The organism is Pseudomonas sp. 14A, assembly GCF_018132745.1.
Lineage (GTDB): Bacteria > Pseudomonadota > Gammaproteobacteria > Pseudomonadales > Pseudomonadaceae > Aquipseudomonas > Aquipseudomonas mercuritolerans.
Map to the genome: position 1 here is coordinate 288358 of NZ_JAGRQJ010000001.1, position 230686 is coordinate 519043.

Genomic DNA, 230686 nt, shown 5'->3' on the forward strand with positions numbered 1-230686 from the left:
GGCAGTTGGGTGAATCCCACTACTGGGGTCACAACGCGATCATTCGCATGAAGCCGTTCATCGACCACTGCGCCCTCGCGCCGTTGCCGGGCAAGGGCGCGTTTTCCGGTGCGATCCTTTCCCACGACTTCGTCGAAGCTGCGCTGATGCGCCGTGCCGGTTGGGGCGTGTGGATTGCCTACGATTTGCCGGGCAGTTACGAAGAGCTGCCGCCGAACCTGCTCGACGAACTCAAGCGTGACCGGCGCTGGTGCCATGGCAATCTGATGAACTTCCGCCTGTTCCTGGTCAAGGGCATGCACCCGGTGCACCGCGCGGTGTTCCTCACTGGCGTGATGTCCTACCTATCGGCGCCGTTGTGGTTCTTCTTCCTGGTGTTGTCGACCGCGCTGCTGGCGGTGAACACGCTGATGGAGCCGCAGTACTTCCTCGAACCGCGCCAGCTCTATCCGCTGTGGCCACAATGGCACCCGGACAAGGCCATCGCGCTGTTCTCGACGACCATCGTGCTGCTGTTCCTGCCGAAGCTGTTGAGCATCATCCTGATCTGGGCCAAGGGCGCGAAAGAGTTCGGCGGCAAGTTCAAGGTGACCCTGTCGATGCTGCTGGAGATGCTGTTCTCCATGCTGCTGGCGCCGGTGCGGATGATTTTCCACACCCGCTTCGTCCTCGCCGCGTTCCTCGGCTGGGCCGCGACCTGGAACTCGCCGCAGCGTGACGACGACTCGACGCCGTGGAGCGAAGCGGTCAAGCGCCACGGTCCGCAGACGTTGCTGGGCTTCTTGTGGGCGCTGCTGGTGATCTGGCTGAACCCGAGCTTCCTCTGGTGGCTGGTGCCGATCGTCGGTTCGCTGATGCTGTCGATCCCGGTATCGGTGATCTCCAGCCGTGTCGGCCTGGGCCTGAAGACCCGTGACGAGAGCCTGTTCCTCATCCCCGAGGAATACAATCCGCCACAGGCCTTGCTGGCAACCGATCAGTACACCCACGAGAACCGTTATCACGCCCTCAACGACGGCTTCGTCCGCGCCGTGGTCGATCCACAGCAGAACGCCCTGGCGTGCTCGCTGGCGACCTCGCGTCACGGCCAGGCCGAGCCGATCGAGTGGCTGCGCCAGGAACGTGTGCGTCACGCGATCAAGGTCGGCCCGGCGGGGCTGAACAACCATGATCGTCTGCAACTGCTCAGCGACCCTGTAGCACTGGCACGTCTGCATGAGCAGGTCTGGGCCGAAGGTCACGCCGAGTGGCTGGACGCCTGGCGCGCCTCGGTGAAAGCCGATCCGCATGCGCCGTTGCTGCCGCTGCGACCGGTGAGCTTGCAGGCTCAGCCGGCCTGATGAGAAAACCCCGCTGATTCAGCGGGGTTTTTTTATGTCCGCTGATTTGCGAACAAATCCGGAAAAAGCCTAAAACCAGTGCATAGCATCCGTCGCCAAATTGGCGCGCCCGTTACCTACGACGCGCAAACCGCGCCGCTGCCTTCGCGAGCAGGCTCGCTCCCACCTTGGAATGCGTTTCCCTGTGGGAGCGAGCCTGCTCGCGAATGGCATCACCTCGGTTACAGGCGAACCGAGGTTGTGCATCAACTCAGACTTTGAAACGGCCTACCAGCATCTGCAGATGCGTGCCCAGTCGCGCCAGTTCAACGCTGGATGCGGCAGTCTCCTCACTCGCCGCCGAGGTCTGATCGGACACGTCGCGAACGTTCAGCACGCTGCGATTGATCTCTTCGGCCACGGCGCTCTGCTGCTCGGCGGCTGCGGCGATCTGCTGGTTCATCGCCTGGATCGCCGACACGGTGCGGGTGATGCTTTCCAGCGAACCACCCGCACGCCGAGTCAGTTCGACGCTGCTGTCGGTAAGGCTGCGGCTGTTGTCCATGATCGTCGCCACTTGCTGGGTGCCGTTTTGCAGGCCGACGATCAGCTCTTCGATCTCTTCGGTGGACTTCTGCGTGCGCTGGGCGAGGCTGCGCACTTCATCGGCAACCACGGCGAAACCACGTCCGGCTTCCCCGGCACGCGCGGCTTCGATGGCCGCGTTGAGGGCCAGCAGGTTGGTTTGCTGGGCGACCGACTTGATGACGTCGAGGACGCTGCCGATCTTGTCGCTTTCGCGCTTGAGCTCGCCCATGGCTTCTGTGGAATGGCCGACCTCAAGCGCCAGACGCTCGATCTGCGCGATCGCTTCGCCGACGACCTTGTCGCCTTCACGGGCCTGTTGATCAGCGGCGACAGCGGCCTCGGAAGCTTCTTCAGCGTTGCGTGCGACTTCCTGCACGGTAGCGGCCATTTCGTTCATGGCGGTGGCGACCTGATCGGTCTCGACCTTCTGATTGTTGACCCCGGCGCTGGTCTGCTCAGTCACCGCCGAAAGCTCTTCAGCGGCGCTGGCGATCTGCGTGACGCCGTCGCTGATACCGCCGATCAACTCGCGAAGGCCCTGGGTCATGCTTTGCATCGAGCGCTGCAATTGACCGAGTTCATCGCGACGCAGGGAAACCAGGTTGTGGGTCAGGTCGCCGGCGGCCACGCGCTCGGCGACTTTCAGGGTCTGGGTCAGCGGAATGATGATTTGCCGAGTGATCGCCCAAGCCGCAATCAGACCGAAGGCCAGTGCCAGCGCAGTGGCGACCAGCAGCATGTTCTTGGCATGGGCAGCATCGGTGTCGCGCACCACGGTTTGCGATTCAGTGAGCTTCTTGCTGGCCGCGATCAGGATGTCGCCCTGAGCCGACATGTTGGCCAGTGCGGCGGTGTTCTTGACCTGTGAATCGCGGAACTGAGCGACGGCGGCGCGATAGGCCTTGAGCGAGTCGGTGGCCTGCTGCAGGTTGGCGATGTGCTGCTCTGGCACTCGGGTCGGCAGGCTTTCGAGGTTTTTCAGGGCGTTGTCGATGGCGGTCAGCGCCGGTTGCTCGGCATCGGCCTTGCCGCTGTAGGTGTAGCCGCGCACTTGATAGCGCGCTTGCTGGAGCAATTTGCTCATTTCGATCACTGCGTTGTATTGCGCGACGCTGTCGCCTTGCAGCAGCGCACTTTCAACTTCGCCGACCTTGGCTACCGCGTTGTCAGCGTTGGCGCCAAGCTTGCTGCGCGCGTCTTCACGCTGCACCGTGGCCTGGGTCATTTCGCCAAAGGCGCGTTTGTATTCGGCAACCGCAGCAAGTTGTTGATCGACCATCGCCACATCTGACGGCTGCTCGATCATGCCGCGTGCCGATTGCAGACCGCTTTCGAGTTTGCTGAGCAATTCATTGACCGCGCCCGGACCCTGTTCGCCACGACGCATGTCGTAGTCCATGCGCGCCAGGCGCAGGTCTTTGGTCAGCTCGTTGAGGCTGGAAATGAAGCCAAGCTTGTCGCCACGGCTGATGATGCCGCTCATGCCGGTCCAGCCAGTGAAAGTGATCAACAGCGTGAGCAACAGCACCAGGCCGAAACCGATGCCCAGCTTGCGTTTGACGCTGACGTTTCCAAGACTCTCGGCTAACCAACGGTACATGCGACCACTCCCTTCGGACCACTAAATTGGACTTATAGGGGTTGTATCGGCTGGGTGATGGCAATCTGTAACGCCACTTGTCTGCGCCCCATAGGAGCTTGTAGGAGCCTGTAGGAGCTGACGAGTGCAACGAGGCTGCGATCTTTTGATTTTGCTTCTAAAAAAACAAGGTCAAAGGATCGCAGCCTCGTTGCACTCGACAGCTCCTACAAGGACCGCTGTCGCGCTAGAACAGGCGTGCAAGCAGGGCGGTGACGGCGGTTTCGACGCGCAGGATGCGCTCGCCCAGTTGCACCGGTTGCAGGCCGGATTTGGCCAGCAGATCGATTTCGTAGGGAATCCAGCCACCCTCGGGGCCGATGGCCAGGGTCACCGGTTCGCTCAGGGCGCGCGGGCAGGGCGGGAAGTTGCCGGGGTGGCCGACCAGGCCTAGTGTGCCCTCGGCGATCGCCGGCAAGCGATCTTCAACAAAAGGCTTGAAGCGCTTTTCGATGACGATCTCTGGCAGCACCGTATCGCGAGCCTGTTCGAGGCCAAGAATCAACTGCTCACGAATCGCTTCCGGCTCCAGAAACGGCGTCTGCCAGAAGCTTTTTTCGACGCGATAGCTGTTGACCAGAATCACCTTGGCCACACCCATGGTCGCGACGGTCTGGAACACGCGGCGGAGCATTTTCGGCCGGGGCAGGGCCAGCACCAGGGTCAGCGGCAGTTTGGCCGGCGGCGGCTGATCGAGGTTGACGCGCAGCTCCGCTTCGCCGGCTTCCAGACGCAGCAACTCGGCCGAACCCATCAACTCGTTGATGCGCCCCACACGCAGGCTGTCGCCGACTTCCGAACGATGCACTTCCTGCATGTGCGTAAGGCGCCGGTCGCGCAGGATCACGCGGTCGGCCGCAATGAAGTCGGCCTCTTCGAGCAGCAGCAGGTTCATGCCTGGGTCGCTGGCGGCTGGTCGTTGTGGTCGTCGGCCGGCGTTTCGTCCGGGCGTTCGCGCTTGCTGACCAGCGCGCCGAAGAGAATGCCGATCTCGAACAGCATCCACATCGGCACAGCCAGCAGGGTCTGCGAGAAGATGTCCGGCGGGGTGAGGATCATGCCGACCACGAAGCAGCCGATGATCACGTACGGGCGAATCTTCTTCAGGTATTTGACGTCGACCACGCCGATCCACACCAGCAACACCACCGCCACCGGAATCTCGAACGCCACGCCGAAGGCGAAGAACAGCGTCATGACGAAATCGAGGTAGCTGGCGATGTCGGTCATCATTTCCACGCCCGCCGGGGTGGCAGCGGCGAAGAACTTGAAGATCAGCGGAAAAACGAAGTAATAGGCGAACGCCATGCCGATGTAGAACAGCAGAATGCTGGAGATCAGCAGCGGCACCGCGACGCGTTTTTCATGCTTGTACAGGCCTGGCGCGATAAAGCCCCAGATCTGATGCAGGATCACCGGAATCGCGAGGAACAGCGAAACCATCATCGTCAGCTTCAGCGGCGTCAGGAACGGCGACGACACGTCTGTGGCGATCATCGTCGCGCCGACCGGCAGGTACTGGCGCAGCGGCGTCGAGACGAAGGTGTAGATCTGCTGGGTAAACGCAAACAGCCCGGCAAAGATAATGAAGATCGCCGCCACGCAACGCAGCAGGCGGGTGCGCAACTCGGTGAGGTGCGAAACCAGCGGCATGTGCTGGTCGTTTTCCGGAAGATCGCTCATGGGGCTCGCGGCGGCAGTGTAGGGTCTTGAGGCGCTGGTGTAGTCGGCGCGGCGGAGGGCGCTACGTGTTCAACCGATGTGTCTGTGGTAACCGGCGCCGGTCCTGGCGGTGTTACAACAGGTGCAGGTGCAGGTGCAGGTGCAGGTGCAGGTGCAGGTGCAGTGGGAGCGGCAGCGCTGTGAATCGTCTGCTCGCCCACAGGCTCGACCGGCTTCGGCTCCTGCTGGTTCGGATTGAAAATCTTCCGCGCCTCTTGCTCCAGCGACAGAATATGTTCGTTGTGCAGTTGCCGACGGATCTCGTCGGCACCGATTTCACGTTCAACTTCCTGTTTGATGGCGTTGAAGCTGCGCTTCAGACGGCCGACCCACAGACCGGCGGTGCGCGCAGCGCCCGGCAGACGCTCGGGGCCGAGCACCAGCAGGGCGACGAGGCCGACGAGCAGCAGTTCAGAGAAGCTGATACCAAACATTAGTCAGTGCTCACACGTCTTTGCGAATCGGCTCTTCGACTTTCTGCGCCTGCACGTCGATGGTGTGCGGCGGGTTGGCCTGAGCGGTGGTCTGCGGCTGCACCGGTGGCACAGGCTGGGCCGGCGGGGTCACGTTTGGTTCGGCCGGTTTTTCATCGTCGTTCATGGCTTTGCGAAAGCCCTTGATCGACTCGCCAACGTCGGTGCCGAGGTTTTTCAGTTTCTTGGTACCGAATACCAGCACCACGACAATCAGAATGACGACCCAGTGTTTCCAGTCAAAAATGCCCATGTGGCGATTCCTCTCTAAAAGTTGTTCAGGCGGACGGACGCGAGGCTTTCTCGACGTGTCCGGACAGGCCGAAGCGACGGTCCAGTTCATCCAGCACGGCCTGCGGATGCTGCCCCAGTTGGGCGAGCATGACCATGCTGTGGAACCACAGGTCGGCGGTCTCGTAGATCACATCACTGCAATCGCCGCTGATGGCGGCATCCTTGGCGGCAATAATGGTTTCGACCGACTCTTCGCCGACTTTCTCCAGAATCTTGTTCAGCCCCTTGTGATACAGGCTGGCGACATACGAGCTGTCGGCGGCTGCGCCTTTGCGCTCTTCGAGCACTTCGGCCAGACGGGTGAGGGTGTCACTCATGTGTGTGTCCTGCGGAATAGATAGCGTGCGGATCTTTCAGTACCGGGTCGACCGTTTTCCAGTCGCCGTTTTCGAAGACCCGGTAAAAGCAGCTTTGACGGCCGGTGTGGCAGGCGATGTCGCCGATCTGTTCAACCATCAGAATGATCACGTCGGCGTCACAGTCCAGGCGCATCTCATGCAGGGTCTGCACATGGCTGGACTCTTCGCCCTTGCGCCACAGCTTGCCACGGGAACGTGACCAGTAGATTGCACGATTCTCCGCAGCGGTCAGTTCGAGCGCTTCGCGGTTCATCCAGGCCATCATCAATACGCGCCCGGTCTTGTGATCCTGGGCAATCGCCGGCACCAGGCCGTCAGCATCCCACTTGATCTCGTCCAGCCAGTTTTTCATCTTCAATTCCTGAAAAGCAGCTTCGAGTTTCAAGCTTCAAGCTGCAAGTAAAAGCAGGTTGCGGTGTTCCGGTGTCGTCAAGCTTGCAGCTGGCAGCTTATAACTTGCAGCTGATTCGTGCTATCGGCGAACGACCAGATACAAACCGACCGCGATCATGATTCCGGCGGGCCAGTGCGACCACTCGGTCAACGGACCACCCGCTGCGAGGATCGCGCCGCCGGCCAGATGCGCGCAGCCGAGCAGGCGCAGGAACCAGTCGTCCTTGCGTTTGCGCCACGGCGGCGGTGGGTCTTTGGCGTGAGGTTGCGACATGCGTTCGAGCAGATCGCGAGCCATGTTCGACAGGTGCGGAATCTGCTCCAGCTGGCTCTGCACGTTGCCCAGCAAGGCTTTCGGGCTGACGCGTTCGCGCATCCAGCGCTCGAGAAACGGCTGCGCGGTGTTCCACAGATCCAGATCCGGATACAGCTGACGACCGAGGCCTTCGATGTTCAGCAGGGTCTTCTGCAACAGCACCAGTTGCGGCTGCACTTCCATGTTGAAACGGCGAGCGGTCTGGAACAGACGCATCAGCACCTGGCCAAATGAAATATCTTTTAACGGTTTTTCGAAGATCGGTTCGCACACCGTACGGATCGCCGCTTCGAATTCGTTGAGTTTGGTTTCCGCCGGCACCCAGCCCGAATCGATGTGCAACTGCGCCACACGGCGGTAGTCGCGCTTGAAGAACGCGAACAGGTTGCGTGCCAGATAATCCTGGTCTTCCGGGGTCAGGCTGCCGACGATGCCGCAGTCGATCGCAATGTACTGCGGGCTCCACGGATTGACCGTGCTGACGAAGATGTTGCCCGGGTGCATGTCGGCGTGGAAGAAACTGTCGCGGAACACCTGAGTGAAGAAAATCTCCACGCCGCGCTCGGCGAGCATTTTCATGTCGGTGCGCTGGTCGGCGAGGGTCGCCAGGTCGGTGACCTGAATCCCGTAGATGCGCTCCATCACCAGCACTTTCGGCCGGCACCAGTCCCAATAGACTTGCGGTACATAAAGCAGCTGCGAGCCTTCGAAGTTGCGGCGCAACTGGCTGGCGTTGGCCGCCTCGCGCAACAGATCGAGTTCGTCGTAAATGGTCTTTTCGTAATCCTGCACCACGTCGACCGGGTGCAGCAGGCGCGCATCAGCGGAGAATTTTTCCGCCGCGCGGGCGAGGATGAACAGCCATGCCAGATCCTGCGCGATGATCGGCTTCAGACCCGGGCGAATGACCTTCACCACCACTTCTTCGCCGCTTTTGAGCTGCGCCGCATGCACCTGCGCTACCGAGGCCGAGGCCAGCGGTGCGACGTCGAAACGGCTGAACACTTCGCTGATTTTCTTGCCCAGCTGTTCTTCGATCAGCTTGATCGACACCTGCGAATCGAACGGCGGCACGCGGTCCTGCAGCAGCATCAGCTCATCGGCGATGTCTTCCGGCAACAGGTCGCGGCGGGTCGAAAGGATCTGCCCGAACTTGATGAAGATCGGCCCCAGATCCTGCAACGCCAGACGCAAGCGCGCGCCACGGTTGAGCTCCAGCGGCTTGCGCGGCAGCCAGCGCCACGGCAGCAAAAAGCGCACGGCCAGAAGGAACCAGGGCAGTGGCAGATCGAAGAGCAGGTCATCGAGGCGGTAGCGGATCACGACGCGCTGGATGCGCAACAGACGGCGGACGGCAAGCAGCTTCATGCGTTATCGCTTGGGTCGAGGGATCGGGAAAGGCGCTCGAAACGCGCCTCGAGTCGTTCCAGATCAAGTTTGATCCGGTCCAGTTCGCTGAACCGCGCTTCCGCTTCGCGTTGCCCGACAAGGGTGCGCGATTCTTCGGCGAGGTATTCGGCAAGATTCTGGTTGAGGCTGGCAAATCCTTGTTGATACCAGCGCGCGCGGCTGCGCAGATGGCCGCCGAGCAATTGCGTGGCGACCGGCCCGAGCCAGCGCGAGAGTTCGTACTCCCAGTCCAGCTCAAGATCCTGCAGCACGCCGGCCAGTTCCAGCAACACACCGCTGTCGCCATCGAGCTCGACTTCCGGTGCGTGCAGCACGGCGGTCTTGTCTTTGCTCAGGGCCAGTTTCACCAGGCTCGAGGCCGGTGCACGCAACGTGCAATCGACGTCCGCTGCCCACTGCGCAGCCAGCATCAGGCCTTCGTCGCTGGGCAGGATGAACAGTTGCAGCCCCGGGCTGCGGCAGTCGACGGCAATCACCTTGCCGGTCAAATGCGCCAGGCGCGGCAGCGCCGTGCTGTCGAGACGCAGCACCCGGTTGAGGCCGAGTTCGACGCTGGCGAGCAGCCCGGTGAGCAACATCAGGGTTTGATGCCGCGGTGCAGGGCGACGATGCCTGCGGTCATGTTGTGATAGGTCACGCGGTCGAAACCGGCCTCGACCATCATCGACTTCAGGGTTTCCTGATTCGGGTGCATGCGGATCGACTCGGCCAGGTAGCGATAGCTTTCCGAATCGTTGGTGATCAGCTTGCCCATCAGCGGCATGAAGGCGAACGAGTAGGCGTCGTAGGCTTTCGACATCAGCGCGTTGGTCGGCTTGGAGAATTCCAGTACCAGCAGGCGTCCGCCGGGCTTGAGCACGCGCAGCATCGAACGCAGCGCGTCCTCTTTGTGCGTCACGTTGCGCAGGCCGAAGGCGATGGTCACGCAGTCGAAATGGTTGTCCGGGAACGGCAGTTTTTCCGCGTCGGCCTGGACGAATTCGACGTTGCCGGCAACGCCCAGATCGAGCAGACGATCACGGCCGACCTTGAGCATCGACTCGTTGATGTCGGCCAGCACGACCTGGCCGGTCGGGCCGACGAGGTTCGAGAACTTGCGGGTCAGGTCGCCGGTGCCACCGGCGATGTCGAGCACGCGGTTGCCGCTGCGCACGCCGGAAAGCTCGATCGCGAAACGCTTCCACAGACGGTGCATGCCGCCCGACAGAAGGTCGTTCATCAGGTCGTATTTCGCGGCTACGGAATGGAAAACCTCAGCGACTTTTTCCGCTTTCTGGCTTTCCGGAACGTTTTTGAAGCCGAAGTGAGTGGTGGGTTCGGCATCGCTGCCTTTGCGCTGATCAGTCATATCGCTGTCACCAAAAGAGAATGCGCGACATTCTAATCCCCAAGCCATGCTTTGTCTTGGAATGGCTAAAGGTAAGATGGGCAACCTTCGGGACGATTTGCCGCAGATGCGGTCAAGATTCAACGTCAGCCATTCAATCATCAGGAGTCATTCCATGGCCAAAATCAGTGTTGAGCGCGCCCACACCCTGGGCAAGGACGCCGCCCGCGAAAAGGCCGACAAACTGGCCAAAAAGCTCAATGAACAATACGGCCTGGAGCCGCAATGGTCGGGCGACACCCTGAACCTCAAGCGCTCGGGCGTGAAAGGCGAAGTGCATGTGGCGGACGACTCGATCAGGGTCGACGTCGAACTGGGCCTGATGATGTCGGCCATGAGCGGCATGATCAAAGCCGAGATAGAGAAGGCCCTCGACAAAGCCCTGGCCTGATTTCCAGATTGAAATCCAGTCCCCTGTGGGAGCGAGCCTGCTCGCGAAAGCGGTCTTTCAGTCAAATTATCCGTGACTGACAAACCGCATTCGCGAGCAGGCTCGCTCCCACATTTGTTTTGTGTTGCTCCCGCTGGTTAGGGTGCCCTTTCTAATTTTTCTGCCTACTTTGTGCTTGAGCCCGACACTCGTCCGGCAGTTCCTCAAACCTTCTGCGCGTGAGGTGCACCATGGCCAAAGTCATTTTGAAGAAAAAAATCGACGCTCCGACTTCCACTCTGAGCGACGTCAAATCCTATGCCCGCAAGATCTGGCTGGCAGGCCTGGGCGCCTACACCAAGGTCGGCCAGGAGGGCAGCGAGTACTTTCAGGAGCTCGTGGCCGCCGGTCAAACCGTTGAAAAGAAAGGCAAAAAGGCCGTCAGCGAAAAACTCCTCGCGGCCAACGCCGAGATCGACGACGCGGCCACGCAGGTCAGCTCGTTCAAGGGTCGCGTTGAAGTTCAGCTCGACAAGGTCGAGAAGGCCTTCGACAACCGTGTGGCCAGCGCCTTGAATCGGATCGGCATTCCGTCTAAACATGACGTTGAGGCACTCTCTGCTAAGCTCGATGAGCTGACGGCATTGCTCGAACGCGTCGCGCGAAAATCTTAAGGAGAACGGGATGGCTGGCAAAAAGAACACCGATAAAGAAAGCAGCTCGTGGGTCGGGAAGGTCGAGTCCTACTCCCGCAAAATCTGGCTGGCTGGTTTAGGCGTGTACTCGAAGATCGACACTGACGGCAGCAAACTCTTCGATGCATTGGTCAAAGACGGCGAGAAAGCCGAGAAGCTCACCAAGACTGCCGTCGGCAAGAAAGTCGAGGACTCGACCTCCTCGGCCAAGTCGCGCATCAGCGGCGTGAAAGACCGCGCCATGGGCAAGTGGGACGAGCTGGAAGGCGCGTTCGACAAGCGCCTGAACAGCGCGATTTCGCGCCTGGGTGTGCCGAGCCGCAATGAGGTCAAGGCGCTCAACGCCAAGGTCGACACGCTGACCAAGCAGATCGAAAAACTCACCGGTCTGAAAGCTCAGCCTGTGGCGGCGAAAACCGCTGCGGCGAAACCTGCCACTAAAACTGCAGCGGCCAAACCTGCGGCGAAAACCGCAGCCAAGCCACTGGCCAAAGCGGCGGCAAAACCTGTGGCGAAAGCTGCGGCCAAAACGGCAGCCGCCAAGCCTGCGGCCAAAGCGGCAGCCAAACCGGTTGCCGCCAAGGCCGCTGCGAAACCGGCAACCAAAGCGGCAGCAAAACCTGCGGCTAAAGCTGCAGCGAAACCAGCGGCTAAAGCTGCAGCGAAACCAGCGGCCAAGCCAGCAGCGAAAACTGCTGCTGCCAAACCCGCTGCGAAGCCTGCGGCCAAACCGGCTGCGGCGAAAAAGCCTGCAGTGAAAAAACCGGCCGCGCCGAAAGCCGCTGCGCCGAAACCGGCCGCCGCACCATCGACTGCTCCAACAGCTCCGGCCAACGCGGCAAACTCCGCTGCGGCGCCTACGGCAGCCGCTACTCCGACTGCAGCATCGACACCGTCGACGCCATCCAGTCAGTCCTGATTGCAGGGCAAATCAAAAACGCCCGGCCTGTGAAGGTCGGGCGTTTTTTTGAAGATCAAAAGATCGCAGCCTTCGGCAGCTCCTACAAGGGAACGCATTTCAAATGTAGGAGCTGCCGAAGGCTGCGATCTTTTGATTTTGGGTCAGTCGTGATCCTCAAGGTATTGCAGCGCCATTCGCTCTGTCGCCACCTTCACCGGCGGCAACAAATGCGGCGCCACCAGCATCATGATCTGATAAACCACCAACCTGACCTCACCCTCACGATCCAGAATCCGCTGGTAATCCAGCGAGAACAGCAGCGTCATGGTCACCTGCTCGACCAGTTGCCCCAAGGCTTGGGTATCGCTGACCAGTTGCCCCGAAGCCTTCAGACGCGCCAACAGAGAGGCCAGAGTTCTCTTCAATGCATTGAGCAGATTGCGAATTCCCTTGGCCAGTTTCGGCAAACGGCCGGCGAGGTTCGACAGGTCCTGGAACAGGAACCGGTACTGCGCCAGTCGCTCGACGATCAAATGCAAGAACAGCCAGTAATCCTCCGGTGCCAGTTCCACCTCCGGTGGCGGGTCGAGCAGGGGTGCGAGTTCGTGCTGGAAGCGTTCGAACAGGCCGAGAATCAGCGGTTCCTTACCGTGGAAGTGGTAGTAGAGATTGCCGGGGCTGATCCCCATTTCGTTGGCCACCTCCATGGTGGAAACGTTCGGTTCGCCCTTTTCGTTGAACAGTTGCAGCGCACATTCGAGAATCCGGTCGCGGGTTTTCATCCAGTCTTCTTAGAAAATTTCGGTTGAGCGTCAGCGCACATGCACATAGGTGCCGGGTGCCGCTTCCATCGGTGGATAGTTCGGATTGCCGAGGGTGGTGCGAGTCTCATTCAGGGCGCCGGAGCGCTGCGCGACCCATTCCAGCCACTGCGGCCACCAGCTGCCGTCGACGTGTTTGGCATCGTAGTACCAGGCACGCGGGTCACTGCTCAGTCTGGCGTTTTCGACGTAGGCAGCTTTCGGATTGCTCGGCGGGTTGAGGATGCTCTGCACGTGGCCGCTGTTGGACAGCACGAAACGTCGCTCGCCACCGAGCAGCAGGGTCGAGCGATACACCGCGTCCCACGGCGTGATGTGGTCGTTCATGCCGGCGACGCTGAAGCTGTCGACATTGACCTTCTGCAGATCGATCGGCGTACCGCACACCTCGAGACCGCCAGCGTGGATCAGCGGGTTGTGCTTGAAGAAGTCCAGCAGATCGCCGTGCAGCGCCGCCGGCAGGCGCGTGTTGTCGTTGTTCCAGTAGAGGATGTCGAAGGCTGGCGGCTCCTTGCCCAGCAGGTAGTTGTTGACGAAATAGCTCCAGATCAAATCGTTGGGGCGCATCCAGGCGAAGACCTTAGCCATGTCGCGACCGTCGAGCACGCCTCGCTGGTACGAGCGACGCTTGGCCGCTTCCAGTGTTTGTTCATCGGCAAACAGCGTCGCTGGAGTTTCGATCTGGCTGTCGAGCAGACTGACCAGATAGGTCGCGCTGGCAACCCGGCGCAGTTGCCGTTTGGCCTGCAAGTGCCCTTGCAGGGCGGCGATGGTCAGGCCGCCGGCGCAGGCGCCCATCAGGTTGACTTCGCGGGCGCCGGTAATCGCCCGGCAGATATTCATCGCTTCTTCGACCGCTTCGACGTAACTCGACAAGCCCCACTCGCGATGGCGCACATCAGGATTGCGCCAACTGATCATGAAGGTCTGCAGGCTGTTTTTCAGGGCGTACTGGACGAAGCTGTTCTGCGGGCTCAGATCGAAAATGTAGTACTTGTTGATTTGCGGCGGCACCACCAGCAAGGGCTTGGCGTACTGCTTTTCGCTCATCGATTTGTACTGGATCAACTCGAACATTTCATTGCGAAACACCACAGCCCCAGTGGTAGTCGCTACGGTTTTGCCGACCTCGAACGCCTGCTTGGTCACTTGCCGTGGCAGGCCGTCGTTGTGCAACAGATCATCGAACAGATGGCTCAGGCCACGCACCAGACTCTGCCCGCCGGAATTGAACAGCTCCTTGACCGCCAGCGGATTGAGCAGGGTGTTGGAGGGCGCCACGGCGTCATTGAGCAGGGTGAAAGCGAAGTGCGCACGGGCACGATCTTCAGGGCTCATGTCGCCTTCATCGATCCAGCTCTTGACCTGTTTCTGCCAGGCCAGATACGCCTGCAGGCTGCGCCGGTAGAACGGGTTGAGGCTCCACGCCGGATCGGCGAAGCGGCTGTCTTGCGGATTGGTCGGGTGCAGGGTTTCGCCGAGCAGCACGCGCCCCAACTGTCCGCCAAGCTTCAGCGCATGCTTTGCGCTGTGCAACGGATTGCGCAAGCCGTGGGCGGCGACGCTGCGCAGTGTCGACAGCAGATCCCTGCCACGCAGACCGGCGATCGCACTTTGGGCGTTGATAAACACGGCGGGGCTGGGCACCACGCCCGTCGCTGGTTTTTCGCGCATGACTCAACACTCCTTCGTTTTCAGGGCAAAAACACACTCACCGAACCAGAACACCATAGACGCTGTTACCGGTTGCTGCCTGCGCGGCGTCCTGCCGCGCGCTTGATTTGAAAAGTGCTGCATAAAGCAGGCCGCCGCGATCAGCCGCCGAGCGGGGTCGGATGCGGGTGCATGACTGCGCGCAGACGCTCCTCTTCGAGAAACTTCATGATGATCGGCGCCACCGCTTCGGCGCGGGTAATCAGGAACAGATGGCCGTCATCGATGATGTGCAACTGCGCGTTGGGAATGCGCCAGGCGAGCATGCGCATGTTGATCAGCGGAATCAGTGGGTCGTCATCGCCGGCCAGCACCAGCGTCGGCTGATGGATCTTGTGCAGCCAGTGGATGCTGGTCCAGCCGAGGCCTGCGAACAGCTGCCAGTAGTAACCGAGCTTGCCCGCCGAGCGCACTTTCGCCGCATGGCTGGCAGCCAGCGTCGGATCGCGGCGGAACGAGCCGCCGTAGATCATCGGCGCGATGCGAATCACATGGGATGGCTGGATGTAGCGGCGCGGGCTGGCCATCATCCACAGTACTTTCGGTTTGCCGGGGACCATCACCGCACCGGCCGCGGTCGCCGCCAGTACCAGTTTCTTGCAGCGCTCGGGGTAGTCGTAGGCAAACTGCTGCGCCAGGGCGCCGCCCCACGAGACGCCGATCACATTGACCTGACCGTAGTCGAGATAGTCGAGCATCCGCGCCGTCAGTTTGGCCAGGCCGGGGAAGCGATACGGCCGGTTGGGCGTCGACGACCCGCCGACCCCGGGTACGTCGAAGGCGATCACTTCCAGATCCGGGTCGAGCGCTGCGACAAACGGAAACACCAGCTCCAGGTTGGCGCCGATGCCGTTGAAAATCAGCAGAGGCGTCAAATGAGGCTTGCCGGGACGCACCGCCGTGCGGAGGGTCTGGCCATCCAGATCGACGGTGCGGAATATGAACGGTTGCGGCATGGGTCAAACCCTTCGGGTCAGTTGGGAGCAGCTGCAAGCCGCAAGCTTCAAGCAGAACCCGCTCAGCTTGTCGCTCGCAGCTTGAAACTTGCCGCTATCTCTCATGTACGTAAGTGCCCGGCGAAGCCTCGCCTGCCGGGTACGCTTTGTTGCCCAGTTTCGTCGGGGCCTTTTTCAGGTTGCCCGAGCGTTCGGCCAGCCATGCCTGCCAGTACAGCCACCAGGAATCGGTATGTTTGGTCGAGTTTTCCTGCCAGTCATCGGCGGTCGGCGCCATCTCTTCGCCGGTCATGTAGCGCGACTTCGGATTGCCCGGCGGGTTGAGGATGCTCTGGATATGGCCGCTGCTCGACAGCACGAATTCGACTTTGCCGCCGAACAGCTGCGCCGACTTGTAGCAGGACTTCCACGGCGTGATGTGGTCGTTGGTGCCGGCCAGCGAGAAGATGTCGGCGGTGACCTGCTTGAGGTCGATCGGCGTGCCGCACACTTCCAGTGCATTGGGGCGGATCAGTGGATTGTTTTTGAACATCTCGATCAGGTCGCCGTGGAACGCAGCGGGCAGGCGAGTGGTGTCGTTGTTCCAGAACAGGATGTCGAACACCGGCGGCTCGTTGCCGAGCAGGTAGTTGTTGACCCAGTAGTTCCAGATCAGATCGTTGGGGCGCATCCAGGCGAAGACCTTGGCCATGTCTTTGCCTTCGAGCACGCCGGCCTGGTAGGAGTGGCGCTTGGCGGTCTCCAGGGTCTGCTCGTCGACGAACAGGGCGACGTCGCTGTCCAGGGTGGTGTCGAGCACGCTGACCAGCAGGGTGAGGGCGTTGACCTTGTTCTCGCCGAGCGCGGCGTAGTGTCCGAGCAGGGCGGTGCAGGTGATGCCGCCGGAGCAGGCGCCGAGCATGTTCACATCTTTGCTGCCGGTGATCGCGGTGACTACATCAACGGCCTCTTTCAGCGCTTCGATGTAAGTCGACAGGCCCCATTCGCGCTGGGCCTTGGTCGGATTGCGCCAACTGACGATGAAGGTCGGCACGTTGTTGCGCAGGCAGAAGCGCGCCAGGCTTTTGTCCGGGCTCAAGTCGAAAACGTAGAACTTGTTGATCTGCGGCGGCACGACCAGCAGCGGGCGCTCGTGGACCTGCTCGGTGATCGGCCGGTACTGGATCAGCTCCAGCACATCATTGCGAAACACCACAGCGCCTTCGGTGACGCCGAGGCTCTTGCCGACCTCGAACGCGCCCATGTTGACCTGGCTCGGCATGCCGCCGTTGTGCACAAGATCCTTGGCCAGATGCGAGAGGCCATCGAGCAGGCTTTTGCCGCCGGTTTCGAAAAAGCGTTTGACCGCCGCCGGGTTGGCCGCCGTGTTGGTCGGCGCCATGGCTTCGGTCATCAGGTTGATGACGAAATGTCCGCGAGCGATGTCTTTGGGGGACAGGCTGCTGTCATCAATCCAGGCATGCAATTCCTTGCGCCAGGCCAGGTAGGTTTGCAGATAGCGTTTGTACAGAGGGTTCTGGCTCCACGCCGGGTCGGCAAAGCGGCGGTCATCACCGGCCGGTTGCAGCGCGGATTTCCCCAGCAGCACGTTCTTCAGCTCGAGGCCGAAATGGGTCACGTGCCTGACGCTGTGAATCGGTTGTCTGATGGCCTGTTTCAGCACCATTCGAGCAGAGGCCAGCAGATCCTTTCCGCGCAGCCCGACGACGGGGTTAAGCCCCAGAGTATTTTCCGAGGCTTGGTACTTCAGGTCATCGTTATTCTTGTCACTCATCTACGACGCTCCATTGTCCTGAGACGAGTACCCGGTTTCACGCTGTCGCTTCCACAGCCAATGCCGGGTACTACTGCTCGGGTGACCGTTGATTCTGCATAGCTGCTTTACAGTCGTAGAGCACTGCAGGGAACTTGCCAGCTCCATTGGTTACCCGAGTTTAATTTTTTTCGCAAGCGGCCGATCCGGGGCCGTATGCGCGGAGCATTCAAACAGATGAAGTTAGAAAATGCCCTCTAAAGAGCGAGAGCCACGGCCTAGAGCATCAGCTTGACGAACGACTCGTTCGGATCGCGGGATTTCCCGGCAGCGCGCAGCTCCGCAAGATAATCGTCCCAGAGTTCGTTCTGGCGTTTGCCAAGTTCGTAGAGGTATTCCCAAGTGAACAGGCCACTGTCGTGACCGTCGTCGAAGGTCAGTTTCAGTGCATAGTTGCCAGCCGGTTCCAGCTTGCTCAGACCCACGTTGAGCTTGCCGAATTGCAGGATCGGTTTGCCGTGGCCCTGGACCTCGGCGGAGGGAGAGTGCACGCGCAGAAACTCGGCGGGCAGAGTGTATTCCTCGCCGGACGCATATTTGAGCGTCAGGGTTTTCGAGGCTTTGTGCAGTTTGATGTCGGTGGGAATCATGAAAAACAGCCTTTAGCTGCAAGCTACAAGTTGCAAGCTTAACTCAGCTTGCCGCTTGTAGCTTGTAGCTTGCCGTTCTACAGAATGTAGCGGGACAGATCTTCGTTCTGCGCCAATTCGCCGAGGTGGCTGTTGACGTAGTCGGCGTCGATCAGAATCGCCTTGTCATCGTGGGCGCTGGCCAGGTCGCCGGCGCTGAACGACACCTCTTCGAGCAGACGCTCGAGCAGGGTATGCAGACGACGGGCACCGATGTTCTCGGTCTTCTCGTTGACCTGCCAGGCGATCTCCGCCAGACGCTTGATGCCCTCGGGCTGGAACTGGATGTTCAGGCCTTCGGTCTTCAGCAGCGCGCAGTATTGCTCGGTGAGCGAGGCGTGCGGTTCGCTGAGGATGCGTTCGAAGTCTTCCGGGCTCAGCGCCTTGAGCTCGACGCGGATCGGCAGACGGCCTTGCAGCTCCGGCACCAGATCGCTTGGCTTGCTCAGGTGGAACGCACCGGAGGCGATGAACAGGATGTGGTCGGTCTTGACCATGCCCAGCTTGGTGTTGACGGTGCAGCCTTCGATCAGCGGCAGCAGGTCGCGCTGTACGCCTTCGCGGGAGACATCGGCGCCGCCGACATTGCCGCGCTTGGCGACCTTGTCGATCTCGTCGATGAAGACGATACCGTGCTGCTCGACCGCTTCCAGCGCCTTGGCCTTCAGTTCTTCTTCGTTCACCAGACGCCCGGCTTCTTCATCGCGCACCAGTTTCAGCGCTTCCTTGACCTTGAGCTTGCGCGACTTCTTCTTGCCCTTGCCCATGTTGGCAAACAGCGATTGCAGCTGGTTGGTCATCTCTTCCATGCCCGGCGGCGTGGCGATCTCGATGCCGGAGACTTCGGCGACTTCGATTTCGATTTCCTTGTCGTCCAACTGGCCTTCGCGCAGACGCTTGCGGAACAGCTGACGCGTGTTGGAATCGGAGCTCGGCGCTTCTTCGTTGCTGAAGCCCATGCGTGCCGGCGGCAGCAACGCGTCGAGGATGCGATCCTCGGCGGCGTCTTCGGCGCGGTGGCGTACGCGGGTCATTTCCTGCTCGCGGAGCATCTTGATCGCGGCATCGGCCAGGTCACGGATGATCGACTCGACGTCACGGCCGACATAACCGACTTCGGTGAATTTGGTCGCTTCGACCTTGATGAACGGCGCATTGGCCAGTTTCGCCAGGCGACGGGCGATCTCGGTTTTACCGACACCGGTCGGGCCGATCATCAGGATGTTCTTCGGGGTCACCTCAACGCGCAGCTCTTCAGGCAGCTGCATGCGGCGCCAGCGGTTGCGCAGGGCAATCGCGACGGCGCGCTTGGCATCGTCCTGGCCGATGATATGGCGGTTGAGTTCGTGGACGATTTCGCGGGGAGTCATGGACATAGTAATTGACGGTCCTCAAGCAGAAACAAGCCGTGGCACATGGGCCGCAACAGGCTTATTCAGCGAGATCCTGCTCCTCAATGGTCTGGGTGTGGTTGGTGAATACACAGATGTCGCCAGCGATGCCGAGAGCGGTTTCGACGATCTCGCGCGCCGACAGGTCGGTCTTTTTCAGCAGGGCGCTGGCGGCGGCTTGCGCGTAGGCGCCGCCGGAACCCATGGCGATCAGGCCATCTTCAGGTTCGACCACGTCACCGTTGCCGGTGATGATCAGCGAAGCATCCTTGTTGGCAACCGCGAGCATCGCTTCGAGGCGGCTCAGGGAGCGGTCGGTGCGCCATTCCTTGGCGAGTTCGACGGCGGCGCGGATCAGGTGGCCCTGATGTTTTTCGAGCTGGCCTTCGAAGCGTTCGAACAGGGTGAAGGCGTCGGCGGTGGCACCGGCGAAACCGGCGATGACCTGGCCGTGGTACAGGCGACGGACCTTTTTGGCGTTGCCTTTCATCACGGTGTTGCCGAGAGAAACCTGGCCGTCGCCGCCCATGACGACTTTGCCGTGGCGGCGGACTGAAACGATGGTGGTCAAGGGAAGAGTCTCCACGCAGCGGGGCGAAAATGCCTTATGCCCATTCATATGGGGGTGCTGGAGGGGATTTCAACTGTAGCGCGGGAGAGGAGACGAGCGGTGATCAACTGTAGGAGCTGCCGAAGGCTGCGATCTTTTGATCCTGATCTGAAAGCAAAATCAAAAGATCGCAGCCTGCGGCAGCTCCTACAGGGGATTTGCGTTACCTGTGGGAGCGGTTGTCTACGTAAAGTCAGCGGCTCTGGCGTTGTTGTAACAACAGGTTGCTGAAGCCGGCGCCGGCCAGTTGTTTCTGCGCCGTGGTCAGTTGTTCACGGTTGCTGAACGGGCCGACCAAGACGCGGTACCAGGTTTCATCCTTGACCGTGCCGGACTCCACCGCGACGGCTTGGCCGAGCAGAATGATCTGCGCACGCACCTTGTCAGCATCGGTTTCCTTGCGGAACGAACCGGCCTGGAGGAAGAACTTGGTCACTGGCGCGGCCTTGCTCACGGGTGGCGCTGGCGGCGGCGTGATCCCGGCAAGAGCCGCTTGAGCCCGTGCGGTGTCGATCTTCGCCGCTTCGGCCGGGGTTACCGGCGTGGTCGGGATGGCCGGCACTTGCGGCGTTGGCAGGGTCTTCTCCGGCACCGCGTCCGGCGGCACGATCACTTCCGATTCCGGCAGCAGGGTGTAGAAGTCGTACTTCGGCTTCACCGGTTGCGTCGGGCTCGGTGGAGTCTTGTTGGCCTCGGCGATCTTCGACGCTTTCTGCTGCTGTTCGACTTTCTCGCGCTTGACCGTGTCGCTGCCCTTGCCCGGTTCCAGTTTCATCAGAAACACGATGAACGCGCCGACGGTCAGGCCGATGGCCATCCACAGCCAGCCCGGAATCGGTTGTTTCGCCGGGGCCTGATAGCGGCTGGCGCCGCGTTTGGGTGCAGGTTTTTTCTTGGCAGCCAACTTACATACGCTCCAGAGTTTCCAGACCCAACAGCTCCAGGCCTTGCTTGAGGGTGCGACCGGTCAGTGCGGCCAGACGCAGACGACTCTGCATCTGCACCGGGGTGTCGGCGGCGAGGATCGGGCAGTTCTCGTAGAAGCTGGAGAACAGGCCGGCGACGTCGTACAGGTAGGTGCAGAGAATGTGCGGCGTGCCTTTTTCAGCGACGTTGTTCAGCACTTCGCCGAACTGCGCCAGCTTCGCCGCCAGCTCTTGCTCGTGCGCCGCTTCGAGGACGATCTGGCCGTCGACTTCGCTGAAGTCCTTGCCCAGTTTACGGAACACACCGGCCACGCGGGTGTAGGCGTACAGCAGATACGGCGCGGTGTTGCCTTCGAAATTGAGCATCAGGTCGAAGTTGAAGCTGTAGTCGCTGGTGCGATGCTTGGACAGGTCGGCGTATTTCACCGCGCCGATGCCGACGACCTTGGCGATGTTGCGCAACTCGTCTTCGGCCAGGGTCGGGTTCTTCTCTTTCACCAGGTTGTAGGCGCGTTCCTGGGCTTCGGTGAGCAGGTCGATCAGCTTCACGGTGCCGCCATCACGGGTCTTGAACGGACGGCCATCGGCGCCGTTCATGGTGCCGAAACCCATGTGTTCCATTTCCATCGGATGGGTGACGAAACCGGCCTTGCGCGCCACCGCGAAGACCTGCTGAAAGTGCAGGGCCTGGCGCTGGTCGACGAAATACAACGCGCGATCAGCCTTGAGCTTGCCGCTGCGGTAGCGCACGGCCGCCAGGTCAGTGGTGGCGTACAGGTAACCGCCATCGGCCTTGACGATGATCACCGGCAGCGGATCGCCATCGGCGTTCTTGAACTCGTCGAGGAACACGCACTGGGCGCCGTTGCTCTCGACCAGCATGCCGGCAGCCTTGAGATCGTTGACCACATTGATCAGGTCATCGTTATAGGCACTTTCGCCCATGACGTCGGCCATGGTCAGTTTGACGTTGAGCAGTTCGTAGATCTTCTGGCAGTGCGACAGCGAGATGTCCTTGAACTTGGTCCACAGCGCCAGGCATTCAGCGTCGCCAGCCTGCAACTTGACCACCAGGCCACGGGCGCGGTCGGCGAATTCTTCGGACTCGTCGAAACGCTGCTTGGCCGCACGGTAGAAGTTTTCCAGATCGGACAATTCGTCGCTGGTGATCGGGTTTTCCTGCAGATAAGCCATCAACATGCCGAACTGAGTGCCCCAGTCGCCAACGTGGTTCTGGCGGATCACCTCGTCGCCGAGGAACTCAAGAACGCGGGCCACGCCGTCGCCGATGATCGTCGAGCGCAAGTGGCCGACGTGCATCTCTTTGGCCAGGTTCGGCGCCGACAGATCGACCACGGTGCGCTGCGCCGGGCCGGCCTTGCGCACGCCGACACGGGCGTCGGCCAGCGCGGCGTCGAGGCGCGAGGCCAGGGCCTGGGTGTTCTGGAAGAAATTGATGAAGCCCGGGCCGGCGATTTCGGCCTTGGTGACGTTCTCGTCAGCGGGCAGGGCGGCGATGATTTTCTCCGCCAGATCGCGCGGCTTCATGCCGGCCGGCTTGGCCAGCATCATGGCGATGTTGCTGGCGAAGTCGCCGTGGGTCTTGTCGCGGGCGTTCTCCACCTGAATCGCCGGCGTCAGGCCTTCAGGCAACACACCTTCGTTGACGAGTTGGGTGAGGGCTTGCTGGATCAGCTGGCGAATGGTGTCTTTCATGGTCTTCTCTTTCGACCGCAAGCGCGGCGGGCGCATCGATGCGCGGGTGGAAAAACTGGGCATTATCCGTTGCGAAGACGGGCTTGCCAACCTTAGCAGGCAGGATGTGGATATGTGGTGACAAAAAGTCCGCTTTCGCGAGCAGGCTCGCTCCCACAAGGTTTTGCGCAGGACCCACAAGGTATGTACGGCGCTGATCCACTGTGGGAGCGAGCCTGCTCGCGAAAGCGATCTTCAGCTCAATACAGATCCACCGGATCAACATCCAGCGACCAGCGCACGGCCCGCCCGCTCGGCATCTGCTCCAGCACCAGCATCCAGCTGGCCAGCAAGCGGTGCAGCGGTGCCCGCGCAGTCGCCTGCAACAACAGCTGCGCGCGATAACGCCCGGCGCGGCGCTCCATCGGTGCCGGCACCGGCCCGAGCAATTCGATGCCGCTCAGATTCAATTCGGCCAGCAGGCGTTCGGCCTCGCTGCACGCTTCATCGAGAAAGCCTTCCGCCTGCCCCGGCTTGTGCGCTTCGGCACGCAACAGTGCCAGATGGGCGAACGGCGGCAACCCGGCCGCGCGGCGTTCGCTCAAGGCTTGTTCGGCGAAGGCGAAATAACCCTGCTCGGTCAGTTGCACCAATAAAGGGTGGTCGGCGAGGTGCGTCTGGATGATCACCTTGCCCGGCTCCTCCGCCCGGCCGGCGCGCCCGGCGACCTGCACGATCAGTTGCGCCATGCGCTCGCTGGCGCGGAAGTCGCCGGAGAACAGGCCGCCGTCGGCATCCAGAATCGATACCAGCGTCACCCGTGGGAAGTGGTGCCCTTTGGCCAACATCTGCGTGCCGACCAGAATGCACGGCTGGCCTTTCTGGATCGTCGCGAACAACTGATTCATCGCGTCCTTGCGCGAGGTGCTGTCGCGATCGACGCGCAGTACCGGGTAATCCGGGAACAGAATCGCCAAGCGTTCTTCGGCGCGTTCAGTACCGGCACCGACCGGGCGCAGATCGACCTTGCTGCATTTCGGGCATTGGCGCGGTGTGCGCTCGACGTTGCCGCAGTGGTGACAGCGCAACTCGCCGTAACGCTGGTGCACGGTCATGCGCGCATCGCAACGCGAACACTCGGACATCCAGCCGCAATCGTGGCAGAGCAGGGTCGGGGCAAAGCCGCGCCGGTTGAGGAACACCAGCACCTGCTGGCCGTTGGCGAGGGTCTGACCGATGGCTTGCTGCATCGGCCCGGAAATACCGCTGTCGAGCGGACGGCTTTTCACGTCCAGACGCAGGAATCGCGGTTGCTTGGCGCCGCCGGCGCGCTCGTTCAGGCGCAGCAGGCCGTAGCGGCCGGTGTAAGCGTTGTGCAGACTTTCCAGCGACGGCGTGGCGGAGCCGAGCACGATCGGGATGTTTTCCTGCCGCGCGCGTACCAGCGCCAGATCGCGAGCGTGGTAGCGCAGACCTTCCTGCTGTTTATAGGAGCCGTCGTGTTCTTCATCGATGATGATCAGCCCGGGATTTTTCATTGGCGTGAACAGCGCCGAGCGGGTGCCGATAATAATGTCGGCCTCGCCATCACGGGCGGCGAGCCAGGCTTCCAGGCGTTCGCGATCATTTACCGCCGAGTGCAGCAGGGCGATCCGCGCGTTGAAGCGCTGTTCGAAACGCGCCAGGGTCTGCGGGCCGAGGTTGATCTCCGGAATCAGTACCAGGGCCTGTTTGCCGGCTTCGAGGGTTTCGCGGATCAGTTGCAGATAGACTTCGGTCTTGCCGCTGCCAGTGACACCAGCCAAGAGAAAAGCGTGATAACTGTCGAAGCCGGCGCGAATCGCTTCATACGCCGCACGCTGTTCACTGTTGAGCGGCAGCTCCGGTTGCGCCAGCCAGTGTTCATGGCGAACGCCGGGGGCATGGCGGCGGATTTCGACCTGCACCAGCCCCTTGGCCAGCAGCAGATCGAGGCTGTCCTTGCTGAGCATCAGTTTGCTCAACAACTGATGGGCGACGCCGTGGGGATGCTGGGCCAGCGTGGTCAGCGCCTCGCGCTGGCGTGGCGCGCGGGCCACTCGCGGGTCGTCAACGCTGGCGCCGGGGGCAATCGACCAGAAGCGTTCCTGGCGGGCTTCGGCCAGCTCGCCCTGACGCAGCAGCACTGGCAAGGCCCAGTTCAAAGTGTCGCCGAGGCTGTGTTGGTAATACTGCGCGGTCCACAGGCACAGCTTGAACAGCGCTGGCGGCAGCGGCGAAGTCGTGTCGAGCAGGGCCAGCGCCGGCTTGAGTTTTTCTGCCGGCACTTCGCTGGTGTCGGTGATCTCGACCAGAATGCCGATCATCTCGCGCCGGCCGAACGGCACCCGCAGGCGCATGCCTGGCTGCAATTGCTCACGCCGCACCCCGGCCGGCGCCCGGTAATCGAACAGGCGGCGCAGAGGCGAAGGCAGGGCAAGGCGCAGAATGGCGTCGGGCACGCGGGGGGATCTCTATAAACGCAAAAGAAGGGTTGAACGCAGATCAATTGTGGGAGCGAGCTTGCTCGCGAAGGCGGTGTATCAGACGCTTGGACATTGACTGACACAACGCATTCGCGAGCAAGCTCGCTCCCACAGGGGAATGCGTTCAAGGTCGGGAGCCTAGCAGACGGTCGGTCTCGGTGACAGCTTGCGCGATTGAAAAGGTCTGGTAGAATCCGCGGCCTAATTACGTGCGGTATTCAACAATAGTGTTGGGTGGCGGCACGCTAGCCTGAGGAAGACACCATGAAAGCCGAAATCCATCCGAACTACCCGGAAATCGCTGTTACCTGCAGCTGCGGTAACAAGTTCGAAACTCGTTCGACCTACGGCAAAGCCCTGGCGATCGACGTTTGCAACGAATGCCACCCGTTCTATACCGGTAAGCAGAAGACTCTGGACACCGGCGGCCGTGTGCAGAAGTTCGCAGACCGTTTCGCTACTTTCGGCGTCGGCAAAAAAGCCTGAGGCTGATCATTTTGGATGGTCGTTTCGACTGCTCCAGACTGATGAAAAAGGCGTCCCTTGCGGGCGCCTTTTTTGTGTCTGCGATTTGGCTGTCCGCCGCCCAGGCCTTCTGCCCGGCACCCGCAGGGCTGACCAGCGTTTCCGTGCAGCGAGTGGTCGATGGCGACACCCTGCGCCTGAGCGATGGCCGCAGCGTGCGCTTGATCGGCCTCAATACGCCGGAGCTGGGCAAGCAGGGCCGCAGCGACGAGCCCTTCGCCGTGGCAGCGCGCAAACGCCTGCAAGCGCTGGTCGATGACAGCGGCGGCCGGGTCGGTCTGCGACCCGGCAAGCAGGCGAAAGACCATTACGGGCGTACGCTGGCGCATGTTTACAGTGTCAGCGGTGCCAATCTCGAAGCGCAGATGCTTGCCGCTGGCCTGGGTTTTCAGGTCGCGGTGGCGCCGAACGTCGATCTGGTCGCCTGCCAACAGGCCGCCGAACGCAGCGCGCGACAGGCCGGACTTGGTCTCTGGCGGCAATCGCCGGTCCAGAAAGCGCAGCAGATCCAGCGTTCGGGCTTCGCCGTAGTCAGCGGTCGGGTGAGCAAGGTGCTGTGCAATCGCGGCGGAATCTGGATCGAGTTGCAGGACACGCTTGTATTGCGGGTTGCACCCAATCTGGTCGGACAATTTGACAGTGCTGGTTTGCAAGCATTGAAAGGCAGGCAGATCGAGGCGCGTGGCTGGGTGGTTGACCGATCACGGCGCGGTGGTTTGCAAAAAGGTCAGGCGCGCTGGTTGCTGCCGTTGACCGATCCTTCGATGCTGCACGTACAGCGCTGAAGAAAAATTGTAGACATTTTTACGGCTTATTGTGAACAGTCCAGCCCTTGTGCGCCGTGGCTCTTGGCCCAAAGTCGTAGGGCAGGGCGCTTGACAGCGGTGACTGCCCAGTCTTGTGGGGACTTTGCGAGGCGCGTATCCTCGCTGACCAGTCTGTCCAACAGTAAAAAAGCGGAATGCCAAAATGTCTGATCTGAAAACTGCCGCTCTCGAATACCACGCCAATCCTCGTCCGGGGAAGCTGAGTGTCGAGCTCACCAAGGCCACTGCTACCGCCCGCGACCTGTCGCTGGCCTACAGCCCCGGCGTAGCTGAACCAGTGCGCGAGATCGCTCGCGATCCTGAACTGGCCTACAAATACACCGGCAAGGGCAACCTGGTGGCAGTCATTTCCGACGGCACCGCGATTCTCGGCCTGGGCAACCTCGGCCCACTGGCTTCCAAGCCTGTAATGGAAGGCAAAGGCGTGCTGTTCAAGCGTTTCGCCGGCATCGACGTATTCGACATCGAAGTCGACTCGGAAAGCCCGCAGGCCTTCATCGACACCGTCAAGCGCATCTCCATCACCTTCGGTGGCATCAACCTGGAAGACATCAAGGCGCCAGAGTGCTTTGAGATCGAACGCGCTCTGATCGAGCAGTGCGATATTCCGGTGTTCCACGATGACCAGCACGGCACCGCGATCGTGACCGCTGCGGGCATGATCAACGCCCTGGAAATCGCTGGCAAAACCCTGCCGGAAGCGAAGATTGTCTGCCTCGGCGCCGGTGCTGCCGCCATCTCCTGCATGAAACTGCTGGTGAGCATGGGTGCTCGCATCGAAAACATCTTCATGGTTGACCGTACCGGCGTGATCCACTCCGGCCGTGACGACCTGAACCAGTACAAAGCCGTATTCGCTCACGCCACCGAGAAGCGCACACTGGCAGACGCACTGGCAGGCGCTGACGTATTCGTCGGTCTGTCCGGTCCGAACCTGCTGAGCGCCGAAGGCCTGCTGTCGATGGCGGCCAACCCGATCGTCTTCGCCTGCTCCAACCCGGATCCGGAAATCTCCCCGGAACTGGCGCACGCCACCCGTAGCGACGTGATCATGGCCACCGGCCGTTCGGACTACCCGAACCAGGTCAACAACGTGCTGGGCTTCCCGTTCATCTTCCGTGGTGCCCTGGACGTTCGCGCCAAGCGCATCAACGAAGAAATGAAAGTCGCCGCCGCCAACGCCCTGCGCGAACTGGCCAAACTGCCTGTTCCACAGGACGTGTGCGATGCCTACGGCGGTGCTCCGCTGGAATTCGGCCGTGAGTACATCATTCCGAAACCAATGGACAAGCGCCTGATCACCCTGATCTCCGACGCCGTGGCCAAGGCTGCGATCGAGACCGGCGTGGCCACCCTGCCGTATCCGAAGAACTACCCGCTGAAAAGCGTGGATGACGTGTTCAACGGCTAAGTCGTTGTAGCGCTTCAAACAAAAGCCCCGGCTCGCGAGAGTCGGGGTTTTTTTTGCCTGAAGATCAAGAGCCCCTCACCCTAACCCTCTCCCAGATGGAGAGGGGACTGATTGGGGGACTGATTGGGGGACGCTTGGGAGCTACGCCGACCTGAATGTATGGTTTTGAATCCATAATCGACACCACACTTTCAGGTCGGTGTTTGACCCCAGACAACTCGGTAAGTCCCTTCTCCCTCTGGGAGAGGGTTAGGGTGAGGGGCTTTTGATCTTCGGGTAATAAAAAGCCCCGCACTTCTCACGAAGGCGGGGCTTTCATTAGCTCAGCATCAGAACAGATCAATCGGCGCCTGTTCATCCGCCGGCAGCGGGCTGCCTGGCACAACGCCGTTGCCCAGCTCGTTCACCGATGGCGGCGTGTCTTCGGCCTTGAACAGTTCGAAGTACGCCCCCGGCGTGCTCGGCGTCGCGGCGCGGCCGCTGACCGGATCCACCCGCAGGCTGAGCAGACCTTCCGGCTCAGGCTGCACATGTGGCGGCTTGTCTTTCAGCGCGGCCGACATGTAATTCATCCAGATCGGCAGCGCCACGGTGCCGCCGAATTCACGGCGACCGAGGCTTTCCGGCTGGTCGAAACCGGTCCACACGGTGGTCACGTAATCAGCGTTGTAGCCAGAGAACCAGGCATCTTTCGATTCGTTGGTGGTACCGGTCTTGCCGGCAATATCACTGCGGCCCATGGCCAGTGCGCGCCGGCCGGTGCCGAGTTTGATTACGTCCTGCAGCATGCTGTTGAGGATGTAGGTGGTACGTCCATCGACAATCCGCTCGGCCACGGCCGGCGCTTGCGGCACTGCCGGATTGCCGGGCGCTTCACCGGCAACCGGTGTGGCGTTGACCGTGAACGACTCGGTGGCTGGCGCAGCGATCCCGTCGGTCGCCGAACCACCCTGTGGCACGGTCGGCGGGTTGGCGATGAACAGCGTGTCGCCGTTACGGCTTTCGATCTTGTCGATGATGTACGGGGTGATCTTGTAGCCGCCGTTGGCGAAAGTGCTCCAGCCAGTGGCGATTTCCATTGGTGTCAGCGTTGCGGTGCCGAGTGCCAGCGACAGGTTCGGCGGCAGGTCCTGCTTGTTGAAGCCGAAGCGGGTGATGTAGTCGATGGTCTTGCCCACGCCCATGGCCTGCAACAGGCGGATCGACACCAGGTTGCGCGACTTGTACAGCGCTTCACGCAGGCGGATCGGGCCGAGGAAGGTGTTGGTGTCGTTCTTCGGGCGCCAGACCTTGTCCAGGTACTCGTCGACGAACACGATCGGCGCATCGTTGACCAGGCTGGCAGCGGTGTAGCCATTATCCAGCGCGGCACTGTAAACGAACGGCTTGAAGCTCGAACCAGGCTGACGCTTGGCCTGCATGGCGCGGTTGTAGTTGCTCTGCTCGAAAGCGAAGCCACCCACCAGCGAACGGATCGCGCCGTTCTGCGGATCCAGCGACACCAGTGCGCCCTGAGCCTGTGGAATCTGGCTGAATTTCAGCGAATTGTCGGTCTGGCGCTGCACGCGGATCAGATCACCGACCTGCGCGACATCCGACGGCTGGCGCGGGTTGGCGCCCATGCTGTTGGTATTGAGGAACGGTCGCGCCCATTTCATCGTGTCCCAGGCAACGTGTTCTTCACCGGTGCGGGTCAACACCTGCAGGCCGGTTTTATCGACCTGGGTGACGATCGCAGGTTCGAGACTGCTGATGGTGCGCTGCTTGGTCAGTTCGCTGGCCCACGCTTCGCGGGTCTTGCCCGGCAGGCGCGACTCGGGGCCACGGTAGCCGTGGCGCTGGTCGTAAGTCATCAAGCCTTCGTGCAGTGCGGTGTTGGCCATTTCCTGCAGATTGCTTGGCACCGTGGTGGTGACACGGAAGCCTTCGGTGTAGGCCTCGCTGCCATAACGACCGACCATTTCGGCACGGGCCATTTCGGCGATGTACGGTGCGTTCACTTCCGGGGTCGGCACGTGGTAGCTGGCGTTCAGCGGCTCGTTGATCGCCGCGGTGTAGTCGGCTTCGCTGATCTTGCCCAGCTTGTACATGCGCCCGAGGATCCAGTCGCGGCGTTCTTTGCTGCGTGCCGGGTTGGCCAGCGGGTTGAAGCGCGACGGAGCTTTTGGCAGACCGGCGATCATCGCCATCTGCGCCAGGCTGATGTCACGGATCGATTTGCCGTAATACACCTGCGCCGCCGCCTCGATGCCGTATGCGCGGTTGCCCAGGTAAATCTTGTTGACGTACAGCTCCAGGATTTCGTCCTTGGTCAGCTGCCGTTCGATCTGCAGGGCCAGCAGGATTTCCGTGGTTTTGCGCGAAAAGCTGCGCTCGCTGGTGAGGAAGAAGTTCTTCGCCACCTGCATGGTGATGGTGCTGCCGCCGGACTGAATGTGTCCGCTCTTGACCAATTGCGTTGCCGCGCGCATCAGGCTGCTCGGATCGACGCCATAGTGATTGGCAAAATTGTCGTCTTCAGCACTTAGTAACGCATTGATGAAATTGGGCGGAATGTCGGCGAAACGGATCGGCGTACGGCGCATTTCGCCAAATTCTGCGATCAACTTGTTGTCGCTGCTGTACACGCGCAGAGGAATCTGCAACTGAATGCTTCTCAGCGCCTCCACAGACGGCAAACCCGGACTAAGGTAAAGAAAGGCGCCGCTGAGACCTAAGAGCAGTCCGCAGAAAACGGCGACGATGGACCAACCGAAAAATTTCAGCAGACGAATCAAGGCTTTTGGACATCCAGGGCAAAGAATGAATTTGGCACGGGGCTGCGGTTACACACAGAGCCATCCGCGCGGGCAGTAAAAAGCGGAAAAAATCGCTGGGCATTATAAGCACTTTTCCGTCGGAGGCGTCATTGGCGCTTCTGTCAAGACGGGGGTGAAGGAACGCAATGCGTATTACAGAGTCCGTAACTCACGGAAAGTCATAGGGAATTGGTAGTGCTGGGACTCTTCAATAAAAAGACCAATGCGTTACTGGGGATCGACATCAGCTCCACGTCGGTGAAGCTGCTGGAACTGAGCCGTCAGGGCGAGCGCTACCGGGTCGAGGCCTATGCGGTGGAGCCGTTGCCGGCGAACGCCGTGGTCGAAAAGAACATCGCCGAACTCGAGGGCGTCGGGCAGGCACTGAGCCGCTTGCTGGTCAAGGCGCGTACCGGGGTCAAGAGCGTGGCGGTGGCGGTGGCGGGTTCGGCGGTGATCACCAAGGTCATCGAGATGGACGCTGGGCTGTCCGACGACGAACTGGAAAACCAGCTCAAGATCGAGGCCGATCAATACATTCCCTATCCGCTGGACGAAGTCGCCATCGACTTTGAAGTCCAGGGCGTCTCGCCGCGCAACCCGGAACGGGTCAACGTGCTGCTCGCCGCCTGTCGCAAGGAAAACGTCGAGGTACGAGAAGCGGCGCTGGCGCTCGCCGGCCTGACCGCGCGGGTGGTGGATGTCGAGGCCTACGCGCTGGAGCGCTCGTTCGGCCTGCTGGCAACGCATCTGGCGGCCTCCCAGGAGCGCCTGACCGTGGCGGTGGTCGACATTGGCGCGACCATGACCACCCTCAGCGTCCTGCACAACGGCAAGATCATTTACACCCGCGAGCAATTGTTCGGCGGACGCCAGCTCACCGAAGAGATCCAGCGCCGCTACGGCCTGACGATCGAACAGGCGGGGCTGGCGAAAAAGCAGGGCGGGCTGCCTGACGATTACGTCAGCGAGGTCTTGCAGCCATTTCGCGAGGCGCTGGTGCAGCAAGTCTCGCGTTCGCTGCAGTTCTTCTTCGCCTCCGGCCAGTACAACGCGGTCGACCATATCCTGCTGGCCGGTGGCACCGCCTCGGTGCCCGGCCTGGACCGTCTGATCGAACAGCGTCTGGACACGCCGACGCAGGTCGCCAACCCGTTCGCCGACATGGCTTTAGGCAGCAAGGTCAATGCTGGGGCGCTGGCCAGTGATGCGCCAGCCTTGATGATTGCCTGCGGGCTCGCGCTCAGGAGTTTCGACTGATGGCGCGGATCAACCTTCTCCCCTGGCGCGAGGAGCGCCGCGAAGAACGGCGCAAGCGCTTTCTGCTGGTCCTGATCGGCGTGCTGGCCGGCTCGATCGGCGCGGTGCTGATTGCTGACCAGATCATCACTGCGGCCATCGAGCGGCAAATGGCGCGCAACGATTACATCGGCAAACAGATTGCCGTGGTCGACGAACGCATCAAGCAGATCAGCGAGCTCAAGGCGCGCCGCCAGCAACTGGTCGAGCGCATGCGTATCATCCAGGACCTGCAGGGCAACCGGCAGATCAGCGGGCGAATCTTCGATCAGTTGGCGCGCACGTTGCCGGACGGCGTGTATTTCACCGATGTGAAAATGGCCGGCAAGACCCTGTCCATCAGTGGCGCGGCGGAGTCGAACAACCGGGTCTCCGAGCTGATGCGCAATCTCGACGCGTCCGACTGGTTCGACGCGCCAAGCCTGAACGAGGTCAAGGCCAACAGCGCCGATCAGGTCGAGCAGGCCAACATCTTCCAGCTGACCGTTCGTCAGACCCAGCCCAAGGTTGTGGAGGACGAGCAATGAAAGCCTCCGAGTGGCTGCAGGGCCTGCGCAACATCGATTTCAACGATCTCGACACCAGCAACATCGGCTCCTGGCCACCGGCAGTGAAAACCCTGTGCGGTGCGCTGGTGATGGTGTTGATCCTCGCGCTTGGCTATTACTTCTTTATCAGCGATATGGAAAATCAGCTCGACCTCAAGCGCGAAGAAGAAATCACCCTCAAGGAACAATTCGCCAGCAAGGCGCGGCTGTCGGCGAACCTTGAGCTCTATACCCAGCAAATGAAGGAAATGGAAAACACCTTCGGCGTGCTGCTGCGGCAATTGCCCAGCGACACCGAAGTGCCGGGCCTGCTCGAAGATATCACCCGCACTGGTCTGGGCAGCGGCCTGGAATTCGAGGAAATCAAGCTGCTGCCGGAAGTGACCCAGCCGTTCTACATCGAACTGCCGATCCAGATCACCGTAACCGGTGCCTATCACGACCTCGCGACCTTCGTCAGCGGCGTCGCCGGCCTGCCACGGATTGTCACTCTGCACGATTTCGAACTGGCTCCGGCCAATCCCGAGGGCGGGACGAAGCTGCGCATGAGTATTCTTGCCAAGACGTACCGCTATAACGACAAGGGGCTGGAGAAATGACCCCGATTCGTTATCTCGTCCTGCCCATGATGCTGGCGTTGAGCGGCTGCGGTGGCGGCGATGACTTCAGCGACCTCGATGCTTACCTCAACGAAGTGCGCCTGCGCCCGGCGGGCAAGATTGAACCAACGCCGACATTCCGGTCTTACCCCACATTCACTTACAGCGCCGCCAACCTGCGCAGTCCGTTTTCGCGGCAGGCGCGGGTCGATCTGGCCGGGCAGAAGCATGGGTCGCGCAACGTCAAACCCGACCCCAACCGCGTCAAGCAATACCTTGAAGGGTTCAATATCGAGCAGTTCGAAATGGTTGGCACGATCGCCAATGCCTCGGGCTCGTTCGCGCTGCTGCGCGGCGCAGGCGGGGTGCATCGTCTCAAGGTCGGCGACTACCTGGGCCGCAACGACGGCCGCATTGTCGCCATCAGCGCTACCCAGGTCGATGTCGTTGAGATCGTGCCCGACGGCGCCGGCGCCTGGCTGGAGCGGCCGCGCACCATTCCTTTGAAAGAGCACTCATAGTGGAAGTCGAACAATGAACAGGATTTTCTCCACCCTCGGTTTTTCGCTATGGATAGCGCTGGTGTCACCGATGGTAATGGCGGCCAGTCTGAAAGCGCTGGATGTTGCCGCGCTGCCGGGTGACCGCGTCGAACTGAAGCTGTCGTTCGACGGCCCGCCACCACAGCCCAAGGGCTACACAACCGAGTCGCCGGCACGCATCGCGCTGGATCTGCCGGGCGTGACCAGCCAGTTGGCCAACAGGAATCTCGATCTGGGCAGCGGCAATGCGCGCACGGCCACGGTAGCCGAAGCCAAGGATCGTACGCGGCTGATTGTCAGCCTGACGCAGTTGGCGCCTTACAGCACGCGGGTCGAGGGCAATAATCTGTTTGTGGTGGTCGGTCAGGGCGCTTCCGCGACTGCGCCGCGCCCGGCTGCCGTTGCACCGCGTGCCGCCACGGCCGCCGCGGCACCGGCCAGACCAGCCGCGCAACGCAGCAGGGCGATTCGCGGCGTCGATTTCCAGCGCGGCACCGAGGGCGAGGGCAACGTAGTCATCGACCTCTCTGATCCGACCATCGCCCCGGATATCCAGGAGCACGATGGCAAGATCATCCTCAGCTTCGCCCGCACGCAATTACCGGAAAAGCTGCGCGTGCGCCTCGACGTCAAGGACTTCGCCACGCCGGTGCAGTTCGTCAACGCAGCGCTCACCGGCGATCGCACCGTCATCAGCGTCGAGCCCAGCGGCACCTTCGACTACTCCACGTTTCAGACCGACAACAAGCTCACCGTGAGCGTGCGGCCGATGAGCATCGACGACCTGCAAAAGCGCAACGCCGACCGTCAGGCCTATGTCGGCGACAAGCTGTCACTGAATTTTCAGGACATCGACGTGCGCTCGGTGCTGCAACTGATCGCGGACTTCACCAACCTCAACCTCGTAGCAAGCGATACGGTGCAGGGCGGTATCACCTTGCGCCTGCAGAACGTGCCGTGGGATCAGGCGCTGGATCTGGTGTTGAAAACCAAGGGCCTGGACAAGCGCAAGATCGGCAATGTGCTGCTGGTCGCGCCGGCCGATGAAATTGCCGCTCGTGAGCGTCAGGAGCTGGAATCGCAGAAGCAGATCGCCGAGCTGGCGCCACTGCGGCGCGAGCTGCTACAGGTCAATTACGCTAAGGCAGCGGACATTGCAAAGCTGTTCCAGTCGGTGACCAGTGCCGAGGCGAAGGTCGACGAGCGCGGTTCGATTACCGTCGATGAGCGAACCAACAACATCATTGCCTACCAGACCCAGGATCGCCTCGACGAACTCCGGCGGATCGTCGCGCAGCTGGATATTCCGGTACGCCAGGTGATGATCGAGGCGCGCATCGTTGAGGCCAACGTCGATTATGACAAGAGCCTGGGCGTGCGCTGGGGCGGTTCGGTGCAGAACAAGGGCAACTGGAACGCCTCCGGGGTCAACGGTTCGTCGAGCACTATCGGTACGCCGGGCAGCACCGGCACCAACTCGCCGTTCGTCGACATGGGCACGGTCAATAACACTTCGGGGATCGGCATCGCATTCATCACCGACAACGTGCTGCTGGATCTCGAACTGACGGCGATGGAAAAGACCGGCAACGGTGAAATCGTCTCGCAGCCGAAAGTGGTCACCTCGGACAAGGAAACCGCGAAGATCCTCAAAGGCACCGAGATCCCCTATCAGGAGGCCAGCTCCAGCGGCGCGACCTCGGTGTCGTTCAAGGAGGCCTCGCTGTCGCTGGAAGTCACTCCGCAGATCACACCGGACAACCGCATCATCATGGAGGTCAAGGTCACCAAGGATGAGCCCGACTACCTGAACAAAGTGCAGGATGTGCCGCCGATCAAGAAAAACGAGGTCAACGCCAAAGTGCTTGTAAATGACGGCGAGACCATCGTAATCGGCGGTGTTTTTTCAAATACTCAAAGCAAGGTCGTAGATAAGGTGCCATTTCTTGGCGATGTGCCGTATCTTGGCCGCCTTTTCCGGCGTGATGTGGTTTCGGAGAAAAAATCCGAGCTGCTGGTATTTCTCACTCCGCGTATCATGAATAACCAGGCGATTGCTGTGAGTCGTTGATTCTGTGCGAAATTTGATACTTGTAGGACCGATGGGTGCTGGCAAAAGCACCATCGGCCGATTGCTGGCCAAAGAGCTGCGCCTGCCGTTCAAGGATTCCGACAAGGAAATTGAGCTGCGCACGGGTGCCAATATCCCATGGATCTTCGATAAGGAAGGCGAGCCAGGCTTTCGTGACCGCGAGCAGGCGATGATCGCCGAGCTGTGCGCGTTCGATGGCGTGGTGCTGGCGACCGGCGGCGGCGCGGTGATGCGTGATGCCAATCGCAAGGCCCTGCATGAAGGCGGGCGCGTGGTGTATCTGCACGCCTCCGTCGAGCAGCAGGTCGGCCGCACCTCCCGTGATCGCAATCGGCCGCTGCTGCGCACCGCCGATCCGGCGAAAACCCTGCGCGACCTGCTCGAGATCCGTGATCCGCTTTATCGGGAAATCGCCGATCTGGTGGTGGAAACCGACGAGCGGCCGCCACGCATGGTGGTGCTCGACATTCTCGACCGCCTTGCGCAGTTGCCGCCCCGTTAAAGCATCGTCCGAAATGCGCTATCCTCGGCGTCCTGTCAGCGCCCGCCGAGGGTGTGGCGGATGCCGGGCGAGCGGCGTCATACCGCTACAGGCCGCAGAACACTAATAATTTCAGGGCAGGATGCCTGCTTCCATCTTCACTGTGGGGACACATGCAGACACTCAAGGTCGATCTAGGCGAGCGCAGCTACCCGATTCATATTGGCGAAGGTCTGTTGGATCAGCCGGAACTGCTGGCGCCGCATATCCATGGGCGGCAGGTGGCAATCATCTCCAACGAAACCGTCGCGCCGCTCTATCTCGAACGTCTGACCCGCAGCCTTGCGCAGTTCTCGGTGATCTCGGTGGTGCTGCCTGATGGCGAAGCCTTCAAGAACTGGGAAACCCTGCAACTGATTTTCGATGGTCTGCTGACCGCCCGTCATGACCGCCGCACCACCGTGATCGCCTTGGGCGGCGGGGTGATCGGCGACATGGCCGGGTTCGCTGCCGCCTGCTATCAGCGCGGCGTCGACTTCATTCAGATTCCTACCACGCTGTTGTCGCAGGTCGATTCCTCGGTTGGCGGCAAGACCGGCATCAATCATCCGCTGGGCAAGAACATGGTCGGCGCGTTCTATCAGCCGAACGTGGTGCTGATCGATACCGCATCGCTGAAAACCCTGCCGGAGCGCGAATTGTCGGCGGGCCTGGCGGAAGTCATCAAGTACGGTCTGATCTGCGACGAACCGTTCCTGACCTGGCTGGAAAAAAACGTCGACGCCCTGCGTGCGCTGGACCAGACCGCGCTGACCTATGCGATCGAGCGTTCCTGCGCGGCCAAGGCTGCGGTGGTCGGTGCCGATGAAAAGGAAACCGGCGTGCGCGCCACGCTCAACCTCGGCCACACCTTCGGGCACGCCATCGAAACCCACATGGGCTATGGTGTCTGGCTGCATGGCGAGGCGGTGGCGGCGGGCACGGTGATGGCGCTGGAAATGTCTGCGCGCCTGGGCTGGATCAGCGAGCAGGAGCGTGATCGCGGCATTCGTCTGTTCCAGCGTGCCGGCTTGCCGGTGATTCCGCCTGAAGAGATGAGCGAAGCCGATTTTCTCCAACACATGGCAATTGATAAAAAAGTGATCGACGGTCGTCTGCGCCTGGTGCTGCTGCGCCGGATGGGCGAAGCGGTAGTGACCGACGATTATCCGAAAGAGGTTCTACAGGCCACGCTGGGAGCGGATTACCGCGCCCTGGCTCAGCTTAAAGGTTAAAACGATTCCGATGACTAGTTTGCATGCCGACGAGGCGTTTCTCGGCCATTTCCAGTTAAGTCACGACCCGTTCGCGCCACGGGTGCCGGGCTTCAAATTCTTCCCGGCCCAGCGCAAACCGGTGCTGGGTCAACTGCATCACCTGGCGCGCTACAGCCAGTTGCTGCTGGTGGTCACCGGCCCGCAAGGCAGCGGCAAGACCCTGCTGCGGCAGGCGCTCGTTGCCAGTACCAACAAGCAATCGGTGCAAAGCGTGGTGGTTTCCGCCCGTGGCGCCGGTGATGCGGCCGGCGTGCTGCGCCAGGTGGCGCAGGCGCTGGATGTCGCTCAGGCCGAAGTCGGTGCGATTCTCGAGCAGGTGGTGCAACTGGGTCTGACCGGGCAGGAAGTCTATCTGCTGGTGGACGATGCCGAGCAGCTCGACGAGTCCGCGCTGGAAGCGTTGATGGCGCTCGGCGCCGGCACGCCGGAAGGTCGTCCGCATGTATTCCTCTTCGGCGAGTCGTCGCTGATCGCTCAGCTCGAGGCGTTGCAGCTCGAAGAAGAGCGTTTCCATGTCATCGAATTGCAGTCGTACACCGAAGAAGAGACCCGCGAATATCTCGACCAGCGGCTGGAAGGCGCGGGTCGGGGTGTCGAACTTTTCACCGCAGATCAGATCTCTGATATTCACGAAAGCTCCGAGGGCTGGCCAGGCAACATCAACCAGGTCGCTCGCGATGCACTGATCGAAGTCATGATTGCCAGCCGCTCCGCGGTCAAGCGTCCAAGTATGGGGTTCAACATGCCGAAGAAACACGTATTGGCGATTTCCGCCGTCGTTGTGGTCGCGGTTGCCGCCGCCTGGCTGATGCCGGGTCGCAGCAAGGCACCGACCACCGGTGCTCCGGCCAATGAACAGGCGCAACTGCCATTGGGTCAGGGCGCAGCGAATGGCGCCAACCCGTCCGTCGAATTCGCCGGCAACACCCAGCCGATGCCGCTGCCATTGGTCGGCAACTCGCAGCCGGTCATGCGTGGCCCGCTGGCAGAAGCCGCCGGTGGCATCACCGAAGGCGACGACGGCGTGCCGCTGGAAGGCTCCAGCGATACCCCGCCGACCGTAACCACCTCCGCGCCGCCTGCTGGCGTTCCGGCCGGTCCTGCGCCGACACCGGTCCCGACCCCTGCCGCCAAACCGGCACCAACCCCGGCGCCGACGCAGATCGCCACAGCCAAGCCTGCTCCGGCCACTCCGGCGCCAGCCGCGAAACCGGCTCCTGCTCCGGCCAAGCCTGCCGACAAGCCAGTCACCGTGGCCAAAGCCGCCGGTGGCAGCTGGTACGCCGGTCAGCCGACCAGCAACTACGTGGTGCAGATCCTCGGTACCAGCTCGGAAACCGCCGCGCAGAACTTCGTCAAGGAGCAGGGCGGCGAGTACCGTTATTTCAAGAAAGTCCTCAACGGCAAGCCGCTTTACGTGATCACCTACGGCAACTTCGCCAATCGTGATGCGGCCGTTTCTGCCATCAAGGCCTTGCCAGCGAAGGTTCAGGCTGGTAAACCTTGGCCTCGCACTGTCGCCAGCGTCCAACAGGAACTGGCAACAACTCGCTGAAGATTCGGCGGCCTTACCCAGGCCGCCTCTCCCGGCACCTCAAAATCTCCATAAGTGCGCGCTTTCTGAAAAGGATGCGTGCCTTGTGGTGTCTGCGTCACAGTAGTTTTTGAGTCGTTGCGGTCAGAATTTAAAAAAGTTTTGACTAGCACAGCAGATCGTTTTAAACCTTTCACAAATGCGACATGAATTTGCGACAGTTCGTCGTCAAATTTGTGAGCCTCTGTGTCGCTGTGTACAATGACCACCCTTTTGCCCCCGCTAAGCCGGCGTACGTTCGGCGCGGATCGCAAGTGGTTGAATTGAAAAGAAATTTGCCTCGAGTAGAGGCAGCCTGGTGAGAAAGTGTCTATGAAAGCAGGTCTGTACCAACCAGATGAATTCAAGGATAACTGCGGTTTCGGCCTGATAGCTCATATGCAGGGCGAGCCCAGTCATACCCTTTTGCAAACGGCCATCGAGGCCCTGACCTGCATGACCCACCGCGGTGGGATTAATGCCGACGGCAAGACCGGTGACGGTTGCGGTCTGCTGATTCAAAAACCCGACGCCTTCCTGCGAGCCATTGCCCAGGAAAGCTTCGGCGTCGATATGCCCAAGCAATATGCCGTGGGCATGGTGTTCTTCAATCAGGATCCGGCCAAGGCCGAAGCCGCTCGCGAGAACATGAACCGCGAGATCCTCGCCGAAGGCCTGCAACTGATCGGCTGGCGCAAAGTGCCGATCGACACCAGCGTCCTCGGCCGCCTCGCCCTTGAACGCCTGCCGCAGATCGAGCAGGTCTACATCGGCGGCGAAGGCCTGAGCGATCAGGACATGGCCGTGAAGCTGTTCAGCGCCCGTCGCCGTTCGTCGGTGGCCAACGCCGCTGACACCGACCACTACATCTGCAGCTTTTCGCACAAGACCATCATCTATAAAGGCCTGATGATGCCGGCCGACCTGGCCGCGTTCTATCCCGACCTGAGTGACGAGCGCCTGCAAACCGCAATCTGCGTGTTCCACCAGCGCTTCTCTACCAACACCCTGCCGAAATGGCCGCTGGCGCAGCCGTTCCGCTTCCTCGCCCACAACGGCGAGATCAACACCATCACCGGTAACCGCAACTGGGCGCAGGCCCGGCGGACCAAGTTCACCAACGATCTGATGGATCTGGAAGAACTCGGCCCGCTGGTCAACCGTGTCGGTTCCGACTCCTCGAGCATGGACAACATGCTCGAACTGATGGTCACCGGTGGCATCGACCTGTTCCGTGGCGTGCGCATGATCATTCCGCCTGCGTGGCAGAACGTCGAAACCATGGACCCGGATCTTCGTGCGTTCTACGAGTACAACTCGATGCACATGGAGCCGTGGGACGGCCCGGCCGGCGTGGTAATGACCGACGGTCGCTACGCGGTGTGCCTGCTCGACCGTAACGGTCTGCGCCCGGCGCGCTGGGTCACCACCAAGAACGGTTTCATCACTCTCGCCTCGGAAATCGGCGTGTGGAACTACCAGCCTGAAGACGTGCTCGCCAAGGGTCGCGTCGGCCCTGGCCAGATCTTCGCTGTGGACACCGAGACCGGGCAGATCCTCGATACCGATGCGATCGACAACCGTCTAAAATCCCGTCATCCGTACAAGCAATGGCTGCGCAAGAATGCCCTGCGCATTCAGGCGACCATGGAAGACAACGACCACGGTTCGGCTTTCTACGACGTCGACCAGCTCAAGCAGTACATGAAGATGTATCAGGTCACGTTCGAGGAGCGTGATCAGGTGCTGCGCCCGCTCGGCGAGCAAGGTTACGAAGCCGTGGGTTCGATGGGCGACGACACGCCGATGGCCGTGCTGTCCCAGCGTGTACGCACGCCGTACGACTATTTCCGTCAGCAGTTCGCGCAGGTCACCAACCCGCCGATCGACCCGCTGCGTGAAGCGATCGTGATGTCGCTGGAAATCTGCCTCGGTGCCGAGCGCAACATTTTCCAGGAGTCGCCGGAACACGCCTCGCGCGTGATCCTCAGCTCGCCAGTGATCTCGCCGGCCAAGTGGCGCTCGCTGATGAACCTCGACCGTCCGGGTTTCGAACGGGCGATCATCGACCTCAACTACGACGAAAGCCTCGGCCTCGAAGCGGCGATCCGCAACGTTGCCGATCAGGCTGAAGAAGCCGTGCGCGCCGGGCGTACCCAGATCGTCCTGAGCGACCGCCATATCGCCCCGGGCAAGCTCCCGATCCACGCTTCGCTGGCGACCGGTGCCGTGCACCACCGCCTGACCGAGAAAGGCCTGCGTTGCGATTCCAACATCCTCGTTGAAACCGCGACCGCCCGTGACCCGCACCACTTCGCCGTGCTGATCGGTTTCGGCGCCTCGGCGGTCTATCCGTTCCTGGCCTACGAAGTGCTGGGTGACCTGATCCGTACCGGTGAAGTACTGGGCGACCTCTATGAGGTGTTCAAGAACTACCGTAAGGGCATCACCAAAGGCCTGTTGAAGATCCTGTCGAAGATGGGTATCTCGACCATCGCTTCGTACCGTGGTGCGCAGCTGTTCGAAGCCATCGGCCTGTCCGAAGAAGTCTGCGAGCTGAGCTTCCGTGGGGTGCCAAGCCGCATCAAGGGCGCGCGTTTCGTCGACATCGAAGCCGAGCAGAAAGCCCTCGCCGTCGAAGCCTGGAGCCCGCGCAAGCCGATCCAGCAGGGCGGTCTGCTGAAGTTCGTCCACGGTGGCGAATATCACGCGTACAACCCGGACGTGGTCAACACTCTGCAAGCCGCTGTGCAGCAGGGCGACTACGCCAAGTTCAAGGAATACACCTCGCTGGTGGACAACCGTCCGGTGTCGATGATTCGCGACCTGTTCAAGGTCAAGACCCTCGACACGCCGCTGGACATCAGTGAAGTCGAGCCGCTGGAATCGGTGCTCAAGCGCTTCGACTCCGCCGGCATCTCGCTGGGCGCACTGTCGCCGGAAGCTCACGAAGCCCTGGCCGAAGCCATGAACCGCCTCGGCGCGCGTTCCAACTCCGGCGAAGGTGGTGAAGATCCGGCGCGTTACGGCACCATCAAGAGCTCGAAAATCAAGCAGGTTGCGACTGGCCGTTTTGGTGTAACTCCGGAATACCTGGTCAACGCCGAAGTGCTGCAGATCAAGGTCGCCCAAGGCGCCAAGCCGGGCGAGGGCGGGCAACTGCCCGGCGGCAAGGTCAACGGGCTGATCGCCAAGCTGCGTTACGCAGTGCCGGGCGTGACCCTGATTTCGCCACCGCCGCACCACGACATCTATTCGATCGAAGACTTGTCGCAACTGATCTTTGACCTCAAGCAGGTCAACCCGCAGGCGCTGGTTTCGGTGAAACTCGTAGCTGAAGCGGGCGTCGGCACCATCGCCGCCGGTGTGGCCAAGGCCTATGCGGACTTGATCACCATTTCCGGCTACGACGGTGGCACCGGTGCTTCGCCGCTGACCTCGATCAAGTACGCTGGCGCGCCGTGGGAGCTCGGCCTGGCTGAAACCCACCAGACCCTGCGCGGCAACGACCTGCGCGGCAAAGTCCGGGTACAGACCGACGGCGGCCTGAAAACCGGCCTCGACGTGATCAAGGCTGCGATCCTCGGCGCCGAAAGCTTCGGCTTCGGTACCGCGCCGATGATCGCACTGGGCTGCAAATACCTGCGCATCTGCCACCTGAACAACTGCGCCACCGGTGTCGCGACTCAGAACGAGAAACTGCGCAAGGATCACTACATCGGCACCGTCGACATGGTGGTGAATTTCTTCACCTACGTCGCCGAAGAAACCCGTGAGTGGTTGGCCAAGCTTGGCGTGCGCTCCCTCGAAGAGCTGATCGGTCGCACCGATCTGCTGGAAATCCTCGAAGGCCAGACCGCCAAGCAACATCACCTGGACCTGACCCCGCTGTTGGGCAGCGATCACATCCCGGCGGACAAACCGCAGTTCTGCGGCGTCGAGCGCAACCCGCCGTTCGACAAAGGTCTGCTGGCGGAGAAGATGGTCGAGCTGGCCGCGTCGGCGATCAACGACCTCAGCGGTGCTGAGTTTGAGCTGGATATCTGCAACTGCGACCGTTCGATCGGCGCCCGGATCTCCGGCGAAATCGCGCGCAAGCACGGCAACCAGGGCATGGCCAAGGCGCCGATCACCTTCCGTTTCAAAGGCACGGCGGGGCAGAGCTTCGGCGTGTGGAACGCCGGCGGTCTGAACATGTACCTCGAAGGCGATGCCAACGACTACGTCGGCAAAGGCATGACCGGCGGCAAGCTGGTCATCGTGCCGCCGAAGGGCAGCGTCTATAAAACTCAGGAAAGCGCCATCATCGGCAACACCTGTCTGTACGGCGCCACTGGCGGCAAGCTGTTCGCCGCCGGCACCGCAGGCGAGCGTTTCGCCGTGCGTAACTCCGGTGCCCACACCGTCGTGGAAGGCACTGGCGATCACTGCTGCGAGTACATGACCGGTGGTTTCGTCTGCGTGCTGGGCAAGACCGGTTACAACTTCGGTTCTGGCATGACCGGTGGTTTCGCCTACGTGCTCGATCAGGACAACGCCTTCGTTGACCGGGTCAATCACGAACTGGTGGAGATCCAGCGGATCAGCGGCGAGGCGATGGAAGCCTACCGCAGCCACCTGCAGAACGTGCTGAACGAGTACGTCGCCGAAACCGACAGCGAGTGGGGTCGTGAACTCGCCGAGAACCTCGATGATTACGTGCGTCGTTTCTGGCTGGTCAAACCGAAGGCAGCGAGTCTGAAATCTCTGCTCTCCAGTACTCGTGCGAGTCCGCAGTAACGACGCAGCTGCAAGCCACTAGCTTCAAGCGACAAGCTGAAGCTAGTACGCGTTGTACCGGACTAATGTGATTTTCTTGCAGCTTGAAGCTTGTAGCTTGGAGCTGTCGTGTAAGAGGTTTTAGTAATGGCTGAACGTCTGAATAACGACTTCCAGTTCATCGATGTCGGGCGCAAGGATCCGAAGAAGAAACTGTTGCGTCAACGCAAGAAAGAGTTCGTTGAAATCTACGAACCGTTCAAACCCCAGCAGTCGGCCGATCAGGCCCACCGCTGCCTGGGTTGCGGCAACCCGTATTGCGAATGGAAGTGCCCGGTGCACAACTTCATTCCAAACTGGCTCAAATTGGTGGCCGAGGGCAACATCCTCCAGGCCGCCGAGTTGTCGCACCAGACCAACACCCTGCCGGAAGTCTGCGGCCGGGTGTGCCCGCAGGATCGTCTGTGCGAGGGCGCCTGCACCCTCAACGACGGCTTCGGCGCGGTGACCATCGGTTCGGTCGAGAAGTACATCACCGACACCGCATTCGCCATGGGCTGGCGCCCGGACATGTCCAAGGTCAAGCCGACCGGCAAACGTGTCGCGATCATCGGCGCAGGCCCGGCGGGTCTGGGTTGTGCCGACGTGCTGGTGCGTGGCGGCGTAACTCCGGTGGTATTCGACAAGAACCCGGAAATCGGTGGCCTGCTGACCTTCGGCATCCCCGAGTTCAAGCTGGAAAAGACCGTGCTGAGCAATCGTCGCGAAGTCTTCACCGGCATGGGCATCGAGTTCCGGCTCAACACCGAAGTCGGCAAAGACGTGACCATGGAACAACTGCTCGCCGAGTACGATGCGGTGTTCATGGGCATGGGCACCTACACCTACATGAAGGGCGGCTTTGCCGGTGAAGATCTGCCGGGCGTTTATGACGCGCTGGACTTCCTCATCGCCAACGTCAATCGCAACCTGGGCTTTGAAAAGTCGCCGGAAGATTTCGTCGACATGAAAGGCAAGAAGGTTGTGGTGCTCGGCGGCGGCGACACGGCGATGGACTGCAATCGCACCTCGATCCGTCAGGGCGCCAAGTCGGTGACCTGTGCCTATCGTCGTGACGAAGCGAACATGCCCGGCTCGCGCAAAGAGGTGAAGAACGCCAAGGAAGAAGGCGTGAAATTCCTCTACAACCGCCAGCCGATCGCGATCGTCGGTGAAGACAAGGTCGAAGGCGTGAAAGTGGTCGAGACCCGTCTCGGCGAGCCGGACGCCCGTGGCCGTCGCAGCCCCGAGCCGATCCCGGGCTCCGAGGAGATCATCCCGGCCGACGCCGTGGTCATCGCTTTCGGCTTCCGCCCGAGCCCGGCGCCGTGGTTCGAGCAGTTCGAGATCCAGACCGACAGCCAGGGCCGCGTTGTTGCGCCTGAGCAAGGTCAGTACAAGCACCAGACCAGCAACCCGAAAATCTTCGCCGGTGGCGACATGGTGCGCGGTTCTGACCTGGTGGTGACGGCGATCTTCGAAGGGCGCAATGCGGCTGAAGGCATCCTCGATTACCTGGGTGTCTAACCCCGGCGCCTGAGCCAAACGCAATACTCCTGTGGGAGCGAGCCTGCTCGCGAAAGCGGTCTGTCAGCCAACTTCAATGTTGGATGTGCCGGCCTCTTCGCGAGCAGGCTCGCTCCCACAGTTGTTTTAGGGTGTTGCGGAAAATCGTGTTCCAGCGCGACAAATTGACCCGATAGACAAAAGGCTGACCCACATCCGTGCCTTTTGCCTCGCGCTCTGAGAAAATGCCCGCACTTTTTTTCCGGATGCCGACATGACTGCCCTGAAGAACGACCGTTTCCTCCGCGCCCTGCTCAAGCAACCCGTTGACGTCACCCCTGTGTGGATGATGCGCCAGGCCGGTCGCTACCTGCCGGAATACCGCGCCAGTCGCGCCCATGCCGGCGACTTCATGAGCCTGTGCATGAATCCGGAATTCGCCTGCGAAGTCACCCTGCAACCGCTCGACCGCTACCCGCAACTGGACGCGGCGATCCTGTTTTCCGACATCCTCACCATCCCCGATGCCATGGGCCAGGGCCTGTACTTCGAGACCGGTGAAGGCCCACGCTTCAAGAAGGTCGTCAGCACCCTCGCTGACATCGAAGCCCTACCGATCCCCGACGCGCACAAAGACCTCGGCTACGTCATGGATGCGGTCAGCACCATCCGCCGTGAACTCAACGGCCGCGTACCGCTGATCGGCTTCTCCGGCAGCCCGTGGACACTGGCGACCTACATGGTTGAAGGCGGCTCGTCGAAAGACTTCCGCAAGACCAAAGCGATGCTCTACGACAATCCGCAAGCCATGCACCTACTGCTCGACAAGCTGGCGCAGTCGGTGACTTCCTACCTCAACGGCCAGATCATGGCCGGTGCGCAAGCGGTACAGATCTTCGATACCTGGGGCGGCAACCTGTCGGCGGCGGCTTATCAGGAATTCTCCCTGGCCTACATGAAAAAAATCGTCAGCGGCCTGATCCGCGAGAACGACGGACGCAAAGTGCCAGTGATCCTCTTCACCAAGAACGGCGGCCTGTGGCTGGAAAGCATCGCCGAAGCCGGCGCCGACGCCCTTGGCCTGGACTGGACCTGCGACATCGGCAACGCCCGCGCCCGTGTCGGCGACAAGGTCGCGCTGCAAGGCAACATGGACCCGACCGTGCTCTACGCCAAACCGGAAGCGATCCGCACTGAAGTCGGGCGCATTCTGGCCAGCTACGGCAAGGGCAGCGGCCACGTGTTCAACCTTGGCCACGGCATTACGCCGGAAGTCGATCCGGAACATGCCGGCGCGTTCCTGCGCGCGGTGCATGAGCTGTCGGCGCAGTATCACGAGTGATCAGCGCCCAATAAAAAACGCCCGGCCAATGCCGGGCGTTTTCTTTTGCACGATCTAATGTCGTACCCAAATCAACTGTGGGAGCGAGCCTGCTCGCGAAAGCGGTGTGTCATTCAACTGATGTTGCCTGACACAGTGCATTCGCGAGCAGGCTCGCTCCCACAGGGTTTTATGTCAGGCTTTGACGCCCTGCAACGGCGGCAACTTCGCCAGCTTCAACGCCACCAGCAGGGCAATCAGCAACAACGCACCAATAAACAGCCCGATCCCGTTCCACCCGCCCATATGCCAGAACACCCCGCCCGCCGTCCCGGCAATGCTCGATCCGGCGTAATAACTGAACAGATACAGCGACGACGCCTGACCCTTGGCCGTCAACGCGCGCCGGCCGATCCAGCTGCTCGCCACCGAGTGCGCGGCAAAGAAGCCGAAGGTGAACACCAGCATGCCGACGATCACTAGCAACAGCGGCGTCAACATCGTCAGCGCGAGCCCGGCGAACATCAGCGCAATGGTCGCCCAGAGCACTTTGCGTCGCCCGAGTTTGTCCGCCAGCGAACCGATCTTCGCCGAGCTATAGATCCCCGACAGATACACCACCGAGAGCAGACCGACAAACACCTGATCGAGGTTGTACGGCGCGGCCAGCAAGCGATAGCCAATGTAGTTGAACAGCGTGACAAACGCGCCCATCAGTACAAACGCTTCAAGAAACAGCAGCGGCAGGCCGGCGTCGCGAAAGTGCATGGTGAAGCCGTCGAGCAGGCTGCGCGGGTGCAGCGAGCGAGCACGGAAGTTGCGCGACTCCGGGAGTATCTTCCAGAACACCGCCGCTGCGACCAGCGCCAGACCGCCAATCACCAGCATCGCCGTGTGCCAGCTGACGAAGTCAATCAGCACGCCGGTTATCAAGCGTCCGCTCATCCCGCCGATCGCGTTGCCGCCGATGTACAAACCCATTGCCAGGCCGATGTGCTGTGGATGGATTTCTTCGCTCAGATAGGTCATCGCCACCGCTGCCAGGCCGCTCAATGACAGGCCGATCAGCGCGCGCATGATCAATACGCCGTGCCAGCTCGGCATCATCGAACTGGCGATGGTGCACAACGCGGCAGCGAACAGCGCCGCGACCATCACTGGTTTACGGCCGATGCGGTCGGAAATCGGCCCGGTGATCAGCAGACCGAAGGCCAACATGCCGGTCGCCACCGAAAGGATCAGACTGCTCTGCGCCGCGTTGATCCCGTATTCGTGGGACAGCAGCGGCATCATCGGTTGCACGCAATAGAGCAGCGCGAACGTCGCAAAGCCGCCACAGAACAGCGCCAGCACCGTGCGCATGAACGCCGGCGTACCTTTTTCGATGTAGATCTCCTGCAGCTCGGCGCGGGCATCGTCGTCGGCAAGGGGCGGGATTTCGTGGGCAAGGGGCGCGACAGCAGTTTTCACTTCAGACCTCGGAAAGCACAGCCGGGCAGGCAATGAAAAAAATCATATAGCTGGCTAATGTTTCTATCCAATATATTGTTCGACCTGTTTGATAGCTTCAGCGACCTAATGGGAATCCTATGGAACTGCGTCATCTGCGTTACTTCATCGCCGTCGCCGAAGAACTGCATTTTGGCCGGGCCGCACAGGTGCTGGGCATCTCCCAGCCACCGCTGAGCCAGCAGATTCAGGCGTTGGAGCAACAGCTCGGTGCGCGATTGTTCGAACGCACCAATCGTCGGGTCGAGTTGAGCGAGGCCGGTCGCCTGTTTCTGCAGGAAGCGCGGCTTGTGCTGGCACAAGTCGACAAGGCGGCGGATGTTGCCCGGCGTGCGCAACTTGGCGAGCTGGGTGAGTTGAAAATTGGTTTCACCTCGTCGGCGCCGTTCAATTCGACGATTCCGCAGGCGATTTTTTCCTTTCGTCAGCGCTTTCCGGCGGTGCATCTGAATTTGCGCGAAATGAGCAGCACCATGGTCGCCGATGCCTTGGTGGACGAGTCGATCGAAGTCGGCATCATGCGCCCGCTCGGATTGCCAGATTCACTGAGTGTTGTGGAGTTGATGCGCGAGCCATTGGTGGCGGTGCTCAGTTCCAAGCATCCGTTGGCCCAAGGCAGCGACGAAGGCCTGTTTCTCTCGGCGCTGGCGCTGGAACCGTTCGTGTTTTTTCCGCGCAGCTATGGCAGCGGGCTCTATGCCCAACTGCTCAGTCTGGCCCGTGATGCCGGCTTCAGCCCGCACTTTGCCCAAGAGGCTGGCGAGGCGATGACCATCATCGGTCTGGTCGCAGCGGGCCTCGGTGTGTCAGTGCTGCCAGCGTCCTACCAACGCATGCGCATCGACGGCGTGGTCTACCGCCCGCTGCTCGATCCCGAAGCGGTTTCGGCGGTTTGGCTGGTGCAGCGCAAGGACCAGAAATCGCCGATGGCCAAGGCGTTTGTCGAACTGCTGACGCGCAAGGTTGAACCGCTGAGAACCTGAAATCAAAAGATCGCAGCCTTCGGCAGCTCCTACACCGATCCATGTAGGAGCTGCCGAAGGCTGCGATCTTTGGACTTTGCCCTTCAGGGCAACCGCACCAAATCCCCCTTCAAAGCCACCCGGGTAACAAAAACTCCTGCCCGGCACTCGTACGTATTCAAATCCTTGCGCACATGCTGGTCGTAGTAACTGACTATATTCACAACCGCATTCGCCCCGACCCGCTTGGCATCAGCCTGCAATTTGATCAGATTCGACTGCAACACCCATTCACACGAAGCCTGATCACTCTTGTTGAAGCCGTTGGTTTTCAAATCACTGACCACCCCTTGGCGCAGCAACTGCTGAGTGCCCTGCGGCCCGTTGCCGATCAGGTAGAACTTCACACTGCCATCCAGCCGACCGGCGCGAATGGCGTCCGACAGCACGGTTTCGAAAGGCATGTACATGAGGTTGGTGGCATGGCTGGCACTTGGCAGCAGGGCGATAAGCGCAGCGGCCATCAGGGCTTTCACTTGCATGGTCATCTCCTTTGACGGTGAAAGAGAACTGCGAGGGCAGGTACTGAGCCGGGACCTGCTTAAGCGAGTGTAGATGGTGCAAGGGAGCAAGGGGATTGCAGAGAGCTACATTTCCCGTTACGGATCTGCCTTAGGGGAACGCTCGATTTTTGCGCAAAATCGCCTCTTTTTCAGTGAGTGCCACGGATGCCTCTTCGATACCAGCCCAAGGAGGGCAGCGTGCTGATTTGCGATTTCAGAGGCTATGAAGTGCCTGAGATGGTGAAAGTCAGGCCCGTTGTCGTTCTGCGTAAACACCGCAGCAATAGTCTGTTGGTAACTGTGGTGCCTTTGAGTACTACAGCGCCTGATCGTCTGCTTGATCACCATCTTGAGCTGGCGAGTCATCTACAAGGCGCCAGTCCGAAATGCTGGGCCAAATGTGACATGGTGGCGACGGTCAACCTTTCACGGCTCGACCGAATTAAAAGTCGAGATCGTAGAGGAAGGCGCGTCTATCTGATTTCACATCTCGCAATAGAAGAATTTAGCGCCATCAAAGCCGCAGTGAGACAGGCCCTGGGATTGTGATGGCGCCGAGAGGCGAAACGCCAGCCGTTGTCTGCCGATGCATTTCAAGCAATACTGCCTGCGTTCCCGAAAGGGGCTTGTGAGACTCTGAGGATCCTGGGCAACCAGCCATCGCAGAGCCAGGCAGGTAATCGGCGATGACAAGCCAACCTGTCTGTGAAAGGGCGCCGAATGGCGCCCTTTGTCGTTTCTGGCGGTTACTGAACCTTCGCCAGATCACCCTTCAGCGCAACGCCTGCCATGATCGCGCCGGCGTGGCATTCGTAGGTTTGCGCGTCCTTGCGCTCGTTGCGCTTGTAGAAACTGACGATGTTGGTCACGGCGTTGGCGCCGGCGTTTTTTGCGGCCTGGTGCAGGCTGATGATTGCCGATTGGGCGACCCACTCGCAGGCGACTTCGTCGGATTTGTTGAAGGCGTTGGTTTTCTTGTTGGTCACGGCGTCGGGGCTGACCACGGTGACTTTGCCCGCCGGGGTGTTGCCGGCCAGATAGAATTTCACGCTGCCATCGATCTTGCCGGAGCGGGTGGCTTCGGCGACGGCTTTGTCGAATGGCAGGTAGACCGCCGTGTCGCGGGCCTGGCTGACTGCTGGCAGGGCGCAGAGCAGCAGGGTGACGGCGGCGAGTTTTTTGAAGTGCATGTAGGTCTCCTTGACCTGGATTGATTCGGTTATGCCCAGCGGCGGAAGATCAACGAGGTGTTGACGCCGCCGAAAGCGAAATTGTTGTTCATCACGTAGTCGTGATGCATCTGACGGAATTCGCCGCGCAGGTAATCGAGCTTGCCGCAGTGCGGGTCGACCTCGTCGAGGTTGAAGGTGTGCACGTAACGGTCGCTGTTGAGCATCTCGATGCTGAACCATGATTCCAGTGCACCGCAGGCGCCGAGGGTGTGGCCGAGGAAACTCTTCTGCGAACTGATCGGCATGTGTTCGCCGAACAGGCTGCTGGTGGCCAGCGTTTCGGCGATGTCGCCCTGTTCGGTGGCGGTGCCGTGGCCGTTCACATAGCCGATGGCGTCCGGGGTGAGGCCGGCATCTTCCAGGGCCAGCTCCATGGCGCGGCGCATCGTGACCTGTTCCGGGCGGGTGGTGTGCTGGCCGTCGGCGTTGCTGCCGAAACCGACGATTTCCGCGTGAATGTGCGCGCCACGGGCGAGGGCGTGTTCCAGCTCCTCAAGCACCAGCATGCCGCCACCTTCACCGATCACCAGACCGTCGCGGCCCTTGTCGTACGGGCGTGGGCTGGTCTGCGGTGCATCGTTTTTCAGGCTGGTGGCGTAGAGCGCGTCGAACACCATGGCTTCGGTCGGGCACAGCTCTTCGGCGCCGCCGGCGAGCATCAACGGCAGGCGGCCGAACTTGATTGCTTCGTAGGCGTAGCCGATGCCCTGGCTGCCGCTGGTGCAGGCGCTGGAGGTGGGGATCAGGCGGCCGGTGAGGCCGAAGAAGATGCTGATATTGGCGGCGGTGGTGTGCGGCATCATCCGCACATAGGAGTTGGCGTTCAGGCCCTCGGCCACCGAATTGAGCAGCATGTTGCCGAACGCTTTGATTTCGTCAGTGCTACCGGTAGATGACCCACAAGCGACGCCCATGCGCCCGTCCTTGATCGATTCGTCACCGAGCAGGCCAGCATCGGCCAGAGCCTTTTCTGCTGCGCCGACCGCCAGTCGCGAAACCCGGCCCATGCTGCGCAACTGCTTGCGGGTCCAGTGCGACGGTACGAGAAAATCATCGATAGGCCCGGCCAGACGCGTGTTCAGCTCAGTGAAGCGATCCCACTCGTCCATGCGGCGAATGCCACTGCGATTGGCCGCGAAATTGCCGGCAATGGTTTGCCAGTCGCTGCCCAGTGAGGTGATGCCGGCCATGCCGGTGACGACGACGCGCTTCATCAGCACAGGCCTCCGTTGACCGCCAGCACCTGGCGAGTGATGTACGAGGCTTCCGCCGACATCAGGAAATTCACCGCAGCGGCCACTTCTTCCGGGGTGCCCATGCGCTGCGCGGGGATCATTTTCATCAGTTCCTCCACCGGCACGTTTTCGTCGAGCATGGCCGTGTCGATCAGGCCAGGGGCGACGCAGTTAACCGTAATTTTGCGCTTGCCCAGCTCGATCGCCAACGCCTTTGCCGCACCGATCACGCCGGCCTTCGAGGCGCTGTAATTGACTTGCCCACGGTTGCCGATCAGGCCCGACACCGAGGTGATGCAGACGATGCGTCCGGCGGCGCGACGACGGATCATCGGCATCATCACCGGGTGCAGAACGTTGTAGAAACCGTCGAGGTTGGTGCGCAGGACCACGTCCCAATCGTCATCGCTCAGCGCCGGAAACGCGCCGTCGCGGGTCAGCCCGGCGTTGAGCACCACGCCGTAATAGGCGCCATGGTTTTCGACGTCGGCCTCGAGAATGCTTTTACAGGTTTCACGGTCGGCGACGTCGAATTGCAGGATGCGCGCGCGGCGACCCAGTGCTTCGATTTCGGCCTGCACCGCTTGGGCTTCAGTCATGCCGCTGCGGCAATGCAGGACGATGTCATGCCCGGCCTGCGCCAGACGCAAGGCAATGGCGCGGCCGATGCCACGGCTGGAGCCGGTGACCAGTACGGATTCAGTCATCGTGCGACTCCTTTGTCTGTTGCAGATATCGGTTGGCTTGCGGCGGACGGAACACGTTCAGGCGGGCGCTGGCATGAATGCCGTCGCCGTGGATGTGACATTCGAATACGCCCATGCCGTTGTCGTCTTCCAGTGAGCGCAGGCCATGGATGGTCAGCTCGCTGCCGGGCGCAAAGGCTTCGACGTTGCACTCGAATTTGCGCGTGCCGAGGAGAAAGCCCAGCTCCGGCGGATTGCCTTTTTGCCGGGCGTGGCAACCGGCGAAAGCGGCGACGCTCTGCGCCATCAGCTCGACGCCGACCCACGCCGGCAGGCTGCCGTCGGGCAGGTTGAACAGGCCGTCGGGCTTGACCGTGAGGCGAGTGAAAATCTGCTCATCGTCGAAGCGCTCGATGGCGTCGATCAGGATCATGTCGCCGGCATGCGGCAGCAGTTCGGCGAGCGGCCAGTGGCTCATGGTGCGTCTCCGATAATCAGGCTGACGTTGTTGCCGCCGAAGGCAAACGAGTTGCTCATCAGGTAGCGCGGTGCAATGGACGTCAGGCGTTCGCTCGCGGTCACCCAGTTGAGCGGCGGCAGCGCGGGATCGGCCTGGCCATCCCAGATGTGCGGCGGCAACGCCTGTGCAGGGTTTTCGGCACTCAGGCTCAACCAGCAGAACGCCGCTTCCAACGCGCCGGCCGCGCCGAGGGTGTGACCGGTCAGCGGTTTGGTCGACGAGCAGGCGACGCCTTCGGGAAACAGCGCCGCGACCGCCAGACTTTCCATCGCGTCGTTGTGCGCAGTGGCGGTGCCGTGCAGGTTCAGGTAGTCGATTTGCGCGGCTTGCAGACCAGCGCGGCCAAGCGCTTTCTGCATCGCTTGCAGGGCGCCGCGGCCGCTCGGCTCCGGCGCGGAAATATGGTGCGCATCCGAGCTGGCGCCCGTCCCCAGCAGGGCGATTCCGGGGCCTTCGCCGCGCTGTTTGCTCATCACGAACAGTACCGCTGCCTCGCCGATATTGATGCCGTTGCGGTTGACGGAAAACGGATTGCAGCGCTCGTCGGAAACGGCTTCCAGCGAAGAGAAACCGTTCAGCGTGAGCTTGCACAGACTGTCGACGCCGCCACACAGCACCGCATCGCACAGGCCCAGATCGAGCAGGCGCTGGGCGCTCATTAAAGCGCGGGCGCTGGAAGTGCAGGCGGTGGAAATCACGTAGGCCGGGCCGCTCAGTTGCAGCCATTCGGCGAGGAAATTCGCCGGGGCGCCGAGTTCCTGCTGGCGATAGTCGTACTCGGGAGGAAATTGCTGTTCGCGAATGTAATGCGCAAGACCCCGGCTGGCCTCGTCGATGCCCGAGGTGCTGGTGCCTAGCACCACGCCTATGCGCTCGCGGCCGAAGGTCTGGATCGCACGATCGATGTCGTCTCGAATCTGCAGCGCTGCTTCCAGCAGCAGCTGATTGTTGCGGCTGCTGTGCTCGATCAGTTCGACCGGGATCGGCGCCAATTCACCGTGCACGCTGGCCACAGGCAGTTCACGTTCGGCGACCCAACCGGACTCGCGGCGCATGCCCGAACAGTCGCCGGCAAACAGATTGCGCGCGACTTCAGACTTGTCGCGGCCCAAAGCGCAGATCACGCCGAGGGCATTCAGGTAAGCGGTCATGGCGTCGATTCACCTAACTGGGAAACGCGATAGTGCGGGCCTTGAGGCAGGTTCAATTCGAAGCTCAGCGGTTGTGAATAGCGGATGTTCCAGCGCGCCGGCAGTGAACGCTGATCGGTTGTTTGCCGGGCGTCGGGATAGTTGCGCAGCAGCTCGGAGGACGGCGTCAGGCCGAACAGCAATGCGGCGAACAACTCTCGCGCCTCGGGATTGGGCGGCAGCAGACCATCGGCCTGCCAATGCCCGTCGATCAGTTGCTGACGCGCCTGGGGAATGCCCAGCGGATCCATCATCGACCAGCGCGTGCCGGCGCCTTCACGCTGGATCACCAGCAGCCAGTCCTGACGCTGCCCGGCCTGCTCGCGCTCGATGTGCAGTTGCAGCGGCAGGGGCAATGTCGGGTTGGCCGCTGGCAGCGGTGGCTGGCTGGTGCAGGCGCTGAGCAGCAGGGCTGACAAAACGATCACCATCCATGCAGCAAACCCTGTGGGAGCGAGCCTGCTCGCGAATGCAATCTGACATTCGCCACCTTTGCTGACTGATACACCGCTTTCGCGAGCAGGCTCGCTCTCACAGGGTTTCAGGTGTTCAGATCGATAGCCGTACATCAGACAGATTCCTGCAATGGCTTGCGCGCGACGACATTCACCAGCGTTTCTTCACGCTCACCGAATGGCTTGGGCTTGCTCAACCCCAACCTCTCCAGCAATCCAAAATCCTTCGACCGGCTCCACCACAGATACGGATAGGACACATTGCGCTCGGCAAACTCGAAACCCTGCTCGCGGATCATCTGCAGATAGCCGGCGGCGCTCTTCTGTACGTGCATCGGATGGCGGAACAGCCAGCGAATCACCCAGGTATCAATGTAAGCCTCGGTGGACTCGGCGAACAGCAGATAGCCGCCCGGTTTCAGCACGCGGTAGAACTCGGCCAAGGCCTTTTCCTGCTCGACCAGATGATGGAAGGTCTGGTGGCAGAACAGCAGGTCGACGCTGGCGTCGGCGACGTTGAGCGTGGCGCAATCGCTGCCGATCAACTCGACTGGCATGCCCAGGCGCGTGGCCTCTTCGGCGCTGAGTTGCAGGCTGTGCGGGTCGGCGTCGACGCCGATCAGGCGCTGCGGGGCGAAGGTCTGGCGCAGGTGGCCGAAGGACTTGCCCTGTCCGCAACCGGCGTCCAGCAGCACCGGGTGTTCCGGCAGTGCTTCACTGAACAATCCACGCAGATCATTGATCGCCACCCGCAACACATGGTGCTGCCAGGTATGGCTGCGCAGGAACCAGAAACCGAAGCGGGTTTCCTCGACGTAGCTGTCGCTCAGGTAATTCATGGGGTGTCCTGCGCGCAGAGTTGAGAAATCATCTTCAGCCGGCGCCGCGCCTCGCTGACGAACGGGTTGCGCTCGTCCCAGGCATAACCGGCGAGGATCGAGCAGATCATCCGGCGAATCTCCGCCTGGCTGTCCTCATAGAAAATCACGTCCTGGAAGGTGCCGGCGTACCAGCCTTCGACGTAGCAGCGGAAGGTGTCGACGCCGCGTTTCAACGGCTCGGCAAATTCGCTTTGCCAGTCGACCGTTTCACCCTGCAACTGACGGTGCAGCACGCCGGCAGCCATGCTCGCCGATCGCATGGCGATGGTCACGCCGGAGGAGAACACCGGATCGAGGAATTCTGCGGCGTTGCCCAACAGCGCGAAGCCCGGGCCATGCAGGGTTTTCACATTGGCTGCGTAGCCGCCGAGGGTGCGCGCCGGGGTGTCCCAGACCGCGTTGTTCAGAACCCCGGCGAGGCTTGGCGTCTCGGCGATGAAGCTGCGCAGGCAGACATCGAGGTCGCTGTCGCGGCCCCGGAAATGTTCCTCAGCCGCGACCACGCCCACCGAGCAGCGGCCGTTGCTGAACGGGATGGTCCAGAACCACACATCGCGATGCTCAGGATGGGTGGTGACGAGGATTTTTTCGCGGTCGAACGCCGGATTGTCGATGTGATCTTCAACATGGGTGAACACCGCCTGACGCACCGGGAAATTCGAAGGTGCTTCGAGGTCGAGCAAGCGCGACAGTACGCGGCCGTAGCCGCTGGCGTCCAGGACGAAATCGGCTTCGACGCGGTACTCGCTGCCGTCTTCGCGACGCACATCAAGGAATGGTTTCGCCTGATCGAAATCGACGCTGACGATCGCATCGCCATAGCGGATTTCCGCGCCTTGCAGTGCCGCCTGATCGGCCAGCAACTTGTCGAAATCGGCGCGCTGCACCTGGAACGTGGTCGGCTTGCCGGCGGTGAAGGTGTCGCCAAAATCGAAAGCGCTGTAGCGCTCGCCCCAGGCAAACGCTGCGCCGGTCTTGCGCTGGAAACCGGCGACGTTGACGGCGTCGAGCATGCCGGCTTCTTCGACGAAATCCAGGCAGTGGCTGAGCAGGCTTTCGCCGATGGAGAAGCGCGGGAAGTGCTGGCGCTCGAGCACCAGCACATCGTGGCCCTTGCGTTTGAGCAGGGCGGCGGCGATAGCGCCGGACGGGCCGGCACCGATGATCACGACCTGACGGGATTCCATTTCAACGATTGGCACGTGAGCTCCGGGGCAGAGGACTGTTCAGATTCAAGGGCGCGCGATGCAGGCCGATCAGGGCCGGCAGCAGCGTCGCGATCAGGCCCATCAGCATCAACGCGAAATACAGCGCCGGGGTGATGAGCTGTTGCTGCAACAACAGATTGAGAAAGACGATTTCGCTCAGGCCGCGAATGTTCAGCAGTACGCTTTCGCGCCAGCGGCTGGCGCCAGCGAACGAGGCGCCCGCCCAACCGAGGCCGAGCCAGTTGCCCAGCAGTTTACTGGCAATCGGCAACAGCAGCAGCGCCGCCCACTGCCCGGCGTCTAGGCTGGCGAGGGCGCTGTGCACGTCGATCTGGACGATGCCGAAGGTGAGGATCAGCGGGATCGCGATCCACGTCTGCAAGCGGCTCATCCAGCGTGCCGGCAACGGCAGCACCAACGGCACTTTCAGCAGCGCCATGCACAGCAGATAGCCGATGCCGAAAATCAGCGCGTTGAGTTTGTAATGCTCGGCCATCACCAGCAACGCGAAGAAGCCGAGGCTGTAGGTCAGCGGGCGACGCACGCGCAGCAGGTGCAAAAGCAGCGGCACGCCGGCCATGGCTACAGGCAGCAACAGGCTGCTCAAGTGCAGACTGCCTTGGGCGAGGCCGAACAGCGTCCAGCAGGTCAGATCGATAAGGATCGCGGTTTGCACCAGACGCCGGGTGGCAGCGGGCGGGTAATCGATGTGGCGCAAATACAGGTACAACACCGGGATCGCCGTTATGGCGAAGACCAGTCCGATGGCCAGTGCGTTGAGCCACGGCTGCGACGGCAGCAACCAATACGCGACCGCCAACCCGCAAGCGAACGGCACAGCGAAACTCGGCACAGCGATTTTTACGCTCTGGCGATCCAGACGCAGATCGATGACATCGCTGAGAATGTGCCCGAGCAGCAAGGCGAAACTCAGGCTGTAGAGGTTTTTCAGCCAGTCCGGAGCTATCAGTTGTGCGCCGCTGAGCTGCCAGCCCGGTTCGATCCAGAAGTACATCAGCAACGGCAAGCCGAAGCTCGCCAGCAGCAACTGACTGACGATCGGAATCAGGCCGAAGTGACGGCCGACCCGGGTCGCCAGGGCAAACAGCGCCAAGGCCAGCAACCAGAAGCCGAAGACCATCATGCCGCTGGCTCCGCAACCGGTTCATGGCGCCCGGCCCACGGTGCGAGCATGAAGCTGAACGCCAGACCGAGGCTTACCGACAGGCCGAAATTGCTCACCGCCGGCGTACTGGAAACCGCCAGCAGGCCGAACGACAGCCACGTCGTCACTGCTGCGAGCAAGGTGCCGAGAAGGCTCACCGCCGCGCCGCCGACCTGCTCACGCATGAGGATTGCGTAATCGACGCTGATCGCCGTCACCAGCAACAGGCCGAACACGCTGAACAGGGTCAGTGGCTGACCGAGCCAGCCAAGGCTGGCCAGACTGCACAGCGCCGCCAGCAGTGGCAGGGCGACGATGCGCAGTGCGCCAGTCAGGCCGAACGGCAGCATCAGCACCAGCACGATCAACACGCAGGAGGCCAGTTTCAGTTCGGCGGCGCTGATCTGCGTGGCGGCAAACACCTTGTTCAGGTCACCGAGGCGATCGACCAGCACCACCCCCGGCAAATCGAGCGCCTGCACGCGCAACAACGACGGATTGTTCAAGCCCTGCAGGCTGGTGATTGCTGCGACGCCGTCTTCAGTCGGGCCAAGCCACAGTGTCCGATACGGCTCACCGAGCGGGCCGGCCAGCGCGGCGTCGATATCTTCGGCGGGCAGGGTCTGCAATTGCTGCAATTCGTTTTGCAACGCCGTCACTGGCACACCGAGATCGAGCAGCGGTTGCCAGAATGACGGCAGCTTGTTCAGTGATTCGCGCACTTGCTGTTGCTGGCTCGGCGCGCTGACCAGTTGATCGAGGGCCAGATAGCCTTGCAGTTTGTCGAGGTTGACCAGTTGCTGCAGCCGTTCGCTCAGCGCTGCCTGGCGCTCAAGCAATTGCTCCTGATTGGCCGCGCGGATCAGGAAGAACTGGCTGGTCGGTTGATACCCGGTGATGCGCGCGATGGTCTGCGCTTCGTCGGTCAGATGCTGCGGCGCGCCGACCCATTGGCGGATATCGTTTTTGCTCTGCAACTGCATCAGACCGCCGACGCAGAAGGCGATCAGCAGGGCCAGCAGCGCGGGCGTGCCAATGCAACCGAGCAGCGCCTCACGCAGATGAATCAGGCGTTCGGCCAGGCGCAGCGGCCATTGCGCCGGGCGCAGTTGAACATTTTTCAGCAGCGCCGGCAGCAGGCAGACCGCAGAAAGATAGGCACCGAGCAAGCCGGCGGCGGAGAACACGGCTATCTGCGTCAATGCCGGGAACGGGGTCCAGGCCAAGGCCAGATAACCGATGACGCTGGTGATCAGGCTCAGGGTCAGCCCCGGCAAGGTCAGGCGCAGGGCCTGCCAGCTGCGCCAGGGCTTGAGACTCCAGCTCTTGGACAGATAGTGCAGCGGGTAATCGACGGCAACGCCGATCAGGCTCGAACCGAGCACCAGCGTCATCACATGCATGTGACCGAACAGCGCCACGCAGGCCACCGCGCCGAACAGCATGCCGACCAGCACCGGCACAAACGCCAGCAGCACGCCCCAGCGGCGAAACGCCAACAGCAGCAACAGCAGAATGCCGACCGTCGCGCCACCGCCGACCCAGGTCATTTCGCGGGTGGCTTGTTGTTGGCCATTAGCCGCATACAGCAGGCCACTGGCGGCGAGCAACTGCACGTCGCCTTTCGCCGCCAGTTCGCGGCTGTGCTTGAGCAGCTCTGCCACTTGCAGCGGCAGGTTCATGTCGAAGGCGTTGCCGGTGGTGCGCGCACGCAGCATCACCCAGCTCTTGCCGTCGGCGTCGGCGACCAATGCGCCGCTGCCGATGTCCAGTTGCACCGCGCCGTGTTTCGGCTGGCTGTTCTGGATGCGTCCGGTCAGGCCCAGCCAATCGTCCTGGCTCGGCACCAGGGTGAAGCCGTTGAACGGATCGAACAGCGCCTGCACCCGCTGCTGAATGAAAACCTCGGGATGTTCGCTGAGCAGCTGCCGATCATCCGCCGAGAGCATCGCCAAACGCCCTTGCAGCAATTGCTTGCGCAGCGCCGGCAAGTCGGCTTGCAGGTTCCACTGCACGGTTTCGAACAGACCGCTGGCCTGCCATTGTTCGCCCAGTTGCTGGGCCATGGTCAGTGCTCGCTGGCGATCGGCGTGGCCGACCAGCACCAGCATTTCGCGATTGAGCGGTTCTTGCATGCGCTGCTCGGCGCGCAATTCCAGCGCGTCGGGATTGGTCCCGGGCACCAGCTCCATGAGATTGGCCGACAGCGGCGCACCGTCGCGCCACTGCCAGGCAGCCAGCGCGACGACGGCCAGCAGCAGGCTCAGAAACAGCCAGGGCAGCTTGCGTTCACTCAGCAAAGTCATGTTGCTCCGCTTCGCTCAAGGGTTGCTCGGCCGTGCTGTCCTGCATGCGCAGCAACGTGCTGTCGCCTTGGGTTTCCAGCAATTCGATGCTTTGCACCAGAGCACCGCCGTCAATATTGATCTGCTTGAACACTTGCTTGAGCAGCACCGAACGCGGCGTCAGGGTCAGTTGCCACTGCTGCGCCGTGCCGCTCAGGGCCAGTTCAAAGTCCCGCTGCAAACCGCTGCTGTCACCTTGCAGCACGGCGAGGAACAAACGGTTCTGCTCGGCACCGGCGCTCTTGTTCGGCAGCAGTTGCCAGCCATTGGTGTCACGGCGGGCGATGCCATTGGCGGTGATGCGGTAATCCTGTTGCAGCGGGGTTTTCAACAGCCACAGCAGGCCATGATTTTTCGCGAGGACGAAGCTGCCCTTGCTGATCAGTGGCTGCGGCAGGGCGCGCAGGTGTTTTTCCTGAGTGAACTGGCCGTGGATAACATCCGGTTTCGCCAGTTGTTCACTGAGTTGTTGCAGGTCGAAGGCATTGGCCCATGACGACACGGCCAGCAGCGCCAACGCGCCAAGGCTTTTGAACAACACATTCATCGCAGCATCCTTTCCACGGCATCGGTGAAGACTTTTGGTGAGGCCAGTTGCATCTCGCGGCTGCTGACTTCCACAGCGACTTGCACAGAGCTTGCGCGGGTCAGGCGTTCGCCGGTCTGCAGGTCGGTGATCAGGTAATTGATCTTCAGACGGTTTTCCCACTCGATCAGGCTGGCGCGCACGTTCAGCCGTTGGCCGAACACTGCGCTGCGCACGTAGCGCAGTTGCAGGTCGATGATCGGCCAGGCGTAACCCGACTCGACCATGTGCGTGTAGTTGTGGCCGATCTTGTCCAGCAGCGCGCAGCGCGCCACTTCGAGGTATTTGACGTAATGGCCGTGCCAGACCACGTGCATGGTGTCGACGTCGAAAAACGGCACCAGAATCTCGGTATCGGCGTGAAGCACTCCGGCACTACGCATGCAGCCTCCAGTGTTGCGCGGCGATGCGTTGCAGGCACAGGCGCAGTTCGCCTTCCAGCGCGCGGTCTTCGATGACCGGCGGGAAGTCTTTGCCCAGCTCTTCGTGCATCGCCGCCAGTGCCGGCGGCAGCGGACGCGCATCGGGGGCTTGAGCGCGCAGCCACACGCCCTGATTGGCGGCGAGCAGGGTGGCGGCGGCGACCTGTTCGGTCAGCTCCAGCACGCGAATCGCATCACGGGCGGCGATGGTGCCCATGCTCACCTTGTCCTGGTTGTGGCATTCGGTGGAGCGCGAGAACACGCTGGCCGGCATGGTGTTTTTCAGCGCTTCGGCGGTCCAGGCGCTGGTGCCGATCTGCACGGCTTTGAAGCCGTGGTTGATCATCGCCCGATCGGCGGGGGCGCCGGAGAGGTTGCTCGGCAAGCCGTGGTTGTAGCGCTCGTCGACCAGCAACGCCAATTGCCGATCGAGCAGATCGGCGACGTTGGCCACGAGGTTTTTCAGGCTGTCCATGGCGAACGCAATGTGGCCACCGTAGAAGTGCCCACCATGCAGAACACGCTCGGCTTCGGCGTCGATGATCGGGTTGTCGTTGGCGCTGTTCAGCTCGGTTTCGATGAAGCTGCGCAGCCAGTTCAGGCTGTCGGCCAACACGCCGAGCACATGCGGCGCGCAACGCAGCGAGTAGCGATCCTGCAGACGATGCAGTGGGGCGGTTGGCGCGTCGATCGCCAGATCCTTGCGCAGCCACGCGGCGACCTGCATCTGCCCCGGATGCGGCTTGGCGGCGAACAGGCGTTCGTCGAAGTGCTCCGGATTGCCTTGCAGCGCGACGACGTTGAGCGCGGTGATGCGCGTGGCCAGTTGCAGCAGATAATCGGCGCGGGCGAAAGCGAGGCAGGCGAGGCCGGTCATCACCGCTGTGCCGTTCATCAGCGCCAGCGCCTCTTTCGGACGCAGCACCAGCGCTGTCCAGCCCAGCTCGCGATGCACGTCGGCAGCCTGACGACGTTCGCCACGGAACATCACTTCGCGCTCGCCGGACAGGGTTGCGGCGACATAGGACAGCGGCGTCAGATCGCCGCTGGCACCCACCGAACCCTCTTCGGGAATCAACGGCAGGATGTCGTATTCGAGAAACGCATGCAGACGCTCGAGCAGTTCGACGCGCACCCCGGAGACGCCGTGACACAACGACTGCAAACGCGCCGCCAGCACCGCGCGGGTTGCCTGCGCGTCGAGCAGTTTGCCCAGGCCGCAGCCGTGAAAAGTGTAGAGATGACGCGGCAGCGCCTCGACGTGATGCAGCGGCACCGCGACCACGCAGGAATCGCCGTAACCGGTGGTGACGCCGTAGATCACACCTTCCTTGTCCAGCAGCGAATCGAGAAACCGCGCGCCCTTGGCGATGCGCTCGCGATAGTCGGCATCAGCCTGCAACTGCACGGGCGCCTGACGGTTGGCCAGGGCCAGCACGTCTTCGATGCGCAAAGGGCGTTCGCCGAAGGTTACCGGCTCATGGGTTGGCGTCGTCATCGGTCTTCCAGAATGGGTAAAAGTTGAACCATTGCTGCGGGGCTTCGAGGCAATAGTGACTCAGGCGCTGCGCGTAGCGGGTGGCCCACTGATGAATGACCTGCTCGCGCTCGCGGCGTGTCCACACCACCGCGTCGGCGAACGGTTCGAGGGTCAGGCGATAGTGGCCGTCGGGTTGCTTGAGGCACATCAGCAGATTGACCGGGCACTTGAGCAGGCCGGCCAGCAACCACGGGCCTTGCGGAAATGGCGCCGGATGGCCGAGAAAATCCACCGTCACGCTGCGCCCGCCGTGCAGTGGCACGCGGTCACCGGCAATCGCCAGCCACTCGCCGCGTTCGAGCCGTTCGTGCAGTTGCAGCATGATCACCGGGTCGAGTTCGCTGACCTGGATCAGGCGCAGATTGGTCGCCCCGGCCTCGCCAAGCAAGCGGTTGAATTGTTCGGCGTGCTTTGTGTGCACCAACACGTTCATGGTGACCTTTTCGCCGATCTCCGCCAGCGCCCGGCACACTTCGAGATTGCCCAGATGCGCGCCGACCAGCAGTTGCCCGCGACTGCCGCGCAACTGCTTGCGCAGCAGCGCCGGGTCGATGATTTCGATCTGCTCGATGCTCAGCTTGCCATTCCACACGTCGAGCTTGTCGAGCAGCGAATCGGCAAAGGTCATGAACTGGCCGAACACCCGCCAGTGGCTCGGGCGCAGGTCGTCGCGCCGGCTCCACTCGGCCAGCCGCTGCTGGTACTGCCAGGCACTGCGCCGGGCGATCCGGCCGAAGAGGAAAAAATACAGGACGATGCCGTACAGCAACGGACTGAGCAGGCGGCGGCCGAGGACTTTGGCGGCGAACGCGGTAAATTTCATCAGCAGGAAGCTGCCCCGCTCTTCGCGGTCGGCCCAGTGCTTCTTGTCAGCTTCTTCGCTCATGGCTTCCACCGTCGCCAGAGGATCAGCGGCCAACGCAGCAACATGCCGAAGAACAGCCGCGTGTGCATGCTGGAAATCAGCGCGTTGTCGTGGAACAGGCGAAAGTGCGATACGCCGTCCAACGGGTAATGCACGCTGGTCTGCAGCCAGCGCATCGGCTGATTGCGCCAGGCCAGACGCACGAGAATGTCCGAGTCGAAATCCATGCGTTTGCCGACTTTCGCCGAGTCAATCACCGCCAGAGTCGGCGCCAGCGGATAAACACGGAAGCCGCACATCGAATCGCGAATCTGCAACGACAGGGTGTTGATCCACACCATCACGTGGGTCAGGTAGCGCGCGTACAAACGTCCTTTCGGCACGCTCTCGTCGAACAGCGGATAGCCGCAGATCATCGCCTCGGGATGGGCGCGGGATTCGCCGACGAAGCGCGCAACATCGTGCAAATCGTGCTGGCCATCGGCGTCGACCTGCAAGGCATGGCTGTAGCCCAGCCGCGAGGCTTCGCGCAGACCGGTCATCACCGCGCCGCCCTTGCCCTGATTGGCCGTCAGGCGCACCAGAAAAACCCTGTCGCGCTGGGCCAGGGTGTCGAGCACCCGCGCGCAGGACGGCTCGCTGGCATCGTCCACCAGAATGCATGGCAGGCCTTGTGCAAGCAGGGCATCGACCACGGTGGTGATCGCGGTTTCGTGGTTGTACACCGGGATTACGGCGCAGGGGTTATGCATGGGCAGGCCCCAGGAGAATGCGCCCGCTGGAACACGTCGCCGTGTCATTGCGATAAGCGAAATACAACTTGCCGCGCTCGGCATCGAAACGCAGATGCAGCTGGATTTCATCACCCGGGCGCACCAGTTGCTGGAATTTCAGCACTTCCATTCCGGCAAACGCGCCGTCCAGCTTCAGCAACTGCCGACCCAGATTCAGCGCCCATTCCACCTGCACCACCCCGGGCAAAACCGGTGCCTTGGGAAAGTGTCCGCTGAAGTAGGCCAGATCCGGCGGCACGCTGAGTTGCAGGCTCCACTCGCCGTCGCTTGCGCTCTGCTCCAGCACTTCGGGGGCTTTCGGCCGTGCGGCCAGCAGCAACGCTTCGACGTCGGCTTGCGCCAGTTTGCCTTGGCTGTTCAATGGCATTTGCCGCAGCAGGCGCCACCGTCGGGGCAGGGCGAGGGCTTCGCAATGTTGGCTCAGATGTTTGCGCAGGGTTTCGGTCAGACCACGGCGGCCATGCTCGCGCAGGGCGAACAGACCCGATTCGCTGAGCACCAGCAGCGCACCGAGCGAAGCGCGGTTTTCCTGGACCACACCGAGGCGCGCCTCGGCGACCCAGTCATGGGCTGCCAAGGCCTGCTCAAGCATCGGCAACGAGATGCGTTTTTCTTCCAGTTTGACGATGCGGTCGAGCCGACCCAGCAGTTCGAAGCGTCCATCGGCGGCAATGCGCGCAGCATCGGCGCTGTGTTCGACGTGGCCAACTGGCAGATACGGCGAGGCGATCAGCAGGGCGCCGTCGCTGTCCTGGCTCAGCTCGACGCCAGCGAACGGCTGCCAAAGAGACTCGCCCTGACGCCAGGCGATGCCGCCGGTTTCCGAGCTGCCGAGGATTTCCGTCGGCCATTGCTGCAAGCGCTGTTGCAGGCTTTGCGCCGCTTCCGGCGGCAACGCACCACCGGAGGAAAACACCCGGCGCACCGCGCTCAGGGCCGGCCAGTCGAGATTGTCGCCCATGCGCTTGAGCAGCGCCGGGCTGGCGACCCAGGCGAAGGCCGGGTATTCGCGGCTGGCGCGCTGCAAGTCTTCGGAAAAGGCCAGTTGCCGGCGCACGAACGGACGCCCGGCGCACAATGGCCACAACACGCGAAACAGCAGGCCATAGATGTGTTGCGTGGCGACACTGCCGATGATGCAGGCTTCACCGAGGTCTGCGCCCCACAACAGCTCCAGCGCTTCGACCTCGTTGGCCAATTGGCGCAGGGTCTTGTCGATGCGCTTGGGTTCGCCGCTGGAGCCGGAAGTGCACAGGCTCAGGCTGCATTGATCGAGATCCAGTTCTGCACCGGGCAGGCCGGGCTGAGTGAAGTCATTCAACCGGGCGTCGCCGGGTTGATCGGTCAGCCATAGATCAACTTGCTGCGACCAGCGCTGACGCGTCTGCGCTTGCAGATCCGCCGGCAGCAACACGCTGACGCCGGCACGCCAGGCACCGAGCTGGGCGATGGCGAGGTCGGCGGCATCTTCCAGATGCACGGCCAGCCTTTTCACGCCTCGGCTTTGCAGACCCGCGGCGACGCTCAAGGCCTGCGCTCGCAGTTGCGTGTGATCGAGTGCCGGCGCCTGGCAGATCGCCCGTGCCGGCAGTGCCTTGAGCAACAGCTGCTCAAGTTTTATCCAATTCATGTACGGCCTCTTACCCGTTGTCGTATCAGCCATTCAATGGCAAACATCAGGCCGATCAATCCGTAGGAGATCAGGCCGGTGTACAACATCCACCAATCCAGCGGCGCCCACAGGGTGAGGAGGGCGGCGCACAAACCGTTGCAGAAGAAAAACACGCTCCAGGCCAGCGTGACCTTGCGTGTGTAGCGAATGGCGACGTCCGGCAGCTCCGGCTCGCGCAAGCGCGCCAGACGCTCGACCATTGGCGGGCCGTATTTCAGGCTGGCGCCGAACAGCACCAGCATGAACGCGCTGATCAGCACCGGGTACCAGCGCAGCAGCTGCGGGCTATCGAACACCGCCAGCAGCAGGCAGAACACCATCGCCACGCACGCCATCCACAGGCTGCCGGGCTTGCGTTCGCCGGTCAGAGCGCGCGCCAGCCACAGGCTGCCCAGCAGCAGTGCAAATTGCCACGGGGCGAAATGCTCCATGCCGAAATACACCGCAAAGGGGTACAGCAGACCGGCCAGCAGCAGGCCCAGGCCGATCAGTCGGCTCATGCGGCCGGTTGAACCAGACGGAACACCGCCTCGACCACGTCACCGACGGTGCGCACCGATTTGAACTCTTCGGCGGCGATTTTCTTGCCGGTCTGGCGTTTGATGTGATCGATCAGGTCGACGGCGTCGATGCTGTCGATTTCCAGATCCTGATACAGATTGGCGTCCATGCTTACACGAGCCGGATCCAGTTCGAACAGCTCGACCAGGGCATCGCGCAGGGTGTTGAAGATATCGTCACGAGTTTGCATGGTCCGTTCTCAAGCTGCCTGTTTTGCCGTGACGAATGCCGCAAGGCTGGCCACGTTGGTGAAATGGTTGCGGGTGTCTTTGGCATCGGCGTCGATCTTGATGCCGTATTTTTTCTGGATCGCCAGGCCAAGTTCCAGCGCGTCCACGGAATCCAGGCCGAGGCCTTCGCCGAACAATGTCTGCTCGTCGCCGATGTCCTCGGGGCTGATGTCTTCGAGACCCAAGGCGTCGATGATCAGCAGTTTGATGTCACGCACCAGGCTAGGGCTGTTCAGTTCGCTCATCTGCGGCGAGCTCCTTAATGAAATAGTCATGCAAATAATCGTTGAGCTTGCGCGAGGCCTGCGGTGCGGGGCCTTGCGCGGCGAAGGTCTGTGGGTCTATATCGGCCCCCACGCGAAAACTGAAGTGCACGCGGCGATGGGGGATGCGATACCACGGCTCGGCTTTGGTCAGGGTGGTCGGGCTGACCTTGATGATCACCGGTGTAACGATTTTCGCACCGCGCAGGGCAATCGCCGCCGCCCCCCGATGAAAGGCCGGCGCCTGCCCCGGCTGGGTGCGCGTGCCTTCGGGGAAGATGATCAGAGTCTGGCCGTCCTGCAACGACTGCGCGGCGGCGTCGAGCATGTCCATGCTGCCGTCGTTGCTGATGTACTCGGTGCGGCGCAGCGGGCCACGGGTGAACGGGTTTTCCCAGAGGGTTTTCTTCACTACGCAATTGGCGTGGCGCACCAGGCCGATGAGAAACACCACATCGATCAGCGACGGGTGGTTGGCAATGATCATCTGCCCAGGCCGACCGAGGCGCTCGGCACCCTCGATGTCGTAGGTGAGCACGCCGGTGCGGGCCATGAAACGCACGAAAAACCAGAACAAGCGACTGACCGTACGCCGCGCGCGCAGGCGATGGACCAGCGCGTCACCGGGCAGACAGCCGAGCAGCGGAAATACCAGCAGGCGCAGACACAGCCCGCCGAGCCCGAACAAGGCGAAGCTCGCAGCAGTGGCCAGCAGGCGCCAATAGTAGGCGTCGCGGTGTTTGGCGGTCACGGGTTGCGATGCCAGGTCCATACACGATTTTTCCACGCATGTTGGCAGTCAGGTTGCTGGCCCAGCAGGGTTCGCAGCAGGTTGAGCGCGTGCGGCCAGTGTGCCTTGGACCGGGTTTCGGTGCTGCTGTTCAGGGTCAGCCGCCAGTCGGTGCCGGGCGTGAGCAATAAACCCAGTGCATAAGGGAAGGGCACGTCGTCGACCCACTGCGAATAGGCCTCGGGCGGTTGTTCTTCGGTGATCACCAGCAACACCGCTGGGGCGCCTTCTTCGAGCAGTGCGGCTGCTTCGAGCATGCCGTGTTCCAGACCGTCGCCAGCCGCCGCGAGGGCGGTCATTTCGCTGGTTTCACCGCGCATGATCGACCACAGGCCGATGATCGCGTTGTGCACCGAGAGGCTGAACTGCGTCGGCGACAAGGGCTGCTCGGTGGCCAGGTCGCGGAGGATTTCAAACGTGCGTGGGGTTTCCCCGTGCCGCGAGACGAACACCAGCGGCAGATTCTCCCGTCCGTCGGCCAGTGGCCAGCCAACGCTGAACGCCATCCGCGCCAGGCGGCTGAGGCGACGGCGTTGCATGGCCGGCAGAAACGACACATCGGGCGCGGCATCACTGCTCTGCAGCACGACCGGTTGTCGGCTCCAGGCCTGCCAGGCGTCCACGCTGTCGAGCCCCGGGGCCCACGCGCGCCATTGGGCGATGTTGAAGTTGATCACGGACATTCATCCCGCCCCTGCGGGCTTTCGTTGACGCGTTGAGTCGCCAGCGCCGCAGCAGGCTTGGCTTGGCGCAGGGCGCCGGGTGGCGCGCATTATCCCGGTGCGACGGGTGTGTAGCAAATGTTGGTTACATTTTGCCCAACAAAATGTACCGAGCGGTTCGCTGCATGGCTATCACTTGGCCATTATCCAGATTTGACGCGGCGTGTCTGTCAGGTGTCTCTGGGATGGCCGGCGGTTTTTTCCATGTCTGGGCGTCGATTTTTACACCTGACGGCGTAGTCCATGTCGGTGAAGGTAGCGAAGCGCGGTCACCGCCAACTACACTCGGTCATTCTTTGATACACGGAGGTTTGGTCATGCGGCGCGTGGTGTTCAATCAGAAAGGTGGCGTGGGCAAATCCAGCATCGCCTGCAATCTGGCGGCGGTCAGCGCCAGCGAGGGTTATCGCACGTTGTTGGTCGACCTCGATGCCCAGGCCAATTCCACCCAGTACCTGACCGGGCTCACCGGCGACGACATTCCTATGGGCATCGCCGATTTCTTCAAACAGACCCTGTCGTCCGGGCCGTTCTCGAAAAAGAATCAGGCGGACATCTACGAAACCCCGTTCGACAACCTGCACATCATTACCGCCACTGCCGAACTGGCCGACCTGCAGCCCAAGCTTGAGGCTAAACACAAGATCAACAAGCTGCGCAAGTTGTTGGACGAATTGTCCGAGGACTACGACCGGATTTATCTGGATACCCCGCCGGCACTGAACTTCTACGCGGTGTCGGCGCTGATTGCGGCGGATCGCGTGCTGATTCCCTTCGACTGCGACAGTTTCTCGCGTCAGGCCCTGTACGGGCTGATTGCCGAGATCGAAGAGTTGAAGGACGACCATAACGAAGGCCTGGAAGTGGAAGGCATCGTGGTCAATCAGTTTCAGGCCCGGGCCAGCCTGCCGCAGCAGATGCTCGATGAGTTGATCGCCGAAGGCTTGCCGGTGTTGCCGGTGTACCTGAGCAGTTCGGTGCGCATGCGCGAGTCGCACCAGGCCAGCATGCCGCTGATCCATCTCGATCCACGGCACAAGCTGACGCAGCAGTTTGTGGAACTGCACAACCTGCTGGAAGACCACTGATACCCCGACTCACACGCAAATCCTGTGGGAGCGAGCCTGCTCGCGAAGAGGCCGGCACATTCACCATCGGCGCTGAATGATCGACCGCCTTCGCGAGCAGGCTCGCTCCCACAGGGTGGTCTGTGTTGGGTCAGATGCCTTGGCTACGCAACCACGCCATCAACTGCGGCAATGGAAATGCACCGCTTTGCCGCGCCACTTCCCTGCCGTTTTTAAACAGAATCAGACTCGGAATCGAGCGAATCCCCAACTGCGCCGACAACTGCTGGTTCGCTTCGCTGTCGAGCTTGGCCAGCCGACACTTGCCCGCCAACTGCGCCGCAGCCTGTTCGAACACCGGCGCGAACGACTTGCACGGCCCGCACCAGTCCGCCCAGACATCCACCAGCAGCGGCAGATCGCCCTTGATCTGACTGGCGTAATCGCCTTGCTTGAGTTCGAAAGGCTTGCTCAGCAGTACCGCAGATTTGCAGCGTCCGCACTTGGGTTGATCGGCGAGACGCTCGGCTGGAATGCGGTTGACGCCGTTGCAGAAGGGGCAGGGGATGAGGAGTGGGGTGGTCATGATTGGTTCTCTGATAGGCAGTCTATAGAACTGATTTGGAGTCGATCTGCCAACTTATCAATGTCGCAACTGCTCACATTTTTCTCAAAACCGTTCCGGGATCGATGGCTAGTCTGAAGACCAATTCGGCGTTTTACGCTTGTCGTGAGGAGATCGCTTTGTCTGTATCTGCGTGCTACTTTTGTTGCACTAATCCAGGAATCGATGATTCCTCTGCATCAAATCGGAGCGACATAATGTCCGTAACTTCCAAGATACGCCGCCAAGGCGGCGCTGCCGTCATTACGATTCCGCCCACGCTTTTAAAGTTGTTGCATCTGGAGGTTGGCGCACAGCTAGAGCTGAATGTGGTCGATGGCGAACTGATTGCTCGTCCAGCCGTAGCCGCTACGCGTAAGCGTTATAGTTTGTCAGAGCTACTCGAAGGCGCAGAAGAATTGCAGAAACTTAACGCCCAGACTAGCGAGACTCTTGAAGGTGATTCTGTCGGCCGGGAACTGGGTTGATGGTGCGCCGACAGCCCCCTCAGCGGGGTGACGTTTACTGGATTGATCCAAACCCAGTGGCGGGGCGGGAGATGATGAACAGACATCGCTTTGTGGTGATTACGCCCAGAGAGATCAACGCATTGGGCGTGAGCATGACGGTGCCTGTTACTAGCGGTGGGAATTTCAGCCGGAATATGGGTTTGGCGGTCGCCATTACTGGCCACGAAACCAATGGTGTAGCGGTGTGTAATCAGGTTCGCAGTTTTGACATAGAACAACGGGTACGAAACGGCACGGCCAAATTCATCGAGCGACTGGATGATGTGACAATGTCTGACATCGTCGACCGTGTAATCAGTGCAATCGACCCGCTAAGCTGAAGCGCCTACGAAGAACAACTGATCTCCAAATGCTTGCCCCACTCCGGTGGCCGCTCGGCGTAACCCTCCATCCCCGGCTGCTCCTCAAACGGTTTGCTCAGCACCGCATGCAGCCGGCGCACTTCGGAATAATCGCCTTGCTCGGCCGCATCGATAGCTTTTTGCGCAAGGTAATTGCGCAGGATGTACAGCGGATTGACTGCATGCATTCGTGCGCGGCGTTGTGCCTGATCGGCGCTGCCGTCGCGGGCCACCCGGGCGATGTAGCGTTCGCCCCAGGCATCGAAACCCTTGATATCGACGAAGTCATCGCGCAGGCGAGCGATGGCCTGTTCGGCTGACTTTTCACCGAGGCGGCGGAAGAACAGCGTGTAGTCGACGCCGCTGTTCTGCATCAGTTGCAGCAGGTTTTCCAGCAGTTGCTGATCGTCATCCTCGGCAGTGGTGAAGCCGAAGCGGCGGCGCATCAGGTCGAGGTAGTGCGCCTGGAACAGCGGCAGGTACAAGCCGAGGGTTTCCCGCAGGGCTTCGACGCTGATGAATGGCGTCAGTGCCTGGGCGAGGGCGCTGAGGTTCCACTGCCCCACCGGCACCTGATTGCTGAACGAGTAGCGGCCCTGATCGTCGGAGTGGTTGCAGATGAAATGCGCGTCGAAGTCATCGAGGAAGGCGAACGGGCCGAAGTCGAAGGTGATGCCGAGGATCGACATGTTGTCGGTGTTCATCACGCCGTGGCAGAAGCCATAAGCCTGCCACTTGGCGATCAGCTCGGCGTTGCGCTCGACGATCTCGCGGAACATCGCCAGATACGGTTCCGGTTGTTCCAGGCATTCGGGAAAGTGCATCGCCAGCACATGCTCACCAAGTTGCTTCTGCTGCTCGGGGCGCTTGGTGTAGTAGAAATATTCGAAGTGGCCGAAGCGGATATGGCTCGGTGCCAGACGCAGCACCATTGCCGCGCGTTCCTGTTTTTCCCGCCAGACCGGCGTATCGGAGCCGATCACGCAGGCGGCGCGCGAAGATGGAATGTTCAGCGCAAACAACGCCTCGGAGGCGAGAAATTCGCGAATCGATGAGCGCAGCACCGCGCGACCATCGCCCATGCGCGAAAAGGGCGTTTGCCCGGCGCCCTTGAGGTGCAGGTCCCAGTGCTCACCAGCGTTGTTGTAGACCTCGCCCAGCAGCAGACCGCGACCGTCACCCAGTTGCGGGGTGTAGCCGCCGAACTGATGCCCGGAATACACCATCGCCCGTGGTTCGGCGTCGGCCCACAGCTTGTGGCCACCGAACAGTTGCGCGAATTCTTCGGTTTCAGCGCTGGCCGGATCAAGATCCAACAGAGCCAGGGCGGCCGGACTGGCGACCACCAGGCGCGGATTGTCGATCGGCTCGGGCAGCACGTGCGCGGAGAACGCGTCGCCCAGGCGGGCGAAGCGATTGTCGAAAGTCAGTTCGTCGAGGGCTTTCACGGGCCGGCTCCAGCAGAATGTCCGAGCATTCTGCTGGGACCATGTCGGTTAGTCGAGTTTGCTCGGTGGCGGTTCCGGCAACGGTTTCTGCCCGTCGACGATCGGCACGATGGTTTTGTTCTCGGGTTCCACAGGCACCATCTTGTATTCCTGGCCGTGCAGGTTCTTCAGATAAACCTCCATCTGCCGGAACGAGATATTGATGTGCTGCTTCTTGAACTCGCGATTGATGAAGCGGTTGACCTCATCCAGCACCGGGTTGCGGTCACCGAGATCGCGCACATGCATGCGCAGTTCGTGGTCGAGGGTGCTTTCGCCGAAGTTGAGGAAGTACACGTGTGGCTCCGGTTCTTTGAGCACACGCGGGTTCTCCCGGGCCGCTTTGAGCAGCAGTTCCTTGACCAGGTCCAGATCCGAACCGTAATCGACGCCGAGTTTCAGCGTGACGCGGGTAATGGTGTCGGTCAGCGACCAGTTGATCAGTTGCCCGGTGATGAACGTTTTGTTCGGGACAATGATGTCCTTGCGGTCAAAATCCGTGATGGTCGTGGCGCGGATGCGGATCTTGCTCACGGTGCCCGAGAGGTTGCCGATGGTGATGGTGTCGCCGATTCGCACCGGGCGTTCGAAGAGGATCATGATGCCGGAGATGAAGTTGGCGAAGATCTCCTGCATACCGAAACCGAGGCCCACCGACAGCGCCGCCACCAGCCACTGCAACTTGTCCCAACTGACGCCGAGGGTCGACAGGGTGGTGACGAAACCGACTCCGGCAATCACGTAGGACAGCAGCGTGGTTGTCGCATAAGCGCTGCCCTGGGCCAGGTTGAGCTTGGACAGTACGAACACTTCGAGCAGACCGGGCAAGTTGCGCGCCAGCGCGAAGGTGATGCCGATGATGATCAGCGCGCCGAGCATGTCGCCGATGCTGATCGGCACCATGCTCATGTTGGCGCCGGTGCCGCTGGTGTATTCGTAGAGGGTGATGTTGTCCAGATACGAGAACACCGAAATCAGGTCCGACCAGACCCAGTACAGCGCCGCGATGAAACCACCGAGCAGGGCCAGGCGGATCAGGCGCAGGGACTGTTCGTTGACCTTTTCGATGTCCAGGGTCGGCTCTTCGATCACCGCTTCGCCGTCGCCGGCCTCTTTTGCCGCCTGCCGTTTGGCCAGCGCGCGCTGGTAAGCCAGACGCCGCGCGGCAACGCTCAGACCACGCACGAAGGTGGCCTCGATCACCAGCCAGAACATCAGCAGGTACAGGGTATTGATCAAGCGGTCGCTGAGTTTCAGCGCGGTGTAGTAGTAGCCGAAGCACACCGCGACAAACAGGGCGATCGGCAGCAGGGTGAACATCACCCCGACTGCCTTGCGGAACAGTGAAGCATTCTGGTGCGTCGGGCTGCTGATCAGCAGGCGACTGAGCAGCCATGCCATCAAGGCGTAGCAGGTCAGCACTACCGGCATGCCGAGCACGTCATCGGCCAGCGCCGCCGGTTGCAATTCGGCGACTGCTACCACGGCCACCAGCGCCATGACCACAAGGCCCAATCGACGCACCCAGCCCTGAAGGAACTCGACCTGCGGCTTCTCCCAGCGGAAGTGCAATTCCGCCACGCCACCCGGCGCAAGAATCCGGTACGCGGTGTAGAACACCAGCCAGGCCTGGCCCATCTGCAACAGCGCCGCGCCCATGTTGGCGTTCTGCCCGCGCGCGTCGATCTGCAGGGCCAGGCCGCACAGCGCCAGACCCAGCGCCACCGGCATCGCCAGCAGAATATTGATCAGGATCGCCTGCGGCGTATGCCATTGGCTGTCGCGCTTGAAGTGGCCGATGTCCTGGTGAACCTTGTTGAGGCGTCCGTACAGCGCCTTGCGGCGCCACAACAGGGCGCCGATCAGCAGCGCCAATGGCAGGAACAGCAGCGGGCGCTGGGTCAGGCCGTCAGCCAGTTCGCTCAGGCTCGATGCCCACGGCAAGGTGTTGACCTGCCGCTCCAGGCGCTCGGGCACACCGCGCATCCATTCCACGTCCAGCGGCTTGTTGCTGGGGATCCAGAACATCTGTTCGTCGAGGGTCGCGCGCAGGCTTTGCGCGGTGCTCAGCAGTTGTTTCTGATTGAGCTGCAGGGTGATCGACTCATTGAGCATCGCGCTCAATTCGCGGTTCAGCCGCTCAAGCAGATCAGCGCGGGTGTTGGCCAGATCGAGCAGGCTTTTGCGCAGTTGCGGGGTGACCTGCTCTGGCGGCTGGGTGGCCAGCAGATTGTCGACATAGGTCGCCGGGTTGCTCAGCAGCTCTCGCTGCTGGCTGACATCGAACTGATACAGGCGAATATCGGCAATCTGATCGGCGAGGTCGCGGTCGACCTTCAGGTGCGGCAGCGCCTGCTTCTGTTTATAGAGAATTTTCGACAGCAGCAGGCTGCCCTTGAGCACGCTGATCTGCTCGTCCAGTGCCGAATCGCTCTGGGTCAGGGTGTCGAGTTGCTGTTTGGTCTGCAGGTTCTGCTGCGTGACTTCGTTGAGACGGTCGGTGCTCTTGAGCAAATAGTCGGAAAGCTTGAGATTGGTCGCGCTCTCGCTCGCCAGCAGGCTGCTGCCGCCGGCCTTCTGCGCTTCGATCGATTGCTGGGTAACGGTTTCCTGCGACTGCGCCAGACGCTTCTGGTTGATCAGGGTTTGCAGTTCCTGGATCTCGCGGTCGAGGCGGTCGGATTTCTCCGAAAGCAAGTCGTGCTGGGCATTGCCGAGATCCTGCAACTGGGTGTTGCCGGCCAGTTCCTGGCGGCGCAGTGGAATCAGTGCATTGAGTGCGGCGAGTTCGGCGTTCAACTGGTCGCGCTGTTCGGCGGTGACCGTTTTGCCCGTGTCCTTGCCGGATTTGAGGATGGTGTTGATCTGCTGGATGCGCGTCTGGCTGGCGGAAATTTCCGCCTGAGCGCGCTCGGGGCGAGTCTGGGCGGTGATGATCAGGCTGTTGGCGTCGGCCAGGGCTTTTTGCAGATCGCTCTGCTGGGTCGAGCGATCGGTAAGGATCTGCTCCAGTTGCTGAATCGACTCCTTCGGAAAACGCTGCGCGACCGGCACTGGCGCGGTGGCCTTGAGGCGGCTGAGTTCGCGGGTGTTTTCAATCGTCTGCTTCGGCGCGTTGGCCAACTGACGCTTGAGATCGATCAGTTTCTGCTCGTAATCACGCTGGTTGTTCAGCTGATTGAGGGTGTTCTGCAGGACGGTCTGCAGGGTCTTCTTGTCGGCGTCCGGCAGCTTGCTGTCGGCCAGCTTGTCGAGGCTGGCCTGCACGGCATCGCTGGACGGTGGTTCGGCAGCATGCAGCGGGCCGACGACAAGACTGAGGCCCAGCAGGGCCGCGGCGAAAAAGGAGCGCAGGGTAGGCATAGAGACCGGTCAAGCAAGTGAGAGTGGGAGCAGTTTAGAGGAAGAGTCCGGGGCCCGGGCGACTTCCTTCGGGGAATCTGACGCCCACTTTGCCGATCTTGTTCCCGTCCATGACCGCCACCGTCCAGTGGGTGTTGTTCCACTCCACCTGGTCGCCGACGATGGGAGCACCCCCGACTTTTTGCGCGATGAACGCGCCCAGAGTCATGTCCGGATCGATGCCTTCGGCCGGCAAGCCATACAGCGCTGCAACCGCTTTAAGCTGGGCGTCTCCTTCGAGCACGAAGTCGCCGAAGAAACGCAGATCGAGGCCGCGTTGCGGTGCCTGGCTGAACAGTTTGCCGAGGGCCGGCAAGTTGTGTTCATGGCCAATAACACACAGCAAATCATCGACTTCCAGCACCGTACTACCCGACGGATGGAGCAGTTGCTGGCCACGAAACAGCGCCGCGATGCGTGTGCCTTCGGGCATTTTCAGCTCACGCAGGGGCGAACCGATGCACCATTTCTCCGCGCCGAGCTTGTAAACGAACAGTTCCCACTCGCTGGTCACGTGCACTTCCAGTGCCGCCCGGGAAATCGGCGCGGGTTCCGGCGGCACCGTCACCTTGAGCAGCTTGGCCACCCACGGCAGGCTCGTGCCCTGCACCAGCAGCGACACCAACACGATGAAGAACGCGAGATTGAAGTAGAGCTGCGCTTGCGGCAGCCCGGCCATCAGCGGGAATACCGCGAGAATGATCGGCACCGCGCCGCGCAGGCCGACCCAGGAAATAAAGGCTTTTTCACGACCGTGGAAGGCCTTGAACGGCAGCAGGCCGACCATCACCGACAGCGGCCGCGCGAACAGAATCATCCACAGCGCCAGACCGAGGGCGGGCAGGGCGATCGGCAGCAGATCGTGGGGCGTGACCAGCAGGCCCAGCACCAGGAACATGCCGATCTGCGCCAGCCAGGCCATGCCGTCGAGCATATGCAGAATGCCGTGGCGGCTGCGCACCGGGCGGTTGCCGATCACCAGACCGCACAGATAGACAGCGAGGAATCCGCTGCCATGCAAGGCGTTGGTCAGCGCGAACACCACCAGACCGCCGGCGATAATCAGAATCGGATAGAGCCCGGCGGCGAGATTGATGCGGTTGACCAGTTGCCGCATCACCCAACCGCCGCCCAGACCGATCACGCCACCGATGCCGAACTCGCGGATCAGGTGGGTCAGCAGGCTCCAGTGCAGGCCGGTTTCGCCGCTGGCGAGCATGTCGATCAGGGTCACGGTGAGGAACACCGCCATCGGGTCGTTGCTGCCGGATTCGATTTCCAGACTGGCGCTGACCCGTTCGTTAAGGCCTTTACCGCCGAGCAGCGAGAACACCGCAGCGGCGTCGGTCGAACCGACAATGGCGCCGATCAGCAGGCCCTGAATCAGATTGAGGTCGAACAGCCACGCCGCGGCCATCCCTGTCAGCCCGGTAGTAATCAACACCCCGACCGTGGCCAGCGACAGCGCCGGCCATAACGCCACGCGGAAACTCGAAACCCGCGTGCGCAAACCGCCGTCGAGCAGGATCACTGCCAGGGCGAGGTTGCCGACCAGATAGGCCGTCGGGTAGTTATCGAAAATAATCCCGCCACCATCGACCCCGGCGGCCATGCCGACCGCGAGAATGATGACCAGAATCGGAATGCCGAGACGTGAAGACAGCGAGCTGACAAGAATGCTTGCGCCTACCAGCAACGCGCCGATCAAGAACAGGCTGTTGATGGTCGTCGCATTCAAAGGCAGTACTCCAGAAGCGTAAAGACGAGGCACAAACTGACCATGCAGTCTGCGTGCCAGCGATTCTAACCTGTTGAAATGTGATGCTGTCAAAAAGGATTTCAGGGGGGCATCGGAATTCGAGTTCGACACGGCATTGCTGCCCCTCACCCTAGCCCTCTCCCGGAGGAGAGGGGACTGATCGGAGTGAATGTGCCTGCTGCTGCGCCCTGAACTACCGAGTCGAACGGGCATTTCGAAAGCCCCCCGATCTGCTCCCTTCCCCCTCGCCCCCTTGGGGGAGAGGGCTGGGGTGAGGGGGTCGCTTTTGATCTTGCTTTCGGTTACAGGCTGAACCGCCCAACCATATTGTTCAGATCCAGCGCCAACCGCGACAGCTCATTGCTCGCCGCGCTGGTCTGATTGGCGCCGGTCGCCGACTGGACCGACAGATCGCGGATGTTGACCAGATTGCGATCAACTTCCCGCGCCACCTGCGCCTGCTCTTCGGCAGCGCTGGCGATGACCAGGTTGCGCTCGTTGATTTCGACGATGGCGCTGTTGATGGTGTCCAGCGACATCCCGGCGCCACGGGCGATGTTCAGCGTCGACTCGGCGCGCTCGGTGCTGTTGCGCATCGAATCCACGGCGTGTTCGGTGCCGCTCTGGATGCTGCCGATCATGCGTTCGATTTCGCTGGTCGACTGCTGGGTGCGATGGGCCAGTGCGCGCACTTCGTCCGCCACCACGGCAAAACCACGACCGGCCTCACCGGCACGGGCTGCTTCGATCGCTGCGTTCAATGCCAGCAGGTTGGTCTGGTCGGCCAGGCCACGGATTACGTCGAGCACTTTGCCGATGTCGCGGGACTCATTGGCCAGGTCGCCGATCAGCGAAGCAGTGCTCTGCACATCGGCGCTCATGCGTTCGATGGCGCTGACGGTTTCCTGCACCAGATCCCGGCCGTCGCCCGCCGAAGTGGTGGCGTTTTTCGAGGCTTCCGAAGTGCTCACCGCGTTGCGCGCGACTTCTTCGACAGCGCTGGTCATCTCATTGACCGCAGTGGCCGCCTGCTCGATTTCGTTGTTCTGCTGGGTCAGGCCGCGAGCGCTTTCGTCGGTGACGCTGTTCAGCTCTTCCGCGGCAGACGCCAGTTGCGTGGCCGAACCGGAGATGCGCTGCAGGGTGTCGCGCAGCTTCGCTTGCATCTTCGCCATCGCCGCCAGCAGGCGCCCGGCTTCATCTTCGCCATCGACATGGATCGGCTGGGTCAGGTTGCCTTCGGCGATGGTTTCCGCCGCCTCCAGTGCCTTGGAAATCGGCTTGGTAATGCTCACGGTCAGCAACCAGGCGAACAGCAGGGTCAGGCCGCTGGCGATCACCAGCAAGGTCACCACCAGATTGAACGACAGCGAATACTGATCCTTTGCGCCCTGATCAGTCTCGGCAATCTGCTGGGTGTTGATCTCCAGCAAGCGCGCCAGCGCGGTGTTCACCGCTTCCGAATTGCTCAGCAAATCGCTGTTGAGCATCTGCCGCAACTCGTCGATCTGATTGTTGCGCGACAGGGTTTTCATGCGCTCTTCAAGCTGACGGTACTGCGCCAGCAATTGCACGTATTGATCGTACGCCGCACGTTCCTGCGGGCCTTCGATCAGTGGCTCATACGCGCGTTGCGCATCCGCGATCTGGCGGTTGCGCATGTCGAACAGTTCGATGGTTTTCTGCTGCACGTCGGGTTCGCGGTTGATCAGCAGGCGGTAAGAGAGCACGCGCAGGCGCAGGGTCAGTTGGGTGAATTCGTCCAGAGCCTTGATCGACGGCACGCTGGCGGTAGCGATGTCTTCGCCGGCCGCGCGGATCTTGCTCATCTGGTTCAGCGCAAACACGCCGAGGATCAACATAAGGGCGCCGATCAGGGCGAAGCCGGTGAACGCCCGTGGGGCGATATTCATATTGCGAAGGGACATGGGCGGATACCGAAAAGGGCCGCATCCATGCGGGCTGAGACTGCTGTATGGGTGACTTATCGGTCATACGACTAAAGTCTTGAGGTGGTGTGCGTATTTGTCGCAGACACGCTTGAGCGACGAAGTGCAGGAACCAGATCGACCAATCACAGTCTTTTAAACTCGCGAGAAGCTTCGCCACCCAGGAAAATCAAGGCCTTGCGCCGGTTTAACCCTGGCATCCGTGGTGACTTTTCTTTATCGTACGCGCCCTTTGAAAAACGCTTGGAAGATCAAAATGTTGGAAGCATCCCTCAGCCAATTGGAACAGCTCGTCAGCGACCTCGTGCAACAGAACCAGACTCTGCTGCAGACCAACCAGACTCTGTCCACGGAACTGGCCCAAGCCAAGGATGAAAACGAAAGCCTGCAACTGAACCTGATGGAGCAGGAAGAAAAACACGGCGCCACCGCCGCGCGCATCCAGGCACTGGTTGATCGCGTCAATGCCGGTCCTGTCAGCGCATGAACCACGGCACAGCAGGGGTAAAAGTCATCTCCATTCTCGGCGAGGACTATTCGATCAAGGCACCGGCCGGGGAAGAACAGACCCTGCTGGACGCGGCGATGATGCTCAAGGCAGCGCTGGAAGACACCAAGCGCAAGTACCCGACGCTGATCGGCGACCGTTTGCTGGTGCTCGCAGCAATGAATCTGTGTTCACAGCAGATCGAAATGAAGAAACAGCACCAGGAAGAACTCGACCGTTATCAAGAGCAAGTCAGCGCCACGGTCGACACCATTGCCAAGACGATCAGTCAGGGTTGACTCGCTTTTCGCAGGGCCTCGGTACATTGAGGCGCTGAACATGCTGAGGTCTTGTTGTTATGAGGCTTGGAGTATTGGCTGCCAGTAGACTTTTGTTGTCCATTCTCCATCGGATTGCTTGATGAACTCTGAGTGAGAAACTCTATAGGTGGTATTTTCGATCGTCACTTCATCACCCTTGGAAAGCAGGTGGATATATTCTGTCGACGGAATTGGCTGAGCTGTGCTGTACGTCGTGCCTGCGAGGGTGGTGATCGTAATTTTGTAATGGATTACCGGGAAAACCATGACCTCGGTGAAGTGCCTTCGAATAATCATCGATTGAGAAGTCGAACTCCCGACAAAGTCGCCAATGAGCGCCGATTTAACAAACGTATCGTTGTCAGCCATTGCCTGAACAAAGTTCTCTCGTGGACCGGTGTCAGTCATGTTCTTTCTCCTGCTTTGGACGGCTTGGATCTGCGACGCGGATGCTTGTCACAGACGTGAAACCGTGAATCTAAGCCACCCGATGCAAGTTGTAACCTGTCAGACTTGACAGTGAATCCCTAGATATAACGGCCTGCTTCTTGCTAGTAAGGATACGGCTGTACCGAAGGTTGTGTTTTATTCTGATGCTCTTTGTATACAATCGGCACGGCTGTTGCAGTGGTTCAGGCTCTTATTCTTCGGGGGTGATCCATGCAGTGGTGGCGACGCAGTATTCAATGGCAGTTGATTCTCGGCATGGGCGCGGCCCTGCTGATCAGCATTGTGATCGTGGTTGGCATTTATACCCTGGTGGTCAACCGCCTCGCCCAGAGCTATCTGGTCGAGCAAGCGCTGCCGTCGAGCATCGAAGCGACGCGCAACGACATCGAGCGGATCCTCGTACAACCACTCACCGCCGCCAAAGACATCGCCAGCAACACCATGGTGCGCGACTGGCTGGCGACAGGCGAAGACAGCAGCAAAACCGCGCTCTTCGCGCAATATCTGGAAGGCATCCGCGCCGAACACAGAGCGTTCACCGCGCTGATCATCGGCACCGAATCCAATCACTACATCACCGAAAAAGGTCTGGATCGAACCCTCAGTCGTGCCAAACCGGCCGATGCCTGGTTCTATTCCTTTCTCGACAGCAATCAGCCGCGCACCCTCAATATCGACAACGACGGCGCCACCGGCGAACTGGCCTTGTTCATCGATCTGAAGGTCGAGCAGGCCGGCAAAGTCGTCGGTGTCGCCGGGCTTGGGCTGAGCATGAAAGAGCTGTCGGAGCTGATCCACAACTTCAGTTTCGGCGAGCGCGGCAAGGTCTATCTCGTGCGTTCCGACGGTCTGATTCAGGTCCATCCTGAGGCGCAGTTCAGCGGCAAACGCACCTTGACCGAGCAGATTGGTGCCAATGCGGCACAAGCGCTGATGGGGCACAAGGATGCGGTCAACAGCAGCTTCCAGCGCGACGGTGAAGACTTCCTCGCCTTCAGCCTGCCGTTGCGCGATCTCGGCTGGACGCTGGTGGCCGAAGTGCCGCAGTCGCAGATCTACGCCGAAGCACGCAAAGCGATGTGGATGAGTGGCGGCATCGGTCTGCTGGTGGCGCTGGTCTGCCTGGCGTTGGTGGTGTGGCTGGCCCAGGGGCTGGTGCGACCGATTCGACAAGTAACACGGGCGCTGGTGGCCATCGGTAGCGGTGGTGGAGATTTGACTCACCGGTTAGATTCCAGCCGTGCCGATGAGCTGGGCGACCTCGCGCGCGGCTTCAACCGTTTCCTCGACAGCCAGCGCGCAATGATCGGTGAAGTGCTGACCACCAGCGAGCGCTTGCGCACGGCCGTAGGGCAAGTGGCGACGGTGGTGGACAACACCGCCGAGCGTTCCGGCCGGCAGCAGGAAATGACCGACATGGTAGCCACTGCCGTCCACGAAATGGGCCTGACTGTGCAGGAGATCGCGCAAAACGCCGGCAACGCCGCGCTCGCCTCGCAAACTGCCCGTGATGAAGCGCTACAGGCGCGGGAAGTGGTCGGTGGCTCGATCCGTCATATCGAAAGCATGTCCGATGAAATCGGCGTGGCGGCGGGCGCAGTGGGTGAGCTGGCGCAGCAAGTGGCGTCGATCGATTCGGTACTGGCGGTGATTCGTGGCGTTTCCGAACAGACCAATCTGCTGGCACTCAACGCCGCCATAGAAGCCGCCCGTGCGGGTGACATGGGCCGTGGTTTCGCGGTGGTCGCCGATGAAGTGCGCACGCTCGCGCGCCGAACCCAGGCCTCGACCGACGAAATTCAACTGATGATAGGCAGCCTCAAGCAAGGTGCGGAGAACGCCGTGTCGTCGATGCGCACCGGTCAGGCTGCAACCGGCACCGGGGTTGAATCGAGCCAGCGCACCGGTGCGTCGTTGACGGCGATCACCGGTCAGGTCGAGCGCATCAGCGATATGAACCATCAGGTGGCGACGGCAACCGAAGAGCAGTCCGCGGTGACTGAAGAGATCAACCGCAACGTGCAGGGGATTTCCGATCTGGCACGGGCGACGGCGGGGGAGGTCAGGGCTTGTCGCGAAGACTGCCAGATGTTGCAGAAACTGGCGGATGATCTGGCGCGGCAGATGGGTGGGTTCAAGTTGAGCTAAAGGATCAAGATCAAAAGATCGCAGCCTTCGGCAGCTCCTACATTGGAATGCGTTTCCTGTAGGAGCTGCCGAAGGCTGCGATCTTTTGCTTTTAGAACCACGCGTCCCGCATCCCCAGACACGTATCATCCCGCGCCTCCAGCAAGTCCAGCTCATGCTGGCAACCCGGCACTTCCCATGTCAGGAAATACCGCGCCGCCTGCAACTTGCCCTTATAGAAGTCGACATCCGCCGAATTGCCTTTGGCCAGGCCTTCCTCGGCGCGGATCGCCTGCTCCAGCCAGCGCCAGCCGATCACTGCGTGGCCGAACACTTTCAGGTACAGCGCCGAGTTCGCCAGGCTGCTGTTGACCTTGCCTTGGGCCAGATCGGTGAGCAGGCCGATGGTCACGGTTTGCAAGCGGGCCACGAGTTTTTCCAGCGGTTCGCGCAGGGTGGTCAACGAATCGTATGCAGTGGCACGTTCGGCCGTGTTGGCGATCAATCGAATCAGCTGCTTGAGACCGGCGCCACCGTTCTGCGCCAGCTTGCGCCCGAGCAGATCCAGCGACTGGATGCCGTGGGTGCCTTCGTGGATCGGATTCAAGCGGTTGTCGCGGTAGTACTGCTCCACCGGGTATTCACGGGTGTAGCCGTGGCCGCCAAGAATCTGGATCGCCAGTTCGTTGGCCTTCAGGCAAAACTCCGAAGGCCAGGATTTGACGATCGGCGTCAGCAGGTCCAACAGTTCATGAGCCTGTTTGCGTTCGGCTTCGGTTTCCAGCGTGGTGGTGTCATCGAACAAACGCGCCGCATACAGGCCGAGGTCAAATGCACCTTCGACGTAGGATTTCTGCGTCAGCAACATGCGTCTGACGTCCGCGTGCTGAATGATCGCCACCGGCGCCGTGGTCGGATCCTTGCTGTCCGGCACCCGGCCCTGCGGTCGCTCACGCGCATATTCCAGCGAATACAGGTAACCGGCATAGCCGAGCATGACCGCGCCCATGCCGACGCCGATTCGCGCTTCGTTCATCATCTGGAACATGTAGCTCAAACCATGGTGCGGTTTGCCCACCAGATAGCCGACGCACTCGCCGTTATCGCCGAAGTTCAGCGCTGTGGATGTGGTGCCGCGCCAGCCCATCTTGTGGAACAAGCCGGCGAGCAGCACGTCGTTGCGCTGGCCGAGGCTGCCGTCGTCGTTGACCAGAAACTTCGGCACGATGAACAGCGAAATACCTTTCACCCCCGGCGGTGCGTCCGGCAGTTTGGCGAGCACCATGTGCACGATGTTTTCCGACAGCGGGTGATCGCCGCCGGAAATGAAGATCTTGTTGCCCTTCAGGCGATAGGTGCCGTCGGATGCGGGCTCGGCGCGGGTGCGAATGTCCGACAGCGACGAACCGGCATGCGGCTCGGTCAGGGCCATGGTGCCGAAGAAACGCCCGTCGATCATCGGTTGCAGGAAGCGCTGTTTCTGCTCTTCGCTGCCGAAGCTCTCGATCAGGTTGGCCGCGCCCATGGTCAGGAACGGGTACGAGGTCGACGCGGCGTTGGCGGACTGAAAGTGCGCGAAGCAGGCTTGCGACAGCAGGGTCGGTAATTGCATGCCGCCCGCTTCAAAACTGCGTGCGGCGTTAAGAAATCCGGCCTCGAGAAAGGCATCCACCGCCGGTTTCACTTCGGGAATCAGAATGGCCTGGCCATCTTCATAGCGCGGCTCGTTTTCATCGCCCTTGCGGTTGTGCGGGGCGAAATACTTTTCGGCGATGTTGCGCGCGGTGCCGATGGCGGCGTCGAAGGTCTCGCGATTGTGCTCGGCAAAGCGCTCGCGCCGGGTCAGGCCCTCGGCATCGAGGACTTCGTACAGCTCGAAAGCCAGATTGCGGGAACTGAGCAGCGTCTCGGACATGGCGGCCTACCTGGAAATTGGGGTTGGGCCGAGTCTAGGCGTGCTGATAAAGACTGAACAGGATGATTGATAAGCGTGATGTTGGAGCCGCGCGCGGACTTAACAGACGCCGAAAACAACTGTGGGAGCGAGCCTGCTCGCGAAAGCGGTGGGTCAGACAACATTGAGGTCGACTGAAACGCCGTCTTCGCGAGCAGGCTCGCTCCCACAGAGTATTGCGTACCAGGCGACCATTGCGGTCGCCTGGATTTACAGCGGTTTAACCGATCGTCATCAAGCTGGCATTACCCCCCGCCGCAGCGGTGTTAACGCTCAATGCCCGTTCGATCACCAGACGCTCCAGGGCAATGTTGGTCTCGCCCTGAGACAGGCCCTGAACGCCAACGATCGCGCCGCCACGCTGGGCGATCTGCTGGCAGACGCCGCGCAACTGGTCGGAGTGGCCGTGATGCAGCACGGCATCGAACACCACTTCGTCCTTGTTCCAGTCGGCAACGCGCTTGATCCGCGCCTGGACTTCCTTCGGCAGACGGGCGAACAAGGCCTTGCTCAGCTCGGTTTCTGGCCACACCGCCGAACCACCGACCGCCAGCACCGCCGCCAGTTGCGTCAGCAGATCACCTTCAACTTCCGCCAGGCACAGCACGTGCTCGCGCGGCAGGATCGCGTAGCTGTTTTTCTCGCCGGTCGGGCCAGCCAGCACGCGGGTGATGCCGCTCTGCGATTGCGCTGCGTATTGCACGCACAGGGTGCTCAGATCGGCGAACTTGTTGTTGTCGGCCCAGGCTTTCAACGCGTTCAACGATTGGCTCATGGCATCGCGCAAACGAACGTCCGGGGCGACGATGGCGTCACCGCGAGCGAAGGATTGCTCGATTGCGTCGCTAGGGCGCGTCGACAGCAGGCGATACAGATACAGCGGGCCACCGGCTTTCGGGCCAGTACCCGACAGGCCTTCGCCGCCGAACGGCTGCACGCCGACCACGGCACCGACGATGTTGCGGTTGACGTAGACGTTACCGGCGTTGACGTTGTCGATCACCTTGGCGATGGTCTCGTCGATGCGCGTGTGCACGCCCAGCGTCAGGCCATAACCGGAGGCGTTGATCTGGCCGATCAGTTGATCCAGCTCTTTGCGCTTGTAGCGCACCACGTGCAGTACCGGGCCGAAGATTTCGCGTTGCAGTTCGTCGAAGCTTTCCAGCTCGATCAGAGTCGGCATGACGAAGGTGCCGCGCTTGACCTCTTCGCTGTCGGCAATCGCCACCTGGTAAACATTGCGACCTTTGTCGCGCATGCCCTGGATGTGCTTGTCGATGCCAGCCTTGGCTTCGGCGTCGATCACCGGGCCGATGTCCACGGACAGACGCTCGGGGTTGCCGAGACGGCTTTCGGCCATGGCACCTTTGAGCATTTCGATGACGCGATCGGCGGAATCTTCCTGCAGGCACAGTACCCGCAGCGCCGAGCAGCGCTGGCCGGCACTGTCGAAGGCCGACGACACTACGTCGATCACCACTTGTTCAGTCAGTGCCGAGGAGTCGACGATCATCGCGTTCTGGCCACCGGTTTCGGCGATGAGCGGAATCGGACGGCCCTGGCTGTCGAGACGGCCAGCGATGTTGCGTTGCAGCAAGCGCGCGACTTCGGTGGAACCAGTGAACATCACGCCTTTGACGCGCTCATCGCCAACCAGACCGGCGCCGACGGTTTCACCGCGACCCGGCAGTAGTTGCAGCACGCCTTCCGGAATGCCGGCTTCGAGCATCAGGCGCACAGCCTGAGCGGCAACCAGCGGAGTCTGCTCGGCCGGTTTGGCCAGCACCGGGTTACCGGCGGCCAATGCCGCAGCGACCTGGCCGCTGAAGATTGCCAGCGGGAAGTTCCACGGGCTGATACATACCACCGGACCCAGTGGGCGGTGGGCGTCATTGCTGAAGTCGTTGCGCGCCTGCACTGCGTAATAACGCAGGAAGTCGACCGCTTCGCGGACTTCGGCGATGGCGTTGGCGAAGGTCTTGCCGGCTTCGCGAGCCAACAGGCCCATCAGCGGCTGGATCTCGCCTTCCATCAGGTCAGCGGCACGTTCCAGGATCGCCGCACGTTCGGCCGGCGGCGTGGCCTGCCAGATCGGCGCGGCGTTCAGCGCGCATTGAATGGCGTTGTCGACGTCTTCGACGGTCGCTTCTTGGACGTGACCGACCACATCGCGGTGATCGGACGGGTTCAGCACCGCGACCGGCGTTTCGTTGCTGGAGGCGCAACCGAGCATCGGCGCGGCTTTCCAGTCGTTGTGCGCGGTGGCGAGCAGGGCGCAGGACAACGAGGCCAGACGATGTTCGTTGGCCATGTCGATGCCGCTGGAGTTGGCGCGCTCGGCACCGTACAGGTCACGCGGCAGCGGAATGCGCGGGTGCGGCAGGCCGAAACCGCCTTCCACGGTGGCCATCTGCTCGATCTGTGCCACCGGATCGGCCACCAGTTCCTGAATCGAAATCGACTGGTCGGCGATGCGGTTGACGAACGAAGTGTTCGCGCCGTTTTCCAGCAAGCGACGTACGAGGTAAGCCAGCAGGGTTTCGTGAGTGCCGACCGGTGCGTACACGCGGCACGGACGGTTCAGCTTGCCCTCGGAAACCTTGCCTACAACCTGTTCATAGAGCGGTTCGCCCATGCCGTGCAGGCACTGGAACTCGTACTGGCCCGGGTAATAGTTCTGACCGGCGATGTGGTAGATCGCCGACAGGGTGTGGGCGTTGTGCGTGGCGAATTGCGGGTAGATGGCTTCCGGCACCGACAGCAGTTTGCGTGCGCAAGCAATGTAGGAAACGTCGGTGTACACCTTGCGGGTGTAGACCGGATAGCCTTCCAGACCCTCGACCTGGGCGCGCTTGATTTCGCTGTCCCAGTACGCGCCTTTTACCAGGCGGATCATCAGGCGATGGCGGCTGCGGCGGGCCAGATCGATCACGTAGTCGATCACGTACGGGCAACGCTTTTGGTAAGCCTGGATAACGAAACCGATGCCGTTCCAGCCAGTCAGTTGCGGCTCGAAGCACAGGCGCTCGAGCAGATCCAGCGACAACTCGAGGCGGTCGGCTTCTTCGGCGTCGATGTTCAGACCGATGTCGTATTGCTTGGCCAGCAGGGTCAGCGACAGCAGGCGCGGGTACAGCTCGTCCATCACCCGCTCGTACTGCGCACGGCTGTAACGCGGGTGCAGTGCAGAGAGCTTGATGGAAATGCCCGGGCCTTCATAAATCCCACGGCCGTGTGACGCTTTGCCGATCGAGTGGATCGCTTGTTCGTACGACGCCAGGTATTTCTGCGCGTCGACTTCAGTGAGTGCCGCTTCACCGAGCATGTCGTAGGAGTAACGGAAGCCCTTGGCTTCGAACTTGCTCGCATTGGCCAGCGCTTCGGCGATGGTTTCGCCGGTCACGAACTGCTCGCCCATCAGGCGCATGGCCATGTCGACGCCCTTGCGGATCATCGGCTCGCCGCTCTTGCCGATGATGCGGCTCAGCGACGAGGTCAGGCCGGCTTCGTTGTGGGTGGAAACCAGTTTGCCAGTCAGCAGCAGGCCCCAGGTCGCAGCGTTGACGAACAGCGAAGGGCTGTTGCCCAGGTGCGGATGCCAGTTGCCGGTGCTGATCTTGTCGCGGATCAGCGCATCGCGGGTGCCTTTGTCCGGGATGCGCAGCAACGCTTCGGCCAGGCACATCAGCGCCACGCCTTCCTGGGACGACAGGGAGAACTCCTGCAGCAGGCCCTGAACAATACCGGCACGACCGCCGGCACTTTTCTGGTTACGCAGTTTTTCGGCGATGGTCGCCGCGAGCTTGTTGGTGGCTTCGGCCATCGGTGCCGGCAGGCGCGCCTGCTCGATCAGCATCGGCACCACTTCAGGCTCAGGACGGCGGTAGGCGGCGGTGATCGAAGCACGCAGCACTGATTGCGGCAGGATGCTTTCAGCGAATTCGAGGAAGCATTGGTGAGCGTGATCGGTCTGCACTTCGCCTGCGTCATCGGCGTCTTTGGCGGTCAAACCGTTCAACTCGGTCAGGGTTGCACCACCCTCGAGTTTTTCCAGGTAATTGAAAATTGCCTGCTTGATCAGCCAGTGCGGCGTGCGATCAATCGAGGTTGCGGCAGCCTTCAGGCGCTCGCGGGTCGGGTCATCGAGTTTGACCCCAAGGGTGGTGGTAGCCATATTTTTATCCTCATGGTTGCCACAGTTGCGTGGCATCAGCTGGCCGCAAGATTAGCCGTGCGCTGAAGGAGGTGCAACCGGGTGCAACCCTTTTTTTGCCGGAATAATACGCAGCTCGTCAGGAATTAAATTCTGGAACGAAAGTGCTGCTCCTGCTTGGTGCTTTTGCTTCTAGCAAAGAGCCATGACTGCCACAAAAGGGAGCAAAAACGGGGTGATCGTCGATTAATCCGACTGGGTGCAACTAATTCTCGCGAAACTGGTTGCACCTTATTTGCTTTGTTGCATAGCATTCGCCGCCAAGGTGCAACCGGGAATAACCCGGTGCATCGGCTGATGGCTTTCCTGGGGAAACATCAGTCTTAAATGCGCGGGATCCCGGATCGTCTGCCAAACGTCGTCGTTTGCGAGCGGTTCACCACCGCCGCTACATAAAAACAAAGCCAGGGCGTAACTCAATGAGCGTAAGCAATCCAACCCTGATCACGTTCGTGATCTACATCGCAGCAATGGTGCTGATCGGCTTGATGGCCTATCGCTCCACCAACAACCTTTCCGATTATATTCTCGGTGGTCGCAGCCTCGGCAGCGTCGTCACCGCGCTGTCTGCCGGTGCCTCCGACATGAGCGGCTGGTTGCTGATGGGCCTGCCGGGCGCCATCTACATGTCCGGTCTGTCCGAAAGCTGGATCGCCATCGGCCTGATCGTCGGTGCCTACCTGAACTGGCTGTTTGTCGCCGGCCGTCTGCGTGTGCAGACCGAGCACAACGGCGATGCCCTGACTCTGCCGGACTACTTTTCCAGCCGTTTCGAAGATAAAAGCGGCTTGCTGCGGATCATCTCGGCGATCGTGATTCTGGTGTTCTTCACCATCTACTGCGCTTCCGGCATCGTCGCCGGTGCCCGTCTGTTCGAAAGCACGTTCGGCATGACCTACGAAACGGCGCTGTGGGCCGGTGCGGCGGCGACGATTGCCTACACCTTCATCGGCGGTTTCCTCGCGGTGAGCTGGACCGACACCGTCCAAGCCACGCTGATGATCTTCGCGCTGATCCTTACGCCGATCATCGTCCTGCTGGCCACCGGCGGCGTCGACACCACGTTCCTCGCCATCGAAGCGCAAGATCCGAGCAACTTCGACATGCTCAAAGGCACCACCTTCATCGGCATCATCTCGCTGATGGGCTGGGGTCTGGGCTACTTCGGCCAGCCGCACATCCTCGCGCGTTTCATGGCGGCGGATTCGGTCAAGTCGATCGCCAAGGCGCGTCGCATTTCCATGGCCTGGATGATCCTGTGCCTGGGCGGCACCGTAGCGGTGGGCTTCTTCGGTATCGCTTACTTCTCGGCGCACCCTGAAGTAGCCGGTCCTGTCACCGAGAACCCGGAACGCGTGTTCATCGAACTGGCGAAAATCCTCTTCAATCCGTGGGTTGCCGGTGTGCTGCTGTCGGCCATTCTGGCTGCGGTAATGAGCACCCTGAGCTGCCAGTTGCTGGTGTGCTCGAGCGCCCTGACCGAAGACTTCTATAAAGCCTTCCTGCGCAAGTCCGCTTCGCAACTGGAGCTGGTCTGGGTCGGTCGTGCCATGGTGCTGCTGGTAGCCTTGATTGCTATCGCGCTGGCTGCCAACCCGGAAAACCGCGTACTGGGCCTGGTGTCCTACGCCTGGGCCGGTTTCGGTGCTGCATTCGGTCCTGTCGTGCTGATCTCGGTTATCTGGAAAGACATGACCCGCAACGGCGCACTGGCCGGTATTCTGGTCGGCGCGATCACCGTGGTGGTCTGGAAGCATTTCGAACTGCTGGGTCTGTACGAAATCATTCCGGGCTTCATCTTCGCCAGCCTGGCCATCTACTTTGTCAGCAAGGCGGGTGAACCGACTCGCGGCATGGTTGAGCGTTTCGAGGCAGCGGAAAAAGATTTCCATCTGAACAAGTGATGGACTGAGCTTCGGCTCACATGAAAACGGCCCGCTTCCTAGAGGAAGCGGGCCGTTTTTTTTGTGCCTGTGATTTCTCGAATCCTGTGGATATCCATTGTGGGAGCGAGCCTGCTCGCGAATGCGATTGATCATTCAATGAATGTATCGACTGACATGCCGCTTTCGCGAGCAGGCTCGCTCCCACAGGGTGGATGGCAGGTTTGATTGAATTGTCTGTAGTCGAACGGCCGAATTAACAAGGTCGTTTCAGCAAACCACGTAGGGCAAATCTGAATTTCCCGTCACCTGCTCGGCACCCCTTGCCCCTCATGCAGAATCGCCCGCCCTCACACTGCAGAGAGACATCGGATGTTCGCGCCTGCCAATCAACCGCGTTTCACGTTGACACTCGAAGGCGCCCGGCATGACCTCAAAGTCCTTGAGTTCACGGGCAGGGAAGCCATCAGCCAACCCTTTCGCTTCGAGCTGGAACTGGTCAGCGAGCGGCCGGACCTGGATCTGGAAAGCCTGCTGCACGGTCAGGCGTTTCTGAGTTTTGATGCTCAGGGTTGCGGTATTCATGGTCAGATCTATCAGGTCGGGCAGGGCGATTCCGGGAAACGTCTGACACGCTATCACCTCAGCCTTGTCCCGCGTCTGACGTATCTGGGGCATCGCATCAACCAGCGTATTTTTCAGCATCAGAGCGTGCCGCAGATCATCACGCAGATCCTCAAGGACCATTCGATCCTGCGCGATGCCTTTGAATTTCGCCTGGGCAGCGAATACCCGGAGCGCGAGTACTGCGTGCAATACGCCGAAAGCGATCTGGCCTTTATCCAGCGCCTGTGTGCCGAAGTCGGCATTCATTACCACTTTCAACACAGCCCCGCAGGCCATTTGCTGGTATTCGGCGACGACCAGACCGTGTTCCCCAAGCTGCCCGAGCCGACGCTGTATCTGCCGGGCAGCGGCATGTCGGCGGGCGCGCCGGCGATTCAGCGTTTCAATGTGCGCGTGGAAACCCGCACCAGCGTCGTCACCCGGCGCGACTACAATTTCGAGAAACCACGCCTGTCGCTGGAAAGTCGCAGTGACGGCGAGCAGCGTCCAGTGCTGGAGGACTACCTCTTTCCGGGCCAATTCAACGATCGCGAAACCGGCAAACAGCTGACTCGGCGAGCGCTGGAACGGCACGTCGCCGATTACCGTCAGGCCGAGGGCAGCAGCGACGAGTCTTCATTGGTCTGCGGGCATTTCCTGCACCTCACCGAGCATCCGCGCAGCGACTGGAATGATCTGTGGTTGCTCACCGCCGTTGAACATCGCGGCCGCCAGCCACAAGTGCTTGAGGAATCGGTGACCAGTGATGGCGAATCCTTTCAGGGTTACCGCAATACTTTCGTCGCCACGCCGTGGGACGTGGTCTTTCGTCCGGCACTGTGCCCGGAAAAACCGCGCATGTCGGGCTACCAACCTGCCGTGGTCACCGGCCCGAAAGACTTGGAAATCCATTGCGATGAATATGGCCGGGTCAAGGTGCAACTGGCTTGGGATCGTGATGGCGAACTCAACGAGCACTCCAGTTGCTGGCTGCGCGTCGCGACCGGTTGGGCTCACGATCACTACGGCAGCGTGTTGATTCCGCGCGTCGGCATGGAAGTTTTGGTCGGCTTCATTGATGGCGATGCTGACAAGCCGCTGGTCATGGGTTGCCTGCCCAACGCCGCGACACCGATCCCGCTGGACTTGCCAGCGGACAAGACCCGCAGCATTTTCCGCAGCCAGAGCAGCCCCGGCGGTGGTGGTTATAACGAACTGCGCATCGAGGACAAAAAAGGTGCCGAGGAAATCTACCTGCGTGCCCAGCGCAACTGGACCCAGCACGTGCTCAATGACCAGCAGCTGCAGGTCGACAACCAGCGCAGCGTGGTGGTCACCGGCACTGCCCGGCATGAACTCAAGTCCGACGAGCAGCGCATCACCCACGGCCAGCGTCAGACCGAGGTCAGGCAGGATGACCATTTGTCCGTGCTTGGCGATCAGCAGGTTCGGGTGAACAGCCAGGCCACCAGCGCCTCGGCGCAGATCCATATCAGCGCAGGCCAGCAAGTGGTCATTGATGGCGGCGCGAGCGCGACGATTCAGGCCGGCGGACAGTGGATCAACATCGGCCCCGGCGGAATTTTCAGCAGCGTGCCGATTGTTGTGGGTGGCGCGCCGATGGCGGCGACCAGCGCTGCGCCGGTGGTGCCGGGATTGCCGGAGAAACTGGCCGCTGCGCCGGCGGCGGTTCTCACCGCCGCACAGATCATGAGTCTCAAAGGTGATGCGCCTTTCTGCGAAGAGTGTGAGCGGTGCAAGGACGGTGTTTGTGCAGCCTGAAGTACTGACCCCCGAAGATTGGCTGGCGCGGCAGCCGCTGCACGCGTCGGAGCAATTGTTCGCAATTTTCAGCCGCGCCAGCGATGCCGATGCTTTCAAAGCCTGGCAGGGCACGGCGATTCCGGTCTGGGCCGAGACCATTTATGCCGAGTGGGACGCGGTGATGTCCTATGTGGGAATTGTCGCTGCAGACAGTGAGTTTTTACGTTGGGTGGCGGAAACAGAATCAAGGGATTGGGGATGGTTGGCGGTGTCTTCGGCGGATCTTGACGTGCTGGTCGAACATTTCCGTAGCCTGACTCAAGTGCTGATGCCGGACGGTAAAGCGGTGTTTTTCCGCTTTTGGGACGGTCGTTTTCTGCTGCCTGTTTTGCAGTCTGGCGAGGTCAATCCCGCGCAATTGCTGCCGGTCGTTTCACGAGCCTTGATCAATGGCCAAGCCATTGAAATCGGGGGCCGTGCGCTGGTTTCGGGGCGAATCTTTCCGTGGTGGAACGTGCCGAAATCAGTGTTGGCGCAGACTGATGAGAGCGTACGCGTCGCGAACGCTCTGCAATGGCTGAGCGAAGAACAGCCAGCCATATTCGAGGCGTTTCCCGGAGCGGTCCTGCGCTGCAAGGTCGGGCAGTTTTTCAAATCATCAATGTCGGAAGATTCGTCACGATCGGCGCTTCTGGAGTTTTTGCTGGCAGAGGCAGAGTGAAATTTCGGGGCAAGCACTTCGGACGTTTCCTTCGAATCGCGGCGGTTTTCATGAACTGGTGCGTGGTGAGTTGCAGGGATAGTCTTTTCGTTGTCACTGCGAGAGCGGTGGCAGGGTGAAGGATCCCCGCATTCATGACGTTACAGTTCGTTGGCTTTTTGCGGCACTTGGTTCAAGTCCGTAAGATCGTTCGCGGCGGCTGTGCGTGGGGCACGCTTCGGCGTGGCCGAGGTCCATGATTGCTCGGTTCCTACTCCTGCGCACAGCTGCCACCCTAACCCGTAGGAAGGTGTGATGGCGGCTCACGTTTATCAATCATGGGACCCGGAAAATGACCAATATGCATACTGATCCACCCTACGAAAAAATCACGCCTCACCCCGACAACCGCTTCATGGCCCTCACCGGCAATTGCAGCGACATGCCCAGCCTGTTCGTCGACACCCACGTGCCCCTCGACATCCTCATGGACGCCGCCAACCACCGCATCCGCGCCGTGGTCCAGGTCCTGGAAAACATGTGCATGCGCGGCTCGATCGAATGCGACTCCGTGATCCTCAGCGACTTTGCCCTGCTGTGCGCGATTCCATTGCGGGATGGCTGTGATGTGCTGGACGTCATCGGCAAGCGCCTGCGCAGCTTGCCCGCCTGAAGATCAGAGGATCGCAGCCTCCGGCAGAGTGAGCGCCTATCCCGTGGAGCTGCCAAAGGCTGCGATCTTTTGATGTTGAGGCCCACTCGGCTGCGAACCCCTGACTTGCCGCCCGGTAAAAGGTAAACTTTGCGCCCTTCGCAGGAGCAGCCATGAATTATCGTCACGCCTTCCATGCCGGCAATCACGCCGATGTGTTCAAACACCTGACCTTGACCCGCCTCATCGCCCTGATGTCGCGCAAGGAGCAGCCGTTTGCCTATCTCGACACGCACGCCGGCATCGGTCTGTATGACTTGCAGGGCGATCAGGCCAATCGCACCGGCGAGTACCTGGAAGGCATTGCGCGGTTGTGGGATCAGCCGGACCTGCCGGCGCTGACTGCCGACTATATGAAGGTGCTGCACGAGATGAACCCGGATGGCCAGTTGCGCTATTACCCGGGTTCGCCGGAGCTGGCGCGGCGCCTGACGCGGCCGCAGGATCGGGTGATGCTCAACGAGAAGCACCCCGAAGATGGCGTGTTGCTCAAGGACAACATGGCCGGCGATCGTCGGGTGAAAGTGCATCTGGGCGAGGGCTGGCACGTGGCGCGGGCGATGTTGCCGGTGCAGGAAAAGCGCGCGGTGATGCTGATCGATCCGCCGTTCGAGCAACTGGACGAGATGCAGCGTTGCGCGGCGTCGATGAAAGAAGCCATCGGCCGCATGCGCCAGACTGTGGCAGCGATCTGGTATCCGGTGAAGGATCAGCGTGCACTGCGGCGTTTCTATCAGGACCTGGCAGGCACCGGTGCACCGAAGTTGCTGCGTGTGGAGCTGCTGGTGCATCCGCTGGACACGCCGAACAGCCTCAACGGTTCCGGGCTGGCGATCGCCAATCCGCCGTGGGGGCTTGAGGAAGAGTTGCGTGAGTTGCTGCCGTGGTTGTCTAAGAAGCTGGGGCAGACCCAGGGTGGCTGGCAGATGGATTGGTTAATAGCGGAATGAAGCTACAAGCTACAAGCTACAAGCTGAAGCGAAAACAGCGCTTGCAGCTTGAAGCTTGCCGCTAGCAGCTTTTAGTTCGGCATGCACACGCCGGTGCCGCCAATCCCGCAGTAACCTTCAGGGTTCTTCGCCAGATACTGCTGGTGATACGCCTCGGCAAAGTACACGGTTGGGGCCTGGTCGATCTCGGTGCTGATTTCACCCAGACCGGCCTTGGCCAGTTCCGCCTGATACACGTCTTTGCTTTTTAGCGCTGCATCCAGTTGCTCCGGGGTGGTCGCATAGATCACCGAGCGGTACTGAGTGCCGATGTCGTTGCCCTGACGCATGCCCTGAGTCGGGTTGTGCAGTTCCCAGAACATCGCCAGCAGTTCTTCGTAGCTGACTTTGGCTTTGTCATACACCACCAGCACCACTTCGGCGTGGCCGGTCAGGCCCGAGCAGACTTCTTCGTACGTCGGGTTCGGCGTGAAGCCGCCGGCGTAACCGACGACTGTGCTGACCACGCCTTCGCGCTGCCAGAAACGTCGTTCCGCGCCCCAGAAGCAACCCAGACCGAAGATCGCAAAATCGACGTCCTGAAAGAATGGACCGAGCAGCGGAGTGTCTTCGAAGACGAAGTGTTTTTCCGGCAGGGTCATCGGGGTTTCGCGGCCGGGCAGGGCTTGTTCTTTGGTTGGAAGCACGTTTTTGTTCACCAGAATTTCCGAGCGCAGAACCATGAGCGTTCCTCTCAGTCAGGTTGGAGGTAAAAAGTCAGACCGCCAGTGTGCCGAATGATGCCGGAATTCGCACTATCAAAACTGTGGGAGCGAGCCTGCTCGCGAAAGCGGTGTGTCAGGCGACGAAGATGTCGACGGTTTTATCGCCTTCGCGAGCAGGCTCGCTCCCACAAGGGATCTTCATAGAGGCAGGCGTTAGAGGCAAAGCGGCCCACGGGGATAGCGCTTGAGCGCTTTGATCAGTTCATCACCGGGAATTGGTCGGTCGAACAGATAACCCTGCCCGACGTCGCAACGATGCCGGCGCAGGAACGCCAGTTGCTCGGCGGTTTCGATGCCTTCGGCGACAACCTTGAGTTTCAGGTTGTGGGCCATGGCGATCACCGCAGAGGTGATTTCCATGTCGTCCTGGTTGTCGGGAATTTCGTGGATGAAGCTGCGATCGATCTTGATGATGTCGATCGGGAATTTCTTCAAATAACTCAGCGATGAATACCCGGTGCCGAAGTCATCCATGGCTAGCGTCAACCCGAGGCGCTTGAGCTGGTCGAGTTGCAAGTGCGTGTCTTCGGTGGCTTCCAGCAGCAGGCCTTCGGTCAGCTCCAGTTCGAGCAGACTGGCCGGCAGCGCTTCTTCCTTGAGGATGTTGGCGATCGAGGCGACCAGATCCGGATCGGAGAACTGTTTAGGTGACAGATTGATTGCCACCTGCAGATTGCCCAGGCCCGCAGCGGTCAAGGATTTGCTCATGCGGCAGGCCTGACGGGCGATCCACTTGCCGATCGGAATGATCAGGCCGGTTTCCTCGGCGACGCTGATGAACTGGTCCGGGCGAATCATGCCGCGCTCCGGGTGGTTCCAGCGCAACAGCGCTTCCATCCCCAGCAGGCGACCGCTGCGCAGGCACAGTTTCGGCTGGTAGAACACGTCCAGCTCGTTCTGGGTCAGGGCGCGGCGCAGGTTGTTCTCGACGAACAGTTTGTAACTGGCTTCGGCGTTCAGCGCTTCAGTGAATACCTGCAACTGGTGTTTACCGTTGGCCTTGGCCTTGTGCAGCGCCAGACCGGCGTTGCGCATCAGGGTTTGCGGATCGCGCCCGTGCAGCGGCGCGCAGGCCAGGCCCACGGAGCCGGTGACGCTGATCAACTGGTTGTCGACGAACATCGGCTTGTCGAGGGTCATCAGCAACTGACTGGCAATCTGCTGCCCGGCTTCAAGGTCGGTGTCGTCGAGCAACACGGCGAATTCGTTACTGGCAAAACGCGCCAGACTGCCACTCGGGCTGAGGCTGTTGCGCAGGCGCCGGGCGAGGCTGATCAACAGTTTGTCGCCGGTCTGGTGGCCGAGGCTGTCGTTGATCCGCTTGAAGTTGTCGATGTCCACCAGCAACAGGCTGATCGGTGTATCGCTGTCGCGGGCGAAGCGCTCATCGAGATTGCGGATAAATGCCGGACGATTGCCGAGGTTGGTCAGGTTGTCGGTGTAGGCCAGGCGCTCGATACGTTGCTGCGCGAGTTTGGTCTGGGTGATGTCTTCGTAGATGCCGATGTAATGCGTCAGCTCTCGGTTGTCACCGTAGACCTTGGAGATCGACAGCTGGCCCCAGTACGGTTCGAGATTCTTGCGGCGGCTTTTGAATTCGCCCTGCCAGCTGTTGCTCTGGGCCAGCGCCGAGGGCGCGTCGAACAGCAGTTCGCTGAGGTTTTCCAGGGCGGGGAGTTCCGACAGACGCTGACCGTGGACTTCTTCGGTGGTGTACTGGGTGATAGCGGTGAAGCTCGGGTTGACGTACTCGACCACGCCGTCGCAGTTAACCAGCAAAAAGGCGTTGGCGCTCTGCTCGACCGCGCGTTGAAACAGGTGCAGGGCGCTGGTGGCGGTGCGCCGGTTGTGATTGTTGATCACTTGCGCAAACTGGTCGGCCAGTTCACCGGCAAAGGCGATTTCGTCGGACTGCCAGGCGCGAGTGACGCCGGTCTGTTCCAGACACAACACGCCGACCACCTGGCCGTCGACGCGGATGCTGGCATCGAGCATGGCATTGACGTCACGCGGACGCATCGCCTCGGCCATCTCGCGGGTGCGGGGGTCATGCATGGCGTTGTTTGCGTCGATGGCGCGGCTGCTGTGCAGCGCTTCCATGTAGTCGGGGAAGCCGCTGATATCGATCGGCTCCGGCAGGATGTATTCCTGGGTCGCACGATGGTAGGCGGAGATCGGCAGCAAGCGCTGACCGTCGAGGTTCCACAGGCTGGCGCAGTCGATTTCGTAGATATCGCAGGCGCAGCGGGTGATCAGTTCGGCGGCTTCCTGCAGCGAGTTGTGCGTGCTGTAGCGCTGGCGGGCGAGCAACAGAATCAGATCCTGCTGGGCGCGCACGCGTTCCAGATGCTGCAGTTGTTCCTGCTGGGCACGCTGGTTCAGCTCAAGGGCGATTTGCAGGCGCGAGTTCTGGGTTTCCAGATCCACCGAAGGCAGCACCTGGGCTTGGTCGAACACCTCGTCGACGGCCAGCAGGTAGCCGCGCAGCAAATGCCGGTTGTGCTGTTTATAGGCTTCGCCCAGCTCGAGGATGTTCAACGCGCCGGCGGCGGTGTGCAGGGTGTAGCGCACCACGTAATGCGCGCTTTTGCTTAGTTGCTGCTGGATTGCGTCGTGCAGTTGATAGCGCGCTTCCGGCTCCATCAGGCTGGCGTAGGGCGAGCCGACCAGCGCGCAGAGCTCGACGGCGGGCTGGCCGAACTGGCGTTCACAGTTGGGGTCGAGGAACAACATCGCCCAACTGGCTTCATTCAAGCGCTCGAAACGCAGCATGCCGAGCCGCGAGGGCACAGGCAACTGCGTCACTACCTCGGCCGCCGTACGGCTGGCGGCATCGGGTTGGCTCTTCATGAGTGGAACTCGCTTGGAAATATGCTGAATGCGCCGGGCTCTCGCCCTCTTGTCTGTTGGCTGCGGCAAGGTTGCATCATTGCGGCACCGACTGACAAGAGAGATGAAGGCCAAGTGCTATAAGAATATGTCGGCTGCAGTGAACATTTCTCCAGTGCACAACTGAAATGAGCAGAAGATCGCAGCCTTGAACAACTCTTGCAGGCGCCACGTAGCCATATAGGAGGTGCCGAAGGTTGCGATCTTTGGGTGTTTCAACGCAATTTCATACTGATCGACTGCAGCTGCTTGCCATCGCGGTCATGGTAATTGACCAATATCTGATCAGCCTCAACGACCACATGAGCAAAATTGTCCTGACTCACTACGGCACTGGTCAGCTCGTGCCGATAATCCCCGGCCGCCGTGCGCACCAGCGGTTGATTGAGGATGAATGTCGAGGCTCTGGCATACGGCAGCAATTTGCTGTTGTGCAGCGGCGAGGACACAATGGTGTGCACTTCGAATCCGGCGTCCTCGCTGTGACACAGGCGACTGGTCAGAGAACCATGAACATCGCCGGAAACGAACACCACGTTCTTGATCCGATGGGTGCGAATGGTTTCCAGCAGGCGCAGGCGCTGTTCGGGAAAGGCTTTCCAGGCATCGTCACCGTTGAACTTGCGATCGGGATAGAACATCACGCTGGTCACGACGAACTTCACCCGCGCCGGGCTGTGGATCAGCCAGTCAAGCAGCGCCTGTTCCTGCTCAGCGTCGAGAATGCGCCGGTCATCCTTCGACAGGTTGCGCCGGGTGCGACTGTCGGTGACGAACCAGGCGATATCGCTGTCGCCGAACTGATACCAGTAATGCTTCAAGGTATTCCGGTCTAGCTGGCCCTCGCCATTACATGCGTAAACCGGGCTGTGGCTGGCTTGATAAAGTTCATAAGCGGCCATGGCATTGCGATACAAGTCCTTGTCTGCTGCTTTGGCATTGGCGGGCCAGTTATCTTCGATTTCATGATCGTCGAGCATCATGTAAGTCGATGTATTGGACATCAGTCTTTGAATATTCGGTTGCGAGAATGCCGTTCGGTACTTTTTCAGAATGTCCTTGGCTGCGCGATCCGGTGCAATGATATTCAAGTCATCTACATAAACTTGATCGCCGGTCATGATCACCGCACTGACCGGTAAATGACTTTGCTCGACGAGCTGATTGATCGAGCCAAAGATGCGGTCGCCCAGCTGCGGCAAGGAGGCGATGCCAGCGGTGATCCGCAGATAACGGCAAGAACCGACAATAAAGCCTCGGGGCTGCCTCGCTTGCGCAGTGCGGGTGCGAAAGCGATAGAGCTGCCGTGGCCATTGCAGTGGAAACTCCACCACGGTGTCGACGGTGTGCACTGGATTCATCGGGCTTAACCAGCCAGCCTGGTATTCATATTCACAATCGGCATCCAGATCCTGTAATACGAGCACACCCGACATATCATTGGCTGGATTCAAAAGTGCAAATACGCTGTTCGACCATTTCTCCGCACCGGCTTTACGGGCGCGGACTCCGGCAAATACACGTTTTCTGTCCTGCTGTTCACCGCGAATGAAAATTCGCACTTCGTTAGTTGTGGTGTGGCCCACAATGGGGCCTATGGTCGGTTTGAACATGATCGATTCCGTTCGAAGGTCAGAGAAGTAAGAGTTAAATAATCGGAGCGCGTTGAAGCAACTTTCCAGAGCAGAGGTTAGTTGCCGAGCGGCGGAAAATATTGGCGCTAAGTGGACAGGGTTTGTGGCCGATGTCAGCGATAGTTGTGGGAAAAAGACGCCCGCCGCTTTCATTCAGGCAAAAAAAAGCCCCGCCAGACTGGCGGGGTTGAGGTACGAGCGTGTGGCGCTCGAAAGGGTGCAGCAAGCGGCCCCCCGTTGCCGGAGGGCCGTTTGAGTTACAGCAGGATGGTGCGGATGTCGCCCAACAGACTGCCCAGACGCTGAGTGAAGCGTGCAGCTGCAGCGCCGTTGATCACACGGTGGTCATAGGACAGCGACAGTGGCAGCATCAGCTTCGGCTGGAAGGCTTTGCCGTCCCAGACTGGCTGGATGGTTGCCTTGGACACACCGAGGATCGCCACTTCCGGCGCGTTGACGATCGGCGTGAAGCCGGTGCCGCCAATGTGGCCGAGGCTGGAAATGGTGAAGCAGGCGCCCTGCATCTCGTCCGAGGACAGCTTCTTGGTGCGGGCTTTTTCAGCCAGCGAAGCCGCTTCGGCTGCCAGTTGCAGCAGGCTCTTCTGGTCGACGTTCTTGATGACCGGCACCAGCAGGCCATCCGGGGTGTCGACCGCGAAGCCGATGTTCACATACTTTTTGCGGATGATCGCCTTGCCGCTTGGTGCCAGCGAACTGTTGAAGTCCGGCAGCTCCTTGAGCAAATGCGCGCAGGTCTTGAGCAGCAGCGGCAGGATGGTCAGCTTGACGCCAGCCTTCTCGGCCACGGCTTTCTGCGCAACACGGAAGGCTTCCAGCTCGGTGATGTCCGCCGAGTCGAATTGCGTCACGTGTGGCACGTTCAGCCAGCTGCGGTGCAGGTTGGCAGCGCCGACCTGCATCAGGCGGGTCATCGGCACTTCTTCGATTTCGCCGAAACGGCTGAAATCGACCACCGGGATTGGCGGGATGCCCGCGCCACCGGTAGCGCCGCCAGCAGCGGCCGGTGCTTCCTTGGCCTTCTGCATCATCGCCTTGACGTAAACCTGCACGTCTTCCTTGAGAATGCGACCGTGCGGACCGCTGGCGCCCACGGCGCTCAGCTCGACGCCGAACTCACGGGCCAATTGACGCACGGCAGGGCCAGCATGCACTTTCGCGCCCGGCTTGGCCGGTGCGGCGGCTGGAGCGGCAGCAGGTGCAGCGGCAGCCGGAGCAGCAGCGGCAGGTGCCGGAGCGCTCGGTGCAGCAGCCGCAGCCGGGGCAGCAGCAGGTGCCGCGCCTTTGACTTTCAGCTTGAGGATCAGGTCGCCGGTACCGACTTCGTCATCGAGCTTGATCGAAACGCTTTCGACCACGCCAGCGGCAGGCGATGGGATTTCCATGCTCGCCTTGTCGGATTCCAGGGTGATCAGCGACTGGTCGGCTTCGACAGTGTCGCCGGCCTTGACCAGCACTTCGATGATCTTCGCCTTGCCGGCCGAACCGATGTCCGGGACGTGGATGTCCTGAACGCTGTCGGCAACCGGTGCAGCCGGAGCAGCAGCCGGGGCTGGCGCAGCGGCAGCGGCCGGAGCAGCAGCCTGAGCCGGAGCGGCCGCAGCCGGGGCCGCAGCACCCGCCACTTCCAGATCCAGAATCAGATCGCCAGTGCCGACTTCGTCGTTGAGCTTGACGCTGATGGCCTTGACCACGCCAGCGGCAGGCGACGGGATTTCCATGCTCGCCTTGTCGGACTCCAGGGTGATCAGCGATTGATCAGCTTCGACGCTGTCGCCGACCTTGACCTGAATCTCGATGATCTGCGCCTTGCCCGACGAACCGATGTCCGGCACGTGCACTTGCTGTACCGAGGCAGCAGCAGGAGCAGCGGCAGGAGCGGCAGCAGCAGGGGCGGCAGCCGGTTTCTCTTCGGCTTTCGCAGCAGGAGCGGCGGCAGGTGCCGGGGCCGCTTCAGCGGCGCCCTCGACTTCCAGCTCGAGCAGTTCGTCGCCTTCTTTCAGACGGTCGCCCAGCTTCACTTTCAGGCTCTTGATGACGCCGGCTTTCGGGGCCGGCACTTCCATGCTGGCCTTGTCCGATTCCAGGGTCAGGATGCTCTGGTCGGCTTCGATGCGGTCGCCGACCTTCACAAACAGTTCAATTACTTCACCTTCACCGCTGCCGATGTCAGGTACGCGAATGAGTTCGCTCACAAAATGTCTCCTCAGCAGTCCAGTGGGTTGCGTTTTTCCGGGTCGATGCCGAACTTGGCGATGGCTTCAGCCACAACCTTAGGTTCGATATCACCACGGTCAGCCAGTGCTTCCAGGGCTGCCAACACCACGAAATGACGGTCGACTTCGAAGAAATGACGCAGTTTCTTGCGGCTGTCGCTGCGGCCGAAACCGTCGGTGCCCAGGACTTTGAATTCCTTGGACGGTACCCACTGACGGATCTGCTCGGCGAACAGTTTCATGTAGTCGGTAGAAGCAATGACCGGACCTTTACGGCCGTTCAGGCACTCTTCGACGTAGCTCAGCTTAGGCTTCTGGCCAGGCTTGAGACGGTTGCTGCGCTCTACGGCGAGGCCGTCGCGACGCAGTTCGTTGAAGCTGGTAACGCTCCACACGTCAGCGCCGACGTTGAACTCTTCACGCAGGATCTTCGCCGCTTCACGCACTTCGCGCAGGATGGTGCCGGAGCCCATCAGCTGAACGTGGTGCGCCGCATCGCGGGTGTCTTCCTCGAGCAGGTACATGCCTTTCTTGATGCCTTCTTCGGCACCGGCCGGCATGGCTGGCTGCTGGTACGACTCGTTCATCACGGTGATGTAGTAGAAGATGTCCTGTTGCTCTTCGGTCATCTTCTTCATGCCGTCCTGAATGATCACCGCCAGCTCGTAGCCGTAGGTCGGATCGTAGGTGCGGCAGTTCGGGATGGTCGCGGCCAGCAGGTGGCTGTGACCGTCTTCGTGTTGCAGACCTTCACCGTTCAGGGTGGTGCGGCCGGCGGTGCCGCCGATCAGGAAACCACGGGTACGGCTGTCGCCAGCGGCCCAGGCCAGGTCACCGATACGCTGGAAACCGAACATCGAGTAGAAGATGTAGAACGGCAGCATCGGCTGGTTGTGGCTGGAGTACGAAGTACCGGCAGCGATGAACGAGCTCATGGCGCCTGCTTCGTTGATGCCTTCCTCAAGGATCTGACCTTTCTGGTCTTCCTTGTAGAACATCACCTGGTCTTTATCGACTGGCTCGTAGAGTTGGCCGACGGAGGAGTAGATACCCAGCTGACGGAACATGCCTTCCATACCGAAGGTACGGGCTTCGTCCGGGATGATCGGAACGATGCGCGGGCCGATTTCCTTGTCCTTGACCAGTTGCGCGAGGATCCGCACGAAAGCCATGGTGGTGGAAATTTCACGGTCGCCCGAGCCATCGAGGATGGCTTTCAGGGTGTCCAGATCCGGAGTCGGTACGCTGAAGCTCTGCGCGCGGCGCTGCGGCACGAAACCGCCCAGTGCGGCACGGCGCTCGGCGAGGTAGCGGGCTTCCGCGCTGTTTGGCTCTGGCTTGAAGAACGGCAGGTTCTCCAGCTCTTCGTCCTTGACCGGAATGTCGAAGCGGTCGCGGAACAGCTTCAGGCTGTCGACGTCGACTTTCTTGGTGTTGTGCGCAGTGTTCTTCGCTTCGCCGGCACCGGTGCCATAACCCTTGATGGTCTTGGCGAGGATGACGGTCGGTTGTTCCTTGTGGTTGACCGCTTCGTGGTACGCCGCGTAGACCTTGTACGGGTCGTGGCCGCCACGGTTGAGTTTCCAGATCTCGTCGTCGGACAGGTCGGCAACCATTGCCTTGAGTTCAGGCGTGTTGAAGAAATGCTCGCGAACGAACGCGCCGTCTTTGGCTTTGTAGTTCTGGTACTCGCCGTCGATGACTTCGTCCATGCGGCGTTGCAGGATACCGTCGACGTCTTTGGCCAGCAGCGGGTCCCAGAAACGGCCCCAGATGACTTTGGTCACGTTCCACTGAGCGCCGCGGAACACGCCTTCGAGTTCCTGGATGATCTTGCCGTTGCCGCGAACCGGGCCGTCGAGGCGCTGCAGGTTGCAGTTGATGACGAAGATCAGGTTGTCCAGCTTCTCGCGGCCGGCCAGGGAAATGGCGCCCAGGGATTCCGGCTCGTCGCACTCGCCGTCGCCCAGGAAGCACCAGACTTTCTGTTTGCCCGGCTGGATGAAACCGCGGTGCTCCAGGTACTTCATGAAGCGCGCCTGGTAGATCGCCTGGATCGGACCCAGACCCATCGATACGGTCGGGAACTGCCAGAAGTCAGGCATCAGCCAAGGGTGCGGATAGGACGACAGGCCCTGACCATCGACTTCCTGACGGAAGTTGTTCATCTGGTCTTCGGTGATGCGGCCTTCCATGAATGCACGGGCGTAAACGCCTGGCGAGGTGTGGCCCTGGAAGTAGATCAGGTCGCCGCCGTGTTCGTCGGTCGGGGCCTGGAAGAAATAGTTGAAGCCGATGTCATACAGGGTCGCACTGGAAGCGAAGCTGGAGATGTGACCACCCAGGTCCGAATCTCGCAGGTTCGTGCGCATTACCATGGCCATCGCGTTCCAGCGTACCAGCGAGCGAATGCGGCGTTCCATGAACAGGTCGCCAGGCATGCGTGCTTCGTGGGTAACGGGGATCGTGTTGCGGTAAGGCGTGGTGATCGCGTAAGGGAGCTGCGAGCCGCTGCGGGTCGCGAGTTCGCCCATACGGGTCATCAGATAGTGAGCACGGTCTTCGCCTTCTTTGTCGAGAACCGATTCCAGGGCGTCCAGCCATTCCTGGGTTTCGACGGGATCGAGGTCTTGCATGGCTTGCTCCAGGGCGGAAAGGCTTCCAGAATCGGTTGCCTGAGTTTGCGACTGGCCTTGTGGGCAGACGATTTAAAATTCTTGGATTGCCGACAGGTTGTTCCGGCGGCGTGTAGTTTTACTACAAATCTTCCGGCATTTCAGCCTTTCGAATGTATAGACGAGTAGTAAAACTACAGATGAAAGGCTTGTGGCCTCCGACTGCGTTGTGAGAATAATCGTTAAGGCGGGTCGATTTCCATCCGAATAAGGTGAAAGTTTGATGCTGGATGCCAAAGAAGAAGAAATTTCAGCTATTTCTAACTTTTGTTCGACAGTCCTTCACGTAGCGGGTTTTCATCATTCACTACAAGCGGCCCTTATTACGCCGATCAAGGATAGACCATGACCCTGCCCGTGCTTGCCGATCTGCCCGCCATTCTCCTGCCGTTGGTCAGCCGATCCGAGCAGTCGTTCCGTACGTCCGTCGCCGCCCTTGAGGACGATCATGGCTTGTCGAATTGGTCGCCTGAACGCTGGGCGCAGTTCGCCCGCGTTACCGCCGCGAGCGAGTTTGTTATTGAACAGAGCATTCGTGACCCTTTGATGTTGCTGTCACTGGTGGCGTCCGGCGAACTTGATCGAGCGTTTGCGCCCGGCGAGCTGTGCGCACAGATTGCCGCCGCTGTGAACAGCGCGCAGAGCGAAGACGAACTCGGCCGCGCCTTGCGTCGCCAGCGCGCACGCCATCAGGTGCGGATCATCTGGCGCGACCTGACTCGTCAGGCCGATCTGGTGCAGACCTGCCGTGACCTTTCGGACATGGCCGATGCCACCATCGATCAGGCTTATCAATGGCTGTACAGCCGTCATTGCGAGCAATTCGGCACACCGACCGGGCGGCGCAGCGGTGAGCCGCAGCAGATGGTCATTCTCGGCATGGGCAAGCTCGGCGCGGTCGAGCTGAATCTGTCTTCCGACATCGACCTGATCTTCGCCTACCCCGAAGGCGGCGAAACCGTCGGCGTGAAACGCTCGCTGGATAATCAGGAATTCTTCATCCGCCTCGGCCAGCGTCTGATCAAGGCGCTCGATCCGATGACCGTCGACGGCTTCGTCTTCCGCGTCGACATGCGCCTGCGTCCATACGGATCGTCCGGTGCGCTGGTGCTCAGCTTCAACGCGCTGGAGCAGTATTACCAGGATCAGGGCCGTGACTGGGAACGCTACGCGATGATCAAGGCGCGGGTGGTGGCTGGCGATCAGGTCGCCGGCGCGCAGTTGCTCGATATGCTGCGGCCGTTCGTTTATCGGCGCTATCTGGACTTCTCGGCGATCGAAGCGCTGCGCACCATGAAGCAGTTGATCCAGCAGGAAGTCCGGCGCAAGGGCATGGCCGACAACATCAAGCTCGGCTCCGGCGGCATCCGCGAAGTCGAATTCATCGCTCAGGCCTTTCAGCTGATCCACGGTGGCCGCGACCTGAGCCTGCAACAGCGTCCTTTATTAAAGGTGCTGAGCACGCTGGAAGGGCAGGGCTATCTGCCGCCGGCGGTGGTCAGCGAATTGCGCGAGGGTTACGAGTTTCTGCGTTACACCGAACATGCCATTCAAGCGATTGCCGACCGCCAGACGCAGATGCTGCCGGACAGCGCCCAGGATCAAGCGCGGATCGCCTTCATGCTGGGCTTCGCCGATTGGTCGGCGTTCCACGAACAGCTGATGTACTGGCGCGGGCGCGTGGCCTGGCATTTCGCCCAGGTGATCGCTGATCCCGACGAAGAAGCGGGCAGCGAAAGCGAAGTGGTAGTCGGTGGTGAGTGGCTGCCGCTGTGGGAGGAAGAACAGGACGAAGAGGCCGCTTGCCGACAGTTGCAGGAAGGCGGTTTCGTCGATGCCGGCAAAGCCCTGAAAGCGCTGGCCGGTTTGCGCGGCAGTCCGCAACTGCGCGCGATGCAGCGGCTGGGACGCGAACGTCTGGATGCGTTCATTCCGCGACTGCTTGCGCAAGCGGTGGAGCATGACAATCCCGATCTGGTGCTCGAGCGCGTGCTGCCACTGGTGGAAGCGGTGGCGCGGCGTTCGGCGTATCTGGTGTTGCTCACGGAAAACCCCGGTGCGCTACGCCGCCTGCTGACCCTGTGTGCGGCGAGCCCGTGGATTGCCGAGCAGATCACGCGCTTCCCGCTGCTGCTCGACGAATTGCTCAACGAAGGTCGGCTGTTCAAGCCGCCGCTGGCGCCGGAACTGGCGGCCGAGTTGCGCGAACGCCTGACGCGAATTCCCGAAGACGACCTCGAGCAGCAAATGGAAGCCCTGCGCCATTTCAAGCTGGCGCACCGCTTGCGCGTCGCCGCCTCGGAAATTGCAGGCAGCCTGCCGCTGATGAAAGTCAGCGATTACCTGACCTGGCTGGCCGAAGCGATTCTCGAACAAGTGCTGGCGCTGGCCTGGCGGCAGACTGTGGCCAAGTACGGCACGCCGCTGCGCACCGACGGCACGCTGTGCGATCCCGGCTTCATCATTGTCGGTTATGGCAAAGTCGGCGGCCTGGAATTGGGGCATGGTTCGGATCTGGATCTGGTGTTCATCCACGACGGCGATCCGCAGGCGGAAACCGACGGGCCGAAATCCATTGATGGCGCGCAGTTCTTTACGCGTTTGGGGCAGCGGATCATTCATTTGCTCACGGCGCAGACCAACTCCGGCCAGCTGTATGAAGTGGATATGCGTCTGCGGCCGTCCGGTGCTTCCGGGCTGCTGGTGAGTTCCCTCGGCGCGTTCGCCCGCTATCAGGAAAACGAAGCCTGGACGTGGGAGCATCAGGCTTTGGTGCGCGCGCGGGTGCTGGTGGGCAGTCAGGATGTCGGCCAGGCCTTCGAGAAAGTCCGCGCCCAGGTATTGGGCAAACCTAGGGATCTGGCCAAGCTGCAACAGGAAGTCAGCGAGATGCGCGCGAAAATGCGCGACAACCTCGGCACCCGCAGCACCGCAGCCGGCACGGCGGCGAATGCGTTCGACGGGGGCGTGCCGTTCGACCTCAAGCAGGACGCCGGAGGTATCGTCGATATTGAATTTATGGTGCAATACGCGGCCCTGGCGTGGTCGCACAGCCATCCACCGCTGCTGCGCTGGACCGATAACATCCGCATTCTGGAAGAGCTGGAGCACGAAGGGCTGATGCCCGCCGAAGATGCCAGTCTGTTGCGCGAGGCCTACAAGGCCTACCGCTCCGCCGCCCACCGGCAGGCCTTGCAGAAAGACGCCGGGGTGATACCGGGCGACCAGTTTGCCGACGAACGTCGGCAGGTTTTGCGGATATGGAAAGAGATGGGGCTAAGCTGAAACGCGCCAATGAACGCAATGAGATTCAAACGGTGGGAGCGAGCCTGCTCGCGAAGGCGGAGTGTCAGTCGGCATTTGTTTTGAATGTACTGGCCCCTTCGCGAGCAAGCTCGCTCCCACAGTGATCTGCGCTGAAATGCAGATGTTGAAACAGATGCAAAACCCTGTGGGAGCTGGCTTGCCAGCGATAGCGGAGTATCAGACGACAATAGTGTTGAATGTGAAGACCCCATCGCGGGCAAGCCCGCTCCCACAGTAGATCTACAGTGTTTGTAGAATTATCGAGGCGGGGAGGCGTAAATGCCTCCCCGGTTCGTTTTTGGAAACCACATGAATATTCTGATCGTTGGGCCCAGTTGGGTCGGTGACATGGTGATGGCGCAGACACTGTTTCAGTGTCTCAAACAGCGCCACCCGCAATGCGCAATCGACGTGCTGGCGCCTGAATGGAGCCGGCCGATCCTCGAACGCATGCCCGAAGTGCGCAAGGCCTTGAGCTTCCCGCTCGGCCACGGCGCGCTGGAACTGTCGACGCGTCGGCGCATCGGCAAGTCCCTGCGCGGTCAGTACGATCAGGCGATCCTGCTGCCCAATTCGCTGAAATCGGCACTGGTGCCGTTTTTCGCCGGCATCCCGAAACGCACCGGTTGGCGCGGCGAGTTTCGCTATGGCCTGCTCAATGACGTGCGTACCCTCGACAAAGAACGCTACCCGCTGATGATCGAGCGTTTCATGGCGCTGGCCTATGAAGCGAACGCCGAGCTGCCGAAGCCGTACCCGCGCCCGAGTCTGCAAATCGACCCGGTCACCCGCGAAGCGGCACTGGCCAAATTCGGTCTGAGCCTCGATCGCCCGGTCCTGGCCCTGTGCCCCGGCGCCGAGTTTGGCGAATCCAAGCGCTGGCCGTCCGAGCACTACGCCAAGGTCGCCGAAGCGCGCATCCGCGAAGGCTGGCAGGTATGGCTGTTCGGCTCGAAAAACGATCACGCGGTCGGCGAAGACATCCGCGCCCGATTGATCCCGGGCCTGCGTGAAGAATCGGTCAACCTCAGTGGTGGTACCTCGCTGGCCGAGGCCATCGACCTGCTGTCCTGTGCTGATTCGGTTGTATCCAACGATTCCGGCCTGATGCACGTCGCAGCGGCATTGAATCGTCCGCTGGTCGCGGTGTACGGCTCGACCTCGCCGGGCTTCACCCCGCCGCTGGCCGAGCAGGTCGAGATCGTGCGCCTGGGCATCGAATGCAGCCCGTGCTTCGATCGAACTTGCCGGTTCGGCCATTACAACTGCCTGCGCCAGCTGATGCCGGACGCGGTCAACGATGCCTTGCAGAAGTTGCAGGGCTCCGTGGTCGAGGTTCATTAACTTGCGGGTATTGCTGATCAAGACTTCATCGCTGGGCGACGTGATTCACGCGTTACCGGCGCTGACCGACGCCGCGCGGGCGATCCCGGGCATCAAGTTCGACTGGGTGGTGGAAGAGGGTTTCGCCGAGATTCCGAGCTGGCACCCGGCGGTCGATAAAGTGATACCGGTGGCGATCCGCCGCTGGCGCAAGAATCTGTGGCAAACCATCACCAGCGGCGAGTGGAAACGCTTCAAGCAAAGCGTGCGCGCCAATAAATACGATCTGGTGATCGACGCCCAAGGCCTGCTGAAAAGTGCCTGGCTGACCCGTTACGTCAAAGCCCCGGTGGCCGGTCTCGACAAAGGTTCGGCCCGTGAGCCTATGGCTTCGCGTTTCTACGATCGCAAATTGGCCGTCGCCCGTGGTCAGCACGCCGTCGAACGTGTGCGTCAGTTGTTCGCCATCGCCCTGGGTTACGACCTGCCCAAAGGCCTTGGCGATTACGGCCTCAACGTCGAGCGACTGGTCGAGTTGCCACGCAAGAACGCTTACGTGGTGTTCCTCCACGGCACCACTTGGGACACCAAGCACTGGCCGGAAATCTACTGGCGCGAGCTGACCGAGCGGGTCGGCTACCTCGGCGTTGGCGTGAAGCTGCCGTGGGGCAACCCGCAGGAAAAGGCCCGCGCCGAGCGCATCGCTGCCGGCTTCAAACACGCCGAAGTGCTGCCGAAGCTCAATCTGGCCGGCGTCGGCAAAGTCCTCGCCGGCGCGCAAGCCTGCGTGGCAGTGGACACCGGGCTCGGCCATCTGGCCGCTGCGCTGGATGTACCGACGATTTCGTTGTTCGGCCCGACCAACCCGGGCCTCACTGGCGCTTACGGCAAGCTGCAGATTCATCTGGCCAGCGACTTCCCGTGCGCGCCCTGCATGCAGAAAAAATGTACCTATCAACCGACCGAGCAGGATGCCCGTCAGTTTGACCTGAAACGCGAGCAGCCTTTGTGCTTCACGCGTGTGAACCCCGAGCGTGTCGCCAGCCGACTGAGCACGTTGTTAATGGCTGAGGAGCTGCGCTGATGCAATTGGCATTCGTCCTGTACAAATATTTCCCGTTCGGCGGCTTGCAGCGCGATTTCATGCGCATCGCCCTCGAATGCCAGAAGCGCGGCCATCAGATTCGCGTCTACACGTTGATCTGGGAAGGCGACGTGCCCCCGGGTTTCGAGGTGCTGGTGGCGCCGGTCAAGGCGTTCTTCAATCACCGCCGCAACGAAAAACTCAGCGCGTGGATGGCAGCGGATCTGGCCAAGCGTCCGGTCGATCGCTTGATCGGCTTCAACAAAATGCCGGGCCTTGACGTCTATTACGCCGCCGATGGCTGCTTCGAAGACAAGGCGCAGAACCTGCGCAACTCGCTGTATCGCCGCTGGGGTCGCTATCGCCACTTCGCCGAGTACGAGCGCGCGGTGTTCGCCAAGGACGCGAAGACCGAAGTGCTGATGATTTCCGAAGTGCAGCAACCGCTGTTCATCAAGCATTACGACACGCCGCTCGAGCGCTTTCACCTGCTGCCACCGGGCATTGCCCAGGATCGTCGGCGGCCGGCGAATGCCGATGAGATTCGCGCCGGTTTTCGCGCCGAATTCGATCTCAAGGACGACGAGCTGCTGCTGGTGCAGATCGGTTCCGGCTTCAAGACCAAGGGCGTCGATCGCAGCCTCAAGGCACTGGCCGCACTGCCCGCCGAATTGCGCAAACGCACCCGCCTGTTTGTAATCGGCCAGGATGACCCCAAATTGTTCCAGATGCAGAGTGCGACGCTGGGCCTGGGCGACAATGTGACCTTCCTCAAAGGACGCAGCGATATCCCGCGTTTCCTGCTCGGCGCTGACCTGTTGATTCACCCGGCCTACAACGAAAACACCGGCACCGTGCTGCTTGAAGCGCTGGTGGCCGGGTTGCCGGTGCTGGTCAGTGCGGTCTGCGGTTACGCCCATTACATTGCCGAGGCCGATGCCGGGCGCGTGCTGGACGAGCCGTTTGAGCAGGCGCAACTGACCCGATACCTGACCGAGATGTTGAGCGATGACGCTGCACGCGCGGCCTGGAGCCGCAACGGTCTGGCCTTCGCCGAGACGGCCGACCTCTACAGCATGCCGCAGCACGCGGCGGATGTGATTCTGGCGGAGCACGCTTAATGAAGTTGATGCTGGCTGAACCGTTCAAAAGCCTTTGGGCCGGACGCGACCCGTTCGCCGCAGTCGAGGGCTTGCAGGGCGAGGTATACCGCGAGCTGGAAGCGCGCCGGACATTGCGCACGGAAGTCGACGGCCATGGCTTTTTCGTCAAGATTCACCGTGGCATCGGTTGGGGCGAAATCTTCAAGAACCTGCTGACCGCCAAGCTGCCCGTGCTCGGCGCCGGGCAAGAGTGGAAGGCCATCCAGCGTCTGCAGGAAGTCGGCGTGCCGACCATGACCGCCGTCGCCTACGGCGAGAAGGGCAGCAACCCGGCGGATCAGCATTCGTTCATCGTCACCGAAGAACTGGCGCCGACCATCAGCCTTGAAGACTTCAGCATCGATTGGGTCAAACAGCCGCCGGAGCCAACACTCAAGCGCGCATTGATTGCCGAAGTCGCGCGGATGACCGGGATGATGCATCGCGCCGGGGTCAATCACCGCGACTGCTATATCTGCCATTTCCTGCTGCACACCGACAAACCGGTCACTCCGCAGGATTTCAAACTCTCGGTGATCGATCTGCACCGTGCCCAGACCCGCGCGAAAATCACTCAGCGCTGGCGCAACAAGGATCTGGCAGCGCTGTACTTCTCCGCGTTGGACATCGGCCTGACCCGCCGCGACAAGCTGCGTTTCCTCAAGGGCTACTTCCAGCAACCGCTGCGGCAGATTCTGGCAGAAGAGGCGTCGTTGCTGAGCTGGCTGCAAGGCAAGGCCGACAAGCTCTACGCGCGTAAACAGCGTTACGGGGATGCGCTCTGATGGCGGGCTGGACACTTGAACCGCAGTACAGCGACCTCGCCGAAGATTTCGGCAGTCTCGAAGCGGTGTTTGCGTTGCAGGGCGAGCGCCTGACCCGCGACCCGCTGTCGGAGGTCGTTCGCGTGCAGCGCGACGGCGTCAATTACTACGTCAAACGCTACGTTGGCGCCGGTAAGGGCCTGCGCCGTTACCTCGGCAAGCCGCGGGTAAAAATGGAATGGCAGAACCTCAAGCGCTTCGCCAAGTGGGGCATCCCGACTGCCGAGGTGGTGGCCTGGGGGCTGGAGCGGCGGGGCGCGGCCTACGATCGGGGTGCGATGATCACCCGTGAGCTGCCCAATACCGAAGACCTTTCGGCACTGGCCGAGCGCAAGGATCCCAGGCTCAAGGATCGCGCCTGGGTCGACGGTGTCAGCCAGCAATTGGCCGGTTACACCCGGACCATGCACGACCATCGGTTTACGCATAACGATTTGAAATGGCGCAACCTGTTGATCGACGATCAGGCGCGCATCTTCCTCATCGACTGCCCCAACGGCGAATTCTGGCGCGGCTTCTGGCTCAAGTACCGGATCACCAAGGACCTCGCCTGTCTCGACAAGCTGGCTAAATATCACCTGTCCAACACCCAGCGCCTGCGCTTCTACAAGCAGTATCGCCAGTGTGATCGGCTCGATGTCGCCGACAAGAAACGGATTCGCCACGTGGTGAGATTTTTTGAGGGGCGCGAATGACTGATTTTCTTGCCGAACAGGACCGCGCACTGCTGGAGCGCCACGGTCTCGGCAACTTCGACGCACTGTGGGCTAAACAGCTTGAAGCTGTGGATGAGCCCAACACCGCCGGTGGCGGCTGGAGCAGCGTGTTCCGCCTGGATCTTGAAGGCCAGGGCTATTACCTCAAGCGACAGAGCAATTACCTGACGCGGACCTTGCAGGCGCCGTTTGGCGAACCGAGCTTTGCCCGCGAATTTCGCAACATCAGCCGTTACCGCAAGTTGGGCATTCCGGCGTTGCAGGCGGCGTTTTTCGGTGAGCGCAAGGTCGCCGGGGAAGTGCGCGCCATTCTGCTCACCCGCGCACTCGATGGCTGGAGCGACCTGGATTCGTTGCTGGCGCGCTGGGCACAGCTCAGTGCCGCGCAACATTCGGCCATCCTCAGGGCTTGCGGTCTGCTGGCGCGGCGGCTGCACGGCGCGCGTCAGGTGCATGGCTGTTTCTATCCCAAGCATATTTTCCTGCGCGCCACCGGCGACGGCTATGAGGCGCAACTGATCGATCTGGAGAAAACCCGGCCGCTGCTGTTCGGCATGCGTGATCGGGTCAAGGATCTGGAACCGTTGCAACGTCGCGCGCCGCAGTGGAGCGAGGCCGACTTGCGCCAATTGCTCGCGGCTTATCTCGATCAGCCGACTGACAGCTCGCTGCTCGACAGCTGGCTGAGCCGACTGACCGCGCGGCGCAGCCACAAGGAGACTCGTTGATGCAATTGTCCGAGCTGGCCCGCTCCGGGCGCGCACCTTCACTGCCACTGACCGTAACCCTGGCGGACGCCGCCGGTGCGGCGGATCTGCAGTTGCTCAGTCTGCTGCGGGTGTTGCCCGGGCAGCGTTACGTTGGCGCAGGTGTCTGGCGCGGTCGGCCGGTGCTGGCAAAGTTATTGGTCGGCAGCAAGGCCGCCCGGCATTTCCAGCGGGAGCTGGACGGTGTGCGCCTGCTCGCTGCGCAAAACCTGACCACGCCGCTGCTGTTGGCCGACGGACTGAAGGACGGCGAGGGTGGCTGGCTGCTGTTCGAATTTCTCGAGGGCGCCGAAAGTCTCGGTGATGCCTGGGCCGAGGTCGAGTCGCTGCCGGCGCTGGCCGACGAGCAGACCGCCGTACTGGCCGAAGCACTGGATGCTATCGGACGGATGCATGGCAAAGGACTCTGGCAGGAGGATCTGCACCTGGACAATCTGCTGCGCCACGGCGGTCAGCTGTATCTGATCGATGGCGCCGGCGTTCGTGCGGAAACGGCGGGGCAGCCCTTGTCCCGGCAGAAAGTGCTGGAAAACCTCGGCGTGTTTTTCGCCCAGCTACCGAAATCACTCGAGCCGTTCACCGAAGAGCTGCTGGTGTATTACCTGCTGAGCAACAGCGAACATGCGTTGCCGCTGGAGGCGTTGCAAAAACAGATCGACAAGGTGCGCAACTGGCGACTCAGGGATTATCTGAACAAGGTCGGCCGAGACTGCACATTGTTTGCGGTGCAGCGCGGCGCATTTGCCCTGCGCGCGGTTCGCCGTGAAGAAGAAGCGGCCATGCTGCCGGTGCTTGAGCAGGCTGACGCCTTGCTTGATCAGGGGCACCTGTACAAGACCGGCGGCGCGGCCAGCGTTGGCAAAGTCGAGATAGCCGGGCGGGCTCTGGTTATCAAGCGCTACAACATCAAGAATTTCGCCCATTGGCTCAAACGCTTCTGGCGCCCGAGCCGGGCCTGGCATTCGTGGCGTGAAGGCAATCGCCTGGCGTTCCTGGGCATCGCCACGCCGAAACCGCTGGCGGTACTGGAAAAACGCTTTTTGTGGCTGCGCCGCAGTGCCTATCTGGTCACCGAATTCCTGCCCGGGCCGGACATCATCGAGCGCTTTGCGCCGTACGTGGAAAATGGCCAGGCACCGGAAGCCGAGTTGCTGGCGCTTGATCAACTGTTTGCCCGATTGATCGCCGAACGCATCAGTCATGGCGATTTCAAGGGGCATAACCTGTTCTGGCAGGCGGATAGCTGGGCGCTGATCGACCTCGACTCGATGTGTCAGCACTCATCGGTCGGCAGTTTTGCCTCGGCCTACGCCCGCGATCGCGCGCGGTTCATGCGTAACTGGCCTGAAAGCAGCGCGTTGTACCAAGTCATTGATCAGCGGTTGCCGAAGGAAGTCTCCAGCGCAGGGTGAGTTCTTCTCACGAGCAGGCTCGTTCTTGCAATGGGCCTGGTCCACTGCGAAACGGAGTCTGTGGGCAGTAACGGACAAAATACAGCGATCTGTCCTACAACTTCTCCAGAAGCCATGAACTGTGCCCTGCTCGGGCTCGATGCTAATTTGCCTGACGATCTCGGAGGGCAAATCTTGGACATGAAGAAATTTCTGACGCTGGGCGTAATATCTGCAGTTCTCTCAGGCTGTGGCAGTGTCTCGACCGTTTTACAGGGCGACGCCGATGCTGCCCGTGACCTGCGCAAAAAGAAGACCTACTGCCAATCGATTCCGCGCATCTACAGTGGTCTGGCCTTCGATTTTTGCACTCTGAATGCGCCGCCTGATCCTACGGGAATGCTGGCGCCGTTTGTTTTGTTCGATCTTCCGCTGTCCGCCGTGTTCGATACGCTTTCGCTGCCTTACACGGTATATCGGCAGATTACCGATTCAAATCTGAGTATTTACTGGCGCAGAGACGGCTATTGAGTCGTTGAACCTGTTGATTCGGACCAATCGTGCAGGTGGCAATTCGCACAAGGTAATTCCCGTCATGTTTACGCTATAATCCCGCCCTTTAGCTGCCACTCGCCCTGTGCGAGGGCACATCAATTTTCAAGGCGCATCGCGCCTGCATGCAGACTAAAGAGGCTAGACCCCTGTGGCATTGACGATTCTTGGCCTGTCCGGCGCCCTTAGCCATGATCCTTCCGCAGCGTTGTACATCGACGGCAAGCTGGTCGCGGCGGCTGAGGAAGAGCGCTTCGTACGCGATAAACATGCAAAGAACCGCATGCCCTACGAATCGGCGAAATTCTGCCTCGAGCAAGCCGGCATCAAGCCGTCCGACGTTGACGTGGTAGCGATTCCATTCGCTCCGATCAGCCTGTTCGGCAAGGCCCGCTGGCACTACGCCAAGCGCTACTGGTACGCCCCGGATCGTGCTCTCGATGCGATCCTGATGGGCAACCGTCGCTACAAGCGCTATCGCAACAAGATCGTCTGGTGCCTCGAGCAACTGGGCTTCGATCCGAAGAAAATCAAGATCGAGCCGGTCGAGCATCACCTGGCTCACGCCTCCAGCGCTTATCACTGCTCCGGTTTCAAAGAGAAAACCGCGATCCTCGGCATCGACGGTAAAGGCGAATACGCCACGACGTTCTTCGGTTATGGCGAAAACGGCAAGATCCACAAGATCAAGGAATTCTTCGATCCGGACTCCCTCGGCGGTCTGTACGGTGCGATCACCGAGTTCCTCGGTTTCGAGATGCTCGACGGCGAGTTCAAGGTCATGGGCATGGCGCCGTACGGCGATGCCAGCAAGTACGATTTCTCCCGTCTGGCCTCGTTCGAAAATGGCGAGCTGGTGATCAATACCGACTACGCCAACGTCATCGGCCTGCGTCGTTATAAAGAAAAGGGCAAAGGCTTCTACTTCTCGCCGAAGCTGATCGAGTGGCTGGGTCCGAAGCGCGAAGGCGACATCGCTGATGAACCATACATTCACTACGCCGCGAGTATGCAAGCGCTGTTCGAGAAGCTGGCTTTGCAGATGATCGACCACTATCTGGGCGACGTCCTCAAGGAAACCGGCAAGCTGGCTTTCGCTGGTGGCTGTGCGTTGAACGTCAAGCTCAACCAGAAAATCATCGCGCGCGACGACATCAAAGAGCTGTTCGTGCAGCCTGCGTCCGGCGATGCCGGCACCGCAGTCGGCGCTGCCGCTTACGTGTCGCATGCCCGTGGCGTACCGGTCGAGAAGATGGAACACGTCTACCTCGGCCCGTCCTATAGCAACGAAGACGTGATTGCTGCGTGTGCCCGCCACGAGAACAAGCCGACCTGGCGCAAGCTCGACAACATGCCGGAGCAGATCGCCCAGATCATGGTCGATGGCAACCCGGTCGCCTGGTTCCAAGGCCGTATGGAATTCGGTCCGCGCGCGTTGGGTGGTCGTTCGATCATCGGGTGCCCGAGCGTGGCCGGTGTCGCCGACCGCATCAACCACCAGATCAAGTTCCGCGAGCGCTGGAGGCCTTTCTGCCCGTCGATGCTCGACACCGTCGCGCCGCAGATGATCAAGATCGATCACCCGGCGCCGTTCATGACCTTCACCTTCGAAGTCGCCGAAGAATGGAAAACCCGCGTGCCGGAAGTCGTCCATGAAGACGGTACTTCCCGGGCCCAAGTGCTCAAGCGTGAGTACAATCCGCGCTACTACGACATGATGAAGGCGCTGGAAAACCTCACCGGTAACGGCGTGTCGCTGAACACTTCGCTCAACCGCCGTGGCGAGCCGATGATCTGCTCGCCGACCGACGCGCTGAACATGTTTTTCGGCTCGGATCTGCAGTACCTGATCATGGAAGACATCCTGGTGGTGAAAGAGGGCGCGAACGCTTATGACTCGTTCGGCTGAACGCCATGTGCTGCAGTTCTGTCACGGCTATGACGGGCCGTTCCTGGACTGCGCACGGCAGTACGCCAGCCTGTTTGCCGGCACCGGCTATCGGGTGACCACGGTGTTTCTGACCGGGGCGGCCGATAGCGAGGTGGCCGCAGCGTGTGCTTCCGATGAAGTGTTGTTCATGGAGTACAGCTCCAAGGCCATCCGTGGCTTGAAACTGGGGGCTATCGGCGATTTGCGCAAGATCGTCGCCTCACGCAATTTCAGTCTTTGCATCGCCCATCGCTTCAAACCGATCTACATCGCCTTGCTCGGCACCTCGCTGCCGGTCATTGGCGTGCACCACGCATTCGGCGATTACCAGCGCGGCACGCGCAAGTTGTTCGCGCATATTTTCCGCAAGCGCCTGAGCCTGCTCGGGGTGTCGGATGCGGTGCGTGACGACATGCGTCACTGCCTGCCGAAGTGGCCGACGAGCCGAATCCAGACGCTGTACAACCGCATCGATGTGCCTGCACTGCAAGCCCGTCAAATCCCGGCTGAAGAAGCGCGTCAGATCCTCGGGCTGTCGCCGGATGCCTGGATTGTCGGCAACGTCGGCCGCCTGCACCCGGACAAGGATCAGGCCACATTGCTGCGCGGGTTTGCCCAAGCGCTGCCAGGCCTGCCGGCCAACAGTCAGTTGGTCATTCTCGGCAGCGGTCGCCTGGAACCGGATCTCAAGGCGCTGGCCCGTGTGCTGGGGATTGCCGACCGAGTGCTGTTTCTCGGTCAGGTGCCTGAAGCTCGCAACTACTTTCGCGCCTTCGATGTGTTTGCCCTGAGCTCCGATCACGAACCGTTCGGCATGGTGTTGCTGGAGGCCATGGCCGCTGGCGTGCCGTTGCTGGCCACCGCCTGCGGCGGGGCGAAGGAGGTGGTGGAGGGTGTGGGCATTCTGTTTCCGCTGGGCGATGCCGAACATCTGGCTCAAGGGCTGCAACACTTGGCCGCGATGGATGAGCCGCAGCGTCGTCAATGTGCGCAGATGATGCTCGAGCGACTGCATGAGCGTTTCTCCGACCGTGCGGTGCGCGAGACCTTCTGGCGCCTGCCGCCAGTTACCGATCTGGCAACGAGGGGCTGATGCTCAACCGATTTCAAGGCTGGCGCGAACGTGGCTGGTCGCCCGTTGACGCCTCGACCTATGCCACTGCCTGGCAGCGTTATGGCGGCAGTGTCGCAACGCATCCGCTGGTCATCGAGCGCTTGGCGGACCTGGCCGGGATCCCGGTGCGTTATCTGGCCTGGCAGCAGCAAGGCGACATCAAAGCCTCCATCGCTACCTGGGGTCGCGATCTGGCGCTGTCCAAGGACGCGCTCAAGCGCCATGGCAAGAAAGGCCTGTTCGACCTCGGCAATGCCGAGCTGATCCTGCCGGGCGCCGTTGATGCCCAGGCACCGCTGCGTCATCGGGCGCGCTATCTGTCGGCACTCAACGAAGGCCGTTTCAGTGGCCTGAAGTTGCAGGCAGAACAGCTTGCCATGGCCCGCACCCCGGAAGAATTGTCGAAAAAGTTCCGCTACAACCAGCGTCGCGAATTGCGCCTGCTGGAAGAAGCGGGCGGTGTGGTGCGAGCGGTCAGCGAGTTCTCCAGCGTCGAGCTGGCCGCGATGTATTGCGATCTGTTCCAGCGCCGCTGGGGTTTTCCGGCCACCGGCGCGGCGCGCATGGCCGAGGTCATCGAGTTGCTGCGCGAGCTGTTGATCGGCTCGGTCATTTTCCTCAACGATGCGCCGATTGCGATTCAACTGGTCTACCGCGTCGAGGCGCCGGAATGGATCAGTGTCGAATATGTGAATGGCGGCGTTGATCCCGAGACCCGTGAGTTCAGCCCCGGCAGCGTGCTGAGCTTTCTCAATACGCAAAGCGCCTGGGAACATGCACGGGCACTCGGCAAGCCGCTGCGTTTTTCATTCGGTCGCGCTGATCGTGAATACAAGGACCGCTGGTGCAACCCTGTGCCAGTGTTCACCGTATGAGCCAGACCATGAGCCGCAAACAGCAATTGCTCAAGCGCCATCGACGCAACAAGCGCGTGGCTGTGTTGGTCGCGCTGGCCGCCATCATCGCACTGAGCGTACTGGTTGCCTGGTGGCTGGCCCCGGTGTTGCTGATTGGCGGCTGGATCGCTCATGAGGCGTGGTTTGCCGATCATCTGTTCTATGCCCCGAGCGACGATTATCAGTACAGCTTCCCGCCCTATACCCCGCAACCGAAGGTTCATCTGCACGGCGAGCAGTTGCGTCTGGATGAAGGTGTGATGCTGGCCGACGACGCGACGCTGATCCTGGCGGTGCGGGTCAAAGGCACCTGGCTGGGACGCTTCTTCGATCCTCGGGTCGAGTTGTCGGGCGGCGCCAATCCTGACGTGCAAACCTTTGAGCGCGGTGTCCGTGGCCTGCGCTACCTGAACCTCAGCGGGCAGGCGCAAGCGTTGTCCGAAGGCGTGTTGCGCCTGCGCGGACGCTTCTGTCGCGTATCGGGAGAGCCGGTGCTGTGGGCGCTGGAGCACGCCGAGTATCGTCACCAGCGGGTCATGGTCATTGCCCCTCACGCGGATGATGCGGAGCTGGCGGCGTTCGGTTTGTACAGTCAGGCCGAAGAGGCCTGGATCGTCACCCTGACCGCTGGCGAAATCGAGGCCGAACATTACCAACAGATGGGCATGAGCAAGGTCGACGCCGCGCGGCTCAAGGGACGTTTGCGCGCCTGGGACAGTCTCACGGTTCCGCAGTGGGCCGGTGTCGCCCAAGAGCGTTGCGTGCAGTTCGGGTATTTCTGCCTGCAACTGGCCGCGATGCGTGACAAGCCGGAGCAACCGGTGGGCTCGCGCGAAGCGGATTTGAGCGATACCCGCCTGTTCCGTCAATTCAATCCATTTGTGCTCCCGGGTGACGCCGACGGCGCGCCGACCTGGAACAATCTGCTGGCCGATCTGCGCGAAACCATGCTGCGCGCGCGTCCAGAGGTCATCGTGCTGCCGCACCCGGCGCTCGACCCGCATCCTGACCACATCTGCGCGCAGCAGGCTGTGCTTGAAGTGTTGAAAGGTCTGGACTGGCAGCCGACGCTGCTCGGTTATGCCAACCACCTGCACGATAACGATCGGTGGCCGATGGGTAACAGTGGTGATGGCGTGGCGCTGCCGCCGGCCTTTGATGCTGGCGTGCCGGTGCAGCCTGTATGCCTGGCGTTGTCGGTGGCGCAGCAGCGTGACAAGGCCATGGCCCTGGGGATGATGCATGACCTGCAGCCGCCCGCGCCGTTCAAGCGCCGCTTGCGTCGTGGCTTGCAGCGATTGCTGGCAGGGCGCTCCGGTTCGCCTTATGGCGAGAACGAATTTTTCCGCAAGGCGGTTCGGCGACATGAACTGTTCTGGCGTTTGTAACGACACAGGCGCCCGCGCAAGACCTTCTTGCGGGCGGGCATGTTCAGGTTTGCTCGGGTTGCTGTTGCGGCAAGGAAGACAATGAAAGTTCTATTTCTGGTGCAGAAAGATCAACGGGCCATACTCGATCGTTTGTACGAGGGTGTTGCAGCCCATTGCGATTGCGATTTGCGCTGGTTGAGTGGTGACGAGCAGCGCAATCTGCGTCGATATTTCCGCCGCGAAATCGATGTTTCGCGCTATGACCGCATCGTGTTTTTCTTGCGCTTCAAGCAGGAGATCCGTCAAGTCGGGTTTATTCGCACCATCCCCAATCTGGTGATTCTGGAGCACGACGCCTATCAGAATTACATCCCCTGCAAATACACTGGCAAGTTCAGCGCGCACTACCGCCGCTTGCCGTGGGCACGCGTGATCAGTTCCGGTTTCGTGGTTGCCGAGCGTCTGCGCTCGGAGGGCTTCGACGCCGTGTTCGTGCCCAAGGGCTACGATCAGACGCAATTGCAAGACCTGGGGCGCGAGCGGGATATCGAACTTGCCTTCGTCGGCAGTACCAACAGTGTGGCCTACAGCGGTCGCAAGGCACTGCTGGATGAATTGGGTCAGGTCGAGCCGCTGCTGGTAACGCGGACCAAGTCAGGGGCTGAATATCTGGAAACGCTCAACCGTATCCGCTTTTTTGTCAGCGCGGACGTGGGCATGGGCGAGTTCATGATCAAGAACTTCGAAGCCATGGCTTGCGGCTGCGTCCTGCTGGCCTATGATCAAGGCGCCGCCGAAGGCGCGGCGCTGGGTTTGCAGGACATGCACAACGTGGTGTTCTATCAGACGATCACGCAGTTGCAGGAAAAACTGGCCAGGCTGCGCGAAGATCCGCAACTGGCGCAGCGCATCGCTGACAACGGTCGTGAGCTGGCGGTACGTCAGTTCAGTTTTGCGCGGATCGGTCAGCGCATCGTTGAAGAGCTTGAGCCACCGCTGCGTGAGCGGGCGCCGCTGAGTGTGCTGGAAAAAATCCGCCTGAAACTGGGCATTTGACAAGTGTCATATAGCCAGTGATATTGCTGGCGACTTCTGATTAACGAGATTTCGGTGCAATTTTCCAAAGAAAGCCAGATTACATTGGTGGTTACCAGCTGCGGTCGACTCGATCTGCTCAAGACCACTCTCGACAGCTTCGACCGATACAACACGGCACCCATTCGTGAAGTGTTCATCACCGAAGATGCCGGCGACGAAGGCGTTGCCGGGATTCTGCCTGCGCACTGGAAAGAGCATTGCACGATCTTCGTCAATCGTCCGAAGCTGGGCCAGTTGGCATCGATCGACCTGGCCTACGGGCAGGTCACTACGCCTTATATCTTCCATTGCGAAGACGACTGGGAGTTCTACCGTCCGGGGTTCGTGGAAGACTCCATGACTATTCTGGAGGCCCGGCCGGAAATTCTGCAGATCTGGTTGCGCAGCTATAATCACGATCTGCGTGTTCACAGCCCTTATATCCATTTGGGCGCGCGCGAGATTGTCGATGGCGTCGCGTGTTATCCGCTGATTTCCGACAAGCCGGAGTGGCAGGGGTTCTCGCTGAACCCGGGGTTGCGCCGACTCGAGGACTATCGGTTGTGTGCACCTTTCGCCGGGCACGGTGGCGAAAAGGCCTTGTCACAGCGCTACTCGCAATTGAACAGGGACGCCTTGATCCTCGAGGCAGACGCGGTCATGCACACCGGTTTCGGCCTGCATGTGCAAACGGATGTCGAGCGTGAACGCAAAGCGCGCCGCAATCGCCGCGAACAGATCAAGTTCGCCCTGTTTCTATTGCTGGGAGTCTGCATTGGCTGGTTCATCAACTGAGTTCGAGTACGCCGCAGCTTGTCCCCGCAAATCCATGCAACGGCTTTCTGCCCGATGAATATCCTGAATATCATGTGGGCCGGTGGTGCTCCGTTCGCATCAATCCATAAAGTGCACCAGCAGATATTGTCTCAGGCCTCGCCTTCGGCGGAGGTCAAGACCTGGCTGCTCCAGGGGCAGGGAACCGAGTGCGGCGTGGACGTCGGCGAGGTACGGGAGTGGCAATTATCGTCGGCCCGCCTCAAAGGCCGGCATTTCTGGCGCTTCGCCAGACCCTTGATGCGGGCGAGGTTTCGCCAGGCGCTAGTGGACAGCGACGCTCGATTGCTGCTGCTGGACGGCATGGGGGTGGCACGCACGTTATTGCCGGTCCTCAAGAGTCTGCCAGACATCCGCGTCGTGGTGATTTTCCATGGCTCGGCACGTCTGAATGCCGGCGATCAGGCACTTTTTCAGGCATTGCCGGCGTCCCGGCTGACATTGGTTGCTGTCTCCAGCACCCTTGCCGATTCGCTGGCTCATGATCTGCAGATGCCTGTCACTCCGTTGCGAAGTGCGTTCGATCCGGAGGCATTTCGCGCTGAGCTGTTCACCCGCGAGCAAGCCCGGGCACGGTTGGGATTGCCGCAAGGCGATACGCCGGTATTGGGCGCGGTGGGGCGGCTGGTCTCCGAAAAGGGTTTCGGCTATCTGCTTGATGCCTTTGCTGCAGCACTCGACACCCGCCCGGACTTGCGCCTGGTCATTATTGGTGAGGGCTCCAAACGTACGGCCCTGGAGCAGCGCATCGAAGCGCTTGGCTTGCATGGGAAGGTCTTGCTGACCGGGCATCTGAACGAAGCAGCGCAGCTTTATCGTGCATTCGACTGGGTTGCCATACCTTCGTTGGAAGAGGGCTTGGGGCTGGTCATGCAGGAGGCGGTGATGGCCGGCGTACCGGTGCTGTGCAGCGATCTGGAAGTGTTCAGCGAACAGCTGGGCAGCGCTGGCTGGTATGCCCCGGTCAATGACACGCAAGCATGGTCCGAGGCCATTGACCGAGCCTTCAGTGCCTCATCTCGGGCGATCAATGCCGAGCAATACCGGATGCTTGCGCCGGACGAGGCCTGGTCGAGCTTCAGCCAGGCTGCCCGCGCATTGTTTTCATGACGACAACACTGCGCGCTCCAGTGCCTGCATCGGAAAGCTGTCGTTCAGCTTCTCGCGCGCAATATAGCGGGCGAAATGTTGCAGGTTGCGTCTGATCAAGCGTTCGGGCAACGGTCCACGGGTAAAGCGCATGTCGGCGACATCGATCAGGCCCATGCGGTTGTCTGGTGTGACGACGATATTGCCAAGATGCAGGGAGCGGAAATAGATGCCCGAGCGGTGCAGGCTGCGTATCAAAGCGGCCAGATCCGGCAATGCCTGCTTCCAGTCGAACCCTTGTTCGCTGGCTATCTGCCGCAGCGTTTGTCCTGGCAGAGGCTGATACAGCACGGCGGTCATGCCGGGTTTCTCGAGGCGGAAGAACTGGAGAATCTGCAACGTCGGTACGCCGAGCTTTTGCAGTTCGACGGCATTGTCGATGAATCGCTTCGAATAGGGGCGAAACAAAGCGGATGAAAAAAACCGTTTGCGACGGAACAGTTTAAGAATTTTTCCATCCTGCAGCAGGTAGACTTTCGGCCCGTAGCTGTCCGCTTCCAGCACTTTGGCAGCGTCGATCATTTGGTCTAGAGCGGCTTGTGAAAGCCGGGAGCATCGCATCGTAGGAAGCCTTGTCGAAAGTGCGGGGTGTTGTAGCGGGCAATGATGCCGAAAAGTTTCGATTTTAACCATGCCGCGTCGCATGGGCGAACCCTTGTCAGGAGCAGATTGATGCAGGAAACACGCTGGGCGCAACTATGGATGGCGACAGGGCTCTTGTGGTTTCTACTGGCCATTGCCGTAGCGCCCACCAACAAGGTCTACCAACAAGGGCTGGTCGCTCTCGTCTGGTTGCCGGCGCTGTTGCTGTGTTGGCCGGCGCGCCATCGCGTCATGGCAGTGCTCCATGAGCAACGCTGGATCTACCTGCCAATGCTCGGTCTGCTGATCTGGTCGCTGATCAGTCTGGCATGGACAAACGCACCTGAGCCCGGCCGCGAAGCCAAGCGCCTGTTGTACATCGTGGTGTTTCTGCTGTTTTTTCCGGTGTTTGCCAATGGGCGTCCCGAGCGATTGATCCGCATCATGCAGTGGGGCGGGCTGGGGCTGGCAGTGACTGCGCTGGTGGCTATCGTCAAGTTCTACGGCATAGAAGGCAACGTCTGGTCCGCCCGGGTGGAAGGGCTGGGTGAGCTGGCGCATCCGATCCTCGGTGGCTATGTGATCGGTGTGGCGGCTGTGTGGCTGGCATTGTGGGCGCCCCGCGGTGTGATATGGCAAGTGATCTATGCGTTGGCGCTGGCGGTGCTGGGCACATTTGTGCTGATGAGTCAGAGTCGTGGTGCGGGATTGGCATTGTTTCTCACCATCCTGGCCATGCCGATGTGGTGCCGTGACCGCCACAGTCGCATCGTCGCGGCCGTAGCTCTGGTGGTGGCCATGCTGGCGCTGTGGTTTTTCGAACCATTGGTTCTGGCGCGCGGGGTCTCGTATCGTCCGCAGATTCTGATGGCCTCTCTGGATATGATCGCCAAACATCCCTGGGGTGGGTTGGGCCTGGGTGGGGACTATCGGGTTTTCTGGTCGGGCATGACTTTCGACCACGCCCACAATCTGTTTACCCACGTCGCAATCGTGCTGGGTCTGCCGGGACTACTGTTATGGGCTGCCGTCTGGTTCGGCGTGATTCTCCAGGCTTGGAAAGTTCGCGAGACCCTTTATGCCCGTGGGGTTATCGGTATCTGGCTGTTCTCGACACTGGCGATGCAGTTCGACGCTGCCAGCCTGACCGGCACCCCTCGTGCCGAGTGGTTCATCAGCTGGCTGCCGTTGGGGCTTGCCAGCGTTTTGGTATGGGCGCGGGCCAATGGCGGCGCTTGTGATAAAATTTCGCGTTCTTCTTAACCAGTGAGCTCTACGATGACTGACGCACCGCCCAAAGCGGAACAGGAATCCAGCCTGAAAATCTACTTTCGGCTGTTGGGGTACGTAAAACCCTATATCGGTCTTTTCCTGCTGAGTATCGTGGGCTTCGTGATCTTTGCTTCCACGCAACCGATGCTGGCCGGGATTCTCAAGTATTTCGTCGATGGCCTGAGCAACCCTGAAGCGGTGCTCTTCCCCAATGTGCCCTATCTGCGAGACGTGCAGCTGTTGATGGCTGTGCCGTTGCTGATCATCCTGATCGCCGCGTGGCAAGGCCTCGGCTCGTTTCTCGGCAACTATTACCTGGCGAGGGTTTCGTTGGGGCTGGTGCATGACCTGCGTATCGAATTGTTCAACAAGCTGTTGGTATTGCCCAACCGCTATTTCGATACCCACAACTCGGGTCATCTGATCTCGCGCATTACCTTCAACGTGACCATGGTCACCGGCGCCGCTACCGATGCCATCAAAGTGGTGATCCGCGAAGGTCTGACCGTGGTCTTCCTGTTCGCCTATCTGCTCTGGATGAACTGGAAGCTGACCCTGGTGATGCTGGCGATCCTGCCGGTGATCGCGTTCATGGTCGGCAACACCAGCAAGAAATTCCGCAAGCAGAGCAAGAAGATTCAAGTGGCCATGGGCGATGTCACTCACGTCGCTTCCGAAACCATTCAAGGCTATCGGGTCGTGCGCAGTTTTGGTGGCGAGGCTTATGAGCAGCAGCGTTTTGCGGCGGCCAGCCAGAGCAACACCGACAAACAGTTGCGCATGACCAAGACCGGCGCGGTGTATACGCCGATGCTGCAGCTGGTGATCTATACCGCCATGGCCGTGCTGATGTTCCTGGTGCTGTTCCTGCGCGGTGATGCAACGGCCGGTGATCTGGTGGCCTACATCACGGCCGCGGGCCTGCTGCCGAAACCGATCCGGCAATTGTCCGAAGTCAGCTCGACCATCCAGAAAGGCGTGGCCGGTGCAGAAAGCATTTTCGAGCAACTCGACGTTGAACCGGAAATCGATACCGGCACGATCGAGCGTGATCGGGTCAGTGGCCACCTGGCGGTGAACAACCTCAGCTTCACTTACCCGGGCACCGAACGGGAAGTGCTGAAAAACATCAGCTTCACCGCATCGCCAGGTCAGATGATCGCCCTGGTCGGGCGTTCCGGCAGCGGCAAATCGACGCTGGCCAGTCTGATTCCGCGTTTCTATCACCACGAGACCGGCGAGATTCTGCTCGATGATGTCGAGATCGAAGATTATCGCCTGCGCAATCTGCGTCGCCATGTGGCACAGGTCACTCAGCATGTAACGCTGTTCAACGACACCATCGCCAACAACATCGCTTACGGCGATCTGGCAGGCGCGCCTCGGGAAGATATCGAGAAAGCCGCCCGGGACGCATTTGCCATGGACTTCATCGCGCAGATGCCCCAGGGCCTCGATACCCAGGTCGGCGAGAACGGTGTGCTGTTGTCTGGTGGACAGCGTCAGCGTCTGGCGATCGCCCGGGCGCTGTTGAAAAATGCCCCGCTGCTGATCCTCGACGAAGCGACGTCGGCCCTCGATACCGAATCAGAGCGGCACATTCAGGCGGCACTCGACCATGTCATGAAGGGCCGCACCACGCTGGTGATTGCCCACCGTTTGTCGACCATCGAGAAGGCCGATCTGATTCTGGTCATGGATCAGGGCGAAATCGTCGAGCGCGGCACGCATGCCCAACTGCTTGCCCACAATGGCTACTATGCGCGTCTGCATGCGATGGGCCTGGATGCCCCGGCCGAAGACATTGCCTGATCTGCAGACCAGGGTGAGCCAGCCTCACCCTCGTGTATTCCCGGTGTGCGCGATCCTGTTAATATCGCGCCCCTGTTCATTTTGTATGTGGGTTGCTCCATGAAATTGTCGATGCCGCGATTCGATCAAGCCCCTGTCTTGGTGGTCGGCGATGTCATGCTCGACCGTTACTGGCATGGCGGAACCTCACGGATTTCCCCTGAGGCGCCGGTGCCGGTGGTCAAGGTCGAGCAGATCGAAGATCGCCCGGGCGGTGCCGCCAACGTGGCGCTGAACATTGCCGCGCTGGGTGCACCGGCATCACTGGTGGGCGTGACCGGCGATGACGAAGCCGCCGACAGCCTGAGCAACAGTCTCAAGGGCGCCGGCGTGCGCGCCTTGTTTCAGCGCATCGCCCATCAACCGACCATCGTCAAACTGCGGGTCATGAGCCGGCACCAGCAACTGCTGCGTATAGATTTCGAAGAGGTGTTCGCCACCGATGCGCTGGCACTGGCCGCGCAGGTCGACGAGCTGCTGGAAGGCATCAAAGTGCTGGTGCTGTCGGATTACGGTAAAGGCGCGCTGAAGAATCATCAGACGCTGATCCAGGCCGCCCGTGCCAAGGGCATTCCGGTGCTGGCCGATCCGAAGGGCAAGGATTTTTCGATCTACCGCGGCGCCAGCCTGATCACGCCGAACCTCAGCGAGTTCGAAACCATCGTCGGTGGTTGCGCCGATGAGCACGAGCTGGTGAGCAAAGGCGCCGTGCTGATGCAGGAACTCGACCTCGGCGCACTGCTGGTGACCCGCGGCGAACACGGCATGACCTTGTTGCGCCCGGATCATCCGGCGTTGCACCTGCCGGCCCGCGCCCGCGAAGTGTTCGACGTGACCGGTGCCGGCGATACGGTGATTTCGACATTGGCGGCAGCCATTGCCGCTGGCGAAGAACTGCCGCACGCGGTGGCGCTGGCCAATCTGGCGGCCGGTATCGTCGTCGGCAAGCTTGGTACAGCAGCGATCAGCGCCCCGGAGCTGCGCCGCGCCATTCAGCGCGAAGAAGGTTCGGAGCGAGGTGTGCTGGGTCTTGAGCAACTGCTGCTGGCGGTTGACGATGCCCGTGCGCACAACGAGCGGATTGTCTTCACCAATGGCTGCTTCGACATCCTCCATGCCGGCCACGTGACCTATCTGGAACAGGCCCGCGCTCAAGGCGATCGTCTGATCGTCGCGGTCAACGATGACGCCTCGGTCAGCCGCCTGAAAGGCCCGGGCCGGCCGATCAACAGCGTTGATCGACGCATGGCGGTACTCGCCGGTCTCGGCGCGGTGGACTGGGTGATCAGCTTTTCTGAAGGCACGCCGGAAAACCTGCTGCGCGAGGTCAAACCGGATGTGTTGGTCAAGGGCGGCGATTACGGCATCGATCAGGTAGTCGGCGCCGATATCGTTACCGCTTACGGCGGCACCGTGAAAGTTTTGGGTCTGGTGGAAAACAGCTCGACGACAGCGATCGTGGAAAAGATCCGCGGCCAATAAGATCAAAAGATCGCAGCCTGCGGCAGCTCCTACAGGGAAATACATTCCAATGCAGGAGTTGTCGAAGGCTGCGATCTTTTGCTTTCAGGAATTCACTTTCTTGCGCGGTACGATTTTCTTCAGCAATTGCCTGGCCTTGCCGCGCAGGCGTGCCAGTCCAGTGGCCTTCTCCGCTGGCGTCAGGCCCTGTTGGCGCAACCAGTCCTTCCAGCGAATCCGCTCATCGCGCACCAGCCAGCCATCCTGTCGGGCAAAGCTTTCAGCCAGATACAGACCGCGCGTACTCGCCGGATACAGTTGATCCTTTTTCAGGGTATACAACTCAGGCAGCGGCTGACCGTCGTGCAATGGCATCAAGTACAGGTCAGGCCGTTTGCGATCGAGCCGCGCCACCAGTTGATCGCCTTCCAGACGCTCATCGACATGAAACAGGCTCAGGGATTTCGCTTCCTTGGGTACGTCCAGGCGCAAGTCATAGATCAATTGCAGTGATGCCGTCGGCAAATGCACGTAGGCCCGTGGCCGCTCCAGCAATTGCAGGTTGGCGCAGCGCACCGGCCGTGCGGATCCGGACAATGGCGTAAGGCGGAACGGCAGCGCTTCGCGGTAATGCAGCGCGGCGGAGTAGGGCGCAGGCAGCCAGGTGTCGTTGAAACGCCCGCCGAGCCAGCCTTCCGGGGTTTCCAGCAGACACTCTTCGGCAATTTCCTGAATCGCTGTGTGCAGCGGAATATTCAATTCGTGGGCCGGCACGTAGCCGGAAATCAGCTTCAGTACCACGTCGCCGCGATCCTGCCGACGCTGGCGCACCAGCACCCAGTAATCGCGGTTCTGCCAATGCAGGGTCAGGCGCACGGACACGCCGAGGTTGGCCAGTTCCAGGGCGAAGCGCTCGCTGTCGGCGACGCTGACCGGTTTACGCCGTTGCAGGGTCTGGGCGAAATTCAGCGGCATGCCGACGCTCTGATAGCTCAGGCCCTCGGGCGTGGCTTCGACGAACAGCGGCAGCGTCTTGAAGTTGCTCGGGTTCTTGCGGATGAGCGTGCGCGGCATATCGGCTCCTGCTTAAGGCCGCGGGGCGGCGTCAGTGACCACGCAGGACCTGGGCAACGGTCGCGGCGTTATGGGCGAGGTGCAGCGGATTGATGGTGCCGACAATAGCACTGGCGACGCCGGGCTGAGTGAACAGCAACTCGAAGCTGGCGCGCACCGGATCGACTCCCGGACTCAGACAGACATGACCGCTGGCCAAGGCTTTTTTCACCAGAATCGCTTTGCCGTGGGCAGCAGCATAGTCAATGACCGCCTTTTCGTTTTGTTCGTTCAGATTGTAGGTGACCATCGCACAGTCGCCTTGCTCCAGGGCTTTCAAGCCGCCTTCGACGGTTTTGCCGGAAAAGCCGAAGCCGCGAATCTTGCCCTCGGCCTTCAGCGCCGCGAGGGTGACGTACACCTCTTCGTGCTCAAGGATGGCCATGTCGTTGCCGTCCGAGTGCACGAGGACCAGGTCGATAAAATCCGTTTCCAGACGTTGCAGGCTGCGTTCGACCGACATCCGTGTGTGCGCGGCGCTGAAATCGTGACGCGACAGGCCATCGGTAAACTCTTCGCCGACCTTGCTGACGATCACCCAATCCTGACGCTGACCGCGCAGCAGCGGGCCAAGGCGTTCTTCGCTGCGACCATAGGCCGGTGCGGTGTCGATCAGGTTGATTCCCAAGTCGCGCGCCTGGCGCAGCAGCATGCGCGCCTCGTCATCGCCGGGGATCTGATAGCCGTTGGGGTATTTCACCCCTTGGTCGCGGCCGAGTTTGACCGTGCCCAGACCCAGCGGCGACACCGTCAGGCCGGTGCTGCCCAGCGGGCGATGCAGTTCGTGCAGGGTGGCGATGGTCATGGCAGCAGTTGCTCCCACGCGGGTACGCCGAGCGGTGGTTTCGGCAGCGGCGGCAGCGGTTCAGTCGCCTGCGGCTGGATGCCGTCGTGTTGCAACGAAGCGATGACGCGGTCGGCGAAGTCCGGCGCCAGTGCCAGTTTGGTCGGCCAGCCGACGAGCAAGCGACCCTCCTCGGCGAGGAAAGCGTTGTCCGGGCGGGTAAGGCCGCTTTGCAGCGGCTCGGCGCGGTCGACGCGCAGGGTTGCCCATTGCGTGGTGCTGAGGTCGATCCATGGCAGCAGCTGGGCGATTTCCTTTTGCGCGGTGGCGATCTGTTCGGCCGGCTCGCGGGCCACGCCTTCGCTTTCGGCAATGTCGCCGCCCATGTACCAGACCCACTGACCATCAGCCGCCGGATGCGTGGTTACGGTGATGCGTGGCTTGGTGCCGCCGCCCAGGCAGTGCGCGTACAGCGGTTTCAAGCCGGGGCCCTTCGCGAGGATCATGTGCAGTGGTCGGCGCTGCATGGCCGGGCGACTGAGGCCCAACGCTTCGAGCAGTTCGGCCGTGCCGGCGCCAGCACTGAGGACGATGCGCTGGGCGCGGATCTCACGCCCATCGACTTTCAGGCCGACCAGCACACCGGCTTCCAGCAGCGGCTCGATCACCTTACCGGCGAGCAGACCGTCACCGGCCAGCTCGGCCAGACGCTGGATCAGGCTCGGCACGTCGACCACCAGTTCGGCGAGGCGATAGACCTTGCCCTTGAAGCGCTTGTCTTGCAGGGCCGGCGGCAGTTCATCGCCCTTGACCTGATCGACCCGGCCACGCACGGCTTTACTGGCGAAGAAACTGGTGAGATTGCCGGCCAGTGTGCCTGGCGACCACAGGTAATGAGCTTCGGACAGCAGGCGCACGCCGGACAGATCCAGCTCGCCAGTCCCGGCCAGCGCCTCGCGCCAGCGGCGCGGCATGTCGGCGATGGCTTCCGAGGCGCCAGTCAGCGCACCGTGCAGCGCGTATTTGGCGCCGCCATGGATGATGCCCTGGGACTTCACGCTCTGCCCGCCACCGAGGCTGGCGCTTTCCACCAGCACGGTCGAAAAACCCTGACCGCGCAGGCGCGCATTCAGCCAGAGGCCGGCGACACCAGCGCCGACAATCAGAACGTCGGTGGAAATAACGGATGGCATGCAGCGACCTCGGAGCTTGAAGAAGCCGCAAGTTTCAAGCTTCAAGCTGCAAGCTGCAACCCGGACCAGCAAATCAGCAATGCTTGCGGCTTGCCGCTTGAAGCTTGCTGCTGCTTTTTAATGCCCGGCGGTTTTCGAAAACAGCTGAATCACAACGACCCCCAGCACGATCAACGCCATCCCCAGCATCGCCGGTACGTCGAGTTTCTGCCCGTAAATGAACAGAGCGGCGACGCTGACCATGACAATGCCCATCCCCGCCCAGACCGCGTAGGCAACGCCCACCGGTACGGTGCGCACCACCAGCGTCAGCATCCAGAATGCGATCCCGTAGCCGACAATCACCAGAATCAGCGGCAGCGGCGTGCTGAAGCCCTTGACCGCTTTCATCGAAACGGTGGCGATCACTTCGGCGCAGATGGCGATGGCCAGATAGACGTAGGCGTTCATGGTTTCGATCCTCAAATAAATCGTTGCTTGCTGAGGTGACATTCTAGGGACTGCTCAGATGGGGTAAAGTCATTACCTATCTGTTCTGAAGATGGGTTGGAAGCAATCATGCAATGGAATCTCGAGCAGCTGCGTGTATTTGTCGACGTCGCTGAACAGCGGTCTTTCTCCGCCGTGGCGCGGCGACAACGCAAGGCGCAATCGGCGATCAGCAGTGCTGTTGCGATGCTCGAAGAGGATTTGGGCGTGAGCCTGTTCGAACGCAGCAGCGGTCGGCAGCCGATGCTCACCGAGGCGGGCGCGGCATTGCTGGAAGAGGCCCGTGAAGTGTTGCGCCAGTGCGAGCGCCTCAACGGCAGGGCCATGGCGATGCTGCGCGGCCAGGAGGCGCAATTGCGAGTGGCCCAGGACGAGGCGATGCCCTATCAAGCGCTGGTGGAGAGTTTCGGCGAACTGGCCGAGCAGTTTCCCAGCCTGGAAGTGCAACTGACCAGCGCCGCCCAAGGCGAAGTCGCGCGCAAACTGGTCGAGCGTCGCGCTGATCTCGGCCTGCTGTTCTATCACGATGAAATCCCCGAAGCCCTTGAGCGCCGCGTGCTTGGCCGCGTCGAAATGCTCACGGTCTGCGGCGTCAATCATCCGCTGGCGCAGCAGGCTTACGTGACGTGCGAGCAACTGGCGCAGCACCGGCAACTGCTGATGTCGACGCAGACCAGCGTCTATCCCGGCAACGAGCCGGCCAGCCCGCAGGTGTGGCGCGCCGACAGCTTTTACGTGATGTCCGAATGGCTGGTGCGCGATCTCGGCTGGGCGTGGTTGCCGCGCCACGTTGTGCAGTACTCGGCGTATCAAGGCCAGATGATTGAGCTCGACAGCGAATGGACGCCGCCAGCGCTGGTGGTGGAACTGGTCTGGCGCCGCGACGAACCGCTCGGCCCGGCCGCGCGCTGGCTGGCGGAACGTTTTGCCGTGCACTTGCGGGCGATCGGCGACAAAAGCCGATAAACTCCGCCGCCATGAATAGAACTCTCTACACCGCGCTGTTTTACCTGGGGCTGCCATTGGTGGCGATTCGGCTGTGGCTGCGCGCACGCAAGGCGCCGGCCTATGCCAAGCGCATTGGCGAGCGCTTTACTCTTGGCATGCCGACCTTGCAGCCCGGCGGCATCTGGGTGCACGCGGTGTCGGTCGGCGAAAGCATTGCTGCCGCGCCGATGATCCGCGCGCTGCTGGAGCGCTATCCGACGCTGCCGATCACCGTGACCTGCATGACCCCGACCGGTTCGGAGCGGATTCAGGCACTGTTCGCCAACGAGGCGCGCATTCAACACTGCTATCTGCCGTATGACTTGCCTTGTGCGGCGGCACGTTTTCTTGATCGCGTGCAGCCGAAACTTGCGGTGATCATGGAAACCGAGCTGTGGCCCAACCACATTCATCAATGTGCCAAGCGCGGAATTCCGGTGGCGTTGGCCAATGGACGGTTGTCCGAGCGTTCGGCGCGTGGTTATGGCCGCTTCAGTAAATTGACCGCGCCGATGCTGGCTGAGATGAGCCTGTTCGCCGTGCAGACCGAAGCCGAGGCCCAGCGCTTCCGCGATCTCGGCGCGCGTTCGGAAACCGTTGAAGTCACCGGTTCGATCAAGTTCGACCTGACCATCGACCCGCAACTGTTGCAGCGTGCAGCCGATCTGCGTAACCAATGGCAGGCGCAGGATCGCCCGGTATGGATCGCCGCGAGCACTCACGAAGGCGAAGACGAAGTGGTGCTTGACGCCCATCGTCGATTGCTTGCCAGCCATCCCGACGCGTTGCTGATTCTGGTACCGCGTCATCCCGAGCGCTTCAATTCGGTGTTCGAGCTGTGCCAGCGCGAAGGTTTCGCCACGGTACGTCGCTCGACCGGGGCCAATGTCGATGCGCAGACGCGCGTGCTGCTTGGCGACACCATGGGCGAGTTGCTGTTTCTCTATGCCCTGGCCGACAGCGCATTTGTCGGCGGCAGTCTGGTGCCGAATGGCGGGCACAACCTGCTCGAACCCGCCGCGCTGGCGAAACCGGTACTCAGCGGCCCGCACCTGTTCAACTTCCTCGACATCGCCGCGCAGTTGCGCGAAGCCGGGGCGTTGGCCGAAGTGGATGATGCCGAAGGCCTCGCAGTCGAGGTGCAGCGCTTGTTCGAACTGCCGCGTGATGCGCAGCGCATGGCCGAGGCCGGGCTGGCGGTGATGCGCCGCAATCAGGGCGCGTTACAGCGGCTGGTGGATGGCTTGGCGCGGCTGATCCAATAATCGCCTGGAATATTACCGTGGCGAGGGGATTCATCCCCGCTGGGGTGCGAAGCAGCCCCAAAACCATTCAGCGCGGTGATTCAGTCAGATCTGGCAAGCCGGATTTACGACTGCTGCGCAGCCGGACGGGGATAAATCCCCTCACCACAGGGGATTCATCCAGATTGTTTATGGCCGGGCCTTACTGTGGCGAGGGGATTCATCCCCGCTGGGTTGCGAAGCGGCCCCGAAACCATTCAGCGCGGTGATTCAGTCAGATCTGGCAAGCAGGATTTACGACTGCTGCGCAGCCGGACGGGGATAAATCCCCTCACCACAGGGGATTCATTCAGATTGTTTATGGCCGGGCCATACTGTGGCGAGGGGATTTATCCCCGCTGGGTTGCGAAGCAGCCCCAAAACCATTCAGCGCGGTGATTCAGTCAGATCTGGCAAGCAGGATTTACGACTGCTGCGCAGCCGGACGGGGACAAATCCCCTCACCACAGAGGTTCATTCCGATTGTTTATGGCCGGGCCATACTGTGGTGAGGGGATTTATCCCCGCTGGGTTGCGAAGCAGCCCCAAAACCATTCAGCGCGGTGATTCAGTCAGATCTGGCAAGTCGGATTTACGACTGCTGCGCAGCCGGACGGGGATAAATCCCCTCACCACAGGGGATTCATCCAGATTGTTTATGGCCGGGCCTTACTGTGGCGAGGGGATTCATCCCCGCTGGGTTGCGAAGCGGCCCCGAAACCATTCAGCGCGGTGATTCAGTCAGATCTGGCAAGCAGGATTTACGACTGCTGCGCAGCCGGACGGGGATAAATCCCCTCACCACAGGGGATTCATTCAGATTGTTTATGGCCGGGCCATACTGTGGCGAGGGGATTTATCCCCGCTGGGTTGCGAAGCAGCCCCAAAACCATTCAGCGCGGTGATTCAGTCAGATCTGACAAGCAGGATTTACGACTGCTGCGCAGCCGGACGGGGATAAATCCCCTCACCACAGGGGATTCATCCAGATTGTTTATGGCCGGGCCATACTGTGGCGAGGGGATTTATCCCCGCTGGGTTGCGAAGCAGCCCCAAGACCATTCAGCGCGGTGATTCAGTCAGATCTGGCAAGCAGGATTTACGACTGCTGCGCAGCCGGACGGGGATAAATCCCCTCGCCACAGGGGGTTCATTCCAGATTGTTTATGGTCCGGCCTTACTGTGGTGAGGGGATTCATCCCCGCTGGGTTGCGAAGCAGCCCCAAACCATTCAGCGCGGTGATTCAGGCAAATCTGGCAAGCCGGATTTACGACTGCTGCGCAGCCGGACGGGGATAAATCCCCTTGCCACAGGGGATTCATCCAGATTGTTTATGGCCGGGCCTTGAGCTGCGCTTCAGCCGCCGACGCCAGATCCGGCGGCAGGAAGTCCTTGTCCGGGTTGTAGTCGGCTTTCAGATAGCGCCGCAGATCTTCCAGGTCACCCGGATTCAGCGTTCCCGCCGCCTGCTTCAGGCGCAGGTTGTCGAGGATGTAGTCGTAGCGGGTGTTGTTGTAGTTGCGCACCGAGGTGTACAGCTGGCGCTGCGCGTCGAGCACGTCGACGATGTTGCGTGTGCCGACCTGATAACCGATCTCCGTGGCTTCCACCGCGCTCTGGTTGGAGATGATCGACTGGCGGCGCGCCTGCACCTGCTCGACGTCGGTGTTCACCGCGCGGTGCAGATTGCGGGTGTTTTCCACCACTTGCCGGCGCAGCGATTCGCGCTGCTGTTCGCTCTGATCCAGTTGCGCATAGGACTGACGCACTTGCGAACTGGTCAGCCCGCCGCTGTAGATCGGGATGTTCAGTTGCAGGCCCAGGGTGCTCTGCTCGACGTTGCCGCCATAAGGCGCGCCGAACGAGTTGGGGTTGGCGAAGCCGAGGGCGTCGTTGTCGCCTTTCTCGTATTTCGCCACGGCGTCGAGAGTCGGCAGGTGGCCGGCCTTGCGCTGCTTGAGCGTCTGCTCGGCGGAGCTGACCGCGTAGTTGCTGGCGAGCAGATTGAGGTTCTGCCGCGCCGCCGTGTCGACCCAGGATTTCGCATCGTTGGGCGCCGGCGGCAGGATCGGCAGCGTGTGGACGATGCCCTGAATCGAGTTGTACTGACGGTTGGTCAGGGTGATCAACGCCTGGAACGCATCATCGACCTGACGCTGGGCGACGATACGGTTGGCTCGCGCGGTGTCGTAACTGGCTTGCGATTGCAGCACGTCGGTCTTGTCCGAGAGGCCGACATCGAAACGCTCGTTGGACTGGTCGAGCTGACGTTTGAACGCCGCTTCTTCAGCCTTGGTCGAGGCCAGATTGTCCTGGCTGCGCAGCACGTTGAAGTAGCTTTCGGCCGATTGCAGGATCAGGTTCTGTTCGGTCGCCGACAGTTGCAGCGCGGCCTGTTCGTTGACGTCCTTGGCTGCTTGATACTGGAACCAGCGATCGGCGCGGAACAGCGGCTGCGCGAGTGTCGCCTGGTAGGAATGCGCGCTGCGGTTGGCGATGGCCGAGGGTTGGTCGATCGAGGTGCGCACGTCGGCGACTTCGGCGCCACCGGACAGGTTCGGCAGCAGACCGGCGCGGGCCTGGGGCACCACTTCTTTTTGCGCGCCATACTGGGCGCGGGCCGCCGCGAGGTCGGCGTTATTGTCGACCGCTTCCTGGTAGACGCTGACCAGATCGGTTTTGGTCGACAAGGGTGCTTCCGCTGCCCAGGCCATTGTGTTGGACGCACAGGACACGGCAACAGCCAGTGAAAGTTTGCGCAGCATGAGGCGATCCCTAGCATGAATATTATGGAAGTAATCCGGGCGCCAAAGGTAAGGCGCAGCCCGCACAGCGTCAAGGCTGAGCAGGCCAAGCGAGTGTAGTTGCGCATTGCTCCGGCAACAATCGGCCAGCCTGGGTATTTACGCCATTCATCATGGCGTTTGCTGCGGTGTTGGCGTTCCTCGGTGGTTGTGTCTAGACTGGCCGGGTTCTTGTCGGGGTGCCTTGCTATGAGGCTGAGATCGAATAATTTCGGATCCCGTTGAACCTGATCAGGTTAGCGCCTGCGTAGGGAACAAGATTTCTCGTCACCCGGCGAGTCCTCTTGTGCTTCGTCCGGGATATTGTTCGACAATCGAACGCCATGACGAATGCACAGCACCGGTCCTGGTGCGTCCGTGCCTTTCAGGTTCTGCTCCGACAATCCACTGCTGGATGCTGTCTGGAGAGCCTGTGATGACAACAAAAGAAAAAAACGCGATCAACCTGAGTGACTCGGCCAAGGTCGACGAGCAATCGGTCAAGCCGTTCACCCGTTCGCAAAAAGTCTACGTTCAGGGTTCGCGCCCGGACATCCGCGTACCGATGCGCGAAATCAGCCTCGATGTAACCCCGACCGATTTCGGCGGCGAGATCAACGCCCCGGTCACGGTCTACGACACCTCCGGCCCGTACACCGATCCGAACGTGGTGATCGACGTGCGCAAAGGCCTCGGCGATGTGCGTTCGGCGTGGATCGATGACCGTGGCGACACCGAGCGCCTGCCGGGCCTGAGTTCGAACTTCGGTCAGCAGCGTCTGGCCGATGCCGAACTGACCAAACTGCGCTTTGCCCACGTCAACAACCCGCGCCGCGCCAAGGTCGGGGCCAACGTCAGCCAGATGCACTACGCGCGCAAAGGCATCATCACTGCCGAGATGGAATACGTCGCCATCCGCGAAAACATGAAGCTGCAAGAGGCCCGCGCGGCTGGCCTGCTCAAGCAGCAACACGCCGGCCACAGCTTCGGCGCAAGCATTCCGCAAGAAATCACCGCGGAATTCGTCCGCGAAGAAATCGCTCGCGGCCGCGCGATCATTCCCGCCAACATCAACCACGTCGAACTGGAACCGATGATCATCGGCCGTAACTTCCTGGTGAAGATCAACGGCAACATCGGCAACAGCGCCCTGGGTTCTTCGATCGAAGAAGAAGTGGCGAAACTGACCTGGGGCATTCGCTGGGGCTCGGACACGGTGATGGACCTGTCCACCGGCAAACACATTCACGAAACCCGCGAGTGGATCATTCGTAACTCGCCGGTGCCGATCGGTACCGTGCCGATCTATCAGGCGCTGGAGAAGGTCAACGGCGTCGCTGAAGACCTGACCTGGGAGCTGTTCCGCGACACCCTGATCGAACAGGCCGAGCAGGGCGTCGACTACTTCACCATTCACGCCGGCGTGCTCCTGCGCTACGTACCGCTGACTGCCAAACGCGTGACCGGCATCGTCTCCCGTGGCGGTTCGATCATGGCCAAGTGGTGCCTGGCGCACCACAAAGAGAACTTCCTCTACACCCACTTCGACGAAATCTGCGAAATCATGAAGGCCTACGACGTCAGCTTCTCGCTGGGCGATGGCCTGCGTCCGGGCTCGATTGCCGACGCCAACGACGAAGCGCAATTCGGCGAACTGGAAACCCTCGGCGAGCTGACCAAGATCGCCTGGAAACACGACGTGCAATGCATGATCGAAGGCCCGGGCCACGTGCCGATGCAGTTGATCAAAGAGAACATGGACAAACAGCTCGAATGCTGCGACGAGGCGCCGTTCTACACCCTCGGCCCGCTGACTACCGACATTGCGCCGGGCTATGACCACATCACTTCCGGTATCGGCGCGGCAATGATCGGCTGGTTCGGTTGCGCGATGCTCTGCTACGTGACGCCGAAGGAACACTTGGGCCTGCCGAACAAGGATGACGTGAAAACCGGGATCATCACTTACAAGATCGCCGCGCACGCGGCGGACCTGGCCAAGGGACATCCGGGCGCGCAGATTCGTGATAACGCACTGAGCAAGGCGCGTTTCGAATTTCGCTGGGAAGACCAGTTCAACCTCGGCCTGGACCCGGACACCGCGCGCTCCTATCACGACGAAACCCTGCCGAAGGATTCGGCCAAGGTCGCGCATTTCTGCTCGATGTGCGGGCCGAAATTCTGCTCGATGAAGATCACCCAGGAAGTCCGCGAGTATGCGGCCAACCAGCGCATCGACGCGGTCGACGTGGACGTCGCCAAAGGTCTGGCGGAGCAGGCCGAGCGGTTCAAGAAGGAAGGCAGTCAGCTGTACAAGAAAGTCTAGCCACAAGCGGCAAGCTACAAGCTGCAAGATTAGAAGCAGTCCGCGTACCGCTTTAACTTGCGGCTTGCAGCTTTTTCACTGATCGTTCCCACGCAGAGCGTGGGAACGATCAAAAGTCTAGCCACAAGCGGCAAGCGGCAAGCTGCAAGATTAGAAGCGGTCCGCGTACCGCTTTTAACTTGCAGCTCGCAGCTTGCAGCTTTTTTCTGCTCCTCTTTGAGATAACACCCTTGAGCATTCAACCCGGCACTTATTCCCCCGACCTCGCCGTGCCCGCTGACAAGCGTGTCTTCGGCGGTCGCGATCTGTTTTCCCTGTGGTTCTCCCTCGGCATCGGCCTGATGGTTTTGCAGACCGGTGCATTGCTCGCGCCGGGCCTGGGCCTGTCCGGTTCTTTGCTGGCGATCTTCCTTGGCACGTTGGTGGGCGTGCTGCTGCTCGCAGCGGTCGGTGTGATCGGCAGCGACACCGGCCTGTCATCAATGGCCGCGCTGAAGCTCAGCCTTGGCAGCAAAGGCGCGAGCCTGCCGGCGCTGCTCAATCTGCTGCAACTGATCGGCTGGGGCTCGTTCGAAATCATCGTCATGCGCGACGCCGCCAGCCTGCTCGGCACCCGCGCCTTCAGCGAAGGTTCGCTGTGGGCCAGTCCGATGCTGTGGACGCTGTTTTTCGGCGCGCTGGCAACGTTGCTCGCGGTCAGCGGGCCGTTGACGTTCGTGCGGCAGATTCTGCGCAAGTGGGGCATCTGGCTGTTGCTCGCCGCATGCCTGTGGCTGACCTGGAACCTGTTCGCCAAAGCCGACCTCGCTGCGCTGTGGGCGCGCGCCGGTGATGGTTCGATGCCATTCGCGGTGGGCTTCGACATTGCCATCGCCATGCCGCTGTCGTGGCTGCCGTTGATTGCCGACTATTCGCGTTTCGGCAAACGCGCAAAGAATGTCTTCGGTGGCACGGCTGTGGGTTTCTTCATCGGCAATTTTTGGCTGATGAGCCTTGGTGTGGCCTACACCCTGGCGTTTGCGCCGAGCGGTGAAGTCAACGCGCTGCTGCTGGCCTTGGCTGGCGCCGGTCTGGGCATTCCGCTGTTGCTGATTCTGCTCGACGAGTCGGAAAACGCTTTTGCCGATATACATTCGGCAGCGGTCTCGAGCGGGATTCTGTTGCGTCTGAAAGTCGAGCATCTGGCCTTGGCCATCGGCGTGATCTGCACGCTGATCGCACTGCTGGCGCCGTTGGCGCAGTACCAGAATTTCCTGCTGTTGATTGGCTCGGTGTTTGCGCCGCTGTTCGGCGTGGTGCTGGTGGATCATTTCATCCTGCGCAAGCGCAGTGCTCAGGTCGCCTCAGCCGCATTGCGCTGGCCGGCGTTGCTGGCGTGGCTGGGTGGCGTGAGCACCTACCACTTGCTGGCGAATCTGTATCCGGATGTCGGCGCAACCCTGCCGGCGCTGGTGCTGGCAGGGTTGCTACAACTGGTGCTGGGCCGGGCCTTCAGTTACGGCCGGGAAACAGCTCAGGCTTGAGAATGCCGTTCAGGCGCGGGTAAGGAATCTTCAGTTCGACGTGGCCCAGCGCATAGGGCGCGATGGTGGTCACATCGTACTTGAGGATCACGCCACCGTAGGTCAGCGCCACGTGCGGGGTTTTCACGAACGGCCAGTTCGCAACGAATTCCGCCTCCTGATCGAGCTTGGTACTGATCAGCCAACTGTTGTGCGCCACTTGCGCGGCTTTCCAGAATGCCTCTTCCTGACCCGGCAGCAACATGTCGGACAGGTTCAGCACCTTGTGCTGCTGGCGCGAATAGTTGATGAAACCGCGACCCGGCGTGCCGTGGGCGCCGCCGGTGTCGAGGTAGCTCGACAGCTCGATGATCACCAGTCCGTCATGCTGCTCGCGTACTTTCGCTTGCAGATAGCTGCTGTTGCGCGGGCCGGCGCTGGCGAGGAACTGCTCGCGGTAGGCGGCCAGGGTTGGCGCGACCGGTGCGTTCTTCTCGGTGCGGGTCATTTGCAGCAGACGTTTTTCGATGATGCCGTCCAGTGCCGGCTCGTCCGGGAAGCGCAGAGTGTCGATGTTCACCAGCGGGCAATCGGGATTGGAACAGCCGGGTTTGAGTTGTTCCGAGGCGTCGCGGGTGGTTTCCAGCGGCGTGCGATAGTTGGGCTGGAACAGGCTGGCACAAGCGCCCAGAGTCAGGGCAATAGCGGCCACAGAGGCAATTTTGAAAAGCGACATGGGCGTCCTTTCGAAAGCAGGGGAAGGCGAAAAGTTACCGCTTCGACTCTCAACGGAGCAGTCAGTTCGCCACTAAGCTGATTAGAGTGTGTTTCACCGTCACCGTCCATCCCGCTGACGGTAAAGGGGCTGCATCAAACGGTGCGGGCGCGTTAGGATGGCGCGAAGTCGAGGTTGCCGGTTGTACATGGAAACCCCGTAAAGGATATGCAGTAAAGAGGATGATCATGACTGATTTTGCCAACGCCATTCCGACCGCCGTCGATATCGTGCGGCGCGAAAAATGCTACGAGGGCTTCTACAAGCTCGACCGTGTGCACTTGCGCCATGAGCTGTTCGCCGGGGGTATGAGCCGCGAGATCAACCGGGAAATCTTCGTGCGCCACGATGCCGTGTGCGTCCTGCCTTACGATCCGCAGCGCGATGAAGTGGTGCTGATCGAGCAGTTTCGCGTCGGCGCCATGGGCAAGACCGATAACCCGTGGCTGGTCGAACTGGTCGCCGGTCTGATCGACAAGGATGAGCAACCGGAAGAAGTTGCTCACCGCGAGGCGCAGGAGGAAGCTGGGCTGAATTTCCAGGCCCTGTGGCCGATGACCAAGTACTTTCCATCGCCGGGCGGCAGCAACGAGTTCGTGCATTTGTATCTGGGGCGTTGCAGCACCGACGGTGTCGGCGGTCTGCACGGGCTGGAAGAAGAGGCCGAAGACATTCGCGTAACGGTCTGGGCATTTGAAGATGCCTTGCAGGCCGTGCGTGACGGTCGGATTGCCAACGCGGCGAGCATTATCGCCTTGCAGTGGCTGGCGCTAAATTGCGCCGAAGTGAGGGGGCTATGGTCGTAAACAAGCTGCGCGATCGTTATCGGGTTGACCTTGTGGGGCTGCAAGCCGCCTGCGAGGCCAACTACGCGCGCCTGATGCGACTGCTGCCGGACATGCGCAACGAACCCGAGGCGCGGCGTATCGCTGTGACCCAGGGCGAGCAGATGCTCGGCGTGCTCGCCCTCGAAGTGCTGCAGACCTGCCCGTACACCACGACCTTGCAGGTACGCCAGGAGCTCAGCCTGCCATGGTTGCCGGTGCCGCAACTGGAAGTGCAGGTCTACCACGATGCGCGCATGGCCGAAGTGGTCAGCGCCGAACATGCACGACGCTTTCGCGGCATCTATCCTTATCCCAACGCCGCCATGCACCAGCCTGACGAAAAGGCCCAGCTCAATGTGTTTCTGGGCGAATGGCTGAGTCATTGCCTGGCGTTGGGGCACGAGTACGAAGTCGTTCGCTAGTTGTGAACTGCGTCCGCTTCGGCGGTTTCCCCTTTGTGTCATCCCCCAGCATAATTGCCGCACCCATCCATTGCGTGCCTAGCCCCGGGAGAGCGCCTTGCCCAGCGTATCGACATTGACCAGCGCCGAGCCGGCGCTGCTGGTGCAGTTGTCCGACAGCCACCTGTTCGCTGAAGCGCACAATAAGCTGCTGGGCATGAAGACCCGCGAGAGCCTGCAACAGGTCATCGACCTGGTGTTGGCGCAACAGGCGCAGATTGATCTGGTGCTGGCCACCGGAGATATTTCCCAGGACGGTACGCTGGAGTCGTATCGGGCCTTCCGCCAGATGAGCGCGCAGATCAATGCCCCGGCGCGCTGGATTCCCGGCAATCACGACGAGCCGATGGTCATGGCCGAGGCGGCGGTGCAGAGCACCTTGCTCGAATCGGTAGTCGATATCGGCAATTGGCGGGTGACGATGCTGGATTCGGCGGTGCCGGGTTCGGTGCCGGGCTATCTGCAGGATGATCAGTTGCAACTGCTGGCCCGCGCGCTGAGCGAGGCGCCGGAGCGTCATCATCTGGTGTGCCTGCATCATCATCCGGTGTCGATCGGCTGCGCGTGGATGGAGCCGATCGGCCTGCGTAACCCTGAAGCGTTCTTTGAAGTGCTGGATCGCTTTCCCCAGGTTCGCGCGGTGTTGTGGGGGCATGTGCATCAGCAAATCGATCGCGAACGCAATGGCGTGCGTTTGATGGCCTCGCCTTCGACGTGCATCCAGTTCGAGCCGGGGAGTGCGGATTTCAAAGTGGGCGAGCAGGCGCCGGGGTATCGGTGGTTGCGGCTGTTGCCGGATGGGCGACTGGAAACTGGCGTCGAAAGAGTGACCGACTTCGAGTTCACAGTCGATTACGGCTCCAACGGCTACTGAACTGACAATCAAAAACCCTCACCCCAGCCCTCTCCCGGAGGGAGAGGGGGCCGACCGCGGTGTCTTTGGCTGTGCATCGACCTGAAACAGCGATATCGATTATGGATTCGCAGCAAAACGTCAGGTCGGTGTAGCTCTCCAATATCCCCCATTCGGTCCCCTCTCCCTCCGGGAGAGAGGGGGCCGACCGCGGTGTCTTTGGCTGTGCATCGACCTGAAACAGCGATATCGATTATGGATTCGCAGCAAAACGTCAGGTCGGTGTAGCTCTCCAATATCCCCCATTCGGTCCCCTCTCCCTCCGGGAGAGAGGGGGCCGACCGCGGTGTCTTTGGCTGTGCATCGACCTGAAACAGCGATATCGATTATGGATTCGCAGCAAAACGTTCAGGTCGGTGTAGCTCTCGAATATCCCCCAGTCGGTTCCCTCTCCCTCCGGGAGAGGGTTAGGGTGAGGGCAGCTTGTGCTGTCACACCAATTTATTGAACCCACCCCCAATCCCGGTCCTTCTCCCTGTAAACTCCGCTATCTTCGCCGACAGCCAGGGAGCTCAAATGTCCGGTTCGATCCTCTATATCCACGGTTTCAACAGCGCGCCGGCCTCGAAGAAGGCCTGTCAGCTGGTCGCGGTCATGGAGCGGCTGGGTTTGAGCGAGCAATTGCGCGTGCCGGCGCTGCATCACCATCCGCGTGAAGCCATCGGTCAGCTCGAGCAGGCAATCGCCGAGCTGGGCCGGCCGCTGCTGGTGGGAAGTTCGCTCGGCGGCTACTATGCGACTCACCTGGCCGAGCGCCATGGCCTGAAAGCCCTTCTGGTCAATCCGGCGGTCAGCCCGCACCGGATGTTCGATGGTTATCTGGGCACGCAGAAGAACCTCTACACCGATGAAACCTGGGAACTGACCCACGACCACGTCACGGCGCTGGCCGAACTGGAAGTGCCACCACCGCAGGATCCGCAGCGTTATCAGGTCTGGTTGCAAACCGGCGACGAAACGCTGGATTATCGCCTCGCCCAACAGTATTACCGCGCCTGTGCCTTGCGCATCCAGGCTGGCGGCGACCACAGTTTTCAGGGCTTTGCCGGGCAATTACCGGCGTTGCTGAGTTTTGCCGGCATGGCTGCCGATATGTATCAGGCAATCGATTTCACCACGCTGTGAAGTCTTGCCCCTCTTTCATGAATGACTGACGACGAGACCTTATGGCCACTCCCAGCGCTAGTTCTTATAACGCCGACGCCATCGAAGTCCTCTCGGGCCTCGACCCGGTGCGCAAACGCCCCGGCATGTACACCGACACCAGTCGGCCGAACCACCTCGCCCAGGAAGTCATCGACAACAGCGTCGACGAAGCCCTGGCCGGCCACGCCAAATCGGTGCAGGTCATCCTGCACGCCGACCATTCGCTGGAAGTCAGCGACGACGGCCGTGGCATGCCGGTCGACATTCACCCGGAAGAGGGTGTGTCCGGCGTCGAGCTGATCCTCACCAAGCTGCACGCGGGCGGCAAGTTTTCCAACAAGAATTACCAGTTCTCCGGCGGTCTGCACGGCGTGGGTATTTCCGTGGTCAACGCGCTGTCCACCGAAGTGCGCGTACGGGTCAAACGTGACGGCAACGAATACCAGATGACCTTCAAGGACGGCTTCAAGGCCTCCGAGCTGGAAATCGTCGGCACCGTCGGCAAGCGCAACACCGGCACCAGCGTGTACTTCGCGCCGGACCCGAAATACTTCGACTCACCGAAATTCTCCATCAGCCGCCTCAAGCACGTGCTCAAGGCCAAGGCTGTGTTGTGCCCGGGCTTGCTGGTCAGCTTCGAAGACAAAGGCACCGGCGAGAAAGTCGAGTGGCATTACGAAGATGGCCTGCGCTCCTACCTGGTCGATGCGGTCAGCGAATTCGAACGTCTGCCGAACGAGCCGTTCTGCGGCGCCTTCGCCGGTAATAAGGAAGCGGTAGACTGGGCGCTGCTGTGGCTGCCGGAAGGTGGCGACGCGGTACAGGAAAGCTACGTCAACCTGATCCCGACCGCGCAGGGCGGCACGCACGTCAACGGTCTGCGTCAGGGCCTGCTCGACGCGATGCGCGAGTTCTGCGAATTCCGCAGCCTGCTGCCGCGCGGCGTGAAGCTGGCGCCGGAAGACGTCTGGGAGCGCATCGCGTTCGTCTTGTCGATGAAGATGCAGGAACCGCAATTCTCCGGCCAGACCAAAGAGCGTCTGTCTTCCCGTGAAGCGGCGGCGTTCGTCTCCGGTGTGGTGAAAGACGCTTTCAGCCTGTGGCTCAACGCCAACCCGGAAACCGGTCTGGCCCTGGCCGAACTGGCGATCAATAACGCCGGTCGTCGCCTCAAGGCGAGCAAGAAAGTCGAGCGCAAACGCGTCACTCAAGGCCCGGCATTGCCGGGCAAACTGGCTGACTGCGCCGGGCAGGACCCGATGCGTTCCGAACTGTTCCTGGTCGAGGGTGACTCCGCCGGCGGTTCGGCCAAGCAAGCGCGGGACAAGGAGTTCCAGGCGATCCTGCCGTTGCGCGGCAAGATCCTCAACACCTGGGAAGTCGACGGCAGCGAAGTGCTCGCCAGCCAGGAAGTGCACAACATCGCCGTGGCCATCGGCGTCGATCCGGGCGCGGCGGACATGAGCCAGCTGCGCTACGGCAAGATCTGCATCCTCGCCGACGCCGACTCCGACGGTCTGCACATCGCCACTTTGTTGTGTGCGCTGTTCGTCCAGCATTTCCGCCCGTTGGTGGATGCCGGTCACGTCTATGTGGCGATGCCGCCGCTTTACCGTATCGACCTCGGCAAAGAGATTTACTACGCCCTCGACGAGGCCGAGCGCGACGGTATTCTCGATCGCCTGGTGGCCGAGAAGAAACGCGGCAAGCCGCAGGTCACCCGATTCAAGGGTCTGGGCGAAATGAATCCGCCGCAACTGCGTGAAACCACCATGGACCCGAACACTCGGCGTCTGGTGCAGTTGACGCTGGGCGAAGACTTCGCCGAAACCTCGGAAATGATGGACATGCTGCTGGCGAAGAAACGCGCCGGTGACCGCAAATCCTGGCTGGAATCCAAAGGCAACCTCGCCGAGGTGCTGGCCTGATGCAGTTTGGCTGGGCCTTGGCGGGTGCGTTGCTGCTGAGTGCGCTGAGCGTGTCGGCCGAGCCGCTGCAACAATTGCGGCTGCTTTCCGAACACCCGGTCGAAGGCATGCGCGGCGGTAACCTGTCGGGTCTGGCCATGTGCGGCAATGAGCTGTGGACGGTTTCCGATCGCGATGACGAGCAGATCTATCGGCTCGATACCCGTGATCCGGTCTGGCAGGCGCAAACCGTGCACATCGACGTGCCGCCCGTGCCGGAGAGCGGCTTGCCGTGGGGTTTGAGTTCGCGCACCTGGGCTGCATCGTTCATTCGCGGTGGCGATCTGGATTTTGAGGGCATCAGTTGCGACAGCGTAGGCAATCGCTACATCGTCAGTGAGGCCCATGCGGCGGTGTTGCAGGTGCCGGTCAGTGGCCCGGCGAACTGGCTGAAAATCTCGCCGCTGCTGGTTCGCGAAGCGCGGGCGAGCGGCCTGCTGCTGAAGTTCAATTCGATCTTCGAAGGCCTGGCGATCAACCCGGCCGGTGATCAGATATGGCTGGCCGCCGAACGGCAAAAGCGCGGTTTGCTGCTGATCAAGCGCCAGCAGACGGTGTGGGATTGTGACGGTCGCTGTGTGCTGCTCAGTGAGGGCGGCAAGGAGATGCAGCCGCCACAGTTTCCGAAAGCGAAAGCGGTTCATCGCGACTTTTCCGACATTTCGTTGTTTAACGGCAAGCTGTTTACCCTTGAACGCAACGCTTTCGAGATCTGCCGTCGCGATGCACAGACGGCCAAAGTCGAGCAATGCTGGTCGTATGCCGGCGAACTGTTGCAGGAACAACGTCGCTACTCGCAGAACTACGGACTGGAGGAAGCGCTGATCATTGATGCCGAAGGTGCGTGGATCGGCGTCGACAACAATTTTGGCCCGCGTGCTGATGGCGAAGTCCGCCCGGTGGTCTGGCGCTTTGCCGCGCCGGACGGTGGCTGGAGTGCCAGGCCATGAGCCAGCAACCGCCGGGCAAGCGTGCCGGTCGGGTGTTGATGATCCTCGCCTGGTGCGCGGCGCTGTTTCTCGCGACGCGGTTTTTCGGTCAGTGGGAACAGCGCCAGCAGAACCCGAATATCGTGGTCACGTCGGAGCAGGGCGAAGGTTTTATCGAAGTGAAACTGGCGAGCAATGCCCAAGGGCATTTTGTCGCCAGCGGCCAGATCAACGGCGAACCGGTCGAGTTCATGCTCGACACCGGCGCGACCGATGTGGCGATCCCGGCGGATCTGGCCAAGCGTTTGAAGCTGCAAGAAGGTTTCGGCGTGACCCTGAGCACGGCCAACGGCCTGAGCCAGGGCTATCGAACGAAGATTGCCCGCCTGCAATTGGGCGACATCGTCCTGCGCGATGTCCGCGCACTGGTGGCGCCGGGGCTGCATGGCGATCAGGTGCTGCTCGGCATGAGCGCTCTGAACAAACTTGAATTTACCCAGCGCGGTGGCACCATGCTGCTGCGCCAGACAACGAACCGATGAGGCCCGCATGAGCGACTCCCTTGATCTCAGCCTGGACGGTGTAGAACGCCGATCGCTGGCTGACTTCACCGAAAATGCCTACCTCAACTACTCCATGTACGTGATCATGGACCGTGCCTTGCCGCATATCGGCGACGGCCTGAAACCGGTACAGCGGCGTATCGTCTACGCCATGAGCGAGCTGGGGCTGGACGCCGATTCCAAGCACAAGAAATCGGCGCGTACCGTCGGCGACGTGCTCGGCAAGTTCCATCCCCACGGCGATTCGGCGTGCTACGAAGCGATGGTGCTGATGGCGCAGCCGTTCAGCTATCGCTACACGCTGGTCGACGGCCAGGGCAACTGGGGTGCGCCGGATGATCCCAAGTCCTTCGCCGCCATGCGTTACACCGAAGCGCGGTTGTCGCGCTATTCCGAAGTGCTGCTCAGCGAGCTGGGCCAGGGCACCGCTGACTGGGGGCCGAACTTCGACGGCACCCTGCAGGAGCCGCTGGTATTACCGGCGCGCCTGCCGAACATTCTGCTCAACGGCACCACGGGTATTGCCGTGGGCATGGCCACCGACGTGCCGCCGCACAACCTGCGCGAAGTCGCCACCGCCTGCGTGCGTTTGCTGGATGAGCCGAAAGCCACGGTCGAGCAGCTCTGCGAACACATTCAGGGTCCGGACTATCCGACCGAAGCGGAAATCATCACGCCGCGTGCCGACCTACTGAAGATGTACGAAACCGGCAAAGGCTCGGTGCGCATGCGCGCCGTGTACCACGTCGAGGACGGCGACATCATCGTTACCGCGCTGCCGCATCAGGTCTCCGGCGCCAAAGTGCTGGAGCAGATTGCCGCGCTGATGCAGGCCAAACCGTCGAAAGCGCCGCAGATCGCCGATCTGCGTGACGAATCCGACCACGAAAACCCGTGCCGCATCGTAATCATTCCGGTCAACAGCCGCGTCGATCACGAAGCGCTGATGCAGCACCTGTTCGCCAGCACCGAGCTGGAGTCGACCTACCGGGTCAACGTCAACATCATCGGTCTGGACGGCAAACCGCAGCTGAAAAACCTGCGTGCGCTGCTGGTCGAATGGCTGGAGTTCCGCGTGCTGACCGTGCGCCGCCGCCTGCAATTCCGCCTCGACAAGGTCGAGCGTCGTCTGCACCTGTTGGACGGTTTGTTGATTGCCTACCTCAACCTGGATGAAGTGATCCACATCATCCGTACCGAGGAACATCCGAAAGCCAAACTGATCGAGCGTTTCGCCCTCAGCGAGATTCAGGCCGACTACATCCTCGACACCCGCCTGCGTCAGTTGGCGCGACTGGAAGAAATGAAGCTGCGCGATGAGCAGGATGAACTGCTCAAGGAACAAGCCAAGCTGCAAGCTCTGCTGGGCAGCGAAGCCAAGCTGAAGAAACTGGTGCGCACCGAGCTGCTCAAAGACGCCGAAACCTACGGCGACGACCGCCGTTCGCCAATCGTCGAGCGCGCCGAAGCCAAGGCGCTGAGCGAGCACGATCTGCTGCCGAACGAGAAAGTCACTGTCGTGCTGTCGGAAAAGGGCTGGGTACGTTCGGCCAAGGGCCATGACATCGACGCCACCGGTCTGTCGTACAAGGCCGGCGATGGCTTCAAGACCTCGGCGGCGGGGCGCTCCAACCAATTTGCCGTGTTCATCGACTCCACCGGCCGCAGCTATTCGGTCGCTGCGCATACCTTGCCGTCGGCCCGTGGTCAGGGCGAACCGTTGACCGGCCGTCTGACGCCGCCACCGGGCGCCTCGTTCGAATGCGTGCTGATGCCCGAAGACGATGCGCTGTACGTGATTGCCTCCGACGCCGGTTACGGCTTCGTGGTCAAAGGCGAAGACCTGCAAGCGAAGAACAAGGCCGGCAAGGCGCTGTTGAGCTTGCCGAACAACGCCAAGGTCATCGCGCCGCGCCCTGTGGCCGATCGTGAACAGAACTGGCTGGCCTCGGTCACGACCGAAGGTCGCCTGCTGATCTTCAAAATCAGCGATCTGCCACAATTGGGTAAGGGCAAAGGCAACAAGATCATCGGTATATCCGGTGAGCGCGTGGCCAGTCGCGAAGAATATGTCACGGACATCGCCGTCCTGCCGGAAGGCGCCACCCTGGTGTTGCAGGCTGGCAAACGGACCCTGTCACTGAAAGCCGACGACCTCGAGCACTACAAAGGTGAGCGTGGACGGCGCGGAAACAAACTTCCGCGGGGCTTCCAGAGGGTGGATGCGCTGCTCGTCGAAAACCTCAATTAGACGAGAACGCCTTCCTAGAGCGTTCGATCTGCGATTAAACGCGTAGATCGACGCTTTGGCGCTGGAGTCGGAACGCATATTCACGGATGATATGGCCTTTCAAGCGCCGGCGTGGCCGAGCGTTCTTCATATTTATTGAGTATTTTCACTGTGGTCAGCCTTGTGGCGGCCACCTGGACGGGATGATGACTGCTCTACGCCCCCTTATTTTGTTGCTCGCCGGCGTTCTTGGCCTGGCGGGTTGCAGCGTTCACCAGCCGGTGTCGCTGTACCAACTGGACAGCGGAAGTCCGGTTCAGCCTGCGCAAAGCGCAGGCATGGCGGTTTTGCTGGGGCCGGTAGTTGTTGCCGATTACCTGCAACGCGAAACCCTGCTGCAACGTCAACCCGACGGTAGCCTGCAAGCAGCGACCGACGGTCGTTGGGCTGGCAGCCTTTCGTCGGATATCGATCAGTTGCTGATGCGTCAGGTCGCCGGTCACCTGGACAGCCAGCGTGTGGTACTGGCGCCTGCTACCGCCGGGTTCACGCCGGATGTGCAGGTTTTGCTGACCATCACCCGTCTGGATTCCGGGGCGAAACAACCGGCGATTCTCGATGCGCAGTGGCGTTTGATCGATCGTCGCGGCAAGGTGCGTGATAACCGCATCATTCACCTGCAGGAAACGCACGCCGGCAGCACCGCGTCCCAGGTGCAGGCACAAGGGGTTCTGTTGCAGCGTCTGGCCGAGCAGCTGTCGGTGGCGCTCAAGCCACTGGCCAACCAGCCGCCAGTGGCCGAGGCACCGCGCAAGGCCGCGCCGAAACCCGCAGCGCCAGCGGCGGATGCCGAGAAGCAGCCGAAGATTCCGATGGCCTCGCCGATTCGTACCGATATGGAAGTGTTTCGCTTCTGAGGCTGGAACGCGTCAGAACAGAGCCCGCCTTATGCGGGCTTTGTTGTGTCTGGAGGTGGGGTGGAAGATCCAAAGCCCCTCACCCTAACCCTCTCCCGGAGGGAGAGGGGACCGATTGGGGGATATTCGATAGCTACACCGACGTGAACGCGCGGAGGTGAATCCATAATCGCCAAGATCTGTCAGGTCGACATATGGCGCCAGACACCTCACCCTAGCCCTCTCTCTCCGGGAGAGGGCTAGGGTGAGGGGCTTTTCAGGGATGCGCACGATTCCAATAACCGCGCACAAAAAAGCCCGCAGACAATCACTCATCTGCGGGCTTTTGCGTATCGGGCCTAAGCCTTACGCGCGGCGCTCATGCATCCGCGCCAGTTGCCGTTCCAGCATCGACGGATAAGGCTCCATCAACCGCTCCACACAGCAAGCGCCCTCAGGGCTGGCGATCGGCCGGATCCGCGCACGCTGGCGGATCAACGCGTCATCGCTGATCTTGCGTTCAACCAGCAGCAGATTGCGGCTGTGTTGCGACAAGGCCAGTGCATCCTGAGCCGAATCGGTCAGCAGCAGATCAATCTGGCTCAGACCGAACAACTCATCGCCCAAGGTCAGGCCCAACTGCAATTGCAGGGTGATGCCGCTGTCCGCGACCTCGATCTGCAACTGGTGCCCAAGCGCGCGCAGCAATTCGCCGCAGCAGATGGCATTGGTCAGGTAGTCGTCGCCGCAGTCTTCGGTGTGGAACAGCAGCAGCGTGCTGCCATCGTTGAGGGTTTCGATTTCGCCCTGATACAGCGACGCGGCCTGCTCGAGGCAGTCGCGATAGCGTTCCTGCAATTCTTCCAGACGTGCGCGAGGCAGGCGGCGCAATTGTTCCTGCGAACCCAATTGCACGGCCAGTACGGCGGTATGCTGCGGAACGTCAGGGCTCGGTTTGCGCGTGAGTGGTTGGGCGGCGCCGTTGAGCGATTCGTCGCGCAGGTCGGCGAAGGCGTCATCGTCATCATCGTCTTCGACGGTGCTGACCAGGTGACGCGGCGCCGGTTTCTTCGCGGCCAGCGGGCGGCTTTCGTCGAAGCTCGGATCGCGCAGGTTACGCACTTCGAATTCCGGCTCGTCTTCTTCCTCGGCGAATTCCGGCTCGGGTTCAGGCTCGGGCTCCGGTTCCGGGGCGTAGCTGGCGTGCAGCTGGCGCGCCAGATCGCCGATTTCGTCCTGACGATCGATGCCCGGGGTGTACGCGTCGATCCGGCGCAACCACACGCGCAACTGCAGCAGTGGCGTCGACAGATAACGGCCCATGCGCAGGCTCAGAGCCAGCGACAGTGCCAGCAGAATCGCGCTCAGAATGCCCATGCTTTGCAGGCTGATGGTCATTGGCTGCTGGAACTGATCCATGTCCAGGCTGATGCGCAGTTGCCCGGCCGTCACGTCCTGGAAAGTGATCTTGCTCTCGTACATGCCCTCCGCTTCGCCCAGCAGGCTGTGCTTGGGACGCTGACCGGACTCGGCGAGGATGCGGTTGTCCACGCTGTAGATCGCCGCGTGGGCGACCAGTTTGTTCTTGGTCAGGTTGTTGAGCAGCACGTTGAGGCTGAGGATGTCGTTGGACACCAGCAGTTCGGTGGCGGAAGTGGCGGTCTGCGTGGTCAGGCTTTCGCCCAGCGCATCGGCCTGCTCGTGCATGGCCTGCTTGAATTGCAGCCCCATCACCCCGGCATAGATCACCAGGGCCAGAGCGACCAGGATCACGTTGTGGCTGGCAATGCGCAATGCAATCGGTACACGGCGATGGCGCAGTGCACGGAAGATCAGCAGGAAGAAGTTATCGGTTTTGACTGGCGTGGGCCGGTTCACTTGAGCTCGGCTCTTTGTCCGTGAAGTTGACGCGCAGTATAGCGACAGGCCCCAGACCGGCAAAGCGCTCGCGGTGCCCGATGGTCACTGAAAGTGGGTAGAATGCGGTTTTTTTCCAGTTGCGGGGGTGCGCGTTGCGCGAAATCGTCCTGATTAACATCACGGGAGTCGACCGTCCGGGTCTGACGGCGGCCATCACCGGTGTTCTGGCACAAGGTGGTGTGAACATTCTCGACATCGGTCAGGCGGTGATCCACGACACCCTGTCGTTCGGCATCCTGGTTGAAATTCCCGATTCCGAACAGGGCAAGTCAGTGCTCAAGGACATCCTGTTCAAGGGCTACGAACTGGATCAGCAAGTGCGCTTCACCCCGGTATCCGAAGAGGATTACCAGCAGTGGGTGGGCAATCAGGGCAAGAAGCGCCATATCGTTACCCTGCTGACGCGCAAAGTCACCGCCGGCCAATTGCAGGCGGTCAGCGCGATCACCGCCAAATATGGCTTGAACATCGACCATATCGACCGTCTGTCGGGGCGCATGCCGCTGGACACACCGGCCGACAAGGGCAAGGGCTGCATCGAGTTTTCCGTGCGCGGTGAAGCGGCCGATCCGCAGGCCTTGCGCGCCGAATTCCTCAGCGTTGCCCAGGAATTGAACGTCGATATCGCCTTCCAGGAAGATTCGCTGTTCCGTCGCAACCGACGTCTGGCCGTGTTCGACATGGACTCGACGCTGATCGAAGCGGAAGTCATCGATGAGCTGGCCAAAGCAGCCGGTGTGGGTGATCGTGTTTCGGAAATCACCGAGCGCGCGATGGCCGGCGAACTGGATTTCCGCGCCAGCTTCAAGGAGCGTCTGGCGCTGCTCAAGGGCCTCGACGTCAGCGTGCTCGACTCGATCGGCGCCTCGCTGCGCCTGACCGAAGGCGCCGAAACCCTGTTCGCCGAACTCAAACGCCTCGGCTACAAAACCGCCATCCTGTCCGGCGGCTTCACTTATTTCGCCAAGCAGCTGCAAGCCAGGCTTGGCATCGACTACGTGTTTGCCAACGAGCTGGAAGTGGTCGACGGCAAGTGCACCGGCGTGGCGATCGAGCCGATTGTCGATGCGCAGCGCAAGGCTGACTTGCTCAAGGAACTGGCGCACAAGGAAGGTCTGCGTCTGGAGCAGACCATTGCCGTCGGCGACGGCGCCAACGACTTGCCGATGCTGGCGATTGCCGGGCTGGGCGTGGCGTTCCGCGCCAAACCGCTGGTCAAGCAGTCGGCAAAGCAGGCGATTTCAACGCTGGGGCTGGATGGTGTGTTGTATCTGCTGGGCTTCCGCGATCGCGACGGGCAGCTCTGAGATCTTCATAAGCTGATCTGGCCTCTTCGCGAGCAGGCTCGCTCCCACGGGAAACCTCATTCCAGTGTGGGAGCGAGCCTGCTCGCGAAGGCCGCGCCTCGGTCTAGAGCGAATTCCACAACGAATCAAAATCTTCCTCACCCCCGCCATTCTGCGCAGGATCCAGCGAGCGATAGGCGAACTGGTTGAAGCTGTGCGTACTCGCCACCCGCCGATCCAGCCCGGCGCGGTGTTCTTCGCCCTGGGTGTTGATCAACACCTTGTTGCCTTCCTGAAAGGGCAGGCGCGGCGCAAGTACGGTCGCTGGCAAATCGATCGCACTGATTTCCGGCAACAGTAAACCGCGCAAATACTGGCTGTGATCGTCTTTCGTTCGCACCAGTTGCAAGCCGCACGGCTGCGCGTGTGGCGCGACCAGTTCAATGCCTATCTGCGTGCCGCTGCCGCGCACCTGGCGGATCCAGCGAATCACCGCAATGCTCCAGCCTTTGCCCTCGCTGTCCTGAATGCCGAGCATTTCCCCGGCCTGCAATTCGGCCGGCACTTCGCTCGGCCAGGCCAGGCAATAGCCGCCGGGGCTATGGTTGATCACCGGCAAGGCGTAAGTCGGATAATTCGGCGCGTTCCCGGGGCCTTCTTCTTCGCTCAACTGGTCGTACTGGATTTCCTCGTACGGCAACAGCTCATCGTTATTTTGCGGCGCAGCGTCGAACGCCTGACTCCAGTTGTCCTTTTCGCCGTTGGTCACCACGCTGCTGAAATTCGCCGCGCGAGCACCGGGATGTTTGAGCAAATCGCTGAAGGTGCGTTCGCCGCCGAGGTAGAAGTGCAGGGCGCTCATGCCAACGCACACGGTCAGCGTGCCCTGGCCGGCGATGCGCTGAAAGCTGCGTTCCGCAGCCTGGCCCCAGGTAGCGTGCAGATGTTGCAGGGTGTCGACGCTGAGGCCGGCGGAAACGGGCAGTGGGGTCGAGGTGGACTGGTGCAGCAAGTGCGTTTCGAGCTGTTTGACCAGCGGTTGCGGATCGAAGCCCAGCAGCCCGTTCTGTTGTTCGCTGCGAAACATCTTGCGGTAGCGCGGGCCGACATCGAGTTCCGGGCTGATGGCGAACAAACCGTCGTCGGCGCTGCCGGGATGCAGTTTGAGCAGGGCGCTCCACGGCTCGATCACCTCGGCCAGCCGGGCAATCTGGCTCTGGCGCAATTGATTGCAACGGGCACAGCCCAATAGCAGCGCGGCGATGTAGGTCTGTTCGACTCTCAGTTCGCTGGTCAAAAAGGCCAGATCATCGCGCAGCCGCCGTTGTTGCAGCTGCAATTGCGCCGCGCTGCGATACAGCTGGTGCAATTCGAACCACACATGCTCGGGTGGAGAACTGTACAACTGCGTCGCACGCACCAGTTGCGCCTTCAGCGCGTGCGCGGCACGTTGCAAAGCGGTGCTGACCAGTGGCGCGCGGTCCTTGCTGTATTTGGGCAGGATGCGCAGAACGATCTGCTTATAGCCGATGGCCAATTGGCCTTGCAGCGCCTGGCACAGGTTGCTGACCTTGCGCGAGCGCTCGTCGAGCATGATCGCCTGATGCAGAAAGTGCCGTTCCAGATGCTGGCAGACGAAATACACCTCGGGCCGCAGCAGTTCCAGGAGTTGCAGGCGATTGTCGCTGGGAGTGAGCAACAGGTTCAGTTCGCCGAGGCCTTGATAGAGCAGGCGGGCGGTTTCGCCGATGTTGGCCTTGGGCAGGCCGGCGATCCAGCGCTTGAGATCACGCGGGCTGGCGTCGCAGAACGACAGGCGCGTTTGCGTGGGAGTCGGAGCGCGCAGCTTGGGAGAAAAGTTGGTCTGGCTCATGAGCAAAACCATAGCAGCAAATGCCGCGGTTTGCGGAAGCAGCCTCGGCTGCTTCCGCAAATTGGGTCACGCTTTTGGCAGTGCCAGACCTTGGCCCATCTGCACTGGCGAGCCGGCCACCAGCTCATCGGCCCACTTCACCTGATCCGGGCCAAACAGCACGATCGCCGTTGAACCGAGCTTGAAGCGCCCCAGTTCCGCGCCTTTTTCCAGATGAATCGGTGCGCGTGCGGCTTCGTCGTAGCGGAAGGTTTTCAGCTCACGCTTCGGTGGCGTGACCAGACCGGCCCAAACGGTTTCAATCGAAGCGACAATCATCGCGCCAACCAGCACCACGGCCATCGGCCCGCGTTCGGTGTCGAAAATGCACGCCACGCGCTCGTTGCGGGCGAACAGCTCCGGGACGTTTTCGGCAGTAGTCTGGTTCACCGAGAAAATGCGGCCCGGGATGTAGACCATTTCGCGCAGGGTGCCGGCCAGCGGCATGTGCACGCGGTGGTAGTCCTTCGGCGACAGGTAGATCGTGGCGAAATCGCCGCCCATGAACGGCGCTGCGTTGGCCGCATCACCGCCGAGCAATTCGAGCACGCTGAAACTGTGGCCCTTGGCCTGGAACACGCGACCGTGCTCGATCGGGCCGAGCTGGCTGACCGCACCGTCGGCCGGGCTGAGGATCGCGCCCGGAGTTTCGTCCAGTGGACGCGCGCCGTCTTTCAACGCACGCGTGAAGAACGCATTGAAGTGCTCGTAAGCGGTCAGGTCTTCGACCAGTGCTTGCGACATGTCCACTTGATAACGCTTGGCGAACCATTGGGTGAACGCATTCTTGAACCAGCGCACGCGGCATTCGGCGATGCAGCCGGCCAGGCGCGACAGCAGGTGATGCGGCAGCAGGTACTGGCTGAGGATAAACAGACGCTCTTTCATTAGTTGTCCTTAAAAACCTTGAATCTCGACTGGCGTGTCAGGGTGGTTGCCCCATTCGCCCCAGGAACCGGCGTAGCCCTTGACCCGCGGATAACCGAGGGCTTTGGCCACCAGATAAGTGAAGCCCGACCGGTGATGGGTCTGGCAGTGGGTAATGATTTCCTTGTCCTTGGTGATCCCGAGGTTTTCGAGGATCTGCGGCATGTCACTGCGGATACGCAACTGACGAGTCTGGTCCATGCCGGCGGTCCATTCGAAATTGACCGCGCCGGGGATGTGTCCACCCTTGGCAGCGAGGACTTTCTCGCCGGAATATTCCAGCGGCCCGCGCGCGTCCCAGATCGCCAGATCGGCGGCGCCGAGACGGCTTTGCAGGTATTCGCGGGTGGCGGTCGGTTCATCGTGCAGGGTCAGCGAGACCGGGCCACCGACAACGGGTGGTACCTGGATCGACATCGGCATACCGTCCGCCAGCCAGGCCGGCAGACCACCGTCTATATAGTGGTACTTGTCGTGGCCAATGACATCGAGCAGCCAGATGAAGCGCCCGGCCCAGCCACCGCCCTCATCGTCATACACCACGTAGACCGCATCTTTGCGATGACCGAGCTCACCAAACAACGCTTCCAGATCGGCCTTCGCCGGCATCAGCCCGGGCGCCGGTGGCTGGCCGAGCTGGGTGCGTTTCGGGTCGACAAAACGTGCGCCGGGCAAGTGACCTTCGGCATACCGGGCAGGGCTGGTCAGGTCCACCAGAATCAGTTCCGGGGACTCCAGACGCGGCAGCAGGTCGCTCGGCTCGATGACGAGCGGCAAGCCAGAGAAGTCAGACATGTGAGGTCTCCAGAGCACAAAGGGGAGGATTGTAGCGCAGGCTCATTGGCCACGGCTGCTAAAGCTGTGCAGGGCTTTTTCGATGCACTGCGCGGTTTTGCCGAAGGCTTGTACGGTGATGTCGGCGAACGGCCCGCCGCCCTGATCGGCAACGACGATCATGATCACCCGGCCGTTATTCACCAGTGAGCGCAAGAATAAGTGCTCGCCGCGAAACAGCGTGCGCAGGCTCGCCGGTAACAAGGCAGAGAATTGCCCGTTGTTCTCCGGCGTGATGCGCACCTGCGCCTGCTGGGCGAGCAAGCGTTGCAGGACCTTGCTCTGGCTGACGACAAAACTCAGCGCCGCCGCATCCTTCGGCAAACCGGCGGTCTGGTGCACGCGCAGGGTCGAGTGCGTGCGGTCGGCCATCAGAATCATCACCCGACGCATGCCGCTCGCCACCAGTGCCTCGCGGGCGGCGACGGTCAGGCTCATGGCATTGGTGAAGCGGCTGGGCTCGGCGAGGAGTTCGGCGCATTGCCGACGCCACTGGCCCAAGTCATCCGCATTCGGCGCTGCGGCCGGGAGCATGCCGGCCGGCAAGCGACGAGTACCCCACGGCCAGAGCAGCGAAACCGCCGGGTGCCACAGATCGGGCATTGCATGCTGACGCGCACTGTTCGCCGCTTGCTGGTGCAACTGTTGCTGCACTTCGTCCATGGAAATCTGCAGATACAGGCTGGTCAGATACTGCCAGCGCTTGCTGTGCGGACTGTCCCAAGCCTGTTGCGCCGACAGCGCCAGCCCATTGGCCAGCAGTACGGTATTCGCCGGCTGGTTGAGCCAGCGGCGCAATGTCGGGTCATCGTCGAGGCGGTTCTGCTGACGTAGCGGGTGCTCGCTGTCACGGGCGATGCGCAGCACTTTGACCAGTTCGCGTTGTTCGCCGAGCAGTAATTTGTAGCCTTGCTCGACCCAGATCGGCAGATGCCAGGCCTCGACCAGTGCCTCGGCAATCTCCAACAGGCGCACGCCGAACAATTGCTTTTCGACCACCCGCGCCGACTCGCCCTTGTGGATCACCCGCAGTTCCCACTCCTCAAGCAACTGCGGATAGGTCAGTGCCAATGGCCACAGCGGCGACAAAAACAGCAAGCTGCCCCAGTGGATGTCCTGCCACAGCCGCGCCAGACGACTGGCAAAAAAGCCGTTGGCCTGCTGTGTCGCGTGTTGGCTGATCAACTGCAATTGGCGCAAAGCCTTGGGGATCTGCCGGTGCGGTTCGGCGGGCAGGCGCGCGAGCAATTCTTCGGTGCGCGCAAGGCCCAGGCGATTGATTGCCACCTCGAGATTTTCCGCTGGCGCGGCCATGGTGCCGTGGGTGTGACGATTCGCCTCACGGATGATGCTCAAGGCCAGCGCCGGGCTGTCCTGCATCAACTCAGCGATGTCGCGCAGCGAGCTGCGATTGTCGCGGATCGCCCGGCAGACTTTGTCGTGAGCCTCTTGTGGTACGGGCAGGCGAACGCTGTCGAGCAGCTTGACCCAAGCCTGGAGGGTGCTCGGTTTTACCGATGGAATGTTCGTTTCATTAGCCATGTCTGGACGAGATCTTCACTGACTGTAGACGCGCCCGGCATGGGCTAAATTGGCTTTTCGCCTGAACTGGCTATAGTCTGGCGCAGTTTTGCCGATAAGTAGAAGAAGAGATTTTTTAACTTCCGAATATGACCTTGAACCCGACTTAAACAAGTACCTTCTACCTATGGCTAAAATTATCGGCATCATCGTCGTATTCGCGAGCGTGCTCGGCGGATACGTGCTCTCCCACGGCAAGATTGCCGCCCTGATCCAGCCCTTCGAGGTGATGATCATCGGCGGTGCGGCCCTCGGTGCATTCCTCCAGGCCAACCCCGGTTACATGACGATGCACGTGCTCAAGAAATCCCTGAGCATGTTCGGTTCGCGCTTCACCCACACCTTCTACCTGGAAGTGCTCGGGCTGATCTACGAGATCCTCAACAAGAGCCGCCGCGAAGGCATGATGGCCATCGAAGGCGACATCGAAGATGCCGCCGCGAGCCCGATCTTCGCCAAGTACCCGGCGGTGCTCAAGGATGAACGCATGACTGCGTTCGTCTGCGATTACCTGCGCATCATGTCCTCCGGCAACATGGCTCCGCACGAACTGGAAGGCCTGTTCGACATGGAGCTGTACAGCCTCAAGGAAGACCTCGAGCACCCATCGCACGCAGTCAACGGCATCGCCGACGGCATGCCCGGTTTCGGTATCGTCGCGGCGGTACTCGGTATCGTGGTGACCATGGCCTCGCTGGGCGAGGGCGACCAGGCGTCGATCGGTCTGCACGTGGGTGCGGCACTGGTCGGTACCTTCTTCGGTATTCTCGCGGCGTACGGTTTCTTTGGTCCGCTGGCACATTCCCTGGCCCACGATGCCAAGGAAGAGCTCAACGTCTACGAAGCCATCAAGGCCTCGCTGGTGGCTTCGGCGTCCGGCATGCCGCCGTCGCTGGCGGTCGAGTTCGGGCGCAAGGTTCTGTATCCGGCGCACCGTCCAAGCTTCGCCGAGCTGGAACAAGCGGTTCGCGGTCGCTAAGTCATGGAAAATAATCAGCCGATCATCGTCAAGCGCGTCAAGCGCATTGCCGCCGGGCACCACGGCGGGGCGTGGAAAATCGCTTTCGCCGACTTCGCCACGGCGATGATGGCGTTCTTCCTGGTGCTGTGGCTGCTGTCCACCGCTACGCCGGAACAGAAGATCGCTATCGCCGGTTATTTCAAGGACCCGGTCGGCTTCTCCGAAAGCGGCACGCCGTACATCATCGACCTCGGCGGTACACCGACCCTGGCGCCGGAAAACACCCTCAACCCGGAAGTGAAGTCGCAGCCACAGCCGGACAAGGTCACGGTCGACACCGATCAGGTTGAAGGCATGGCCGAGCAGGTCGAGAAGGAGCGTCTCGAACTGCTCCTGCAAGAACTGCAGAACAAGGTCGACGAGAACCCGCAACTGCAGAAATTCAAGGATCAGATCCTCTTCGAAATCACCCCGAACGGCTTGCGCATCCAGATCATGGACGCCGAGAACCGGCCGATGTTCGACTCCGGGTCCGCACGCCTGAAGCCGTACTTCGAAGACATCCTGCTGGCCATGGCCGACACCATCAAAGCGGTGCCAAACAAGATCAGCATCAGCGGCCACACCGACGCCAAGCCGTATATCGGCACTGGCGACTACGGCAACTGGGAACTCTCGGCCAACCGTGCCAACGCCGCGCGTCGCGCATTGGTCGCCGGCAGCTATCCGGACGCGCAGGTGGCGCGGGTGGTCGGTTATGCCTCGTCGGCGTTGTTCGACCGGGAAAACCCGTTCAACCCGGTTAACCGCCGGATCGACATTGTCGTGCTGACCAAAAAAGCCCAGGCGGCGATTGAAGGTGCGCAGGGCCCTGAGGCGGCGAAACCGGCGGATCAGGGGCAGAACGGTGCTGCTCCGGCAGCCCCGGTTGATCCGGATGCGTTGCCGGCGGACAAGCAGCCAGTGCCGGCTCATGAGTTGCGCGAACGCTTGAATCTCTTTGATGACGCTGCGCCGAAGCCGGCTGAGCCGGGTGGGGCAGCGCCAGCGCCGAAGCAGTGATTTAAAAAGAAACCGACAGTGATGTCGGTTTTTTTTGGGCTGATTTTCGGCTTTGTATTTGGTGCGTTGCCAAGAACAACCCCCCCTCACCCCAGCCCTCTCCCCCAAGGGGGGCGAGGGGGAAAGGGAGCCGATTTGTGTGCTTTTCGAATTCGAGTTCGACTCGGTATTTCAGGTCGGTGTACTTGGAACATTCACCTCGGTCAGTCCCCTCTCCCTCTGGGAGAGGGTTAGGGTGAGGGGCTTTTCGAAAGTGACAAAATTCTAAAACCCGCGACGAATCCGGTTCTTCAACTGTTCATGAAACATCTCCGCATCGCGCTTGTAAGCCCCCTTGACCGATTCGCTGATCGAATCCAGCGCCATCGACCGCTTGTTCGACACCTCATCACGATACGCATCGATAAAGAAATCCAGGTCGCTGGCCGTGCTCAGCTTCGGCCACTTGTCCAGATAGATCGGCAGTTGTGCCGGCCCGGTCTTGAACGTACAGATCCGCCGGTTGCTGATCGTCGCCTCGCCAATCTCGAACGGCACCCACCACGACAGTGCAGTCTTCTCCGATACCACCGCCAGCAGATGCGTGCACTCGGTGATGTTGCGGGTAATGACCCCGGTGATGTCGTCGGTGGTCTGCGATTCCGGATCCAGCACGTCGAGGTAAGTCCTGATCTTCGCTTGGGTCAGACGGGTGTTGATGGCGATCGCATGAGTGCGATCCACATGGCGGTAGCTGATAAAGACTGGCATCAGAAATGTCCTTTGAGGGCGAGTTCGCGGTAATAGGCACCGAGTGCCGTCAGGCGGCAGCCGGTGGAGTGAATGGCGGCGTAGTACATGTGCTCGGCGTCGACCGGTTCGATCAGGCTGTGGCGGTTGCACTTCTGCAACTGGGCGAAGATCTCGCCGTGCTCCTGTATGAACGCCATTTCGGTGGGTTCGTAGCTGGGGTCGAGCGGGAAGACCGATTCGGCTTCGGCGAACCAGTTCGGCAATTTGCGCAGGATCTCCTTGGGAATCAGCGGCGAGACTTCGCGCAGGGAAATGAACTGCGACACATTGGTCTTGAACACCGGACGCTGCTCCCACGGGCCGAGCGCGTTGTCGACGAAGGAGTACAGGCTGCCGGGGGTGATTTTGCCGAGGATATTCGCCGCGCCGCCATGCAGCGCTTGCAGCAGCAGGCCGGTGAACACGCCGTGCTGCGCGCCCTCCAGTGCCGGCTCGGCTTTTTTGCAGGCGGTGAGGATGGTCATGCCTTCGCTGACCATGCTGCTCTCGCTGCGCAAGGCGCGCACTTCGCCGGCCGAACCGCTTTCGCAGCAGTCGAGGATGATCATTTTGTTTTTGATCCGCGTGGCTTTGTCCGCCCAGTTGAGAATGTCGCTGATGCGGATGCCGTCCTTGGCGTTGCGGTAATCCTGCGGGATCAGCATGCCTTCGTCAGTGTCGGCGTCGAAACCGCCATGACCGGCGAAATACAGCAGAGCGACGTTGCAGTCGCCGGAAAACAACTCGCGGATCTGGTCTTCGAGTTTTTGCCGGCTCAGGTAATCCTCGGCGGACGTCAGTATCAGATTCTTGAAGTTGGGGTCGCCATCGGCGTTGGTTTTCAGTACCGAGGCCATGGCCATGGCGTCGTTGCAACAGCCGCTGAGCCCGCCAATATGCGTGTAATCGTTGATGCCGATGAACAGTGCCTTGCGCATGGTTACACCACCGTGAGCAGGCTGAACGCGCTGACGATTCTGTGGGGATAACGCAAGCGGGCGCAGCGAGACGAATGGCTGATGAATGAATGACAGCTGTGCATGGGTTTCCTCGAAAGTCGCTGTGAGCGAAGGAGGAAACGAATGTAGGCCGCTGGCGCAGACCTACAAGGTCTGCGCGGCAAAACAGAAAGGTCCTGCGAGCAGGTGCGCAAAAGCCTACAGAAGAGACTGATGTTTAACAGCGAGAGGCGTCAGTCAGATGCAGTACGACAGCCAACGGCCCATAGTGCAGGGCCGCCGGCGTGACTGTTTAATAGCCGTTTTCAGGCAGGCTGGCGATGATCGAGCGATAGCTGTTCATCCGCTGCTGCTGGATGCGTCCGTCTTCGAGTGCCTTGAGCAGCGCACAACCCGGTTCGCGATCGTGCTTGCAGTCACGGAAACGGCAGGTGCCAAGCAGGTCGTCGAACTCGATGAAACCGGCTTCGACGTCGGCGCGGCTGACATGGCCCAGACCGAATTCGCGGATGCCCGGGGAGTCGATCAGTTCGCCGCCGCCAGGGAAGTGGAACAGGCGCGCGGTGGTGGTGGTGTGCGTGCCCTGACCGGATAGCTCGGACAACGGCCCGACGCGGGTATCGACTTCCGGCAGCAGGCTGTTGACCAGCGACGACTTGCCGACGCCGGACTGACCAACGAATACGCTGATGCGCCCGTCGAGCTGCTTTTGCAGTTGCTCCATGCCGTCGCCGTGGTGCGCCGAGACTTCCAGCACCGGATAACCCAGCGTGCGATACACCGCCAGCAACGCATTCAATGCCGGGGCGTTCTGCTCGTCGATCAGGTCGAATTTGTTCAGCAGCAGAAGCGGGCGGATGCCGGCATGTTCGGCGGCGACGAGATAGCGGTCGATCAGGTTGGCGTGAGGCTCGGGCAGCGGCGCGAAAACGATGACGATCATGTCGACGTTGGCGGCAACCGGCTTGAGCTGACCACGGCTGTCGGGGCGGCACAGCTCGGTGCTGCGCGGCAGTTGCGCGACGATCACGCCAATGCCCTGGTTGCCGGCGCGCCAGACGACTTTGTCGCCGGTGACCAGCGCTGGCAGGTTGGCGCGCAAGTGGCAGCGGAACACTTGACCGGCGAGTTCGCCGTCAACGGCTTCGACTTCGACCTGCACGCCGAAGTGGGCGATCACCAGGCCGTGTTGCTCTGGGCCAAGGTCGCCGCCCTCGAGGGCTTCGACCGCCGAGGACTCGCGTTTGGCGGCGCGTGCGGCGCGCTCGCCCTGGATCTTTTCGATGCGCCAGTTTTGACGACGATTGAGTTGGCGTTTGGCCATGGGTGTTCCGTCTGAAGAATGCAGCGATTAGGTAAAACGGCCGCGAGTTTAGCACGCCCGGCCACCGGCCTAGGCTAAACTGCGCAGCATTGCCTAGGAGCCCGAATATGCAAAACCCGCAGAACCTGATCTGGATCGACCTGGAAATGACCGGTCTGGACCCGGACAACGACGTCATCATCGAAATGGCCACCATCGTCACCGACAGTGAGCTGAATACATTGGCCGAAGGCCCGGTGATCGCCATCCATCACAGCGACGAAGTGCTCGCGCGCATGGACGAGTGGAACACCCGCACCCACGGCAATTCCGGCCTGACCCAGCGTGTACGCGACAGCCGCATCAGCATGGCTGAGGCAGAAGCTGAGACCATCGCCTTCCTGGAAAAGTGGGTGCCGAAGGGCAAATCGCCGATCTGCGGCAACAGCATCTGCCAGGACCGCCGCTTCCTTTATACCCACATGAAGGCGCTGGAAAGCTACTTCCACTACCGCAACCTCGACGTCTCCACGCTCAAGGAGCTGGCCGCGCGCTGGGCTCCGGATGTGCGCGACAGCTTCAAGAAGGGCAGCACCCACCTGGCGCTGGACGACATCCGCGAATCGATCGCCGAGCTGCAGCACTACCGCAAGCACTTCATCAAGTTCTGACGCGATCCCTGTGTAGGAGCTGCCGCAGGCTGCGATCTTTTGATCTTGGTTTTGCACCTGAAAAAGCAAAACTACAAGATCGCAGCCTTCGGCGGCGCCTGCAGGGAGTTGTGTTTGCTGAGGCGCCCTCTTCTGGTGCAGCACCGAAATGGCTAGACTGCGCGCCTTCCTGCCTGGACTGCCATCATGTTGCTGATGCTCTATCTGATCGCCATCACCGCCGAAGCCATGACTGGCGCGCTGTCCGCCGGACGACGCGGCATGGACTGGTTTGGCGTGGTGCTGATCGCCTGCATCACCGCGCTCGGTGGCGGTTCAGTGCGCGACGTGTTGCTCGGGCACTACCCGCTGACTTGGGTCAAGCACCCGGAATACCTGGTGCTGACGTCGGTGGCGGCAATGTTTACCGTGTTCACCGCACGCTGGATGCGCCACCTGCGCTCGTTGTTTCTGGTACTCGACGCGGTGGGCCTGGTGGCATTCACCTTGATCGGTTGCATGACCGCTCTGGAGATGGGCCACGGCATGCTGGTGGCATCTGTCAGCGGCGTCATTACCGGGGTGTTCGGCGGCATCCTTCGTGACATCTTCTGCAACGACATTCCGCTGATCTTTCGTCGTGAGCTTTACGCCAGCGTGTCGTTTGCCGCTGCGTGGTGCTACATGCTTTGCCTGTACCTGAACGTGCCAGGCGAGCAGGCGATTCTGATCACGCTGTTCGGTGGGTTCTTGCTACGCCTGCTGGCGATCCGTTTTCATTGGGAAATGCCCAAGTTTGTCTACAACGACGCGCCCTGACGCTCGGCATGCTGCCTGAGCGCCCACTCGACGTGTTCCTGCACCAGATCGGAAGGATAATCCCGTCGCGCCTTCAACGCTTCCAGCACCACAATCGTTGAAGGCGCATTGCCCAGGCCCACCGCCAGATTCCTCAACCAGCGCTCATATCCCGCCCGCCGCAACGGCGAACCTTCGGTGCTGCTCAAAAACTTATCTTCATCCCACAAAAACAACTCCGCCAGTTCGGCATTGTCGAGGTTGTGCCGTGGCTTGAAATCGCTTTCCCCGGAAGGCTTGGCGAAACGGTTCCACGGACAGACGATCTGGCAGTCATCGCAGCCAAACACCCGATTGCCTATCAATGGCCGCAATTCTTCGGGAATCGCGGTTTTCAGTTCGATGGTCAGGTAGGAAATGCAGCGTCGGGCGTCCAGCACGTACGGGCCGACAAAAGCGTTGGTCGGGCAGATATCCAGACACGCGGTGCAGCGCCCGCAATGTTCGCTGCTATGCGGCTCGTCCACCGGTAGCGGCAGATCGACGAACAGCTCGCTGAGGAAGAAATAACTGCCGGCCTTGCGGTTGAGGACCAGGGTGTTTTTACCGATCCAGCCCAGCCCGGCCTGTTCGGCGATGGCTTTTTCCAGCACCGGCGCGCTGTCGACAAAGGCACGAAAACCGAACGGGCCGATCTCTGCCTGGATCCTGTCGGCCAATTGTTGAACACGTTTACGGATCAATTTGTGGTAATCGCGGCCCAAGGCATAACGCGACACGTAAGCCTTTTCCGGTTCAGCCAGGCGTTTGGCCATTTCGGTATCGCCCGGCAAGTAGTCCATGCGCAGGGAAACCACGCGCAACGTGCCCGGCACCAGCTCGTCGGGGTGCGAGCGTTTGCTGCCATGGGCGCCCATGTAGTCCATTTCGCCGTGATAGCCGGCCTCTAGCCAGCGCTGTAGATGCTGCTCGTGTTCGGCCAGGTCCAGACCGCTGATGCCGACTTGCTGGAAGCCCAGCTCGCGGCCCCAATCCTTGATCGATTGGGCGAGGGCGGGCAGGTCTGTGGTGATGGCGGACATGAGGCGAGAGAAACCGGAGCTGAGGTGCGTATAATTCTGCCAGACATCGGAGCCCGAAGACGCATGCCGCAGACGAAAGATGAATTACCCGACGCGCTGTACCGCGCCGCGCAGGTGCGCGAACTCGACGCGCGGCTGATCGCCGCCGGCACGCCGGGCTTCGAATTGATGCAACGCGCCGCCCGCGCGACGTGGCGCGCACTGGTGCGCAAGTGGCCGGCAGCGAACGAACTGACCGTGCTCGCCGGGCACGGCAACAACGCTGGCGACGGTTATCTGGTGGCCGGGCTGGCGCTGCGGGCCGGTTGGATGGTGCGCGTTCTCGCCGTCGGCGATCCGCAGCGTTTGCAGGGTGATGCCGCGCTGGCCCATGTCGAATCGGTGGCCGCAGGTGTTGTGGTGCAAGGCTGGCAGGCGCAAAGCGAGCTGCACGGTGTCGTCCTCGATGCCTTGCTCGGCACAGGCCTGAGCGGCGAAGTGCGTGAGCCCTATGCATCGGCGATCAAGGCGATCAACGCCTGCGGTTTGCCGGTAGCGGCGGTCGATATTCCTTCCGGGCTATGTGCCGATACCGGGCGTGAACTGGGTGTCGCGGTCCGCGCCGATCTCACGGTGACATTCATTGGTATGAAGGTCGGGCTGTTGACCGGCGATGCGGCGGATCATATCGGCGAACTGGTGTTCAACGACTTGCAAGCCACCGACGAAATTTTCAGTGACATTCCCGTCTGCGCTCAACGCCTGAGCGCCGCTAATCTTCCAGCACTTGCGCCGCGCGCGCCGACCTCGCACAAGGGGCGCTTTGGTCATGTGTTACTGATCGGCGGCGATCACGGGTTCGGCGGAGCGATTCTGCTCAGCACGGAAATGGCCTTGCGCGGCGGCGCGGGCATGGTTTCGCTGGCGACTCGCCCAGAGCATGTGCCGGCGGCGCTGACTCGGGTGCCGGAGGCTATGGCGCTCGGCACCTCGTCAGCCAATCAACTGATGGGTCTGCTGGAAAAGGTTTCGGTATTGGTGGTCGGGCCGGGCCTCGGTCAGGCCAGTTGGGGCCGTGCCCTGTTGTCGGCTGCCGCCAATGCGCCGCTGCCGCAGGTGTGGGACGCTGACGCGTTGAACCTGCTGGCCAGCGATTTTGTCCAGTTGCCCAAGGATTGCGTGATCACCCCGCATCCGGGTGAAGCGGCGCGCTTGCTTGGCGTCAGCACCACCGAGGTGCAGGCCGATCGCCCGGCCGCTGCTCTGGCGTTGAGCAAAAAGTATTCAGCGGTAGTGGTTCTGAAAGGTGCCGGCAGTCTGATCGCCCATCCAGACGGGCGTCTGGCCCTCTGTCATCAGGGCCATCCGGCGATGGCCACGGGCGGGCTCGGCGATGTGCTGGCCGGTCTGGCCGGCGCATTGCTGGCCCAAGGCATGGACGCGTTCGATGCGGCATGCCTGGCCGTCTGGCTGCATGCCAACGCGGGTATGCAACAAGGCAAATTCGGCCGTGGGCTGGCGGCCAGTGATCTGATTCCAGCCATTCGTCAGTTGTTGGAGGAGCAAGCACCGTGTCTGAAGTAACCCTGTACCTGGCCGATGAACAGGCGATGAGCGACTTTGGCGCACGGATCGCCCGCGTCACCCAGGGCCATGGCCTGATTTTTCTCGAAGGCAATCTGGGTATGGGCAAAACCACGCTGTCGCGGGGCATCATTCGCGGTTTGGGGCATGTTGGCGCGGTAAAAAGTCCGACCTTCACATTGGTCGAGCCCTACGAGATCGGTGACATTCGTGCCTTCCACTTCGACCTCTATCGCCTGGTCGATCCCGAGGAACTGGAGTTTCTCGGCATCCGCGACTACTTCGAAGACGATGCCCTGTGCCTGATCGAGTGGCCCGATAAAGGTGCAGGCTTTTTGCCAAAGCCTGACCTGACCATTACCATTGGCCCGCAAGACAGCGGGCGTTCGCTGAAAATTTTAGCCCAGGGCTCGCGTGGCGAGGCCTGGTGTGCCGCTTTGGCATTGGAATCCAATTAAATGATGGGGTTTGGTATGCGCTTTCGCGCGTTGGTGGCTGCCGCTGGACTGATGTTGATGGCAGTAACCGTCAACGCTGTGGCCGATTCAAAGGTCAACAGCGTGCGCCTGTGGCGGGCGCCGGACAACACGCGACTGGTCTTTGACCTCAGCGGCCCGGTGCAGCACAGCGTTTTCACCCTGACAGCCCCGGACCGGCTGGTCATCGACATAAACGGCGCCACCCTCGGCGCGCCGTTGAACGTGCAGACCGCGAACACGCCGATCACTGCGATGCGCTCGGCTCAGCGCACACCGACCGACCTGCGCGTGGTCATCGACCTGAAAAAAGCCGTCACCCCGAAAAGCTTCTCGCTGGCGCCGAACGCGCAGTACGGCAACCGTCTGGTGGTCGATCTGTTCGACAACCCGGCCGATGCCGCGCCGCCGCCGGCCCCGACGCCGTCGGTGGCGACTGTGCCGGCAGTGCCGGTTACCCCGACTGAGCCGGCGATCAAGTTGCCGCCAGCCCCGGCCGGCAAGCGCGACATCATTGTGGTGATCGACGCCGGCCACGGTGGTGAAGACCCGGGCGCGTCCGGTTCGCGCGGCCAGCGTGAGAAAGACGTGGTACTGCAGATCGCTCGCGAGTTGCAGCGTCAGGTCAACGGCATGAAAGGCTTCCGCGCCGAGCTGACCCGTACCGGCGACTACTTCATTCCATTGCGCGGGCGAACCGAAATCGCACGCAAGAAGGGCGCCGATCTGTTCGTCTCGATCCACGCCGACGCCGCGCCGTCCGCAGCAGCTTTCGGTGCTTCGGTGTTCGCCCTCTCTGATCGTGGCGCTACGTCCGAGACCGCCCGTTGGCTGGCCGACAGTGAAAACCGTTCCGACCTGATCGGCGGTGCCGGCAACGTCAGCCTCGACGACAAGGATCGTATGCTGGCGGGCGTGTTGCTCGACCTGTCGATGACAGCGTCGCTGACCTCCAGCCTCAACGTCGGCCAGAAGGTCCTGACCAACATTGGCCGGGTCACGCCACTGCACAAACAGCGCGTGGAACAGGCCGGCTTCATGGTGCTGAAGTCGCCGGACATCCCGTCGATCCTGGTCGAAACCGGCTTTATCTCCAACGCCAACGAAGCGAACAAACTGTCCGCATCGAGCCACCAGCAAGCGCTGGCCCGTTCGATCAGCAGCGGCGTGCGCCAGTTCTTCCAGCAGAATCCGCCACCGGGCACCTACATCGCCTGGCTGCGTGATTCCGGCAAGATTGCCCAAGGCCCGCGCGACCACCGTGTCGGCCCGGGTGAAACCCTGGCGATGATCGGCGTGCGCTATCAGGTTTCGCCGGCCACCTTGCGTGCTGCCAATAACCTGAAAAGTGACGAGTTGAAAGTCGGTCAGCACCTGACCATTCCCGGCACCGAACTGGCGTCGAAAGAATGAGCCAGGTATCGAACACGGCGCGCATCGAGCTTCTCAGTCCACGACTGGCGAACCAGATCGCCGCCGGAGAGGTGGTTGAGCGCCCGGCTTCGGTGATCAAGGAGCTGCTGGAAAACAGCCTCGACTCCGGCGCCAGGCGTATTGATGTCGATGTCGAACAGGGCGGCGTCAAGTTGCTGCGCGTGCGCGACGACGGCAGCGGCATCTCCGCCGACGACCTGCCGCTGGCCCTGGCCCGTCACGCCACCAGCAAGATCCGCAATCTCGAAGACCTCGAACAGGTGATGAGCCTGGGTTTCCGTGGCGAGGCGCTGGCGTCGATCAGCTCCGTGGCGCGTCTGACCCTGACCTCGCGTACCCGCGATGCCGACCAGGCCTGGCAGGTCGAGACTGAAGGCCGGGACATGGCGCCGCGCGTGCAGCCGGCGGCGCATCCGGTCGGCACTTCGGTGGAAGTCCGCGACCTGTTCTTCAACACCCCGGCGCGGCGTAAATTCCTCAAGACCGAAAAAACCGAATTCGATCACCTGCAAGAAGTGATCAAGCGTCTGGCGCTGGCGCGCTTCGACGTGGCTTTTCATCTGCGCCACAACGGCAAGACCATCCTCAGCCTGCACGAGGCCCACGATGATGCAGCCCGCGCAAGGCGGGTGGCGGCGATCTGCGGTTCGGGTTTTCTTGAGCAGGCGTTGCCGATCGAGATCGAACGCAATGGCTTGCATCTGTGGGGCTGGGTCGGTTTGCCGACCTTCAACCGTAGCCAGGCTGACTTGCAGTATTTCTTTGTGAACGGTCGGGCAGTGCGCGACAAACTGGTCGCCCACGCGGTGCGTCAGGCTTATCGCGATGTGCTGTTCAATGGCCGGCACCCGACCTTCGCGCTGTTTTTCGAGGTCGATCCGGCGGCGGTAGACGTCAACGTGCACCCGACCAAACACGAAGTGCGTTTCCGTGACGGGCGCATGGTCCATGATTTCCTGTACGGCACGCTGCACCGCGCGTTGGGCGATGTGCGTCCGGAAGATCAACTGGCCGGCTCGGTCACCACGGCGATTGTTCGGCCGAGTGGCATCGAGGCTGGCGAGTTCGGCCCGCAGGGAGAGATGCGTCTGGCCGCCAATGCGCTGCTGGAGCAGCCGCAGGCCCAGCCGGCTTTCAACACTGCGTCTGGTGCCAGCGCTGGCGGCGCTTATCAGTATCAATACACGCCGCGTCCGCAATCGGTGGTGCCCGCTGCCGAGGCTCAAGCCGCTTACAAGGAATTCTTCGCGCCGCTGCCTGAAGCCAATGCCAGCGCGCTGCCGACCGGTCAGGAAGATATCCTGCCGCTCGGCTATGCACTGGCGCAGCTCAAGGGCATCTATATTTTGTCCGAGAACGCCCATGGTCTGGTGCTGGTGGACATGCATGCCGCCCACGAACGAATCATGTACGAACGCCTGAAGATCGCCATGGCCAGCGAAGGTCTTAGTGGCCAGCCGTTGCTGGTGCCGGAGTCGCTGGCCGTGAGTCAGCGCGAGGCCGATTGTGCTGAAGAACACGCCGCTTGGTTTCAGCGCCTTGGTTTTGAATTGCAGCGCCTGGGGCCGGAAACCTTGGCGATCCGGCAGATTCCCGCATTGCTCAAGCAAGCCGAAGCCAATCGACTGGTCGGCGACGTGCTTTCGGATTTGATGGAGTACGGCACCAGCGACCGTATCCAGGCGCACCTCAACGAATTGCTCGGCACCATGGCCTGCCACGGCGCGATCCGCGCCAACCGGCGTCTGGCCCTGCCGGAAATGAACGGCCTGCTGCGCGACATGGAAAACACCGAGCGCAGCGGTCAATGCAACCATGGCCGACCGACCTGGACCCAGTTGGGCCTGGACGATCTGGACAAACTGTTCCTGCGCGGTCGTTGATGAGCCAGCTTCCTCCAGTGATTTTCCTGATGGGCCCGACCGCTGCGGGCAAGACCGATCTGGCCATCGAGCTGACCAAGGTGCTGCCGTGCGAATTGATCAGTGTCGATTCGGCGCTGGTCTACCGCGGCATGGACATCGGCACGGCCAAACCTTCGAAAGAACTGCTCGCCGAATATCCGCACCGGCTGATCGACATTCTCGATCCTGCTGAAGCGTATTCCGCTGCCGATTTTCGTCGCGACGCGTTGCAGGCCATGGCCGAGATCACTGGGCGAGGAAAGATCCCGCTGCTGGTCGGCGGCACCATGCTCTATTACAAGGCTCTGGTCGAAGGTCTGGCGGACATGCCGGCGGCCGATCCCGAGGTCCGTGCGCAGATCGAGGAAGAAGCTGCACGCCTCGGCTGGCAAGCCCTGCACGATCAACTGGCGCAAATCGATCCGGTGTCGGCGGCGCGCATTCATCCCAATGACCCGCAGCGCTTGAGTCGGGCGCTGGAAGTGTATCGAGTCAGCGGGCAGAGCATGACCGCCCTGCGCGAGCAACAATCTGCGCAAAGTACTGAAGCAGCCGCTTCGGGACGCCAACAATTGCCCTATACTGTCGCGAACCTGGCCATTGCTCCGGCGAATCGCCAGGTTCTGCACCAGCGAATTGAACAAAGATTCACAAAGATGTTGGAACAGGGATTCATCGACGAGGTCGTAGCCCTGCGTAAGAGAAGTGACCTGCATTCGGGGTTGCCGTCTATACGTGCGGTAGGCTACCGCCAAGTCTGGGATTACCTGGACGGCAAGCTGACATTGGCCCAGATGCAGGAGCGGGGCATCATCGCCACGCGCCAATTGGCCAAACGCCAGTTTACCTGGCTGCGCAGCTGGGACGATTTGCACTGGCTGGACAGTCTTGATTGCGACAATCTGCCACGCGCCTTGAAATACCTTGGGACCATCTCCATATTGAGCTGAGTCCTTGCAATTGCCGTCTATCCTTGGGGGTGTGACGGCCGAAGCCATCTGAATTCACCTGTTTTTCATTATTGAATCCTTAAAGGAGTGCGGCACATGTCAAAAGGGCATTCGCTACAAGACCCTTACCTGAACACTTTACGTAAAGAGAAAGTCGGGGTTTCCATCTACCTGGTCAACGGTATCAAGCTGCAAGGGACGATCGAGTCGTTCGACCAGTTCGTGATCCTGCTGAAAAACACCGTAAGCCAGATGGTCTACAAACACGCTATCTCGACCGTCGTGCCGGTTCGTCCAATTCGTCTGCCTAGCGCAACCGAAAACGAACAGGGCGATGCCGATGCAGCGCCGGGTAACGCCTGATAGGAGTCTCCTTTGTTCTTTGAGCGCCACGGTGGTGGTGAACGAGTCATCCTCGTTCACTTGGATGGACAGGACCCTGAGGCGCGCGAAGATCCGCAGGAGTTTCAGGAGTTGGCAAATTCGGCTGGCGCCGAGACCGTCGCGTTTTTTAACGTGCCGCGTCATCGGCCAACCGCCAAATATCTGATCGGCAGCGGCAAGGTCGAAGAACTGCGCGACCTGGTCAAGGCTGAAGAAGCCGATCTGGTGATTTTCAATCACATCCTCACGCCCAGTCAGGAACGCAACCTCGAACGTGTTTTCGAGTGCCGCGTGATCGACCGTACCGGGCTGATTCTCGATATTTTTGCCCAACGCGCCCGTACCCATGAGGGCAAGCTGCAGGTCGAACTGGCCCAGCTTGACCACATGAGCACGCGGCTGGTTCGCGGCTGGACTCACCTTGAGCGTCAGGGTGGCGGTATCGGTATGCGCGGTCCGGGTGAAACCCAGCTGGAAACCGACCGCCGTCTGCTGCGGGTTCGCCTGCGTCAGATCAAGGGGCGGCTGGAGAAGGTGCGCAGTCAGCGCGAGCAGTCGCGCCGTGGCCGGTCCCGCGCGGATATCCCGACCGTTTCGCTGGTGGGGTACACCAACGCCGGCAAATCGACACTCTTCAACAACGTGACGAAATCCGACGTGTACGCGGCCGATCAACTGTTCGCCACACTCGACCCGACCCTGCGCCGGCTGGAGCTTGACGACCTCGGTCCGATTGTCCTCGCCGACACCGTGGGGTTCATTCGTCACCTGCCGCACAAGCTGGTCGAGGCATTTCGGTCTACGCTCGAAGAGTCGAGCAATTCCGACCTGCTGCTGCACGTGATCGATGCGGCCGAACCGGATCGCATGTTGCAGATCGAGCAGGTAATGGTGGTGCTGGGCGAGATTGGTGCCCAGGACTTGCCGATCCTCGAGGTCTATAACAAACTCGATTTGCTTGAGGGCGTCGAGCCGCAGATCCAGCGCGATGCCGATGGCAAGCCGCAACGGGTCTGGCTCTCGGCGCGTGATGGCAGCGGTCTGGAGTTGCTTGAACAGGCCATCGCCGAGTTGCTCGGCAGTGATCTGTTCGTCGGTACCTTGCGCTTGCCGCAACGCTTCGCTCGACTGCGTGCGCAGTTCTTCGAACTCGGTGCGGTGCAGAAAGAAGAATACGATGAAGAAGGTGTCAGCCTGCTGGCCGTTCGTTTGCCCCGGATCGAGCTGAATCGATTGGTAAGCCGCGAAGGATTGCAGCCGATGGAATTCATCGAGCAACACACTTTGCAATAAAAGCCTGACAAAGCGGTTGTGCCGCAACGGCAGGCATTCTGTAGCATTGGTCGGCGCGCCGTGGGTGCGTCTTTGCTTTATCAGATGGAGAGCGCTATGGCTTGGAATGAGCCGGGTGGCAACTCGAATAATCAGGATCCCTGGGGTGGCAAGCGCCGCAATAACGGCGACCGCAAGGGACCACCGGATCTCGACGAGGCCTTCCGAAAGCTGCAGGAAAGCCTGAACGGGTTGTTCGGTGGTGGTAAGAAACGCGGTGATGACGGCGGCGGATCGGGGCGCAGCAGTGGCGGCTTCGGCGGTCTGCTCGGCATCGGCCTGGTGGTGCTGGCGGCTGTCTGGCTGTACAGCGCGGTCTACGTGGTGGACGAGCAGGAGCAAGCCGTGGTGCTGCGCTTCGGCAAGTACTACGAGACTGTCGGCCCGGGCCTGAACATCTACTTCCCGCCGATCGACAAGAAGTACATGGAGAACGTGACGCGTGAGCGTGCGTACACCAAGCAGGGCCAGATGCTGACTGAAGACGAGAACATCGTCGAAGTGCCGCTGACCGTGCAGTACAAGATCAGCAACCTGCAGGACTTCGTGCTGAACGTCGATCAGCCGGAAATCAGCCTGCAGCACGCGACTGAAAGTGCGCTGCGTCACGTGGTCGGTTCCACCGCCATGGACCAGGTGCTGACCGAAGGTCGTGAATTGATGGCCAGCGAAATCAAGGAGCGTCTGCAACGTTTCCTCGATACCTATCGCACCGGTATCACCGTCACCCAGGTCAACGTACAGAGCGCAGCGGCACCGCGTGAAGTACAGGAAGCCTTCGATGACGTGATCCGCGCCCGTGAAGACGAGCAGCGTTCGCGCAACCAGGCTGAAACCTACGCCAACGGCGTTGTGCCGGAAGCCCGTGGTCAGGCCCAGCGCATCATCGAAGATGCCAACGGTTATCGCGACGAGACCATCTCGCGCGCCAAGGGTGAGGCCGATCGCTTTACCAAACTGGTCGCCGAGTATCGCAAGGCACCTGAAGTCACCCGCGAGCGTCTGTACCTGGACACCATGCAGGAAGTCTTCAGCAACACCAGCAAGGTCCTCGTGACCGGCAACAAGAACGGCCAGAGCAATCTGCTCTACCTGCCGTTGGACAAGATGATCCAGAACAGTTCGGGTAATGCACCGGTGACCGGTTCGGCCGCCAGCAACAACACGGACGTCACGCCGCATGTCACCGACGTGCCGCAGACGCGTACAAGGGAGACCCGCTGATGAGCAATAAATCGCTGATCGCCCTGATCGTTGGCGTCGTTGTGGTACTGGTGGGCTGGAATTGCTTCTACATCGTCGCTCAGACCGAGCGCGCGGTGCTGCTGCAATTCGGTCGTGTGGTTCAGGCCGATGTCCAGCCGGGTCTGCATGTGAAAGTGCCTTACGTCAACCAGGTGCGCAAATTCGACGCGCGTCTGCTGACGCTGGATGCACCGACGCAACGCTTCCTGACTCTGGAAAAGAAAGCCGTAATGGTCGATGCCTACGCCAAGTGGCGGGTCAAAGATGCCGAGCGCTTCTACACCGCGACTTCGGGTCTGAAGCAGATCGCCGACGAGCGTTTGTCCCGTCGTCTCGAATCCGGTCTGCGTGACCAGTTCGGCAAGCGCACCCTGCACGAAGTGGTGTCGGGTGAGCGTGATGCGCTGATGGCTGACATCACTGCGTCGCTGAACAAGATGGCGGAAAAAGAGCTGGGTATCGAAGTGGTCGATGTCCGGGTCAAGGCCATCGATCTGCCGAAGGAAGTGAACCGCAGCGTGTTCGAACGCATGAGCACCGAGCGTGAGCGTGAAGCTCGTGAGCACCGCGCCAAGGGTAACGAGCTGGCCGAAGGCATCCGTGCCGACGCCGATCGTCAACGCCGCGTGCTGCTGGCCGAAGCCTATCGTGAATCCGAAGAGGTTCGCGGTGACGGTGACGCCCAGGCTGCTGCGATCTACTCCAAGGCCTACGGCCAGGACCAGGAGTTCTACGGTTTCTACCGTAGCCTGCGTGCCTACCGTGAAAGCTTCGCGAACAAATCCGACGTCCTGGTCCTCGACCCAAGTAGCGACTTCTTCCGTTATCTGGAAAAAGCCAAACCTTGATACGACGTTGACCTGAATCAGTCCGCCCGGCGGCTAAAACCTCGGGCGGGGTGATCCTTTCGGAAAACGTGTGTATGATGCGGCAGCCGGGAAATTCCCGGCTTTTTTGCGTCTGCACGTTTGATTGCTGTTTTTGTTGCAGGCTTCGGGTTTGTAGGGCCCGAGCGTTTTTCGAGGAAAGTGATGGGCGAAGCCGCCAGCCGGCCTTTCGCTGCGTCGTTCATGCGCGTGCGTTTTGAACGCCCCGGTCATTTTCTGCTTCACTCAAGGCTCGCCTAGTGCTGGCCGCCCGGATCAAAGGGGAATGGCGTAATGGCAACGGTAGACCGCTGGCTGCTGCCAGATGGCATCGAAGAAGTACTGCCACCGGAGGCGGCGCGCATTGAAGTCGCGCGTCGTCAGGTGTTGGATCTGTTCCAGAGCTGGGGTTACGAGTTTGTCGTGACTCCCCATATCGAGTACCTGGAATCCCTGCTGACCGGCGCGGGCCAGGACCTGGATCTGCGTACCTTCAAGGTCATCGACCCGCAATCGGGCCGGCAGATGGGTTTCCGCGCCGACATCACGCCGCAAGTAGCGCGCATCGATGCGCACACCCTGCGTCGCGAAGGCCCGAGCCGTCTGTGCTACGCCGGCAGCGTCCTGCATGCCCAGCCGCGTGCATTGTCGTCCTCGCGCAGCCCGATCCAGCTGGGCGCCGAGCTGTACGGCGACGCCAGCCCGAGCAGCGACGTCGAAGTCATCAGCCTGATGCTGGCCATGCTGCAACTGGCCGATGTGCCGGACGTGCACATGGACCTCGGCCATGTCGGCATCTACCGTGGTCTGGCGCGTGCCGCCGGTCTGTCCGGTGAAGTCGAGCAGCAGTTGTTCGATGCCCTGCAGCGCAAGGCCATCGATGAAGTGATTACCCTGACCGAAGGCCTGCCGGCCGATCTGTCGGGCATGCTGCGCGCACTGGTTGATCTGTGTGGCGGCCGGGAAGTGTTGAGCGCTGCCCGCGAGCGTCTGGCCAATGCGCCGGCGCCGGTGCTGGCGGCGCTGGAAGATCTGCTGGCGATCGCCGAGCGTCTTTCCGTGCGCTTCCCGCAGCTGCCGCTGTATTTCGACCTCGGCGAGTTGCGCGGCTACCACTACCACACCGGTGTGGTGTTCGCGGTGTTCGTGCCGGGCGTTGGCCAGTCCATCGCTCAGGGCGGTCGTTACGATGACATCGGTGCCGACTTCGGTCGCGCCCGTCCGGCGACTGGTTTCTCTACCGATTTGAAAACCCTGGTGACCCTGGGGCGTGCTGAGATCGAGCTACCGTCTGGCGGTATCTGGATGCCTGACAGTACGGATGCGGCACTCTGGCAGCAGGTTTGCCAGTTGCGCAGTGAGGGTCAGCGTGTCGTTCAGGCCTTGCCTGGACAACCTTTGGCCGCCGCCCGTGATGCGGACTGCGACCGGCAATTGATTCAGCAGAACGGGCTTTGGCAAGTATCGCCACTGGCTTCTTGAGTTTTCCTGCCGGCCATCGCCGGCACCAAGTTTGCGCGAATGAGGACAAGTGTTATGGGTAAGAATGTCGTAGTCCTGGGCACCCAGTGGGGTGATGAGGGCAAAGGCAAGATCGTTGATCTGCTGACCGAACATGCTGCCGCCGTAGTGCGCTACCAGGGTGGCCACAACGCGGGTCACACGCTGGTGATCGACGGCGAGAAAACCGTCTTGCACCTGATTCCGTCGGGCGTGCTGCGCGAAGGCGTGCAATGCCTGATCGGCAACGGCGTGGTGGTTGCACCTGACGCCCTGCTGCGCGAGATCACCAAGCTGGAAGAGAAAGGCGTACCGGTGCGCGAGCGCCTGCGTATCAGCCCGTCCTGCCCGCTGATCCTGTCCTTCCACGTTGCGCTGGACCAGGCCCGTGAAAAGGCCCGTGGCGAGCTGAAGATCGGTACCACCGGTCGCGGCATCGGCCCGGCTTACGAAGACAAGGTTGCCCGTCGTGGCCTGCGTGTCGGCGACCTGCTGAACATGCCGCGCTTCGAAGACAAGCTGCGTGAACTGGTGGATTACCACAACTTCATGCTGGTCGGTTACTACAAAGAGCCAGCCATCGAATTCGAAAAGACCCTGGCCGAGTGCAAGGAATACGCTGAGCTGCTCAAGCCGCTGATGCTCGACGTGACTGCCGAGCTGCACGACCTGCGTCGTGCCGGCAAGGACATTATGTTCGAAGGCGCGCAAGGTTCGTTGCTCGACATCGACCACGGCACCTACCCGTACGTGACCAGCTCCAACACCACCGCGGGTGGCGTGGCGACCGGTTCGGGCGTTGGTCCGATGTTCCTCGACTACATCCTGGGCATCACCAAGGCCTACACCACTCGCGTCGGTTCCGGCCCGTTCCCGACCGAGCTGTTTGACGAAGTCGGTGCGCACCTGGCCAAGCAAGGTCACGAGTTCGGCGCCACCACTGGTCGCGCCCGTCGTTGCGGCTGGTTTGACGCCGTCATCCTGCGTCGCGCTATCGACGTGAACAGCATTTCGGGCATCTGCCTGACCAAGCTGGACGTACTCGACGGTCTGGAAACCATCAACATCTGCGTTGGCTATAAAGATGCGCAGGGCAATGCTGTTGCGCCGACCGATGCTGACAGCTACGTCGGCCTGCAGCCGGTGTACGAAGAAGTGCCGGGCTGGAGCGAATCGACCGTGGGTGCCAAGACCCTGGAAGAGCTGCCGGCCAATGCTCGTGCCTACATCAAACGCGTTGAAGAGTTGATCGGCGCGCCGATCGACATTATTTCGACGGGTCCGGACCGCAACGAAACCATCGTTCTGCGTCATCCGTTTGCCTGATAAGTCGTTGATGTAAAAAACAAAGGCCCCTTAATCGGGGCCTTTGTCGTTTATGCCTGTTGGACGGCATGACCTTTGCTGTGAATCTGTCTACAAGAGTGCCATCAAATTAATGGCGTCAGAAGTAGAGGGATTTAAAGTGTCAGCCGTTCTCTCACTGTTACAAAGCCGTTTGTTGCGGCCGGTGTTCGTTACCCTTGGTATCGCCCTTTTGGTGCAGGTGTTGGTGGCGGTTGCCCTGACGCGGAGCACGGTCACGGCGCTCGAGGCCGATCTGGCCGTGCGCCTGGGCGCCGACAGCCAGAAGCTCTCCGGTGAGCTGGAGCAGGCCGGGCGTGAAGTCACTTCGAGTCTTGATGCGCTGTCAGCCAGTACTCGTCAGCGCCTGACGGCTGGCCTGTCGGCGCGCCTCAAGGAAGAGCAGGCGCAGCTGCGGGCGACGCTGGAAAAGGATCTCAAGGATTCCGCCAACGACATGGCGCAGTTGCTTGCATCCGTAGCGCCGCGTGCCATGTGGGACAGCGACGTGCCGACGCTCTCGGAGTTCGCTCGTCGCGCCCAGCGCAATCCCAACGTGCTGTTCGTGGTGTATGACGACGCCACCGGCCAGCACCTGACCCGTTATCTCAACCGTGAAAACCCAATCAACAAGGCCTTGCTGGAAAAAGGTCAGGGCGAGCGTGCGCTGGATAAAGTGCTGGATGCGGCGAAGAATGATCCTTCGGTCTACTACCTCGAGGCCTCGATCAATCCCAATGGCGTGGAAATCGGCAAAGTGCTGATGGGCGTATCCACGGCCTCGGTAGAAACCGATCTGGCCGAGCTCGACAAGCGCTTCCTGGCGCTGATTGCCAGCAGCGATCAATTGGTCGGCGACAGCCTCAAAGGCGCAGCGGCGGACAGCGCCAAGGCAATGCAGGCGCGCCTGCAATCGGCGCAGGGCACCGCTGGCGAAATGAAAGCCAACACCGCACAAACCGTTCAAGACGCTGCCGCGACACTGCGCTGGCGTATCGGCCTTGGCCTGGCACTGGTCGGTTGTGGCGTGCTGCTGTTGCTGGCCGTGGTGCTCGGTCATCGTGTGGTCAATCGTCTGAAAATGCTCAATGCGGCGATGGACGATCTGGCAGCGGGCGAGGGCGACCTGACCAAGCGTGTGCAGATCAACAGCAAGGATGAAATCGGCGACATGGCTTCGGCGGTCAATCGCTTTGTGGATAAATTGCAGCCGATCGTACGCGAGGCGGGTGATGTCGCTCAGCGCACTGGCGTGGAAATCGGCGCGATGACTTTGCGCAACGCTGGCGCCGATGCGGCTGCCGGAATGCAGCGCGATGAAGTTGCAGAAAGCCTTCGCGCGCTGTCGCAAATGGCTGACGAAGCGCAGTCGGAAAGTCAGGCGATGCAGGCGGCGCTCAAGCAGGTTGTCGATATTCGTCAGGCCACCGATGAGAACACTCGTACTTCCGCCAAGGTCGGCAGCCTGATCGAAGCGCTGGCCGGGCAGGTCGATACCGGGGCTAAGGTCATCGAGCGACTGGCGCAGCAGAGTGAGCAAATCGAGGTGGTGTTGACGGTGATTCATGGCATCGCTGAACAGACCAACCTGCTGGCGTTGAACGCTGCGATCGAGGCGGCGCGGGCCGGTGAGACCGGGCGTGGATTCGCCGTGGTGGCGGATGAAGTGCGTGCGCTGGCGAGCAAAACGCAGAGCTCGACGGGTGATATTCAAGCGCACATCGTCGCTTTGCAGCAGGGCGCACGTGAGGCGGTCGAGGCGATTGGTCAGGCCGGACGGCAGGCCAGCGAAGGTTTGCTGGTGTTGCGCGACAGTGCGCGGTTGCAGCAGTCGGTGCAGGCTTCGGTTGAGCAGGTGCACGCGGCGATTGGTCTGGCGACACAAGCGGCAGCGCATCAGGCGCAGGGTGCACAGGCAGTGCGTGGGCGAGTCGAGACGATTCATGCACAGGCCGAGAAAGCGGCGCAGGCAGTGGTGGAAACCACGGCCAGTGGCAAGGTGCTGGATGGTCTGGCTGCGCAATTGAAGGCTAGCCTGGGACAATTCCGCGCTTAAGATCAAAAGATCGCAGCCTGCGGCAGCTCCTACAGGGAAACGCAAATTCCGATGTAGGAGCTGCCGAAGGCTGCGATCTTTTAGCGGCTCAGATACATCCGCGTCGTCAGCAGATAAACCGGCAACCCCGAGACCACAATCAACAACGCCGCATAAGGCGCCGCCGCCGCAAACTCGACATTCGCCGTGTGCGCCCAGACTTCGGTCGCCAATGTATTGAGTCCGGTTGGGCTGAGCAGCAACGTTGCCGTCAATTCCTTCATCGCATCAAGAAATACCAGCGCAAACGCTGCGCCCAGTGCCGGGAAAATGATCGGTAAGGTCACCCGGCAAAACGCGGTGAACGACGATGCGCCTAATGTCCGCGCCGCTTCTTCCAGCTGCGGTGCAGCCTTGTTCAGCGCAGTGCGGATCGGCGCCTGCGCCAATGGCAGGAACAGCAGCGCATAGGCGATCAGCAGCAAGCCCGACGTCTGATACAGCACTGGCACGTAATGCAGGGCGAAATACACCAGCGTCAACGCAATCACCAGCCCCGGCAGCGCGTGCAACAGATAAGGCAGGCGTTCGGCCCAGATTGCCAATCGGCCTTTATAGCGCACCACCAGCAACCCGACCGGCACCGCCAGCACCAGGCACAGCGCCGCACCGCCCAATGACAATGCCAGCGATGACAACAGCGCCTCGGTGATCGCCGCTACCGGGAACGCCGCCGATGAGCCGACCGCCAGCCAGTAGGCCAACATGCCCAGCGGAACGCCGCTGCCGATAATCGCCAGCAACAGGCAATACAACTGACCTGCCGCCGCCCATGGCCCAAGCTTCACTTGCTCAGCCTGTCGCGCCGCGCCTTGGCCGGTGCGCACATGCCGGCCCTTGCCACGCACCCGCAGCTCCAGCCACAACAGCAGCAGACACAGCGCCAGCAACACCGCCGAAAGCATCGCGGCGTTGGCATTGCTGAATTCCAGTTCGAATTGCTGGTAGATCGCCGTGGTGAAGGTTTGCAGGCCAATGATCGACAGCGCGCCGAACTCCACCAGCATGTGCAGGGCAATCAGCAGCGAACCGGCCAGCAGTGATGGCCACAGCAGCGGCAGGGTGACGCGGAAAAACACGCCCCAGCGATTCTGTCCCAGCGTGCGGGCGGATTCTTCGAGGGAGGGATCGAGATTGCGCAGGGTTGCCGCAACTGGCAGGAAGATCAGCGGATACTTCGACAGGCTCATCACCAGAATCGCCCCGCCTAGGCCTTCGAATTGCGCGCTGAGCGAGACCCAGGTGAAGCTGCTGACAAACGCCGGCACCGCAAACGGCAGGCACAGGATCACGCCCCACAGGCGCCGCCCTGGCAGATTGCTGCGCTCCAGCAGCCACGCCAGCGACAGACCTATCACGGCGCAGGTAACCGTCACGCCGACCATCAATGCCAAGGTGTTGCGCAGCAGGCCAAACACATACGGGCGCCACAACAGGTGCAGCGCCTCGGCCCATCCGGCCTGCCAGGCTTTCAGTCCGACATAGGCCAGTGGCAGCAGGCTCATGACCACCAGTAGCAATACCGGCAGCACCAGCCAGATTGACGGTCTTTTGCGTCGTGGCACGTAACCCCCGCGCGCGGCGGGGGCCGATAACGATGCTGCCATCAGTTCAGGCCAACTTCGCGTTCCAGTTCCAGCGCTTCTTCAGCGTTGCCCAGATCCGCCGGGGTGACGTTCGGCGCTTCCAGTTCGCTGAACGGCTTGAGGCCGCGATCCGATTCCATGCCTTTGTGCAGCGGGTATTCAGCGGTGGTCTGAGTGATCACGCGCTGACCTTCTTCGCTGGCCATGAAGGCGAGGAATTGCTGGGCTTCTTTTGGATGTTTGCTGGATTTCAGCACGGCAGCACTGGACACGGTGATCAGGCCGCCAGCGTCGCCGCCGGTGAAGTAATGCAGTTTGGAATCGAGCTTGCCTTTCTCGCGTTGCAGGGCGAACCAGTAGTAGTTGTTCACCAGCACGGTAGCGACTTCGCCGTTTTCCACAGCTTTGAGCGCGACCATGTTGTTGCTGTAGGTCTTGCCGAACGCGCGCAGACCGGTCAGCCATTCCTCCGCAGCGTCGCGACCGTGCAGTTTGATGATTGCTACGGCCTGCTCCTGGAAGGCGCCACTGGTCGGGACGAAGCCGACCTTGCCCTGCCACTGCGGCTCGGAAAATTCCATTACCGATTTCGGCAGATCTTTTTCATCGATCAGTTTCGGGTTGAACGCGACCACGCGGACGCGGGCGGTAACGCCAATCCAGGTACCGTTGGCGGCGACGTATTTTTCCGGCAAAACCGCTAGGGTGGCGTCATCGGCCTTGGCCAGCAGACCCAGTTCGCCGAGGTTATTCAGCGGCGGCGACTCTTCGGTGTAGATCACATCGGCGGGCGAGCGGTCGCCTTCTTCGATGATCTGGCTCGCGAGCTGGTTGCTGCTGCCTTTGCGCACGTTGACGTGAATGCCGGTCTTGGCTTCAAAAGCCTTGGCAATCGCGTCGCCGACTTCCTTGTGCTGGCCGTTGTAGAGAGTCAGGGAAACCGCATCGGCAGCCTGGGTGAGGGGAGTGGCGAGTGCCAGGCCGAGGAGGGTGAAGGTCAGGCCTCGGCGCAGGGTATTTCGAAACGTCATTCGCAGGGTTCCTCACTGTCGCATTGCAAAAACTTGCAACAATGATAAACGATATTGTTTCTCAAGTGCGCCTTGTGCGGGGCAAGGTGATCTTGTAGGAGCTGCCGAAGGCTGCGATCTTTTGATTTTGCTTTTGATGATAAAGATACGGGCAACAGCAAGATCAAAAGATCGCAGCCTCGTTGCACTCGTCAGCTCCTACAAGCTCCTACAAGACCTGCGGAAATTCAGGAAGCCAGAAACGCAAAAACCCGCTTTCGCGGGTTTTTGTGAAATCCAAGGCCTGAACCTTGAATTTGAATTGGTGCCCAGAAGAAGACTCGAACTTCCACGACCGTAAGGTCACCAGCACCTGAAGCTGGCGTGTCTACCAATTTCACCATCTGGGCAATCATCGCAAGCGTTGCCGCTGTTGATGTGGCGCACTATACGGAGGCCTTTTTGATCTGTAAACCCCTGATTTGGTTTTAATAAATCAGTGTGAACAAAAGCTTTCCCGCAAATGCAAAAAACCCGCTTTCGCGGGTTTTGTGTGAGTGTTGAAACTGATCTAGTCTCAAACTCGAAATTGGTGCCCAGGAGAAGACTCGAACTTCCACGACCGTAAGGTCACCAGCACCTGAAGCTGGCGTGTCTACCAATTTCACCACCTGGGCATCATCGAAAGCGCTTGTGCGTCGTCGATGGCGCGCACTATACGGAGCGTCTTTTTAACTGTAAACCCCTGCCGCAGAAAAAACTGAATTTTTTTACCAGCGGCGTTCAAAAGCGTATCAGAGCGTTGATACAGGGCCTTGAAAGGTCCTATAGAAGCGGAAATTTCCCGTTTCACGGCGCCTATGCCAAACTAACCCGCATATAGACAAGGTGAAAACTCTCTAATGGCCGATTGGCAGTCCCTCGATCCCGAGGCCGCTCGTGAAGCGGAAAAATACGAAAACCCTATTCCCAGCCGCGAACTGATCCTGGCGCACCTCGCCGATCGGGGTTCGCCTGCTGCCCGCGAGCAACTGGTCGAAGAGTTTGGTCTGACCACAGAAGACCAGATCGAGGCCCTGCGCCGCCGCTTGCGCGCCATGGAGCGCGACGCTCAACTGATCTACACCCGCCGGGGCACTTATGCGCCGGTGGACAAGCTCGACCTGATTCTCGGCCGCATCAGCGGTCACCGTGACGGTTTCGGCTTCCTGGTGCCGGACGACGGCAGCGACGACCTGTTCATGAGCCCGGCGCAAATGCGTCTGGTGTTCGACGGTGACCGCGCGCTGGCCCGGGTTTCCGGGCTCGACCGCCGTGGTCGCCGCGAAGGCGTGATCGTTGAAGTAGTGTCCCGCGCTCACGAAACCATCGTTGGCCGCTACTTCGAAGAGGGCGGTATCGGTTTCGTGGTTGCCGACAATCCGAAGATCCAGCAGGAAGTGCTGGTGACGCCGGGGCGCAACGCCAACGCGCAGATCGGTCAGTTCGTCGAAGTGAAAATCACCCACTGGCCAACGCCGCGCTTCCAGCCGCAAGGCGATGTGGTCGAAGTGGTCGGCAACTACATGGCGCCGGGCATGGAAATCGATGTTGCCCTGCGCACTTACGACATTCCGCACGTCTGGCCTGAAGCGGTTGTGAAAGAAGCCGCCAAGCTCAAGCCGGAAGTTGAAGAAAAAGACAAAGAGAAGCGCATCGATTTGCGCCATCTGCCGTTCGTCACCATCGACGGCGAAGACGCCCGCGACTTCGATGACGCGGTCTACTGCGAAGCCAAACCGGGCAAGCTGCGCCTGTTCTCCGGTGGCTGGAAGTTGTACGTGGCGATCGCCGACGTTTCCAGCTACGTGAAGATCGGCTCGGCCCTGGACAACGAAGCTCAGGTTCGCGGCAACTCGGTGTACTTCCCCGAGCGCGTGATTCCGATGCTGCCGGAGCAACTGTCCAACGGCCTGTGCTCGCTGAACCCGCAAGTCGATCGTCTGGCCATGGTTTGCGAGATGACCATCTCCAAGTCCGGCGAAATGACCGACTACTGCTTCTATGAGGCGGTGATCCATTCCCACGCCCGTCTGACCTACAACAAGGTCAGCGCGATGCTGGAAACGCCGAAGGCGACCGAAGCGCGCAAATTGCGCGGCGAGTACACCGACGTCGTGCCGCACCTCAAGCAGCTCTACGCGTTATACAAGGTGTTGCTGGCAGCTCGTCACGTGCGTGGCGCGATCGATTTCGAAACCCAGGAAACCCGGATCATCTTCGGTTCCGAGCGCAAGATTGCCGAAATCCGTCCGACTGTCCGTAACGATGCGCACAAGCTGATCGAGGAATGCATGCTGGCGGCCAACGTGGCCACTGCCGAATTCCTCAAGAAGCACGAAATTCCTGCGCTGTATCGCGTTCACGCCGGTCCGCCGCCAGAGCGTCTGGAAAAACTGCGCGCGTTCCTTGGTGAGCTTGGTCTGTCCCTGCACAAAGGCAAAGACGGTCCGTCGCCGAAGGATTATCAGGCTTTGCTGGCGAGCATCAAGGATCGTCCGGATTTCCACCTGATCCAGACCGTGATGCTGCGTTCGTTGAGCCAAGCGGTGTACAGCGCTGAAAACGACGGCCACTTCGGCCTGAATTACGAAGCCTATACCCACTTCACCTCGCCGATCCGTCGTTACCCGGACCTGCTCACGCACCGGGCAATTCGCAGCGTGATCCATTCGAAACAGGACACCCCGCACGTTCGTCGTGCCGGTGCGATGACCATTCCGAAAGCGCGCATCTATCCGTACGACGAAGCGGCCTTGGAGCAGCTCGGCGAGCAGTGCTCGATGAGCGAGCGTCGTGCCGACGAGGCGACCCGCGACGTGGTGAACTGGCTCAAGTGCGAGTTCATGAAGGATCGCGTCGGCGAGTCGTTCCCGGGCGTGATTACCGCCGTGACCGGTTTTGGTCTGTTCGTCGAACTGACCGATATCTACGTCGAAGGCCTGGTGCACGTCACTGCGCTGCCGGGTGATTACTACCACTTTGATCCTGTGCATCACCGCTTGGCGGGCGAGCGCACCGGTCGCAGTTTCCGTCTTGGCGACACCGTTGAAGTACGCGTCATGCGCGTCGACCTCGACGAGCGCAAGATCGATTTCGAGATGGCCGAAAAAACCATCAGCGCGCCGATCGGTCGCAAGAAACGTGGCGCCGAAACCGCAGCGCCTGCTGCCAAGGCTGCGGAAGAAAAGGCCCCAGCGAAAACCGCCAGCCGTCGTCCGGCCAAGGAAAAGGTTGCCGAAGCCTATCGCCCGAGCGATGCCGTGGCGAAAAACGCTGAACTGCGCAAAAGCCGTGAATTGAAGAAGGCCTTGCTGGCCGATGCGAAAAACGGTGGTAAAGCGGCGTCCGGGGGAAAGACCGGACGGTCGGCGCCTGACAGGGCGACCGACGGCAAGCCAGCCAAGCCAAGCAAACACCGTAAGGGCCCGCCAAAAGCGGGTTCCGCTCCAGCCAAGAGTGGCGGGGCGCGTAAACCGAAGGCGAAGTCATGAGTCAGTTGGAAAAAATCTACGGCGTTCACGCGGTAGAAGCGTTGCTGCGTCACCATCCCAAGCGCGTCAAGCAGATCTGGCTGGCGGAAAGCCGCAACGATCCGCGCGTGCAGACGCTGGTCGAGCTGGCCAATGAAAACCGTGTTCAGGTCGGCCAGGCCGAGCGCCGCGAAATGGACGCCTGGGTTGAAGGCGTGCACCAGGGCGTGGTCGCGGAAGTCAGCCCGAGTCAGGTCTGGGGCGAGGCAATGCTCGACGAGTTGCTTGATCGCACCGAAGGCGCTCCGCTGCTGCTGGTGCTCGACGGTGTGACCGATCCGCACAACCTCGGCGCCTGCCTGCGTTCGGCCGATGCGGCCGGTGCGCTGGCGGTGATCGTGCCGAAGGACAAGTCGGCCACGCTGACGCCGGTGGTGCGTAAAGTTGCCTGCGGCGCGGCGGAAGTGATTCCGCTGGTGGCCGTGACCAACCTGGCTCGCACTCTGGAAAAACTTCAGCAGCGCGGTTTGTGGGTTGTCGGTACGGCCGGTGAAGCCGAGGTCAGCATTTATGACCAGGACCTCACCGGCCCGACCATTCTGATCATGGGCGCTGAAGGCAAAGGCATGCGCCGCCTGACCCGCGAGCACTGCGACTATCTGGTGAACCTGCCGATGGCCGGCAGTGTCAGCAGCCTCAACGTCTCGGTCGCCACAGGCGTGTGCCTGTTCGAAGCCCAGCGCCAACGGGGCGCGAAGGCCAAGGCTACTGCGAAGAAGTCCTGACCTGCTGCAAATCCCCTGTAGGAGCTGTCGAGTGAAACGAGGCTGCGATCTTTTGATCTTGCTTTGAAAAAATCAAAGTCAAAAGATCGCAGCCTTCGGCAGCTCCTACACGGGTCGCCCGGTGGTTGTTCAAATAATCACCAATTGCCTTGCGCCCCCGCAGTCCCTTCTCTACAATTGCGCCCCTTGCTGTGACGGCAGGCACGCATGTGCCCCGTGCCAGCAAGTCCATAAGTGTCATTCACTCCTTGTCTGACCGTTTTTGAGCGGCAGGCTACAACCCGTAAGGAGCATTCATGCGTCATTACGAAATCATCTTTCTGGTCCACCCGGATCAGAGCGAGCAAGTCGGCGGCATGGTTGAGCGTTACACCAAGCTGATCGAAGAAGACGGCGGCAAAATCCACCGTCTGGAAGACTGGGGCCGTCGTCAACTGGCCTACGCAATCAACAATGTTCACAAGGCTCACTACGTGATGCTGAACGTTGAGTGCACTGGCAAGGCCCTGGCCGAGCTGGAAGACAACTTCCGCTACAACGATGCAGTGATCCGTAACCTGGTCATCCGTCGCGACGAAGCCGTTACCGGCCAGTCCGAGATGCTCAAGGCTGAAGAAAACCGCAGTGAGCGCCGTGAGCGTCGCGACCGTCCTGAGCACGAAGGCGCCGAAGGCACCGACAGTGATGACAGCGACAACAGCGATAACGCTGACGAGTAATCCACGGACCTTATTAAGGAGCCTATCAAATGGCACGTTTCTTCCGTCGTCGTAAATTCTGCCGCTTCACCGCTGAAGACGTGAAAGAGATCGATTACAAAGATCTCAACACTCTGAAAGCCTACGTATCCGAGACCGGCAAAATCGTTCCAAGCCGCATCACCGGTACCAAAGCTCGTTATCAGCGTCAGCTGGCCACCGCTATCAAGCGCGCCCGCTTCCTGGCCCTGCTGGCCTACACCGACAGCCACGGCCGCTGAGACCGGGCAGTCGACAAGTAGCAAAGGATTGAATGCATGCGCGCCTTAGCTGAGTTCATCATGCGAGGCCGAATGCAGGCCACTCTCGTGGTGGCCGGATGTGCAACATTGCCGTTGTTGTATTGGTTGGGTGCTGCCGCCGGGAGCCTTGTGCTGCTGCGGCGCGGATTGACGGACGCCCTGGGCGTTCTGTCACTGGGACTGCTGCCGGCCTTGATCTGGTGGCTGTATGCCGACGACCCACGGGCACTTCTGGTGCTGCTGGGGTCTTCGGGGCTTGCGTTGGTTTTGCGCGCAAGCGAATCCTGGGTCCGCACGCTGCTCGTCAGCGTAGTGATCGGAGTGGTGTTTTCAGTGGTGCTCGGGGTCGCGTTTGCGGCCCAGATCGAGATGCTCGCACAGGCCCTTATAAAGGTCATGCCGGCACTTCTCGGTGAGACCTACAAGCAATTGTCGGTCGATGAGCAGGCGCGTTTTGCGTCCCTGATTGCACCGGTCCTGACCGGACTGATTGCGGCCTTGTTGCAGATCGTCAGCGTGCTGAGCCTGATTGTCGGGCGGCATTGGCAGGCGTTGTTGTACAACCCGGGTGGTTTCGGTCGCGAGTTTCGCGCCATCCGCATCCCGCTGGGGCCGGCGATGTTACTGCTGGCGTTGATGCTTCTGGGCCCGAATCTCGGTGCACAGATGGCCATGTTGACGCCGTTGTGCAGTGTACCGCTGGTGTTCGCCGGGCTGGCCCTGATTCACGGGCTGGTCGGGCAGAAGCGACTGGCCGGTTTCTGGCTGGTGGGGTTGTACGTCACGCTGCTGTTGTTCATGCAGCTGATCTATCCGTTGCTCGTGGTTCTGGCCATTGTCGACAGCCTGATTGATTTTCGCGGTCGTCACGTGTCGAAAGACACCGACAGCGCGAACGGTGAAGGTTAAAAGTTAGAGGATTTTCACATGCAACTGATCCTTCTGGAAAAAATCGCCAACCTGGGCAACCTGGGCGACAAAGTAAACGTTAAGGCCGGTTACGGCCGTAACTACCTGCTGCCTTTCGGCAAGGCTACCGCTGCGACCGCTGCCAACCTGGCTGCGTTCGAAGAGCGTCGCGCCGAGCTGGAAAAAGCCGCCGCAGACCGTAAGGCATCGGCTGAAAGCCGTGCTGCCCAACTGGCCGAGCTGGAAGTGACCATCACTGCCACCGCTGGCGACGAAGGCAAGCTGTTCGGTTCGATCGGTACTCACGACATCGCTGACGCACTGACCGCCTCCGGCGTTGAAGTGCAGAAGAGCGAAGTTCGTCTGCCGAACGGCACCATCCGCAACGTGGGTGAATTCGACGTGGCTGTGCACCTGCACGCCGAAGTTGAAGCCACCGTACGCGTTGTCGTGGTAGCAGCTTAAGCAACACGGATCGGCTGGCGGCTTGTCCGTCAGGCGGTTAACATCGGGCACGATCCTGTTTACAGGTCGTGCCCTTTGTCTTTCTGAATTCCCTGCTTTTCACTAATACTCAAGTGGCCATGAACGATATCTCCGCTCCCGAGCAATACGATCTGCAAACCGCTGCCCTGAAGGTGCCGCCGCATTCCATCGAGGCCGAACAGGCTGTACTCGGTGGTCTGATGCTGGACAACAACGCCTGGGAACGCGTGCTCGATCAAGTCTCCGACGGCGATTTCTATCGACATGACCACCGTTTGATTTTCCGCGCGATCGCCAAACTGGCCGATCAGAACTCGCCGATCGACGTCGTGACCCTTGCCGAGCAATTGGACAAGGAAGGCCAGACGTCGCAAGTCGGCGGCCTTGGTTATCTCGGCGAACTGGCGAAAAATACCCCGTCCGTCGCCAACATCAAGGCCTATGCGCAGATCGTCCGCCAGCGTGCGACGTTGCGCCAACTGATCGGTATCAGCACCGAGATTGCCGACAGCGCCTTCAACCCCGAAGGCCGCACCGCGGAAGAAATCCTCGACGAAGCCGAACGGCAGATCTTCCAGATCGCCGAAGCGCGGCCCAAGACCGGCGGCCCGGTCGGCGTCAATGAGCTGCTGACCAAGGCCATCGATCGCATCGACACGTTGTTCAACACCGCCGACGCCATCACTGGCCTGTCCACTGGCTACACCGACCTCGATGAGAAGACCAGCGGCTTGCAGCCGTCCGACCTGATCATCGTTGCCGGCCGTCCGTCGATGGGTAAGACCACCTTCGCGATGAACCTGGTGGAAAACGCCGTGTTGCGCAGCGAAAAAGCGGTGCTCGTTTACTCGCTCGAGATGCCAGGCGAATCGCTGATCATGCGTATGCTCTCTTCGCTCGGCCGAATCGACCAGACCAAGGTGCGTTCCGGCCAACTCGAAGACGACGACTGGCCGCGCCTGACTTCGGCGGTCAATCTGCTCAACGACCGCAAACTGTTCATCGATGACACCGCTGGTATCAGCCCGTCGGAAATGCGCGCGCGGACCCGGCGTCTGGTGCGTGAGCACGGCGAGGTCGGCCTGATCATGATCGACTACCTGCAACTGATGCAGATTCCCGGTTCCAGCGGTGACAACCGCACCAACGAGATTTCCGAGATCTCGCGATCCCTGAAAGCCCTGGCCAAGGAATTCAACTGCCCGGTAGTTGCCCTGTCGCAGCTCAACCGTTCCCTGGAACAGCGCCCGAACAAACGCCCGGTGAACTCCGACTTGCGCGAATCCGGAGCGATCGAGCAGGACGCCGACGTGATCATGTTCGTTTATCGCGACGAGGTGTATCACCCGGAGACCGAGCACAAGGGCATCGCCGAAATCATCATCGGCAAGCAGCGTAACGGCCCGATCGGTTTCATTCGGCTGGCGTTCATCGGCAAATACACGCGCTTCGAAAACCTCGCGCCGGGCAGTTACAACTTCGACGACGACGAATGACAACTGGCCGGGTCATGCCGGCCAGTTGCACCTATGTTTCAGCGGTTATTCAGTTTCAACTGCTGCCGTTTCGGAATTTTGCATCGCATATTCGCTGAGTTCCTGCCGGCTCAGGGTTGTGATCAACTCCGCTTCCTTGATTGCCAACTCGGCTTGCAGCGACATCGATTGTGCCTTGTAGTCGACGAATGAAAGCTCACTGGCCGAATGCGCATCATCTAGCGTCGCCTGGCGCGTCTGGAAGGGATCGCGTTGTGTTTCAAACTGCGACCGGTACTTGTGCGTGATGAACTCCTGCCAGAACTCTCTGGCCACCAGTGCCTGAAACTCTTCCGGCGAATTATCCTGCGCGATCACCTTTTCATACGCGGCATTCAGTTGTGCCTCCGACACGTCCGCCAATCGGGCGAAGCCCATCCGTTCCGGCTGTCCCGGCAGTTGCAGACGATCCTTCAGGCGAAAGCGATAGAACAGCCGCACTTCGATTTCTTCGGGTACGCGAGGAGGCCCGAACACTCGTGCCTCCTCAGGTGTTCTGGACGCGGCGATGCGGGCTTCACGCTGGGCGATATCCGCTGAGGCAATCTTGTCGACCTCATGCAGACGGAACAGGGCCTTGGACAATGCCGACAGTTGTTTGCCTTGTGCCTCGTCACGGGCCTGGGAGCGGGCCTTGTGCGCGAGGGTCAGCACTTCCAGATTGGTGAACGTGAACGCCGCCCGGTCACAACATGCCGGGTCGCCCGCGCGGTCCAGTACTTCCCGGCGCAAATGTTCGGATTGAGCAGTGTTTTCCGTGATGCTGTCGATCAGGTTCCAGACCCTGCGTTGCAGGTCAGGGTGGCTGGCGGGCTCGCTCAGCAGGCGGTCAATCGTGTTGAACAGCCCATCGGAACCTTGCTCATCGCGCACGGTTTGCCATTGCTGTCGTCTTGTGGCGACTTCGGTGGCTGGCAACCCGACGGTCCAGCGCGTCATGGTGTCCAGCAGGAGGGCCCTGATGTTCGGCATGTTCATGCTCAGCCCTGTGTCGATCAGATTATTCCTGCCACTCATGAACATGCCGGCGGCTGCGAGGCGCCCGGCATATTCGACCAGACGGGCGCGGGACTGGTTGTTCAACTGGTTGAAGCGGATATTGGTTACGTCGTTGACTTGGAACGGCACCGCGTCAAAGACGAAGTCCGGAATTTGCTCAATGCGGTTATTGCTCAGGTTGACGGTGTCCAGGGAGGGCTGTGCGCTGAGGCCGACAGGAAATTCCGAAATGCCTGTGCTAGCCAGATTGACCGAACGCATGTCGGGGATCCGACTGAAGTCCGGGACGATGCCAAGTTGCCGGTTGTTACTCAGCCATAGCGCTCGCAGGGTGGTGCGTTCCGACAGGATCCGTGCCGTATCGACGGTCAGGGATATTTCATTGTGCTGCAGGAACAGCTTGGTCAGCCCGTTCATTTGGCCAATGGCCGGGGGCAGTACGCGCAATTGGTTTTTGGAAAGATCCAGCCAGCGCACGTGCCTGAAACGGGTAAGGAAGCCTTCGGGCGAAGCACTCAAGTGCATATCGCGGAGCTTGACCGAACCCACATGGCTGAAGTCCGCGTCGATATCCGGGAGGCTTGGCAGGTTCAGACCGCTGAGGTCCAGCTCCAGGCCTATACTGGTCCCGTCAAATGCCGTCTGCTGCGGTGTTTCCTGCCGCCAGCAGTTGATGATCCGGTCTCGCGCCGTGGTCCGGTCAGCTCGGTTTTCGGCATTGAGCATGAGTTGGTTGGCAGGAATATAACCTTGACGGTTACCTCCCCCGGAAAATACCCATGCGTCAAGCTGCTGGTTCAAAACCGCGAACTCGCGTTCGAGCTGACTCAGCCTCGTGCCCACGGTGCCAGGCTCGAGGCCCCACAGGTATTTGCGGCAGTCGTTGATGCTTTTGGCTGGATAGAGGCGGTGGTAGCGTTGCGCCCGCGATTTGTCATGGTCGAAGGCTGAAGGGTGGACCGGGGTCATCAACTCCGGATGTGCTGTGTTCAGGCGACGCCAGTAACCTTCGAATTTCCTCACATAGCTGGAGGGAATGCCGGGATTGCTTGTCAATAACGTGACATTGTTGATCCGTGCAACAGCGGCGAGTTGATCGGCGGGCGGGTTGAGGTGGGCCTCGGGAACGTCGGTTAAAAGGTTGCTGCCCAAATCGACGCCAGTCAAAGCGGTCTTGTTCAGCAGTCCGAGCGGCCAGTGGGAGATCTGCGCATGACTCAGGTTCAGCGTGGTCAAGCCTGACATGGCGCTGACGTCCGGCGTTATCTTCAATGGATTGTGCGACAGGTTCAGATGGGTCAATCGGTTCAGGCCAGCGATTGTCGCGACGGCTTGCGCATCCAGTTCAATCTGGTTGGAACCCAGATTCAACCAGGTGAGCGTTTGCATTTGACTGAGCATCGTCGGTGGCTTGTCGAGCGTTGAATTTCCAATGCTCAGGTGCTGCAGATGGCTAAAGCCGGACAGGAAAGTATTGGCAGCCGGCGACCACTCCACCCCGATCAGTGTCAGTTTGCGCACGTGTCCGAAGTCTGCGCTCAGGTCCGGCAGCATGGTTTGTTTGTTGCGTATCCCGACCAGACCGAGGTAATCGAGCGTCAGTGTCGTTTGCGTCTGGTCAAGCCAGCATTGCCTGATCGCCGTCGCAGTCTCGAGTGCCCGTTTGCGTTGGCCGGCGTTGCTCAGCAGTGCACAGGATTGCTTGTAGGCATCAAGGCTCGTGTCCAACTGGGCAAACGCTTCGCTGCGCCGAGTCAGCACCGCGTCTGTATCGTCGCCCAGCCCCATGATGAATTTCTTCGCGCCGGCCACGTCCAGATGCGCATACAGATTTCGCGTCCGGTCAATGACGCCAATGCCTTCCTTGAGCCTGAAAGCGCCTTCCAGAGCGCCAGCGGCCCACTCGGCTTTCCTGGCCTCCGCCTGCAGCCAGAAGCGCTCGAACTTCTGCCAGTAATCGGCGGGGAACGCATTGTTCTCCAGCAGGATGTGACGGTTGATATGGACAATGGCTTCGAACTGGTCGTCCGCTGGGTTCAGATGCTCGGCGGGCACCTCTTGCAGCTTGTTATGGCGCAAGTCGATCTTTTTCAGAGCGGTCAGTCCCTTCAGGCCGGTCGGCCAGCCCTCGATGCCTGTGGCGCAAAGGTCCAGCTCTTGCAAGTTGGACATCGCGCTGAAATCGGGCAACTTGCCCAAAGGGTTTTTCGTCAGGACAAGGACCTCCAGGTTTGCCAGGCTGCCGAGTGCAGCGGCGCTGGCCTCATCAAGCTGGAGCTTGTTGGTGCGCAGATTCAGCTCGGTCAGGTTGTGCATTTGGCTGACGGCTGCCGGCAGTTTTTCCAGGCCCGAGCGGGTAATTTTCAAACTCTGCAGGCCGCTAAAGCCGCTCAAAAAGGTTTCTGCAGCAGGCGACCACGCCACCGAGTCCATTTCCAGAAAACGGACATGGTTGAAATCCGCTCTCAGGGCAGGCAACGGTGCGTGACTGAGGGGAAAGCGCAATTGCGTCGTTTCTTGACTCCAGCAGCGTTTGATTCCGTTAGCGACGGTATTTGCCCAATTGGTGACAGGCCCTTGCGCTGAAGGAACGGTCAGATGCTTGTGTGTCGCTGTCCACGCCTGCAGGTCTTTTTCCAGGTTGCTGTACTCGGTCTCCTTCGTGGTCAGTCCGCCGTCGACGTCGTCACCCAGCGTTCGAAGGAAGGCTGCAACCTGTTGATCGTCGAACGATGGATAGAGTTTTCGTACCCGAGCCTCGGGTCGGCTCGAACGGTGGGTGAACGCGAAGAAGCGCTCTGCCAGACTTCGACGAGCGGACGGATTCCGCTCTGCCCGCCGCATCCCGCCGGCGCCCCCGGTGCTGACACCGACCCAGCCCTCGCGTGGGTCCAGCACAATCGCTTGCGAGCGACCCGGTCGTGAGGCGACATAGTGATTGTCCGCATCGACGGCCACCGGATCTTCGGCTCTGACGATGCGCATCACCTGCGACCAGGGCGTCGAGGCATCGAGATCTTGCAGTACCTGATACGCGTGATTGTCGATCACGGCGTAGAGCTTTCCTTCAAAGCGATGCAGACCGTCGCTGTCGCCTATGGCGCTGCTGAAGTCCAGTGCAGTGCGAAAGTCCTCCAGGCGGGTCGCTGACAGGGCAAACGTGGTTGGCTGCGAGTGCTCGAATGCATGCCACAGCCCGTCGTCGGGGTTTCGCAGCATCGCCGGCCCTGTGGGCGTCAATTCGCTCGCCAGCGTGGCCCGCCAGAGACCGCTCTGCGATTCCTTGCCAACCTGCACTAAGCCGCCATCGGCCAGCTCTACGTACTGGCGGCCCTTGAACAATCTCAAACCCTCGGTATTGGCCGCGGGCAGGCTGGGTGTAAGGGAGAGTCGATAGTGTTCCAGCGATCGGTCGCCGAGATCAACGCTATCCTGTCCTGACCGGGTGGGGTGCACGGTAACGGTCGGAGCCAGACCGATTGCGTCAGCGTCAGCGCTGCCTGTGGTGCTGCCCGGCCGTGGTGGTGTAGTCAGCGTTTCGGCTTCCAAGCCAGGTCGCAGGGTTATGTCAGGGCGTAGCGCGGGTGGATCCACTGGCGTATCCGGCCGCAAATGGACATCGACGGTGGTGTTGCCTTTGGTGGCTATCTTGATTGGCATGTCTTTACATTCCTTGTAGAGGTTGCCTGGCAGCACTCGGCATCCGGTGCTCCCCGGCTGTTCGGCATCATTGCCTGAGAGGTATCACTGACCGGCTCTTGAGGTGAGCCTTGGCTGCTGCTTCGAGCTGGTTGATGGCCCGGGATTGGCGAGGGGAGTAGCGTTCGCGGCCATGTCGAAAACTCTCTGCGCCGTGCGCCCGTCGAAATGTTCGCGCCAGATGGTGACGTGTTCGCGCCCCGCCCGTTCTTCCCGGCGTTGTGAGCTGATGCCCCGCGCGCTTTGCTGGAGGGTTTTCAGATGGGCGCCGCGCACGCTGAAGTTCAGCTCTGGCGTGTCCGGTGCCGGATAATGGAAATGCGCGTGCCAGAGCTCTCTGTCGTCAGTGGCATCTCTGATCGAGTAAAGGTCCAGATACTCGCTGTTCTTGCCCTTGCCTCGGCGTAATCGCTGGTGGGTTTTGCGCACGTTGACCCGCGCGTGATCCATCAGATAAATCAGCCGGTCAACGCACAGAAAGTTTTTGTCCTTGTAGATCCGTATGCGAATGTTTTCGCCCGTGTCGCGCAGGCGTTGACTCTCGTGCCGAAGTCGTTGGATGAGGGCGGGGGCCCGGGCATCGATGGTTTCGAAGCGCTGAAGATCAAAAGCGGTGTCGTCCAGCTCTTTGGCCCGTATTTCGAGCGTTTCGACAATATTGTCGGGATGGTATTTCGACTTTTCCTGATTGACGGCGGTCACCACGCAGGATTCGGATTGCTGCAAATGCCGATTGGCTTCGCTGATCAGCGTGGAAAGCTGTTTGTGCTGCAACGTCTGCAACGTCTGCGCCGGGCGCCATTCGCCGTCTCTGCGCTCATAGATCTGTCCGGGTTGTTTCGGATCAAGCAGGTTTTTGACGCTTATGACTTCCTCACCCCGCGTGGTCCGTCGTGCCTCGCCGAAATGAATTTTATAAACGCCATGCTTTTTTGCGCGAAAGAGTCGCCAGTGTATGGTTTTTGGACCCGTTGCGGCCTGTGGCGGAATGAAGTCAAAGTCAATCGGTTCATGAGCTGTCAGCGCGGTTCTGTCGGGCTGGGCGTGGTAAATATGGGTCAGGCGGTTTTCCAGAGTTTGCTCAAACGCATGGATTTCTGCATTGATTTCATTGCGTGAAGTGGCCTGCAAATCTCCGTCTGGCAGGTCAATCCGTTCATACCGGTCGCGGATAGCGGCGCATTGCTGCGACAGGTCACGTAGCACAGCAGGGTGTGAGGGAGGCGCAAAGGTGTCGAGCGCTCCGTAGACGAAAGTCATCTGACCAAACTGGACGGCCAGTTCAGAGGCCTGAGGGGTATCCCCGCTTGATCGAGGATTGTCCAGCAGCAAGCTTTTGGTCAGGACCCAGGAGGCAACTACGTCATGAGTATCCATCGGTGAAAGAACGTTCTGGCCCAGATCATCTGCCGAAACTTTCCATTTTTTCAGCAGTTTGTCGGCAATGAGCTGACGCTTTTTCATGCGCTCCAGCAATCTGCTGAGGAAAATGACCGTATGTGGCAGCCTTTCCGGGTCGAGATCGAGCAACGGTCCTTCCAGTGCGCGGCGCGACAGGCCACATTCTATGAGTTGCTGGTAGGCGAACATTTGTTCTTTTTGCAGCGCAATCATTTCGTTTCTGTACTGGTCGTCCGTCCTGATGTTCTTGATGACGGACTTTTTGCTCTCATAGTATTCCAGTGCCTTGCCAAGCCGCTTCAGGTCCCTTTCGCTGTGCATTTCGCGATCAACAAGTGCGGTTAATTCACCTGCGGTTTTCCCGGCAGGTTCTGCCTCCAGACCCTTTGCAGTCAGCCATGCGGATATAAGCTTTTGCCGTTTCTTTTGAGCTTTCTGGCTCCCCCGCTTTATTCGCTCCAGTTCAGAAGACACTTCGAAACGCTCCAGGGCGACACTCAGCGGTTCTGTAGTCTTTTTTGGCATGCCCGCTGCACCGTATACGATGGTTCCCTGCCAGCCGTAGCGGGAGTCAAAGGCGATGGGTTCCGATCTGCCGGGGCGCGATGCCACGTATATATTGTTCTCAGCGGTTGCGACCGGATCGTCGGCGCGAACGATGCGCATCACTGCCCTGCGCGGCATTGAAGCTTCGAGATCGTGCAAGACTTGATAGGCGTGATTGTCAATCCGTGCGTACAGCTTGCCGTCAAAACGCAAGAGCCCATCGCTGTCCGGGGCGACCGTGCTGAAATCCAGATCGGTGCGAAACGCTTCCAGTCGCGTGGCGGATAACGGGTAAGTCATTGGCGAAGAGGTTTCGGCCGGTTGCCAGAGACCGAGGTCGGCGTCGAGCTGCAACAGTGGCCCGGACGGATACAATTCGCTGGGCAGCTTCGCCCGGTAACGGCCGGCCGGGTCCAGACCCACCTGCACGGTGCCGCCCTCCGGCACTTTGACATAGTGACGGCCGCGGAAAGTCGAAATGCCCCGGTGGTCGGCGGCAGGGACAACCATGAGCGGATTGATCCAGTAATCCTTCAAAGGGCGTTCGCGCACGGTCGGGTCCGGCCATGAAGCAACTACCGCCCTGACCGATACCGGCGGTGGCAGGGAAATAATGCGATGAAGTCCGGCATCGGTTGCCGTGGGCGCTGGCGGCGTCGGGCGCGTGGGGATTCTCGGCGTCGGCCCGCCGTCGAAGTGCGGCGTGAAACCGGACCTGATTGGCGAGTCATAAAGGCGCGGTGGATGAACCGAGACGGTCGTCGTGCCTCTGCTTGGCGGTTTGGATGGCATTGCCTGTCTTCCTTCAATTTTCACGCCGCGCTACCCCCGATGGGAGTGCGACAGGCGGGCGGCTTCCTTGCCGTTTCGTGCGTCGTGCGTTCAACAAAAACGCGTAATGTGTGGCGGGTTGGCGGCGCGAGAGCAGCGCACAGAGAAACCGACCACCGTCGTCGGAATTGGTCAAAATTTGTGCTATATTCCGCGCCCGCGATTTTTCACTTCAACACCGGTCGTCGACATGCAAGCAGCCAAGCCGTTATTTGACTATCCAAAATATTGGGCCGAATGTTTCGGGCCAGCGCCATTCCTGCCGATGAGCAGGGAGGAGATGGATCAGCTCGGCTGGGATTCGTGCGACATCATCATTGTTACCGGTGATGCCTACGTCGATCATCCGTCGTTCGGCATGGCGATCATCGGCCGGCTGCTGGAGTCGCAAGGCTTCCGCGTCGGGATCATCGCGCAGCCGAACTGGCAGTCCAAAGACGACTTCATGAAGCTCGGCGAGCCGAACCTGTTCTTCGGCGTCGCGGCGGGCAACATGGACTCGATGATCAACCGCTACACCGCGGACAAGAAAATCCGTTCCGATGACGCGTACACGCCCGGCGGCATGGCCGGCAAGCGTCCGGATCGCGCCAGCCTGGTCTACAGCCAGCGCTGCAAGGAAGCCTACAAGCACGTGCCGATCGTGCTCGGCGGCATCGAAGCCTCGCTGCGCCGCATCGCTCACTACGACTATTGGCAGGATCGCGTGCGCAACTCGATCCTGATCGACGCCAGCGCCGACATTCTCCTGTACGGCAACGCCGAGCGTGCGATTGTCGAAGTTGCCCAGCGCCTGTCGTGGGGCCACAAGATCGAAGACATCACCGATGTGCGCGGCACCGCGTTCATCCGTCGCGATACGCCGCAGGGCTGGTACGAAGTCGACTCTACGCGCATCGATCGTCCGGGCAAGGTCGACAAGATCATCAACCCGTACGTGAATACCCAGGACACCCAGGCCTGCGCCATCGAGCAAGAGAAAGGCCCGGTCGAAGATCCGCAGGAAGCCAAGGTTGTGCAGATCCTGGCCAGCCCGCGCATGACCCGCGACAAGACCGTGATCCGCCTGCCGTCGATGGAGAAGGTGCGTAACGACCCAGTGTTGTACGCCCACGCCAACCGCGTGTTGCACCTGGAAACCAACCCGGGCAACGCCCGTGCGCTGGTGCAGAGGCATGGCGAGCTCGATGTCTGGTTCAACCCACCGCCGATTCCGATGACCACCGAAGAAATGGACTACGTGTTCGGCATGCCTTACGCCCGTGTGCCGCACCCGGCGTACGGCAAGGAGAAGATCCCGGCGTACGACATGATCCGTTTCTCGGTGAACATCATGCGTGGCTGCTTTGGTGGCTGCACCTTCTGCTCGATCACCGAGCACGAAGGCCGCATCATCCAGAACCGTTCCGAAGAGTCGATCATTCGCGAAATCGAAGAGATCCGCGACAAGGTTCCGGGCTTCACCGGGGTCATTTCCGACCTCGGCGGCCCGACTGCGAACATGTACCGCATCGCCTGCAAGAGCCCGGAAATCGAATCCGCCTGCCGCAAGCCGTCCTGCGTGTTTCCCGGTATCTGCCCGAACCTGAACACCGACCACTCGTCGCTGATCCAGCTGTATCGCAGCGCCCGTGCCCTGCCGGGTGTGAAAAAGATCCTTATCGCTTCCGGCCTGCGCTACGACCTCGCCGTCGAGTCGCCGGAGTACGTCAAGGAGCTGGTGACCCACCACGTCGGCGGTTACCTGAAGATCGCCCCGGAGCACACCGAGGAAGGTCCGCTCAACCAGATGATGAAACCGGGCATCGGCAGCTATGACAAGTTCAAGCGCATGTTCGAGAAGTACACCAAGGAAGCGGGCAAGGAGCAGTACCTGATTCCGTACTTCATCGCCGCCCACCCGGGCACCACCGACGAAGACATGATGAACCTCGCTCTGTGGCTCAAGGGCAATGGCTTCCGCGCCGACCAGGTGCAGGCGTTCTACCCGTCGCCGATGGCCACCGCCACGGCGATGTACCACTCGGGCAAGAACCCGCTGCGCAAGGTCACCTACAAGAGCGACGGCGTGACCATCGTCAAGAGCGAAGATCAGCGTCGTCTGCACAAGGCGTTCTTGCGTTATCACGACCCGAAAGGCTGGCCGATGCTGCGTGAAGCGCTGATCCGCATGGGCCGCGCCGATCTGATCGGCCCGGGCAAGGATCAACTGATTCCGGCGCATCAGCCGGCCACCGACAGCTACCAGAGTGCCCGTCGCAAGAACTCGATGCCGGCCGGCAGCCACAAGGTCGCCAAAGAGAAGACCACCAAGATCCTCACCCAGCACACCGGTTTGCCGCCGCGTGCCAGTGATGGCGGTAATCCGTGGGACAAGCGTGAACAGGCCAAGGCTGCGGCATTCGCTCGTAACCAGCAGGCGGCCAAGGAACGCAAGGATGCGGCGAAAGGGAAAGGGCCGAAGCCGACACGCAAGCCGGTCGTGCCGCGCTAAACACTGCTTGAGCTGAACAGAACGCCAACCTTCGGGTTGGCGTTTTGCATTTCAGGCCTCAGGAAATGAGTTGTTGCCGCTGGCCTCTTCGCGAGCAGGCTCGCTCCCACAGGGGAACGCATTGCACATGTGGGAGCGAGCCTGCTCGCGAAAGCGTCCGATCAAACACCGCAAGAATCAGCGTTCGCAACATTTGCGTGCAACTGAGTCCAAGCATTTCCTCGCATCGCCCGGTTTTGGTGCTGTACTGCCTTGAGCATTTCGCGAAAGCGCGCAAGCCTGTGCATGGCATAAGTCTTGCGCGCTTTCCCATACGCCCAAGGCTCGCAGGAGGCACGCCGTGTCGATTCATGTCGCATTGCATCACGTCACGCATTATCGCTACGACCGCGCTGTCGAACTCGGCCCGCAGATCGTCCGCCTGCGCCCGGCGCCCCACAGCCGCACGCGAATTCTTTCCTATGCGCTGAAAGTCTCGCCCGAGCAGCATTTCATCAACTGGCAGCAAGACCCCCAGGGCAATTACCTGGCACGTCTGGTGTTCCCGGAAAAAACCGCAGAGCTGCGCATCGAAGTCGATCTGGTCGCGGAAATGGCGGTGTTCAATCCGTTCGATTTCTTTCTCGAACCCTACGCCGAGCGAATCCCGTTCAGCTACGCCGCCGATGAGCGCAAGGAGCTGGCGCCGTACCTCGAAACCCTGCCGCTGACGCCAACGTTCAAGGCTTACCTGGACAGCATCGACCGCACGCCGCTGCCGGCGGTGGATTTTCTGGTGGCGCTCAATCAACGCCTCAGCGAAGACATCGGTTATCTGATCCGCATGGAGCCCGGCGTGCAGACCCCGGAGCACACCCTTCAACACGCCTCCGGTTCCTGCCGTGATTCGGCATGGCTGCTGGTGCAACTGTTGCGCAATCTCGGTCTGGCGGCGCGGTTTGTTTCCGGCTACCTGATTCAACTGACCGCCGACGTGAAAAGCCTCGACGGCCCGTCGGGCACCGAAGTCGACTTCACCGACCTGCACGCCTGGTGCGAGGTGTATTTGCCAGGTGCCGGCTGGATTGGCCTTGATGCGACGTCCGGGTTGTTCGCCGGGGAAGGGCATATTCCGTTGGCGTGCAGTCCCGATCCGTCCTCGGCGGCACCGATCAGTGGTCTGGTCGAACCTTGCGAGACACAGTTCAGCCACGAAATGTCGGTCGAGCGAATCTGGGAAGCGCCACGAGTCACCAAGCCCTACACCGATGAACAGTGGCGGGCGATCCAGGCACTGGGGCGGCAGATCGATGCCGACCTGCTTGAAGGCGATGTGCGCCTGACCATGGGCGGCGAACCGACCTTCGTCTCCATCGACGACCCGGACGGCGCCGAATGGAACACTGCCGCGCTGGGGCCGGACAAGCGTCGGCTGTCCGCCGAACTGTTCCAACGCATGCGCAAGCAATACGCGCCGCAGGGGCTGGTGCATTTCGGTCAGGGCAAGTGGTATCCCGGCGAGCAGTTGCCGCGCTGGTCGCTCAATTGTTACTGGCGCCGCGACGGTCAGCCGATCTGGCACAACGACGCGTTGATCGCCGACGAGCAGCAGGACTATGGCGCCGACGGCGAACTGGCCGGACGCTTTCTGGCCAGCGTCGCCGAGCGCCTGAAGTTGCCTGCACGCTTCGTCTTCCCGGCCTACGAGGATCTTCTCTATTACCTCTGGCGCGAGGGCGCGTTGCCCGGCAACGTCAGCGCCGAAGATTCGCGGTTGGAAGAACCGCTGGAGCGCGCGCGATTGCGCAAGGTCTTCAGTCAGGGCCTGAACAAGGTGATCGGTCAGGTGCTGCCGCTGGCGCGCACGGCCAAGGGCGATCAATGGCAGAGCGGGCGTTGGTATCTGCGCGATGAGCACTGTCGCTTGGTGCCCGGGGATTCGCCGCTGGGTTACCGCTTGCCGCTGGCGTCGCAGCCGTGGGTGAAAGCGGCGGAATATCCGTTCATCCATCCCAACGATCCGAATCAGGACTTCGCTGAACTGCCGGATGCCGCGCAGCTCGGTGTGCACGGCGAACCTGCTGCGCTGGATGAGCGCGTGCCGAAAATCGATGAGTCCGCTGACTGGCTGACCCGTACCGCATTCTGCGCCGAGGCCCGCGAAGGGCGGCTGTATCTGTTCATGCCGCCGCTGGAGCGGGTCGAGGATTATCTGGAACTGGTCTCGGCCATTGAGGCCACCGCCGAAGAATTGCATTGCCCGGTGCTGCTGGAAGGCTATGAACCACCGAGTGATCCGCGCCTGAGCAATTTCCGTGTCACTCCGGACCCGGGCGTGATCGAGGTCAACGTGCAGCCATCGGCGAGCTGGGACGAGTTGGTCGAGCGCACCGAGTTTCTCTACGAACAGGCACGGCAAACCCGCCTGACCACCGAGAAGTTCATGATCGACGGGCGCCACACCGGCACCGGTGGCGGCAACCATTTCGTCCTCGGCGGCGCGACACCGGCGGACTCACCGTTTCTGCGGCGGCCGGATCTGCTGCGCAGCCTGATCAGCTACTGGCACAACCATCCTTCGCTGTCGTACCTGTTTTCCGGCCTCTTCATCGGCCCGACGTCCCAAGCGCCACGGGTCGACGAGGCGCGTAACGACGCCTTGTACGAGCTGGAAATCGCCTTTGCGCAGATGCCGGAACCGGGCGAGGAATGTGCACCGTGGCTGGTCGATCGACTGTTGCGCAATTTGCTGATCGATGTCACCGGCAATACCCATCGCGCCGAATTCTGCATCGACAAACTGTATTCACCGGACGGCGCCACCGGGCGTCTTGGCTTGCTGGAACTTCGCGCTTTTGAAATGCCGCCCCATGCGCGCATGAGTCTGGCTCAGCAGTTGCTGCTGCGGGCGCTGGTCGCGCGCTTTTGGCGCGAGCCTTATACGCCGGCGAAACTGGCACGCTGGGGCACCGAGCTGCACGACCGCTTTCTGTTGCCGCACTTTATCGAAGAGGATTTCGCCGACGTCATCGTCGAACTCAACAACGCCGGCTACCCGTTGCGCGCGGAGTGGTTCGCTGCGCACCTGGAGTTTCGTTTTCCCAAGGTCGGTGACTACGCCGTCAATGGCATCGAGCTGGAGCTGCGTCAGGCGCTCGAACCCTGGCACGTGCTGGGCGAGGAGGGCTCAGCGGGCGGCACGGTGCGCTACGTCGATTCATCGCTGGAGCGCTTGCAGGTCAAACTCAGCGGCTTGCCGCCACAACGTTATTTGCTGACCTGCAACGGCGTCGCGGTGCCGTTGCACCCGACCGGGCGGGTGGGTGAGTTTGTCGCCGGGGTGCGCTTTCGAGCCTGGCAACCAGCCAACTGCCTGCATCCGACCATACCGGTGCACGCGCCGTTGGTGTTCGACCTGCTCGATACCTGGATGGGGCGTTCGCTGGGTGGTTGCCAGTACCACGTCGCCCATCCCGGTGGGCGCAATTACGAGACCTTGCCGGTCAATGCCAACGAGGCGGAGAGCCGGCGCATGGCGCGGTTTTTCCGCCTCGGACACACGCCGGGGAAACTTCCCGTACCCAAGGTTGAAATCAATGACGAGCTACCGATGACCATCGACCTGCGCCGTTACTAGAGCCTACGCAACACGCGGATTTTTCGTATATCCGCGTGTCATGTGCCTGCGTTAGTCTGACCGTTCCCTGCTGTCTGCCGAGCTTTCCATGCCTGACCTGTTAGACCGCTACCCGCTGACTGCGGGCACCTATCACGAACTGCTCGACGGCAGCGGCGCAGTGCGTGCGCATTGGCAGCGCCTGTTCGATCAGTTGCAGCGCAGCAGCCCGGCGCAACTGGTGCAGCGTCAGGCCTTGCTGGCGCGGCAGATTCAGGAAAACGGTGTCACCTACAACGTCTATGCCGATCCCAAGGGCGCTGACCGGCCGTGGGAACTGGATCTGCTGCCCCATGTGATCGCGGCTGATGAATGGCAGCAATTGTCCGCCGGCATCGCTCAGCGTGCGCGCTTGCTCAACGCAGTGCTGGCGGATCTATACGGTCCGCAGCGGTTGATCAGCGAGGGCCTGCTGCCCGCCGAGCTGGTATTCGGGCACAACAATTTTCTTTGGCCTTGTCAGGGCATTGCCCCGCCCGAGTCAGCTTTTTTGCATTTGTATGCCGTGGATCTGGCGCGCACGCCGGATGGTCGCTGGTGGGTCACTGCCGATCGCACGCAGGCGCCGTCCGGGGCCGGCTATGCGCTGGAAAACCGCACCATCGTCTCCCGCGCCTTTCCAGATTTGTACCGCGATCTGAAGGTCCAGCATCTGGCCGGTTTCTTCCGCACCTTGCAGGAAACTTTGGCGCGGCAGGCGCCGGATGGCGATGACGCACCGCTGGTGGTACTGCTGACGCCGGGGCGGTTCAATGAAAGTTATTTCGAGCACCTGTATCTGGCGCGCCAGCTCGGCTATCCGCTGGTCGAGGGCGGCGACCTGACTGTGCGCAATGCCACGGTGTACCTGAAAACCCTAAGCGGCCTGCGCCGGGTGCACGCGATCATGCGCCGCCTCGACGATGATTTCTGCGACCCGCTGGAACTGCGTACCGACTCGGCGCTCGGCGTCCCAGGTCTACTAGAGGCGGTGCGGCAGGGGCGGGTGCTGGTCGCCAATTCGCTGGGCAGCGGCGTGCTGGAATCGCCGGGTCTGCTGGGGTTTCTGCCGAAGATCAATCAATACCTGTTCGGCGAAGAACTGATCCTGCCGTCGATCGCTACCTGGTGGTGCGGTGAAGCGCCGGTGCTGGCGCAGGCGCTGGAAAAACTCCCGGAGCTGTTGATCAAACCGGCGTTCCCGTCGCAGAGCTTTGCTCCTGTTTTCGGCCGTGACTTGAATGAAAGTCAGCGCTTCGAGCTGGCGCAGCGTATGCAGGCACGGCCTTATGCCTACGTCGCGCAAGAACTCGCGCAACTGTCGCAGGCGCCGGTCTGGCAAGCCGAAGACGGTCACCTGCAACCCCGCGCGATCGGCATGCGCATGTATGCAGTGGCCAGCCACGACGGCTACCGCGTATTGCCGGGCGGTCTGACCCGAGTGGCGGCCGAAGCCGATGCCGAGGTGGTGTCGATGCAGCGCGGCGGGGCGAGCAAGGACACCTGGGTGCTCAGCGATCGTGCGCCAAGTGGCGAGCAGTGGAAGGCGCAACGCAGTGTCGGCGTGCACGATCTGGTCCGCCGCGATCCATATCTGCCGTCGCGGGTGGTGGAAAATCTGTTCTGGTTCGGCCGCTACTGCGAGCGCTGTGACGACAGCGCGCGGCTGCTGCGCATCATGCTCACGCGTTACGTCGATGGCGATGATCCGCAGGCGCTGCAAGCAGCGGTCGATCTCGGCGAGCGGCTGACGCTGTTGCCGGATGAGGGCGCACTGCCGGAGCGCCTGCTCGCTGCGTTGCTGGGCGAGGATTGGTCGTTCAGCCTGCGCTCCAACTTGCAACGCCTGCAATGGGCCGCCTCGCAAGTGCGCGGCAAGCTGTCCCGGGAAAACTGGCAGGCGCTGGTCGAATTGCAGCGCGAGGCGCTGGAGCTGGAAGTCGATGAACCGGACTTCGGTGAACTGCTGGATTTTCTCAACCGTCTGGTGATGTCGCTGGCAGCGCTGTCGGGGTTTGCGCTGGATGACATGACCCGCGACGAAGGCTGGCGTTTTCTGATGATTGGCCGGCGCATCGAACGCCTGCAATTTCTCAGCAGCAGCCTCGCCGCATTTCTGCGCGGTGCGGGTGCTTTCGATCAGGCCGGGCTGGAGTGGTTGCTGGAGTTGGGTAACAGCAGCATCACCTATCGCTCGCGCTATCTGGCGGTGGCGCAACTGATTCCGGTACTGGATTTGCTGCTGCTGGATGAGCAGAACCCCCACGCGGTGCTGTTTCAGCTGAAACTGGTGACCCGCACGCTGAAACGCCTGAACGACGATTTCGCCGCGCCTCGGGAAACCGCGCTGCCGCAACTGGTCGAGCGCCTGTCGCGGTTTGATCTCGGTTGCCTGGAGAATCCGCTGTTCGGCAAATCCAGCGTACGTGCCGCGCTGGATGGTCTGGCCGATCTGTTGCAGGAAATCGCCGAAGCCAGCGGCCAGGTATCGGATCGTCTGGCGCTGCGCCATTTCGCCCATGTCGATGATGTCAGTCAGCGTACGGTGTCCGTGTGATGAGCGCTCAGTACCAGATCTTTCACGACACCTGTTATCACTACGACAGCCCGGTCTCCCTCGCGCAGCAACTGGCGCACCTGTGGCCGCGCGAATGCAGCTGGCAGCGTTGCACCGAGCAGCAGTTGCTGATCAGCCCCGAGCCGACCATGCGCCGGGATGAGCTGGACGTATTCGGCAATCCGTTGACGCGTCTGGCATTTGAACGGCCCCATGACCAATTGCAGGTCAACGCCCGGCTGACGGTCGAGGTGCTGGCGCGGCCGGCGCTGGATTTCAACCAGTCGCCAGCGTGGGAGCAGACCCGCGATGCGCTGACCTACAGCAGTCAGCCGCTCTCCGTCGACTTGCTCGAAGCCTGTCGCTACCGGTTCCAGTCACCCTATGTGCATTTGAAGCGCAGCTTCGTCGAGTTCTCGCAAAGCTGTTTTCCGCCGGGGCGACCGTTGTTGCTCGGCGTGCAGGCGCTGATGCAGAAGATCTTCAGCGAATTCACCTTCGATGCCGAAGCCACCCAGGTGGCGACGCCGCTGGTGGAAGTGCTGGAGCGTCGACGCGGCGTGTGTCAGGACTTCGCTCATCTGATGCTGGCCTGTGTGCGCTCGCGCGGTCTGGCGGCGCGTTATGTCAGCGGCTACCTGCTCACCCAGCCGCCGCCGGGGCAGCCGCGGCTGATCGGCGCCGACGCCTCGCATGCGTGGGTATCGGTGTTCTGTCCGGTATCGGGCTGGGTGGATTTCGATCCGACCAACAATGTGCGGCCGGCGCTGGAACACATCACGTTGGCGTGGGGGAGGGATTTCTCCGATGTGTCGCCGCTGCGCGGGGTGATTCTCGGTGGCGGTAATCATGACCCGGAAGTGCGGGTTACGGTGATGCCGCAGAATTGATGAGTTTTCAAATGTGGGAGCGAGCCTGCTCGCGAAAGCGTCAGGTCAGCCAAAAGATTTGTAACAGATACACCGCTTTCGCGAGCAGGCTCGCTCCCACAGGGATTTTGGTGTGTCAGGGAAAGCAGGGCTGTGAGGGCCGGCAGCAAAATTGCCGGCCCCGTCACAAATCCGCAGGGTCTGATTCGATTATCAAACCCGGTGGGGCTCAGGCGTCGGGCGTCTGGTCTTTCGGTGCATCGGTTGCATCAACATCATCATCGGTCGCCACTTCACCGTCAGGGTTCAGTGCCGCTTCTTCAGCGGTTTGCTTCTTGCGCTGAAGCTTTTCCTCTTTCTTCTGTTCCTTTGCCAGGTCTCGTTGACGTTTGGCGAAGGAGTAATTGGGTTTGGCCATGGGCGATCCTCTGGGGTCGAAGGTGAGGTTGAGCGGCGCGTATTCTGCCCTGTATCGGTGTCCGGGGGTTAGCCGGGTTTTTGGTCGACCCACTTGGGCGTGACGGTCGGCTGCCACTGATCGAGGGCGTCGAGCAGGGAATCTGGCGATTCGCTCACTTGCAGCATGTCACGGTGCGGCGCGCGAACGAAGCCTTCGCCGACGATATGATCGAGAAAAGCCGTGAGTTTGCTGTAGAAACCATTCACTTCCAGCAGGCCCAAAGGCTTGCCGTGATAGCCGAGCTGACCCCAGGTCCAGACTTCGAACAGCTCTTCCAGCGTGCCAAGGCCACCGGGCAGGGCGATGAACGCATCGCTCAGCTCAGCCATCCGCGCCTTGCGCGCATGCATGCCGTCGACCACTTCCAGGCGCGTCAGGCTTTTGTGGCCGATCTCCTTGTCCATCAGGCTTTGCGGAATGATGCCGATCACTTCGCCGCCAGCGGCCAGCGCGGCATCAGCGACAATGCCCATCAAACCGACGGCACCACCGCCGTAGACCAGCGTCAGATTACGCTCGGCCAATGCCCGGCCGAGGGCCACGGCAGCTTCGGTGTAGGCCGGCACGGTACCGGCGTTGGCACCGCAAAACACACAAACGGATTTCAGCGACATGCGTTACTCCTGGGTCGATCAGTCGCACAGGGTAACGGCTGGCACGCTGCGCTCCAAGGACTAGACTTCGCGTTCGGGTGATTCAAAAGTACCGCTGGCGCCACAGGCGTAGGCGGCGAGCAAGCTGCACAACAAGCCGTTGAAGAACATGACAGGCACTCCGTTTCAGTAGGTGGGCCGATCATAGGGCTGGCCGAATGAAATGGCCGTTAGATTGTGTCGATGAGTGTCATAGCCTGAAAGTTGTATACAATTTTTGACACAAGTTATAGGAACTTGCGAAGATTTCAGGCAGTCTTTCCACCACTAGTGTTTTTGTTAACCCTGCCTTGGAGATTCACCATGTTTTCCAAAGTTGTTGCGGTATCCCTGCTGGCGCTGGCCAGCAGCCAATTGATGGCTGCCGAGTGCAAAACCACCGTTGATTCCACCGATCAGATGTCCTTCAACACCAAGGAAATCGTGATCGACAAGAGCTGCAAGACCTTCACCGTCGAACTGACCCACTCCGGCAGCCTGCCGAAGAACGTCATGGGCCATAACCTGGTGATCAGCAAAGAAGCTGACATGCAGCCGATCGCTACCGCTGGCCTGGCCGCAGGTATCGACAAGAATTACCTGCCGGAAGGTGATGCCCGCGTCATCGCCCACACCAAGATCATCGGCGCCAAGGAAACCGACTCGGTGACCTTCGATGTGGCCAAGGTGGCTGACGGTGGCTACGGCTTCTTCTGCTCGTTCCCTGGGCACATCTCGATGATGAAAGGCACTATCGTCGTCAAGTGATTCAGGCACAAAAAAAGCGTCCACCCGGGACGCTTTTTTTGTGTGTAGGAGCTGCCGAAGGCTGCGATCTTTTGATCTTGATCTTTAAAGCAAGATCAAAAGATCGCAGCCTCGTTGCACTCGTCAGCTCCTACAGGCTCCTGCAGGCTCCTGCCAACCCTTACGGCGCAAACGGCATGACGCGCTTGTGATGGGTCTTGTTGTACGTATCGACAATGATCTTCGCCGCCTCGTCCCGCACCGTTTCACCGTGCAGGAACGCATCGATCTCGGCATAGGTCACGCCATGCGCCGCTTCGTCCGGTTTGCCCGGAGACAAGTCTTCGAGGTCAGCCGTCGGCACTTTCTCGACCAACGTTTCCGGCGCGCCAAAAGTGCGGGCAATCGCACGCACCTGATTTTTCACCAGGCCGCTGAGCGGGGCGAGGTCGCAGGCGCCATCGCCGAATTTGGTGAAGAAACCCATCACCGCTTCCGCCGCGTGGTCGGTGCCAATCACCAGGCCGCCTGCCACCCCGGCAATCGTGTACTGCGCCACCATGCGCATCCGCGCCTTGGTATTGCCCAGCACGAAATCCACCGACGCTGCCGGCTTGCCTTCGAACGCCGACACCTGAGCTGCCAGCGCCTTGACCGCCGGGCCGATGTTCACGGTGTGGATCTCGTCAGGGGCGATGCAGTCGAGCGAGGCCTTGGCGTCGTGCTCGTCGAACTGGGTTTCGTACGGCAGGCGCACAGCGATGAATTTGTAGCGATCGTCGCCGGTTTTCTCGCGCAGTTCACGTACCGCGCGCTGGGCCAGGAGGCCGGCGGTCAGTGAGTCGACGCCGCCGCTGATGCCCAGCACCAGGGTCTTGAGCCCGGAATTGACCAGACATTCCTGGATGAACGTCAGGCGTCGGGCGATTTCCGCCTGCAGGGCCTGATTGTCGGCGAACGGTGGTTGCACCTTGAGCTGCTCAGCAATCTCACGCTGTACGGCTTGCATGAATTCACTCCTTGCTAGATAGACTGGATTCGGCAGGAACCTGAAACACATGTCGCAAATAGGCGACGAAATTCGGATCTTTGCAGTGGGTCTTGCCAGGCTCGTCGGAGATCTTCGCCACCGGCTGGCCGTTGCATGCGGTCATTTTAAGCACGATGCTCATCGGTTCGACACCCGGGATATCGCAGGTGAGGTTGGTACCGATGCCGAAGCTCACATTGATGCGACCGTGCAGGGCGCGGAAAATCTCCAACGATTTCGGCAGGGTCAGACTGTCGGAAAACACCAGGGTCTTGCTCATCGGGTCGATGCCGAGCTTGTGGTAGTGCGCGATGCACTTCTCACCCCACGCCACCGGGTCCCCGGAATCGTGGCGCAGGCCATCGAAGAGCTTGGCGAAGAACAGATCGAAATCGCCAAGAAACGCATCGGTGGTGATGCAATCGGTGAGGGCAATGCCGAGCAGGCCACGGTACTCGCGCACCCAGCAGTCGAGCGCGGCGATCTGGCTGTCGATCAGGCGCGGGCCGAGTTGCTGATGGGCCATGATCCACTCGTGGGCCATGGTGCCCAGCGGTTTCATGTCCAGCTCGCGGGACAGATGCACGTTGCTGGTGCCGACGAAACGCCCGGGGAAGTCATGCTTGAGGACGTTGACCACTTCGGCCTGGACGCCAAAGGAAAAGCGCCGGCGCGTGCCGAAATCGGCGACCTGCAGTTGCGACAGCTCATCGGCCGAGGCGTTGGCGGTCAGCCAGTCAAACTTGCGATACAGCTGTTCGCGTGCCTGCTCCAGCGAAGTTTCCCGGTAGCGATAGCGATTGCGCACTTCGCTGACGATCGCCAGCAGCGGCACCTCGTAGAGGATCACATGCAGCCATGGCCCGCGCAGGCGGATGAACAACTCGCCGTTTTCGATGCCGGTGTGCAGGTAGCGCAGGTTGAAGCGGAACAGACCGAGAAAGCGCAGGAAGTCCGGTTTCAGGAAGGTGATGCGCTCGAGAAAACTCAACTGATCGGCGCTCAGGCACAGCTCGGCCAGACGCTCGATCTGATGACGGATCTCGGCCAGATAAGGGCGCAGATCCTCGGCGTTGCGGCAGCGGAACTCCCATTCGACTTCGACGTTGGGGTAGTTGTGCAGCACCGCCTGCATCATCGTCAGCTTGTAGAAGTCGGTGTCGAGCAGGTTCTGCACGATGCGATCGGCAAACACACTCTCGCTCATAAACGGGTCTCCAGTTGCGCCGCGCCTTGCGCGGTCTATATCGATGGCGCTAGTGGCGCATATCGACGGTGGGGATTGCCAGCGCTTTTTTGCTTTCAGGTGATAGATCTTCAGAGGCCATACATCTCAAGCCGCAAAAATTGTTCATTTTCGGTTGCACCTCAAGCGCGGCGTGAAGCACTTGCTCGATGCACTCCCAGCTTTTCAAATACTCGGCGAGTAACGAGTGCCTTGGTATCAGCTTTGTTTCCACTGCCTTGAACATCGCTGCCCTGATCATCTCATCGGTTGCTATCTTAGGCATGAAGGCCATCTCCCTTGAAAGAAATCTGTTCCAGCGTATCTACGCCGTCCTGAAGCAACAAATAGGCGGGAAGTATGAGGCGGTAAAAGTCAGAGTCGTTAGTGCCTTTGATAGTGACGGATGTGAAAGCTTCAAGAAGACTTGTGGCGGCGCGGATTCTGAAACAGGCGTCCTCGAATAACTAATCGCGTGCGGCATATGAGTCTATGAAGAAGGTTGGAATGTTGGTTGCGTTTGCTTTCAGCGGGTAAAAACGAGTCATGCCATTAACTCCGTCAAGGTGGTCTGCGGGCAAGGGATTGAAGAGTTTATTGCTCTTGATGTAGCAGCTTTGAAAATGTTGATTTTGTATAGCGTGATTATTTGAACTAATCACGCTATCGCACTGAGTTGGCCTGGATGGGCTGCCCACCGACTCTCGAGTGGAGAGTCGGATTGCTACGTTTCGTTATTCGATATGTGTTGGCACCGGTGGCCATGCAATTGGATCGAGGTCTAAATCGAGAAAAAGTTTTGAATCAAAAACGGGTGTCTTGATTCCACTGCGACGTTGAACTTCATAATCATGCAGGACACGCAGGCATATCTTGAACAGGAGAGCCATCGCCATCAGGTTTACCAGCGCCAGTAAGGTCATGGTTATATCGGCAAACGCCAGAACTGTGGAGAGATCTTCGCTGGCACCCCAGAACACCATTACCAAAACCATGAGTCGATAGATGATCAGCGTTTTTGCAGGTTCACCAAACATGAACCGCAAGCTGTTTTCTCCGAGGTAGTAGTTGTAGAGCATTGCCGTAAATACAAATAATGCTAACGCCATGCTTATGAACATTCTTCCCCACTCCCCTACAACCGCTGCCAGCGAGTTTTGTGCCAGGGCAATTGCGTCGCCTTCAAATCCCGGAGTGTAAAAGCCGGATAACAGGATCATCAGTGCGGTGCAGGTGCAGACCACGAACGTATCGATGAAAACGCTCAATGCCTGAACAATACCTTGTGCAACCGGATGGCTGACCTTCGCCACTGAAGAAACATTGGGGGCGCTGCCCAGCCCTGCTTCGTTGGAGAATACTCCACGTCTGACTCCCATGATGATGGCGCTGCCGAGCAGACCGCCGAACGCCTGATCCAGACCGAAGGCGCTTCTGATAATGGTCATCAGCATTATCGGTACTTGTTCAAACTGCAGAACCAGCACGTACGCCGTCACGCCGATGTAGGCAAGAACCTTTAGAGGGACCAGTAGGTCGGCTACTGCGGCAATCCGCGTTATACCGCCGATGAATACGATGCCCAGCATCAATGAAAGCGCGAGTCCCGACCACAGGGGCGGCAAATCAAACGCTTCTTTCAAAGAGTGTGATACCGCATGGGATTCGAGACCATTGATGGCAAATCCGAATGTCACCAGCATCAGCATGGCTACGATCAGCCCGAGCCAGCGCTGGTTCAGGCCATGCTGAATGTACCAGGACGGGCCGCCTCTATAGAGACCATTGCCATCGCTGCGTTTATAGAGCTGGCCCAGCGTACATTCGAAGAAGCTGCTCGACATACCCAGAAGTGCGGTCATCCACATCCAGAACACCGCGCCGGGCCCACCCATACTCACCGCAATTCCGACCCCGACGATATTTCCGGTACCCACGCGCCCGGCGAGGCTGAGCGTCAGCGCCTGGAGCGAACTCAAATGGTTGCCGCCTGCGCGCCAGCTACCGAGTAAAACGCCGAACATATGGGGGAAGTATCGCAGTTGAACAAATCCTGATCGGATCGTGAAATAACCCCCTAGCCCAAGAACAAAAGGTATTAATACCCTGCTCGAAAGAAAATCGTTGATGATATCTAGCATTCAAAGCTCCTTGCTATTAAGAGTGCTGGTAAATCAAGGGTGTATTCAGGCCTGAAGTCATTCAGGCGTCGTAATATCCCGCCATATTTGCTTCGGTGCAATTTCGCAAGTTGCTCAAATGTGATGCGAGTTGCTGCTATGGTTGTGCCTTTCTCACCTGTGTTGGGTTGTGGTATGTGTGATTTTTTTCCTGCTAACTTAAAGCTGCTATGTAGTCATTACAGATCTGTCGCGGAGGTTTGTAGGAAGCTTCGCATCAATCGTGGGCAATTCAATAAGTATCTATGTGGGAAAAGTTTCCCTACACCTTTTAATCTCAAGCGCATCTGTGATTTTTTTGGTGTCGATGAGAACGAAATCATTCTGCCTACAGAACAATTCACGATCCTGATAGGCCTGAAGGCTGACAAGGGTCACTCTTTAGTGGGAAGGGCCGCTTCACAAATAATGCACGAACATCTGCGCCGCCAGTCTTCACCGGAATTAAAGGCGCATACCGGTTATTACTACGAGTACTACCATGCGATGACCGAACCCGGCTCCATTCTGTGCTCGCTGGTACATGTGCGGGCCGAAGGCGATGAAATCGTCTATGAGCGAAACGAGCGATTACAGGTTTCTGAAGCGGCAGAGGAATTTGAGCGTTATCAATATCTGGGTATTGCCTATCACCTTCGGGATCGCTTGTTTTTTATCGATTATGAATCGCTCACCTCCAACGAAATCAGTCAGACCATCCTTATTCCAAGCTTCAAAAGCTGCATTACCCGGCTCAATGGGTTGAAGATGGGTGTTTCCGCTGCGGATCATCGCGCTCCCGCATGCTCCAGGGTCGTGTGGGAGTATCTGGGACAGGAAATCAATCCCATCGACGCGTATCGCCGCGTTCGGTTATACAAGCCTGATGATTGCGCCATTGATGATGATCTGCGCGCGCGCCTGGCCCAATCCCGGGTTGTAGAGGGCCTGTTCGTTATCGCTGGATGACCTACCTGTAAAACTTTGAATGGAGCGGGGGCTGCGATCTGTTGATGTTGTTTTTCAGGATCAAAAGATCGCAGCCTCGTTGCACTCGACAGCTCCTACAAGGGGTGGTCAGGGATTGTCGATCTGCTCCAGCATCCACTTCACGAAATCCCGCACCTTTGGCACTTCCGCCGCGTGCTCCGGGTAGGCCAGGTAATAGGCATCGCTGCTGGGCATCGCATGCTGCCAGGGTATGACCAGTTTGCCTTCGGCCAATTCCTCTTCCACCAGAAACCGTGGCAGCAGCGCCACGCCACAACCGACCTGGGCGGCGCGGATGCACATGTAAAAGGTTTCGAAACGCGGCCCATGGTAGCTGTGTTCGGTGTGGTAGCCCTGACTGTCGAACCAGTCGTGCCAGGCCTGCGGTCGCGAGGCATTTTGCAGCAGCACCAGATCGGTGAGTTGCGTCGGGTCAGTTAATGGCGTGTCCGGCAGGCTGGCGGGGGCGCAGACCGGCACCAGTTGTTCGCCGAACAATTTCAGGCATTCCGTGCCCGGTCGCGATGCCTGGCCGAAATAGAAAGCCAGATCGCTGCGCCCCTGCAACAGATCGTCGGCCTCCTGCTCGTTGCACAGATCCAGATGAATCGACGGATGGTGCAGGCGCCAGCCTTTCAGGCGCGGCACCAGCCAACGCGCGCCGAAGGTTGACGGGGTGGAGACACGCAGGACTTCGGTTTCGCCGCCGTAGGAACGCAGGTAATGCGTCGACATCTCCACTTGGCTGAGGATTTTTCTGACCTCGACCAGATACAAATCCCCGGCCGGCGTCATCTGCAAACGCCGACGCACGCGGCGGAATAGCAAGTGCTGCAACAGTTCTTCGAGCTGCGCGACCTGTTTGCTCACCGCACTCTGGGTCAGGTTCAGCTCTTCGGCAGCGCGGGTAAAACTCAGGTGCCGGGTCACCGCCTCGAAGCATTGCAGCGCGGTGATCGAGGGCAAGTGGCGTTTGTTCAGCATGGCCAGTCCTTTTTCTTGTCTTTCTGTACGCAGCATGAATAAACGGAATGATATCTGGCGTAAAGGTCGTTTGTTGCATCGCCTTGGTGAGGCTACAACTAAAGGCCTGCCCGGCCATGCGAAAGATGGCCGCACACATTCTGTTTTTGCTTGAGGAGAGACCGATGGTTGCCGCATTGCTTGATCGTCTGGGAGTCAACCCGGCCCTGTACCAGAACGGCAAAGTGCCGGTGCATTCGCCCATCGATGGCAGCGAAATTGCCTCGGTGAACTGGGAGGGCGCTGCCGAAGTAGAGCAACACATCAGTCGCGCAGATCATGCATTCGAGCACTGGCGCAAGGTGCCGGCGCCGCGTCGCGGTGAGCTGGTGCGCCAGTTCGGCGAAGTGTTGCGCGAGTACAAGGCCGACCTCGGCGAGTTGGTGTCGTGGGAGGCCGGCAAGATTACTCAGGAAGGTCTGGGTGAAGTGCAGGAGATGATCGACATCTGCGACTTCGCCGTCGGCCTGTCGCGCCAGTTGTACGGTCTGACCATCGCCTCCGAGCGCCCGGGCCACCACATGCGCGAGACCTGGCATCCGCTTGGCGTGGTCGGGGTGATTAGCGCGTTCAACTTCCCGGTAGCAGTGTGGGCGTGGAACACCACGCTGGCCCTGGTGTGCGGCAACCCGGTGGTATGGAAGCCGTCGGAGAAAACCCCGTTGACTGCGCTGGCCTGTCAGGCACTGTTCGATCGCGTAGTGAAGAATTTCAGCGATGCTCCGGCGAGTCTGTGCCAGGTTGTGATCGGCGGTCGTGATGCCGGCGAAGCGCTGGTCGATGATCCGCGTGTTGCGCTGATCAGCGCCACCGGCAGCACGCGCATGGGCCGCGAAGTGGCGCCGAAAGTCGCCGCGCGTTTCGCCCGCAGCATTCTCGAGCTCGGCGGCAACAACGCGATGATCCTCGGCCCGAGCGCCGATCTGGACATGGCCGTGCGCGCGATTCTGTTCAGCGCCGTCGGTACCGCCGGGCAACGCTGCACGACTTTGCGCCGTCTGATCGCCCATGAGTCGGTGAAGGAAGAAATCGTTACCCGCCTCAAGGCTGCCTATTCGAAAGTACGCATCGGCCATCCGCTGCAAGGCAATCTGGTCGGCCCGCTGATCGACAAGCACAGCTTCGAAAACATGCAGGATGCGCTGGAACAGGCGCTGAGCGAAGGCGGCCGGGTGTTTGGTGGCAAGCGCCAACTGGAAGAGCAGTTCCCCAACGCCTACTACGTGTCGCCGGCCATCGTGGAAATGCCCGAGCAGAGCGACGTGGTCTGCAGCGAAACCTTCGCGCCGATTCTCTACGTGGTCGGCTACAGCGATTTCGAGGAAGCGCTGCGCCTGAACAATGCCGTGCCGCAAGGCCTGTCATCGTGCATCTTCACCACCGACGTGCGCGAGGCTGAGCGGTTCATGTCGGCGGTCGGCAGCGACTGCGGCATCGCCAACGTCAACATCGGCCCGAGCGGCGCGGAAATCGGCGGCGCCTTTGGTGGCGAGAAAGAAACTGGCGGCGGCCGTGAATCCGGCTCCGATGCCTGGCGCGCGTACATGCGCCGGCAGACCAACACCGTCAACTACTCGCTGGAATTGCCTTTGGCGCAGGGCATTACATTCGATTAAGCAGCTACAAGCTTCAAGCTACAAGCGTCAAGCAGACCGGCTTGCAGCTTGTAGCTTGTGGCTTGCGGCTGCTCCGACAGGAGCTTGGCAATGCCGTTACGCGAAGAATGTCTGTGGGAAACGCTCACGCCACAACGCCCGGATAACGCGGCGCTCAGCGGCGAGGTCAAGGTCGATGTCTGCGTGATCGGCGCCGGGTTCACCGGGTTGTCGGCGGCGCTGCATCTGCTGGAAAAAGGCAAAAGCGTCTGCGTGCTGGAAGCGCATCGCGCAGGGCACGGTGGCTCCGGGCGCAATGTCGGGCTGGTCAACGCCGGCATGTGGATTCCTCCGGACGAGATCGAGGCCGGTTTCGGCGAGGCGGTCGGCAGTCAGCTCAACCGCATGCTCGGTGCGGCGCCGGCGCTGGTGTTCAGCCTTGTGGATAAATACGCCATCGATTGCCAGTTGCGCCGCGAAGGCACTCTGCACATGGCGCATAACGCCAAGGGCGAGGCGGATCTGCGCAGTCGCGAGCAGCAGTGGAAGCGCCGTGGCGCACCGGTCGAACTGCTCACCGGCAAGGCTTGCGAGCAAGCCACCGGTACGCAGAAAATCGCCGCCGCGTTGCTTGATCGCCGTGCCGGCACGCTCAATCCGATGGCCTATGTCACCGGGCTGGCGAATGCCGTGCGCGGGCTCGGCGGGCAGATGTTCGATCATTCGCCGGTGACTCGCCTCGAGCGCATCGGGCAGAACTGGTCGGTGCAAACCGCCCAGGGCTCGGTACTCGCCGAACAAGTGGTCATCGCCTCCAATGCTTACACCGAAGGCGACTGGACCGAACTCAAGCGCAATTTCTTTCCCGGTTATTACTACCAGGTCGCCTCGGTGCCGCTCAGCGAAGACGCCGCGCAGGAAATTCTTCCCGGCGGGCAGGGCTCGTGGGATACCCGTCAGGTATTGAGCAGCATCCGCCGTGACAAGGACGGACGGCTGTTGCTCGGCAGCCTCGGCAATGGCAACCAGAAACCGACCTGGTTTCTCAAGGCCTGGGCTGATCGGGTGCAGCAGCATTACTTCCCCAACCTGAAGCCGGTCGAATGGGAATGCACCTGGACCGGGCGCATTGCGTTTACCCCTGATCACCTGATGCGTCTGTTCGAACCGGCGCCGGGGCTGGTGGCCGTCACCGGTTATAACGGTCGCGGCGTCACCACCGGCACGGTGGTCGGCAAAGCTTTTGCCGATTACCTGTGCAACGGCGATCCGCAGGCACTGCCGATTCCCTTCGCACCGATGCAGCCCCTGGCCGGTGCGGGCTTGCGCAGTTGCCTGTACGAGGCCGGGTTTTCCCTGTATCACGCGGGCCAGTGCTTGCGCATCGTCATTTGAGTGTTGAAATTTGTTGCCGCAAGCGGCGCTTTTGCATCCAGCGACTAGCCTGTAATGGTGCGGGTTGTAGCAGTCCCGCACCAGCAGTGTGCAGTTCGGTGACGCGGGCTGTTACAGGCTGGTTGCACGTCGTTTGCCGCTGCGGTTGCAATGATGGCGCGTGCGGGTTGCGCCTGAAAAAACAAATGGTTTCACCTTCCGCGGTTTAGACGGTTGCACGCCCAATGAAAATGGGACCGAAACAGTCGAAATAACAACAACGCAGCGACTTTTTGAAGAATAAAAAACCGATGGCACGGGCCTTGCTCTGAGCTTTGAGTGAAGTGAAGTCGCAGTGCCAACTAAAAAAAAACCTTGGAGCACCACCTCATGTCCCAGACGTTTTACAAGAAAGGCTTTCTGGCCCTCGCAGTCGCTACTGCGCTGGGTGTTTCTGCGTTTGCTCAAGCTGATATCAAGATCGGTGTAGCGGGTCCGATGACCGGTGCCAACGCGGCATTCGGCGAGCAGTACATGAAGGGTGCACAGGCGGCGGCCGATGCGGTCAACGCGGCGGGCGGCGTCAACGGGGAAAAAATCGTCCTGGTCAAAGGCGATGACGCCTGCGAACCGAAGCAGGCAGTGACGGTCGCCAAGGACCTGACCAACCAGAAAGTCGCCGGCGTGGTCGGGCACTTCTGCTCCTCGTCGACTATTCCAGCCTCGGAAATCTACGACGAAGCCGGGATCATCGCGATCACCCCTGGCTCGACCAACCCGCAAGTTACCGAGCGTGGCCTCAGCGCCATGTTCCGTATGTGCGGACGTGACGACCAGCAAGGCATCGTTGCCGGCGACTACATCGTCGACATGCTCAAGGGCAAGAAAGTCGTCGTGCTGCACGACAAGGACACCTACGGCCAAGGCCTGGCGGACGCCACCAAGGCTCAGCTGGAAAAACGCGGCGTCAAGCCTGTGCTGTACGAAGGCCTGACCCGTGGCGAGAAAGACTTCAGCACCATCGTCACCAAGATCCGTGGCGCCGGTGCCGATGTCGTCTATTTCGGCGGCCTGCACCCGGAAGCCGGTCCACTGGTTCGCCAGCTGCGTGAACAAGGTCTGAAAGACGTCAAGTTCATGTCCGACGACGGCATCGTGACCGACGAGCTGGTGACCACCGCTGGCGGCCCACAATTCACTGACGGCGTGCTGATGACTTTCGGCGCCGACCCGCGCCTGTTGCCTGAAAGCAAGACCGTAGTGGACGCGTTCCGCAAGGCCGGTACCGAGCCTGAGGGCTATACCCTGTACGCCTACGCCTCGGTTCAGACCCTGGCGGCAGCGTTCAACGGCGCGAAGAAAAACGACGGCGAAGCCGCTGCCAAGTGGCTGAAGGCCAACCCGGTGAAAACCGTGATGGGCGAGAAGACCTGGGACGCCAAAGGCGACCTGAAAGTCTCCGACTACGTGGTTTACCAGTGGGACAAGGACGGCAAATACCACCAGCTGGAAAAGCAGAAGTAAGGGCTGAAGCGATCATCTGATCACTACCGATCCCCTGTGGGAGCGAGCCTGCTCGCGAAGACGCACTGACAAACAACCTCTGCGTTGAATGTGCAACCGCTTTCGCGAGCAGGCTCGCTCCCACAAAGGGGTTCCGTGTGGTCAGGGCTGATCACGCTCCGACATTGCTCCGACGTACATCTGTATTTTTCCTAGAAGAACCGCGCGTCATGGGCGCGCAGGTTCTCACTGCGTGAGATTGCGTTATGGATGGTATTTTCCTGCAGCAACTGGTCAATGGCCTGACCCTCGGGTCGGTCTATGGCCTGATCGCCATCGGCTACACAATGGTCTACGGCATCATCGGCATGATCAACTTCGCCCACGGCGAGGTTTACATGATTTCCGCTTACCTGGCGGCAATCAGTCTGGCTCTGCTGGCTTACTTCGGTATCGAATCCTTCCCGCTGCTGATGCTCGGCACGCTGATCTTCACCATCGTCGTCACGGCGGTGTATGGCTGGGTCATCGAGCGTGTTGCCTACAAACCCCTGCGTAACTCGACCCGCCTGGCGCCGCTGATCAGCGCCATCGGTATCTCGCTGATTCTGCAGAACTACGCACAGATCGCTCAGGGCGCCAAACAACAGGGCGTGCCTACGCTGCTGACCGGTGCCTGGCGTGTTGAGGTCGGCACCGGCTTCGTGCAACTGACCTACACCAAAGTCTTCATCCTGATCGCCGCGTTCGTCGGCATGGGGCTGCTGACCTACGTCATCAAATACACCAAGCTCGGCCGCATGTGCCGTGCGACCCAGCAAGACCGCAAGATGGCCTCGATCCTGGGGATCAACACCGACCGGGTGATTTCCTATGTGTTCATCATCGGTGCAGCCATGGCCGCACTGGCCGGTGTGCTGATCACCATGAACTACGGCACGTTCGACTTCTATGCCGGCTTCATCATCGGCATCAAGGCGTTCACCGCAGCGGTTCTGGGCGGCATCGGTTCACTGCCCGGCGCTATGCTCGGCGGGATCATCCTTGGCATCTCCGAGTCGCTGTTCTCCGGTCTGGTCAACTCCGACTACAAAGACGTGTTCAGTTTCTCGCTGCTCGTCCTCGTACTGGTCTTCCGGCCGCAGGGCCTGTTGGGCCGTCCTCTTGTGTCGAAGGTGTAAGCGATGTCTGCAACCACTGAAAAATCCATCGATATCAAAAAAAGTCTGGTCGAGGCGATTCTTGCCGGCCTGATTGCGCTGATCGTGTTCGGGCCGATTGTCGGCGTGGTCCTCGACGGCTACAGCTTCAACCTCGAAGCGACCCGCGTGGCGTGGATCATTGCCATCGTCATGGCCGGTCGCTTTGCCCTCAGCCTGTTCCTGCAAACACCCAAGGGCCTGAAGATCCTCGACGGGTTCGAGAGCACCGGTTCCGGCGTGCACGTGCTTCCTGCAGATTACAAATCGCGGCTGCGCTGGATCATTCCGCTGATCATTGTGCTGGCGATCATCGTGCCGTTTGTTTCCAACTCCTACCTGCTCGGCGTGGTCATCCTCGGTTTGATCTACGTGCTGCTGGGGCTGGGGCTGAACATTGTGGTCGGTCTGGCCGGGCTGCTCGACCTTGGTTACGTGGCGTTCTACGCCATCGGTGCCTACGGTCTGGCATTGGGTTATCAATATCTGGGTCTGGGTTTCTGGACCGTGCTGCCGCTGGCGGCGATCACCGCAGGCCTGGCCGGTTGCATTCTCGGTTTCCCGGTGCTGCGTCTGCACGGTGACTATCTGGCGATCGTGACCCTGGGCTTCGGCGAAATCATCCGTCTGGTGCTGAACAACTGGCTGTCGCTGACTGGCGGCCCGAACGGCATGCCGGCGCCACTGCCGACGTTCTTCGGCCTGGAGTTCGGCAAGCGGGCGAAGGATGGCGGGGTGCCGTTTCATGAGTTCTTCGGTCTGACCTACAACCCGGACGTGAAGTATTACTTCATCTACGCGGTGTTGTTCCTGGTGGTGCTGGCGGTGCTGTACGTCAAGCATCGGCTGGTGAAGATGCCGGTCGGTCGCGCCTGGGAAGCCCTGCGCGAAGATGAAATCGCCTGCCGCTCGATGGGTCTCAACCATGTGCTGGTCAAACTCTCGGCGTTCACCATCGGTGCGTCGACGGCGGGTCTGGCCGGGGTGTTCTTCGCCACTTATCAAGGCTTCGTCAACCCGACCTCGTTCACCTTCTTTGAATCGGCGCTGATCCTCGCCATCGTCGTGCTCGGCGGCATGGGCTCGACCATTGGCGTGGTCATCGCCGCATTCGTGCTCACCGTCGCTCCGGAACTGCTGCGCGGCTTCGCTGAATACCGCGTGCTGCTGTTCGGCATCCTGATGGTGTTGATGATGATCTGGCGACCACGCGGGCTGATCCGCATCAGCCGCACCGGGGTCAAGCCACGCAAAGGCGCCATTCACTACGAGAGGACTGCGCCATGAGTGAAGTCGTACTCTCTGTTGAAAAACTGATGATGCATTTCGGCGGCATCAAGGCGTTGAGCGATGTCAGCCTGAAGGTCAAACGCAATTCGATCTTCGCCCTGATCGGCCCCAATGGCGCCGGCAAGACCACAGTGTTCAACTGCCTGACCGGGTTCTACAAGGCCACGGGCGGCAAGATCGAACTCAATGTGCGCGGCCAGCAGACCAACGTCATCCAGTTGCTGGGCGAGTCGTTCAAACCGACCGATTTCGTTTCGCCGAAATCCTTCCTCAGCCGCATGTACTACAAAATGTTCGGCGGTACTCACCTGGTGAACCGTGCAGGTCTCGCCCGTACGTTCCAGAACATTCGCCTGTTCAAGGAAATGTCGGTGCTGGAAAACCTGCTGGTGGCGCAGCACATGTGGGTCAACCGCAACATGCTCGCCGGTATTCTCAACACCAAGGGCTATCGCAAGGCCGAGAGCGATGCGTTGGATGTCGCGTTCTACTGGCTGGAAGTGGTCGATCTGGTCGACTGCGCCAACCGTCTCGCCGGTGAACTCTCGTACGGCCAGCAACGTCGTCTGGAGATCGCTCGGGCCATGTGCACCCGCCCGCAGATCATCTGCCTCGACGAACCGGCCGCCGGCCTCAACCCTCAGGAAACCGAAGCGCTCAGCGCGATGATCCGGCTGCTGCGCGACGAGCACGATCTGACCGTGGTGCTGATCGAACACGACATGGGCATGGTCATGAGCATTTCCGATCACATCGTGGTTCTCGACCACGGCATCGTCATCGCCGAAGGCGGGCCGGAAGCGATCCGCAACGATCCGAAAGTGATCGCGGCCTATCTGGGCGCCGACGAAGAGGAGCTGGTATGAGTCAACCGATCCTCGAACTGCGTAATCTGGACGTGTTCTACGGCCCGATCCAGGCGCTCAAGGGCGTTTCCCTGCAGATCAACGAAGGCGAGACCGTCAGCCTGATCGGCTCCAACGGCGCCGGCAAGTCGACCTTGCTGATGTCGATCTTCGGCCAGCCGAGAGCGGCGGGTGGGCAGATTCTCTATCAGGGCGTCGACATCACGCAGAAGTCCTCGCACTACATCGCCTCCAACGGCATCGCGCAGTCACCGGAAGGGCGGCGGGTTTTCCCCGACATGACCGTCGAGGAAAACCTGCTGATGGGCACCATCCCGATTGGCGACAAGTACGCCAAAGAGGACATGCAGCGCATGTTCGAGCTGTTCCCACGGCTTGAGGAGCGACGCAATCAGCGGGCGATGACCATGTCCGGCGGTGAACAGCAGATGCTCGCCATCGCCCGTGCGCTGATGAGCCGGCCGAAGCTGTTGCTGCTGGATGAACCGAGCCTGGGTCTGGCGCCGATAGTGGTGAAGCAGATTTTCGCCACGCTGCGCGAGCTGGCGAAAACCGGGATGACGATTTTCCTCGTCGAGCAGAACGCCAACCATGCGCTGAAGCTGTCGGACCGGGCGTATGTGATGGTTAACGGTGAGATTCGCCTGACCGGCACCGGCAAAGAGTTGTTGGTGAATGAGGAAGTGCGTAACGCCTATCTGGGCGGGCACTGATTTCTCACGGTTGTACACAGCCCCGGCGACGAGAGTCCCGGGGCTTTTTTATTTCTCATTATCGCCATATGTCTGTGTAGGAGCTGCCGAAGGCCGCGATCTTTTGATCTTGAAAAACAGTCAAAAAATCGCAGCCTTCGGCAGCTCCTACATGGAATCAAGGCATGACATCAAGCGGAATTCAGAATTGTGGAAAACAAATTCCCCAAGCTGCCAAAGCGCGACATATAGACGCTGCAAATGGCTGTTTTTCCACAGTTTTGAGTTGTCCCCGGTTACTGTGGAGCTGGCTGTGAATAACGTGGGTGTATCTGGCTGCAAGCCTTATAAAACGTGGCTTGCATGGATGTGCTTATTTTTTGATCAGGCATTTTTGCTGAAGCGAGCGGCGTCGTTGTCAACCTTTTTCTGGGGCGTAGAGACCTGGCAATTCCGTGTGCGCAAGCCTGTGGATAAGTCTGTGACTAAACTCTGGAAAGACCTCGCGGAGCGCCGTAGTTGCTGGCCTCGCGCAATCACCCGGTTGCACCGTCCGTCGTGCAAAATGCCCTGTCCCGCACATCCCCCGCCTCACGGTCAAGCGAAAAACTTTCCATTTCGCCCGCAAAGCCTTGTGTGGCGCG

Annotated in this window: 186 protein-coding genes, 2 tRNA genes and 1 riboswitch (1 of these 189 cut by a window edge); of the genes, 102 read left to right on the forward strand and 86 right to left on the reverse strand. The window is 60.8% G+C overall.

Features of this window, described 5'->3' with window-relative positions:
- On the forward strand, window positions 1-1340 hold the 3' portion of the coding sequence (mdoH, locus tag PS14A_RS01175) for a glucans biosynthesis glucosyltransferase MdoH (protein ID WP_212615097.1). The gene continues 1231 nt to the left of window position 1, outside the view; 1340 of the gene's 2571 nt are visible here — the last part of the coding sequence; its start codon lies beyond the left edge, outside the window; its stop codon occupies window positions 1338-1340.
- A gap of 250 nt (window positions 1341-1590) precedes the next feature.
- On the opposite strand, the gene PS14A_RS01180 is transcribed toward mdoH, so the two are convergent.
- From PS14A_RS01180 to ubiE, 10 genes are all read right to left on the reverse strand, one after another.
- A complete protein-coding gene (locus PS14A_RS01180) occupies window positions 1591-3507 on the reverse strand; it encodes a methyl-accepting chemotaxis protein (protein ID WP_212615098.1) in 1917 nt (638 codons plus the stop codon).
- Window positions 3508-3733: 226 nt separating this feature from the next.
- Window positions 3734-4441: a 16S rRNA (uracil(1498)-N(3))-methyltransferase gene (locus tag PS14A_RS01185; RefSeq protein WP_130911789.1), complete on the reverse strand. Its 708-nt coding sequence runs from the start codon at window positions 4439-4441 to the stop codon at window positions 3734-3736.
- A complete protein-coding gene (tatC, locus tag PS14A_RS01190; RefSeq protein WP_016772075.1) occupies window positions 4438-5229 on the reverse strand; it encodes a twin-arginine translocase subunit TatC in 792 nt (263 codons plus the stop codon). The genes PS14A_RS01185 and tatC overlap by 4 nt, the downstream gene beginning before the upstream one ends.
- Window positions 5226-5702, reverse strand: coding sequence for a Sec-independent protein translocase protein TatB (tatB, locus tag PS14A_RS01195; RefSeq protein WP_212615099.1), 477 nt, complete (start codon window positions 5700-5702; stop codon window positions 5226-5228). Before tatB ends, tatC begins: the two co-directional genes overlap by 4 nt.
- Before the next feature lie 10 nt (window positions 5703-5712).
- The gene (locus tag PS14A_RS01200; protein WP_073471591.1) at window positions 5713-5994 is read right to left on the reverse strand and encodes a twin-arginine translocase TatA/TatE family subunit; all 282 of its coding nucleotides are present in this window, start codon (window positions 5992-5994) and stop codon (window positions 5713-5715) included.
- A gap of 25 nt (window positions 5995-6019) precedes the next feature.
- Window positions 6020-6352 (reverse strand): phosphoribosyl-ATP diphosphatase, encoded by a 333-nt coding sequence (locus PS14A_RS01205; RefSeq protein ID WP_007909355.1) that lies wholly within the window; start codon window positions 6350-6352, stop codon window positions 6020-6022.
- Window positions 6345-6746 carry a phosphoribosyl-AMP cyclohydrolase gene (gene hisI / locus PS14A_RS01210; RefSeq protein ID WP_212615100.1) on the reverse strand — a complete coding sequence of 134 codons (402 nt, stop codon included), beginning with the start codon at window positions 6744-6746 and terminating at the stop codon, window positions 6345-6347. Before hisI ends, PS14A_RS01205 begins: the two co-directional genes overlap by 8 nt.
- A 120-nt stretch (window positions 6747-6866) precedes the next feature.
- Window positions 6867-8471 (reverse strand): ubiquinone biosynthesis regulatory protein kinase UbiB, encoded by a 1605-nt coding sequence (gene ubiB, locus PS14A_RS01215; protein WP_130911787.1) that lies wholly within the window; start codon window positions 8469-8471, stop codon window positions 6867-6869.
- Window positions 8468-9091 (reverse strand): SCP2 domain-containing protein, encoded by a 624-nt coding sequence (locus tag PS14A_RS01220; RefSeq protein ID WP_212615101.1) that lies wholly within the window; start codon window positions 9089-9091, stop codon window positions 8468-8470. Before PS14A_RS01220 ends, ubiB begins: the two co-directional genes overlap by 4 nt.
- Window positions 9091-9861, reverse strand: coding sequence for a bifunctional demethylmenaquinone methyltransferase/2-methoxy-6-polyprenyl-1,4-benzoquinol methylase UbiE (ubiE, locus tag PS14A_RS01225; protein WP_016772069.1), 771 nt, complete (start codon window positions 9859-9861; stop codon window positions 9091-9093). Before ubiE ends, PS14A_RS01220 begins: the two co-directional genes overlap by 1 nt.
- Window positions 9862-10015: 154 nt before the next feature.
- Between ubiE and PS14A_RS01230 the strand changes: the two genes are divergently transcribed.
- From PS14A_RS01230 to PS14A_RS01240, 3 genes are all read left to right on the forward strand, one after another.
- Window positions 10016-10291 carry a polyhydroxyalkanoic acid system family protein gene (locus PS14A_RS01230; protein ID WP_016772068.1) on the forward strand — a complete coding sequence of 92 codons (276 nt, stop codon included), beginning with the start codon at window positions 10016-10018 and terminating at the stop codon, window positions 10289-10291.
- 230 nt (window positions 10292-10521) lie between these two features.
- Window positions 10522-10944, forward strand: a complete 423-nt coding sequence (locus PS14A_RS01235) for a phasin family protein (RefSeq protein ID WP_016772067.1) — start codon at window positions 10522-10524, stop codon at window positions 10942-10944.
- A 10-nt stretch (window positions 10945-10954) separates the two neighbouring features.
- Window positions 10955-11884: a phasin family protein gene (locus PS14A_RS01240; protein WP_212615102.1), complete on the forward strand. Its 930-nt coding sequence runs from the start codon at window positions 10955-10957 to the stop codon at window positions 11882-11884.
- A 143-nt stretch (window positions 11885-12027) separates the two neighbouring features.
- Here PS14A_RS01240 and PS14A_RS01245 read toward each other — a convergent pair whose 3' ends face one another.
- From PS14A_RS01245 to argS, 9 genes are all read right to left on the reverse strand, one after another.
- Window positions 12028-12648: a TetR/AcrR family transcriptional regulator gene (locus PS14A_RS01245; RefSeq protein ID WP_212615103.1), complete on the reverse strand. Its 621-nt coding sequence runs from the start codon at window positions 12646-12648 to the stop codon at window positions 12028-12030.
- A 30-nt stretch (window positions 12649-12678) separates the two neighbouring features.
- Window positions 12679-14361, reverse strand: coding sequence for a class II poly(R)-hydroxyalkanoic acid synthase (gene phaC / locus PS14A_RS01250; RefSeq protein WP_212615104.1), 1683 nt, complete (start codon window positions 14359-14361; stop codon window positions 12679-12681).
- A 140-nt stretch (window positions 14362-14501) separates the two neighbouring features.
- Window positions 14502-15356 (reverse strand): poly(3-hydroxyalkanoate) depolymerase, encoded by an 855-nt coding sequence (phaZ, locus tag PS14A_RS01255; protein ID WP_016772063.1) that lies wholly within the window; start codon window positions 15354-15356, stop codon window positions 14502-14504.
- A 94-nt stretch (window positions 15357-15450) separates the two neighbouring features.
- On the reverse strand, window positions 15451-17130 hold the full coding sequence (gene phaC, locus PS14A_RS01260; RefSeq protein WP_212615105.1) for a class II poly(R)-hydroxyalkanoic acid synthase: 1680 nt from the start codon (window positions 17128-17130) through the stop codon (window positions 15451-15453).
- A 257-nt stretch (window positions 17131-17387) separates the two neighbouring features.
- Window positions 17388-17759 carry a DUF971 domain-containing protein gene (locus tag PS14A_RS01265; RefSeq protein ID WP_137215136.1) on the reverse strand — a complete coding sequence of 124 codons (372 nt, stop codon included), beginning with the start codon at window positions 17757-17759 and terminating at the stop codon, window positions 17388-17390.
- Between the two features lie 77 nt (window positions 17760-17836).
- Entirely contained in the window at window positions 17837-19174 is a 1338-nt protein-coding gene (gene hslU, locus PS14A_RS01270; protein WP_016772060.1) for an ATP-dependent protease ATPase subunit HslU, read from the reverse strand.
- 55 nt (window positions 19175-19229) lie between these two features.
- Window positions 19230-19760: an ATP-dependent protease subunit HslV gene (hslV, locus tag PS14A_RS01275; RefSeq protein ID WP_007968352.1), complete on the reverse strand. Its 531-nt coding sequence runs from the start codon at window positions 19758-19760 to the stop codon at window positions 19230-19232.
- A gap of 232 nt (window positions 19761-19992) precedes the next feature.
- Entirely contained in the window at window positions 19993-20703 is a 711-nt protein-coding gene (locus PS14A_RS01280) for an SPOR domain-containing protein (protein ID WP_016772059.1), read from the reverse strand.
- Window position 20704: 1 nt separating this feature from the next.
- Window positions 20705-22441 carry an arginine--tRNA ligase gene (gene argS / locus PS14A_RS01285; protein WP_212615106.1) on the reverse strand — a complete coding sequence of 579 codons (1737 nt, stop codon included), beginning with the start codon at window positions 22439-22441 and terminating at the stop codon, window positions 20705-20707.
- Here argS and PS14A_RS26710 point away from each other — a divergent pair.
- Window positions 22440-22562 carry a hypothetical protein gene (locus PS14A_RS26710; RefSeq protein ID WP_016772057.1) on the forward strand — a complete coding sequence of 41 codons (123 nt, stop codon included), beginning with the start codon at window positions 22440-22442 and terminating at the stop codon, window positions 22560-22562. The genes argS and PS14A_RS26710 overlap by 2 nt on opposite strands.
- A gap of 118 nt (window positions 22563-22680) precedes the next feature.
- On the opposite strand, the gene PS14A_RS01290 is transcribed toward PS14A_RS26710, so the two are convergent.
- Entirely contained in the window at window positions 22681-24900 is a 2220-nt protein-coding gene (locus PS14A_RS01290) for a primosomal protein N' (RefSeq protein ID WP_122699853.1), read from the reverse strand.
- Between the two features lie 288 nt (window positions 24901-25188).
- Between PS14A_RS01290 and rpmE the strand changes: the two genes are divergently transcribed.
- The 3 genes from rpmE (at window position 25189) to PS14A_RS01305 (ending at window position 27687) form a co-directional block, all read left to right on the forward strand.
- On the forward strand, window positions 25189-25410 hold the full coding sequence (gene rpmE, locus PS14A_RS01295) for a 50S ribosomal protein L31 (protein ID WP_016772055.1): 222 nt from the start codon (window positions 25189-25191) through the stop codon (window positions 25408-25410).
- A gap of 41 nt (window positions 25411-25451) precedes the next feature.
- Window positions 25452-26234 (forward strand): thermonuclease family protein, encoded by a 783-nt coding sequence (locus PS14A_RS01300; protein ID WP_212615107.1) that lies wholly within the window; start codon window positions 25452-25454, stop codon window positions 26232-26234.
- Window positions 26235-26418: 184 nt separating this feature from the next.
- Window positions 26419-27687: a malic enzyme-like NAD(P)-binding protein gene (locus tag PS14A_RS01305; protein ID WP_016772053.1), complete on the forward strand. Its 1269-nt coding sequence runs from the start codon at window positions 26419-26421 to the stop codon at window positions 27685-27687.
- Window positions 27688-28016: 329 nt separating this feature from the next.
- On the opposite strand, the gene PS14A_RS01310 is transcribed toward PS14A_RS01305, so the two are convergent.
- Entirely contained in the window at window positions 28017-30464 is a 2448-nt protein-coding gene (locus tag PS14A_RS01310; RefSeq protein WP_137215138.1) for a penicillin-binding protein 1A, read from the reverse strand.
- 216 nt (window positions 30465-30680) lie between these two features.
- Here PS14A_RS01310 and PS14A_RS01315 point away from each other — a divergent pair, with 216 nt between their 5' ends.
- The 11 genes from PS14A_RS01315 (at window position 30681) to hemE (ending at window position 46580) form a co-directional block, all read left to right on the forward strand.
- Complete coding sequence (locus tag PS14A_RS01315) at window positions 30681-31745, forward strand: pilus assembly protein PilM (protein WP_130911780.1); 1065 nt, start codon at window positions 30681-30683, stop codon at window positions 31743-31745.
- A complete protein-coding gene (locus PS14A_RS01320; RefSeq protein ID WP_212615108.1) occupies window positions 31745-32311 on the forward strand; it encodes a PilN domain-containing protein in 567 nt (188 codons plus the stop codon). The genes PS14A_RS01315 and PS14A_RS01320 overlap by 1 nt, the downstream gene beginning before the upstream one ends.
- Window positions 32308-32931: a type 4a pilus biogenesis protein PilO gene (gene pilO, locus PS14A_RS01325; RefSeq protein WP_137215140.1), complete on the forward strand. Its 624-nt coding sequence runs from the start codon at window positions 32308-32310 to the stop codon at window positions 32929-32931. Before PS14A_RS01320 ends, pilO begins: the two co-directional genes overlap by 4 nt.
- The gene (locus PS14A_RS01330) at window positions 32928-33452 is read left to right on the forward strand and encodes a pilus assembly protein PilP (RefSeq protein ID WP_122611069.1); all 525 of its coding nucleotides are present in this window, start codon (window positions 32928-32930) and stop codon (window positions 33450-33452) included. Before pilO ends, PS14A_RS01330 begins: the two co-directional genes overlap by 4 nt.
- 13 nt (window positions 33453-33465) lie before the next feature.
- Window positions 33466-35544, forward strand: a complete 2079-nt coding sequence (gene pilQ / locus PS14A_RS01335) for a type IV pilus secretin PilQ (protein ID WP_122611068.1) — start codon at window positions 33466-33468, stop codon at window positions 35542-35544.
- Window positions 35545-35548: 4 nt separating this feature from the next.
- A complete protein-coding gene (gene aroK, locus PS14A_RS01340) occupies window positions 35549-36067 on the forward strand; it encodes a shikimate kinase AroK (RefSeq protein WP_024011270.1) in 519 nt (172 codons plus the stop codon).
- Window positions 36068-36219: 152 nt separating this feature from the next.
- On the forward strand, window positions 36220-37320 hold the full coding sequence (aroB, locus tag PS14A_RS01345; protein ID WP_125917441.1) for a 3-dehydroquinate synthase: 1101 nt from the start codon (window positions 36220-36222) through the stop codon (window positions 37318-37320).
- 10 nt (window positions 37321-37330) lie between these two features.
- Window positions 37331-38917, forward strand: coding sequence for an AAA family ATPase (locus tag PS14A_RS01350; RefSeq protein ID WP_212615109.1), 1587 nt, complete (start codon window positions 37331-37333; stop codon window positions 38915-38917).
- 351 nt (window positions 38918-39268) lie between these two features.
- Window positions 39269-43714 (forward strand): glutamate synthase large subunit, encoded by a 4446-nt coding sequence (gltB, locus tag PS14A_RS01355; RefSeq protein WP_212615110.1) that lies wholly within the window; start codon window positions 39269-39271, stop codon window positions 43712-43714.
- A gap of 126 nt (window positions 43715-43840) precedes the next feature.
- Window positions 43841-45259, forward strand: a complete 1419-nt coding sequence (locus PS14A_RS01360) for an FAD-dependent oxidoreductase (protein ID WP_007909438.1) — start codon at window positions 43841-43843, stop codon at window positions 45257-45259.
- 253 nt (window positions 45260-45512) lie between these two features.
- Window positions 45513-46580, forward strand: coding sequence for a uroporphyrinogen decarboxylase (gene hemE / locus PS14A_RS01365; protein ID WP_212615111.1), 1068 nt, complete (start codon window positions 45513-45515; stop codon window positions 46578-46580).
- Between the two features lie 174 nt (window positions 46581-46754).
- Here the strand turns inward: hemE and PS14A_RS01370 are convergent, their stop codons facing one another.
- On the reverse strand, window positions 46755-48029 hold the full coding sequence (locus PS14A_RS01370) for an MFS transporter (RefSeq protein WP_212615112.1): 1275 nt from the start codon (window positions 48027-48029) through the stop codon (window positions 46755-46757).
- 119 nt (window positions 48030-48148) lie between these two features.
- Here PS14A_RS01370 and PS14A_RS01375 point away from each other — a divergent pair, with 119 nt between their 5' ends.
- Window positions 48149-49051, forward strand: a complete 903-nt coding sequence (locus PS14A_RS01375) for a LysR family transcriptional regulator (protein ID WP_212615113.1) — start codon at window positions 48149-48151, stop codon at window positions 49049-49051.
- An 83-nt stretch (window positions 49052-49134) separates the two neighbouring features.
- Here the strand turns inward: PS14A_RS01375 and PS14A_RS01380 are convergent, their stop codons facing one another.
- Entirely contained in the window at window positions 49135-49572 is a 438-nt protein-coding gene (locus tag PS14A_RS01380) for a hypothetical protein (protein WP_024011278.1), read from the reverse strand.
- A 186-nt stretch (window positions 49573-49758) separates the two neighbouring features.
- On the opposite strand from PS14A_RS01380, the gene PS14A_RS01385 reads away from it, so the two are divergent.
- Window positions 49759-50142, forward strand: a complete 384-nt coding sequence (locus tag PS14A_RS01385) for a type II toxin-antitoxin system PemK/MazF family toxin (protein WP_076565246.1) — start codon at window positions 49759-49761, stop codon at window positions 50140-50142.
- A gap of 197 nt (window positions 50143-50339) precedes the next feature.
- On the opposite strand, the gene PS14A_RS01390 is transcribed toward PS14A_RS01385, so the two are convergent.
- From PS14A_RS01390 to PS14A_RS01490, 21 genes are all read right to left on the reverse strand, one after another.
- On the reverse strand, window positions 50340-50783 hold the full coding sequence (locus PS14A_RS01390) for an excinuclease (protein WP_101156598.1): 444 nt from the start codon (window positions 50781-50783) through the stop codon (window positions 50340-50342).
- A gap of 29 nt (window positions 50784-50812) precedes the next feature.
- Entirely contained in the window at window positions 50813-52039 is a 1227-nt protein-coding gene (locus tag PS14A_RS01395) for a beta-ketoacyl-ACP synthase (RefSeq protein ID WP_212615114.1), read from the reverse strand.
- Complete coding sequence (fabG, locus tag PS14A_RS01400) at window positions 52039-52767, reverse strand: 3-oxoacyl-ACP reductase FabG (protein WP_016772040.1); 729 nt, start codon at window positions 52765-52767, stop codon at window positions 52039-52041. Before fabG ends, PS14A_RS01395 begins: the two co-directional genes overlap by 1 nt.
- Window positions 52760-53224, reverse strand: a complete 465-nt coding sequence (locus PS14A_RS01405; RefSeq protein WP_212615115.1) for a hotdog family protein — start codon at window positions 53222-53224, stop codon at window positions 52760-52762. The genes fabG and PS14A_RS01405 overlap by 8 nt, the downstream gene beginning before the upstream one ends.
- Entirely contained in the window at window positions 53221-54417 is a 1197-nt protein-coding gene (locus PS14A_RS01410) for a beta-ketoacyl-[acyl-carrier-protein] synthase family protein (protein ID WP_212615116.1), read from the reverse strand. Before PS14A_RS01410 ends, PS14A_RS01405 begins: the two co-directional genes overlap by 4 nt.
- Window positions 54414-54887: a hypothetical protein gene (locus PS14A_RS01415; protein ID WP_349251712.1), complete on the reverse strand. Its 474-nt coding sequence runs from the start codon at window positions 54885-54887 to the stop codon at window positions 54414-54416. Before PS14A_RS01415 ends, PS14A_RS01410 begins: the two co-directional genes overlap by 4 nt.
- Window positions 54888-55024: 137 nt before the next feature.
- Entirely contained in the window at window positions 55025-55750 is a 726-nt protein-coding gene (locus PS14A_RS01420; protein ID WP_212615118.1) for a class I SAM-dependent methyltransferase, read from the reverse strand.
- Complete coding sequence (locus PS14A_RS01425) at window positions 55747-56994, reverse strand: NAD(P)/FAD-dependent oxidoreductase (RefSeq protein ID WP_212615119.1); 1248 nt, start codon at window positions 56992-56994, stop codon at window positions 55747-55749. Before PS14A_RS01425 ends, PS14A_RS01420 begins: the two co-directional genes overlap by 4 nt.
- Window positions 56981-58144, reverse strand: coding sequence for a sodium:proton antiporter (locus PS14A_RS01430; protein WP_212615120.1), 1164 nt, complete (start codon window positions 58142-58144; stop codon window positions 56981-56983). The genes PS14A_RS01425 and PS14A_RS01430 overlap by 14 nt, the downstream gene beginning before the upstream one ends.
- Window positions 58141-60471, reverse strand: coding sequence for an MMPL family transporter (locus PS14A_RS01435; RefSeq protein WP_212615121.1), 2331 nt, complete (start codon window positions 60469-60471; stop codon window positions 58141-58143). Before PS14A_RS01435 ends, PS14A_RS01430 begins: the two co-directional genes overlap by 4 nt.
- Window positions 60455-61057 carry an outer membrane lipoprotein carrier protein LolA gene (locus PS14A_RS01440; protein ID WP_212615122.1) on the reverse strand — a complete coding sequence of 201 codons (603 nt, stop codon included), beginning with the start codon at window positions 61055-61057 and terminating at the stop codon, window positions 60455-60457. Before PS14A_RS01440 ends, PS14A_RS01435 begins: the two co-directional genes overlap by 17 nt.
- Complete coding sequence (locus PS14A_RS01445; protein ID WP_130911762.1) at window positions 61054-61479, reverse strand: acyl-CoA thioesterase; 426 nt, start codon at window positions 61477-61479, stop codon at window positions 61054-61056. The genes PS14A_RS01440 and PS14A_RS01445 overlap by 4 nt, the downstream gene beginning before the upstream one ends.
- Complete coding sequence (locus PS14A_RS01450; protein ID WP_212615123.1) at window positions 61472-63016, reverse strand: aromatic amino acid ammonia-lyase; 1545 nt, start codon at window positions 63014-63016, stop codon at window positions 61472-61474. Before PS14A_RS01450 ends, PS14A_RS01445 begins: the two co-directional genes overlap by 8 nt.
- Window positions 62997-63944: a glycosyl transferase gene (locus PS14A_RS01455; RefSeq protein WP_137215152.1), complete on the reverse strand. Its 948-nt coding sequence runs from the start codon at window positions 63942-63944 to the stop codon at window positions 62997-62999. The genes PS14A_RS01450 and PS14A_RS01455 overlap by 20 nt, the downstream gene beginning before the upstream one ends.
- A complete protein-coding gene (locus tag PS14A_RS01460) occupies window positions 63941-64675 on the reverse strand; it encodes a glycosyltransferase family 2 protein (RefSeq protein WP_137215153.1) in 735 nt (244 codons plus the stop codon). The genes PS14A_RS01455 and PS14A_RS01460 overlap by 4 nt, the downstream gene beginning before the upstream one ends.
- Window positions 64668-66347 (reverse strand): acyl-CoA synthetase family protein, encoded by a 1680-nt coding sequence (locus PS14A_RS01465; protein WP_212615124.1) that lies wholly within the window; start codon window positions 66345-66347, stop codon window positions 64668-64670. Before PS14A_RS01465 ends, PS14A_RS01460 begins: the two co-directional genes overlap by 8 nt.
- The gene (locus PS14A_RS01470) at window positions 66344-66889 is read right to left on the reverse strand and encodes a hypothetical protein (protein ID WP_130911758.1); all 546 of its coding nucleotides are present in this window, start codon (window positions 66887-66889) and stop codon (window positions 66344-66346) included. Before PS14A_RS01470 ends, PS14A_RS01465 begins: the two co-directional genes overlap by 4 nt.
- Window positions 66886-67140: an acyl carrier protein gene (locus tag PS14A_RS01475; protein WP_016772026.1), complete on the reverse strand. Its 255-nt coding sequence runs from the start codon at window positions 67138-67140 to the stop codon at window positions 66886-66888. Before PS14A_RS01475 ends, PS14A_RS01470 begins: the two co-directional genes overlap by 4 nt.
- A 9-nt stretch (window positions 67141-67149) precedes the next feature.
- The gene (locus PS14A_RS01480) at window positions 67150-67425 is read right to left on the reverse strand and encodes a phosphopantetheine-binding protein (RefSeq protein WP_130911757.1); all 276 of its coding nucleotides are present in this window, start codon (window positions 67423-67425) and stop codon (window positions 67150-67152) included.
- Window positions 67403-68215, reverse strand: coding sequence for a lysophospholipid acyltransferase family protein (locus tag PS14A_RS01485; RefSeq protein WP_130911756.1), 813 nt, complete (start codon window positions 68213-68215; stop codon window positions 67403-67405). The genes PS14A_RS01480 and PS14A_RS01485 overlap by 23 nt, the downstream gene beginning before the upstream one ends.
- Window positions 68191-68916: a beta-ketoacyl synthase chain length factor gene (locus PS14A_RS01490; protein WP_212615125.1), complete on the reverse strand. Its 726-nt coding sequence runs from the start codon at window positions 68914-68916 to the stop codon at window positions 68191-68193. Before PS14A_RS01490 ends, PS14A_RS01485 begins: the two co-directional genes overlap by 25 nt.
- A 356-nt stretch (window positions 68917-69272) precedes the next feature.
- On the opposite strand from PS14A_RS01490, the gene PS14A_RS01495 reads away from it, so the two are divergent.
- Window positions 69273-70043 carry a ParA family protein gene (locus tag PS14A_RS01495; protein ID WP_024011296.1) on the forward strand — a complete coding sequence of 257 codons (771 nt, stop codon included), beginning with the start codon at window positions 69273-69275 and terminating at the stop codon, window positions 70041-70043.
- A gap of 130 nt (window positions 70044-70173) precedes the next feature.
- On the opposite strand, the gene trxC is transcribed toward PS14A_RS01495, so the two are convergent.
- The gene (trxC, locus tag PS14A_RS01500) at window positions 70174-70608 is read right to left on the reverse strand and encodes a thioredoxin TrxC (RefSeq protein ID WP_212615126.1); all 435 of its coding nucleotides are present in this window, start codon (window positions 70606-70608) and stop codon (window positions 70174-70176) included.
- A gap of 236 nt (window positions 70609-70844) precedes the next feature.
- On the opposite strand from trxC, the gene PS14A_RS01505 reads away from it, so the two are divergent.
- Entirely contained in the window at window positions 70845-71114 is a 270-nt protein-coding gene (locus tag PS14A_RS01505; protein ID WP_008077592.1) for a hypothetical protein, read from the forward strand.
- Window positions 71114-71476 carry a type II toxin-antitoxin system PemK/MazF family toxin gene (locus PS14A_RS01510; protein ID WP_212615127.1) on the forward strand — a complete coding sequence of 121 codons (363 nt, stop codon included), beginning with the start codon at window positions 71114-71116 and terminating at the stop codon, window positions 71474-71476. Before PS14A_RS01505 ends, PS14A_RS01510 begins: the two co-directional genes overlap by 1 nt.
- Window positions 71477-71481: 5 nt before the next feature.
- On the opposite strand, the gene selO is transcribed toward PS14A_RS01510, so the two are convergent.
- The 4 genes from selO to PS14A_RS01530 all read right to left on the reverse strand — a co-directional run bounded on the left by selO (window position 71482) and on the right by PS14A_RS01530 (window position 80073).
- On the reverse strand, window positions 71482-72945 hold the full coding sequence (gene selO, locus PS14A_RS01515; RefSeq protein WP_212615128.1) for a protein adenylyltransferase SelO: 1464 nt from the start codon (window positions 72943-72945) through the stop codon (window positions 71482-71484).
- A 48-nt stretch (window positions 72946-72993) separates the two neighbouring features.
- Window positions 72994-76347, reverse strand: coding sequence for a mechanosensitive channel MscK (gene mscK / locus PS14A_RS01520; protein ID WP_212615129.1), 3354 nt, complete (start codon window positions 76345-76347; stop codon window positions 72994-72996).
- A gap of 34 nt (window positions 76348-76381) precedes the next feature.
- Entirely contained in the window at window positions 76382-78124 is a 1743-nt protein-coding gene (locus PS14A_RS01525; RefSeq protein WP_212615130.1) for a potassium/proton antiporter, read from the reverse strand.
- Between the two features lie 323 nt (window positions 78125-78447).
- Window positions 78448-80073, reverse strand: a complete 1626-nt coding sequence (locus PS14A_RS01530; protein ID WP_212615131.1) for a methyl-accepting chemotaxis protein — start codon at window positions 80071-80073, stop codon at window positions 78448-78450.
- A gap of 277 nt (window positions 80074-80350) precedes the next feature.
- On the opposite strand from PS14A_RS01530, the gene PS14A_RS01535 reads away from it, so the two are divergent.
- Complete coding sequence (locus tag PS14A_RS01535) at window positions 80351-80581, forward strand: hypothetical protein (protein WP_122508526.1); 231 nt, start codon at window positions 80351-80353, stop codon at window positions 80579-80581.
- Entirely contained in the window at window positions 80578-80880 is a 303-nt protein-coding gene (locus PS14A_RS01540) for a cell division protein ZapA (RefSeq protein WP_056787426.1), read from the forward strand. Before PS14A_RS01535 ends, PS14A_RS01540 begins: the two co-directional genes overlap by 4 nt.
- A gap of 57 nt (window positions 80881-80937) precedes the next feature.
- Here the strand turns inward: PS14A_RS01540 and PS14A_RS01545 are convergent, their stop codons facing one another.
- Entirely contained in the window at window positions 80938-81309 is a 372-nt protein-coding gene (locus PS14A_RS01545) for a hypothetical protein (protein WP_212615132.1), read from the reverse strand.
- Between the two features lie 252 nt (window positions 81310-81561).
- Between PS14A_RS01545 and PS14A_RS01550 the strand changes: the two genes are divergently transcribed.
- Window positions 81562-83499 carry a methyl-accepting chemotaxis protein gene (locus PS14A_RS01550; RefSeq protein ID WP_137215159.1) on the forward strand — a complete coding sequence of 646 codons (1938 nt, stop codon included), beginning with the start codon at window positions 81562-81564 and terminating at the stop codon, window positions 83497-83499.
- Window positions 83500-83590: 91 nt separating this feature from the next.
- Here PS14A_RS01550 and PS14A_RS01555 read toward each other — a convergent pair whose 3' ends face one another.
- A complete protein-coding gene (locus PS14A_RS01555; RefSeq protein WP_212615133.1) occupies window positions 83591-85393 on the reverse strand; it encodes an acyl-CoA dehydrogenase in 1803 nt (600 codons plus the stop codon).
- 259 nt (window positions 85394-85652) lie between these two features.
- Entirely contained in the window at window positions 85653-89606 is a 3954-nt protein-coding gene (gene putA / locus PS14A_RS01560) for a trifunctional transcriptional regulator/proline dehydrogenase/L-glutamate gamma-semialdehyde dehydrogenase (protein ID WP_212615134.1), read from the reverse strand.
- 458 nt (window positions 89607-90064) lie between these two features.
- On the opposite strand from putA, the gene putP reads away from it, so the two are divergent.
- The 5 genes from putP to rlmJ all read left to right on the forward strand — a co-directional run bounded on the left by putP (window position 90065) and on the right by rlmJ (window position 96260).
- Complete coding sequence (gene putP / locus PS14A_RS01565; RefSeq protein ID WP_212615135.1) at window positions 90065-91549, forward strand: sodium/proline symporter PutP; 1485 nt, start codon at window positions 90065-90067, stop codon at window positions 91547-91549.
- A 351-nt stretch (window positions 91550-91900) separates the two neighbouring features.
- Entirely contained in the window at window positions 91901-93916 is a 2016-nt protein-coding gene (gene tssI / locus PS14A_RS01570; protein ID WP_212615136.1) for a type VI secretion system tip protein TssI/VgrG, read from the forward strand.
- Entirely contained in the window at window positions 93906-94619 is a 714-nt protein-coding gene (locus PS14A_RS01575) for a DUF4123 domain-containing protein (RefSeq protein ID WP_212615137.1), read from the forward strand. The genes tssI and PS14A_RS01575 overlap by 11 nt, the downstream gene beginning before the upstream one ends.
- A gap of 331 nt (window positions 94620-94950) precedes the next feature.
- On the forward strand, window positions 94951-95271 hold the full coding sequence (locus PS14A_RS01580; RefSeq protein WP_110644861.1) for a hypothetical protein: 321 nt from the start codon (window positions 94951-94953) through the stop codon (window positions 95269-95271).
- 152 nt (window positions 95272-95423) lie between these two features.
- Window positions 95424-96260, forward strand: a complete 837-nt coding sequence (rlmJ, locus tag PS14A_RS01585; RefSeq protein ID WP_122508537.1) for a 23S rRNA (adenine(2030)-N(6))-methyltransferase RlmJ — start codon at window positions 95424-95426, stop codon at window positions 96258-96260.
- Between the two features lie 71 nt (window positions 96261-96331).
- Here the strand turns inward: rlmJ and msrA are convergent, their stop codons facing one another.
- From msrA to aceE, 5 genes are all read right to left on the reverse strand, one after another.
- A complete protein-coding gene (msrA, locus tag PS14A_RS01590) occupies window positions 96332-96982 on the reverse strand; it encodes a peptide-methionine (S)-S-oxide reductase MsrA (RefSeq protein WP_137215163.1) in 651 nt (216 codons plus the stop codon).
- 195 nt (window positions 96983-97177) lie between these two features.
- Entirely contained in the window at window positions 97178-99874 is a 2697-nt protein-coding gene (locus PS14A_RS01595) for a GGDEF and EAL domain-containing protein (protein ID WP_212615138.1), read from the reverse strand.
- Window positions 99875-100128: 254 nt separating this feature from the next.
- Complete coding sequence (locus tag PS14A_RS01600) at window positions 100129-101526, reverse strand: alkaline phosphatase D family protein (RefSeq protein WP_212615139.1); 1398 nt, start codon at window positions 101524-101526, stop codon at window positions 100129-100131.
- Between the two features lie 278 nt (window positions 101527-101804).
- Window positions 101805-103760, reverse strand: a complete 1956-nt coding sequence (gene aceF / locus PS14A_RS01605; RefSeq protein ID WP_212615140.1) for a dihydrolipoyllysine-residue acetyltransferase — start codon at window positions 103758-103760, stop codon at window positions 101805-101807.
- 11 nt (window positions 103761-103771) lie between these two features.
- Complete coding sequence (gene aceE / locus PS14A_RS01610; RefSeq protein ID WP_101156503.1) at window positions 103772-106417, reverse strand: pyruvate dehydrogenase (acetyl-transferring), homodimeric type; 2646 nt, start codon at window positions 106415-106417, stop codon at window positions 103772-103774.
- Window positions 106418-106679: 262 nt separating this feature from the next.
- Between aceE and PS14A_RS26715 the strand changes: the two genes are divergently transcribed.
- The 17 genes from PS14A_RS26715 to PS14A_RS01690 all read left to right on the forward strand — a co-directional run bounded on the left by PS14A_RS26715 (window position 106680) and on the right by PS14A_RS01690 (window position 125892).
- Window positions 106680-106805: a hypothetical protein gene (locus PS14A_RS26715; protein ID WP_256584330.1), complete on the forward strand. Its 126-nt coding sequence runs from the start codon at window positions 106680-106682 to the stop codon at window positions 106803-106805.
- Window positions 106802-109741 (forward strand): bifunctional [glutamate--ammonia ligase]-adenylyl-L-tyrosine phosphorylase/[glutamate--ammonia-ligase] adenylyltransferase, encoded by a 2940-nt coding sequence (gene glnE, locus PS14A_RS01615; RefSeq protein ID WP_212615141.1) that lies wholly within the window; start codon window positions 106802-106804, stop codon window positions 109739-109741. The genes PS14A_RS26715 and glnE overlap by 4 nt, the downstream gene beginning before the upstream one ends.
- Window positions 109742-110071: 330 nt before the next feature.
- Window positions 110072-111106, forward strand: a complete 1035-nt coding sequence (waaF, locus tag PS14A_RS01620) for a lipopolysaccharide heptosyltransferase II (protein WP_130912164.1) — start codon at window positions 110072-110074, stop codon at window positions 111104-111106.
- A 1-nt stretch (window position 111107) separates the two neighbouring features.
- Window positions 111108-112169, forward strand: a complete 1062-nt coding sequence (gene rfaC, locus PS14A_RS01625) for a lipopolysaccharide heptosyltransferase RfaC (RefSeq protein WP_212615142.1) — start codon at window positions 111108-111110, stop codon at window positions 112167-112169.
- Window positions 112169-113290 (forward strand): glycosyltransferase family 4 protein, encoded by a 1122-nt coding sequence (locus PS14A_RS01630; protein ID WP_212615143.1) that lies wholly within the window; start codon window positions 112169-112171, stop codon window positions 113288-113290. The genes rfaC and PS14A_RS01630 overlap by 1 nt, the downstream gene beginning before the upstream one ends.
- A complete protein-coding gene (gene rfaP / locus PS14A_RS01635; protein ID WP_137215166.1) occupies window positions 113290-114096 on the forward strand; it encodes a lipopolysaccharide core heptose(I) kinase RfaP in 807 nt (268 codons plus the stop codon). Before PS14A_RS01630 ends, rfaP begins: the two co-directional genes overlap by 1 nt.
- Window positions 114096-114830 (forward strand): lipopolysaccharide kinase InaA family protein, encoded by a 735-nt coding sequence (locus tag PS14A_RS01640; protein WP_122881208.1) that lies wholly within the window; start codon window positions 114096-114098, stop codon window positions 114828-114830. Before rfaP ends, PS14A_RS01640 begins: the two co-directional genes overlap by 1 nt.
- Window positions 114827-115579, forward strand: a complete 753-nt coding sequence (locus PS14A_RS01645) for a lipopolysaccharide kinase InaA family protein (protein WP_130912168.1) — start codon at window positions 114827-114829, stop codon at window positions 115577-115579. Before PS14A_RS01640 ends, PS14A_RS01645 begins: the two co-directional genes overlap by 4 nt.
- Window positions 115579-117030 (forward strand): lipopolysaccharide kinase InaA family protein, encoded by a 1452-nt coding sequence (locus PS14A_RS01650; RefSeq protein WP_212615144.1) that lies wholly within the window; start codon window positions 115579-115581, stop codon window positions 117028-117030. The genes PS14A_RS01645 and PS14A_RS01650 overlap by 1 nt, the downstream gene beginning before the upstream one ends.
- 180 nt (window positions 117031-117210) lie before the next feature.
- Window positions 117211-117540, forward strand: coding sequence for a YceK/YidQ family lipoprotein (locus tag PS14A_RS01655; protein WP_212615186.1), 330 nt, complete (start codon window positions 117211-117213; stop codon window positions 117538-117540).
- A 172-nt stretch (window positions 117541-117712) separates the two neighbouring features.
- Window positions 117713-119470 carry a carbamoyltransferase gene (locus PS14A_RS01660; protein ID WP_130912190.1) on the forward strand — a complete coding sequence of 586 codons (1758 nt, stop codon included), beginning with the start codon at window positions 117713-117715 and terminating at the stop codon, window positions 119468-119470.
- Complete coding sequence (locus PS14A_RS01665; RefSeq protein WP_212615145.1) at window positions 119454-120584, forward strand: glycosyltransferase; 1131 nt, start codon at window positions 119454-119456, stop codon at window positions 120582-120584. The genes PS14A_RS01660 and PS14A_RS01665 overlap by 17 nt, the downstream gene beginning before the upstream one ends.
- The gene (locus PS14A_RS01670; protein WP_137215171.1) at window positions 120584-121480 is read left to right on the forward strand and encodes an antimicrobial resistance protein Mig-14; all 897 of its coding nucleotides are present in this window, start codon (window positions 120584-120586) and stop codon (window positions 121478-121480) included. The genes PS14A_RS01665 and PS14A_RS01670 overlap by 1 nt, the downstream gene beginning before the upstream one ends.
- 8 nt (window positions 121481-121488) lie before the next feature.
- Window positions 121489-122889, forward strand: coding sequence for a PIG-L family deacetylase (locus PS14A_RS01675; RefSeq protein ID WP_212615146.1), 1401 nt, complete (start codon window positions 121489-121491; stop codon window positions 122887-122889).
- Window positions 122890-122970: 81 nt separating this feature from the next.
- Entirely contained in the window at window positions 122971-123927 is a 957-nt protein-coding gene (locus tag PS14A_RS01680; protein ID WP_212615147.1) for a glycosyltransferase, read from the forward strand.
- Between the two features lie 54 nt (window positions 123928-123981).
- The gene (locus tag PS14A_RS01685) at window positions 123982-124743 is read left to right on the forward strand and encodes a glycosyltransferase family 2 protein (protein ID WP_130912194.1); all 762 of its coding nucleotides are present in this window, start codon (window positions 123982-123984) and stop codon (window positions 124741-124743) included.
- 54 nt (window positions 124744-124797) lie between these two features.
- A complete protein-coding gene (locus tag PS14A_RS01690; RefSeq protein WP_130912195.1) occupies window positions 124798-125892 on the forward strand; it encodes a glycosyltransferase in 1095 nt (364 codons plus the stop codon).
- Here the strand turns inward: PS14A_RS01690 and PS14A_RS01695 are convergent.
- Entirely contained in the window at window positions 125887-126453 is a 567-nt protein-coding gene (locus PS14A_RS01695) for a toluene tolerance protein (protein WP_249121125.1), read from the reverse strand. The genes PS14A_RS01690 and PS14A_RS01695 overlap by 6 nt on opposite strands.
- Before the next feature lie 150 nt (window positions 126454-126603).
- On the opposite strand from PS14A_RS01695, the gene PS14A_RS01700 reads away from it, so the two are divergent.
- The 3 genes from PS14A_RS01700 (at window position 126604) to hldE (ending at window position 131118) form a co-directional block, all read left to right on the forward strand.
- Entirely contained in the window at window positions 126604-127776 is a 1173-nt protein-coding gene (locus PS14A_RS01700) for an O-antigen ligase family protein (RefSeq protein ID WP_137215175.1), read from the forward strand.
- A 15-nt stretch (window positions 127777-127791) separates the two neighbouring features.
- Entirely contained in the window at window positions 127792-129597 is a 1806-nt protein-coding gene (msbA, locus tag PS14A_RS01705) for a lipid A export permease/ATP-binding protein MsbA (RefSeq protein WP_016771984.1), read from the forward strand.
- Between the two features lie 99 nt (window positions 129598-129696).
- Complete coding sequence (gene hldE, locus PS14A_RS01710) at window positions 129697-131118, forward strand: bifunctional D-glycero-beta-D-manno-heptose-7-phosphate kinase/D-glycero-beta-D-manno-heptose 1-phosphate adenylyltransferase HldE (RefSeq protein ID WP_101156451.1); 1422 nt, start codon at window positions 129697-129699, stop codon at window positions 131116-131118.
- An 84-nt stretch (window positions 131119-131202) separates the two neighbouring features.
- On the opposite strand, the gene PS14A_RS01715 is transcribed toward hldE, so the two are convergent.
- The 4 genes from PS14A_RS01715 to PS14A_RS01730 all read right to left on the reverse strand — a co-directional run bounded on the left by PS14A_RS01715 (window position 131203) and on the right by PS14A_RS01730 (window position 134637).
- Window positions 131203-132171, reverse strand: coding sequence for a hypothetical protein (locus PS14A_RS01715; RefSeq protein ID WP_024011335.1), 969 nt, complete (start codon window positions 132169-132171; stop codon window positions 131203-131205).
- A 31-nt stretch (window positions 132172-132202) separates the two neighbouring features.
- Entirely contained in the window at window positions 132203-133015 is an 813-nt protein-coding gene (locus PS14A_RS01720; protein ID WP_212615148.1) for an aldo/keto reductase, read from the reverse strand.
- Window positions 133012-134187 (reverse strand): FAD-dependent oxidoreductase, encoded by a 1176-nt coding sequence (locus PS14A_RS01725; RefSeq protein ID WP_212615149.1) that lies wholly within the window; start codon window positions 134185-134187, stop codon window positions 133012-133014. The genes PS14A_RS01720 and PS14A_RS01725 overlap by 4 nt, the downstream gene beginning before the upstream one ends.
- 117 nt (window positions 134188-134304) lie before the next feature.
- Complete coding sequence (locus PS14A_RS01730; RefSeq protein ID WP_016771980.1) at window positions 134305-134637, reverse strand: multidrug efflux SMR transporter; 333 nt, start codon at window positions 134635-134637, stop codon at window positions 134305-134307.
- A 108-nt stretch (window positions 134638-134745) separates the two neighbouring features.
- Between PS14A_RS01730 and PS14A_RS01735 the strand changes: the two genes are divergently transcribed.
- Together PS14A_RS01735 and waaA are read left to right on the forward strand one after the other, a co-directional pair.
- The gene (locus PS14A_RS01735) at window positions 134746-135642 is read left to right on the forward strand and encodes a LysR family transcriptional regulator (RefSeq protein ID WP_130911113.1); all 897 of its coding nucleotides are present in this window, start codon (window positions 134746-134748) and stop codon (window positions 135640-135642) included.
- Window positions 135643-135653: 11 nt separating this feature from the next.
- Window positions 135654-136928, forward strand: a complete 1275-nt coding sequence (waaA, locus tag PS14A_RS01740) for a lipid IV(A) 3-deoxy-D-manno-octulosonic acid transferase (protein ID WP_212615150.1) — start codon at window positions 135654-135656, stop codon at window positions 136926-136928.
- Window positions 136929-138278: 1350 nt separating this feature from the next.
- Here the strand turns inward: waaA and PS14A_RS01745 are convergent.
- Window positions 138279-139712 carry a TolC family outer membrane protein gene (locus tag PS14A_RS01745; RefSeq protein ID WP_016771977.1) on the reverse strand — a complete coding sequence of 478 codons (1434 nt, stop codon included), beginning with the start codon at window positions 139710-139712 and terminating at the stop codon, window positions 138279-138281.
- A gap of 204 nt (window positions 139713-139916) precedes the next feature.
- Window positions 139917-140022: riboswitch (TPP riboswitch) on the forward strand.
- A 144-nt stretch (window positions 140023-140166) separates the two neighbouring features.
- Here PS14A_RS01745 and thiC point away from each other — a divergent pair.
- A complete protein-coding gene (gene thiC / locus PS14A_RS01750) occupies window positions 140167-142056 on the forward strand; it encodes a phosphomethylpyrimidine synthase ThiC (RefSeq protein WP_137215181.1) in 1890 nt (629 codons plus the stop codon).
- A gap of 230 nt (window positions 142057-142286) precedes the next feature.
- A complete protein-coding gene (gene cytX, locus PS14A_RS01755) occupies window positions 142287-143579 on the forward strand; it encodes a putative hydroxymethylpyrimidine transporter CytX (protein WP_130902884.1) in 1293 nt (430 codons plus the stop codon).
- Here cytX and PS14A_RS01760 read toward each other — a convergent pair.
- Complete coding sequence (locus tag PS14A_RS01760) at window positions 143548-144294, reverse strand: RsiV family protein (RefSeq protein ID WP_016771974.1); 747 nt, start codon at window positions 144292-144294, stop codon at window positions 143548-143550. The two genes, cytX and PS14A_RS01760, sit on opposite strands and share 32 nt — an antisense overlap.
- 227 nt (window positions 144295-144521) lie before the next feature.
- On the opposite strand from PS14A_RS01760, the gene PS14A_RS01765 reads away from it, so the two are divergent.
- From PS14A_RS01765 to PS14A_RS01805, 9 genes are all read left to right on the forward strand, one after another.
- A complete protein-coding gene (locus PS14A_RS01765) occupies window positions 144522-145139 on the forward strand; it encodes an NUDIX domain-containing protein (RefSeq protein WP_212615151.1) in 618 nt (205 codons plus the stop codon).
- Complete coding sequence (locus PS14A_RS01770; protein WP_130909844.1) at window positions 145130-145582, forward strand: DUF1249 domain-containing protein; 453 nt, start codon at window positions 145130-145132, stop codon at window positions 145580-145582. The genes PS14A_RS01765 and PS14A_RS01770 overlap by 10 nt, the downstream gene beginning before the upstream one ends.
- A 97-nt stretch (window positions 145583-145679) precedes the next feature.
- Window positions 145680-146495 carry a 3',5'-cyclic-AMP phosphodiesterase gene (gene cpdA / locus PS14A_RS01775; RefSeq protein ID WP_212615152.1) on the forward strand — a complete coding sequence of 272 codons (816 nt, stop codon included), beginning with the start codon at window positions 145680-145682 and terminating at the stop codon, window positions 146493-146495.
- Window positions 146496-147050: 555 nt separating this feature from the next.
- The gene (locus PS14A_RS01780; RefSeq protein WP_076565352.1) at window positions 147051-147659 is read left to right on the forward strand and encodes a YqiA/YcfP family alpha/beta fold hydrolase; all 609 of its coding nucleotides are present in this window, start codon (window positions 147051-147053) and stop codon (window positions 147657-147659) included.
- A 41-nt stretch (window positions 147660-147700) separates the two neighbouring features.
- The gene (gene parE / locus PS14A_RS01785) at window positions 147701-149608 is read left to right on the forward strand and encodes a DNA topoisomerase IV subunit B (protein ID WP_024011346.1); all 1908 of its coding nucleotides are present in this window, start codon (window positions 147701-147703) and stop codon (window positions 149606-149608) included.
- A complete protein-coding gene (locus tag PS14A_RS01790; RefSeq protein ID WP_122881201.1) occupies window positions 149608-150597 on the forward strand; it encodes an esterase-like activity of phytase family protein in 990 nt (329 codons plus the stop codon). The genes parE and PS14A_RS01790 overlap by 1 nt, the downstream gene beginning before the upstream one ends.
- Window positions 150594-151118 (forward strand): TIGR02281 family clan AA aspartic protease, encoded by a 525-nt coding sequence (locus PS14A_RS01795; RefSeq protein ID WP_071174225.1) that lies wholly within the window; start codon window positions 150594-150596, stop codon window positions 151116-151118. The genes PS14A_RS01790 and PS14A_RS01795 overlap by 4 nt, the downstream gene beginning before the upstream one ends.
- 7 nt (window positions 151119-151125) lie before the next feature.
- Window positions 151126-153390, forward strand: a complete 2265-nt coding sequence (gene parC, locus PS14A_RS01800; protein ID WP_024011349.1) for a DNA topoisomerase IV subunit A — start codon at window positions 151126-151128, stop codon at window positions 153388-153390.
- 185 nt (window positions 153391-153575) lie between these two features.
- Entirely contained in the window at window positions 153576-154286 is a 711-nt protein-coding gene (locus PS14A_RS01805) for a PqiC family protein (protein ID WP_024011350.1), read from the forward strand.
- A gap of 345 nt (window positions 154287-154631) precedes the next feature.
- Here the strand turns inward: PS14A_RS01805 and PS14A_RS01810 are convergent, their stop codons facing one another.
- A complete protein-coding gene (locus PS14A_RS01810) occupies window positions 154632-156143 on the reverse strand; it encodes an AhpA/YtjB family protein (RefSeq protein WP_212615153.1) in 1512 nt (503 codons plus the stop codon).
- A 134-nt stretch (window positions 156144-156277) separates the two neighbouring features.
- On the opposite strand from PS14A_RS01810, the gene serB reads away from it, so the two are divergent.
- Window positions 156278-157492, forward strand: coding sequence for a phosphoserine phosphatase SerB (serB, locus tag PS14A_RS01815; RefSeq protein ID WP_041477650.1), 1215 nt, complete (start codon window positions 156278-156280; stop codon window positions 157490-157492).
- A gap of 103 nt (window positions 157493-157595) precedes the next feature.
- Here serB and PS14A_RS01820 read toward each other — a convergent pair whose 3' ends face one another.
- The 4 genes from PS14A_RS01820 to PS14A_RS01835 all read right to left on the reverse strand — a co-directional run bounded on the left by PS14A_RS01820 (window position 157596) and on the right by PS14A_RS01835 (window position 162686).
- Window positions 157596-159344 carry a molecular chaperone gene (locus PS14A_RS01820; RefSeq protein WP_212615154.1) on the reverse strand — a complete coding sequence of 583 codons (1749 nt, stop codon included), beginning with the start codon at window positions 159342-159344 and terminating at the stop codon, window positions 157596-157598.
- A 66-nt stretch (window positions 159345-159410) separates the two neighbouring features.
- Window positions 159411-160271 (reverse strand): archaetidylserine decarboxylase, encoded by an 861-nt coding sequence (asd, locus tag PS14A_RS01825; RefSeq protein WP_130909836.1) that lies wholly within the window; start codon window positions 160269-160271, stop codon window positions 159411-159413.
- Window positions 160272-160280: 9 nt separating this feature from the next.
- A complete protein-coding gene (rhdA, locus tag PS14A_RS01830) occupies window positions 160281-161105 on the reverse strand; it encodes a thiosulfate sulfurtransferase (RefSeq protein ID WP_212615155.1) in 825 nt (274 codons plus the stop codon).
- A gap of 42 nt (window positions 161106-161147) precedes the next feature.
- A complete protein-coding gene (locus PS14A_RS01835; RefSeq protein ID WP_212615156.1) occupies window positions 161148-162686 on the reverse strand; it encodes an HDOD domain-containing protein in 1539 nt (512 codons plus the stop codon).
- Window positions 162687-162852: 166 nt separating this feature from the next.
- On the opposite strand from PS14A_RS01835, the gene motA reads away from it, so the two are divergent.
- Together motA and motB are read left to right on the forward strand one after the other, a co-directional pair.
- A complete protein-coding gene (motA, locus tag PS14A_RS01840) occupies window positions 162853-163704 on the forward strand; it encodes a flagellar motor stator protein MotA (protein WP_024011357.1) in 852 nt (283 codons plus the stop codon).
- Between the two features lie 3 nt (window positions 163705-163707).
- The gene (motB, locus tag PS14A_RS01845) at window positions 163708-164748 is read left to right on the forward strand and encodes a flagellar motor protein MotB (RefSeq protein ID WP_137215194.1); all 1041 of its coding nucleotides are present in this window, start codon (window positions 163708-163710) and stop codon (window positions 164746-164748) included.
- Window positions 164749-165012: 264 nt separating this feature from the next.
- On the opposite strand, the gene PS14A_RS01850 is transcribed toward motB, so the two are convergent.
- The 3 genes from PS14A_RS01850 to rsgA all read right to left on the reverse strand — a co-directional run bounded on the left by PS14A_RS01850 (window position 165013) and on the right by rsgA (window position 167802).
- Entirely contained in the window at window positions 165013-165498 is a 486-nt protein-coding gene (locus PS14A_RS01850) for a toll/interleukin-1 receptor domain-containing protein (RefSeq protein ID WP_137215195.1), read from the reverse strand.
- Window positions 165498-166457, reverse strand: coding sequence for a caspase family protein (locus tag PS14A_RS01855; RefSeq protein WP_137215196.1), 960 nt, complete (start codon window positions 166455-166457; stop codon window positions 165498-165500). Before PS14A_RS01855 ends, PS14A_RS01850 begins: the two co-directional genes overlap by 1 nt.
- Before the next feature lie 313 nt (window positions 166458-166770).
- Complete coding sequence (gene rsgA / locus PS14A_RS01860) at window positions 166771-167802, reverse strand: small ribosomal subunit biogenesis GTPase RsgA (protein WP_212615157.1); 1032 nt, start codon at window positions 167800-167802, stop codon at window positions 166771-166773.
- 107 nt (window positions 167803-167909) lie between these two features.
- On the opposite strand from rsgA, the gene orn reads away from it, so the two are divergent.
- Both orn and PS14A_RS01870 read left to right on the forward strand, forming a co-directional pair.
- Window positions 167910-168452: an oligoribonuclease gene (gene orn / locus PS14A_RS01865; RefSeq protein ID WP_016771957.1), complete on the forward strand. Its 543-nt coding sequence runs from the start codon at window positions 167910-167912 to the stop codon at window positions 168450-168452.
- A gap of 183 nt (window positions 168453-168635) precedes the next feature.
- Complete coding sequence (locus PS14A_RS01870) at window positions 168636-169250, forward strand: trimeric intracellular cation channel family protein (protein WP_178081165.1); 615 nt, start codon at window positions 168636-168638, stop codon at window positions 169248-169250.
- On the opposite strand, the gene queG is transcribed toward PS14A_RS01870, so the two are convergent.
- Entirely contained in the window at window positions 169232-170311 is a 1080-nt protein-coding gene (gene queG, locus PS14A_RS01875; protein WP_137215197.1) for a tRNA epoxyqueuosine(34) reductase QueG, read from the reverse strand. The two genes, PS14A_RS01870 and queG, sit on opposite strands and share 19 nt — an antisense overlap.
- Window positions 170312-170374: 63 nt before the next feature.
- Between queG and PS14A_RS01880 the strand changes: the two genes are divergently transcribed.
- From PS14A_RS01880 to PS14A_RS01935, 12 genes are all read left to right on the forward strand, one after another.
- Window positions 170375-171874, forward strand: a complete 1500-nt coding sequence (locus PS14A_RS01880) for an NAD(P)H-hydrate dehydratase (protein WP_212615158.1) — start codon at window positions 170375-170377, stop codon at window positions 171872-171874.
- Window positions 171862-172332 carry a tRNA (adenosine(37)-N6)-threonylcarbamoyltransferase complex ATPase subunit type 1 TsaE gene (gene tsaE / locus PS14A_RS01885; RefSeq protein ID WP_130910048.1) on the forward strand — a complete coding sequence of 157 codons (471 nt, stop codon included), beginning with the start codon at window positions 171862-171864 and terminating at the stop codon, window positions 172330-172332. Before PS14A_RS01880 ends, tsaE begins: the two co-directional genes overlap by 13 nt.
- Window positions 172333-173763 (forward strand): N-acetylmuramoyl-L-alanine amidase, encoded by a 1431-nt coding sequence (locus PS14A_RS01890; RefSeq protein WP_024011366.1) that lies wholly within the window; start codon window positions 172333-172335, stop codon window positions 173761-173763. It begins immediately after the preceding gene.
- A complete protein-coding gene (mutL, locus tag PS14A_RS01895) occupies window positions 173760-175667 on the forward strand; it encodes a DNA mismatch repair endonuclease MutL (protein WP_212615159.1) in 1908 nt (635 codons plus the stop codon). The genes PS14A_RS01890 and mutL overlap by 4 nt, the downstream gene beginning before the upstream one ends.
- Window positions 175667-176638, forward strand: coding sequence for a tRNA (adenosine(37)-N6)-dimethylallyltransferase MiaA (gene miaA / locus PS14A_RS01900; protein ID WP_212615160.1), 972 nt, complete (start codon window positions 175667-175669; stop codon window positions 176636-176638). The genes mutL and miaA overlap by 1 nt, the downstream gene beginning before the upstream one ends.
- 96 nt (window positions 176639-176734) lie before the next feature.
- Window positions 176735-177001 carry an RNA chaperone Hfq gene (gene hfq, locus PS14A_RS01905; protein ID WP_016771947.1) on the forward strand — a complete coding sequence of 89 codons (267 nt, stop codon included), beginning with the start codon at window positions 176735-176737 and terminating at the stop codon, window positions 176999-177001.
- A gap of 12 nt (window positions 177002-177013) precedes the next feature.
- Entirely contained in the window at window positions 177014-178315 is a 1302-nt protein-coding gene (hflX, locus tag PS14A_RS01910; RefSeq protein WP_042607805.1) for a ribosome rescue GTPase HflX, read from the forward strand.
- Between the two features lie 96 nt (window positions 178316-178411).
- Window positions 178412-179578, forward strand: coding sequence for an FtsH protease activity modulator HflK (hflK, locus tag PS14A_RS01915; protein ID WP_024011368.1), 1167 nt, complete (start codon window positions 178412-178414; stop codon window positions 179576-179578).
- Entirely contained in the window at window positions 179578-180447 is an 870-nt protein-coding gene (gene hflC, locus PS14A_RS01920) for a protease modulator HflC (protein WP_016771945.1), read from the forward strand. The genes hflK and hflC overlap by 1 nt, the downstream gene beginning before the upstream one ends.
- Before the next feature lie 312 nt (window positions 180448-180759).
- Complete coding sequence (locus tag PS14A_RS01925; protein ID WP_016771944.1) at window positions 180760-181947, forward strand: ATP phosphoribosyltransferase regulatory subunit; 1188 nt, start codon at window positions 180760-180762, stop codon at window positions 181945-181947.
- A gap of 54 nt (window positions 181948-182001) precedes the next feature.
- Window positions 182002-183291, forward strand: coding sequence for an adenylosuccinate synthase (locus tag PS14A_RS01930; protein ID WP_016771943.1), 1290 nt, complete (start codon window positions 182002-182004; stop codon window positions 183289-183291).
- Between the two features lie 139 nt (window positions 183292-183430).
- Window positions 183431-185365 carry a methyl-accepting chemotaxis protein gene (locus PS14A_RS01935; RefSeq protein ID WP_110602740.1) on the forward strand — a complete coding sequence of 645 codons (1935 nt, stop codon included), beginning with the start codon at window positions 183431-183433 and terminating at the stop codon, window positions 185363-185365.
- Window positions 185366-185445: 80 nt separating this feature from the next.
- On the opposite strand, the gene PS14A_RS01940 is transcribed toward PS14A_RS01935, so the two are convergent.
- From PS14A_RS01940 to PS14A_RS01955, 4 genes are all read right to left on the reverse strand, one after another.
- Window positions 185446-187011 (reverse strand): iron ABC transporter permease, encoded by a 1566-nt coding sequence (locus PS14A_RS01940; RefSeq protein ID WP_186567376.1) that lies wholly within the window; start codon window positions 187009-187011, stop codon window positions 185446-185448.
- Window positions 187011-188021 (reverse strand): extracellular solute-binding protein, encoded by a 1011-nt coding sequence (locus tag PS14A_RS01945; protein WP_212615161.1) that lies wholly within the window; start codon window positions 188019-188021, stop codon window positions 187011-187013. Before PS14A_RS01945 ends, PS14A_RS01940 begins: the two co-directional genes overlap by 1 nt.
- 302 nt (window positions 188022-188323) lie before the next feature.
- Window positions 188324-188410, reverse strand: a tRNA-Leu gene (locus tag PS14A_RS01950).
- Between the two features lie 180 nt (window positions 188411-188590).
- Window positions 188591-188677 (reverse strand) — tRNA-Leu (locus PS14A_RS01955).
- A gap of 225 nt (window positions 188678-188902) precedes the next feature.
- Here PS14A_RS01955 and rnr point away from each other — a divergent pair.
- The 7 genes from rnr (at window position 188903) to dnaB (ending at window position 196188) form a co-directional block, all read left to right on the forward strand.
- Window positions 188903-191533, forward strand: coding sequence for a ribonuclease R (gene rnr, locus PS14A_RS01960; RefSeq protein ID WP_024011371.1), 2631 nt, complete (start codon window positions 188903-188905; stop codon window positions 191531-191533).
- Window positions 191530-192297 (forward strand): 23S rRNA (guanosine(2251)-2'-O)-methyltransferase RlmB, encoded by a 768-nt coding sequence (rlmB, locus tag PS14A_RS01965; RefSeq protein WP_095180954.1) that lies wholly within the window; start codon window positions 191530-191532, stop codon window positions 192295-192297. The genes rnr and rlmB overlap by 4 nt, the downstream gene beginning before the upstream one ends.
- Window positions 192298-192593: 296 nt before the next feature.
- On the forward strand, window positions 192594-193016 hold the full coding sequence (gene rpsF / locus PS14A_RS01970; protein WP_016771938.1) for a 30S ribosomal protein S6: 423 nt from the start codon (window positions 192594-192596) through the stop codon (window positions 193014-193016).
- A 29-nt stretch (window positions 193017-193045) separates the two neighbouring features.
- Complete coding sequence (gene rpsR, locus PS14A_RS01975) at window positions 193046-193276, forward strand: 30S ribosomal protein S18 (protein ID WP_002551829.1); 231 nt, start codon at window positions 193046-193048, stop codon at window positions 193274-193276.
- Between the two features lie 36 nt (window positions 193277-193312).
- Window positions 193313-194206 carry a hypothetical protein gene (locus PS14A_RS01980; protein WP_016771937.1) on the forward strand — a complete coding sequence of 298 codons (894 nt, stop codon included), beginning with the start codon at window positions 193313-193315 and terminating at the stop codon, window positions 194204-194206.
- A gap of 18 nt (window positions 194207-194224) precedes the next feature.
- A complete protein-coding gene (rplI, locus tag PS14A_RS01985) occupies window positions 194225-194671 on the forward strand; it encodes a 50S ribosomal protein L9 (RefSeq protein WP_003221136.1) in 447 nt (148 codons plus the stop codon).
- 119 nt (window positions 194672-194790) lie between these two features.
- Window positions 194791-196188, forward strand: coding sequence for a replicative DNA helicase (dnaB, locus tag PS14A_RS01990; protein WP_039756905.1), 1398 nt, complete (start codon window positions 194791-194793; stop codon window positions 196186-196188).
- 45 nt (window positions 196189-196233) lie between these two features.
- On the opposite strand, the gene PS14A_RS01995 is transcribed toward dnaB, so the two are convergent.
- Window positions 196234-200886, reverse strand: coding sequence for an NEL-type E3 ubiquitin ligase domain-containing protein (locus PS14A_RS01995; RefSeq protein WP_249121126.1), 4653 nt, complete (start codon window positions 200884-200886; stop codon window positions 196234-196236).
- 84 nt (window positions 200887-200970) lie between these two features.
- Window positions 200971-203664, reverse strand: a complete 2694-nt coding sequence (locus tag PS14A_RS02000) for a hypothetical protein (protein WP_212615162.1) — start codon at window positions 203662-203664, stop codon at window positions 200971-200973.
- A 229-nt stretch (window positions 203665-203893) separates the two neighbouring features.
- On the opposite strand from PS14A_RS02000, the gene PS14A_RS02005 reads away from it, so the two are divergent.
- From PS14A_RS02005 to PS14A_RS02020, 4 genes are all read left to right on the forward strand, one after another.
- Window positions 203894-206197: a YgiQ family radical SAM protein gene (locus PS14A_RS02005; RefSeq protein WP_212615163.1), complete on the forward strand. Its 2304-nt coding sequence runs from the start codon at window positions 203894-203896 to the stop codon at window positions 206195-206197.
- Window positions 206198-206537: 340 nt separating this feature from the next.
- Window positions 206538-209813, forward strand: coding sequence for a transglutaminase family protein (locus PS14A_RS02010; RefSeq protein WP_212615164.1), 3276 nt, complete (start codon window positions 206538-206540; stop codon window positions 209811-209813).
- A gap of 88 nt (window positions 209814-209901) precedes the next feature.
- Complete coding sequence (locus PS14A_RS02015; RefSeq protein ID WP_212615165.1) at window positions 209902-212388, forward strand: circularly permuted type 2 ATP-grasp protein; 2487 nt, start codon at window positions 209902-209904, stop codon at window positions 212386-212388.
- Window positions 212388-213278: a transglutaminase family protein gene (locus PS14A_RS02020; RefSeq protein WP_122693331.1), complete on the forward strand. Its 891-nt coding sequence runs from the start codon at window positions 212388-212390 to the stop codon at window positions 213276-213278. The genes PS14A_RS02015 and PS14A_RS02020 overlap by 1 nt, the downstream gene beginning before the upstream one ends.
- Window positions 213279-213486: 208 nt before the next feature.
- Here the strand turns inward: PS14A_RS02020 and PS14A_RS02025 are convergent, their stop codons facing one another.
- Together PS14A_RS02025 and PS14A_RS02030 are read right to left on the reverse strand one after the other, a co-directional pair.
- A complete protein-coding gene (locus tag PS14A_RS02025; RefSeq protein ID WP_130910695.1) occupies window positions 213487-213675 on the reverse strand; it encodes a hypothetical protein in 189 nt (62 codons plus the stop codon).
- A gap of 68 nt (window positions 213676-213743) precedes the next feature.
- Window positions 213744-214331, reverse strand: a complete 588-nt coding sequence (locus tag PS14A_RS02030; protein WP_024011379.1) for a TIGR00730 family Rossman fold protein — start codon at window positions 214329-214331, stop codon at window positions 213744-213746.
- A 342-nt stretch (window positions 214332-214673) separates the two neighbouring features.
- Between PS14A_RS02030 and azu the strand changes: the two genes are divergently transcribed.
- Window positions 214674-215117: an azurin gene (gene azu, locus PS14A_RS02035; protein ID WP_212615166.1), complete on the forward strand. Its 444-nt coding sequence runs from the start codon at window positions 214674-214676 to the stop codon at window positions 215115-215117.
- Between the two features lie 160 nt (window positions 215118-215277).
- Here the strand turns inward: azu and nadE are convergent, their stop codons facing one another.
- The 4 genes from nadE to PS14A_RS02055 all read right to left on the reverse strand — a co-directional run bounded on the left by nadE (window position 215278) and on the right by PS14A_RS02055 (window position 219492).
- Window positions 215278-216105 carry an ammonia-dependent NAD(+) synthetase gene (gene nadE / locus PS14A_RS02040; RefSeq protein ID WP_212615167.1) on the reverse strand — a complete coding sequence of 276 codons (828 nt, stop codon included), beginning with the start codon at window positions 216103-216105 and terminating at the stop codon, window positions 215278-215280.
- Between the two features lie 4 nt (window positions 216106-216109).
- Window positions 216110-217333, reverse strand: a complete 1224-nt coding sequence (gene pncB, locus PS14A_RS02045; protein WP_212615168.1) for a nicotinate phosphoribosyltransferase — start codon at window positions 217331-217333, stop codon at window positions 216110-216112.
- 49 nt (window positions 217334-217382) lie between these two features.
- Window positions 217383-217637, reverse strand: a complete 255-nt coding sequence (locus tag PS14A_RS02050) for a hypothetical protein (RefSeq protein ID WP_212615169.1) — start codon at window positions 217635-217637, stop codon at window positions 217383-217385.
- Between the two features lie 448 nt (window positions 217638-218085).
- Window positions 218086-219492: an alanine/glycine:cation symporter family protein gene (locus PS14A_RS02055; protein WP_212615170.1), complete on the reverse strand. Its 1407-nt coding sequence runs from the start codon at window positions 219490-219492 to the stop codon at window positions 218086-218088.
- Between the two features lie 174 nt (window positions 219493-219666).
- Between PS14A_RS02055 and PS14A_RS02060 the strand changes: the two genes are divergently transcribed.
- Window positions 219667-220479, forward strand: a complete 813-nt coding sequence (locus tag PS14A_RS02060) for a helix-turn-helix transcriptional regulator (protein WP_212615188.1) — start codon at window positions 219667-219669, stop codon at window positions 220477-220479.
- A 108-nt stretch (window positions 220480-220587) separates the two neighbouring features.
- Here the strand turns inward: PS14A_RS02060 and PS14A_RS02065 are convergent, their stop codons facing one another.
- Window positions 220588-221484 (reverse strand): LysR family transcriptional regulator, encoded by an 897-nt coding sequence (locus tag PS14A_RS02065; protein WP_212615171.1) that lies wholly within the window; start codon window positions 221482-221484, stop codon window positions 220588-220590.
- Between the two features lie 164 nt (window positions 221485-221648).
- On the opposite strand from PS14A_RS02065, the gene PS14A_RS02070 reads away from it, so the two are divergent.
- From PS14A_RS02070 to PS14A_RS02100, 7 genes are all read left to right on the forward strand, one after another.
- Window positions 221649-223139, forward strand: coding sequence for an aldehyde dehydrogenase family protein (locus PS14A_RS02070; protein ID WP_130910615.1), 1491 nt, complete (start codon window positions 221649-221651; stop codon window positions 223137-223139).
- A 90-nt stretch (window positions 223140-223229) separates the two neighbouring features.
- A complete protein-coding gene (locus PS14A_RS02075) occupies window positions 223230-224513 on the forward strand; it encodes an FAD-binding oxidoreductase (protein ID WP_212615172.1) in 1284 nt (427 codons plus the stop codon).
- Between the two features lie 369 nt (window positions 224514-224882).
- Window positions 224883-226016 carry an ABC transporter substrate-binding protein gene (locus tag PS14A_RS02080; RefSeq protein ID WP_041480713.1) on the forward strand — a complete coding sequence of 378 codons (1134 nt, stop codon included), beginning with the start codon at window positions 224883-224885 and terminating at the stop codon, window positions 226014-226016.
- Window positions 226017-226261: 245 nt separating this feature from the next.
- On the forward strand, window positions 226262-227176 hold the full coding sequence (locus PS14A_RS02085; RefSeq protein WP_016771918.1) for a branched-chain amino acid ABC transporter permease: 915 nt from the start codon (window positions 226262-226264) through the stop codon (window positions 227174-227176).
- 3 nt (window positions 227177-227179) lie between these two features.
- On the forward strand, window positions 227180-228481 hold the full coding sequence (gene livM / locus PS14A_RS02090; RefSeq protein ID WP_024011385.1) for a high-affinity branched-chain amino acid ABC transporter permease LivM: 1302 nt from the start codon (window positions 227180-227182) through the stop codon (window positions 228479-228481).
- Window positions 228478-229350, forward strand: coding sequence for an ATP-binding cassette domain-containing protein (locus tag PS14A_RS02095; protein WP_016771916.1), 873 nt, complete (start codon window positions 228478-228480; stop codon window positions 229348-229350). The genes livM and PS14A_RS02095 overlap by 4 nt, the downstream gene beginning before the upstream one ends.
- The gene (locus tag PS14A_RS02100) at window positions 229347-230063 is read left to right on the forward strand and encodes an ABC transporter ATP-binding protein (RefSeq protein WP_016771915.1); all 717 of its coding nucleotides are present in this window, start codon (window positions 229347-229349) and stop codon (window positions 230061-230063) included. The genes PS14A_RS02095 and PS14A_RS02100 overlap by 4 nt, the downstream gene beginning before the upstream one ends.
- Window positions 230064-230686 lie beyond the last annotated feature (623 nt).

Excerpts from the sequence above, each read along its gene's own strand:
- PS14A_RS01180 (WP_212615098.1), bottom strand. The coding sequence starts at position 3,507 with ATGTACCGTTGGTTAGCCGAGAGTCTTGGAAACGTCAGCGTCAAACGC.
- PS14A_RS01185 (WP_130911789.1), bottom strand. The coding sequence starts at position 4,441 with ATGAACCTGCTGCTGCTCGAAGAGGCCGACTTCATTGCGGCCGACCGC.
- tatC (WP_016772075.1), bottom strand. The coding sequence starts at position 5,229 with ATGAGCGATCTTCCGGAAAACGACCAGCACATGCCGCTGGTTTCGCAC.
- tatB (WP_212615099.1), bottom strand. The coding sequence starts at position 5,702 with ATGTTTGGTATCAGCTTCTCTGAACTGCTGCTCGTCGGCCTCGTCGCC.
- PS14A_RS01200 (WP_073471591.1), bottom strand. The coding sequence starts at position 5,994 with ATGGGCATTTTTGACTGGAAACACTGGGTCGTCATTCTGATTGTCGTG.
- PS14A_RS01205 (WP_007909355.1), bottom strand. The coding sequence starts at position 6,352 with ATGAGTGACACCCTCACCCGTCTGGCCGAAGTGCTCGAAGAGCGCAAA.
- hisI (WP_212615100.1), bottom strand. The coding sequence starts at position 6,746 with ATGAAAAACTGGCTGGACGAGATCAAGTGGGATGCTGACGGCCTGGTG.
- ubiB (WP_130911787.1), bottom strand. The coding sequence starts at position 8,471 with ATGAAGCTGCTTGCCGTCCGCCGTCTGTTGCGCATCCAGCGCGTCGTG.
- PS14A_RS01220 (WP_212615101.1), bottom strand. The coding sequence starts at position 9,091 with ATGTTGCTCACCGGGCTGCTCGCCAGCGTCGAACTCGGCCTCAACCGG.
- ubiE (WP_016772069.1), bottom strand. The coding sequence starts at position 9,861 with ATGACTGATCAGCGCAAAGGCAGCGATGCCGAACCCACCACTCACTTC.
- PS14A_RS01230 (WP_016772068.1), top strand. The coding sequence starts at position 10,016 with ATGGCCAAAATCAGTGTTGAGCGCGCCCACACCCTGGGCAAGGACGCC.
- PS14A_RS01235 (WP_016772067.1), top strand. The coding sequence starts at position 10,522 with ATGGCCAAAGTCATTTTGAAGAAAAAAATCGACGCTCCGACTTCCACT.
- PS14A_RS01240 (WP_212615102.1), top strand. The coding sequence starts at position 10,955 with ATGGCTGGCAAAAAGAACACCGATAAAGAAAGCAGCTCGTGGGTCGGG.
- PS14A_RS01245 (WP_212615103.1), bottom strand. The coding sequence starts at position 12,648 with ATGAAAACCCGCGACCGGATTCTCGAATGTGCGCTGCAACTGTTCAAC.
- phaC (WP_212615104.1), bottom strand. The coding sequence starts at position 14,361 with ATGCGCGAAAAACCAGCGACGGGCGTGGTGCCCAGCCCCGCCGTGTTT.
- phaZ (WP_016772063.1), bottom strand. The coding sequence starts at position 15,356 with ATGCCGCAACCGTTCATATTCCGCACCGTCGATCTGGATGGCCAGACC.
- phaC (WP_212615105.1), bottom strand. The coding sequence starts at position 17,130 with ATGAGTGACAAGAATAACGATGACCTGAAGTACCAAGCCTCGGAAAAT.
- PS14A_RS01265 (WP_137215136.1), bottom strand. The coding sequence starts at position 17,759 with ATGATTCCCACCGACATCAAACTGCACAAAGCCTCGAAAACCCTGACG.
- hslU (WP_016772060.1), bottom strand. The coding sequence starts at position 19,174 with ATGTCCATGACTCCCCGCGAAATCGTCCACGAACTCAACCGCCATATC.
- PS14A_RS26710 (WP_016772057.1), top strand. The coding sequence starts at position 22,440 with ATGGTCTTCTCTTTCGACCGCAAGCGCGGCGGGCGCATCGATGCGCGG.
- argS (WP_212615106.1), bottom strand. The coding sequence starts at position 22,441 with ATGAAAGACACCATTCGCCAGCTGATCCAGCAAGCCCTCACCCAACTC.
- rpmE (WP_016772055.1), top strand. The coding sequence starts at position 25,189 with ATGAAAGCCGAAATCCATCCGAACTACCCGGAAATCGCTGTTACCTGC.
- PS14A_RS01300 (WP_212615107.1), top strand. The coding sequence starts at position 25,452 with ATGAAAAAGGCGTCCCTTGCGGGCGCCTTTTTTGTGTCTGCGATTTGG.
- PS14A_RS01305 (WP_016772053.1), top strand. The coding sequence starts at position 26,419 with ATGTCTGATCTGAAAACTGCCGCTCTCGAATACCACGCCAATCCTCGT.
- PS14A_RS01320 (WP_212615108.1), top strand. The coding sequence starts at position 31,745 with ATGGCGCGGATCAACCTTCTCCCCTGGCGCGAGGAGCGCCGCGAAGAA.
- pilO (WP_137215140.1), top strand. The coding sequence starts at position 32,308 with ATGAAAGCCTCCGAGTGGCTGCAGGGCCTGCGCAACATCGATTTCAAC.
- PS14A_RS01330 (WP_122611069.1), top strand. The coding sequence starts at position 32,928 with ATGACCCCGATTCGTTATCTCGTCCTGCCCATGATGCTGGCGTTGAGC.
- pilQ (WP_122611068.1), top strand. The coding sequence starts at position 33,466 with ATGAACAGGATTTTCTCCACCCTCGGTTTTTCGCTATGGATAGCGCTG.
- aroB (WP_125917441.1), top strand. The coding sequence starts at position 36,220 with ATGCAGACACTCAAGGTCGATCTAGGCGAGCGCAGCTACCCGATTCAT.
- PS14A_RS01350 (WP_212615109.1), top strand. The coding sequence starts at position 37,331 with ATGACTAGTTTGCATGCCGACGAGGCGTTTCTCGGCCATTTCCAGTTA.
- gltB (WP_212615110.1), top strand. The coding sequence starts at position 39,269 with ATGAAAGCAGGTCTGTACCAACCAGATGAATTCAAGGATAACTGCGGT.
- PS14A_RS01360 (WP_007909438.1), top strand. The coding sequence starts at position 43,841 with ATGGCTGAACGTCTGAATAACGACTTCCAGTTCATCGATGTCGGGCGC.
- hemE (WP_212615111.1), top strand. The coding sequence starts at position 45,513 with ATGACTGCCCTGAAGAACGACCGTTTCCTCCGCGCCCTGCTCAAGCAA.
- PS14A_RS01375 (WP_212615113.1), top strand. The coding sequence starts at position 48,149 with ATGGAACTGCGTCATCTGCGTTACTTCATCGCCGTCGCCGAAGAACTG.
- PS14A_RS01380 (WP_024011278.1), bottom strand. The coding sequence starts at position 49,572 with ATGCAAGTGAAAGCCCTGATGGCCGCTGCGCTTATCGCCCTGCTGCCA.
- PS14A_RS01385 (WP_076565246.1), top strand. The coding sequence starts at position 49,759 with ATGCCTCTTCGATACCAGCCCAAGGAGGGCAGCGTGCTGATTTGCGAT.
- PS14A_RS01390 (WP_101156598.1), bottom strand. The coding sequence starts at position 50,783 with ATGCACTTCAAAAAACTCGCCGCCGTCACCCTGCTGCTCTGCGCCCTG.
- PS14A_RS01395 (WP_212615114.1), bottom strand. The coding sequence starts at position 52,039 with ATGAAGCGCGTCGTCGTCACCGGCATGGCCGGCATCACCTCACTGGGC.
- fabG (WP_016772040.1), bottom strand. The coding sequence starts at position 52,767 with ATGACTGAATCCGTACTGGTCACCGGCTCCAGCCGTGGCATCGGCCGC.
- PS14A_RS01405 (WP_212615115.1), bottom strand. The coding sequence starts at position 53,224 with ATGAGCCACTGGCCGCTCGCCGAACTGCTGCCGCATGCCGGCGACATG.
- PS14A_RS01410 (WP_212615116.1), bottom strand. The coding sequence starts at position 54,417 with ATGACCGCTTACCTGAATGCCCTCGGCGTGATCTGCGCTTTGGGCCGC.
- PS14A_RS01415 (WP_349251712.1), bottom strand. The coding sequence starts at position 54,887 with ATGGTGATCGTTTTGTCAGCCCTGCTGCTCAGCGCCTGCACCAGCCAG.
- PS14A_RS01420 (WP_212615118.1), bottom strand. The coding sequence starts at position 55,750 with ATGAATTACCTGAGCGACAGCTACGTCGAGGAAACCCGCTTCGGTTTC.
- PS14A_RS01430 (WP_212615120.1), bottom strand. The coding sequence starts at position 58,144 with ATGATGGTCTTCGGCTTCTGGTTGCTGGCCTTGGCGCTGTTTGCCCTG.
- PS14A_RS01435 (WP_212615121.1), bottom strand. The coding sequence starts at position 60,471 with ATGACTTTGCTGAGTGAACGCAAGCTGCCCTGGCTGTTTCTGAGCCTG.
- PS14A_RS01440 (WP_212615122.1), bottom strand. The coding sequence starts at position 61,057 with ATGAATGTGTTGTTCAAAAGCCTTGGCGCGTTGGCGCTGCTGGCCGTG.
- PS14A_RS01445 (WP_130911762.1), bottom strand. The coding sequence starts at position 61,479 with ATGCGTAGTGCCGGAGTGCTTCACGCCGATACCGAGATTCTGGTGCCG.
- PS14A_RS01450 (WP_212615123.1), bottom strand. The coding sequence starts at position 63,016 with ATGACGACGCCAACCCATGAGCCGGTAACCTTCGGCGAACGCCCTTTG.
- PS14A_RS01455 (WP_137215152.1), bottom strand. The coding sequence starts at position 63,944 with ATGAGCGAAGAAGCTGACAAGAAGCACTGGGCCGACCGCGAAGAGCGG.
- PS14A_RS01460 (WP_137215153.1), bottom strand. The coding sequence starts at position 64,675 with ATGCATAACCCCTGCGCCGTAATCCCGGTGTACAACCACGAAACCGCG.
- PS14A_RS01465 (WP_212615124.1), bottom strand. The coding sequence starts at position 66,347 with ATGAATTGGATAAAACTTGAGCAGCTGTTGCTCAAGGCACTGCCGGCA.
- PS14A_RS01470 (WP_130911758.1), bottom strand. The coding sequence starts at position 66,889 with ATGAGCCGACTGATCGGCCTGGGCCTGCTGCTGGCCGGTCTGCTGTAC.
- PS14A_RS01475 (WP_016772026.1), bottom strand. The coding sequence starts at position 67,140 with ATGCAAACTCGTGACGATATCTTCAACACCCTGCGCGATGCCCTGGTC.
- PS14A_RS01480 (WP_130911757.1), bottom strand. The coding sequence starts at position 67,425 with ATGAGCGAACTGAACAGCCCTAGCCTGGTGCGTGACATCAAACTGCTG.
- PS14A_RS01485 (WP_130911756.1), bottom strand. The coding sequence starts at position 68,215 with ATGGACCTGGCATCGCAACCCGTGACCGCCAAACACCGCGACGCCTAC.
- PS14A_RS01490 (WP_212615125.1), bottom strand. The coding sequence starts at position 68,916 with ATGTCCGTGATCAACTTCAACATCGCCCAATGGCGCGCGTGGGCCCCG.
- PS14A_RS01495 (WP_024011296.1), top strand. The coding sequence starts at position 69,273 with ATGCGGCGCGTGGTGTTCAATCAGAAAGGTGGCGTGGGCAAATCCAGC.
- trxC (WP_212615126.1), bottom strand. The coding sequence starts at position 70,608 with ATGACCACCCCACTCCTCATCCCCTGCCCCTTCTGCAACGGCGTCAAC.
- PS14A_RS01505 (WP_008077592.1), top strand. The coding sequence starts at position 70,845 with ATGTCCGTAACTTCCAAGATACGCCGCCAAGGCGGCGCTGCCGTCATT.
- PS14A_RS01510 (WP_212615127.1), top strand. The coding sequence starts at position 71,114 with ATGGTGCGCCGACAGCCCCCTCAGCGGGGTGACGTTTACTGGATTGAT.
- mscK (WP_212615129.1), bottom strand. The coding sequence starts at position 76,347 with ATGCCTACCCTGCGCTCCTTTTTCGCCGCGGCCCTGCTGGGCCTCAGT.
- PS14A_RS01530 (WP_212615131.1), bottom strand. The coding sequence starts at position 80,073 with ATGTCCCTTCGCAATATGAATATCGCCCCACGGGCGTTCACCGGCTTC.
- PS14A_RS01535 (WP_122508526.1), top strand. The coding sequence starts at position 80,351 with ATGTTGGAAGCATCCCTCAGCCAATTGGAACAGCTCGTCAGCGACCTC.
- PS14A_RS01540 (WP_056787426.1), top strand. The coding sequence starts at position 80,578 with ATGAACCACGGCACAGCAGGGGTAAAAGTCATCTCCATTCTCGGCGAG.
- PS14A_RS01545 (WP_212615132.1), bottom strand. The coding sequence starts at position 81,309 with ATGACTGACACCGGTCCACGAGAGAACTTTGTTCAGGCAATGGCTGAC.
- PS14A_RS01550 (WP_137215159.1), top strand. The coding sequence starts at position 81,562 with ATGCAGTGGTGGCGACGCAGTATTCAATGGCAGTTGATTCTCGGCATG.
- PS14A_RS01555 (WP_212615133.1), bottom strand. The coding sequence starts at position 85,393 with ATGTCCGAGACGCTGCTCAGTTCCCGCAATCTGGCTTTCGAGCTGTAC.
- putA (WP_212615134.1), bottom strand. The coding sequence starts at position 89,606 with ATGGCTACCACCACCCTTGGGGTCAAACTCGATGACCCGACCCGCGAG.
- putP (WP_212615135.1), top strand. The coding sequence starts at position 90,065 with ATGAGCGTAAGCAATCCAACCCTGATCACGTTCGTGATCTACATCGCA.
- tssI (WP_212615136.1), top strand. The coding sequence starts at position 91,901 with ATGTTCGCGCCTGCCAATCAACCGCGTTTCACGTTGACACTCGAAGGC.
- PS14A_RS01580 (WP_110644861.1), top strand. The coding sequence starts at position 94,951 with ATGACCAATATGCATACTGATCCACCCTACGAAAAAATCACGCCTCAC.
- rlmJ (WP_122508537.1), top strand. The coding sequence starts at position 95,424 with ATGAATTATCGTCACGCCTTCCATGCCGGCAATCACGCCGATGTGTTC.
- msrA (WP_137215163.1), bottom strand. The coding sequence starts at position 96,982 with ATGGTTCTGCGCTCGGAAATTCTGGTGAACAAAAACGTGCTTCCAACC.
- PS14A_RS01595 (WP_212615138.1), bottom strand. The coding sequence starts at position 99,874 with ATGAAGAGCCAACCCGATGCCGCCAGCCGTACGGCGGCCGAGGTAGTG.
- PS14A_RS01600 (WP_212615139.1), bottom strand. The coding sequence starts at position 101,526 with ATGTTCAAACCGACCATAGGCCCCATTGTGGGCCACACCACAACTAAC.
- aceE (WP_101156503.1), bottom strand. The coding sequence starts at position 106,417 with ATGCAAGACCTCGATCCCGTCGAAACCCAGGAATGGCTGGACGCCCTG.
- PS14A_RS26715 (WP_256584330.1), top strand. The coding sequence starts at position 106,680 with ATGCTGGATGCCAAAGAAGAAGAAATTTCAGCTATTTCTAACTTTTGT.
- glnE (WP_212615141.1), top strand. The coding sequence starts at position 106,802 with ATGACCCTGCCCGTGCTTGCCGATCTGCCCGCCATTCTCCTGCCGTTG.
- waaF (WP_130912164.1), top strand. The coding sequence starts at position 110,072 with ATGAATATTCTGATCGTTGGGCCCAGTTGGGTCGGTGACATGGTGATG.
- PS14A_RS01630 (WP_212615143.1), top strand. The coding sequence starts at position 112,169 with ATGCAATTGGCATTCGTCCTGTACAAATATTTCCCGTTCGGCGGCTTG.
- rfaP (WP_137215166.1), top strand. The coding sequence starts at position 113,290 with ATGAAGTTGATGCTGGCTGAACCGTTCAAAAGCCTTTGGGCCGGACGC.
- PS14A_RS01640 (WP_122881208.1), top strand. The coding sequence starts at position 114,096 with ATGGCGGGCTGGACACTTGAACCGCAGTACAGCGACCTCGCCGAAGAT.
- PS14A_RS01645 (WP_130912168.1), top strand. The coding sequence starts at position 114,827 with ATGACTGATTTTCTTGCCGAACAGGACCGCGCACTGCTGGAGCGCCAC.
- PS14A_RS01650 (WP_212615144.1), top strand. The coding sequence starts at position 115,579 with ATGCAATTGTCCGAGCTGGCCCGCTCCGGGCGCGCACCTTCACTGCCA.
- PS14A_RS01655 (WP_212615186.1), top strand. The coding sequence starts at position 117,211 with ATGAAGAAATTTCTGACGCTGGGCGTAATATCTGCAGTTCTCTCAGGC.
- PS14A_RS01665 (WP_212615145.1), top strand. The coding sequence starts at position 119,454 with ATGACTCGTTCGGCTGAACGCCATGTGCTGCAGTTCTGTCACGGCTAT.
- PS14A_RS01670 (WP_137215171.1), top strand. The coding sequence starts at position 120,584 with ATGCTCAACCGATTTCAAGGCTGGCGCGAACGTGGCTGGTCGCCCGTT.
- PS14A_RS01675 (WP_212615146.1), top strand. The coding sequence starts at position 121,489 with ATGAGCCGCAAACAGCAATTGCTCAAGCGCCATCGACGCAACAAGCGC.
- PS14A_RS01680 (WP_212615147.1), top strand. The coding sequence starts at position 122,971 with ATGAAAGTTCTATTTCTGGTGCAGAAAGATCAACGGGCCATACTCGAT.
- PS14A_RS01690 (WP_130912195.1), top strand. The coding sequence starts at position 124,798 with ATGAATATCCTGAATATCATGTGGGCCGGTGGTGCTCCGTTCGCATCA.
- PS14A_RS01695 (WP_249121125.1), bottom strand. The coding sequence starts at position 126,453 with ATGATCGACGCTGCCAAAGTGCTGGAAGCGGACAGCTACGGGCCGAAA.
- PS14A_RS01700 (WP_137215175.1), top strand. The coding sequence starts at position 126,604 with ATGCAGGAAACACGCTGGGCGCAACTATGGATGGCGACAGGGCTCTTG.
- msbA (WP_016771984.1), top strand. The coding sequence starts at position 127,792 with ATGACTGACGCACCGCCCAAAGCGGAACAGGAATCCAGCCTGAAAATC.
- hldE (WP_101156451.1), top strand. The coding sequence starts at position 129,697 with ATGAAATTGTCGATGCCGCGATTCGATCAAGCCCCTGTCTTGGTGGTC.
- PS14A_RS01715 (WP_024011335.1), bottom strand. The coding sequence starts at position 132,171 with ATGCCGCGCACGCTCATCCGCAAGAACCCGAGCAACTTCAAGACGCTG.
- PS14A_RS01720 (WP_212615148.1), bottom strand. The coding sequence starts at position 133,015 with ATGACCATCGCCACCCTGCACGAACTGCATCGCCCGCTGGGCAGCACC.
- PS14A_RS01725 (WP_212615149.1), bottom strand. The coding sequence starts at position 134,187 with ATGCCATCCGTTATTTCCACCGACGTTCTGATTGTCGGCGCTGGTGTC.
- PS14A_RS01730 (WP_016771980.1), bottom strand. The coding sequence starts at position 134,637 with ATGAACGCCTACGTCTATCTGGCCATCGCCATCTGCGCCGAAGTGATC.
- PS14A_RS01735 (WP_130911113.1), top strand. The coding sequence starts at position 134,746 with ATGCAATGGAATCTCGAGCAGCTGCGTGTATTTGTCGACGTCGCTGAA.
- waaA (WP_212615150.1), top strand. The coding sequence starts at position 135,654 with ATGAATAGAACTCTCTACACCGCGCTGTTTTACCTGGGGCTGCCATTG.
- PS14A_RS01745 (WP_016771977.1), bottom strand. The coding sequence starts at position 139,712 with ATGCTGCGCAAACTTTCACTGGCTGTTGCCGTGTCCTGTGCGTCCAAC.
- thiC (WP_137215181.1), top strand. The coding sequence starts at position 140,167 with ATGACAACAAAAGAAAAAAACGCGATCAACCTGAGTGACTCGGCCAAG.
- PS14A_RS01760 (WP_016771974.1), bottom strand. The coding sequence starts at position 144,294 with ATGTCGCTTTTCAAAATTGCCTCTGTGGCCGCTATTGCCCTGACTCTG.
- PS14A_RS01765 (WP_212615151.1), top strand. The coding sequence starts at position 144,522 with ATGACTGATTTTGCCAACGCCATTCCGACCGCCGTCGATATCGTGCGG.
- PS14A_RS01770 (WP_130909844.1), top strand. The coding sequence starts at position 145,130 with ATGGTCGTAAACAAGCTGCGCGATCGTTATCGGGTTGACCTTGTGGGG.
- PS14A_RS01780 (WP_076565352.1), top strand. The coding sequence starts at position 147,051 with ATGTCCGGTTCGATCCTCTATATCCACGGTTTCAACAGCGCGCCGGCC.
- parE (WP_024011346.1), top strand. The coding sequence starts at position 147,701 with ATGGCCACTCCCAGCGCTAGTTCTTATAACGCCGACGCCATCGAAGTC.
- PS14A_RS01790 (WP_122881201.1), top strand. The coding sequence starts at position 149,608 with ATGCAGTTTGGCTGGGCCTTGGCGGGTGCGTTGCTGCTGAGTGCGCTG.
- PS14A_RS01795 (WP_071174225.1), top strand. The coding sequence starts at position 150,594 with ATGAGCCAGCAACCGCCGGGCAAGCGTGCCGGTCGGGTGTTGATGATC.
- parC (WP_024011349.1), top strand. The coding sequence starts at position 151,126 with ATGAGCGACTCCCTTGATCTCAGCCTGGACGGTGTAGAACGCCGATCG.
- PS14A_RS01805 (WP_024011350.1), top strand. The coding sequence starts at position 153,576 with ATGACTGCTCTACGCCCCCTTATTTTGTTGCTCGCCGGCGTTCTTGGC.
- PS14A_RS01820 (WP_212615154.1), bottom strand. The coding sequence starts at position 159,344 with ATGAGCCAGACCAACTTTTCTCCCAAGCTGCGCGCTCCGACTCCCACG.
- asd (WP_130909836.1), bottom strand. The coding sequence starts at position 160,271 with ATGAAAGAGCGTCTGTTTATCCTCAGCCAGTACCTGCTGCCGCATCAC.
- rhdA (WP_212615155.1), bottom strand. The coding sequence starts at position 161,105 with ATGTCTGACTTCTCTGGCTTGCCGCTCGTCATCGAGCCGAGCGACCTG.
- PS14A_RS01835 (WP_212615156.1), bottom strand. The coding sequence starts at position 162,686 with ATGGCTAATGAAACGAACATTCCATCGGTAAAACCGAGCACCCTCCAG.
- motA (WP_024011357.1), top strand. The coding sequence starts at position 162,853 with ATGGCTAAAATTATCGGCATCATCGTCGTATTCGCGAGCGTGCTCGGC.
- motB (WP_137215194.1), top strand. The coding sequence starts at position 163,708 with ATGGAAAATAATCAGCCGATCATCGTCAAGCGCGTCAAGCGCATTGCC.
- PS14A_RS01850 (WP_137215195.1), bottom strand. The coding sequence starts at position 165,498 with ATGCCAGTCTTTATCAGCTACCGCCATGTGGATCGCACTCATGCGATC.
- PS14A_RS01855 (WP_137215196.1), bottom strand. The coding sequence starts at position 166,457 with ATGCGCAAGGCACTGTTCATCGGCATCAACGATTACACGCATATTGGC.
- rsgA (WP_212615157.1), bottom strand. The coding sequence starts at position 167,802 with ATGGCCAAACGCCAACTCAATCGTCGTCAAAACTGGCGCATCGAAAAG.
- orn (WP_016771957.1), top strand. The coding sequence starts at position 167,910 with ATGCAAAACCCGCAGAACCTGATCTGGATCGACCTGGAAATGACCGGT.
- queG (WP_137215197.1), bottom strand. The coding sequence starts at position 170,311 with ATGTCCGCCATCACCACAGACCTGCCCGCCCTCGCCCAATCGATCAAG.
- PS14A_RS01880 (WP_212615158.1), top strand. The coding sequence starts at position 170,375 with ATGCCGCAGACGAAAGATGAATTACCCGACGCGCTGTACCGCGCCGCG.
- PS14A_RS01890 (WP_024011366.1), top strand. The coding sequence starts at position 172,333 with ATGATGGGGTTTGGTATGCGCTTTCGCGCGTTGGTGGCTGCCGCTGGA.
- mutL (WP_212615159.1), top strand. The coding sequence starts at position 173,760 with ATGAGCCAGGTATCGAACACGGCGCGCATCGAGCTTCTCAGTCCACGA.
- miaA (WP_212615160.1), top strand. The coding sequence starts at position 175,667 with ATGAGCCAGCTTCCTCCAGTGATTTTCCTGATGGGCCCGACCGCTGCG.
- hfq (WP_016771947.1), top strand. The coding sequence starts at position 176,735 with ATGTCAAAAGGGCATTCGCTACAAGACCCTTACCTGAACACTTTACGT.
- hflK (WP_024011368.1), top strand. The coding sequence starts at position 178,412 with ATGGCTTGGAATGAGCCGGGTGGCAACTCGAATAATCAGGATCCCTGG.
- hflC (WP_016771945.1), top strand. The coding sequence starts at position 179,578 with ATGAGCAATAAATCGCTGATCGCCCTGATCGTTGGCGTCGTTGTGGTA.
- PS14A_RS01925 (WP_016771944.1), top strand. The coding sequence starts at position 180,760 with ATGGCAACGGTAGACCGCTGGCTGCTGCCAGATGGCATCGAAGAAGTA.
- PS14A_RS01930 (WP_016771943.1), top strand. The coding sequence starts at position 182,002 with ATGGGTAAGAATGTCGTAGTCCTGGGCACCCAGTGGGGTGATGAGGGC.
- PS14A_RS01940 (WP_186567376.1), bottom strand. The coding sequence starts at position 187,011 with ATGGCAGCATCGTTATCGGCCCCCGCCGCGCGCGGGGGTTACGTGCCA.
- PS14A_RS01945 (WP_212615161.1), bottom strand. The coding sequence starts at position 188,021 with ATGACGTTTCGAAATACCCTGCGCCGAGGCCTGACCTTCACCCTCCTC.
- rnr (WP_024011371.1), top strand. The coding sequence starts at position 188,903 with ATGGCCGATTGGCAGTCCCTCGATCCCGAGGCCGCTCGTGAAGCGGAA.
- rlmB (WP_095180954.1), top strand. The coding sequence starts at position 191,530 with ATGAGTCAGTTGGAAAAAATCTACGGCGTTCACGCGGTAGAAGCGTTG.
- rpsF (WP_016771938.1), top strand. The coding sequence starts at position 192,594 with ATGCGTCATTACGAAATCATCTTTCTGGTCCACCCGGATCAGAGCGAG.
- rpsR (WP_002551829.1), top strand. The coding sequence starts at position 193,046 with ATGGCACGTTTCTTCCGTCGTCGTAAATTCTGCCGCTTCACCGCTGAA.
- PS14A_RS01980 (WP_016771937.1), top strand. The coding sequence starts at position 193,313 with ATGCGCGCCTTAGCTGAGTTCATCATGCGAGGCCGAATGCAGGCCACT.
- rplI (WP_003221136.1), top strand. The coding sequence starts at position 194,225 with ATGCAACTGATCCTTCTGGAAAAAATCGCCAACCTGGGCAACCTGGGC.
- dnaB (WP_039756905.1), top strand. The coding sequence starts at position 194,791 with ATGAACGATATCTCCGCTCCCGAGCAATACGATCTGCAAACCGCTGCC.
- PS14A_RS01995 (WP_249121126.1), bottom strand. The coding sequence starts at position 200,886 with ATGCCAATCAAGATAGCCACCAAAGGCAACACCACCGTCGATGTCCAT.
- PS14A_RS02000 (WP_212615162.1), bottom strand. The coding sequence starts at position 203,664 with ATGCCATCCAAACCGCCAAGCAGAGGCACGACGACCGTCTCGGTTCAT.
- PS14A_RS02005 (WP_212615163.1), top strand. The coding sequence starts at position 203,894 with ATGCAAGCAGCCAAGCCGTTATTTGACTATCCAAAATATTGGGCCGAA.
- PS14A_RS02015 (WP_212615165.1), top strand. The coding sequence starts at position 209,902 with ATGCCTGACCTGTTAGACCGCTACCCGCTGACTGCGGGCACCTATCAC.
- PS14A_RS02020 (WP_122693331.1), top strand. The coding sequence starts at position 212,388 with ATGAGCGCTCAGTACCAGATCTTTCACGACACCTGTTATCACTACGAC.
- PS14A_RS02025 (WP_130910695.1), bottom strand. The coding sequence starts at position 213,675 with ATGGCCAAACCCAATTACTCCTTCGCCAAACGTCAACGAGACCTGGCA.
- PS14A_RS02030 (WP_024011379.1), bottom strand. The coding sequence starts at position 214,331 with ATGTCGCTGAAATCCGTTTGTGTGTTTTGCGGTGCCAACGCCGGTACC.
- azu (WP_212615166.1), top strand. The coding sequence starts at position 214,674 with ATGTTTTCCAAAGTTGTTGCGGTATCCCTGCTGGCGCTGGCCAGCAGC.
- nadE (WP_212615167.1), bottom strand. The coding sequence starts at position 216,105 with ATGCAAGCCGTACAGCGTGAGATTGCTGAGCAGCTCAAGGTGCAACCA.
- pncB (WP_212615168.1), bottom strand. The coding sequence starts at position 217,333 with ATGAGCGAGAGTGTGTTTGCCGATCGCATCGTGCAGAACCTGCTCGAC.
- PS14A_RS02050 (WP_212615169.1), bottom strand. The coding sequence starts at position 217,637 with ATGCCTAAGATAGCAACCGATGAGATGATCAGGGCAGCGATGTTCAAG.
- PS14A_RS02055 (WP_212615170.1), bottom strand. The coding sequence starts at position 219,492 with ATGCTAGATATCATCAACGATTTTCTTTCGAGCAGGGTATTAATACCT.
- PS14A_RS02060 (WP_212615188.1), top strand. The coding sequence starts at position 219,667 with ATGTGTGATTTTTTTCCTGCTAACTTAAAGCTGCTATGTAGTCATTAC.
- PS14A_RS02065 (WP_212615171.1), bottom strand. The coding sequence starts at position 221,484 with ATGCTGAACAAACGCCACTTGCCCTCGATCACCGCGCTGCAATGCTTC.
- PS14A_RS02070 (WP_130910615.1), top strand. The coding sequence starts at position 221,649 with ATGGTTGCCGCATTGCTTGATCGTCTGGGAGTCAACCCGGCCCTGTAC.
- PS14A_RS02075 (WP_212615172.1), top strand. The coding sequence starts at position 223,230 with ATGCCGTTACGCGAAGAATGTCTGTGGGAAACGCTCACGCCACAACGC.
- PS14A_RS02080 (WP_041480713.1), top strand. The coding sequence starts at position 224,883 with ATGTCCCAGACGTTTTACAAGAAAGGCTTTCTGGCCCTCGCAGTCGCT.
- PS14A_RS02085 (WP_016771918.1), top strand. The coding sequence starts at position 226,262 with ATGGATGGTATTTTCCTGCAGCAACTGGTCAATGGCCTGACCCTCGGG.
- livM (WP_024011385.1), top strand. The coding sequence starts at position 227,180 with ATGTCTGCAACCACTGAAAAATCCATCGATATCAAAAAAAGTCTGGTC.
- PS14A_RS02095 (WP_016771916.1), top strand. The coding sequence starts at position 228,478 with ATGAGTGAAGTCGTACTCTCTGTTGAAAAACTGATGATGCATTTCGGC.
- PS14A_RS02100 (WP_016771915.1), top strand. The coding sequence starts at position 229,347 with ATGAGTCAACCGATCCTCGAACTGCGTAATCTGGACGTGTTCTACGGC.